Genomic DNA, 228,219 nt, shown 5'->3' with positions numbered 1-228,219 from the left:
GGTGGATCTCTGGGTGGCGCTGCTCTTCCTCCTCACCGCGCCGCTGATCCCGATCTTCATGGCGCTGGTCGGCTGGGGCGCGGAAGCGGCGGCGCGCGATCAGGCGGAAGCGCTGTCGCGCCTCTCCGGCCATTTCGCCGACCGGCTTCGCGGCATTCTGACCCTCAAGCTTTTCGGCTGCGAGCTCAGCGAAACCGAGGCTGTCAAAGCTGCCGGCGAGGATCTGCGCCGCAGGACCCTGCGCGTTCTCAGGATTGCCTTTCTCTCATCCGCGGTCCTCGAATTCTTTGCCGCGCTGGGCGTTGCCGGTGTCGCGCTTTATGTGGGCCTCGGCTATCTCGGCTACCTCCCCGGCCACGCCGGCAGCCTGACCCTTGCGGAAGGGCTGTTCTGCCTGTTGATGGCGCCGGAGGTCTATCAGCCTTTGCGGCTGATGGCCGCGCATTATCACGACAAGAAAGCCGCCGAGAGCGCTCTGTCGGAAATCGCCATGCGGATAAAGGCCTCCGGCCTCGATGCCAGATCGGGCGAACGAATGATCACGGGCGAAACCTCTTCCACCCTGCACCCGGAGCGCATGATGACGCGGGAAGCGGTGGCAACCGGCGTGATGGATACGCCGGCGCTCCGGGAGGGCCTTGCGGACGGACGCGCATGTCCGCGGCAGGACAGCGGCCTTGAAATCGCGGCCTTCACTCTTTGGACGCCCGACCGCAGACGCCGCCTGCTTCAAGCCCCCGCCTGGTCGCTGAAGCCGGGCAGCCATGCCGCCCTGCTCGGCGAAAGCGGCATCGGCAAGACCAGCTTCCTGCAGGCGCTGGCCGGCCTACGGGCCTTCGAAGGGGAGCTGCGCCTGGGCGGCGTGCCGGTTGGCGGAATGGACCCCGCCTGCCTTCGCCGTCGGATAACCCTGCTCAACCAGCGCCCCTTCTTCCTCCCCGGCTCCGTGGCCGACAATCTGCGCTTTGCAGCGCCGGAGGCGAGCGAAGGCGCTCTTCTCGATGCGGCCGAAAAAAGCGGTCTGCTTGCCGATCTTGCTCGCCTGCCGCGTGGGCTGGACACAGCGGTCGGCCCCGGCGGCCATGGCCTTTCCGGCGGGCAGGCGCAGCGCCTGGCGCTGGCGCGGGTGTTCCTTACCGATCCCGCCGTGCTGCTGCTCGATGAGCCGACCGCCCATCTCGATGCCGAGACCGAACGGCGTGTGATGGACGCGCTGCTTGCTTTCGCCCGCGGCCGCAGCCTGCTGGTCGCCACGCATTCCCAGGCGGTGGCTGCGTGCCTTCCACGTGCTTGGCGCATCTGCGAAGGCGGGCTCTGGCCCAGCATTGCCTCTCTTCCGCTCGGCTTGGCCGCCAAGACGGAGACTGCCGCATGAACCTGCTCGTCCTTCTTGGACCCCTCTATCGCCAGCAGGCCGGTCGGCTGATGCTGGCGCTGATGCTCGGTCTCGTTACCCTGTTTGCCGGCGTCGCACTGCTTGGCATCTCCGGATGGTTCCTGACGGCAGCGGCGATGACGACGGCCGGCCTGGCTTTCAACCTTTTCGGCCCCTCCTCGCTCATTCGCGGCCTGTCGCTGCTGCGCATCCTCGCCCGCTATGGCGAGAAAGTCGCAGGACACGATGCGACGCTCGCTCTTCTGTCCACTCTGCGCAGCGCCGTCTTTACCCGGCTGTTTGCCCGCATTCCCCTGCGCCAGACCGCTAGCGCGACAGGTGCGCCGACAAGCCATGCAGACCTCATGAGCCGGCTAACCGCAGATATCGACCAGCTGGACAGTCTGTTCGTGATCGGCGTCAGCCCGCTGGTCAACGGCGCCTTCGCCGCGCTTCTGCTTGGAACGGTTCTGGCGCTGGCGTTGCCGACGGCGCTCCTGCCCGTGCTTGCCCTTCTCAGCCTCGGCATTTTCGGCGTGCCTCTGGCTCTGGTTCTTCTGGCGCGCGGGCCGGCGCGGCAGGTGGTACGACATGCGGCCACGATGCGGGGCATGGTGATCGAAGCCGTGGAGAGCGGTGACGATCTCAGGGCCTTTGACCAGACGATGCTGGCGCAACACCGTTTCGAGGCGCTGAACCTCACCTTGGCTAAAGGCCGCCGACGGCTTGCACGCACCGGTGCTTTCGCCGCCTTTGCCTTGCAGGCCCTGACGGCAGCTGCCCTCGTCTGTGTGCTTCTTAACGGCCTGGAGGCGCTGTCGTCCGATAGGCTTTCCGGTCCGGTTCTGGTCGGGCTGCTTCTGGCGACCATGGCGAGCTTCGAGGCGGTTAGCGCCATTCTGCGCGGGGTTGCGCGCTTCGGGCTGGCAGCGGCTTCGGCGGAGCGCCTCGCCGCTCTGCTGGAGACGCCATGCGCGATCGAGGCCGAAGCGCACCCGGTCATGCTCCCGCCGAGCCTCGACATCGAGCTGATCGATGTCAGCTTCGCTTACGCGCCGGACCGGCCAGCGCTTCAAGCGCTTAGCCTGAAGATCGCCCAGGGCGAAACGGTCGCGCTGACCGGCCCCTCCGGCAGCGGCAAGTCCACCCTGTTCCAGCTTCTCCTGCGGCTGCGGGATCCCGACAGCGGCACCGTCAGCCTGGGCGGCATCGACCTCACCTGGGCGGACCCCGAGGAGATCCATGCCACCGTCGCGCTGCTCGAGCAGGATGCGCCCGTTTTCATGGGCAGCATTCGCGACAATCTGTTGATCGGCAATCCGCACGCCGGCGACGGCGCGCTGTGGGAGATGCTGGATGCGGTGCAGCTTTCCGCCACCATCGCCGCCCTGCCGGACCGGCTGGATGCCTTTGTCGGCGAGACCGGCAGCACGCTGTCGGCGGGACAGGCGCGTCGGCTCTGCCTGGCGCGCACCCTTTTGTCTCGCGCCGAGATCCTGCTTCTGGACGAGCCGACCGCCAGCTTGGACCCGGCTCTGGAGGAGGCGATCCTGTTCGCCCTGCCACGTCTGGCACGCGGCCGCACGCTTATTGTCGCCACCCATGCACCGACGAGCCGTCTTCAGGGCTTCGACCGCCACCTGCGCCTGTCGGCAAAGGGCGGATTGGAGAGTGCCTAAGACCGGGCAGACAGCAATCTTCACCGTCTCGCAGCACAAACCACCGCAATGCAGCGTTTTCGCCTAGGAATCGCCCCAGACTATGCGATAGAGCGAAAACATGGCAGGACGGACATGCCCGCCCCATCTTTGAAGGTGGCGAGGCCGGACGAAATGGTCGGCAGAGGCCGATCAAGAATGGCCGCTGCCATGAAGAAGACGCGCGGTGCGCGTAGACAGCGCACCGGCGGCGAAGACGGCGAGCGGATGGCATGGTGAATGCGACGAGCAGCATGACGGGCGGAACGCGCAAGAGCACACGACGGATGGCGATCGTCCGGCCTCTGGCGCTGCTTTCGGCGCTGACGGCGCTTGCCGGTTGCCAGACGGCGCTGGAACAGACCTATGAACCGACCCTGAGCCCTTCCTCCACGCCGCAGATCGTCTCGGAGGTGCAGAAGAACGATCCGCGCGCGCAGATGGGCGCGCGCGAGCATCCACGCATCATCGCCAGCTATGGCGGCGAATATCGCGACGAGAAGACCGAGCGGCTGGTGGCCCGCATCACCGGCGCGCTGACCGCCGTCTCGGAAAATCCGAACCAGTCCTACCGCATCACCATCCTGAACTCGCCCGCGATCAATGCATTCGCGCTGCCCGGTGGCTATCTCTATGTCACGCGCGGGCTGCTCGCGCTTGCCAATGATGCATCCGAAGTGGCGGCCGTACTCTCGCATGAGATGGCGCATGTCACCGCCAATCACGGCATCCAGCGCCAGCAGCGCGAGGAGGCGGAAGTCATCGCCAGCCGCGTGGTTTCGGAGGTTCTCTCCAGCGATATCGCCGGCAAGGAGGCGCTGGCGCGCGGCAAGCTGCGGCTCGCCGCTTTCTCGCGCAACCAGGAACTCCAGGCCGACCAGATCGGGGTACGCATGCTGGGCGAAGCGGGCTACGACCCTTACGCCGCCGCGCGCTTCCTGGAAGCCATGGCCTCCTTTGCCAGCTTCAACGCCGTCGATCCCGAGAACGACCAGAGCATGGACTTCCTGTCCAGCCATCCGAGCGCGCCGCAGCGTGTCGATCTCGCGCGCCGCCACGCCCGCGCCTTCGGCCCGGAGGGTACGACGGGAGATCGCGGCCGTGATTATTATCTCGATGGCATCGACGGCCTGCTCTATGGTGACAGCCCTCAGGAAGGCTATGTGCGCGGCCAGACCTTCCTGCATGGCAAGCTCGGCATCCGCTTCGACGTGCCCGACGGTTTCCAGATCGACAACAAGGTCGAGGCCGTTCTGGCCACGGGCCCCGGCGAGGTGGCGATCCGCTTCGATGGCGTGGCCGATACGCAGGGACGCAGCCTAACGGACTATATCGCCTCCGGCTGGGTGACAGGGCTTGAGCCCGATACGATTCGCGCCATCCAGATGAACGGCCTGGAGGCTGCCACGGCCCGCGCCTCGGCCGACCGCTGGGACTTCGACGTGACCGTGATCCGCATCGGCAGCCAGATCTACCGCTTCCTCACCGCCGTGCCCAAGGGTTCGCCCGCGCTGGAGACGACGGCCAATACCCTGCGGAGTTCTTTCCGCCGGATGACGGCAGCCGAAGTGGCCTCGCTAAAGCCGCTGCGCGTGCGCGTCTTCACGGTCAAGCAGGGCGAGACCGTGCCCACTCTGGCGGCCCGGATGATGGGCACCGACCGCAAGCTGGAACTCTTCCGTCTGATCAATGCCATGGGCATGACCGCCACGGTGCAGCCGGGCGACCGGGTGAAAATCATTACCGAATAGAAATCTGTCTAACGGTCTGATTTTCCTGTCTTTATACGTGTCTTTGCGCCGACCTTCGGGCCGCTGCGCACAGGCTCTGGCATCCGCGTCTAAAGGGGTGGTTAACCTTTATTTTCTATTGAAGGAGGGTGCTGAAAGGCATGTTCGACTACTCTTGTTGTGCAGGTTCCCATGCGTCTTCCCCGAACGAATTTTTCTCATGGCCTCGACACCACGGGTGAGGCTGCGGACGGTCAGCGCAGGAGCGTAAAGCGGATCTACGGCGCCCCAGATCCAGACAGCCACCGCGTCATTGACGAGAATGCCGACGAGATCGCCGCCGGACAGATCGAAGGGCGGATCGAAGCGCCGATCTGGCAGAGCAATTTCGTCATCGGCCCGAATGTGCGCTTCACCCGCACGCCTGAAAACGCCATTCCCAAACGCCACCGCCTGGCCGCGCCGACGGATGCGGACGACGAGATGCCGGGCGCGGACCCGTCCATGCCCATGGAGGAAGAGCTGCGAGAGACGCCGGCCTTCCGGCTCTTCGGTCATCAATCCGATCTGCCGCCGGATCTCGGCTTCCTGCAGGCCGCCTTTCTTCCGCCGGCCGATTCGCCGCTGCACGAGCATGCGGCCGCACGTGGCGCGCTGGCGCTGGCACTCAGGCTGCGCCGGGCGCTGGAGGCCGAGGAGGCCGCCGCACACGGCCTGGTAATCGACGCGGATCCGACGCCCGCCGCCGCCAACGGCAATGACGCCACAGCGCGCGATAGCGCGAGACCGGATCTCGATCTCATCTGCTTTCCCGAACCTACCGCTGCCTCCGAAGCGGCCCAACGCTTCGAACCCGCTCATGAGGCATCGGTCCTTACAGAAGTCCAGACCGAGATCCCTGAGGTCGAGGCAAACGTGCATCCGGCTCCATCCCGCCACGCAGAAGAAGACCGCTCCTTGACCAGCATGATGCCGCAACCGGCGGACAGCCACCCTCTACCATCCACCTCTGCCGCCACGCGCTCGGCGCTGTCGGCCGCGCTGCCCGATTTCCTGTTTTTCGAGGCGATCGCCACCAATCCGGATCTCGCCTTCGACACGCTGCCGGCACCGCATGATGAAGCAATCCAAGAGGCTAACGAATCGGCCATCGACGCTGAACCGGTCTGCGAGCCCACGTCCGAGCCGGCACAGGCCAACGATCAAAGTGCGCCTGTAGCGGAAATACCGGTCCTCCCCGTCTGGACGCATGGCCAGATCGAACCGGTCGCGGCTCCCACGCTTGAAGGCGCTGACGTGATCTCGCTCTACCGCGCCATCGATTGCCGGGCGCGGATGCCGCTGCTGGCTCTGTCGCAGACTCAACCGGCAGCCAGCAGGGATTTTGAAACGATCGCACCCGAGCCCGTTGCCGAGGAACAGGTGCTGCCGCAGGCGCCGATTGCCGATGTGCAGGCCGAGATGCCGACACTGGTCATCGCCGAGCAGGCCATAGCCGAGCAAGCCGTCGTTGACCAAGCCTTGGCCGAGGCGGCACCGCCTGCGGCAGAGGCACAGGCGACGCTCGGCCGCGTATCCGCCCCGGTCGATTTCAACCGCCTGCCCTTCTCGATCCCGCGCGCCGCGCTCTGGGCCGACAGCGGCGACGATTACGACTATCCGCCCGTCGAGCTTCTGCAGGAGCCGCCGCTGCAGGTTACTGCCTCCATGACCCAGGAAGCGCTGGAGCAGAGCGCCGGCCTTCTGGAAAGCGTGCTGGAGGACTTCGGCGTGCGCGGCGAGATCATCGACGTGCGCCCCGGCCCTGTTGTCACCCTCTATGAGTTCGAGCCGGCGCCTGGCGTCAAATCCTCGCGCGTCATCGGTCTGTCGGACGATATTGCCCGTTCGATGTCGGCGCTTTCGGCCCGCGTCGCCGTGGTGCCCGGCCGCAACGTCATCGGCATCGAACTGCCGAACCCGGTGCGCGAGACCGTCTATTTCCGCGACATGATCGAATCCACCAGCTATGGCGACACCAAATTCAAGCTGGCGCTCTGCCTGGGCAAGACCATCGGCGGCGAGCCGGTGATCGCCGAGCTTGCCAAGATGCCGCATCTACTGGTTGCCGGCACCACAGGCTCGGGCAAGTCGGTCGCCATCAACACCATGATCCTCTCGCTGCTCTACCGGCTGAAGCCGGAGGAATGCCGCCTGATCATGGTCGACCCGAAGATGCTGGAGCTTTCCGTCTATGACGGCATCCCGCATCTGCTGACCCCCGTCGTCACCGATCCGAAGAAGGCGGTCATGGCCCTGAAATGGGCGGTGCGCGAGATGGAGGAGCGCTACAAGAAGATGTCGCGCCTCGGCGTGCGCAACATCGACGGCTATAACAGCCGCGCCGCGCTTGCCCGTGCCAAGGGCGAGACGGTGATGACCACGGTCCAAACAGGCTTCGACCGCGGGACCGGCGAGCCGATCTACGAGGAGCAGCAACTCGACCTGGAGGCCATGCCCTATATCGTCATCATCGTCGACGAGATGGCCGACCTGATGATGGTGGCCGGCAAGGAAATCGAAGGCGCGATCCAGCGGCTGGCACAGATGGCGCGTGCCGCCGGCATCCACCTGATCATGGCCACCCAGCGCCCCTCGGTCGATGTGATCACCGGCACGATCAAGGCCAATTTCCCGACCCGCATCTCCTTCCAGGTCACCTCGAAGATCGACAGCCGCACCATCCTCGGCGAACAGGGTGCCGAACACCTGCTGGGCCAAGGCGACATGCTGCACATGGTCGGCGGCGGTCGCATCGCCCGCGTCCACGGCCCCTTCGTCTCCGACGAGGAAGTGGAAAAGGTGGTGGCCCATCTGAAGCTTCAGGGACGGCCGGATTATCTCGGCACCGTCACCGAAGATGCCGACGAAGCCGAGGACGCGCCGGAGGAGGATACGGCGGTGTTCGACAAGGGCGCGCTGGCCGAGGAAGACGGGCAGGATCTGTTCGACAAGGCCGTGAAGGTGGTTCTGCGCGACAAGAAGTGCTCGACCTCCTACATCCAGCGTCGTCTCGGCATTGGCTACAACCGCGCAGCTTCCCTGGTGGAGCGCATGGAGAAGGAAGGCATCGTCGGACCGGCTAACCATGTCGGCAAACGCGCCATCATCGCCGGCACGGGCCGCGAACCTCAGCCGGAGCAGATCGACGGCGAAGAGTAAATCCCCCCGCAGCGAGGAGGAGGCGCGGCGTTGCGCGACAATGCCGCGCATATCGCATCGTCGCTTCCGTGCGGTGTGATGAGACGCTGGTGGCCAGGCGGCGTTCCTTGCAAGAGCGGCGCTACTTGTCCCTGCCTCATGCCAAGTCTCAACCACAAACATTCCTAGAACCACCTGCACCCGCCATGCGCTTGTCGACTGGCGGGTTTTTCTGTGTCCTTGGGAACAAAGATGCGCCGAAGATCTTCCTTCGTCCAAACGCAGATCTTCTTCCGGTCGACTTGAGGCAGGAAGCATATGTGGTCTGTTGCAATTTAGTTATTCTCAGCACGGCGCGCACCGGGCGACCGTCCACTTGTGCTGCACGATGGAACATTTGGCCCGGCTGACTGAAGCGGGCACGCGAGGAGAGAGCCATGTTGAAATCCCTGACCGCCGCCAGCCTAGCGCTGGCTCTTGCTGCCGGCAGCGCCGGTTTTGCCACGTCTGCGCTCGCGCAGGACGTTGAATTGCGCGTCGGTCCCGACGGCATCCGTCCCGTTATCCGTGACAATCGCGACCGTGGCGATCGCGGCATGCGCGACCGTTGTGGCCAGCGTGAAGCACGCGCTGCTGCGCGCGATGCCGGCCTGCGTGACCCGGAAGTGGTTCGCGTGACCGATCGTCGTGTTGTGGTCGAAGGCATGACGCGGCGCGGCCCCGAGCGGATCAGCTTTGCCAATATGCGTGGCTGCCCGGAGCTTTAAACCACCCTCTTCGTCCAACAGGCCTTTTCCCCCGTAAAGGCCTGCGGACATTGAAAGGCCTCCTGATGGACAATCGTCCGCGCCATCAGGAGGCCTTTTGCATAGGGCGTACTGGACATGGCCTTTTCGGCTTCAAGACGCGGCATCCGCGCCAGATCCTCAGGCTCCGGCTCGGCCTGATCCGTAAATCGCGCATTACCAATAACTGAACGCATCGGCATCAAGCTTTCTTAAGCTTTGTTTTGTTAGCTCCGGCAATCATTTCCCCGGTTGTCGGATAGGCGATTTTGGACGATCTCGGCTTTATCCTGCCCCTGACCATGATGATTCTCGGCCTTGCGCTGCTATCGGTCGGCTTGGTCTTTTCACGTCCAGCGCTGTTTTGGGGTCTGGGCTATCTCGCGGCCGCCTGTGGTTTTGCCATGCCGCTACAGGCCTTCATACCGCCGCTCGTTGCTGCCTTGCTGACAGAGGCGTTGTTTCTCTCCGCCTTCTTCTTTTACGGCCAGGCGCTGATGACGCAGTTTCCCGGCCGCAGCATCCTCACCTTTCGGCTTAGCCTGTCGCTGATCGCCTATGGCGCGATTGCGGCCGTCATCGTCGTGCTGAAGGACATGGAGCTCGAATTCCGGTTGAGCGATCTGGCCTGCGCGCTGTCCATTCTCGTTCCCATCCTTTGCGTCATCCGCCGCCCGAAAACGCCAGTCGGCCTAGCCTTGGTTACCTGCGCTGGCTTGGTCGCGCTTGAAACCGTGACGCGGCTTACCTTGACCTTTCTGCTGGCAGGCGCCGATCCCTCGACGCTCACTGACTCGCCCTATATGATGATCATGCAGGGCTGCGCAGCGCTGTTCGGCCATCTCATGGCGCTGGCCGCCCTTGCCCATGCCGCGCGGGACAGGATCGTCCGCTATCGCGAGGATGCCGAGCAGGATGCCCTGACCGGCCTGCTCAACCGCCGTGGCTTCGAGCGGGCGCTGGCGCCGCATGGCGAGCGCGGCCATGTGCCATCCGGTGCAGTGATCCTGTGCGACATCGATCATTTCAAGCGGATCAACGACACGCTGGGCCACGCCGCCGGCGATGCGGTGATCATGGCCTTTGCCCGGATGATGCGGGCCAGCCTGCCGGCAAAGGCAGCGGTTGCGCGCCATGGTGGCGAGGAATTCATTGCCTTCCTGCCCGGATCGAGCTCCGCCGAGGCCCGAAGCCTGTCCCAGACGTTGCGTTTGCGCATCGCCAAGACGGAGGCGTTGATGCTGGGCGAGGACTGGGTGGCGACGGCCAGCTTCGGCGTCTCCGGCTCCCTTCCGGACGACCTGTCCTTGACCGAGGTGATCGGCCGCGCCGACCGGGCACTCTATCGCGCCAAGCACCAAGGCCGCGACCAAGTGGTCGAGGAACCGATGCGGAGCGCGGCATGACGAAAGAAGAGGCGCGATCCCCGCAAAAATTCATCTTAAATGCGGTTTCTGTCGAACGGCGAATGCAGTACATGAGCGATGACGGCCGCATTGTGCGACAGTCGCAGCCACTCGGGAAGGCGTCATGACACTGGAAATGGGCGCCTCGGCCTCCTGGCCGATCGGTGGAGGGCAGACAGGCGCGCTGATACGGGCCTTCGACTGGGCATCGACTCCGCTCGGTCCCATTGCGTCCTGGCCGCAGAACTTGCGCATCAAGGTCAATTCACTGGTCAATTCGCCGATTCCCCAGGTCCTCATGTGGGGTCCGGCGCATATCATGCTCTACAATGACGGCTATATCGACATTGCCGGCAAGAACCATCCGCGCGCGCTCGGTGGTCGCGTCGAGGAGATCTGGCCGGAGATCTGGCACTGGAACAGCCGTATCCTAGAAGCAGGCGCGCGCGGCGAGGTCCAGTCGTTCAGCGACCAGAAGATGACGCTCAACCGCAGCGGTGAGCCCGAGGACGTGGTCTTCGATCTTTTCTACACGCCAATTTACAATGATGTCGGCCGTGTCGATGGCGTGCTTTGCACGGTTCTCGACAATACGGAGAAAGTGCACGCCACGCAGGCGCTGGCCGAAAGCCAGGCGGAGATCCGCCGGATCACCGATGCGCTGCCGTTGCTCGTCGGTTATGTTGGCCGCGACGGCATCTATCGCTTCGCCAATCGGGGCTATATCGATTGGTTCGGCCGCAAGCCTGAAGAGGTGGTCGGCCGCCACCTGCGCGAGGTGATCGGCGACGCCTTCTATGCCCGCCGCCTGGCGCTGATCGAGCGCGGCTTTGCCGGCGAGGCCATCGTCACAGATACGCTGATCGAGCGGCCGGATGGCGAGGAGCGCGCTGCTGAAATCCGCTACGTCCCCGACATCCGTGCCGATGGCACCGTCGAGGGGCTCTATATCGTCATTCTCGACATCACCGAACGCAAGAAAGTGGAATCCGACCTTCAGCGCAGCAATGCTCGCTTCGCCGCTGCCGTCGAGGCTGTGCATGGCATTCTCTGGACCAATAGCGCCAACGGTCGCATGCTCGGCGAGCAGCCGGGCTGGGGTGCGCTGACGGGGCAGAGCTTCGCCCAATACCAGAATTACGGCTGGTCCGACGCGGTGCATCCCGACGATCGGGAGCCATCGATTGCCACCTGGCGCGCCGCCGTGGCGGCCAAGGAAACCTATGTCTGGGAACACCGCGTCCGCCGGCACGACGGTGCCTGGCGGATCTTCGCCATTCGCGCGGTGCCGATCCTCGATGATGGCGGCGAGATCGCGGAGTGGGTCGGCATTCACACCGACATCACGGAACAGCGCGAGGCCGAGAGCGCTCTGCGCCGTCATGCGATCGATCTGGAGCGTCAAATACGCCACCGTGAACGGGCCGAAGAGCAGTTGCGCCTGCTCAACGAAACGCTGGAAGGCCGCGTCGAAGAGGAAATCGCCGTGCGCCGCGCCGCCGAGCGGGCCTTGCAGCAATCCCAGAAGATGGAGACCATCGGCAAGCTGACCGGTGGCGTCGCCCACGACTTCAACAATCTGCTGCAGGTCGTCTCCGGCAATCTGCAGCTTCTGTCCAAGGATGTGACTGGCAACGAGCGCGCCGAGCGCCGGGTAACCAATGCCCTGGCAGGGGTGGCGCGTGGCGCCAAGCTCGCCGCGCAACTGCTGGCCTTCGGCCGCCGCCAGCCGCTGGAGCCCAAGGTCACCAATATCGGCCGTTTCCTCACTGGCATGGACGATCTGTTGCGCCGCTCTCTCGGCGAGGCGATCGAGATCGAGACGGTCGTGGCCGGCGGTCTCTGGAACTCCTTCGTCGATCCGCTGCAGGTGGAAAATGCCGTTCTCAACCTCGCCATCAATGCCCGCGATGCGATGAACGGCCAAGGCAAGCTGACGATCGAGGTCGGCAATGCCTTTCTCGATGACGACTATGCCCGCATCCAGGGCGATGTCACGCCCGGCCAATATGTCTGCGTCTCGGTCAGCGACACCGGCAGCGGCATGACGCCCCAGGTGCTGGAGCAGGTTTTCGAGCCCTTCTTCTCCACCAAGCCAGAGGGCAAGGGCAGCGGCCTTGGCCTCTCCATGGTCTATGGCTTCGTCAAACAGTCAGGCGGGCACGTCAAGATCTATAGCGAGGTCGGCCAGGGCACCTCCGTGAAGATCTATCTGCCGCGCGCCACCGAGGGGGAAGACCGCGAGGTGGAGGTGCAGAGCGGGCCGGTGGTCGGCGGCAACGAGACCGTGCTGGTCGTGGAGGATGACGACGAGGTACGCGCCACCGTGGTCGAGATGCTGACCGATCTCGGCTATGGCGTGCTGAAGGCGACCAATGCGCAGAACGCACTGAGCGTCATCGAGAGCGGCATCTCCATCCAGCTGCTCTTCACCGACGTGGTCATGCCCGGCCCGCTGAAGAGCACCGAGCTTGCCCGCAAGGCCAAGGAACGCCTGCCCGGACTCAGCGTTCTTTTCACCTCGGGCTATACGGAGAACGCCATCGTCCACGGCGGCAGGCTGGATCCGGACGTGGAACTCATCTCCAAACCCTATGCGCGTGAGATGCTGGCGCGGAAAATCCGTCATGTTCTGGCCAATAGCGCGCAGCGACACCAGGCCGAGGCGCCGCGCCCTGCGCCCGCGCGACCGCTGGCGGCACCTGCGCTTAGCCGCACGCTGACGGTCATGGTGGTGGAGGACGATGCCCTGATCCGCGCCAACAGCCGCGAGATGATCGAAGATGCCGGTCACAATGTCATCGAGGCAGGCAGCGCCGAGGAAGCGCAGCGGAAGCTTCAGACCTCCGATCCGGACGTCCTGGTCACCGATCTCGGCCTGCCGGACGCCTCTGGCGGTATGCTCGCACGCGCGGCCCGGCAATTGCGCCCGTCCTTGGGCTTGGTCTTTGCCACGGGCAATGACCGCCTGCCCGAGGATGCGGAGCCCGGCGCCATCCTCCTGATGAAACCCTTCGACTCCGAACGGCTGGTCGCCGCCATCGCCGCCTCCCTGATGGTCAACGAGGCGGAAACAAGCGTCGCGGAAGGAGGGGACTGATCCTTCGCAGGCAATCGGCTTGGCCGGGCGCCGTAAGCACCACCGGGTCGCTATGCTGCGGCATTCGGTCACCATGATCCGCGCGACGTGTGCGTCATAAGGATGGCAAGTTTGCCTTTGCTGACGTAGACTGCGCGCGACGTTTCTGATCACGCCCCGGACGCCATGTCGGTCATTCCTTTTACATCCGCCCGTTGCAGACCGGGCCCGCAGGCACATTCGGAAATCTGTGCCCGTTGCTCGGTCCGTCAGTTGTCGATCTGCGCCGCCCTGCCGGACGACGACATCGGACAGTTGGAAGCGATCATGCGCACGCGCACGATCGCGCCGGGTGACAGGCTGATCGAGGAAGGGGCGCCGCGCCGTCACGTTTTCACGCTCACCTCGGGCATGTTGCGCCTGTCGAGCGATCTGCCGGATGGGCGCCGCCAGATTGGCGATTTTCTCCTGCCTGGCGACTATCTCGGTCTGGCCGACGACAAGATCTATGCGCAGACGGCCGAAGCGGTCATGCCTTCCACGCTTTGCAGCTTCGCCGTCAAGGACATGGAGGCGCTGATGGCGTCCAGCCCGGCGCTGCGCGACCGGCTCTACGCCCTGACCCGCCGAGCCCTTCAGGAAGCGCGCGAAAGCCAGATGATGCTCGGGCGGCTGGCACCGGTGGAGAAACTGGCGAGCTTTCTCCTGCTGCTGACACGCCGCCTGCAGCGGCACGGCCAGCCGCACAATCCGTTGGCGCTGTCGATGAGCCGTACCGACATTGCCGACCATCTTGGCCTGACGATCGAAACCGTCAGCCGAAGCTTCACCAAACTGAAGATACAGGGCCTGATCGCGCTGCCGGAAGCGCATCTGGTCGACATCCGCGATCGAAACGGCCTGATTGCCGTTGCCGGGCTTTCCATCGACGAGGACTGAAGCATGCCGCGCAAAGCTGTGCCGTGGCTTGCGATAACGACATGCGGCAAAACAACGACGTAAAGCGTCGGGAGCGCCCCTGACAGAGCGCGAAACGCTTTGGCGAGACCGGCCTCAATCTCTCAGAAAGGCAGCGACCGCTGGCAGATCCCGCCGCTGCAGAAAAGCTTCGCGCGGTGCATGCAGGAGGATGCGCCCTTCCTCCAGAAACAGCACGTCATCGGCAAGCCTGCGCACATCCTCGGGATGATGCGTGACCAGAAGCACGGTCATCTGCCGCTCGGCCTGCAATTCGCCGATCAGGGCTGACATGCCGGCGCGCAAGGCGGGATCGAGTGCGGCGAATGGCTCGTCCAGCAGCAGGATGGGCCGCGTCTGCACGAGCGCACGGGCCAGTGCCACACGCTGGCGCTCGCCACCCGAGAGGCTCGGCGGCCTGCGCTTTTCATAGTCGGCAAGCCCGACACGTGCCAGCGCCTGGCCGATCCGCGCTCGATCATCCGCCGAAAGCTTCAGGCCGGGATCGATCCCGAGGCCGATATTGGTCGTGACGTCGAGATGGGCGAAAAGATTATTGTCCTGGAAGATCACCGAAACAGGCCGACGCGATGGCGCAACGTCATCCATCCTCTGGCCCATCAGGGTGACATGCCCGCGATCCGGTGTCTCGAAGCCGGCAATCAGGTTGAGCAGCGTGGACTTGCCGGAGCCGGAGGGCCCAAGCACAGCCGTGATGCCGCCGGCGTCGATACGGCAGTCGAAGGAGAGGTGCCGGGTGCCAAAGGCAACGATGGCCTCCTCCAGCGCAATGGCGGGGTGAGCGGCGTTCATATCGGCCTCCCTTCGCGTTCGGCCCGGTGCCCTCTTCCGGGCGTGCCGGCCATCGTTAGCGCCAGGCAGACCAAGCCAAGCAGAAGTGCCAGCGCATCGGCATCCTGGATGCGGTAGCTGCCAAGCCGGCTAAACAGCAGATAGGGCAACGTTACCAGATCCTGCGAGCCGAACAGCGCCACCGCGCCGAGATCGCCAAGCGAAAGGGCGGCGGCAAAGGACAAGGCCATTAGCAGCGGCCGCGCGAGGCAGGGAAGGTCGATCCGGCGCAGACGGTTCCAGCCCGCCAGTCCCAGACTTTCCGCCAGCCGGCCGGTGCGCGCATGATGGGTGGCGATTGCCGGCGACAGGATGCGCGTGGCAAAGGGCAGCGCCATCAGCGCATTGATGAGAATGACGATGATCGGTGCGAAATGCCCGATGGCGCCAAAGCCGCGCAGCAGCAGGAACCAGCCCGCCCCCAAAACGACAGGCGGCACCAGCAAGACGAGAGAGCCCGCCCCGTCCGAGGCTCCGGCAATCAAACGCGCCGGCAGGGACCGGCGGCGCATGGACAGGGCTGAAAGCCTGGCGGTGACAAGGCATGTGGACAGCGCCACGCAGATCAGCGCCGAGGCAGCAGCGATCGCCAGGCTGGTGGCAAGCGCCTGTTGAAATGCGGGCTCGGACAAAAGCCGCAAGGGTCGTGCGGCAAGCCCGGATGCGGCAACCGCAGCCAGCGGCGCAGCGACGAAGACAGCGGCAAGCCCGAGAATGACGACATCGATCATCCTCGGAGCAAGGCTCTTGCCATCGAAGCGGCGGCTGGCGCGGCCGAGCGTCGTGGCCTCTTCCGGCGCCGGCGCCGCCAGACGCAGCGCAAGCAGCAGGCCAAGCGTGACGCCGATCTGCAGGGCCGATAGCGCCATGGCTCGCACGGGGTCGAAATCGAAGCGCAGCGCCTGATAGATCGCGACTTCCAGCGTGGTCGCCGCCGGACCGCCCCCGAGCGTCAGCACCAGGGTGAAGCTGGTAGCGCAGAGCATGAAGATCAGCCCCGCCACGCCAGGCAGGAGACCGCGCAGAACCGGCCATTCGACCAGCCGCCAGAGCGAAAGAGAACCCATACCGAGATTGGCGGCGATGCGCCAATGCTCGCCGGGAATGCGCTCCAGCCCACTCAGGAACAAGCGCGCAGCAAGCGGCATGTTGAAGAACACATGCGCGATGAGGATGCCCGACAGGCCATAGATCGAGATCGGCTCGCTGAGCCCCAGCGCCGCCAGAGCGTGATTGACCACGCCCTGCCGCCCCCAGATACCAAGCAGACCGAGCGCCGCTACCAAGGCCGGCAGCCCGAGCGGCAACGCCATCAGCCGCACCAGCCAGAGACGGCCGAGGAAGTGCGGACGTCGTGCCAGCGCATGGGCCACCGGCAGGGCGAGAAGCACGGAGAGCAGCGTCGACAGCCCGGCCTGCAAAAGGGTGAAGCGCAGGCTTCGCCAGACCGTCACATCGAACCGGCCGCCGAAGGCCCCGCTTGGGCTCGGCATACCGGTATCAGCCGACAAAAGCGCAACAAGCGCCAGGCCCACGAAGCTCACGAGAAAAGCGAGCGTGAGAAGACCCGGCACGAGACCGCGTCTCATACGCCGCGCTCCAGGGCGTCACTTAAGGGGCGCATTGGCGCTGGCGGACGGCGAACGGCCGTCATCAATTGCGGCTCATCGCCGCCAGCCATTCCTCGATCCATGCACGGCGATTGGCGGCCACCTCGTCGGAGGGGATCAGCAGCGTCTTGGCCGGCTTGACCAGCTTGTCGAAGGCGGCCGGGAGCGGCTCGGCCGGCTTGCCGACCGGCATCATCCAGTTGGTGGTCGGCAGGATGCCCTGCGCCTGCGGGCCGGCGAGCATGGCGAGGAAGGATTTGGCAAGCGCCGGATCACGGGCGGACTTGGTCATTCCAGCCACTTCGATCTGGATATAATGACCTTCCGAAAATTCCGCGGCCTGATAACGATCGTTGTTTTCCGCAACCATGTGGTAGGCCGGCGAGGTCGTGTAGGAGAGCACCATCGGCACTTCACCCTTGGTGAACAGGCCATAGGCTTCCGACCAGCCGGGCGTCACCGTCAGGATCCGGTCCTTCAGCTTCGCCCAGGCGGCACCCGCCTGATCGCCATAGATCGCCTTGACCCAGAGCAGAAGCCCGAGACCCGGCGTCGAGGTGCGCGGATCCTCGATGACGATCTTGTCCTTGGCCGGCCCATCGACCAGCTCCTTCAGGCTTTTCGGCGGCGTCTTGATCGTCTGCGTGTCGTAGACGAAGGCGAAATGGCCATAGTCATAGGGCAGGAAGCTGTCGTCCTTGAAGCCGCCGGGCACATCGAGCGCTCCGGTATCGACGCCGTGCGGTGCGAAGAAACCGGTGGCCTTGGCTTCAGTCACCAGATTTGTATCGAGACCGACGACGACGTCGGCCTTGGAAGACGCACCCTCCAGCCGCAGGCGGGTCAGCAGTTCCACGCCATCGGCAACGCTGACATAATTGACCTTGCAGCCGCAGCTCTTCTCGAACAGCGCGGCAATCTTCGGCCCCGGACCCCACTCACTGGTGAAGCTTTCATAGGTGTAAACGGTCAGTTGCTTGTCTTCGGCCCTTACCGAGAGAGCGGTAAAAGCCAGCGCGCCGGCCGACAGAAGGGAGAGGAAATACCGGTTGAACGTCATCGTCGCGCCTCCTTGCGAATCAATCGGATATCGAAAGGCGAGAAGGCGCTGAAGCAAGGCCGTCTAATCCCTCCGCCGGTATGAGCCGGATCAGGTTCCTCGGGTTGGCGCTGACGCCTCTCAGCCCCCGAATGCGCCTGCCATCAGGCAAAGCGGATCAAAGGGCACCCCGTTAGAGCATCTCGATCTGTAATCGGCGACCGCGCCCTTTTCAAGCGGTAGAAATAGGCCGGGCAAACGAGCAGAAGCGGGTCGAGGTTTGGTCTGGTTCCATCATGAACCTTGAAAATCTCTGACACTTAGCATATGTACACACATAAGATGTACATCGCTCGTCGAGGGTTCTCATCATGCATACGACCCGCCTCTTTAAGAACGGCAATTCCCAAGCTGTTCGAATTCCGGCAGACCTTGCTTATCCTCAAAGCGATGTCGAATTGGAAATCGAACGGGTCGGAGATGAACTTCGTATTCGACCGTCTCGCCCATCGCTGGCGAATGTTCTGGAAATTTTTGCCAGCTTCAGTCCAGACTTCATGGCGGAGGGACGCGGAGACATGGAGCAAAAAGAGCGAGATTGGCTCTAATGCCCCGTTACATGCTGGATACAAATATATGCATCTACCTGCTTAAAAACCATCCAGCATCCGTTTCGAAGCGCTTTTCCATGCATCGAGTCGGCGATGTCGTGATGTCGGCCATCACCTTCGCCGAATTGAGCTATGGGGCCGAAGCCTCCCCCAATAGGGAGACGGAGCAAAGAAGTCTCGACCGCTTGGCCCAAGTGATCCCTGTCCTTCCTTTTGATGCGCAATCCGCACGTGCTTACGGTGCAGTCCGGTTTGCAACACGAGATCGCATGGGCCGCGATCAGCTCGACAAGCTGATCGCGGCCCATGCGATCTCATTCGATCTTGTCCTTGTCACCCATAACGTTCGTGACTTCCAAGCCTACAATGGACTGGTGATTGAAAACTGGCTCGAACAGCAGCTTTGATCCAACTCCTCCGATGTCCACGAAGCGGGCTTCCCCTTCCGCCCCGCAATAGGCTATGGCGGCGGGTCATGGAGGCCGGCAGCCGATGCGCGAGACGACACAACACGAAACCATGGTGGTGCTGATGGGCGGTCCGCTGACGGCGGGGCCGCGCCTGACCGCACTTTTGGCCGGAAATCGTGCTGTCGCCGCCGATGGCGGCATGCGCCATGCGCCCCTCCTCTCCACGCTGCCTGAGCTCTGGGTCGGCGATTTCGACTCTTCGGCCGATGAACTCATCGCACGCTATCCGCAAGTCCATCGCGAGCCCTATCCGCCCGCCAAGAACGAAACAGACGGCGAAATTGCCACCGAAGCTGCGATTGCGCGCGGTGCGACCAGGCTGGTGCTAGCAGGCGCGCTGGGTGGCGAGCGCTCCGACCATGCGCTGCTTCATCTGCTTCTGGGCCTGTCGCTGGCCGAGCGCGGAATCGAGGCGGTGCTGACCTCCGGCGAGGAAGAGGCCTATCCGCTGCTGCCCGGCACACGCGCGCTCGACCTGCCAAAAGGCAGCCTGTTCTCCATCCTCGGCTTCACCGCGCTCGACGGCCTGACGATATCAGGCGCCCGCTACCCGCTTGAGGATTTCGCCCTTCCCTTTGGTTCCTCCCGCACGATTTCCAATGTGGCGGAGGGGCCCGTTCACATCACGCTTGAGCGCGGCCGAGCCATCCTGCTCGCTCGCCCCTATGACATGACAGGAGCCTGACCCATGGCGCCGCCCATTTTGAAACTCGACGATATCGTTCTGACCTTCGGCGGCACGCCGCTTTTGAACGGCGCCGGCCTGCAGGTCGAGCCGGGCGACCGCGTCTGCCTGGTCGGGCGCAACGGCTCGGGCAAATCGACGCTTTTGAAGATCGCCGCCGGTCTGATCGAGCCGCAATCCGGCGAGGTCTTCCGCCACCCCGCCTCCACCATACGCTATCTCGAACAGGCGCCCGATTTTGCAGGCTACGACACCGTCGAAGCCTATGCCGAAGCCGGGCTGGGGCCGGGGGACGATCCCTATCGCGTCGCCTATCTGCTGTCGCATCTGGGGCTGACCGGCCAGGAACATCCGGCTTCGCTTTCGGGCGGGGAAGCGCGCCGCGCCGCACTCGCCCGCGTCATGGCGCCGGAGCCGGATATCCTGCTTCTGGACGAGCCGACCAACCATCTGGACCTGCCGACCATCGAATGGCTGGAAGGCGAGCTGATGAAGACCCGCTCGGCCCTCGTGCTGATCTCGCACGACCGCCGCTTTCTGGAAAAGACCTCCAACGCCACGGTCTGGCTCGACCGCGGACAGTCGCGCCGACTGGACCGGGGCTTTGCCCATTTCGAGCTTTGGCGTGATGAGGTGCTGGAGGCAGAAGAGCTGGAGCAGCACAAGCTGGGCAAGGCGATCGAGCGCGAGGAACATTGGCTGCGCTATGGCGTCACCGCTCGGCGCAAGCGCAATATGCGCCGGCTGGGCGAGCTGCAGGACATGCGCTCGCGCCATCGCGGCCATAAGGGCCCGCAGGGCTCGGTGCAGGCGACCGTGTCCGACGCGCAGGAATCCGGCAAGCTGGTGATCGAGGCGGAGAAGATCGCCAAGGCCTATGGCGACCGCACCATCGTCGCCCCCTTCTCGCTGCGCGTCCATCGCGGCGATTGCATCGGTCTGGTCGGCCCGAACGGCGCCGGCAAGACCACGCTGTTGAAGATGCTGACCGGCCAGCTGCCCCCCGACAGCGGCACCGTGAAGCTCGGCACCAATCTGGAGATCGCCACGCTCGACCAGAAGCGCGAGGATCTGAACCCGGACGATTCGCTTGCGCATTATCTCACCGACGGGCGCGGCGAGACGCTGCTGGTCAATGGCGAGCAGCGCCATGTCACCGGCTACATGAAGGAATTCCTTTTCCAGCCGGAGCAGGCGCGCACGCCGATCCGAAACCTGTCCGGCGGCGAGCGGGCGCGGCTGATGCTGGCACGCATTCTCGCGCGACCGACCAACCTGCTGATCCTCGACGAACCGACCAACGACCTCGACATCGAGACGCTGGACCTTCTGCAGGAAATCGTCGCCGGCTTTACCGGCACCGTCATCCTCGTCAGCCACGACCGCGACTTCCTCGATCGCACGGTGACCTCGACGATCGCCCCCGCTGACCCGGAAGCGCCCGATGGCCGGTGGATCGAATATGCCGGCGGCTATTCCGATATGATGGCCCAGCGCAAGGGTGCGGCCGAAGAACGCCGGCGCGTGGAAAAGGCGGAAAAGGCCAAAGCGGCCGAGACCGCCTCCCCTTCCGCCAAAACCGGCGGCTCCAGCGCCAAGGGCAAGCTCTCCTTCAAGCAGAAATTCGCACTGGAAAACCTGCCCAAGGAGATCGAGAAGGCCCAGAAGGACATCGCCAGCCGCGAAGCGGAGATGGCCGACCCCAACCTTTTCGCCAAGAACCCCAACCGCTTCGCAGCGCTTGCCAAGGAGCTTGAAAAGCTGCGGGACGAGGTGACGAAGAAGGAAGAAGAATGGCTGGAGCTGGAAATGCTCAGGGAAGAGCTGGAAGGGTAAAAGAAGACGCCGGGCGGAACCGTAGTTCCAGCGCCATCATGCCCAAGTGACGAAAGGTCGATCAATGTGTACGTCGCCGCGTAAGAGTGGCGGCATGGTATCTACCCAGCTTTGGTGAGAGATGCCCCTGCAGGATCCGCCGTGACCGCCTTTAAGTGGAGCACGCGGGGCGAGAGCGCTTTCAGATAGGTTTCGGATCGCCCGATATAGATCATTCCGGCTTCCGGCAGACGGGTCAGCATCTGGGCCAAACGCTCGGCGCGCTCCGGCTCCATGCCTTCCAGAACTTCCTCGAAGATCACCCAGCGCGGCTTGGCCAGCAGCAGGTGGGCGAAGGTGATGGCTTTTTGTACGTCGGTATCGAGAACCTTTTCCCAGCGCGCGCGCTCATCCAGGCGCGGCAGCAGATCGGACAGACCAGCCGCCTCCAGCGCCTCGGCGATCGCCTCCGTCGAATAATGATCCGGCGCTTCCGGGAAGCACAGCGCCTCGCGCAGCGTGCCGCCAGGGAGATAGGCGGTTTGCGGCACGAAGAGCATCTCGTCCTGTGGCGGCAGGCCGATCCGGCCGCCACCGCAGGGCCAGACCCCGGCCAGCGCCTGGAAAAGCAGCCGGCGGTTCACATTGTGGTCGCCATTGATCATGATCTTTTCGCCAGCGGCGATCTCGACAGGCGTTTCCAACAGGCGGAAGCCGCCGCAATGATCGACATGCGCATCGACCTTCACGGCGATGGACACATCCTCGAGCGTCATCCGGTCAGGCGTCGTTTCATGATACTGGATGGCGTGGCGCGAGGTCATCGGTCCGTCCATCTCGGTCAGGGCCAGGCGAAAATCGGTGACACGCACAAGGGTCGCGCGCCACTCGGCGATCGGGGCGAAATTGGCGACATACCAGCGCAAGGCCGTATTGACCTGGTTGAAAGCGCCAACCGACATCATCAATTGCCCGAAGGTCAGTCCGCCGGAAAAATAGGCCGGCGCTGCCACGATGATCGGCACGACGACCACGAGCCAACCATAGCTGGCCGAAACCCAGGTCAGATTGGTGTTGGCCAGAGCCAGCCGCTTGAGCACGTGAAGAACCGAGGTGATATCGGCATTGATGCGCAGGCGCTCGTTCTCCTCGCCGCGCTCCACCGTGATGGCGGAGATGCTTTCGCTGGCGTGCATCAGCGAGAAGCGCAGCTCCGCTTCCTTGGAAAAGCGGTCTCCGTTCAACCTGACCAGCTTGCGGCCGACGAACCGGCTGAGGACCGAGGCGGACGCCGCATAGAAGATCGCAGCCCAGACCATATAGCCGGGTATCGAGAAACTGTGGCCGCCGATGTTGAAGACGAAGCCACTCGAGAGTTCCCAGAGCACGCCGATGAAGCTGACGAGCAGGATGGTGGACTGGACAAGGCCGATCGTCAGGCCGGTGGTGCTTTCGGCAAGCGTTCGGGCGTCCTCATGCAGCCGCTGATCGGGATTGACGCCGATCAAGCCGTCGGCGGCAAGCCGTAGCGCGCGCTTGCGCTTCAGCCATTGATCGACGAGATCGCGCGTCAGCCCCTCGCGCATGTAGAGCGCCGTCATTTGGTTGAGCCAGGCCTGCACCACATTGAGCAGGAGAAGCGCGCCGGCGATCAGGAAGAAGATTTCCAGCTGATGGAAGAATTCCGGAAGGTCGCGACGTTGAAGCGCGTCGTAGAAGGGCGCGTTCCACTCGTTGAGGATCACCGTCATATAGGCGGTGGCGAGGATGACGATGATCATCGCTGGCCCGAGTGAGAGAACCTTGACCCGAACGGAGGATGACCAGAAGGCCGAAAACATCACGCCGAGGCGATAGGCCAAGCTAAGATTGGGGGAAGCCCCACCAGATCCGCGATTGCGACGCTCATGTCCGCGACGGGGCGTTGCGATGATGCCCACTTTGCTGTCTGCCATGATAACCAACCTATGCGCACCCTCGCTTTTGGCCAGAGCAGAGAGTGCCAGAGCGAAGGGATGAAAGTGTCGGCATCATGGCGTCCCCCTCTTGCAAGCGTCCTGCAATCCTCGTTCCAAACGAACCGCAGACGCCTCAACCCGTTGAATTCGCTCATACGGCCTTCCTTTAGCCGCTGGGCGATCTTGTGCGATATGCTGCGAGCCTCCTCCCCGAGGCCTCCCATGATCGCAGCTCTTTCTTCCGAAAGTGCTGACATAAACGCATAAACTGTGTGCTTGTGCCCCTTTCTGCAGCAAATGCGGCATCACGCCGCGCCAAGGGTCGGCCTTGGTAAGCACGGCGCAGCCGATCCAGTGCCTTGGATTGTCGAGCCTGCCAGCCGAAACTTGCGCGTTCCTCTCCTCACGCAGGGCGCGCGTGTCGATGAGCAGGATCTGATGATTCCGATTGCTTCGCGGATGCTGCGGGTCTATGACAGTGTTATCCCGTGGTGATTTGGCCGGCCGGCTTGCAGCCACGTTAAACAAGTTGCTAAAGGGCCGTGGGCTGTTTGAAGACACCCGCATCCCCTGATATGGCCGGCGCCGTTTTGATCGAGTGCGCCCATGCCCATCAAGATCCCCGATACGCTTCCCGCCTTCCAGACGCTGGTCAAGGAAGGTGTGCGAGTCATGACCGAGACGGTCGCAATCCGCCAGGATATTCGCCCGCTTCAAATCGGCCTCTTGAACCTGATGCCCAACAAGATCCGCACCGAGGTGCAGATGGCGCGTCTCGTCGGCGCCTCGCCGCTGCAGGTGGAATTTTCGCTGATCCGCATCGGCGGCCACAAGGCCAAGAACACATCGGAAGATCATCTCCTGGCCTTTTACGAGACCTGGGAAGAGGTGCGCCACCGCAAGTTCGACGGGCTGATCATTACCGGCGCGCCGGTGGAAACCCTGGCCTATGAGGATGTGACCTATTGGGAGGAGATGCAGCGCATCTTCGACTGGACGCATACGAACGTCCATTCGACGCTGAACATCTGCTGGGGCGCCATGGCGGCGATCTACCACTTCCACGGCGTGCCGAAACATCACCTGAAAGAGAAGGCCTTCGGCGTCTACCGGCACCAGAACCGCAACCCGGCTTCCGTCTATCTCAATGGCTTCTCGGATGATTTCCAGATCCCGGTCTCACGCTGGACCGAAGTGCGCCGCGCCGACATCGAGAAGGTGCCGGGGCTCAATATTCTGATGGATTCAGAGGAGATGGGCGTCTGCCTGGTGCAAGAGGATGCCGGCAACCGGCTCTATATGTTCAACCACATCGAATATGATTCCACCTCGCTGCAGGAGGAATATGAGCGCGATGTACAGTCCGGCGTGCCGATCCGCATGCCGCACGACTATTTCCCGCACAATGATCCCAGCCTGCCGCCCTCGAACCGCTGGCGCAGCCATGCGCATCTGTTCTTCGGCAACTGGATCAACGATATCTACCAGACGACGCCTTACGAGCTGGCCGAGATCGGCCGGGATCGTGCAGCCCTGGACAGGCCCCAGGACCTGCCGCCACTTGCCGTTGGCGGCCGCTGCTGACACGCACGACGCGTTTGGGGCCTGCCGCAAGGCGGGCCTCGGTCATGTCACAGATCGAAGGTCGCGATAACGGGCACATGGTCGGAAGGCCGCTCCCAGCCGCGCGCTTCCTTGAGAATCTCGACACGGGAAAGATGGGGCGCAAGATCGGCCGATGACCAGATATGGTCGAGCCGGCGGCCGCGATCGGCCGCCTCCCAGTCGCGGGCGCGGTAGCTCCACCAAGTATAGAGCTTTTCCGGCTCCGGCTTGTGCTGGCGCATCAGATCCACCCAGGCGCCGCTTGAGAGCACTGCCGTCAGGCCTTCGGTTTCGATCGGCGTATGACTGACAATCTTCAAAAGCTGCTTGTGTGACCAGACGTCATGCTCCAGCGGCGCGATGTTGAGATCGCCGACGAGGATCGACGACACACCGGCCTCTGCCTCGGCATGCAGCATCTTCATTTCCTCGATGAAGTCGAGCTTATGGCCGAATTTGGCATTGATCGTCCGATCCGGCTCGTCGCCGCCGGCCGGAACATAGAAGTTATGCAGCCGTACCCGCCGTTCGCCGTAGGCAAAGACGACCGAGAGATGGCGGGCATCGGCGATGCCGCAGTAGAGCCGGCGCTCCGAGAGCTCATGCAGCGGCAGGCGCGAGATGGTGGCGACCCCGTGATAACCCTTCTGTCCGTGGATTTCGATGTGCTGGTAGCCAAGCGCGCGGAAGGCCTCCGCGGGGAAGAGTTCGTTCGGGCACTTGGTTTCCTGCAAGCAGAGAATGTCAGGCGCCCAACTCTTCAAGAAATGCTCGACCAGCGGCAGGCGCAGGCGAACGGAGTTGATGTTCCAGGTGGCAATCGAAAAGGGCATGAAGGTCGAAGTCCCGAAGATAACGCATTCAGCGCCCCGGTTCGAAGCCCAGAGGCGCCATCACATGTCATGCTCGCTGCTGTAAGGATTTTTGCCGCGCTTGGCTATCCGCGATAAGTCGGCTCAAACTGCGTTTTAGACGAATCGGAAAAACGAGGCCGTCCGTGGAATCCGCACCCATCACCGTCCGTCTGCTGACGCCCGAGGACTTTGCCGTGTTTCGCAGCCTGAGGCTCGAAGCCCTCACCCTGGAGCCACAGGCCTTTGCCAGCAGCCTTGCCGATTGGGAGCGGATGACGGATGCCGATTGGCGCGCCAGGCTGGAAGCGGTGGATGTCCTTGCCGCCTTCCAGGGACCAGAGCCTCTCGGCATCATGGGCCTGGACCGCGAGCGCGGATCAAGGACCAGGCATCGCGGCATTCTGATCATGGTCTACGTCCGCGGGCATTTCCGTGGACGCGGCATAGGCGATCGTCTGGTCGAAGCGGTGGTCGATCGGGCACGAGAACGCGGACTGCGCCAGGTGGAACTGGCCGCCAGCGCGGAAAACCCAGCGGCGATCGCGCTTTATCGCCGCCATGGCTTCAAGCATGTCGGGCTGATGCCCGCCGGAATGCTGCATGAGGGCCGCGAGATCGATGAGGTGATCATGGTCAGACGGCTGGTGAACCAGGACTGATCAGCGGCGGATATCGTCATAGGGGATGCGGAAGACGGCGTCATCCATGGGAACCCCCGTCTGGACATTGTAGATCATCACGGACGTGTCCTTCTTCTGGGCATCCGTAATCGTCCACTGCCGAAGATCGTAGGTCTTTGGGTCGAACATCATGGTGATGGTCGAGTCGCCGAAGATCGATCGGTCGCCGAGCACGATGGTGATCAGGTCCGGCTCCTCGCGAACATCGCGCACCATGGAGGAGGTCAGGTCGATCGAATTGGAGAGCAGAAGGTTGAGCGGCGTCTTCGACAAGGGATAGATATCCCAGGTCTTGAGCTTCTGATTGCCGATGACGACAGATTTTCCATCGGCGATCACCCGCATGGGCGATGGCGCTTCGTAGTTGAAACGCAGCTTGCCGGGCCGGCTGATATAGAACTTGCCGGCCGTCTGTTCGCCACGCGGACCGAACTGCACGAATTCGCCCGCCATGGTCTTCACCGAGGAAAAATGATTGGCGATCTTCTGGGCGAGCGAGGCCTGGATGCTGGCCTGGGCAGCAGCGGGGCGCAGGTCGAAGCCGAAGACTGCAGCGGCAGCGACGATCGCCAGACCACCGACCACGGCCCGCCGGCCGATCAGCGCTCCAGCATTGGCGGCCGGGCGGTCCTTGCGTGCTGCAGTCATGAAATAGTCTCCTGTCATTGACCGGCCTGGCGGCCGGCGCGCCGCCGACGCGGCAATAAGGGTCGATCGGGCCGCGACCGCGAGACGCTTTCCTGCAAGGCAGGCAAGACGCCACCAGGCGGCAGGCGGATTATCGGCCAAGATCTGATCCGCTTGATGTGGCGCGCAACTGCGGCACCTTCAAGACCGTCAATCGACGCTGCATTCGGGTGAGTGTCGGTTCTGAAACACATCGCAATCTGGCAGCTTGTCTGCGCGCGCTTCAAGACCATCATCAAACGTCGCATGGCGTGCGTCGACACGACTTTAGAGATCGCTTTCCGTCGGCACCAGGATCTCGCGCTTGCCGGCGTGGTTGGCTGGGCCGATAATGCCCTCCTGCTCCATGCGCTCGATCAGCGAGGCGGCGCGATTGTAGCCGATACCGAGACGGCGCTGGACATAGGAGGTCGACGCCTTGCCGTCACGCAGGACGATGGCGACTGCCTGATCATAGGGATCGTCGGATTCGGCGAGATTGCCGGTGCCGGTGGGACCGCCGCCTTCGCCATCCTCATCCTCGTCCTCCGTCACCGCATCGAGATATTGCGGCGAGCCTTGCGTCTTCAGATAGGCGACGATCTCCTCGACCTCGGTATCCGACACGAACGGGCCATGGACGCGCTGGATGCGGCCACCGCCGGCCATGTAGAGCATATCGCCCTGGCCGAGAAGCTGTTCGGCGCCCTGCTCACCGAGGATGGTGCGGCTGTCGATCTTCGAGGTGACCTGGAAGGAGATGCGGGTCGGGAAGTTCGCCTTGATCGTGCCGGTGATGACGTCGACCGAGGGGCGCTGGGTCGCCATGATCACGTGGATGCCGGCGGCACGGGCCATCTGCGCCAGCCGCTGCACCGCGCCTTCGATATCCTTGCCGGCCACCATCATCAGGTCGGCCATCTCGTCGATGATCACGACGATATAGGGCATGGGCTGCAGGTCGAACTCTTCGGTCTCGTAGACGGCCTCGCCGGTCTGCCGGTCGAAGCCGGTCTGCACCGTACGAGTAATCGCCTCGCCACGCTCCATCGCCTGCTCGACGCGGGAATTGAAGCCATCGATGTTGCGCACGCCGATCTTCGACATCTTCTTGTAGCGCTCTTCCATCTCGCGCACCGTCCATTTGAGGGCGACCACCGCCTTCTTGGGGTCGGTGACGACGGGCGAGAGCAGATGCGGGATGCCGTCATAGACGGAAAGTTCGAGCATCTTCGGGTCGATCATGATCAGACGGCACTGGTCCGGCGTCATGCGGTAGAGCAGCGACAGGACCATGGTGTTGATGGCGACCGACTTGCCGGAGCCGGTGGTTCCAGCCACCAGCAGATGCGGCATCTTGGCGAGATCGGCGATCACAGCCTCGCCGCCAATCGTCTTGCCGAGCGCCATGGCCAGGCGCGCCTTGCTTTCGGCGAAGTCGCGCGAGGCCACGAGCTCGCGCAGGAACACCATTTCCCGGCGCTGATTCGGCAGCTCGATGCCGATCGCATTGCGGCCGGGCACGACGGCGACGCGGGCGGCGATTGCACTCATCGAGCGGGCGATATCGTCGGCAAGACCGATGACGCGCGAGGATTTGATGCCGGGCGCAGGCTCCAGTTCATAGAGCGTGACCACGGGGCCGGGGCGGACATGAATGATCTCGCCCTTGACGCCGAAATCCTCCAGCACGCCTTCCAGCATGCGGGCATTCTGCTCCAGCGCGTCGGCCGAGAGCGTGACGTCACGGGTCGGGTGCTTCGGTTCGGCCAAGAATTCCAGCGGCGGCAGGGTGAAGCTGCCATCATCCTGGGAACGCATGTCCAGACTGCGCGAGACCTTCGGACGCGCGGCGGGTGCCGCGACGCGGCCGGCGCGCAGCTCCTCACCCTCCGCGCGGCGCGGCGCGCCTTGGCCGAGGATCATATCATCGTCGTCATCCTCCTCGTCTTCGTCGAGGATAGGCGTCCGGGCAGCGCTCTCACCCAGACCGAGCGAGGGCTCGACGCGCTCGCCGCGCGCGACCACCTTGCGACGCGGCGGCTCGTTCAGCCGGCCGAATTCATCGCCGTTGAAATCATAGGGTTCATCGAAGGAGCCCATCCGCCGGCCCGGCTTGCCGCCGAACAGAAGCCGCATGCGCGCCTGCAGCGTGTAGCGCATATGGGCGAGTGCGCCGACGAAGAGCAGGCCGAAGCCGCCCGGACCATCATCATCCTCGATGGTCTCGCGCACGGTGCGCGCCTTGCTCGGAAGCTCGGCCGGCGCCTCGATGTCGTCCTCGGCTTCCACGCCGAACAGGCCGGCGCTGAAGGCGAGAAAGGCCGTGGCCGGCAGCGCCAGGATGGTGCCGAGGACGGCCGCGAGCGTGCCCGTGGGATAGGCGCCCGTCAAAAGCGCAGGCAGGCGCAGGATCATATCGCCGAAGACGCCGCCGAGACCGTTGGGCAACGGCCAGGTGACAGGCGCTGGCACGCAGCTCATGGCCGCCGCCGCAAGCGTGGAGCCGACGAACCAGGCGCCGAGCCGCTTCACATGCTTGTCGAAGGACTTGCCGACGATCAGCACCAGCGCCCAGGCAACGACGGGCAACAGCGCCAGCACGCTGCCGATGCCGAAAAACTGCATGGCAAGATCGGCAAACACCGCGCCCGGCTTGCCGAGAATGTTCGTCGCGGGCTCCGGCGTCGCATAGGAGAAGCTCGGATCCGCTACGTTCCAGGTCGAAAGCGACGCGACCGCAAGCGCCAGGAGGCCGAAAAGGCCATAGCCCAGAAGCGCCACGAACTGGCGCCATACGAAGGCGGAGAGCACGAACCGGTCGAGCCGGCCGTTCAATGCTGCCTGATTGCCTCTGTTCATCTGTCGCTGCCTGTTCCGTGCCCTGAGGGTCCGCGCCGCAGGCCGGCACGGGATTCACGGGCAGCATCCCAGAAGATGGTTAAGGCGACATTAACCATGCAGACGCCTCAGCAGAACGCGCGCTTGAGCCCGCCAATTTCTCCGCTGGTTCAGGCATAGGATGAAATCCGTGAAGAAATTCTAAAACAGGAAAAACTGCCCGACAAGGGGATGCTGGACCCCTTGCGGCAAAGGACATGGTCGCCGGGATCTCGGAACAGGCACAGGCGCCACCACGATGCGCCGACAAACGAAAGGCCAGGCAGTTGCCCGCCCGGCCTTTGAGGTTGCGCATCATGCGCGCGACACCGGACTTCATGGTCCGGCACTCTGCCGAAGAGGCTCACGCCCACCGGCTTTTTTAGGCGCTGCACCGCCCGACACGGCCGGGCGATGCGGAAAGGAGGATGGCCGCGCGCGCGACGCGGCCAGGATCATGCGATCAGGAATGGTAGGCCGCTTCGCCATGGCTGGCAAGGTCGAGACCTTCGCGCTCGGCTTCCACCGGAACGCGCAGGCCGACGATGATGTCGACGATCTTGTAGAGGATCGCCGAGCCGACGCCGGTCCACACCAGCGTGATCGCCACGGCCTGGAGCTGCACCAGGAACTGACCGCTCATGGTCTGTTCGCCGGCATAGCCGACACCGCCGAGCGAGGCACTGGCGAAGATGCCGGTGGCCAGCGCGCCGAAGATGCCGCCGATGCCATGGACGCCGAAGACGTCAGCCGTGTCGTCATAGCCAAACTTGTTCTTGATAACCGAGACGAAGAAGTAGCACAGCGGCGAGACGATGATGCCCATGACGATGGCGCCCATCGGGCCGACGATGCCAGCCGCCGGCGTGACGGCGACGAGACCGGCGATCATGCCCGAGGCAGCGCCGAGCATCGAGGCCTTGCCGCGGGTGAAGGCTTCCACGGCCGACCAGGAAAGGATCGCGGCAGCGGTTGCGACGAAGGTGTTGACGGTGGCGAGCATGGCGCCCGAAGAGGCTTCGAGGTTCGAGCCGGCATTGAAGCCGAACCAGCCGAACCACAGCATGGCGGCGCCGACATAGGTCAGCGTCATCGAGTGCGGCGCCATCATGTCGCGGCCGTAGCCCGTGCGCTTGCCGACGAGAAGGGCGCCGACGAGGCCAGCCATGCCGGCATTGATGTGAACGACGGTACCGCCGGCGAAGTCAAGCGCGCCCAGGCCGAAGAGATAGCCATTGGCGTCCCAGACCATGTGGGCGATCGGGAAATAGACGAAGGTGACCCAAAGCAGGCAGAACAGCACGGTTGCCGAGAACTTGATGCGTTCGGCAAAGGCGCCGACGATCAGCGCCGGAGTGATGGCCGCGAAGGTCATCTGGAACATCACGAAGATATATTCCGGAATGACCACGCCCTTGGTGAAGGTCGCAGCCGTCGTGTCCTTGGTGACGCCGGAGAGGAAGACCTTTGCGAAGCCGCCGAAGAACGGGCTGGTGGAGCCGCCGAAGGCGAAGGAATAGCCGTAGAGCACCCAGGCGATCATGATCACGGCGGCAACCACCGTGCACTGCATCAGCACGGACAGCATGTTCTTGGCGCGCATCAGGCCGCCATAGAACAGGCCGAGGCCGGGAACGGCCATGAACAGCACCAGGATGGTGGAGAGGAACATGAAGGCCGTGTCGCCCTTGTCGGGAACCGGGGCGGCGGCCGCGGCCGTGGCGGCGGCATCGGCGGCGGCCGGTGCGGCGTCCTGGGCAAAGGCGAGAAGCGGCGTGGCGAGCGCCAGGGTGGCACCCAGAAGGGCCACGCGTCCGAGCGAGATGGATTGCTTAAACGAAGACATGGATATGATTAACCCCCTGAACGGACGTGGCTTACAGCGCTTCGGAATCGGTTTCGCCCGTGCGGATTCGCACGGCATGGTCGATCGAATAGACGAAGATCTTGCCGTCACCGATCTGACCTGTCTTGGCAGAGGCGGCGATGGCTTCGACGGCCTTGTCGACGGTTTCGGCGGGAACGGCGATCTCGATCTTCAGCTTCGGCAGGAAGCTGACGGCATATTCCGTTCCGCGATAGATTTCCGTGTGCCCCTTCTGGCGCCCATAGCCCTTCACCTCGGTGACGGTCAGGCCCTGGATGCCAACAGCCGTGAGGGCTTCACGCACCTCGTCCAGCTTGAACGGCTTGATAATGGCCATCACAATTTTCATCTGGTTTCCCATCCTTGTTCGCGACGCGGCACCGGGCCGACGTTTGATGCATGCCGGTGAGCGTCAGCCCCTACGACCGCTTCTTATGAATACAAGGCGCGTGCCAGATTCAGGATGACAAATTAACCCTTTGAAAAGACAAGGTTTCGCCGCAATTGCCGAGAAAACGCTCAGGCTTTCAGCGCGGGCAGCGTGAAAATCGGGTTAAAGAATAGGCAATTTTTAAAAATTGCCTCCTATTTGCGCAATTGCCTTTTTGCGAATCAATCCTTCTTGAGCAACCGAGGCGATCAGCCGTCCGGATCGGTCATAAAGCGTGCCCCTGTTCATGCCGCGCCCACCGGAGGCGCTGGGACTGTCCTGGGTGTAGAGCAGCCAGTCATCCATGGCGCAGGGACGATGAAACCACATGGCATGGTCGAGGCTGGCAGCCTGCAAGGCGGGATCGAAAATCGTCGTGCCATGGGCGTGCAGGGCCGTGTCCAGAAGCGTCATATCCGAGAGATAGGCCAGCACGGCCGCCTGCACCCCCCGATCCTCCGGCACGGCCCCCACGGTCTTGACCCATACGGTCTGGGCCGGCTCCAGCGGCTCGGGCGAGAGGTAATGGGTGAAGGAAAGCGGACGGATCTCGATCGGTCGCGGCTGCTGCCAATAGCGGCGGATCGCCGGCGGGGCATTTTCCAGAAAGCGCGCCCGCAATTCCTCTTCGCACAGGAGCGATTCCGGCGCCGGAAAGCTGGCCATCGGGATCTGGTGGTCGAAACCCTCTTCATCCGCCTGGAAGGAGGCCGATAGGGTGAAGATCGCCGCACCATGCTGGATGGCGACAACGCGCCGGGTGGAAAAGCTTCCGCCATCCCGGATACGCTCGACATCATAGACGATCGGTACCGAGGGGTCGCCGGGACGCAGGAAATAGGCATGCAACGAGTGGACATGACGCTCCGGCGCAACCGTGCGCTGAGCGGCAACCAGCGCTTGGCCAATGACCTGCCCCCCGAAGACGCGCTGCCAGCCGACCTGCGGCGATCGGCCGCGAAACAGGTTCTCCTCCAGCTTTTCCAGGTCGAGCGTGCGCAAAAGCACATCCATCGGCGCCGGCTTCAGCGGCTCTGTCTGGGACACAGGCGGGTTGGGCATGGACAGTCTCCGCGAGATGGTAGGAAGATCGAGGCGTGTGATCTATATAGACCCAAACGTGAGCTCAAGCTCTCCTGGTCTGCGGCAGGCGCCCAAGCCGGAGCGCCTGCCTGGCTGCGGGCCGGGGGGCTTAAGGTTCGCGTTGCCGATGCCGGATCGCCAATCCGCAATTCAGGGATTGGATGATCGAGACTGAGATGCAGGAGGCGACAGCCATGAAAGACGCGACCCTTACGCCCGATGCGGCCCAGTTCGCGGCCAAGCCCGTCGACGACGTGCTGATTGCCGGCGGCGGCTATGTCGGCCTGTCGCTTGCCGTTGCGGTCAAGGCCGCGGCGCCGCACCTGTCCGTTCGCGTGGTGGATGGCGCGCCTGAAGGCGCGTGGAAGCGCGACGGCCGCGCCTCCGCCCTTGCCGCCGCTGCGACCCGCATGCTCGACGTGCTCGGCGTCTGGCGTGAGATCCTGCCCGAGGCCGAGCCGATCAAGCGCATGGTCATCACCGATTCGAAGACCGGCGATCCCGTGCGCCCGGTCTTCCTGACATTTGAAGGCGACGGCGCGGACGGCAGTCCCTTTGCCCATATGGTGCAGAATGTGACGCTGGTCGGCGCTCTTCGTGCACGCGCCGAGGCTCTGGGCATTGCGATCATCCCGTCGGCCGTGGCGGAAAGCTTTTGCACCGGCCCTCATCAGGTGGAGCTGGCGCTGGCGGATGGCAGCCTTCTGCCGGCGCGGCTTCTGGTCGCGTGCGACGGCGTGCGCTCGCGCCTGCGCCAGTCGGCCGGCATCAACACGGTAGTCTTCGATTACGGCCAGTCTGGCATCGTCACCACGGTGGAGCACGAGCGTCCGCATGAGGGAACGGCGCACGAGCATTTCCTGCCTGCCGGCCCTTTCGCCACGCTTCCCCTGCGCGGCAATCGCTCTTCGCTCGTCTGGACCGAGCGCACCGAAGACGCCAACCGCCTGATCGAGAGCGACGATCTCATCTTCGAAGACCAACTGGAGCGCCGCTTCGGCCGCCGGCTCGGGGCATTGAAGGTCGTGGGCCCGCGCCGCGCCTTCCCGCTCGGCCTCACGCTTGCCCGCGCCTTCGTCGCCCCACGCTTTGCGCTTGCGGGCGACGCCGCCCATGGCATTCATCCGATCTCCGGCCAGGGCCTCAATCTCGGCTTCAAGGATGTCGCAGCGCTCGCCGAAACCATTGTCGAGGCCGACCGCCTGGGCCTCGATATCGGCTCGCTCTCGGTGCTGGAACGCTACCAGACCTGGCGCCGCTTCGACACCTTCCGCATGGGTGTCACGACGGACGTGCTCAATCGCCTGTTTTCCAATGACATGACCCCGGTACGGGCCCTGCGTGACTTCGGCCTGGGCCTGGTCGATCGCATGCCGAAGCTGAAGAATTTCTTCATCTCGCAGGCGGCCGGTGAAGCCGACAGCACCGCGCCCAGACTGCTGGGCGGGCGGCCGATCTGACTGAATAGCAGGCTATATCCAGGCGAGTTTCCCAATGTACGTGCTTATGCGCGCATCGGCTGCGACTCGGTTTGGATCATCGGCCTTGAGGATTGTCGGTGTTCGGCCTGCCATGCTTCATCGGCACAAAGACAACAAGCGCCTTCAGCGGCAGCATCACGTCCAAACATGATAGCGCGCTATCAATCCTGCCGGGAGCTGCCGACCGCTTACATTTCGATCTTGCGCGCCTCGGAAATCAGCATGATGGGAATGCCGTCTCGGATCGGATAGGCAAGCCGGGCTTTTTCCGAGATAAGCTCGTTGCGCTCGGCATCATAGCTCAGGCGCCCCTTGCTCAAGGGGCAGACCAGAAGCTCCAGAAGCTTGGGATCGACGCGACGCATGCGCTCTTCCATCGCCCAAGGCCTCTATTGAAGAATAGTCTCGATATCACCGAAATTGCGTGCAAGCACGATCTCGGTGATGGCGATCAGCGTGTCGGCGCGCGTCTTGAGATCCTCGGCTTCCAGTAGCGCCTGCTTTTCCGGCGGACCGAAGGGCAGCATCATCGACATGGAATTGACCAGCATGGTGTTGCCGGCACGCTCGACGCTCTCCCAGTCGGCTTCCAGCTTGTTGGCGTCGAGATAGGCTTTAAAGGCGGAAAGCAGGGCGGCGCGATCGACCTGGGCCTCCTCCTCCGGCGGATCGAGATCGGCCGCGAAGGGTGCGATATGGAAATTGCGGTAGCCCTTGGTGATGGCCGCCTCCTCCAAAAGGCGAAAACGGCAGATGCCGGTCAGCGAGACCAGATAGCGCCCATCCTCCATTTCGGCAAAGGATGTGATGCGCCCGACGCAGCCGACCTGGCAGAGCGGGGGCTGAGGACCGTTGATCACCTCTTCACGCTGCTCGGTGAGCGAAGGCTGGACCATGCCGATCAAGCGCTTGCCGGCGAGCGCGTCGTCGCACATGGCGAGGTAGCGTGGCTCGAAGATATTCAGCGGCAGCTGCGCACCCGGAAGCAGCAACACACCCGAGAGCGGAAACACCGGCAAAACCTCCGGCAGATCCTGCGGCTTGAGATAACGGGCGTTTCCGACCTGCATTCTGGTGCCTATCCTACGCTGTCTCGCGCGCTCGACCGCATATCCCGCCGCTGCTGCGCGTGCTTGCCTTGGGCGGCATCGCGAAAGGCGTGTACCGGCTTCCGCATGACCGCTATTGCGCCATGGCCTGCAAGGCGCCATGGCGTATGGAACGAGAAAATGGTGCGCGCGGCATAAATCTCAAGGCCGGTTCCTTTGCCGGCTGGACAAGCGGCAAGGGAACCGGGTGCCTGACTTGACGATCAGGAAAACAGCAGCGCGGAGAGCCGGCGGCGGGCGGCGATGGTTGCCGGATCGGTGGGGCCCCAGACCTCGAAGAATTGCAGGAGCTCGCGGCGTCCGGCATCCTCGCCGAAGCTGCGGTCCTTGCGCATGATCGTCAGCAGATGCTCGGCGGCAGCGCTGCGATCGCCTTCGACATTGCGGATCTTGGCGAGTTTCAGCCGCGCTTCGTGGTCATCGGGATTGGCGGCCAGGGCTGCCTCCAGCGCGGCGGGATCGCCAAGCTTGCGCGCCTCTTCGATCTGATCGAGCTTCTTGCCGATGGCAGCAAGCGCCGGATCCGCCTTTGCCGCCTCCGGCAGATCGGCAAGCAGGGCACGCGCCTGGTCAGGGGCGCCGGCAGCAATCATCACCTGGGCAAGACCGGCAACAGCCTCGATATTTTCAGGCTCTGCCTGAAGCACGGCGCTGTAGAGACCGGCGGCATCCTGATGGGCGCCCTCCTCGGCCAGGGCCTTGGCCTCGGCCAGGACGGCAGCGATCTCTTCAGCGCCGGCATCCACGGCCGGGCCGGCAATGCGGTCGATAAACTCGCGCACCTGGCTTTCCGGCAGGGCGCCCATGAAGCCATCGACCGGCCGACCGCCGGAAAAGGCGATCACGGCGGGGATCGACTGGATGCCGAGCTGGCCGGCGATCGACGGATGCTCGTCGATGTTCATCTTGACGAGGCGAACACGCCCGGCGGCTTCCTTGACCACCTTCTCGATGACGGGCGTCAGCTGCTTGCAAGGGCCGCACCAGGGCGCCCAGAAATCGACCAACACCGGCTGGTTGCGCGAGGCTTCGAGCACGTCGCGCGCAAAGCCTGAGGTCGTCGTGTCCTTGATCAGATCGCCTGGAGCGGCGGCAGGCGCTGCAGGTGCCTTGGCCGCAGGCGCGCCGAAGCTTGCCGAGGCCGTCATCTGCGTGCCGAAAGATCCGCCATAAGGATTGCTGCTGCCGCTCATCGCCACTCCTCCGGGCGCCCGCATCATCCGCGCGCGCCACCTTCGATTTCACAAACTGGTGTCCGCAAGATCGTATGTCAGGCCGTCACTTTCAAGACAAGCGGCCTGTGGCCGGTGGCCTCGGCGAAGCGGATCAGATCGGCCGAGGCGATCGACGTGGTCGCTTCATTGGTCAGCGGATGGCAATTGACGATGTCCTCGCGCATGAGATCGGCATCGAGCACCAGGGTGACACGCTGGTTGACGTCGTTGATCACACCGAACGCGGTCACTGAGCCGGGAATGACGCCGAGAAACTCCATCAGCGCCTCCGGCTTGCCGAAGGAGAACTTGCTCGCTCCACCCACGAGCGTGTGCACGGTCTTCAGGTCGACGACCGCATTTTCCTCCACGGTCAGAAGGAAGTAATTGTCTTTCTTGTCCTTCAGGAAAAGGTTTTTGGTGTGCCCGCCGGGAATGGCATCTCGCAGCGCGACCGATTCGGCCACGGTGAAGACCGCCTGATGGCGCAGGGTCTGATGGGCTATGCCGAGACTATCGAGAAAGGCAAAGAGCGCCTCCGGGGATTTGGGCACAGCCATCTGCGTTGCTGAGGCATGCACGTCGTCGGTCATCGTCATCTCCTTCAAGAGCCTGTGCTGCGCCCCAGGACGAACGAGGCGCTGCGAAAGGCCTGACACCGGCTTTTCCGCCAGCCTGCTTTCCCTTGTGCGGAGCTAGCCGAGCCCGGCAGCGGGCGCAATCCAGGCCTGCGCCATCCGACGCCCGTTTTGCGCCGAAGGCTCCTCAAAGGCGCAGGCTCCACAAGCTTGGCCACGCCAAGCCTGTAACCCGGCGAAAAATTCCTGCGCCGGAAATTTTCCCGTTGCATTCCAAAAGGGCTTGGTCCATATAGCCCCCGTCGCCGCGACAGCGGACGGCAGCATGATCGATTTACCCCAGATCATGTGGAATGAGCGGGTGTAGCTCAGGGGTAGAGCACAACCTTGCCAAGGTTGGGGTCGGGCGTTCGAATCGCCTCACCCGCTCCAGTTTCTTCTAATGTCTGCGCAAGCGGCAAGAGGAGACAGGGCGAAAGTCTGATATGGTTTTCGTGCTTAGGCACAGCATGGTCGTTTTACCCCAGACCATGCGGAATGAGCGGGTGTAGCTCAGGGGTAGAGCACAACCTTGCCAAGGTTGGGGTCGGGCGTTCGAATCGCCTCACCCGCTCCAATTTCCCTTCTCCATGATGATTGCGCACTTTGGCTTAAAAGGTCATTTTGGTCGCCTGCGGCAAGTTTCGCCGCAGACGCTGGTTGCGCGTGCTTGCTCTGACAAGCAGGGACCCAACAGTGAGCCGAGCCCTGCCTGCGATAGGCAAGCCTATTGCAAACAGACGGCACAGGCAGAGGGCAGGCCACCCCGCCCGCTGCCGATGGTCAAGGCGTTATAATCGGCTCAGGCCGGCCAGGGGCCAGTATAGAGCGATTGCGGGCGCATCAGCCGACCGGTCATTTCCTGTTCCAGAACATGCGCTGTCCATCCCGCCATGCGACCGGCAGCAAAGACATTGGTGAAACTGGTGCGGTCGAAACCCAGCGCTTCGAGGAGAAGCGCGGTGTAGAATTCCACATTGGTCTGCAAGGCGCGCTCCGGCTTGCGCTCTGCCAGAAGGGCCAGCGCCTGCGCCTCTACCGCTTGAGCAAAGCGGATGCGGGCACTATCCGCGCCGAGCGCTGACACCGCACCCTTGAGCACATCGGCGCGGGGATCGCGCACGCGGTAGATCCTGTGGCCGAAGCCCATCAGGCGCTCGCCCCGGTCAAGCGCGGCGGAAAGCCAGGGGCGGATGGCCGCGTCATTGCCGATGGCATCGAGCATGTCCAGCACCGGGCCCGGGGCGCCGCCATGTAGCGGACCTTTCAACGCGCACAGACCGCCGAGTACGGAGGAGAACAGCCCGGCCTTGGTCGAGGCGATGACCCGCGCGGCAAAGGTCGAGGCATTCAGCCCATGGTCGGCAACGGTGACCAGATAGGCCTCCAGCCCTCGAATCTGCGCCTGCGTCGCGGGCTGTCCGTGAAGCATATGCAGGAAGTCCGTGGCCAAGCCGAGATCGGCCATCGGCGGCACGGGCTCAAGCCCCCGTCTGCGGCGCGCGATGGCGGCGGTGAAAACAGGCACGGCGGCCACGGCGAGAACGGGATGCGGCGGCTTGCTGTCATCGGGCAGCGCCGCCAGCAACAGCCGTAGCGCCTCCACCTCGGACAAGGCATCGGTTGCCGGCAGGAGAGGCTCCATCAGGTGGAAGGCATAGAGCCGCGCCGCACCCAGAGCCGCCGAAATCGAGTGTGCATCCAGAGAAATGGGCGTCAGATCCGCCCAAAGCAGGGCCAGCACCTCCTCGAAGCGCCAGCCGGCAAGATCCGCGAGATCATATCCGCGCAGGATCAGTCGTCCAGCAGCGCCATCGACATGGCTGAGGCGCGTCTCGGCGGCGATGACCTGATCAAGGCCGGACGCGGAATGTTCAGGACTGGAAGGTGGCAGAGGGGTGGCGATGGTCATGACAGTTCTCCGATTGACGGAACCAGAGAATGTTGATCAACTCAATATGGTCAATCTTGATTCAGTCAGTCAATGTCTACAATCTCCAAACACGCCCCTCTCATGGATGCACAAACCGCAGCGGAGCGCATCGGCATCAGCCGCGCCACGCTCTATGCCTATGTGAGCCGTGGGCTGATCCGCACCAGTGAGGCGCAAGACGATCCGCGCCGCCGGCTCTATAGCGCCGAGGATGTCGAAGCCCTTTGCAAACGCAAGACCGCAGGCCGCCGGCCGAAGGATGCGGCGCAGGCGACGCTGAACTGGGGCCTGCCGGTTTTGAGTTCCGCGATCACGCTGATCGATAACGGGCGCCTGTTCTATCGCGGCCGGGATGCGGCCCGATGGGCCGAAACCGCCACACTGGAAGAGACGGCGCGCCTTCTATGGGCCTGCGGCGCCGAGGACCCGTTTGCCGACCCGGCCGCACGGCCGGCGGATGTCTCAGGCAAGCAGGCGGAGTTGCCTGACTTGCCCTTGATCGAACGCCTGCAAGCCCGCTTGCCCCTCGTCGCGGCGGGACGAGCCATTGCCTGGCAGCGCGATCCGCGCCGGCTATGGAGCGGCGCGGCCGCGCTTTTACGTGCCGTCGCGGCCATTGCCGCCAAGGCCGAGCCCGAGGCGCGGCCGGTGCATCACGCCCTCGCGCTCGCATGGGGCCTGGATGCGCAAGGCGCTGACCTGATCCGCCGTGCGCTCGTTCTGTTGGCCGATCATGAACTGAACGCCTCGACCTTCACCGTGCGCGTCGTGGCATCGACCGGCGCGTCTCTCGGCGCCTGCCTCAATGCCGGGCTGGCGGCGCTCAGCGGCCCGCTGCATGGCGGCACCACAAGCCTGGTGGAAATTCTCTTCTCAGAGGTGGAGGCATCCGGCGATGCGGCCTCTGTGGTCGAGGCGCGCCTGCGGCGTGGCGAGGGCGTGCCGGGCTTCGACCATCCGCTCTATCCGCAAGGCGATGCGCGCGCGGCCGCGCTTCTGCCGCATCTGCCGCCCGATCCGCACCGGGCGGCCTTGGCCGAGGTCATGGAGGAAACAGCAGGACGCCTGCCGAATATCGACTTTGCGCTCGTCGCCCTCAGGCGCGCGCTCGGCCTGCCCGTGGGATCGGCGCTGGCGCTGTTTGCCATCGGTCGCACGGCCGGCTGGATCGCCCATGCGCTGGAGCAAGGCGCCACGGGCAAGCTCATTCGCCCGCGCGCCCGCTATGACGGCCCCGCACCGACAAGCGCGACGGCGAGGCCCTCAGCCTGATGAACTCCATCCGCCCTTCGTTCAGCCCTTGGCCTTGGTGAAGACGTAGTCCGTTTCCTGCACCAGGATCTCGTCCGGCCGCAGGATGCCGTTGGGAAAGCCTTCGTGATTGACGGCATCCGGCCAGATCTGGGTTTCCAGGCAGAAACCGGCAAAGGGACCATAGCTGCGGCCTTCCAGGCCCGGCACGGCGACATTCAGCTTGAAGCCGGAATAGAACTGCACGCCGGGCTCGGTGGTGCGCACCTCCAGAGACACGCCGGAGAGCGGGCTGCGCACGAAGGCGACGGGACGTTTTTCCACGCGTGCGGCAGACAGGCAGAAATTGTGGTCATAGGCGATCTTTTCGCCCTCGGTCTGCACCCGCATCGTCGTCATTTTACGCAGGTCGAAAGCGGTGCCCTCGACAGCACGGATCTCGCCGGTCGGAACCTGCCGTTCGTCGGTCGGCAGATAATGATCGGCGGCAATCATGATCTCGTGGCCGAGTGCATCGTCCTGGCCATCGAGATTGAAATAGCTGTGCTGGCAGAGATTGGCGATCGTGGCCCGATCGGTGGTCGCTTCATAGCGCACCGACAGCACGCCTTCCGGCGCCAGGCGGTAGGTGACGGTCACGGTGCAATTGCCGGGATAGCCGGCGCGCCCCTCGGGATCGACGATCGAGAGGATGATGAAATCCTCGCCCTTGTCGACCATCGTCCAGACACGACGGGCGATATTGTCCTTGCCGCCATGCAGGTGGGTCACGGCCTTCTCGTTGAGCTCGAGCTGGAAGTCCTCGCCATCGATGGAGAACCGCCCGGCGCCGATCCGGTTGGCATTACGGCCCGGCGTCGCGCCGAAATAGGGGGAGGAGGTGACATAGGAGCCCAGATCCTCGAAGCCGAGCATCAGGGGTGCGGCATGCTCGTCGAGCCGGAGATCCTGGATGACCGAGCCGAGCGTCAGCACATTGGCCGTCAGTCCGCCACCCGAAATGCGGTAACGGTGCACCGCCTCGCCTGTCGGCATATGGCCGAAAATCTCGCCGTCCTCAATCGCCTTCATCACCCGCTCCTTTAGATGGGATTGTGCGGGCGGACCCTACGCAAGCATCCCCGCCTCTTTCAAGAGGGCCAGCGGGAACATGGTTCGATTTTGATTGACGTGGGGGCGGGTGTCACGCGGCTTTAGAGCATCGAATTTTTCCGAAAACCGGTTTCCACTTTTCGGTCCGATGCCCTAGCCAAAGCGCGGCGCCAGGCTCGCGGCATCCGCGATCATCGCCTGGAGATTGTTGCGCAGGCGTGTTTCCACCAGCACCGCGACATCGGGATATTCCTCCAGCATGCGGTGGAACAGCGCGCGGGGAATGCGCAGCGCCTCGCTCTCTTCCTCGGCCGTGGCGGTCAGCTTGCGGGCCACCAGCGAGATCATGGCCAGCTCGGAGAGCAGCGTACCGCGCTCGACGCTGCCGACGGTCTCCAGCCGCCCATCAACACCGATCCGCGTCAGACGAAACCGCCCTTGAGAGACGGCATAAGCGCAATCGGCCGGCGCACCCTCGCGAAACAACTCCTGGCCTGCCGACACACGGCGCCGCTCGGCGCCAAAGGCGATCAGCCGCAGCTTCTCCTGATCGATATCGGCAAAGAGGGGAACCGAAGAAAGAAGCGCGATGTCGTCGTTCAGGCTCATGGCGCCATCCCCCTGCCCTGGATCAACCGTTGAGAGCAACATTCAGGCACAGTGTGCTGCCCTATCCCGTCGCCGACCGACACCAGCGCGCTCCACCTGTCCAAGCGCGCGCCTTATCGCGCATGGCGTAGAGTCCGCTGTTGCAGAGTTCCGCACGGCTTCGTACGGCGGCTCTAGCGGCCATCCCTCCCTTCGCTCTTGGCATCCAACCCAGGCAAAGGCAAGCGCGATCGCACTCACGCGCATGAGCGCAGAGCGATCGCGGCCCATTAAGGGTCAGGCAGGATCAGGGAACGATCTTGTAGCCGCCGTTCTCGGTCACCAGAATCTCGGCATTCGAGGGATCGCGCTCGATCTTCTGGCGCAGGCGGTAGACGTGGGTTTCCAGCGTATGCGTGGTGACACCGGAATTGTAGCCCCAGACCTCCTCCAGCAGCACATCGCGCGTGACCACCTTCTGATCGGCCCGGTAGAGATAGCGGATGATCGCCGCTTCCTTTTCCGTCAGCCGGATCTTCTGGCCATTTTCCAGCGTCAGGAGCTTTTGCCCCGGCTTGAACGTATAGGGACCAACGATGAAGGTGGCATCCTCGCTCTGCTCGTGCTGGCGAAGCTGCGCGCGGATGCGTGCCAGAAGCACGGCGAAGCGGAACGGCTTGGTGACATAGTCGTTGGCGCCGGCTTCCAGCCCAAGGATCGTATCGGAATCGGTGTCATGGCCGGTCAGCATGATGATCGGCGGCTTGAACCCGCCTTTGCGCAGAAGCTTGACCGCTTCGCGTCCATCCATATCGGGCAGGCCGACATCCATGATCAGCAGCGCGACCGTCTCGTTGCGCGCCGTCTGGATGCCCTTGGCAGCCGTCGGCTCCTGCAGAATGGTGAATTCCTCATAGAGAGAAAGCTGTTCCACCAGAGTCTGGCGCAGATCGTCGTCATCGTCCACGAGAAGAATAGTGCGGGTTGCCATCCGGCGTCTGTCTCCTTTCAAGAGCGCGTCAAGCTGAAGCCAGGCTTCGGCGTCGGATTATGCCTGTCACATCAGGATATTGCCGGACGGCATGGGCCGCACCGAAAAACATTCGCATCGCGCCACGGACCTGATGGCCAATCGGCTCTCCGCTTGGCCTACCGATGAAAGCCCCTGCCAAATTTTCGTGCATGCCTCGCGGCAAGCAGGCTTTCGATGTCACGGCCGTTCCCTTAAGCGACGGTCTCCTGATAGCATAAGGCTTATGGCGTCCAATCACATTCGCTTCAAAGCACAAGCTTGTGAAAGCACGGAGATGACAGGGAAGATGGGGCGCGAACACGGCAAGTGCAAGGCCAAGGTGACCATTGGCCGCAAGATCAAAGCGGGGATCGTCACGGTGCGGCCAGCGCCGTCTGCACCGACACGGGCGCTTTTACGCTTTGGACCGGTGACCGTGCCGGCCGCGATCGGCAGAAGCGGGCGCCGTGTGCTCAAGCGTGAAGGCGATGGAGCGACGCCGATCGCATCCATGCGGGTGCTCTCCGGCTTTTTACGGCGCGACCGAATTTCGTCACCACCAAGCCGCCTGAGGCTGGCCCCGATCCGCAAGGACATGCTCTGGTGCGACGCACCCGGCCATGCCGCCTATAACAGGCTCGTGCGCGCGCCCTTCAAGCCCAGCCATGAGATGCTGATGCGCGCCGACAATCTCTATGATCTCTGTCTGGTTCTCGACTGGAACATCGCGGAAAGGCGGCGAAACCGGGGCTCCGCGATCTTCCTGCATCTGATCCGCCCCGGCTATCAGCCGACCGAAGGCTGCATCGCGCTGGAACCTCTGCATATGCGCCGCCTCTTGGCCTTCCTGCGGCCGGGAACGCTGGTGAAGGTCCTCTGATCCTTCAGCCGTCTCCCTCAATTGGGTGATGACCTCAAGCCCAAACGCTGATCTTGATCAGAGCGTCGTTCAGTCCTTACAAATCAGGATCAAAGGCATAGCAGTCTCGCGCTTGCACATGCCTCAGGCGGACGACCGAGGGGAAACCGGTGCATGGGGACATCGCCGGAGCGCCTTTGACCATGCGGAACTTCAAAAGGAGGGTGAAGATGAAGACGATCATGGCAGCAATGATGGCCGCGGCACTTCTGGCTGGAACGGCGGAAGCGGCACCGGTTGAGCGGGCAGCCACGAAGGCGGAGATCGAAAAGCTAGCGATCGGCCACACGGTCAGCGGCTCGATGCGCTATATGCCGAATGGACGCTACACCTATAATGGCGGCTCGCCAGGCACCTACAAGATCCTGGCCGGCCAGGTCTGTGTGGCTTTCGATCGCGGTGGCCGCCGCTGCGACAAGATCGTGACGAGCGACGGCAAAACCTTCACGCTGATCAATGCCCAGGGCAAGCGTTTTCCGTATCGCAACTAGACGGCCCAAGGGCTGATGGTCACGACGGAGCCCTTCCACAGAGACCACATATGCTCAGGAGCCGATCGGCAGCGAGCTGTTTGCGATGTCCGCACCCGCGTCCTGTCTCAACCCGAGCCAGTCGGACCTGCCGCGCGCCCACCGAGCGCGCGGCGATTTTTTAGGTCTTCATTCCATTATAAAACACGAAGCGCTTTTTAGCATGAAACCTGTTGCCCATGACCGCATCCGCAGGTATCGAAGACTCCGCTCATTCCAATGCTTGGCGCGTTCATACAGGCAGCGGTTTCGCACGGCATACGCTAAACAAATCGGCGAGGCGCATAGCCGGCCCGAGGGATCGCGATACCACGGGGTGACAAGCGAGCAATCGCTGCTGTGGACTTGAAGGACGGGGTTCTTCAGACCGCAGGGGCAAGGAAGCACCAAGGATTGACAAGACGTGATATTTGAGCGCCTCGACATTCCCGATGTCTGCCTCATCAAGCCAAAAACGATCAGCGACACGCGTGGCATGTTCCGCGAGACTTTTCGTCAGCCAGCATTCGACGAGGTCGTCGGTCCGGTTCGCTTCGTCCAGGATAACCAATCCCTGTCGATGAAGACAGGTACGGTTCGTGGGCTTCACTTCCAGCAAGTGCCGATGGCGCAAGGCAAGCTTGTTCAATGCGTCTGGGGCGCAATCTTCGATGTGGCAGTCGATATTCGTCCTTTGTCCCCCAGCTTCGGCCAGCATGTTGCCCGTATCCTGACTGCGGAGAATGGCTGGCAGCTCTGGATTCCAGCGGGGTTCGCCCATGGCTTCTGCACATTGGCAAAACAGACCGTTGTTACCTACAAGCTGACCGAGCACTATTCCGCTTCGCATGATCGCGGCATTCTGTGGAACGATCCAGATCTGGGCATCGACTGGCCTATTGACCCACAGGCAGCCATAATTTCGGACAAGGACGCTATCCAGCCAACGCTTCGCCTGGCAATCGACACGTTTCTTCCAGAACCGGAGCACGGACGGTGACTATGAAACGCATCATGGTCACAGGCGGCGCCGGCTTCATTGGATCCGCGCTTGTGAGACATCTGGTTCTGAAACGCGGTGCCGACGTCTTGACCATCGACAAACTGACCTATGCCGGCTGCCTTGCCTCTCTCGCATCCGTGGAAGGCCTGGCAAAACACCGGTTTTTGAAGGCCGACATTTGCGACGAGTCGAGGATGGAGGAGGCGCTTTCAGGCTTTCGCCCCGACTGGATCCTGCATCTGGCCGCGGAGAGCCATGTCGACCGGTCGATCTCCTCAGCCGGGCAGTTCATCCAGACGAACATCGTCGGCACCTATACCTTGCTGAACTGCGCCCGCCGATATTGGGAAAGCCTGACAGCTGAGAAAAAGGACCGATTTCGCTTCCTGCATGTGTCCACCGACGAGGTTTATGGGTCGCTTGGCGATCATGGCTTCTTCACGGAGCAGACAGCCTACGATCCAAGTTCGCCTTATGCGGCATCAAAGGCGGCGTCGGATCATCTGGTGAAAGCCTGGTACAGGACCTATGGGCTGCCGACCCTCATCACGAACTGCTCCAACAATTACGGGCCCTATCATTTTCCCGAGAAGCTTATTCCGCTGACGATCATCAACGCGATGGAGGGTAAACCCATAGCCGTCTATGGGTCCGGCCTGAACATTCGCGACTGGCTGTATGTGGGCGATCATGTCGAGGCGTTGGAGCGCGTGACCGAACAGGGGCAACCTGGCGAGACCTATAATGTCGGCGGCTTCAATGAACGCAGCAATATCGATGTCGTCAGCGACATTTGCCGTCTGATGAATGCGCGCTTTCCCGAGCGCGGGCCGCATGAACGCCTCATCGCTTTTGTCGAGGATCGGCCGGGTCACGATCACCGCTACGCGATCGATGCATCGCGCCTGAAGGAAGAACTCGGCTGGACCGCGAAGACAAGCTTCAGCCACGGGCTCGAACGGACAGTCGATTGGTATGTGCAACATGAACCATGGTGGCGCCCGCTTCGCAGCGCCTATGAGGGCCAGCGCCTAGGCCTGGCTCAGAACGAGGCATCATGATGGCCCCTCGGCGACTCCTCGTCACCGGGCATGAGGGACAGGTCGTTCGCGCGTTGCGGGAAAAGGTCAAGGAGCGCCATGATCTCGAGCTCGTCACCATCGGGCGGCCGCAATTCGATCTCGCTTTCGCAGACCGGGCGGCCATCCTAAGGCACCTGCACAACACATCGCCGGATTTGGTCATTTCGGCTGCGGCCTTCACGGCAGTCGATCAAGCTGAAGCCATGCCCGATGTGACTTTCAGGGTAAACAGAGACGCCCCAACGATCCTTGCGGCAGAGGCACACCGTCTTGCTCTTCCAATTATTCATCTCTCAACCGACTACGTGTTCAACGGAACAAAGCAAGGCCTATATACAGAGGACGACGAACCAGAGCCGCTCAACATCTACGGGATGAGCAAGCTTGCCGGGGAAGAGGGTGTTCGCGCTGTCAATCCCGACCACGTCATCTTGCGAACTTCCTGGCTGTACGGCCCCTCCGGCACAAACTTCGTACGCACTATGTTGCGGCTTGCAGCCACACGCCCGGTCATCGACGTCGTCTGCGATCAGCAGGGCTCGCCAACATCGACACTTGATCTCGCGGACGCCATTCTCGCTGTCGCAGAACGCTTGCTTGCGCGTCCGGATGCCGATTTTCGCGGAACTTTCCATATAGCGGGCCCTGGGCAAACAACATGGGCAGAATTCGCCCGAGCAATTTTTTCGCATTCTCGGGGTCATGGCGGTCCAGGCGCAGAGGTGCGAGACATTGCGGCAGCGGTTTATAAGGCACGCGCGCTCCGCCCGGCAAATTCGCGGCTCGACTGCCGGAAACTTGCGCGTGTCTATGGCCTAACGCTCCCATCATGGCAGGATAGTCTCGATCCTGTGGTCACGGCCATTCTCGCAGAAACAGACAAGGCAGCTCGATGAAGGGTATCATTCTCGCCGGCGGGAGCGGGACACGACTGCATCCGATGACGCATGTGCTCTCGAAGCAACTCATGCCAATCTACGACAAGCCGATGATCTATTACCCGCTCGCAACGACCATGCTGGCAGGCGTTCGTGACATTCTGCTGATCTCGACGCCGCGTGATCTGCCCAATTTCGAGCAGTTGCTCGGAGATGGTGGACAATGGGGCATTCAGATCCATTATTGCGTGCAGCCTGAGCCTGCTGGCCTCGCTGAAGCCTATCTGATCGGCGCCAAGTTCGTTGATCGACAGCGCTCCTGCCTTGTCCTGGGCGATAATATCTTTTTCGGGCATGGTCTTGGTAAGCTTCTTCGCAATGCCATGCGCCTTGATCGGGGTGCAACGGTTTTCGCTTATCACGTTAATGATCCCCAGCGTTACGGTGTCATTGAATTTGACGCTGAGCACCGCGCCGTGTCGATCGAGGAGAAGCCTGAAAAGCCCAAGTCGCGCTGGGCTGTGACCGGTCTTTACTTTTATGACGAGCAGGTCCTCGACGTGGCGGCCAATCTCAAGCCATCAAAGCGTGGCGAGCTCGAAATTACGGATGTCAACAAGTGGTATCTCGAGCGATCGCAATTGAATGTCGAGCTAATGGGGCGCGGCTTTGCCTGGCTTGATACAGGAACGCCAGATAGTCTGCTCGATGCTACGAACTTCGTGGCGACCATGGAAAGGCGCCAAGGCTTCAAGATTGCTTGTCTAGAGGAGATCGCCTATCGCCTCGGCTATATTGATGCAACCATGCTTCGGCGGCATGCCGAGATCTATGGTAAAAGCAGCTATGGGCGATATTTGATGCAACTCCTGGATGAGCCAGACCCAACTTATCAGCATATTGCGGATGAGGGGCGACCTTGAAAAAGGCGCTGTCATCGGGATAGACACACCCAATTACGCCTATCACCAGATAAAGGCATTCCGCTTGTCCAAGCTTCCATACAGAAAAATCGTCTCGGCCATCGCACGTCGGGGTTTCGGCGGCGCATCGGTCTTTAGCGGAAAATCGATAAGTTCAGAAGTCGATCTGATCGCTGCCTCCCGATGCTTTGATGAAAACTGGTATCGTGAGCGCCACGCGGTCACGGAAAGTGGGCATGCAGGGGCTATCCGACACTATATCGCGCATGCAGGCGACAGAAGGATTGCACCACATCCTCTGTTCGATACGAGTTTTTACCTAGCGCAAAATCCAAACGCAGAAAAAAGCGGTCTTTCCCCTCTTGGCCATTATGCTGCACAAGGGGTGCTGCAAAATGCCTCGCCGCATCCTCTTTTCGATCCGGTCTGGTATCGAAGCCAAGTTGGTGGAGCGCCAGCCAAAGCTAATCCTTTCGCGCATTTCCTCCATCACGGCGCCCGTGCAGGCATCTCCCCGCACCCTCTTTTCAATCCTAAATTCTATCTTAACCAGCGCGCCTCCCTCCAGCACGCAGGTTTGAGTGCACTGACGCACTTCGTGGAATGCGGCTATCGCGAGGGCCTTTGGCCAAATGCCTATTTCGATGTCTCATGGTATCTGGCCAAGCACGCAGGACATTTGGAAGGGCGCGTGAACCCGCTCGTTCACTTCATCACCAAAGCCGATGAAGAAAAGCTCAATCCCCATCCGGAAATTGATCTGGGGCACCTCGGAAAGCAGCCGGTCTTTGCTGGCCTTTCGCGCGTGGAGATCCTGAGAAAAATCCTGCATGACGAGCAGTTGCAGAAAGCCTATCCCGTCTCCGAGCCGAATGATGTCTATCGCATCAACGGACTTGACGCGATCCCGCACCCTTCGGGACTAACTGCCAGCGAGGATGACAATCGCGTCGATCTCTTCGATGAAGCTTTCCCGCTGTCGAACGAAGACGTGTTGCCGCCGATCGAACAGGATCTGGTGCAAATTGACATTCGCAGCGATGCCAGTCTTGTTTCCTTTGATGTCTGGGACACGCTGTTGCGCCGCGATTGCCATCCCGATGAGATAAAGCTGCAGTCGGCAAGGGCGCTTTACCTTCTCGCTTTCCCTTATCTTCTCCCCGTCTTTCAGGATGTTCGCATTCTTCTGGAAGCCCGTAGAGTGAGCGAAAACCGTTCAGCGCCGAACGACGAATTCGAATATCGTTTTGACGACGCCCTTCAGCGCTGGCTGGCCATGACACTCGTTCCCGGTACGCCGCGTGAAGTGGTTGAAGAGCTCATCCTTGCCATGCGTACGCATGAGATTCTCTCCGAAACTCGCTCCACTCGACCGGATGCGAGTGCCGTTTCAACGCTTGCATCCCTGAAACAGACGGCAGTTTTTGCCTCCGACTTCTACTTGCCTTCCACTTTTCTCAAAAAGCTCCTTAACCATCACGGAATGGGGCATGCCTTTCTCCAAGGGTTTTCCTCGAGCGACGACTATCTGACAAAGCGCAGCGGGCGGATGTTTGATCACATCACGCACGCCTTCGGCATAGAACCGGAGCAGTTGCATCATGTCGGTGACAATATCGAAGCGGATCAACGCGTGCCTACGAGCAAGGGCATTACGAGCTGCCTTTACATCTCGGCTTCCGAAGAGACAAGGAAGGCGTGGTTTGGTGAAGCCTTCCATACCTGGCGCAACGGCGACACAAGCAAGCATTCCAAACGGATCGTGCGAGTCATCCAGGATATTTCCCGAGCTGTCGAACCGGGAGAGCAAATGCATCTTGAAAAGATCGGTGTGCAACTAGCGCCGATAGTTTTTGGCTATTGCCTAAATATTCTCGAGGATGCATTGCGATGTGGCGTCGAGAAAGTTTTCTTCTTTACGCGAGAGGGCGTTTTTTTTCGCGAAGTGTTCGACCAGCTCGTCACTGCTAACCCATTCAACATCAAGCCGGTGAGCTCAGAGCTCCTCGAGGTCAGCCGCCGTGCGACTTTTGCCGCGTCACTTGAGAGTTTCTCCTTTGGCGAACTGATGCGACTGTGGAACCTTTACAGTGTTCAGTCCCTGAAGGGCTTGGTCTCGTCTCTTAATCTCGACCCTGCCATCGTCGCCCCCTTGGCGGAGCAGCACGCAATCGACATGGATGTCGCGATCGAGCATCCTTGGACGGACAAAAGGGTAGCGGCCCTCTTCGCCGACCAGTCATTCTCATCTTACGTCGAAGGCGAGCTTGCGTCACAGCGCAAGCGACTTGAGGGCTATCTACAAAGTAAAGGCTTCTTCGATCATCCGGTCCAACTGGTAGGGGATGTCGGCTGGCGCGGAACGATCCAGGACAACTTGGCTTATGTCGTGCCGCAGGTGACGACGCGCGGCCACTATATCGGCCTGTTTGGCTTTCTCAATCAGCAACCGGAGAACACGGCGAAGTTCGGCTATGTATTCGACGTAAATCGCGATGTCCCTATGTCGGTGAGTGACGTTGGGCCCTTGGAGATGATCTTCAACGTGCCTGGGGGTTCGGTTGTCGGATATGATCAGAATGGCGACATCTTCCGTCCACTACGTACGATCTTCGATGATGAAGAAGCCGTTATGGCCGACGTGCGGGCTCTTCAGCGCGGCATGCTGCGTGCGCTCGGTCCATTAGCCGACTATGTACGTCTCCACGGATTGTCGGCAACGGACCTGACAAGCGTAGCGCGCGATACCTTGCACGCACTGACCATGAATCCGCCGCTTCCCATTGTCGACCTCTTCTACAGGCTTCATCACAACGAGACCTTTGGCCTTGGCGAGGTCAAGGATATGGGCGCCCAGTCGGCAGGCATTGCGGAGTTCGCTACCCTCAAGGGCAGCGATCTTCACAAAGCGCTCAGCGACGTCCTGTGCAAGACCCGCTGGCCTGAGGCAAGCGTCCAACAGAAAGTCCTGCGCGACTGGTGGCAGACGGCAGATGCCGATCGGCGCATGGCGGCCCCAGCGGAGGTAACGGCTCTGCATGCCCCTGCGACCGTCAAGATCCGCGGATCCAACCTCTCCGTTTTTGTCCCGCCGCCTCTTATCGGCTCTGGAGGTCACCGCACCATCTTCAATATGGTCCGCCGCCTTTCCGAATTTGGAATGCGGCCGCACATCATGCTGGAGGGTGTGGGAGACGGCGTCGGTGCTGTCGAAGAATATCTTGCAGGCACCTCGGCGCTCTTGCATATGCGGTGGCATAATCGCGCGCCTTCAGATGTCGCTTTCGCAACCGTAGCAAACTCAGCGGCCTATGTTGCTGAGCTTCGTCATGTTCCGCATAAAGCCTATCTGGTCCAAGACTATGAGTCGTTGTTCAATCCGATGAGCGACGGCTACATCATTGGCCAGAATAGCTATGCCAAGGGCCTTCAGCATTTCACCATTGGCAACTGGCTTTCCCATATCATCACCACCGAATATGCAGCACCGTCAGTGGCAGCAGGCCTTGGCGTGGACACGGCGGTTTATAAGCGCGACAAGGCGATCGAAAGAGAATTTGCGATCTGCTTCCTGTATCAACCGAACAAGCCAAGACGGACGCCCCTTCTCGGCATCGAGGCACTGCGGCTGCTGAAGAAGAAGCATCCTGATCTCACCGTCTATGTATATGGCTCGGCTGTTTCGATCGACCTTGATTTTCCCGTGATCAATCTTGGCATGATCCGCAATCTCAATGATCTGAACCAACTTTATAATCGCTGCATGGTTGGTCTTTGTATTTCGGGAAGCAACCCGTCTCGGATTCCTTACGAGATGATGGCCGCCGGATGCGTCCCTATCGATCTCTATCGCTACAACAATCTCCTGGATTACGATGATGGCGTGATAGCTCTCGCCTATCAGGATTCGGCCTCTCTGGCGCATGCCGCCGACCAGCTTCTTGCCGACAAGGCAAATCTACAGCGCATGTCCGACAATGGCATCACCTTCGCCGAAAGCAGAACCCTGCGCTGGGAGAACGATGTAATCGCCAACGGTGTGATTGAGATGCTGGAAGACAGAACACCGCCAGTGTGGAAGCCGGATCTACATTATACGGCTGCACCAATTATCGCACCGACTTCAGCGCGGTCATCGGTCATTGCCTTCTGCGCAGCGCAGAAGGAGAAGTCTGTTTATCAACTTCCACATCGTAACGTTTAGGAAGCCGTCTACCTAAAACGGATCTCGGGACACTACTTCCGGCTACAGGCGGGTGCTTGAAACGCCTGCACGGCCGAAACACATGAAAAAGGCGGCCCTGAGCCGCCTTTTTCTATCTTGCCGGATGCTCTGCCGGTCAGTTGAATTCGCGGATATCCACGAAATGGCCGGCGATGGCGGCGGCGGCGGCCATCGCAGGGGAGACCAGGTGGGTGCGGCCCTTGAAGCCCTGGCGGCCTTCGAAATTGCGGTTCGAGGTGGAGGCGCAACGCTCGCCCGGCTTCAGCCGGTCGTCGTTCATCGCCAGACACATGGAGCATCCCGGCTCGCGCCAGTCGAAGCCGGCGGCCTTGAAGATCACGTCGAGACCCTCGGCTTCGGCCTGTTCCTTCACCAGGCCGGAGCCGGGGACGATCATGGCCGAGACGGTGGATGCCACCGTCTTGCCTTCGACCACCTTGGCCACTTCTCGCAGGTCCTCGATGCGGCCGTTGGTGCAGGAACCGATGAACACACGATCGACGCCGATGTCGGTGATCTTGGTACCGGGCTTCAGGCCCATATAGTCGAGTGCCCGCCATTTAGAGGCGCGCTTGACCTCGTCCGCGATCTCGTCCGGGTTGGGCACGACGCCCTGAACGGAAACGACATCCTCCGGCGAGGAGCCCCAGGAGACGATGGGCGGCAGCGCGGCGGCGTCGAGCACGACGACACGGTCGTAATGCGCGCCTTCGTCGCTGGCGAGCGTCTTCCAATAGGCCACGGCCATATCCCAGGCCGTGCCCTTGGGCGCGCGCGGCTTGTCCTTGACATAGGCAAACGTCGTCTCATCGGGCGCGATCAGGCCAGCGCGGGCGCCGCCCTCGATCGACATGTTGCAGATGGTCATGCGGCCTTCCATCGACAGCGCGCGAATGGCTTCGCCCGCATATTCGATGACATAGCCCGTGCCACCGGCCGTGCCGATTTCGCCGATGATGGCGAGGATGATATCCTTGGCGGTGACGCCTGCCGGCAGCTGGCCGTCGACACGCACCAGCATGTTCTTCGCCTTCTTCTGGATCAGCGTCTGGGTCGCGAGCACATGCTCGACCTCGGAGGTGCCGATGCCATGGGCGAGCGCACCGAAAGCGCCGTGCGTCGAGGTGTGGCTGTCGCCGCAGACGATCGTCATGCCCGGCAGGGTAAAACCCTGTTCAGGGCCGACAATATGAACGATACCCTGGCGCACATCGCTTTCGGAATAATATTCGACGTTGAAGTCGGCCGCATTGCGGGCAAGCGCCTCGACCTGGATGCGGCTTTCCTCGTTCTTGATGCCTTCCTTGCGGTCGGGCGAGGTCGGTACGTTGTGGTCCACCACGGCCAGCGTCTTTTCCGGATGGCGCACCTTGCGGCCAGCCATACGCAGACCCTCGAAAGCCTGCGGGCTCGTCACCTCGTGAACGAGATGACGGTCGATATAGAGAAGACAGGTGCCGTCTTCCTGGCGGCTGACAACGTGGTCGTCCCAGATTTTGTCATAGAGGGTGCGGGGTGCGCTCATGGCGTTCATCCATCGGTCGATTGGGGAAAATAGTCGGACAGGCCTGTGGCCGTTCCACGCGTCGCCGTTGATCCGGCGGCAGAGTGGTCAGCGAAGTCGGGCGGTCAACGCGCCGGCGACCCGCGCGAAAAAGCGTGCCGGCAGACGCTTATGGTCCTGCAGCACGACGATATTCTGAGCGTGACATCCGAATTTGGATTCCATGGTCGCGCGTCCTACCAAATTTCCGGCATTTCGGCAATATCGGGCAGCGCGGCCCGAAGCCGCGAAGCGCAAGCATAGCACGCGGCAATGTAGCGAATACATCTAATATAACTCATGTTCAATTCATGTTCTTGCACCGATACCGGCTATTTATTTCAGCCTTTCCGCAATTTTAAAGAATTAGGGCCAATATCCCTTTGTCCCGTGGAAGGAGTATTGCACGATGTCATTTTTCGGTATGCGGTCATCGCAGGCAGGCGCCGCAGCTCAGGCTGAGCTTGCCGCACAAAAGGAGCGGTTCCAGCTCCTGAGCGAGGCCGCTGGCATCGGTCTCTGGGAGGCGCTTCTGCACGAGGGCGACGCCATGCATGCCAAGAGCCAATGGACATGGTCGGCCGAATTTCGCCGCATCATGGGCTTTTCCGGCGAAAGTGACTTTCCGAATGTCGTCCAGTCCTGGTCGGATCGCCTGCATCCTGACGATGCCGCTGCGACGTTTGCCGCCTTTGGCACCGCCGTTTCCGACAAGAGCGGCCGTACCGGCTATGACGTGCGCTACCGGCTGAAGTGCCGCAACGAACACTATCGCTGGTTTCGTGCCACGGGCGGATGCCGCACGCAGGTGGATGGCCGCACGGTGCTGGCCTGCGGCTCGCTGACGGATATTCACGACCAGGTCCTGATGGAAGAGCGCTTGCGCGAGAGCACGGAGTCGGATGCGGCGATCGTCAACGCCCTTCAGGCGGGACTGAGCGCCCTGGCTTCCGGCGATTTCCGTCACAGGATCACGGCGCAACTGCCGGAGAAGGCCGGCACGCTGAAGGAAAACTTCAATCGCACGGCAACGCTGCTCGGCGGCGTCATTGCCGGCGTCACAGGCACCAGCACGACCATCGTCGACACCAGCAACCAGATCACCCATGCCTGCGACGATCTCTCGCGTCGCACGGAACAGCAGGCGGCATCCGTCGAGCAGGCGGCTGCCGCCATCGAGGAAATCACCCAGGCTGTCGGCAACACCGCGCAGAACGCTGCCCGGGTCGCAACGCTGACGGCCCAGGCGCGCCAGGCAACCGAAACCTCTGGCACCGTGGTGCAGGACGCGATTTCCGCCATGGCGCAGATTGCCGGCTCCTCGGACCAGATCGGCCAGATCATCGGCGTGATCGACGAGATTGCCTTCCAGACCAACCTTCTGGCGCTCAATGCCGGCGTCGAGGCAGCCCGCGCGGGCGAGGCAGGCCGCGGCTTTGCGGTCGTCGCGCAGGAAGTGCGCGAACTTGCCCAGCGTTCGGCCAAGGCGGCCAAGGAAATCAAGACGCTGATTTCCACCTCCGCCAGCCAGGTCAAGGGCGGGGTCGATCTGGTCGATCGCACCGGCCATGTGCTGGGCGAGATTTCCGGCCAGATCCGCGATATCTCCTCGCTGATCGAGACCATCGCCGCCTCCTCGCGCGAGCAATCGACGGCGCTCGGCGAAATCAGCTCGACCATTTCGCAGATCGATCAGGTGACCCAGCAGAACGCGGCCATGGTCGAGGAAACAACGGCGGCCAGCCACAATCTCGTGGTCGAGGCCAGCGAGTTGAGCCGCACAGTGTCGCATATCAAGGTGGACACGGCAGCTCCGGCCTATCGCCAGGCCCGCGCTGCCTGACGCACGACAAGCGCCACGGCTTCCATAAAAGCTCGCCCGGCATGCCGCTGGGCGAGCTTTTTTCATGTCGAAGTGCGACAAGCCCATGAGGCCTGCGCGGACGCCTAAGCTATTCCGTCGGCTTCAAACAGCATGCTTTGCGTTGCTGCGCTCGAAGACATCGCCATCGCAAAGAGCCACACAGGTTGCGCGACATGCCCAATAAAAAACCGCCTGCAATGATCCCATTGCAGGCGGTTCGATCAAGATAGGCTCAGGCAAGAGCGGGCACTGGCCGCGCCTTCAGCACGGCCGGCCGGCGATCTTATTCCTGGGGCTTTTCCGCAGCCAGAGCTTCGGCGGCAGCGACCTTCTCAGCTTCGATACGGGCCTTCTCGCCGGCAGCGGTCAGACGAGCGGACTCGTTGAGCTTGCGGGCGCGGGTGCCGGTGTTCTCGATGATACGAGCCGACTTGCCGCGACGGTCGCGCAGATAGTAGAGCTTGGCGCGGCGAACCTTACCGCGGCGAACGACTTCGACGCTTTCGACGAGCGGCGAGTAGACCGGGAATACGCGCTCGACGCCTTCGCCGTAGGAGATCTTGCGAACGGTGAAGCTCTCGTTGATGCTACCGCCGGAACGGGCAATGCAAACGCCTTCATAGGCCTGCACGCGGGTGCGGGTGCCTTCCGTCACGCGGACGTTGACGCGCAGCGTATCGCCCGGGGAGAATTCCGGCAGGGTGCGCTTGGCTTCGATCTTGGCGACCTGTTCGGCCTCAAGCTGCTGAATGATGTTCATCGTGCTAACCTTCTTGCGTTCTTCTGAAACGATCAGAGCGCCCGCCGCCGCCATGGGACCTGCCGCCGGAGCGTCGCGCCCTGATCCATTGCTGGCAGAGCACGTGGAGCGAATTACACCGTTCTTTGATTTCCGGTTGCCGGGAGTCTCCCGTACCGGCCGCGCGGATACACCATTGACAGGCCTTTGTCACGACCTTTGTCGCTTGGCATCATCGGGCAGGACGGAAAAAGAGCGGCCTGACGCAATCCTCATGCGCGCCAGTTCGCTTCGCCGGCGCCTGCCCGGCTAGCGCCGTTTGACGGCGCGGAAGCGAAAAATGCTCTGCTCTTCCGTCTCGATCACATGGAGGTGGCGATAGGGTCGACAGACCCGCCGCCAGAAATCGAGCGCCAGCACATTGGCCTTCAGCACCGAGAGCTCCCATTGCAGGCCAGAGGCGCCAATTAAGCTGTTGGCGAAGGCGCGGCCGATGCCCCGCCGGCGTGCGTGCGGCAGAATGTAGAATTCCGCCAGGGCACGATCCGTGGACAGGCCGGAGACGGCATGGCGGTTGACCAGCGCGAAGCCGGCAACAGCTTGATCGACCTCGACAAACCAGGCCGAGCGATCCGCCTCGGTAAAATAGAGCGGAAAATAGGGATAAGCCTGGTCGATTTCCGCATAGGCCGAAAGTTCGAGCAGATGCTGGTTTAGAAGCGTGCGTAGCTGTGCCCCCTCCCCCTGCTCGACCTTCCGCACACGCCATGCGCCTTCCGTCCCGTTCATGACCACCCTCGTCCATTGAGACTGCGAGAAACCGTCATTCCACCGCCTATCGCCTTTGATAGCGACGGCATGCATTCAAATTCAACAGGCGGGAGAAAGGTCGAGAGGGTACGCCGCAGTTCCGGCAATCGATCCAAGCGCGCCCGCCTCAGCGTCTGGACAATTCGCCCGGCCTTGTCCTAATCCCCGTAACGCCTGTCTGCCCCCATCGCTATGCTTGCGAGATCCCGATGACCCTTCTCTCCGCCCTCCTCTTCTTTCTCGCGGGCTTTCTGGCCAGCGCGGTCAATGCGGTGGCGGGCGGCGGCACCTTCCTGACTTTCGGAGCGATGACGCTTGCCGGCCTGCCGCCCGTCGTCGCCAATGCCACGTCCTCGATCGTTCAGTTTCCCGGCTATATCACCTCGGCCCATGCCTATCGCCGCGATCTCTGGGCCGACAGGCGCCTCGTGCTTCTGCTCGGGGCGCTGTCCATCGGCGGCAGCCTGATCGGCGCCCTGGTTCTTCTCTCCCTTTCCAATCCGTCCTTCCGCGCGCTGGTGCCCTGGCTCCTGATCGCGGCGACCCTGATCTTCGCCTTCGGCCCGCTGATCCGTCCCAAGGCGCGGGAGGAGGGCGCGCCGCTCGGTGTCCTGGGACTGATCGGCCAGTTCCTCACGGCTATCTATGGTGGCTTTTTCGGCGCCGGCATGGGCATCATGATGCTGGCGGTCATGACACTGACGGTGGGCGGCGGCTATCATCGGGCAAATGCGCTGAAGAACATGCTGGCTGTGCTGATCGCGGCCGTGGCGATCGTGGTCTTTGCCAGCGGCAAGGTGGTGGCTTGGCCGGAAGCAGCCGCCATGGTGCCGGGCTCCGCACTTGGCGGCTATGCGGGAGTCTGGCTGGCGCGGCGTGTGCCGCAAGGACTTTTGCGCGCACTGGTGATCGCGGTCGGCCTGGCCCTCTCGGCCTATTACTTCATCACCGGCTGAGTCTGCTGCTTGCGCTCATCGTCCTCAGGCAGAAGGTCCGGACGGCGCGCGCGGGTCAGTGCCAGTGCCTGGGCCTGCTGCCAGGCGCGGATGGCAGCATGATTGCCCGAGGTCAGCACCTCGGGGATCGGCTCGCCCTCGAAGATCTGCGGCCGCGTGTAATGGGGATGCTCCAGCAGCCCGCCTTCGAAGCTTTCCTGCACGCCGGAGGCTTGGTTGCCCATAACGCCGGGCAGTAGCCGTACCACAGCATCCAGCACGGTCAGCGCCGCGGGCTCTCCACCGGACAGGATATAGTCGCCAATCGAAACCTCCTCGAGCGCGCGCTTGTCGATCACCCGCTGGTCGACACCTTCGAATCGCCCGCAAATGATGACCGCACCAGGACCCTCTGCCAGCTCCCGCACGCGCGCTTGCGTCAGCGGCCGGCCGCGCGGGCTCATCAGCAGGCGCGGCAAGGCCGGCCTTTCGGCCGTTATCGCATCGATGGCGCGCGCCAGAACGTCCGGCTTCAGCACCATGCCGGCGCCGCCGCCGGCCGGCGTATCGTCCACCGTGCGATGGCGGTCGGTGGCAAAATCACGGATCTGGCGCGCATCCAGCGACCAGTCGCCGCGTGCAAGCGCCTTGCCGGCCAGTGAGTGGCCGAGATGGCCGGGAAACATCTCCGGATACAGCGTCAACACGACAGCCGCGAAACTCATGATGAAATTCCTTCGCCGGGTAATGACCAGCGGTCAGGGCGCGAATACATGTGGGCGGCCGGCAGCAGGCATCAATCCGCGACGGTGCAGATGGTGACAGCCGGATCTGCCCGATCCGCTCAGCGCCTCAGCCTTCCTTCGGGCGGAAGGGCGCGGCGGGATCGTCGTCCTTATCCTCGACCAGGCCGGCTGCGACGGGATCGATCAGGATCCGCCCGCTTTCAAGGTCGATTTCCAGCACGGCGTGTTCGGAAAAAGGAATGAGCATGGGCCGCTTGCCGGGGCCTTTCAGCTCCAGGAGGTCGCCGGCGCCGAAATCGAAAATGCCGGAGATCGTGCCATAGCTGCGCCCTTCAGCATCGAAGGCCTCCAGGCCCTCCAGATCGGCATAGTAGAACTCGTCATCGTCGAGATCATCGTCTGGCAGGTTGTCGCGTTCGACGAAGAGCTCCAGCCCGTTCAAGGCTTCCGCGGCCGTGCGGTCATTGACGCCGCGAAAGCGGACGATCACGACATTCTTGGCCTCGCGCACCTCTAGCACCTCGAAGACGCGGCCGTCTTCGGCATGCAGATGGCCATAATCGCCGATCGCCGTCGGATCGGCGGAGAAGCTCTTGACGCGCACTTCGCCCCGCAGCCCCTGCGCGGCACCGACCGTTCCCATGAGAACGGGATTTTTCAATTTCGCTGGGCCAGCCGACATTGCTCGATATCCGTATGGCAGTAACAATGCAGATCCATGGTGCGTCGCACCACGGGCAGAAAGGAAAAGCCCCCGCATGACATGCGAGGGCCCCATCCATACCCGCCTGCGGGTGTCGCGCAAAGCGCAAAAGGGTCTTGCGTCCCTTCTGCGCCCGTTACGCGCTTATTCCGCAGCAGCGGCCGCAGCGTCCTCAGCCTTCTGCTTGGCTTCGGCGGCACGTTCCAGAGCCTTCTTGCCCGGCTTGGCCTTTTCCGGATTGTTGCGGGCGTCGCGCTTGGCGAGACCGGCTTCAGCCAGGAAGCGCAGAACGCGATCGGTCGGCTGTGCGCCGTTATCCAGCCAATGCTGGATGCGCTCGTTGTTCAGTTCGACGCGCTTGGCATCGTCCTTGGCAAGCATCGGGTTCCAGGAACCGACCTTTTCCAGGAAGCGGCCGTCGCGCGGGCTGCGGGCGTCGGCAACGACGACCTGGTAGTAGGGACGCTTCTTGGAACCACCGCGTGCGAGACGAATTTTCAGTGCCATGTCATAACTCCTTTAATGTCTGGCGTACCGCTTGCGCGGCCTGATCGGGTGCCGTCAGACCTTGAGGTCCGCGGCGATGTCTTCATGATGCCGGATGACTTCCTTGATGATGAAGTTCAAGAACTTCTCGGCGAAATCCGGATCCAGTCGGGCATCCTTGGCCAGGCGGCGAAGGCGCTCGATCTGGTATTCTTCGCGCGCCGGATCGGCCGGCGGCAATTTGTGGCGGGCCTTCAACACGCCGACCGCCTGGGTACAGCGGAAGCGCTCTGCCAGCATATGAACCAGGGCCGCATCGATATTGTCGATCGACTGGCGGTAGCCCAGCAATTCCTCGCGAACGGTCGGTTCGGTCATGGCGCGCGTCCCGCTCCTTACTTTTTCTTGGGAAAGCCAGGCAGGCCCGGAAGGCCGCCAAGCCCGGGCAACCGGCCGCCGCCCAGCCCGGGCAACTTGCCGGGCAGACCAGGAAGACCACCGGGCAGCCCCTTGCCCATGCCAGGGCCAAGACCGGCAGCCTCAGCCTGCTTCTGCAGGGCTTCCAGCTGCTTCGGGTCCATCTGCGACAGGTCGGGCATGCCCCCCATGCCACCGCCGAGCCCCATCTTGGCACCCAGGCCGCCCATGAGCTGCTTCATCATGCCGCCGCCCTTCTTGCCGCCCATCATCTTCATCATGTCCGCCATCTGGCGGTGCATCTTCAAAAGCTTGTTGATGTCGGCCGCATCCGTGCCGGAGCCGGCGGCGATGCGCTTCTTGCGGGAATGCTTGAGCAGATCCGGATTGGCGCGCTCGGCCTTGGTCATGGAGGAGATGATGGCGATCTGACGGGCAAACATCCGATCGTCGAGGCCGGCGGCGGCGATCTTGTCCTTCATGCCGGCCATGCCGGGCATCATTCCCATGATGCCGCCCATGCCGCCCATCTTCTGCATCTGGCGCAGCTGGTCGGCCAGATCGTTCAGGTCGAACTTGCCCTTGGCCATCTTCTCGGCCATGGCCTTGGCCTTTTCGGCATCGATCGTCTCGGCGGCCTTTTCCACCAGCGAGACGATGTCGCCCATGCCAAGAATGCGGTCGGCCACGCGCCGGGGATGAAACTCCTCCAGCTCCGAGACCTTTTCGCCGACGCCGATCAGCTTGATCGGCTTGCCGGTGACAGCGCGCATGGAGAGCGCTGCACCGCCGCGGCCGTCGCCATCCATGCGGGTCAGCACCAGGCCGGTGATGCCGACGCGCTCATCGAAATTGCGCGCGAGATTGACGGCGTCCTGACCGGTCAGCGCATCGGCGACCAGCAGGATTTCATGCGGGTTGGAGCGGCGCTTGATCTCCGCCATTTCGAGCATCAAGGGCTCGTCGATATGGGTGCGGCCGGCGGTGTCGAGGATGACGACGTCATGGCCGCCGAGCTTGGCGGCCTGGACGGCGCGCGCGGCAATATCGGTGGGCGACTGGCCGGCAATGATCGGCAGCGTGTCGATCGAAGTCTGCGCGCCGAGCTGGCGCAGCTGCTCCTGCGCGGCCGGACGGCGCGTGTCGAGCGAGGCCATCAGCACCTTGCGCTTTTCGCGATGCGTCAGGCGATGGGCGATCTTGCCGGTGGTGGTGGTCTTGCCCGAACCCTGCAGACCGACCATCATGATGACGACGGGGGCCGGGGCATTGAGGTCGATCGGCACGCCCTCCTCGCCCAGCATGGCGATCAGCTCGTCATGAACGATCTTGACCACCATCTGGCCGGGCTTGATCGCCTTGAGAACCGCCGCGCCAATGGCCTTCTCGCGCACGCGGTCCGTGAAGGACCGCACCACTTCCAAGGCCACGTCGGCTTCGAGCAGCGCGCGACGCACCTCGCGCAGGGCGGCGGCAACATCGGCCTCCGACAGCGCGCCGCGGCCGGTCAATCCGTTCAGGATGGACGAGAGGCGGTCCTGGAGATTGTCAAACATGCGCGGCCCTTTTCCTGTTTCCATCAGCCCGCCCGGCCTCTGCCGGAGCGCTTGCGGAAACGTGGGTGCTGCGAGGCGGGAAACAAGGCGCAAAGCCGAAAAGCACCCGAGGGCGCATCGCGCTGTCGGGTGTTGACCTCCGGGATCGTCGTGACAAGCATGACGTCCTGGTCGGCGGCTCGAAACTTGGGTCTCGTCGCAGGATTTCGCGGGCTTAGACAGGAAAAGAGCCCGAATGTCAAGCCTCAGCACCGCCCTTCAGCCCTCAAGTGTCTCCGAGAGGCGCGTCATGTGCCTGCCTCAGGCAACCCGGCGCCGGGCGGGCGCGGCGTCCTGCATGTCCTGCAGGCGGAACCGGGCGATGAGATGGCGCAGATGCTCCGCCTCCTCGCTCAGCCGCCCACTTTCGACATTGCTTTCGGCCGCCATGGTCGCATTGCGCTGTGTGACTTCGTCGAGCTGCCGAATCGAGGCATTGACCTCGCTGATGCCCGTGGCCTGTTCGCGCGAGGCCGTGGCGATGGCCGCCATATGATCGTTGATCCGAACGATATGCGCTTCGATGGCTTCCAGTGCCTGACCAGTGCTGTTTACGAGAGAGACGCCATGGGCCACTTCGGTGCTGGCGCGGCTGATCAGCTCCTTGATCTCGCGCGCGGCATGGGCGGTGCGCTGGGCAAGCTCGCGCACCTCCTGGGCCACCACCGCGAAACCACGCCCCGCCTCCCCCGCTCGCGCGGCTTCCACCCCGGCATTCAGCGCCAGGAGATTGGTCTGGAAGGCAATCTCGTCGATCACCGAGATGATGTTGGCGATGCGGCTCGATGATTCCTCGATGCGCTCCATGGCCTCAACGGCACTGGCCACCACCGTGCCGGAATTCTTTGCGCTCTCATTGGCCTTCAGCGCCTCTTGGCGTGCCTCTTCGGCACGGCGCGTGGCATTGCCCGAGATGACGATAACCTCTTCCAGCGCCGCAGCCGTCTGCTCCAGCGTGGCGGCCTGGCGCTCGGTGCGCTGGGAAAGATCCTCGATATTGGCGCGGATCGAGGCCGTGCCCTGATCCATGCGCCCCGTGGCCGAGGTGACCGACGTCAGGGCTTCGCCAAGCTTGGAAACCGCACCATTGAGATCGTGGCGGAGATTTTCGAAATCCGGCGACAAGGGGCGGTCCAGGCTGAAGGCGAGATCGCCCTCGGCGAGGCGCTTGAGCGCGGAGGCCAGCTCGCTCGTGGCCGCCTTCAGCCTCATGTCGGCAGCTGCTTCGGCCTGGGCGGACATGCGCGCGCGCTCTTCCTCGCTGCGCTGGCGCGCCGCATCCGCATCGGCTTCCAGCGCCTGCTTGGCAACGGCCGCATCGCGGAAGATCGCGACGGACGCCACCATGTCGCCGATTTCATCACGCGAAACCTTGGGCAGCTCGATGCATGTATCACCCTCTGCCAGACGGCGCATCACGCCCGAGAGCGCACCGAGCGGCCGCACGACCATGCGCCGGATCGCGAAGGTGACCGCAGCAGAGAGCACGAGCGCGGCGACCAGAACGGCTTCCAGCGTCAGCGACAGGCTGCTGGCGACCGCATCGCTGTCGGCGCGCATGCGCGTGGTCAGGGCCTCGATCGCATCGCCGGCCTTTTCCATCGCGTCCTCGAGAACCGAGAATTGTTGCATGAAGCCGGGCGCGGCGGCGAGCGCCGCCATATCGCCGGCCTCAGCCTGGGCAACCAGCTTCGTTGCGGCCGTGACATATTGCTCCAGCGGCTGGTCCAGCTCGGCAAGAATCGAAGCGACGGTCTTGTCGGTGACCTTGGCCTTATTGTCCGCAATTGCGTCTTTGAAGCTCTGTGCGTGGCGCTTCAGATCATCGCCGATCTCGCCTGGCTTGCCTTCACTCTGGCCCTTCAGCGCCAGCAGGGCGCCCAGCACATCGGCGCGCAGGGCGTCATGCATCATATCGGCCTGCATATGGTTGCGCAGCCATTGCGCGCTTTCGGCCGCCGCATCCATGTTTCTGTCGAGCCGGCTGGCAGACCACAGGCCGACGCCCGAGGCGCCGACGCCCAAGAGCAGAATCGCCACGCTCACCATGATCATCTTGCGGCCGATCGTCATCAACATGGATCTCCTATGGCTCTTCCTATCAAAAGCTCCAATCTTATATTAAGTTGGAGTGATATTCGGGTCAGATGCTGACAATACTAACGGACTTATTAAGGAATATTTGATGAAGATTCATCACCTGCAGAAAGGCGAAGCACGATGCTCGATCAGTGCCAGCCGAGGGCGAGGCGGCACGCACTGGTAATTCCCCGCCATTTCCGCCATATAGCCGGGCAGATGGAAGGCGTGAGCAAGGTGGAACGGGACCGATGCCGGGCATGGTGAATTTCGCGAGGATGAACGGGCTCGGCAACAAGATCCTGGTCGTCGACATGCGCGGGCGGGAAGATCGGGTTACGCCGGCGGCCGCCATCGCGCTCGCCGGCTCTGCCGAAACCCATTTCGACCAGATCATGGCGATCCACGATCCCCGCGCCGAGGGCACGGACGCCTTCATCGACATTCTCAACAATGACGGCACGGGCTCGGGCGCCTGCGGCAATGGCACGCGCTGCGTGGTCCAGGCACTGGCCGCCGAGACCGGGCGCAAACGCTTCCTGTTCCAGACGGTGGCGGGCCTGCTTCAGGCCGTCAAGCATGAGGATGGCACGATCTCGGTCGACATGGGCGCTCCGGTCTTCGACTGGCAGCGCATTCCCCTGTCGGAGGATTTTGCCGATACCAGCCGGATCGAGCTGCAGATCGGGCCGATTGATGCGCCCGTGCTGCATTCTCCCTCCGTCCTGTCGATGGGCAATCCGCATGCCGTCTTCTTCGTCGACCGCGATCCCATGACATTCGATCTCGCGCGGATCGGGCCGATGCTCGAACATCATCCTATGTTTCCGCAAAAGGCCAATATTACGCTGGCTCAGGTCACCGGCGCCACTACCATGACCACGCGAACCTGGGAGCGCGGGGCGGGCCTGACGCTCGCCTGCGGCTCGGCCGCCTGCGCCGCAGCCGTCTCCGGCGCGCGCACCGGACGCACGGCCCGGAAGGTGACCATCACGGTCGCCTCCAGCCCGAACCGGCAGGCGCTGACGATCGACTGGCGCGAGACTGATGGCCACGTGATCATGACCGGCGCGGCAGAATGGGAATGGGCAGGGCATCTCGATCCGGAAACCGGCGCCTTTACGCGGGAGCCGCTGGCAAGCGGAGCCGCGGCCTCGTGAGCGGAATCGACGTCATCACCTTTGGCTGCCGGCTGAACACCTATGAATCCGAAGTGGTGCGCCGTCAGGCAGCCGAGGCCGGGCTTGAGGATGCGGTGATCGTCAACACCTGTGCGGTGACGGGCGAGGCGGTGCGCCAGGCGCGCCAAGCCATTCGCCGGGCACGGCGGGAACGCCCGCAGGCGCGCATCCTCGTGACCGGATGCGCCGCCCAGGCCGACAGCGCCAGCTTCGCGGCCATGGCGGAAGTGGACGCGGTTCTCGGCAATGAAGAGAAGCTCACGGCAGAGGCCTATCGGACCCTGCCGGATTTCGGCGTGTCGGCCGAGGAAAAGCTGAAGGTCAACGACATCATGAGCGTGCGCGAGAGCGCGCCGCAGATGGTGGAGCTGATCGAGGGCCATGTGCGCGCCTTCCTTCAGGTGCAGAATGGCTGCGATCACCGCTGCACCTTTTGCATTATCCCCTATGGCCGCGGCAATTCACGCTCCGTGCCGATGGGCGCGGTGGTGGACCAGGCGAGGCGGCTGGCGGAAAGCGGCTATCGCGAGCTGGTGCTGACGGGCGTGGACGCCACCAGCTATGGCGCCGACCTGCCGGGCACGCCCACGCTCGGGCTTCTCGCCAAGACGCTTCTGAAACAGGTGCCCGAGATCCTTCGGCTGCGGCTCTCCTCGATCGACAGCATCGAGGTCGACCGCGCGCTTCTCGACCTGATCGCCGACGAGCCGCGTTTCATGCCGCATCTGCATCTGTCGCTGCAGCATGGCGATGACCTGATCCTGAAGCGGATGAAGCGACGCCACAATCGCGCTGAAGCACTCGGCTTCATCGAGCAGGCGCGCAGTTTGAGGCCTGACATCAGCTTCGGAGCCGATTTGATTGCCGGATTTCCGACGGAAAGCGAGGCGGCCTTCGAACAATCGGTCCGGCTGGCCGAGCAGGCGCGCATCGCCAAGCTGCATGTCTTCCCTTACAGCCCGCGTCCGATGACGCCGGCCGCGCGCATGCCGCAGCTCGACCGGGGGCTGATCAAGGCGCGGGCGGCAAGGCTGCGCGACGTTGGCAAAACTTTGGCACGACAGCATCTGGACGGGCTGGTCGGCACGCGCCAGATCCTGCTTGTCGAAAACAATGGCTTCGCCCATACGCAGGACTTCACACGCGTGGTCACGCCAGGTCTTCAGCCCGGCAGCCTCATGACGGCGGAGATCAGCGGCCATGATGGCCGCGATCTGACGATACGCGCGGCTGCGCAAGCGGCGGCCTGAGATACGGGCACCGCGGAAACTTACGAGAATAGGCCTGACCCTCGTGATTTCTCGCGGGCAGGCCGAGCTGGCACAGGCCAGCGGACAGGGACGTCATGGCGCTCGATTTCATCAAAAAAGTCTTCACCTTCGGCAAAAGCAAGCCTGCCGAGGATGCGGCGCGCGCTGACGAAGCCGCATTGCTGTCGCCCGATGAGACCCGCGACCTGCCGCAGGCCCTCGACCCCGTTCTGGCCGAGGAAATGGAAACAGCCGGCGGCCCCGTCGATGACGAGGAGCTGGATTTCGAGGCCATCAGCGCGGCCGAGCCGGATCCGGCTCTCCTGCCGCCGGTGGAGGTGATCGGCGATCTCGGCCTGATCCCGCTTTCGCTTCTGGAGGCTGAAGCCGAGGCTGGAACGCAGGAAGCGCCGCTGGCCTTCGAGCAGACGGACACCGAAGCGGCCGACGCCATCGCCTTTCCAGCTGACGACGCGTCACGCGTACCAATCGACGATCGCGCTGCATCGGAACCGGGCCCATTGGGCGAGACCATCCTTGAACCTGTGGCAGGCGCGCCCGAGGCCGAAGCGCCTTCGCCCGTGCCCAACATCGAGGCCGAGCCCGTCGAGACAGAGGTTGTCTCTTCGGAGGCGACGATGGCCGAACCCATTCTGCCCAAAGGATTCGCCACGACAGGCGCGCTCACAGATGCGCCGGACGAGGTCGTTGCCGTCCAGCAGAAGCGCAACTGGTTTCAGCGCCTGCGCGAAGGCCTGGCCCGCACCTCGTCGCAGCTTTCAGGCCAGATCACTGCGCTCTTCACCAAGCGCAAGCTGGATGACGACACGCTGCAGGATCTCGAAGACCTGCTGATTCAGGCCGATCTCGGCATGGAAACGGCCTTGCGCATCACCGATACGCTGGCATCCGAGCGCTATGGCCGCGATGTCTCGGGCGAAGATGTCTCGCGCATCATGGCGGACGAGATCACCAAGGTGCTCACCCCGGTCGCCAAGCCGCTGACGCTCGATCTCAGCCACAAGCCGCATGTGATCCTCGTCGTCGGCGTCAACGGCACCGGCAAGACCACCACCATCGGCAAGCTCGCCGCCAAACTCTCCGGCGCCGGATTGAAGGTGATGCTGGCAGCCGGAGACACGTTCCGCGCGGCGGCCATCGAGCAGCTGAAGATCTGGGCCGAGCGCACCAAGTCGCACATCGTCGCCACCAAGCTCGGCGCCGATGCGGCAGGTCTTGCCTATGAGGCCTTCGAGGAGGCGCGCCGGCAGAAGAGCGACGTGCTGATCATCGACACGGCCGGCCGGCTGCAAAACCGCACCGAGCTGATGGCAGAGCTGGAAAAGATCGTCCGCGTGCTTGGCAAGCTCGATCCGGACGCGCCGCACACCGTGCTGCAGACGCTCGACGCCACCACGGGCCAGAATGCGCTGAACCAGGTGGAGATCTTTCGCAACGTCGCCGGCGTCAATGGGCTGATCATGACCAAGCTCGACGGCACGGCGCGCGGCGGTATTCTTGTCGCCATCTCGGCCAAGCACAAGCTGCCGGTCTATTTCATCGGGGTCGGCGAAGGGATCGACGATCTCGAACCCTTCGAGGCCAGCGATTTTGCCCGGGCGATCGCCGGCACGGGTGCCTGATCCGCCATGACAGCGTCATGGAAATGCTCTTTTTGCCTGTCTTGACAGGCTGAAGGCCGGTAAGCCTTCCTTTTCCTTGCCGCAAGCGCCACATGCGCCTTGCGGCGTTCCCATCCTCACGAGTTCGGGACCGAACGCGATGACCTTCGAAAGCGACGTCAAGCCGACGCCCACAGACCGCCACCATCCGCTTTTGAAGATGGCGCTCGAACTCGGGCCGATGCTGGTCTTCTTCTTTGCCAATCTGCGCGGCCCATGGCTGATCGAGAAGGTGCCGGCATTGGCCGAGCTCGGCGGTCCGCTCTTCGTCGCCACCGCTCTGTTCATGGCCGCCACGGTGATCTCGCTCGTCGTATCAAAGATCATGCTCGGCCATCTGCCGATCATGCCCTTCGTCTCCGGCATCGTCGTGGTGATCTTCGGCTCGCTGTCGATCTGGCTGCAGAACGAAACCTTCATCAAGATGAAGCCGACCATCGTCAACACGCTGTTCGGCGCGGTGCTGCTCGGCGGGCTTCTGTTCGGCCGCTCGCTGCTCGGCTATGTCTTCAATGCCGCCTTTCAGCTGGATGAGGAAGGATGGCGCAAGCTCACCCTGCGCTGGGGCATCTTCTTTCTGTTTCTGGCCGTGCTCAACGAAGTCGTCTGGCGCAACTTTTCCGATGATGTCTGGGTGGCCTTCAAGGTCTGGGGCACCATGCCGATCACGATCCTCTTCACGCTTGCCCAGATGCCGCTGATCATGCGCCACAGCACCACGCCGGCCGGGGAGAGCGGTGCCGGCAAGGACGGCGAGACGCGATGACGGCGGCGCGCGGCGAGCAGGTTCCCGGCAAGGGTCATGCCGCCTTCGGCAGTCCGACCGCCTGGCTTTTCGCCTGTCTGGCGATCCTCGTGCTGCAGGCCGCAATCGAATGGGCGATGGGCCGCGTGCCGATCTGCACCTGCGGCATGGTCAAGCTGTTCGAGCCGCAGGTGATGAGTCCCGGCAACTCGCAGCATATCTCCGACTGGTATACGCCGTCCCACATCATCCACGGCTTCCTGTTCTATGGGCTGACGCACCTGCTCATGCGCCGGCAAGGCCTGGCGCCGCGCCTCTTCGTCGCCACGCTGATCGAAGCCGCCTGGGAGATCGCCGAGAACTCGCCTGTCATCATCGACCGCTACCGCGCGGCCACCATCTCGCTCGACTATGTCGGCGACAGTATCCTCAACTCGACCATGGATACCGTCTTCATGGCGCTCGGCTTCCTCGCCGCTGCTCGCCTGCCCGTCTGGCTGATAGTTGTGATTGCCGTGTTCTTCGAGATCCTGACCGGTTTCCTGATCCGCGACAATCTGACCCTCAACGTGCTGATGCTCGTCTGGCCGATCGATGCGGTGAAAGCCTGGCAGGGGGCGCTCTGAGGCGATCCGCGCCCACCGCACTTGATGGGATCTCTCCGCATCAGAAGCTCTTCGCACCGGCAGCGTGAAGAGCCTCTTCCACGACCTTCAGAGCGCCTGCGCGGCTTCCGCGAAGAAGTCTTCGGGACCGTCCACCTCGATCAACCGCCGCCTCTCGATGAGCCAGAAGCGGTTGGCGACCGCGCGCACGAAGCTGCGATCATGGGACACGAACAGGCAGCTTGCCTCCTTGCCTGTCAGCTCGCGCTCCAATGCCTCCTGGCCTTCGATATCGAGATGGTTGGTCGGTTCGTCCAGGAGGTAGAAGTTCGGCTGGGCAAGGCGAAGCGCGAGCATGGAAAGCCGTGCCTTCTGCCCGCCGGAGAGCTGGGCGATGGGCCGGCCCTGCCTCTCGATCGACAGGCCAGCGCCGCTAAGCAGCGTGCGGGTGCGCTGATCGCCGACATCGAAACGGCGAATGAGCGTTTCGTGCGGCGTCTCCTCATCCACAAGATCAGACACGGCCTGGTCGCCATAGCCAAGCACAAGCGAGGGCGTGGCCTTGATCGCCTGGGACACGCCATCATCGGATAGGATGGCCTGCCGCAGAAGCCGCACCAGCCGGGTCTTTCCAGTCCCGTTGAGACCAAGCAGCACGATTCGATCCCCCTGGCCGATGAATTTCCGACCCGTGCGGAAAAGCAGCACCCCATCCGGCGTCTCGACAGGCACATCGTCGAGCGTCACCAGCACCTTGGCATGCGTGCCGCGATTGGCGAGCCGGATGGCGCCTGCCGAGCGTTCCTGGTGCGACGGCTTGGCCGCTGTTTCGATGCGCTCGGCCCGTGCTTTCAACTGCTTGGTCTTCACCACCAGAAGATCGCTGCCGGAATTGATGCCGATATTGTTCAGCTTTGCGGCTTGCTGACGCAGCTGCTGCGCCGTTTTCATCTCGCGATCGAACTGACGGGCCTGGGCCGCATCGGCCTCGTCAAGACTGGCGCGGGCACGCGAATAGGGCATGGCAAACATCATCGACCGCTCAGACCGCAGGAAGAGCGTGCGGTTGGTGACAGCGTCGAGAAAAGCACGGTCATGGCTGGAGATGATCACCGGCATGTCGCGTGGCAGGCCCGCCAGCCAGGATTCCAGCCGGGCGATCTTCGACAGATCGAGATGGTTCGTCGGCTCGTCAAGCAGTAGCACATCCGGGTCGCAGACGCGCATGCGGGCAATCAGCGTGATACGCTGCCAGCCACCGCTCAAGGCGTCGAGCCGGCGCCCCCGCAGCTCTTCGGGAACCTCCAGTTCTTCCAGCGTCACCTCCGCGCGCCAGCTTTCGCTGTCGCGCTGCTCCGCCGGCAGCGCGTCCAAAATGGCATCTCTAAAGGTATGCTGGGCAAGGGCAGCCGGAAGATGCTGCTCCATATGGCCGATCGTCAGGCCGCGTGCGCGGGTGATGCTGCCGGAGGTGGGCTCCGTTTGACCGGCAATGCATTTCAGCAGTGTGGATTTGCCACGGCCATTGGCGGCCACGAGGCCAATCCGGTCGCCGGCAGATAGGGTCAGGTTAAGATCGGAAAACAGGACGGCGGACAGCGTGACGCCGAGCGCACGGATCTGAAGAAGCGACATGGGAACTCTCTGGTCTTAAACGCCCATGCGGAGCGGCATCAGCCGGCAGACACGCAAGTGGGCATGGAGCCTGATGGGCGCGATGCATCAGCAGATGCGTGCGGCCATCGCCAAAGGGGAGACCAGAAAACGGTGCTGTTCGTTCCGATCAGCCCTGCAAACGCATTTGCAGGGCACGATCAGGGCCAAATGTGCGATGATGCAGGAAGATTAGCTTCACGCGCAGCCCTCTCTTACGTGTTTCGAACGGGGATAGCTAACATCGCCGCAGACCGCTTGGCAAGCGGTCAAGGCACGCCACCGAGTGCTTTGACGATCGCCGGCTCCAGCTCGTTGCGAAGTGCCGCCTCGTCAAAGGGGCCGATACGCTTGTATAGGATGGTGCCGTCGGGGGCAACGAGGAAGGATTCGGGGATGCCGTAGACGCCCCAGTCGATGGCGGCGCGTCCTTTGGGGTCGGCACCGATGGCGGCATAGGGATTGCCGAGCTCATCGAGAAAGGCGCGGGTCTTGTCCGGCTGGTCCTTATAGTTGATCCCGACGAGATTGAGCCGTCGATCCTTTGAAAGGCTCAGGATCAACGGATGTTCCTGCCGGCACGGCACGCACCAGGAGGCGAAAACATTGACGAGGGTCAGCCGGCCGGCGATCGCCTGATCGGACAGGACGGGCACGGCCACGCCGTCGAGCGGAGCAAGGCTCAGCGTCGGCGCCCTGGTGCCGATCAGGGCGGATGGAATGTCCTGGGAGTCCTGCCCGGATTCAAGCCGAGACAGGAAGAGCGCGGCAAGACCGGCGAAAAGAAGAAGCGGCAGGGCAACCATCAGCTTGCGGCCGAAGGACGGGCGTGCCGCCTCCGGCGCTCGCGCCGCTTGCACCTGCGTTGGCGCATGCTCGTCATTGAGATTCATGGCGCAGGTCCCGCAGCCCGCGCGTCATCGACAGGCCGGTCAGAGCGGCGGCGGATGCCGGCGGCTTCCAGCGCACGGATTTCGGCGCGCCGCGCGCGCCCGTCCAGCAGCACCCAGAGGATCAGGCCGAGAATGATGGCGAGCGCCGCGCCATAGCTGGCGAGCACGAAGCCGATATGCGGCGCATCGAGGCTCATGCCGGGCCCCCGGCGGTCAGCGCCCCGCGCGCGGCCTGACGGCGCAAAGCGGCCACGCGCCGGCGCAGGATCTCGTTGCGCATGGCGCCAAGATGCAGCGCCAGGAACAGACAGGTAAAGGCCCCGGCCATCAGGAGCAGCGGGCGTAGGAATTCGCCATCGATGGCCGAGCCACCCATGCGCAGGACACTTGCCGGCTGGTGCAGCGTATTCCACCAGTCGACTGAAAATTTGATGATCGGGATATTGATGAAGCCAAGCAGGATCAGAATGGCCGAAAGCCGCGCGGCACGGGTTGGATCCTCCAGCGCCCGGTTCAGCGCGATCAGGCCAAGATACATCAGGAAGAGGATGAAGAAGGACGTCAGCCGCGCATCCCAGACCCACCAAGCGCCCCACATCGGCTTGCCCCAGAGCGAACCGGTGACGAGGGCAAGCGCCGTGAAAGCCGCCCCGATCGGCATGGCGGCCCGTGCCGAGACATCGGCGAGCGGGTGGCGCCAGACCAGCGTCCCAAGCGCAGAGAGCGTCATGACCATATAGGTCATCATCGCCAACCAGGCGGAGGGCACATGCACATACATGATGCGCACCGTTTCGCCCTGCTGATAGTCGCCCGCGCTGGTGAGCGCGTAAAACAGGCCGAGCCCGAAGAGCGCGGCGGTGAGCCAACAGATCCAGGGAAGCAGACGGGCCGACAGCGCCAGGAACCGGGTGGGGTTGGCGAGATCGGCGAAGCGGCGGATCGTCAGGCTGGTGTCGCTCATATCCTGATGCTTAGACCGAAGCGGGCCGCGCTTCAATCGCGCGCTGCATCAAGCTCGCGTCAGTTTTTCCTTGCTCAATCCTCCAGGCTGCGCAGGGCGGTGGCGGCGGCCAGTGGACCGAGCACCGCGAAGAGCAGGTTCAGCGCGATCAGGATGAGGAAAGGGGTGAGAAAGGCTGCCGGCGCCTCGATGGCCGCCTGGGTGGCGCTGACGCCGAAGATCAGCACCGGAATGGCAAGAGGCAGCACCAGGACGGAAACGAGCAGCCCGCCGCGCGGCAGCGCCACCGTCACGGCCGCCGCACCGGCGCCGATCAGGGTCAGGGCGGGCGTTCCCACGAAAAGCGTCAGCATGGTCGCGCCGATGGCCAGCGGCCCGAGATTGAGCAACAGGCCGAAGACCGGAACCGACAGCGCCAGGATCAGCCCGCTCGAAACCCAATGGGCCATGCATTTGACCAGGACGATCAGTGACAGCGGTGTTTCCTGCATCATGAGAAGATCCAGCGTGCCATCCTCGCGCTCTGCCTGAAACAGCCGGTCGAGCCCGAGAAGCGCGGCCAGCAATGCGCCGATCCAGAGAATGGCGGGGCCGATGCGGGCCAGCAGCTTCACATCCGGCCCGATGCCGAAGGGCACGATCGCCACCACCGCCAGGAAGAAGAGCAACCCTGTCAGCCCCCCGCCGCCGGCGCGAAAGGCAAGGGCGAGATCGCGCAGAAGCAGCCGCCTCATGGCGCAGCTCCCGGCCCGTCCACCTGCCCCGCATCCAGCCAGACGACATCGTCTCCACCCACGTCCTCGCGCCTCGGCGGGCCTGGCATGGCGAGGGCACGCGCCTGCGGCAGATCGAGCGGCAGATGTGTGGCGGCAAGCACGATGCCGGCACTCGCCGCGTGCCGGGCAATCATCCGTGAAACCATGGCGTCCGAAGCGGCGTCGAGCGCGGCTGTCGGCTCGTCGAGCAGCCAGATCGGGCGCCAAGCGACGAGAAGGCGCGCCAGGGCAGCGCGCCGCTGTTGCCCGGCCGACAGCACGCCCACAGGCAGATCCGCCAAAGCCAGAAGCCCGACCTCCTCCAGCGCGGCCTCGATCTCCAGCCCGTGCCGACGGGAGGGTGCGGTGGCGAAAGATCGCCAGAAGGCCAGATTGTCGAAGACGGTCAGCTCGGTCTTCAGCCCATTGCGATGGCCAAGATAATGACAGAGGTCCCGGCGCGTTTCGGTCCGCGTGTCAACGGCATCCGGCCGCTGCGGATCTCCACCGGCCACTCGGATCGAGCCGGCCTCCGCGCGCAACAGCCCGGCGACAATGCGCAGCAGCGTCGATTTGCCGGAGCCGTTTGCGCCGGTGACGATTACGACAGCGCCCTCGCCTGCGGAAAAGCTGACATCGCGGAAAATCAGCGTATCTCCACGCCGGGCGGCAAGCCCCTCAACGGACAGGCAAAGCGGCATTCATCGTCCCTTTACGACCTTTGTCGCAATTCGAGAAAATTGTCTCGTTTCAGGATGTTCTGGTCTGGCATGAAACCGCGAAATTATCTATAACCGCCCCGGCACGCCAGCGGTCGGCGTGATTTTCATTCTTGCGCCGAACATGGAAGTTCCTTCCACGTGCGGACAGCGGAAATGGCCGCACCCGCATCCCATTTCGCGGCCCGCAAGGGCGCACGGGCGTTCGCACGTCGGTTTTGGCGATTACACGGAACGGGGTATCCAGTGTCCAAATCCCTAGACAGTTTCAATTGTCGGTCGACCCTGTCGGTGAACGGCACCGACTATGTCTATTACAGCCTGCCCAAGGCCGAAGAAAACGGTCTTCCCGGCGTCTCCAAGCTGCCCTATTCGATGAAGGTTCTGCTTGAGAACCTGCTGCGCAACGAGGATGGCCGCTCGGTCACCAAGCAGGACATTCTCAACGTCGCCGCCTGGCTGAACGACAAGGGTACGGCCGAGAACGAAATCGCCTACCGCCCGGCCCGCGTGCTGATGCAGGACTTCACCGGCGTTCCCGCCGTGGTCGACCTCGCCGCCATGCGCGACGGCATCAAGTCGCTCGGCGGCGATCCGGAAAAGATCAATCCGCTCGTTCCCGTCGATCTCGTCATCGACCACTCCGTCATCGTCGACGAATTCGGCTCGGCCAATGCCTTTGCCCGCAATGTCGAGCTGGAATATGAGCGCAACGGCGAGCGCTACCGCTTCCTGAAGTGGGGCCAGCAGGCGTTCAAGAACTTCCGCGTGGTTCCGCCCGGCACCGGCATCTGTCACCAGGTAAACTTGGAATATCTCGGCCAGACCGTCTGGACCAAGGAAGAAGGCGGCGAAACCATCGCCTATCCCGACACCTGTGTCGGCACGGACAGCCACACCACCATGATCAACGGCCTGGGCGTGCTCGGTTGGGGCGTGGGTGGCATCGAGGCGGAAGCCGCCATGCTTGGCCAGCCGGTTTCCATGCTCCTGCCCGAGGTCATCGGCTTCAAGCTGACCGGCAAGCTCAAGGAAGGCGTCACCGCGACCGACCTGGTGCTGACCGTCGTGCAGATGCTGCGCAAGAAGGGCGTGGTCTCCAAGTTCGTCGAATTCTTCGGCCCCGGCCTCGACAACATGCCGCTCGCCGACCGCGCGACCATCGGCAATATGGGCCCGGAATATGGCGCGACCTGCGGCTTCTTCCCGGTCGATGGCGAAACCATCAACTATCTGAACATGTCCGGCCGCACCAAGGACCGCATCGCGCTGGTCGAAGCCTATTCCAAGGCGCAGGGCATGTGGCGCGAAGGCGATGGCTCCGACCTGGTCTTCACCGATACGCTGGAACTCGATCTCGGCGACGTCGTGCCCTCCATGGCCGGCCCGAAGCGTCCGGAAGGCCGCCTGCCCCTCGAAACCATCGCGCCGAACTTCGCCACCGCGCTCGAAAACGACTATAAGAAGCCCGGCCAGCTGTCGAATCGCTATGCGGTCGAAGGCGAGAACTTCGATCTCGGCCATGGCGACGTGGCCATTGCCGCCATCACCTCCTGCACTAACACCTCCAACCCCAGCGTTCTGATCGCTGCCGGACTGCTGGCCCGCAACGCGGTCGCCAAGGGCCTGAAGTCCAAGCCCTGGGTGAAGACGTCGCTGGCGCCGGGATCGCAGGTCGTGGCGGAATATCTCGCCAAGGCCGACCTGCAGAAGGATCTGGACGCGCTGGGCTTCAACCTGGTCGGCTTCGGCTGCACCACCTGCATCGGCAATTCCGGCCCGCTGCCAGCCGCCATCTCCAAGACCATCAACGACAAGGGCCTGATCACGGCCGGCGTTCTCTCAGGCAACCGCAACTTCGAAGGCCGCATTTCGCCCGACGTCCAGGCGAACTATCTCGCCTCGCCGCCGCTCGTCGTGGCCTATGCACTGGCCGGTTCGGTGCAGAAGGATCTGACCAAAGAGCCGCTCGGCGAAGACCAGAACGGCAATCCGGTCTATCTGAAGGACATTTGGCCGACCTCTGCCGAAGTGCAGGAGTTCATCCAGAAATACGTCACCCGCGAACTCTACGAGACGAAGTATGCCGACGTCTTCAAGGGCGACGAAAACTGGCAGAACGTTCAGGTGCCGGCAGGCCAGACCTATGCCTGGGACGATGATTCCACCTATGTGCAGAATCCGCCTTACTTCGTCGGCATGGGCAAGTCCGGCTCCGGCATCTCCGACATCAAGGGCGCGCGCGTCCTCGGCCTGTTCGGCGACAAGATCACCACCGACCATATTTCCCCGGCCGGTTCGATCAAGGCGGCCTCCCCCGCCGGCGCCTATCTGCTCGACCATGGCGTCTCGGTTGCCGACTTCAACCAGTACGGCACCCGTCGCGGCAATCATGAGGTGATGATGCGCGGCACCTTCGCCAATATCCGCATCCGCAACCACATGCTCGGCCCGAACGGCAAGGAAGGTGGCTACACCATCCACTATCCGTCAAAGGAAGAGATGTCGATCTACGACGCGGCCATGAAATACAAGGAAGAGGGCGTTCCGCTCGTCATCTTCGCCGGCGTCGAATATGGCAACGGCTCTTCGCGTGACTGGGCGGCCAAGGGCACCAACCTCCTGGGCGTCAAGGCTGTCATCGCCGAGAGCTTCGAGCGCATCCACCGTTCGAATCTGGTCGGAATGGGCATCGTTCCCTTCGTCTTCGAACCCGGCACCACCTGGGCCTCGCTGGGCCTGAAGGGCGACGAGGTCGTGACGATCGAGAACCTCGCCAATGTTCAGCCGCGTGAAAAGCGCACCGCCGTCATCACCTATGGCGATGGCGCGGTGAAGGAAGTGCCGCTGATCTGCCGCATCGATACGCTTGACGAGGTCACCTACGTCAACAATGGCGGCATTCTCCAGACCGTCCTGCGCGACCTCGCCGCCTAAGGCATCGCGCAAAAGCGAAAAGGCAATCGCCTTGTCATTGAAGCCGGGCCCCGTGCCCGGCTTCTCTTTTTCGGCATGCCGGCTAAAGAATTTGACCGGATACCTTCGCGCAATGGCCATGGCGCCGAAAGCACGATTTCGGCGGCATGGCCGCACAAAATACCGTGCTCGCCCCTGCTTCCCGTCTCACTCCGAATTGACTTTTGGTTGAGATGGCATCGGCGTAATGAGGGATGCTACCGTCACCGTCTTTAGACTTTCGACAAACTCAGATGCGAAGGTTGCCGCATGCCTGATCGTCCCCTCTTGCGTTTCGCGCTTCTTGGCTGCGCTCTTCTGTGGAGCGCTGCACCCGGCTCGGCGAGCGATGCAGCGCCGATGGGCGTCGTTGAGCTGTTCACCAGCCAGGGCTGCTCCTCCTGCCCGCCGGCCGATGCAGCGCTGCGCAAGCTGGTCGAAAGCGGCGAGGTGATCGCGCTCGGCTATCACGTGGACTATTGGAATTATCGCGGCTGGGCCGATACGCTGGCGACCAAGGACAACACCGCCCGGCAATATGGCTATTCCCGCAGCTTCGGGAAAAACGGCGTCTACACGCCACAGGCGGTACTGAACGGCCGCGAGCATATGAATGGCGGCGATCTAGCCGGCATCAACCGCCGCCTGACCGAGATGCGCGAATCCCGCCAGGGTCTCGACGTCGCTGTTACCGCCATGCGCAGGGGCGACGAGATCGACATTGAGGTCGGCCGGCAGGAGAGCGCTACCGGCAAGGCCAATGTGGTTGCCGTCTACTTCGCACCCCAGAAAGTCGTGACCATGCATCGCGGCGAAAACAACGGCCGCACCATTTCCTACATGAACTCGGTGCGTGACGTGCAGACCATTGGCATGTGGGACGGCAAGGCCACCAGCTTCGTCCTTCCGGCCTCCGTTCTCCAGGAAGATGATCGTGGCGGCGTGGCCATTCTCGTTCAGCAGATGAAGGATGGAGAAACGCCGGGCGCGATCCTCGGCGCAACCGTGCTGATCGAACCGCACCAGCGCCCTGGCGGCATGGCGCAGATCAACCGATAACAGATCGTCCGTCGCTGCCTGTCCAGCGCGCGGCCCTCGCTTCGGCAAGCTGGTGCGAGCCTGAAGGGGCTGCGCATGGCCGGCCGGCCTCGCCCAGCACGGCCTTGCTTTTCACGCAGGCTCGGGCACACTGTCATGGTTCAGTCACAGGAATCGACCGGAAAATCGCATGACAGAACAGACGGACATGCCCGATCGCGAGATCTCGTCGCAGACCGTGGTCGATCTCAGGGAATACCGAAACGCCAAGGATCCGCTTCCTATCACCTTCGACCGTCGCGAACTCGACCGGATCCTCTGGGTCTATGGCCGCATGGTCGGCGATGGCGAGTGGCGCGATTATGCACTTGATCACATGAAGGACCGCGCCGTCTTTTCCGTTTTCAAGCGCTCGGGCGAAATGCCGCTTTTCCGCATCGAGAAGAATCCCAAGCTTGCCGCCAAGCAGGGCGCCTACAGCGTTATCAACACCCACGGCGTGATCCTCAAGCGCGGCCATGATCTCGTGCAGGTGCTCAAGGTCTTCGACCGGATGTTCAAGGTAGTGAAAAGCTGAGGCGGCGCGACCTGCCGCTCTGCCCGCCCGCATGAACCATAAAAAACGGCCACGAGATACTCGCGGCCGTTTTTGATTCATCGCATTCCTGCCGGAGCGGCGGCAAGCGCCGCCGCCCTTTACGCCGGCACCGATTATTCGCGGTTGCCGAGGAAGCGCAGCAGGAACATGAAGAGGTTGATAAAGTCGAGATAGAGGGTCAGCGCGCCCATGATGGCCTTGCGGCCAGCGGTCTCATACGCATCCCCTTCGAAATACATTTCCTTGATGCGCTGGGTATCCCAGGCCGTCAGGCCGGCGAAGATCAGCACGCCCAGCGCCGAGACCGCGAATTCGACGGCGGACGACTGGAGGAAGATGTTGACGAGCGAGGCGATGATCAGACCAAACAGGCCCATCACCATGAACGAGCCCATGGCGCTCAGGTCACGCCGGGTGGTGTAGCCATAGAGCGACAGGCTGCCGAAGGCGGCTGCCGTCACGAAGAAGGTCTGCGCGATGCTCTGGCCGGTATAGACCAGGAAGATCGACGACAGCGAAAGGCCCATCAGGGCCGCATAGACCCAGAACATGGTCTGTGCCGCCGAGACGCTCATCGATTGAATGCGAAAACTCAGGAACATCACCATGCCGAGCGGAGCCAGCATCACCACCCACTTCAGCGGGCTGAGATAGATCGCTTGGCCAAAGGCGGTCAGGCCGCCATCGTTGAAGGCGAGTTGCACCGCGCCGAAAGCGACGAGGCCGGTGATTGCCAGGCCCAGCGCCATCAGATTGTAAACGCGCAGCATATAGGAGCGCAGACCCGCGTCCACGACGGCACCGGCCCGAGCGCCGGCTGGCGTCATTCGGAAGTTTCTGGGATCAGCCATTGTGGTCCTCTTTGCAAAATAAAGCCCCGTGACGAACGGCGCGCTCGAAGGTCGATGCGCCAGGCGCCGCTGCAGGGCTCAGCATGCCCAAACGAAATATGTGGCGCGAAATGAGTTTTCACAAGGCGCCAGCATAGGTGAGGCAGGCGAAAACAGGCCGAAACAGCCCAAGATGACCGAAGTTTAATCCAAAAGCGCCCTTGACGACGAATCCTCACAGCTCGCGCAGCACGGGTGCAGCCTTTCGGCCGAGCACCCGCCATGTGCCGATCAAGCCGATGCCGATTGTCAGTACCAGGGCGGCGACAAGGGTGACCGCGGCCACATCCGGCAGGAAGGACGATGGCAGCGTCATGATGCGCGAGACCACGAACCAGGCCGCAACGCCCCCCGCCATCAACGAGAAGAGCGCGGTCGACAGACCAAGGATCGCATATTCATAGACGAAGGCGCGAATCAGCGTCGCCCTCGTCGCGCCGAGCGTCTTCAAGACCACGGCATCGTGCAGCCGCGCGCGATTGCCGGCCGCAAGCGCCCCGGCCAGAACCAGAACGGAAGCGACGAGAGCCACGGCGGCAGCCGCGCGAATCGCAGTGGCGAGTTGGGCGACCAGCGTATTGACGATATCGAGCGCGTCCTTCACCCGCACACTGGTGATGGTCGGAAAAGCGCGGGTAATGGCGTTCAGCGTCTGCGCTTCCTGCGCCGGTGTCGCCTTGGGATCGATGATGGTGGCGAGCCAGGCATGCGGTGCGCCGGCAAACGTGTTGGGCGAGAAGACCATGACGAAATTGATCGACAGGCTCTCCCACTCCACCGTACGGAAATTGGCGATCCGGGCGGTGATGTTGCGGCCGAGCACGTTGACCGTCACGCTATCGCCGATTTTCAGCTTCAGCTCGCGTGCCTCTTTCTCCGAAAAGGAGACCAGCGGCTCGCCCGTGTAGTCGGCAGGCCACCAATTGCCCTCCACCAGCTGCGAATTTTCCGGTAGATTGCGGGCATAGGTGATGCCCCGATCGCCGCGCAGCACCCAGCGTGCGCCAGGTGCCACCGTCATGCGGCTGACGTCCTGACCGTTGAATGCGAGGATACGCCCGCGCAGCATCGGCACCTCGATCAACTTTCCTTCGGGCATCTCCCGCTTCATCAGATCGCGGAAGCCAGTCAGTTCACTCGACTGGATATCGACGAAGAAGAAATTCGGCGCGCGTTCCGGAAGGGTCCCGGTGAGCTGGCGGCGAAGATTGCCGTCGATCAGGGCGAGTGTGACCAGCAGCGCCAGACCGAGGCCAAGCGACAGCACCACCGAAGGTGTCAAGGCGCCGGGGCGATGAATATTGCCGATGGCCAGTCTCAACGCGGGCGACGAGACGCGCGGCGCCCGCTTAGCGAGAAAGGCAACGCCGGCACCGACCAGCCTGAGGACGACGAAAGCACCGGCAACGGCACCAAGGAAGGTCCAGGCGACCCGTGCATCATCGGCCGTGAGCACGCTGATCGCGCCGAGCGCCAGGAAGCATGCGGATGAGGCGAGAATATAGGGCCAAGGCGCGAGCCGCCGACGTGTGGCTTGGGAATCGCGGATCAACGCCGTGGCCGGCACGCGCCGCGCCGCGCCGAGCGGCAAGAAGGCAAAGGCAAGCGCGGTGAGCAGGCCGAAAAGCGCCGCAAGGGCCAGCGCCTTGGGATAAAGGGCAAAGCCCTCCGTCACCGGCAGAACCCCTTTGAGCGCCGTCGACGCGAGCGGCGCGATGAAGACGCCGAGAGCGAGCCCAATAACGATGCCGAGCACCGAGATCATGAGGATCTGCAGGAGATAGATCAGGCTGACGAGACTGCCCGGCGCGCCCAGACATTTGAAAGCGGCAATGACATTGCGCTTGGAGTCGAGAAAGGCGCGCACCGAATTGGCAATGCCGACGCCACCGACGACCAGCGCCGTCAGCCCGACAAGGGTCAGGAACTGCGAGAAGCGGGTGACATTGGCCGTTAACGCCGGTGCCGCATTGTTGCTGGTGCGCACTGACCATCCCGCTTGAGGAAAGGCAGCTTCCGACGCCGCTCGCAGAGCCGGCAGGCGGGCGGGATCGGCCAGCTTGAGCTTATAGGCCTGCTCAACCAGGCTGCCCGCCTGCACGAGGCCGGTCTTGCTCAATCCCTCCTGCGACATGATCAGCCGCGGCGCAAAGCCGAAACCGTCCGACACCGCATCCGGCTCGCTGACGACCGTACCGGTGACGATCAGACTGGCATTTCCCAGGAGGAGCCGGTCGCCGATCTTCAGGCCGAGCCGATCGAGCAGCAGCGGCGCGACCACGGCGCCAAAAGCGCCATCCCGTTCAGCGAGCAGATCGGCAAGCGGCACGTCAGGCGCGCTTTCGAAACGGCCATAAAGCGGATAGGCGCCATCCACGGCCTTGAGCTCGACCAGGGCTTGGTTCGAGCCATCCGGCAGCCGCGCCATGGAGCGCAGACCTGTCGTCAGCGACACCGTGCCATAGCTTTCGAGAAACCGACGCTCCTCCGCGCTCGCCAGACGGTTGGTCAGCTCGAAGCGGATATCGCCCGCCAGAAGCTCGCGTCCCTGCGATTCGATAGCGCCGGTGATCGAGCGGGAAACCGAATTCACCCCGGCGATGGCGGCAACGCCGAGCGCAATGCAGGCAAGGAAAATGTAAAAGCCGCTGAGCCCGCCGCGCATCTCCCGCAGCGCCAGGCGGAAGGCAAGTGCGAGTCGCTGTGGCGCAACCGATCGAACGAACCCGGTTCGGGCAGGAAGGCGAAGAGGCGCGCTCACAGGCCGGCCTTTACGGCCATCGGCGCTGCTGCGGGCGAAAGGCCTGCCGTGTTGCTGCCATCGTCGATGATCTGGCCCGACCGGACATGCACCTGGCGGCCACAGCGGGCGGCGAGCGACGGGTCGTGGGTCACGAGCATCAGGGTCATGGCGCGCTCGGCCTGCTTGGCGAAGATCAGGTCGGCAATCTGCCGCCCGGTCTCGCCATCGAGATTGCCGGTCGGTTCATCGGCGATCAGGAGCTTGGGATTGGGCGCCAGTGCCCGCGCAATCGCCACGCGCTGCTGCTCGCCGCCCGAAAGCTGCCCCGGATAATGATCCAGCCGTGCGCCGAGCCCGACAGCCACGAGTTCGGCACGTGCGCGTTCGAAGGCATCGCGTGCGCCGGCAAGCTCCAACGGCACCGCGACATTTTCCAGCGCGGTCATGTTGGGGATCAGATGGAAGGACTGGAAGACGATGCCGACATTGCGTCCGCGAAATTCCGCGACCTTGTCTTCCGACAGCGTCTGAAGCGCCACGCCGTCAATGACGATTTCGCCGGAATCGAGCCGTTCCAGCCCTGCCAGCACCATCAGAAGGGTCGACTTGCCGGAACCGGAAGGCCCGACGATCCCAACCGTTTCGCCGCGCCCGATGGCCAGGTCGATGGATTTCAGCACATGGACGGAGGCTGCGGCATGACCGAGCGTCAGATCCGCTTTTTTCAACTCGATCATGATGTCGCCCAAGGAGATCGCCCTATATGAAGATGGTACGAGGATGCTTTTGCAGATGCGAAAGCCTACCCGATTTAGGAGTGCCGCCATGCGATGGAAAGAGAGGCTAGGGCTTTTCACGGCCGCTCTCGCAGTGTTGATCGCCAGCTTTCTCGGCGTGAACAGGGCAGCAGCCGAGCCTGTCAGCCTGGTCGGCTTCGGCGACAGCTTGATGGCCGGCTATCAATTGGCGCCCGAAGATGCGTTCCCGGCTCGGCTGGAAAAGGCGCTGCGTGACAAGGGCCTCGACGTGACCATCGCCAATGCCGGCGTTTCCGGCGACACGACCGCCGCCGGGCTTGCCCGGATCGCCTGGTCGGTGCCCGATGGCACGAAGGGCGTGATTCTGGAGCTAGGCGCCAATGACGCGCTGCGCGGCATTCCGCCCGAGGAAACGCGCAAGAACCTGACGGCGATGATCGAGGCGCTGAAGGCGCGCGGTGTCGAGGTGCTTCTGGCCGGCATGATGGCGCCCCCGAACATGGGCGGCGACTATGGCGCGCGCTTCAATGCGATCTATCCCGATCTTGCCAAGCAGTATGGCCTGGAGCTTTACCCCTTCTTCCTCGACGGCGTGGTGGAAAATGCCGCGCTGAAGCTGGAGGATGGCATGCATCCCAATCCGCAGGGCGTCTCCATCATGGTGGAACGCATGCTGCCAGCAGCTGAACGCTTCGTGCGCAGGCTTTCTGGATCACAGTAAGCTGACGAGACCTGTGGATAAGCCTATTCACAGCCTGTTAAGCTTGCCGGGTAAATATTGCGGGTGCGAATTTGCAGTTGCGCGGCCTCGACCGTCATGTTTCGCTCGGGGTGTCGTCATAGATTCGAGGAGCTGGCCATGCCGAGACTTTTCACCGCCCTCGAGATTCCGCGCAATGCCGCGATGAGCCTTTCGCTCCTGCGCGGCGGTCTTCCTGGCGCCCGCTGGATCGATGTCGAAAACTATCACATCACCTTGCGCTTCATCGGCGATGTCGATGGCCGCACGGCCGACGAGGTCGTCGAGCGGCTGGACCGGATCGAACGGCCGGAGTTTCAGCTGCAGCTGACCGGCACCGGCGCCTTCGGTTCGAAGAAGCCCCATTCGGTCTGGGCCGGCGTCAGCACGCCGCCGGAACTCTTCCAGCTTCAGGCCGAAATCGAGCGGATCTGCCAGCGGATCGGTCTTGCGCCGGACCCGCGCAAGTTCACACCCCATGTCACGCTGGCGCGGCTCCGTGCCTCCCGTGTGGAGGATGTGGTGCACTATCTCGCAGGCCGCGGCGGCTTCATGACCAATCCCTTCATCGTCTCACGCTTCGTTCTGCTCTCCTCTCGCGACTCCGTCGGCGGCGGGCCTTACCTGACGGAGGAGGTTTTCCCCCTGCATGAGGCACCGAGCAAACGCGGCGGCTTGGAAATCGAGCCGGCACAGCGTCTGTGAACTTGGCCGCGTGACGGCGGAAAGCGATCTTCATGTCGCGAAAACGTCTCGATGAGCACGAGGTCGCCGCCGGGCTGGCGGCGCTCAATGCCGGCCTCGATCCGGAGGCTGGATGGAGCCTGGATGCCGACGGCCTGTCGATCATCCGTGCCTTCCGCTTCAAAAGCTTTGAGGAAGCCTTTGCTTTCATGACGCAGAGCGCCCTTGTCTGCGCGCGCATCGACCATCATCCCGATTGGTCGAACAGCTATAATCGTGTGCATGTGCGCCTGACCACCCATTCGGCCAAAGGTCTGACGGCGCTCGACTTGGAGCTGGCTGCAGCGATGAACGCTGCGGTGCGCCTCGCCTAGCGGCCTGGACAGGTCGGGGACTGCCTTCGACAGAGCCAACAAGCTCCAGCCTTCCGCCATGCCGGGGGGTCAGGTCTTTAATCTCAAACCCGCACCCCCATATCCCTTCTAATTCTTTTCCAGGCGCTCAGGCGTGAGGAAAGCATGATTTCGGAAAGGGACGGACATGGACGATGTGAAGATCGGCGAGATCCTGATGCCCGGCGAGGAAAGCGAGCAGGACGCAAAAGCACGCCGTGTGCGCAAGCGCTTCTGGCCGACTTTGAAGCGGGCGATCGGCCACATCCCCTTTGTGCGCGATCTCGTCGCGGCCTATTACTGCGCGCTCGATCCACAGACACCGCTGCGCACGCGAGGCATTCTGCTGGGTGCGCTGGCCTATTTCGTGCTCCCCTTCGATATCGTGCCCGATTTTCTCGCTTTCGTCGGCTTTTCCGATGACATCGCGGTGCTCACCGCCGCCTTTGCCGCCGTCAGCGGCCAGATCCGCGACGTGCATTACCAAAAGGCCGACGAGATCCTGAAAGGCCCACTGCCGGACTCATAACGCTTGCTGGCAGACTTAATCGGCAGATTTCTCAAGGATGCCGGGTGGAAAGCAAAGGCCTGAACCGCGTGTGGTCAGCTCGCGCTTTCAATGCCTTGCTCGCCCAGAAGCAGGCGCAGCTTGCCGAAGGCAAGCCGGAGACGGGATTTCACGGTTCCGAGTGGCAGGCCTGTTTCGGCGGCGATCTCCGAATGCGAACGACCCAGAAAAAAGGCGAGTTGCACCAGCTGCAACTGTTCCTGCGGCAGACGGCTGATCGCCTTCTGGACCATGTCTTCACGGTCGGTCAGATCCACCACCTCATCCGGCGCTGGCGGAGCGCTGGGCTGAAGATCCGTATCATTTTCATCCAGCTTAGCGGCGCGCTGACGGCGTGCGGCGTCGATCCGGCGATTGCGCGCAACGCGAAACAGCCAGGTCGACAGCGAGGATTTCGCCGGATCGTAGAGATGAGCCTTGTTCCAAAGAACAACCATCACCTCCTGCACCAGTTCTTCGGCCTCCATGGCGCTCATGTTCTGGCGCATCAGGAAGGATTTCAGCCGTGGCGCGAAAAAGGTGAAAAGCTGCGCGAAGGCAGCCCGATCGCGGTCTTTGGCGACGGCATCGGCCAGTACAGCGAAATGCCGTCGTTCGTCACCGTTCATGCCCTTGTGTCGGCCTCCGCAAACCCATTCTTCTGTCTACTGCATAATTCCTTAAATCGAAATCGATCTAGCGAAAAAATTCTCCAGCACATTTAAAGTCTTACAGCGTCGGTTTTGCGTTTTTCGCAGGAGGCGCGGCGCTGCAATGACAAGAGGTTGCCTGGTTTTGCCAAAGGTCAAACTCTCGCCAAATTTTTTCTGACAGTGATCCGTGACCGAACGGTCCGCGTTGAGAAACCACGCTTCCACCATTGCCCTCCTTCAGCGCCGCCTGCTGCGGCGGCAGCGGGTGCCCGTCGTAAAGGCCGTCAGTACGTTCGGCGTCTTGCGATCTGGCAGCCACGACTTGCCTGAGGTGGCTGTGCATGCGCAACGGGATCATTCGCGGGGCGGCCGCCGCACAACGCTTTGTTAACGTGAACGAAGTCATAATAGGTCGCCTTGAACACCCAGCGTCGCCTGCCAGGCTCCCAGAGAGGCGGCCGGCAGGCAAACTTACGGCAGGACAAGATGTTTGTACGAAAACTCACCCTCGTGTTCGCACTCGCGGTTTCCGGTGCGGGCATCGCGGCGGCACAAACGCCGACGCGCATCCAGCAGTTCAATGCCTGGGGCGCCTATTCCTACCAGTCGGGCAAAAGCAAGGTTTGCTATGTTCTGTCGGTGCCGAAGGAAAAGGCTCCGGCCAATGTCGATCATGGCGATGTGTTCTTCCTGGTTTCGCAGCGTCCCGGCCAGAACATCTCCTATGAACCGCAGGTGATGGTCGGCTATCCCCTGCAGGAAAATTCCAAGGTGATCGTCACTGTCGATCAGAAGAATTTCACCCTCTTCACCAAGGGCAACTCGGCTTGGGTGGAAAACGCCGCAGAGGAACCTGCCCTGGTCACGGCGATGCGCTCGGGCAAGGCCATGTCGGTGTCCGGAAAATCGCGCAAGGGTACGACGACGACCTATTCCTATTCGCTGTCGGGTATTTCCGCCGCGCTGAAGCAGATCGAAAGCTGCAAATAAGCTTGGCAGAGCGCGCAAGCGCTCGATCCTGCCGACCGGCAACCACATTTCGACGAAAGGCGCCACCGCCAAGGTGCGCGCCTTTCGTCGTTTTTTGCGCTTTTTCATATGGCCGGCGTGACGCGGCGGGGAAATCATGCTATGGCGCGCGCAAAGATTGACGGCCCCGTGCGGCTTTCGGCACGCGGCCTCTCCCATATACTCACATGACGATCTGGACTGGACGCAAGGCGGCAGGCTTTTCTGGCCGGCAGCCGAGTGGCCGCAGCTATCCGTCAGGGGACCGACAAGATCATGGCCGATACCGCTCTTTCCGATCTGCCCGCCCGCGCGCCGGCGTCCACTTTCTCACCGATGGCCGCAAGCCGGCCGGCGCCCGAAAAGCCATCGCTGATCGGTCTTTCGCGTGAGGCGATGGCCGAGGCGCTGGGCAAGGTGGGCGTACCGGAGCGCCAGCGCCGGATGCGCGTCAGCCAGCTCTGGCATTGGCTCTATGTGCGCGGCGTGTCGGATTTCGACGCGATGACCAATGTCGCCAAGGATCTGCGCGCGCTTCTGAAAACCCATTTCACCATCGCTCGGCCCGAGATCGTCGAGGAGCAGATCTCGACCGATGGCACGCGCAAATGGCTGCTACGCTTTCCCGCGCGCGGCGCCGGCCGGCCGGTGGAAGTCGAGACCGTCTATATTCCCGAGGAAGGGCGCGGCACGCTGTGCATCTCCAGCCAGGTCGGCTGTTCGCTCACCTGCTCCTTCTGCCACACCGGCACCCAGCGCCTGGTGCGCAACCTGACCGCCGAGGAAATCCTGGCGCAGCTCCTGCTCGCCCGCGACCGGCTGGGCGATTTTCCGGGTGCGGACGTGCCGGAAGGCGGGCTCATCCCGTCCAGCGACCGCAAGGTTACAAATGTCGTGATGATGGGCATGGGCGAGCCGCTCTATAATTTCGAGGAGGTCAAGACCGCGCTCCTGATCGCCTCGGACGGTGATGGTCTGTCGCTCTCCAAGCGCCGCATCACGCTTTCGACCTCCGGCGTCGTGCCGGAAATTTACCGCACCGGCGAGGAAATCGGCGTCATGCTCGCCATCTCGCTGCATGCCGTGCGCGACGATCTGCGCGACATGCTGGTGCCGATCAACAAGAAGTATCCGCTGAAGGAGCTGATGGACGCCTGCCGGGCCTATCCGGGCCTGTCGAATGCGCGGCGCATCACCTTCGAATATGTGATGCTCGAAGGCGTCAATGATTCCCTCGAGGATGCCAAGGAGCTGACCCGGTTGCTGAAGGGCATTCCGGCAAAGATCAACCTGATCCCCTTCAATCCCTGGCCCGGCACCAATTACCGCTGCTCGTCCTGGGAGCAGATCGAGACCTTTGCCGACTTCATCAACAGCGCTGGCTATGCTTCGCCGATCCGCACGCCGCGCGGGCGCGATATTCTGGCGGCCTGCGGCCAGCTGAAGTCGGAATCCGAACGCATGCGCAAGGTTGATCGCCTTGCCTATGAAGCGATGATGATCGCCAATCACGGCGAGGACGACTGAGGCGCGCCTCCGGGTATCGCCGGCTTAGCGCGCGCTGGTGAAGAGGATCTTGACCGCGAAGAGCGAGAAGACCGAAGCGATCAGATAATCGAGCCCGCGCAGCGCCTTGGGGTTGGCGCGCAGCCAGCCGGACAGAGCATCGGCGCCGAGCACCACGGCAAGCCCGATCGGCAGGCTGACGACAATCGACCACAGGCCGAGAAAGACCAGCTTGCCGGCGACATGCGGATCGTTGGCGCTGACGAATTGCGGCAGGAAGGTCATGAAGAAGATGATGACCTTGGGGTTGAGCAGATTGACCCAGAGCCCGTTGACGAAGGCGCCTGCAAGCGACGACTTCGATGAGGTTTCCGGGCGAAGCGAGAAGCTGGATCCATGGCGGATCGCGGCGAAGGCCAGCCAGGCGAGATAGGCCGCGCCGCCGGTCTTCAACAGAAGGAAGGCTGTCGGCGAGGCGACGATCAGCGCCGCGATGCCGAAAGCCACCAGGAGCGTATGCACCGAGACGCCGGTGCTGGTTCCGGCAAGCACCGCCAGGCCGATGGCCCGGCCGTCGCGCATCGAGCGGCTCATCCAGAGCGTCATGTCGGGCCCAGGCGTCAGCGCCAACAGCAGAATGGCACCGGTGAAGGCGAGGATAACGGGAAAAGACGGCACGAAATCCATGGCGGCAAGATCCTAAACACTGGCTCGCTTTGGCTTTTGCTATCCCTAGGACAAAGTCAAGCGGCGTGTTATGGAAGCGCCGTCAAGCCGCCCCTTGCCCCTCGGAGAGCGATGCGCATGTCCCGCACGGTGACCATCACCCTCGATGACGAGCTTTTGTCCTTTGCCGAGGATCTGGTGGAACGCGGCTGGTTCGGCTCGGTGGAGGAGGTGTTGCTCGGCGGGTTGCGGCGATTGCAGCATGACGGCGCCGATCTGGATACGCTCGAGGACGACCTGTTCGACGAGGCCGAGGAAGACGAAGCGGAAGCTCTCGAGGACGATTTGCTGACGGCGGAGACGGAGCGCAGCCGGATTTCCTCATGACGATCGCCGGCCACGCATGGGAAGGCAAGGCGGAGATCGTCCGATGCCCGCCACGGCCGATAATTGAGATCGATCAAGCATCGTCCATGATATCGACGCCCGATCTCTGCGACAACGCCATGTAGATGCAGGTCTCACGGGCGACGACCTCATGGACTTCACCGGCTGGCAGCAGCACATGATCGCCTTGCAGAACGATCAGCCCGTTTATTTCGAGAGAACCCTCCAGAATATAGATGCTTTCCCAACCGGGATGTCGGTGGGCGGGCAAGCGCGCGCCGGCCTCGAAATGAAGCAGGGCTTGCGTTCCTCCCTCCTCATACGCCGCCAGAATGGCGACTGCGACACCGGGATAAGGCGTTTGCTTCCATTGCCGGGCAAGATTTTGCTGATGGATCATCGTCTCCTCGCTTGGTCGTTTCGCGGGCCGAGGATAAGCGCACCGGCTGACAGAAAGTGTCAGGATGGCGCACAATACGGCCGCCCCTATCGATCCAAGTTCGAAGCCGTGCGGGACAGCGATCCCTGGCAGCGATGGCCTGTCTCCACCAGACAGCCCTGTCACGCCCGCCTTGGCATGCCGTTATAATCCCGCTAAGACTTCAGCGATTTCGCGTCCTGGCTCCAAGGGTCAGCGGCGCCTTCGACCCCTCATCCGACGGACCTCTCCCCATGGCATCGCATACGAACGTCAAGAAGGTCGTCCTCGCCTATTCCGGCGGGCTCGACACCTCGATCATCCTGAAGTGGCTGCAGACCGAGCTCGGCGCCGAAGTCGTGACCTTCACGGCCGATCTCGGCCAGGGCGAGGAGCTGGAGCCCGCCCGCAAGAAGGCCGAGCTGCTCGGCATCAAGGAGATCTTCATCGAGGATGTGCGCGAGGAATTCGTGCGCGACTTCGTCTTCCCGATGTTCCGCGCCAATGCCGTCTATGAGGGCGTCTACCTGCTCGGCACCTCGATCGCCCGGCCGCTGATCTCCAAGCACCTGATCGAGATCGCCAAGAAGACCGGCGCCGACGCCATCGCCCATGGCGCCACCGGCAAGGGCAACGACCAGGTTCGCTTCGAGCTTTCGGCTTACGCGCTGAACCCCGACATCAAGATCATCGCCCCCTGGCGCGACTGGTCGTTCAAGAGCCGCACGGACCTTCTGAACTTCGCCGAGCAGCACCAGATCCCGGTCGCCAAGGACAAGAAGGGCGAGGCGCCCTTCTCCGTCGATGCCAATCTCCTGCACTCCTCCTCCGAGGGCAAGGTTCTGGAGGATCCGAGCCAGGAAGCCCCGGAATATGTGCATATGCGCACCATTTCCCCGGAGGCCGCGCCCGATCAGGCGACGATCATCAAGATCGGTTTCGAAAAGGGCGATGCCGTCTCCATCAATGGCGAGCGGCTCTCGCCGGCGACGCTTCTCGCCAAGCTCAACGATTACGGCCGCGACAACGGCATCGGCCGTCTGGATCTGGTCGAAAACCGCTTCGTCGGCATGAAGAGCCGCGGCGTCTACGAGACCCCCGGCGGCACCATCCTGCTTGCCGCACACCGCGCTATCGAATCGATTACGCTCGACCGAGGTGCGGCGCATCTCAAGGACGAGCTGATGCCGCGCTATGCCGAGCTGATCTATTACGGCTTCTGGTTCTCGCCGGAGCGCGAAATGCTGCAGGCCGCCATCGACCTGTCGCAGCGCCATGTCGAGGGCGAGGTGACGCTGAAGCTCTACAAGGGCAATGTCATGGTCATCGGCCGCGAATCCGACAAGTCGCTCTATTCGGACAAGCTCGTCACCTTCGAGGACGACCAGGGCGCCTATGACCAGAAAGACGCAGCGGGCTTCATCAAGCTCAACGCACTGCGCCTGCGGACGCTGGCCAAGCGCGGCCGCTGAACCAGGCACCGCAAGAGCGCCCGGCGCTCTTGCGATCAAGGCGGCGTAAGCTCGAGGCGCGAGCGCGACGAGGGCTCCGCCTCCTCATCCCACGAACCCGCCGCACGGCACGCCGTGCAGGCGGGTTTTTTGTGGTGATCAGCCGCCAGCAGATACCACGCGTCACGGCTTATCCAGCGGTCTCCCGCCAGGTTTATGGCTTAGGCTTTGATCTCGGCGGGTGCGGGCGGCGGGGCCGGCGTTCGTCCGGAGGGACAGGACGGGTCGATCGCCTGGAGATTGTCTCGCAGGGTGAGAAGGCTTTGGCGCAGCATCGCGCGCGCCTCTTCGCCAAGGCCGGCGGTGACGCTTTCCATCATCCGCGTGACGTCGGCCTGGATCGCCAGCATCACCCCATCGGCCTGGTCGGTCAGCACCACATGCTTGGCGCGGCGATCGTTGGGATCGGCCACACGCGCAACGAGGCCGAGCCCTTCCAGCCGGTCGAGATAGGTGGAGAGCGTCATCGGCTCGATTCCCATGCGCTGGGCGATTTCGGTCTGCTTGATACCGCCACTTGCCGCCACCTGGATCAGCGCACGTGCCTCGCCCGGCGTCAAACCGAGACCGGCGGCGGAGATCGTACGGTCGAAGGCGCCCCGCAGGAGGCGCGACACATCGGTCAGCAGCATGCCGATCGTATCATTGGGAAGCTTGACGGACATGAAGACTGGCCTGAACGATGGGATGACGACGGAATGGCGGAAAGCGGAATGGCCACCAGGGCACTGCCTTGACGGGCGTTGCGGCAGACCCGCAGTGAGGAGCCTTCTTATCATTGCCTGAAGACCGGGCAAGCCGCCTTCGACGCTGCATTTCAGCCTTGGCTGGAAAACCGTCGACCTCGGCGTTCTGCCTCAATGCGGCCCTATCGGCCGGAAAACATGCAAGACATGTAAAGCCTATGGCAAGAGGTCTGTCGCGCCGGAGCAGCGGGGAGGCACCCGTGTGTCGTTCCCAGCATCTCTGCCAAGGCCAGGCAATTCTGATAAGGATTGCCGATGCCGATCCTGTCGGCCGCGCATATATGCGGCCGCGCCTTGAGACTGAAAGGACGCCTGATGACCGATAAGCCCGCCATCGCCCCTGGCCTGACACAGTGGACCGGCCATGAGGGCCTGCCGCCTTTCCAGGCGATTCGCGACGAGGACTTCGCACCCGCCTTCGATGCGGCACTTGCCGAGCATGAGGCGGAGATCGCCGCGATTGCCAATGAGACGGCCGAGCCCAGCTTCGACAATACGGTCGTGGCGCTGGAGATCGCCGGCGACAGCCTGTCGCGCGTCTCCGCCCTCTTCTGGAACCGGGCCGGTGCCCATACCAACGACACGATCCAGGCGCTCGAGCGCGAGATCGCGCCGAAAATGTCGCGCCATTATTCCAAAATCGGCACCGATCCCAAGCTTTTCGCCCGCATCGACGCGCTGTGGGAGAGCCGCGACAACCTGGGCCTGACGGTGGAGCAGAGCCGCGTGCTGGAACGCCACTGGAAAGGCTTCGTCAAGGCCGGCGCAAAGCTGGAAAAGGCCGCGCAGGACAGGCTGGCGGCCATTAACGAGCGGATGGCGAGCCTGTCGGCCTCCTTCGGCCAGAACGTGCTCAAGGATGAATCCGGCTGGTCGCTGATCCTGAGGGATGAAGCGGAACTGGCCGGGCTGCCGGACTTCCTGCGCGATGCCATGGCCTCGGCGGCCCGCGAGCGCGGCGAGGAAAACGCCTATGCGGTGACCCTCTCGCGCTCGATCATAGAGCCCTTCCTGACCTTCTCCGAGCGGCGCGACCTGCGCGAACAGGCCTTCAAGGCCTGGACCGCGCGCGGCGCAAACGAGGGGCCGACCAACAACCGTGATATCGTGCGCGAGATGCTGGCGCTGCGCACAGAGATCGCCGGACTGCTCGGCTATCCGACGTTTGCGGCGCTGAAGCTCGAAGACACCATGGCCAAGACGCCAGAAGCGGTGAACGGGCTGTTGATGCAGGTGTGGGACAAGGCCGTGATGCGCGCCCGCGAGGAAGAGGCCGACATTGCCGCGCTGATTGCCGAGGAAGGTCGAAATCACGCCGTTCAGCCCTGGGACTGGCGTCACTACGCCGAAAAGATCCGTACCCAGCGCTTCGCCTTTTCCGAAGCCGAGCTGAAGCCCTATTTGCAGTTGGAGAAGATCATCGAGGCCTGTTTCGATGTCGCCGGCCGGCTGTTCGGCATCAAGGCTGTCGAGGTCAAGGATGTGCCCGCCTATCATCCCGATGTGCGCGTCTTCGAGATCCGCGATCAGGCCGACAAGGTCATTGCGCTGTTTCTCGGCGATTATTTCGCACGCGCCAGCAAGCGCTCAGGCGCCTGGATGAGCTCCTTCCAGTCGCAGCACCGCTTGACGCTCAAGAACGGCGCCCATGGCGAACGGCCGATCATCTACAATGTCTGCAACTTCGCCAAGCCGGCCGAGGGCAAGCCGGCCCTCCTGTCGCTGGACGATGCGCGCACGCTGTTCCACGAATTCGGTCATGCCCTGCATGGCATGCTGTCCGATGTCACCTATCCGTCCGTCTCCGGCACGGGCGTCTCGCGCGATTTCGTCGAGCTGCCTTCACAGCTTTACGAACACTGGCTGACCGTCCCCGACATCCTCAAGCGCTATGCCCGCCATGTGGAAACCGGCGCACCTATGCCACAAGCGCTGCTCGACAAGGTTCTGGCGGCCCGCAACTTCAATGCCGGTTTCAACACGGTGGAGTTCACCTCCTCGGCCCTGGTGGATATGGCCTTTCACACCACCCCATCCGTGGCGGATCCCATGGCCCTGCAGGCGGAAGTCCTCGACCGCATCGGCATGCCCTCCTCGATCGTCATGCGTCATGCCACACCGCACTTCCAGCACATCTTCTCCGGCGGCTACTCGGCCGGCTATTATTCCTACATGTGGTCGGAAGTGCTGGATGCCGACGCCTTCGCGGCCTTCGAAGAGACGGGCAACGCCTTCGATCCCGCCATGGCGGAGCGGCTGAAGCGGCATGTCTATGCAGCCGGCGGCGCGGTCGATCCGGAAGAGACCTACAAGGCCTTCCGGGGTCGCCTGCCGAGCCCCGACGCCATGCTCGCCAAACGTGGACTGGCAGCCTGAGAAAAAGGCTCTGAAAGCCGGCAGCTCGTCTCGCCAAGGCCATGAGCCGACGGCGACACAAGGTTTTGGCCGGGCATTGCGGTGCCCGGCGGTTGATGGGAGTCATGCGAGAGCATGATCCGGCAGGCTTGCAGTCGAATGCATGGGATACAGGCCCTTCAAGATCATTCGAATGGTCTTATATATCTCGACGGGCGTCACAGAGGTGTCGTAAAAGGTCCTTAGGGCACACGATCCTACAGGGACCCTTGCACCATGTCTTTGATCATCCAGGCCGACAGCGTCAGCAAGATCTTCCAGCAGCGCAAGCGCCTGCCGGGCCTTTCCGGAACGCTGCGAGGCCTGCTCAAGCCGGAGACGGTGCCCGTGCGGGCGGTCGAAGAGATTTCCTTTGCGATCCGGGCCGGGGAAGCGGTGGGCTATCTCGGCCCAAACGGGGCCGGCAAATCGACCATGATCAAGATGCTGACGGGCATTCTCGCGCCGTCCACCGGCAAGGTGCATGTGCTCGGCCGCCAGCCGGTGGAAGAGCGGGTGGCCAATGCGCGTGAGATCGGCGTCGTCTTCGGCCAGCGCAGCCAGCTTTGGTGGGACCTGCCGGTGAGCGACAGCTTCGATCTGGCTCGTCATATCTATCGCATCGATCCGGCGCGCTTTGCGGAGAACCGTGCGGAGATGGTCGAGATGCTGGCCCTCGGCAGCTTTCTCGACAGGCCGGTGCGCCAGCTCAGCCTCGGCCAGCGCATGCGGGCGGATATCGCCATGGCGCTGCTCCACGGGCCGAAAATTCTCTTTCTCGACGAGCCGACCATCGGCCTCGACGTGGTGGCCAAGGATGTCGTGCGCAAGTTCCTCGCCCGCATCAACCGGCAGCGCGGCACCACCATCATCCTGACGACGCATGACCTGCAGGATATCGAGGAGATTTGTCCCCGACTGATCATGGTGGATGACGGCAGGCTGCTGTTCGACGGCCCCTTGCGCAGCCTGCGTCGCAGTTTCGGCGCCCGGCGCCGTCTCAGGCTCGATTTTTACACCGATCCCGGACCGATCTGGATCGGCGGCGCGCGTCCGGTCGGCAGCAGCGGCACCCAACGGGAATTCGAGGTGGACGAGGATGGCCGTTCGCTGATCGACCTGATTTCCGCATTGCCGCCCGGCACCCCCTTGCGCGATGCCAGCCTGCACGAGCCGGGTATCGAGGAGGTGATCCGCACCCATTACCAGAGGCGTCGGGCATGAGCCTCTTCGCCCTGTCTCCTCTTGCCGCGCGCCTGACCGGCAGCGACCTGCTTGCCACCCTGCGCACCTTTTCAGCCTTCACACGCGCGGCTGCGCGCCAGCAGGCGGAGCAGCGCTCGGAGCTGCTGGCGATCGCATTTGGCACGATGGTCGACGTGTTCGCCCGCATCTCCATCTGGCGCAGCGTCTATCACGGTCGCCAGCACGTGGCCGGCGTTACCGAAGCCGAGATGATCACCTATGCCCTGATCGGCGCGACGCTTCTGTCCCATTGGGACGGAGCCCTGATCGTGCGCGAGATCGGCAAGGCCATTCTCAGCGGCCAGATCGGCGCCACGCTCATGCGGCCGGTGAGCTTCCCCGGCGCGCTCTTTGCCGAACAGCTGGGCCCGCGGCTCCTGCAATTCGGCTTCGTCTGCCTGCCCGTCATCACCATCCTCTCAGCCGTCTACGGCATCGCCCCGCCGGCAAGCCTCGGCCATGGCCTTCTCTTCCTGGTCTATATCGTCGTCTCGACCACTCTTCTGTTTTTGATCGCCATCTTCTTCGGCCTTCTATCCTTCTGGGTGCTGGAGGCGCATTCGCTCGAATGGTTCATGCGCGGCCTGACGGCGCTTCTGTCGGGCGGGCTGGTGCCTCTCTGGTTCTTTCCGCCCGTGCTTGGCACGGTGGCCCATGCCCTGCCCTTCGCCTGGATCACCTATCACCCCATGGCCTGCTATCTCGGCCAGAACGACCTTTTGGAAAGCGCGACACTGCTCGTCGGCGGATGTGGCTGGGTCGCAGCCCTTGCCATCGTCAATCATCTCTTGTGGCGGTCAGCGTCGCGACACGTCACGGCCCATGGAGGCTGATCATGCGCGAGACCTTGATGCTCTGGTGGCAGCTGATGCGGCTGCGGGCGCGGGCGCGGTTGCAAAATCGCCTGAGCCTGGTTCTGGCCTGGATCTCGCAGGGCTTCGGCTATGCCGGCGCCTTCGCCTCCATCTGGGTGATCCTCAACCGCTTCGGCGGGCTCGGCGGCTGGCGCTGGCCGGAGCTCGCCTTCCTGCTCGGCTTCCAGATCTTCGGCTATGCGCTCGGCGCGATGTTCACCTTCACGCAGTTTCGCTTCATGGAAGAGCAGGTGCGCGATGGCGAATTCGACATGCTGCTCGTCCGGCCGGTCAATCCCTGGAGCTTCCTGGTCTTTTCCGGCATCGACCTGCAATATGGCAGCCATTTCGCGCTTGGCCTTGTGCTGATGATCATGGCGGGGCTGCAGCTCGATCTCGACTGGGACCTGCTGATGATCCTGCGCCTGCTGCTCAGCCTGATGAGCGCTGCCATGCTGACCGGCGCGATGTTCACGGCCCTCGGCGCCTGTGCCTTCGTACTCGGGCGCTCGCGCTTTCTCTTCGGCCTGTATTTCGATTTCTGGGAGCTGTCGCGCTATCCTGCGATCATCTTCGGCTTGCCGCTGCAGCTGATCCTTCTCACCATCCTGCCCTTTTCCTATATGGGCTTCGTCCCGGTCTCGGTTCTGCTCGGCAAGCCGGTGCCGATCCTGGGCGATGCCGCGCCGATGCTGGCCATCCTGGCCGGTCCTATCACGGCCCTGATCGCCGCGTGGATCTGGCGCGCCTGCCTGAGGCGCTATCAGGGATTCGGTGTGTGAAGGATGGTGCCCACTTGGCAAAAGGCTGGCTTGAGATACATTCCTTGCCCCCTATGGCCTTTCCGCTGATCGCGCCCCCTTTCGCAAATGCGAAAAACAGGGTATGAGCCGCCAACGAAACTTGAGCGCCCGCCATGCCGCGCGCCCCAAAACCTCAGAGATCATAGGCCATGAAACTTCGCAACATCGCGATCATCGCGCACGTTGACCATGGGAAGACCACGCTCGTCGACGAACTTCTCAAGCAGTCCGGCTCCTTCCGCGAGAACCAGCGCGTCGCCGAACGCGTCATGGATTCCAACGACCTCGAAAAGGAACGCGGCATCACCATTCTCGCCAAGGCGACCTCGGTCGAGTGGAAGGATACGCGCATCAACATCGTCGACACGCCCGGCCACGCCGACTTCGGCGGCGAAGTCGAGCGCATCCTGTCGATGGTGGACGGCGCGATCGTTCTGGTCGACGCCTCGGAAGGCCCGATGCCGCAGACCAAGTTCGTGGTCGGCAAGGCGCTGAAGGTCGGCCTCAAGCCGATCGTCGCGATCAACAAGATCGACCGCCCGGATGGCCGCCATGAGGAAGTCATCAACGAAGTTTTCGATCTCTTCGCCAATCTCGACGCCACCGACGAGCAGCTCGACTTCCCGATCATGTACGGTTCGGGCCGCGACGGCTGGATGAACGTCAATCCCGAAGGCCCGAAGGACGAAGGCTTGGCCCCGCTGCTCGACCTCGTTCTCAAGCATGTGCCTGAGCCGACCGTCGAGGAAGGCCCCTTCCGCATGATCGGCACGATCCTGGAAGCCAACCCCTTCCTCGGCCGCATCATCACCGGGCGCATTGCGTCGGGCTCGCTCAAGTCGAACCAGCCGGTCAAGGTGCTGGGTCAGGACGGACGCGTCATCGAAACCGGCCGCATCTCCAAGATCCTCGCCTTCCGTGGCATCGAGCGTCAGCCGATCGAGGAAGCGCAGGCTGGCGATATCGTCGCGATCGCCGGCCTCTCAAAGGGCACCGTCGCCGACACGTTCTGCGATCCTTCCGTCACCGAGGCGATGACCGCGCAGCCGATCGATCCGCCGACCGTCACCATGTCCTTCATCGTCAATGACAGCCCGCTGGCCGGCACCGAAGGCGACAAGGTGACGAGCCGCGTCATCCGCGACCGCCTGTTCAAGGAGGCCGAAGGCAATGTGGCGCTGAAGATCGAAGAAGCCGAAGGCAAGGACTCCTTCTATGTGTCCGGCCGCGGCGAATTGCAGCTCGCCGTCCTGATCGAAACCATGCGCCGCGAAGGCTTCGAACTGGCCGTGTCGCGTCCGCGCGTCGTGATGCACAAGGACGAAGAGACCGGCCAGACCATGGAGCCGATCGAGGAAGTCGTCATCGACGTGGACGAGGAGCATTCCGGCGTCGTCGTGCAGAAGATGTCCGAGCGCAAGGCCGAGATGACCGAACTGCGCCCTTCCGGCGGCAACCGCGTTCGCCTGAAGTTCCTGGCCCCGACGCGCGGCCTGATCGGCTATCAGTCGGAACTTCTGACCGACACGCGCGGCACGGCCATCATGAACCGGCTGTTCCACAGCTATCAGCCGTTCAAGGGTCAGATTGCCGGCCGCATCAACGGCGTTCTCCTGTCGAACGGTTCCGGCGAAGCCGTGGCCTATGCCATGTTCAACCTCGAAGATCGCGGCCCGATGATCATCGAGCCGGGCGAGAAGGTCTATGCCGGGATGATCATCGGCATCCACTCGCGCGACAACGACCTTGAGGTCAACGTTCTCAAGGGCAAGCAGCTGACCAACATCCGCGCCGCCGGCAAGGACGAAGCCGTCAAGCTGACCCCGCCGATCCGCATGACGCTCGACCGGGCGCTTTCCTGGATCCAGGACGACGAGCTGATGGAAGTGACGCCGAAGTCGATCCGCCTGCGCAAGATGTTCCTCGATGCGAACGACCGCAAGCGCTTCGAAAAGAGCCGGGCTTCCGGCGCCGCCTGATCGATTTCAAAAGATTGACAAGCCTCTCGAACTCGCCGGCTGCGCCTCAGCCGGCGGGTTTTTCTATGCAGCCAGCACAACGGAAAAACCGGTGCGGGCGATTTGTGCTGGGGCGTGGACTGCCGGGGTCAGGAGCCACCGGACTGCATCGGGACCAAACGCAGGCGCCATGATCTCATGATCCGCAACGAAAAAGCCCCGCCGTTTCCGGCAGGGCTTTTGATCGATCAGGCTGGTGAATAGGCAGCTTACGCGGCTTCTTCTTCCTGTGCCTCGTCCTCCTCCACGGTCTTGCCGCGCTTCGGACCCTTGCTCAGATTGGTCTCGACCAGGCGGATGGCCTCGGTGCTAGACATCTTGTTGACGGCGGCGATCTCGCGGGCCATGCGATCAAGCGCGGCCTCATAGAGCTGACGCTCGGAATAGGACTGTTCCGGCTGGTTTTCGGCGCGGTACAGGTCACGCACGACCTCCGCAATCGAAATCAGATCACCGGAATTGATCTTGGCATCATATTCCTGGGCGCGACGCGACCACATGGTGCGCTTCACACGAGCCTTGCCCTGGACGACCTTCAAGGCACGCTCGACGAAGTCGGTTTCCGACAGCTTGCGCATGCCGATGCTCACAGCCTTGGCGACCGGCACTTTCAGACGCATCTTGTCCTTCTCGAAATCGATCACGAACAGCTCAAGCGTCATGCCGGCTACGACCTGCTCTTCGATAGCAACGATTTGTCCCACGCCATGAGCGGGATAGACGATGGACTCGCCCGTCTTGAAACCATGGCGGGTAGAAGACTTTTTCTGCTGGGTCGTCATTCGAATCAAAAACTCCCTGTTACGCACCCGGCCTTCAAACAGGCCGGGGCCGGGCAAGGCGGCCCGGATGGAAAGGGGCACCCATTGGTGTCTCCGTACTGAGCCCTGCACCGGCGAAAGACAAAGGCTCTTCGATGCGACACAAATCGGCAACGAGACGTTGCGTTGTGGGAGTGAGCCGCGTCGGAGGAAAACAGTGCTTTCGTTGATTGCTTGGGGACACAAAGGCCCGCAATTTGGATCAGTGTGGCAAACCTAGCACAAATAATGGCGGAAATCAATAATTTGCTTGCGCAGGCGATTCGGCCCGCAAACCGTCACGGGACGGGCGGGCTGATGAGCATGAAACCGCTCCAGAGCGGCGTTTCGCCACCTGATCTTTTGCAAGGCGATGCGCTGTCGCCCTTGCCGGGCCTCTTACGACCCTATGGACCGCAACGCTCCCAAAGCGGACCGGCCCCTGGCCGCTCCGATGTCTTTTCCTATAACGCGGCGCCTTGTGCGAAGCTTGCGCCATTTGGCCGCATGCAGCTGCGGCAGGATCATGGCCATGCGAAAGGCGGCTTGCCTGCAGCGGCTCGTCACGGCACGGTTGTACCGAAGCCTTGTCGACGAGCCGCTGCAGGCCGGCATCACAAACATGCCTCTCCAGCGGAGACGCCCGCTACCGCCTCGGTCTCAGGACCACCTGCCACGGCTGGCCGGCTCCGTCCATCCCTATGCTTGCCTGAGACGGGCGCGGCGACGAAATCGATATCGCGCCGCCAGCTCCTGCGTCAGGCATCACCCTCGCCCGGATTGGGCGAGAAGAATTTCTCATACTTGCCGTCGACGCCGTCCATCTCCTTGGCCTCGGGCAAGGCTTCGCGCTTGATGGTGATGTTCGGCCATTGCGGCGCAAATTCGGCATTGAGCTTCAGCCACATGTCCAGCCCCGGCTCGGTGTCGGGCTTGATGGCGCCAGCAGGGCATTCCGGCTCGCAGACGCCGCAATCGATGCATTCGTCCGGATGGATGACCAGAAAATTCTCGCCCTCATAGAAGCAGTCCACCGGACAGACCTCCACGCAATCGGTATATTTGCAGCGGATGCAATTGTCGGTCACGACATACGTCATGAAGGTCTCCAAGAAGCTTCGGTTCCGCGGCCGGCGGCTGGATAGTTCCAGCCTGCGCGCGGTGTCAAGACATCGGCGGCAACCGGCGCGTCTTGAGCCGTTGCGGCGGGCCATGAGGCCACTGGCATTGCGCTCAAGCGGTGGTCGACAGGCAGCCGGTCCGCCTGCAAAGCAGGGCCGGAATCCAGCGGTTGGACACGAGGTAAAGGCTTTGCAAAATCATTGCAAGGTCATTTCCTCCCATGCGAAACCGTGTCTTGAGAACGAAGTTCCTGATCACGGGCCTGGGTGGAAAAAGCAGGTCAATCCTCGTCTAGCCAAGGCTTCAAGCCTTCGATGGCGCGCCGCTCCTTCTTGGTCGGGCGGCCGGCACCACGCTCGCGGGTGGCCAAGTCGTAGGCAGACAGGCGGCGCTCGGGATCGGGCGGCGGTGTCAGGTCTTCGTAGAGCAGCCGCGCCTCCTCGAAAGGACCACGCCGCGTTCCGCCGGCAATGACCTTGAGCACGAGATCGCGGCGATCGAGCGAGAGGGTGACGATATCGCCCGGCTTCACCATCGTGGACGACTGAACGACGCGTGCCTCATTGACCATGACGAGGCCCTGCTCGATCGTCTTCTGGGCGATCGAGCGCGATTTCTGCAGGCGGGTGAAGAACAGCCACTTATCGAGGCGCTGGCGCTCGACAGGCATGTCTGCGGGCCGGTCCTGCGCCATCGGCTACTTCTTCATCTGCTCCTTGAGCGCAGCGAGCTTGGCGAAGGGCGAATCGGGATCGACAGGCTTTTCCTTGCGCGGCGGACGGGCCTCGAAGGTCATGGGCGCACCCTTGCCGCCACGATCGCGATTGTCGCGGCTGTCACGATCCGGACGGTCGCGATGACGCTGCTCGCGCCGGTCATCGCCGCCACGGCCCTCGTTGCGGGGGCCCCTGTTTTCGCGGCCCTCGTTCTTCTGGCCGTCACGGCCGCGCTGTTCCCCACGTCCACCGTCTGCACGACCGCCACTGCGTTCGTCGCGTCGGCCGCCGGTCGCCTGACCACCAGCGCGTTCGCCGCCCTGGCCGCCGTCACGGCGCGCATCCTGCTGGCCTTCACCGCGCGGACCGCGACGCTCGCCGCCCCGGGCATTGCGGGCGGGGCGCTGATTGTCGCTGCGCCCACCGGGCCGCCAGAGCAGAACCGGCTTGACTTCGACAGGCTCGGCAGAGCTGTCGGCTGCCGGCTCGGTAGCTGCGGAGGCCTCGTTTCCGGCCTCAACTGCGGCTGCCGCCTCAGGGGCGTCGGACGTCGCTGCCGTCTCGTCACTGGCAGCCGCGGTGTCCGTCGAGGCTTCAGCGGCAGGCTCGGTCGCCTCTTCGGCGGCTTCAGCCGGCGCCGTCCCCGCGGCCGGAGCGTCCTCGGCAGCAGCTACGCTGGTTTCGGTGTCATCCGCAGGCTTGGCAGGCTCGGCCTGGGTTTGTGTCGCGTCGGCGTCGTCCGCGCTTTCCACTGGCGCGGAGGGGGCCTCAGAGGCCGTGCCTACGGCAGGGCTGCCATGGGCGGCCAGATGCGCCTGCACCTCTTCAGCCTTCAGAGCGTCGGCGCGATAGCCAAGACCCTTGAGGATTTCTTCCATATCGTCGGGCGTCGCACCGAGAATGGAGAGCATCGCGGTGGTCGTCATGAAGCGGCGGCCATCATAGGCGCCTTCGGGGCGCGCCGTTGCGCCCGGCTTCCACTGCAGCAGCGGACGGATGAGATCGGCCAGACGCTCGAGAATGTCGATGCGCACGGCGCGCTTGCCGAGGAAACGGAAGCCGGCAAGCTTATAGAACATGCGCTCGTAGGACGGATCGGTGACGACGGAGGTGCGGCCAGCGGCAAGCACGGGAATCAGATCGCCATAGCCGGGCTTGTCCAGCCCGTCATTCTTCAAGGCCCAGAGCAGCGTGATCAGTTCGGCCGGCGCGGGCTTCAGCAGCGCGGGCATGAAAATGTGATAGGCGCCGAAGCGGATGCCATGCCGGCGGATCGAGGCGCGCGCCTCCTGATCGAGCGACTTCACCTCTTCGGCGACATCGCGGCGGAAAAGCACGCCGAGATTTTCGACCAGCTGGAAAGCCAGGCCCTTGGCAAGGCCCTGCAGGTCTTCCGCGCGCGAGAGATCGTCGAGCGGCTTCAAGACGGTGGAAATATGGTGGTTGACGAAGCGTTCGATGCGGGCGGCAACATGATCGCGGGCCGTACCGTTCAACTGTTCGTCGGCGAGGAGGATGACGCGCGGGCGCATCACATGATCGCTGGCCGAAAGCCGGGCCACGGGATCGCCGAGCCAACGCACCGTACCATCGGAGCTCAGCGCGAGATCGGCATTGCCGGCAGCATGCAGCCTTGCCGCGCGCGCTTCGAATTCGAGCGCCAGCGCCTTGTGCGCGGCGCCCTGTACGGCGCGTGCGTCCAGTCCGTCGGTCGTCTGGGCGAGGGAGAACCGGAAACCGGCCAATTGTCCCACATGATGCCCCTCGACGAAGACATCGCCATTCACACTGATTTCCGCTTCCAGCATCGCATTCTCTCTCAGCCGCTTCATGAGCACGGATGTCCTGCGGTCAACAAAGCGTTTCGTCAACCTTTCATGTAGTGCATCGGACAAACGATCCTCGATTTCTCGCGTCTTTTGCTGCCAGTGTGTCGGATCAGCCAGCCAATTCGGCCGATTGGAAACATAGGTCCATGTTCTGATTTGGGCGATTCGCGCCGAAAGCGTGTCGATTTCGCCATCGGTGTGGTCGGCGCGGCGCACCTGTTCGGCCATGAAATCCTCGTTGACGCGGCCATGGCGCACGAGGTCAGAATAGAGCGTGGCGATGAGGTCGGCATGCTGCGCCGGGGTGATGCGGCGATAGTCCGGCAAGGCGCAGACGTCCCAGAGGGTTTCAACCCGCTCCGCTCCCTTGGCAAGGGCGGCGACATCGCCGTCGCGGCTGAGGAAATCCAGCGCCTGGACATCGACCGCCGGCAGCGCGCGCGTCAGCCCCTGGACACCGGGCGGCCGCTCCAGGCTTTTTTTCAATGCGGGGACAGAGGAAAAGTCGAGCGCCTTGGAGCGCCATTGCAGCACGCGCACGGGGTCGAACTCATGCGATTCGATCCGGTGGACCAGCTCCTTGTCGAAAGGCTCGACGCGCGAGGTGACACCGAAGGTGCCGTCGCGCAGGTGACGGCCGGCGCGGCCGGCGATCTGGGCAAGCTCGCCGGGGTTCAGATTGCGGAACTGATAGCCGTCATATTTGCGGTCCTGGGCGAAGGCGACATGGTCGACGTCGAGGTTCAGACCCATGCCGATCGCGTCGGTGGCGACGAGATATTCGACATCGCCTTCCTGATAGAGGGCCACCTGGGCATTGCGCGTGCGCGGGCTCAGTGCGCCCAGCACCACGGCCGCACCGCCGCGCTGACGGCGGATCAGCTCGGCGATCGCATAGACCTCCTCGGCCGAAAAGGCGACGATGGCCGAGCGCTGCGGCAGGCGGGTGAGCTTCTTCGAACCGGCATAGAGGAGCTGCGACAGGCGCGGCCGCTCGACGACGGTGATTCCCGGCAGCAGCTGTTCGAGAATCGGCCGCATGGTCGCGGCACCGAGCAGCAGGGTTTCCGCCCGGCCGCGCAGGTGCAGCAGCCTGTCGGTGAAGATATGGCCGCGCTCAAGATCGCCGGCCAGCTGCACTTCGTCGATGGCGACGAAGGCGGCGCGCGTGTCGCGCGGCATGGCCTCGACGGTGCAGACGGAGTAGCGCGCCATATGCGGGGTGATCTTCTCCTCCCCGGTGACCAGCGCGACATTGTGCTCGCCCACACGCTCTACCACCCGGCCATAGACCTCGCGCGCCAGAAGGCGGAGCGGCAGGCCGATGACCCCGGTTTCATAGGCCACCATCCGCTCGATGGCATAATGGGTCTTGCCGGTGTTGGTGGGTCCGAGGACGGCGGTGACGCCGCGCCCGCTCAAGATCATGGGTTGACTGGACACGTCTTCATTCCCGGCATGCGCCGTCTGCTTAGAGGCCTTATCACAGGCTTGTCGCGGCGCCCGGCCGCTGGCCCAGGCCAGGGTACGAAAACGGCCTCGTCTTCGCCACCACGTGGATCATGCCCTACAGATGACGTTCCCATCGGCAGATGACAAGAGCCGGCATGGTGATAGGCCCGCCGAAACTGGAAACCACGGCAATAACCGAGAGTTGACCCGGCCGTGAGGCGACGCGGCGCCAGTGCGCGCTACCTCGATCTGTAACCCGCAGGCGCGGACAGGCCGCACCTTAAGGGAACAGCGCCGATGCCGGACGGCCATCGCCTGATCTTTGCCGTGAAGATGCGGGCGCTTTCCTTCTATCCCTGCCATGTCTCGAGGATATCGCCATGCCCCGCCTGCTTCGCCTGACCGCACGATCCGCCCTCGCTTTGCTTCTCGCGGGCACCGCCGGCCTTCCCGCCCTCGCGCAATCAACGGGCGACACCTCGCCGATCGACCATGTCGAAGGCGAGCCGCCGGCCACAGGCGCGGAGCAGACCGCCTCGGGCCAGCCCGTGGAAACGCGCCCCGCCAATGTGCCGGACCAGAAGCCTGCCTTTGCCGGCCAGACCCGCGCGCCGCAGCCCTCCGCGATGCCCACGATTCGCCACACGGCGGTGGCCGTCGGCCTGCCGCAGCTCTGGGCCATGGAAATCCTGCCCGACGGGCGCATGCTGGTGACCGCCAAGGAAGGCACGCTGTATCTCGTGGCCAAGGATGGGACGGCGGTTGCCGCCGTGTCCGGCACCCCAAAGGTCGTTTCCAGCGGGCAGGCCGGTCTGCTCGACGTGGCCCTTGCTCCCGATTTCGACAGCTCCAGGCGAATCTATTTCTCCTTCTCGGAGCCGCGCGAGGATGGCAACGGCACGTCGGTCGCCACGGCCGTTCTCAAGGAGGACGACAAGGGAGCACGGCTTGACGGGCTGACGGTGATTTTCCGGCAGATGCCGAGCTATGACAACACCAAGCATTACGGCTCCCGCCTGGTCTTCGACCGCGAAGGCGCGCTTTATGTAACGGTCGGCGAGCGCTCGGATGCCAAAACGCGCGTCTTCGCCCAAGATCTTGCCAGCGGCTTCGGCAAGGTCTTCCGCATCACGCCAGAGGGCAAGGCGGCGGATGGCAATCCCTTTGCCGGGCGCGAGGGGGCCAAGCCGGAGATCTGGAGCTATGGCCATCGCAATCTGCAATCGGCAGCGCTCGACGGTGAGGGACGGCTATGGACCGTGGAACATGGCCCGCGCGGTGGCGACGAGCTGAACCGGCCGGAAGCCGGTAAGAACTACGGTTGGCCCGTGATCACCTATGGCATGGATTATAGCGGCAAGCCGATCGGCGACGGCATCACGCAAAAGGCCGGGCTCGAACAGCCGGTCTATTACTGGGACCCGGTAATCGGCCCCTCCGGCATGGCCTTTTATGATGGCGACCGCATTCCCGAATGGAAGGGTGCCTTCCTGATCGGCGGTCTCGTTTCGACCGGCCTCGTCGTCCTCCATGTCGAGGGCGACCGCGTGATGCATGAGGAGCGCGTGCCGCTGCAGGCGCGTATCCGCGACGTCAAGATCGGGCCCGATGGCGCCGTCTACGCGGTGACAGAAGAGCCGGATGCCGGCACATCCTCCATTCTGCGGCTGGAAAGGGCCGGCTGAGGGCCGTCTACATCCAAAGTGGCGTGAAATGGACATGCAGGATCTCGCGCTTGCCTTTACTCTGCCTTCTCATTGAGGGAGAACAATAACCCCTACGCAATGCACCTGATAAGGGCGCAGCGTTGCGGCACGGCCTCTTCTTCCGGCAGGGAGAAGAGGCCGCGCCGCCGGTTGAAGGCAGCCCTCCATCCGCAACCCTAGCCTCAGACGAAGAACTGCCCACCATTGGCGGAGATCGTCGAGCCTGTGATGAATCCGGCGTCGTCGGAGGCGAGGAAAACGACGCAACGCGCTACTTCCTCCGGTTCGCCAAGGCGGCCGATCGGGATCTGCGGGATGATGCGCTCGTTCAGCACCTTTTCCGGGATCGCCCGCACCATTTCCGTGCCGATATAGCCGGGGCAGATGGCGTTGACGGTGATGCCCTTGGCGGCACCCTCCTGGGCCAGAGTCTTGGTGAAGCCGAGATCGCCGGCCTTGGCGGCGGAGTAGTTCGCCTGGCCCATCTGACCCTTCTGGCCATTGATCGAGGAAATATTGACGACGCGGCCGAAGCCCCGGTCGCGCATGCCCGACCAGACGGGGTGCGTCATATTGAACAAGCCGGTGAGGTTGATGTTGATCACCTCGTTCCACTGCTGAGGCGTCATCTTGTGGAACATGGCATCGCGCGTGACGCCGGCATTGTTGACCAGCACTTCGATCGGGCCCAGAGCGGCTTCCACCTCGGCAATGCCGGCCTGACAGGCTTCGTAATCGGCGACATCCCACCGAAAGGCCGGAATGCCGGTCTCCTCGGAGAAGGCCTTGGCCTTTTCTTCATTGCCGGCATAATTCGCTGCAACTCTATAGCCGGCATTCTTCAAGGCAATCGACACCGCTGCGCCGATGCCGCGCGTTCCTCCGGTGACCAACGCGACCCTGCTCATCCGCTTCTCCTCCCGCTTTTCAAGGCTTTGCGCCGAGATCTCTATGGCCGCTGCCGTTCCCAATCCTCATCCCGGTTGGCCTTGCCCGGCGATGGCTGTCGTCTCAATACTTATGCTGCCGCCAGAACAAATCCGGGCGCCCACGTCGCCAAAGACAGTTCAGTCAGAAGACCTAAAGAACTGATGGCCGATATAACCATCGATTGCAATCACCGCCGCTACTTTCCACAGCCAGCTATCTTTATGGATGGAACATCCCAGCGAAGGCACATCACGACGATCACATTCGCTTGATCTGAATGTCGGACCTTGCCCGGCTCGAAAGCCGGGCAGACCGATGAACAGGGCTAAAAGCGCGGCGTGCCCGGTGGTCGGGTCTCAGAGCGCTTCCACGCACATGGCGACACCCATGCCGCCGCCGATGCACAGGGTTGCCAAGCCCTTGCCCGCGCCGCGCCGCTTCATTTCGAACAGGAGCGTGTTGAGGACACGGGCGCCGGAGGCACCGATCGGATGGCCGATGGCAATCGCGCCGCCATTGACGTTGACGATACCGGGATCCCAGCCGAGATCCTTGTTGACGGCGCAGGCCTGCGCGGCAAAGGCCTCGTTCGCCTCGACCAGACCGAGATCGCCCACCGACCAGCCGGCCTTTTCCAGCGCCTTGCGCGAGGCAGGAATCGGGCCGGAGCCCATAATCTGAGGATCGACGCCGGCGGTCGCCCAAGAGGCGATACGGGCGATCGGCGTCAGCCCTCGGCGCACGGCCTCTTCCTCGCGCATCAGAAGCACGGCGGCCGCGCCGTCATTCAGGCCGGAGGCATTGCCGGCCGTCACAGTGCCTTCCTTGTCGAAGGCGGGGCGCAGCTTGGTCATGCCATCGAGCGTGGCGCCATGGCGGATATATTCGTCCTGATCGACGGTGACGTCACCCTTGCGGCCCTTGACCACGAAGGGAATGATCTCGTCGACGAAGCGGCCGGCCTTTTGTGCAGCCTCCGCCTTGTTCTGCGAGGCGAGCGCGAACTGGTCCTGCTCCTCGCGCGAGAGCTGCCATTGCCGGGCGATGTTTTCGGCGGTGATGCCCATGTGATAGCCGTAGAAGGCGTCGGTCAGGCCGTCCTTGATCATGGTGTCGATCATCTTGAAATCGCCCATCTTCACGCCGCCGCGCAAATGCGCGCAATGTGGCGCCATGGACATGGATTCCATGCCGCCGGCGACGATGAGATCGGCATCGCCCGTGGCGATCTGCTGCATGCCGAGCGCGACGGCGCGCAGGCCCGAGCCGCAGAGCTGGTTCATGCCCCAAGCCGTCTTCTCCTTGGGCAGGCCCGCCTTCATCGCCGCCTGCCGGGCTGGATTCTGGCCTTCGCCCGCCGACAGGACCTGGCCGAGGATCACCTCATCGACCTCGGCGGCATCGACACCGGCGCGCTCCAGCACGCCCTTGATTACGGCAGCACCCAGCTCATGGGCGGGTGTGGCGCTGAAGGCGCCGTTGAACGAGCCGACGGCGGTGCGACCGGCGCTGGCGATCACGATGGAGGGGCTGCTCATGGTGGTGTATCCTCTTCCCACATCACGTGGCGCGAGACTGACAAAGCTCGCCGATGAAGTCAAACGCGATCCATCGCTAATCCCTTACGTTCGCATCGACGCCATTGCGCCGCACAAGGCCATTGTCAGGCTTGCATTTTTAAAGATAGTCTGGCGCAGGACCATGGGGTGTATTTGGAGGAGGACGCTCGATGCCCAAACAAGAAGGGCCGATCACGATCAAGAAATACGCCAACCGCCGGCTCTACAACACGGGGACGAGCACCTATGTGACGCTCGACGATCTGGCGGTCATGGTGAAGAAGGGGGAGGAGTTCACCGTTCAGGACGCCAAGAGCGGGGACGACATCACCCATTCGGTGCTGACGCAGATCATTTTCGAGCAGGAATCCAAGACCGGGAACACGCTTCTGCCGATCTCCTTCCTGCGCAAGCTGATCTCGTTTTATGGCGACCAGATGCAGATGGTCGTGCCGAGCTATCTCGAACATTCGATGCAGGCCTTTGTCGAGCAGCAGTCGCAGATCCGCGAGCAGATCAACAAGGCCTTTGGCGACACCCCGCTCGGCAAGAACCTGCAGGTGCCGCTGCAACTCGTGGAAGAGCAGGTGCGTCGCAACACCGAGATCTTCCAGCAGGCCATGCAGATGTTCTCACCGTTCATGACGCCGACGGCGCCGAAGGAAACCCGCAAAGCCGAAGCCAAGGACATTGACGAGCTGAAGGAACAGCTGCGGGCGCTGCAGACCAAGCTCGACAAGCTCGGCTGAGCGGTTCCGGCGTGGCCGTTAACGGTCGTGTTTTGCAAGACGCCCTCCTCGGGCTCAGCCCGAGGACAGGAGCGTCGAAACGCAGCCTTGCATCACTCGTCTCAGGCGACCGCGAGGCCATCGACCCAGACGCGGGCGATGTTCGCACGGGCAGCGCCATAGACGATCTTCTGCAGGATCGTTTCGCCGTCCTCCTCGCCGAAAAGGCGGATGCCGCCCTTGTCGGCGGTCGTGTCGATCAGCACCGCGTCGAATGCATAGCCTGGCCTGAAGAGCCCGATAGGCAGATCGAGCGCTTGCCCTCCGCCCGCCGTGACGAGGTGGAAAGCCTCGCGAAAATCGATGCGGGTGGAGGCGCCGCTTGCCCGCTCAGCCCTGGACCGGACCGGATCCGCGCCGCTTTCCAGGATGCGTGAAACCAGGACGGCGCCACGGGCGGCCTCCGGCATGAAGCCGCTGGGACCGCCTGATATATCCGTGCCGAGACCGACATGCAGCCCCTTCTCCAGCGCCCGGCGCAGGGGAAAGATGCTATCGGCGAAATAGGCATTGGAGAGCGGGCAATGGGCGATGCCGCTGCCGCGCGCTTTCACCCTGTCCATATCCTCCTCATCCAGGAAATTGGCATGGGCAAGGATCGTGCGCCGGGTCATCAGGCCGAAGCGGTCGAGGCTGGCGGCATCGCTGATGCCGTATCGGGCCAGAACATAGCCATGTGCCCAGTCGCTTTCCGAGCAATGGGTCTGGACATGGCAGCCGCATTCAGCCGCCAGCCTGCCGAGCCCTTCCAGCGCGGCATCGGTGCAGGCGGGGATGAAGCGCGGGGTGATCACCGGAAGCACCCGTCCCTCGCCATTGCCGGGATGGGTGCCGATATAATCGATCAGCGCCCGCGTGCCTTCGATGGCAGCCTCCGGCGAGGCATCGCGGTAAAAGTCCGGGCAATTTTCCGGATGGTCCATCGCCACCTTGCCGATCAGCGCGCGCTGGCCTTTTTCCAGGCAGAGATCCACGAGAAGCCGGGTCGCCTCCTGATGGATGGTGGCGAAATAGAGCGCCGTCGTCGTGCCGCTGCTCAGGAGATCGTCCACCAACCGGCCATAGACCTCGCCCGCGAAGGCCAGATCGGCATAGCGCGCTTCCAGCGGAAACGTGTAGCGCTGCAGCCAGACTTCGAGCGGCACATCGAGGGCAGCACCCAGCTGCGGATATTGCGGGGCGTGAACATGGGTATCGACAAAGCCGGGAAGAAGATAATGCCCCGGCGGCATGCGCGTCAGGCGATCCTCGCCCTCGGCGCGTTCCAAAGCGTCCGTATAGCCGGCCTCGCCGGGCCTTGTTAGACGGACGATGTGCCCGTCCCCGCCGATCTCGATCAAGGCTTGAGCGAGCACCTCCAACGCGCCGCATTCGGGCGCGTGGAAGGCATCGGCAAGGAGCATCCGGCCGGCAAGGCTGGTCGTCATGGGCAGGTTCCATATCGATAGAGAAGGACAGAGAGCGGTCAGCGGCTGATGTCGATGACCACCCGTCCGCGAATCCGACCGACGAGAATTTCCTCGGCCAGCTGCGGCAAGGCGGACATAGGCTCTACCCGGATAGTCTTCTCCAAAAGATCAAGGGGCAGATCGCGCGCCAGCCGGGCCCAGGCGACCTCGCGGCGCGGCATGTCCGCCATCACCGAATCGATGCCGATCAGGCCGACGCCGCGCAGGATATGCGGCATGACGGTGGCCGGCAGATCGCCGCCGCCGGCCAGCCCGCAGGCCGCGATCGCCCCGCCGCGCGCCGTCTGCGCCAGCGCATTGGCGAGCGTGGTCGAGCCGACGCTGTCGACGCCGCCGAGCCAGCGTTCCTTCTGCAGCGGCGCACCTTTTTCAGCGAGTGCTGCGCGGTCGATGAAGCCGCTGGCGCCGAGCGCGGCCAGATAATCATGCGTTTCCGGCCGGCCCGTGGCAGCAGTGACCGTATGGCCGGCCCGCGCCAGAAGCATCACCGCCATGGAACCGACGCCGCCAGCCGCTCCGGTGACCAGCACCTCGCGCTCCCCTGGCGTAAACCGGCCCCAGCCGGCGCCCCAGGCCTCCAGCGCGTCGACGGCGAGCGCGGCGGTATAGCCGGCCGTGCCGATGCCCATGGCTTGCTCAAAGGTGAAGGCATCGGGCAGGCGCATCAACCATTCGGGCTTCAACCGCTGGAAACGGGAATAGCCGCCATGCTCGGTTTCCGACAGGCCGAAGCCATTGACCACCACGCGATCGCCCGGCTTCCAGACGGGATCGCGCGAGGACACCACCGTCCCGGCGAGATCGACACCGCCGATCAGCGGCATGCGCCGTGCGATCTTGCCGCGTCCGGTGATCGCCAGCCCGTCCTTATAGTTGAGCGTGGAGAAGGCGATCTCGACCGTCACGTCGAGATCGGGCAGGTCGTCAAGCGTCAGACGGGTCAGCCGGCCGGCGCTGCGGCCGTCCCTGTCTTCCAAGAGAAGCGCTGGAAAATCCTCCGCCATGGTCTCTCTCCTGATCTTGCTGGAGCGGGCGGCGATCAGGCCGCCATCATGCTCGTGCCGTAGGTGATACCCTTTTCCTTCAGCCAGCGGCGATAGGCGATGGAGCTGGCATCGGCGCGCGTCGGGATCTCGCTGCGCGGCTCCATCGGCAGAAGCACCGGGCGCTGGTTTTCCAGGATGATCCGATCCTGCAGGAAGATCAGCTGCTGGAAATGGACGAGCTCGGTGGTGGTCGAGACATCGTCGATCAGGAACATTACCGGATGGGCGATGCAGCGGTCCGGCTCCATCGGCTGAACGAACAGGCAGATCACATCCCAGCGATTGGCGGAATTGGGGCAGGTCTTGTAGAGCAGCGTCGAAAAGGGGGTCATCACCCGGTAGATATATTGGGTCATGATGCCGTCGGTGGCCGATAGCGCGGCCTGCGGCTGGAAGAACTGGCAGTTCGTCGCCCAGACCTCGTCGACATCGCGGCGGATCTCGGTGGTGTAATGAAGCACCTCCGTATGCGGCTCGGCGCCGAGAATATCGGTGTGGACGAAGGGGAAATGCGCCATGTCGAGAAAATTCTCGACGATGCGCAGGCCGGAGGCGTGCACGGCGACCGCGCCGCAATTGACCACACGGCGATCCGTCTCATCCGCTTCCGGCAAGGCAAAAAGGCCGCCTGAAGGCCGGCCGAGCGTGACCCAGACGAGGCCGAACCGATGCAGCACGGGCAGAGGCACCGCTGATCCGGCGATCGTCACCGTCAACGCGCCATCATCAGCCTTGTCGATGGCGAGGTCGGTCCCGAGCAGCCGGCTTGGCGTGCGCCCGCGCGCGAGCACCGATTCGGTCGCCAGCGGATACCATTGATCGAGCGCGGCCTGATCCTTGCAGCCGAGGGCGGGCGCGTGATCGGCCGGCGCGGCCTGGGTTTCGAGCGACATCGAAGCTCTCCTTTGAAAGGTCCGCCAAAAGCGCGGAGATGATCAGCGACGGCAAGCAAGCTCTTGCCAACTGTGCCCTCCCAGCCTGTAAGCGTAAAGGCTCTTTTACCCGAAGGCACCGATCTCAGCGCACATCGCGGTAATAAGGCAGGCCGAGCGCGGCGGGTGCGGCCATGATCCGGCGCATGCGCTGCCAGGCGATGACGGGCACGATGATGAAACCCATGGTGCCAAGATAGGGCAGCATGGAGAGAAAGGCGGGCGCTACCGGCCAGCCGCGCGCCTGGCCGACAAAGCCCAAGGCGGTGATGAAGCCGAACAGCAGGCCGGAGAGCACGGCGGCCAAGGGCCTGTAGCCGGCGAAGATGACCAGGGCCACCGCGATCCAGCCGCGCCCGGCCACCACGCCCTCCGACCAGCCGGGCACGAAAGCGAGCGTCAGGTAGGCCCCCGCCCCGGCCGCCAGCGCCGAGCCCGCCGTGACATAGGCAAAGCGCATCAGCGTAACGGGAATGCCCGCCGCATCCGCAGCGGCTGGATTTTCCCCCACCGCGCGCAGATTGAGGCCGTGGCGGGTGCGAAACATCACGATGCTGACCGCCACCGGCAGGATGACATAGATCAGATAGACCAGGAGATTTTGCGAGAAGATCGCCCGGCCGATGACAGGGATCTCGCTGAGCAAGGGGATGGCCACGCCCTCGAATGTGGCGCGCGCCGGCATTCCGGAATAGGCCCGCCCGATGGTGGCCGACAGGCCATTGCCAATCAGCGTCAGCGCCAGTCCGCAGAGAACCTGGTTCGCCTTGATGAGCACCGTGGCGGCGGCGAAGACCATGCCGAACAGTGCGCCGACACCAAGTGCTGCAAGAAACCCAAGCCAGGGCGAGGGCACGGCCGCAACGGTCGCGATCCCCGTGATCGCACCGAGCGCCATCAGCCCCTCGACGCCGAGATTGACCACGCCGACCCGCTCGGCCAGCACCTCGCCGAGGGCGGCCAGCGCCAGCACGCCGCCCGCCAGCACCGCCGTGGTCAGAAGACCGGTCAGAAGATCCATCGGAATGTGCCCCTTGCTTGGTCGCGCCGCCCGATCATGCCGCTCTCACGCTCTGGCATCGCGCACCAGCCGGTAATGGGCGAGTTCGTCGCCGATGGCGGTGAGGAACAGGATGAGCCCGGTGACCGCCAGAACGGTGGAGGTGGTCAGGCCCTGGGTCTGCAGGATGATGCCGGCATTGAGGATGAAGGCCATCAGAGCGGCGGAAAACACGACGCCAACGAGCGAACCGCGCGCGAGCACCGCGACCATGATACCGAGATAGCCGTAGCTGTTGGAGAGCCCGCCCTGCAGGCGATGAACCGTGCCGGCCACCTCCACCATCCCGCCGAGGCCGGCAAGCGCGCCGGCTGCCAGCATGACGGCGATCAGCCGCCGCCGTGCAGGCAGGCCGGCATAAAGTGCCGCCTGCGGATTGGAGCCAGCCAGCCGCACCTCATAACCGAAGCGTGACCGGGCAAGCGCCAGCGCCAGCAGCAGCGCAAGCAGAACGGCCGCCGGCAGGCCCCAATGAAGCGAGCCGAAAAATTCAGGGATTTCCGCTGGGATGCGCGCCGTCGTCGAATTGGCGCCCTTGGCGCGCCAGGGTCCGGTCGAGACATAATAGACGCCGAGCACGGCGACGAAATTCATCAGAAGCGTGGTGATCAGCTCGTTGACCTCGGCATAGGCGCGCGCCAGCGTCGGGATCAGGATCCAGAGCGCGCCGCCGACAAGGCCTGCAAGCAGCATCAGAAAAAGCGAAAGCGGCTCGGCCACCGGCAGGAAGAGGCCGACGGCGGAAGCGGCGAAGGCGCCAGCGTAAAATTGCCCCTCCGCACCGATGTTCCAAGCGCCTATCTTCAGCGCCAGCGCCACGGAGAGGCCGGTGAAGATCAGGGGCGTAACCAGAAGGCCGAGATCCTCCAGCCCGAATTGCGAGCCGAAGCTGGCGGTCACCACCTGAAGCGCCAGCGCGCCCGGCTTGGCCCCGGTCAGCGCCAGAACGAGCGCGGAGATGAGGAGCGCCAGAACGATGGCGCCAAGCCGCGCAAGCAGGGCGATGCCGGGAGCCGCGGAGGGAAAGCGCTGGAGGCGATAAGGGCCCATGATCACACCGCCGCCTTGATATCGGCTTGGCGCTGGCCGCCCATCATCAGGCCGATCCGCTCGATATCGATATGGTCATTGTCGAGCACGCCCATGACCTCGCCTTCATGGAGCACGGCGATGCGGTCCGACAAGTTCAACAATTCCTCCAACTCCTCGGAGATCAGGATGATGGCCGCGCCGGCATCGCGCAGCTCGACGATGTAGCGCAGCATGGTGTTGATGGCGCCGACATCCAGCCCCCGGCTGGGATAGGCCGCCACCAGAAGACGGCTGGCAATGCGCATCTCGCGCCGGGCGACGAGGCGCTGCTGGTTGCCGCCGGACAGATTGCGCACAGGCATGGCGAAATCGGGAATGGCGACGGCCGCTGCCTCGGCAATCGAACGGGCCAGAGCAAGGGCCGCGCGTGGCGAAAACATGCCGCGCGCCGACACGGGCGGCTTGTCATATTCGCGCAGCACCGCATTGGCGGCGACGCTGAGCGCTGGAGCCAAGCCGCTCTTCAGCCGGTCTTCCGGGATATGGCCGATCCCCGCTTTGGCAAAGGCGCGGGCGTCTGCCTTTGCGACGGCCTGCCCGTCGATCAGAAGCTGCCCGCCGCTCAAGGGCCGCATGCCGGTCAGAACCTGGCTCAGCTCTCTCTGGCCATTGCCGGCGACGCCGGCAATGCCGAGGATTTCGCCCGGGCGCACGGCCAGCGTGACGTCCTTCAGCGCCACGGCGCCGCCCGATCCGTCCGTTGAGGCTTTGTCCAGCGCCAGCACAGGCATCGCGGCCAAGGGGCCCGCGCCCTGTGGCCGGGCGCGCATGTCGGCAAGCACGATGTCGCGCCCGACCATCATCCTTGCCAGGCCTTTCACCGTGCAGTCGGCGGCATCCTGTGTCGCCACCTTGCGCCCGCCGCGCAGCACGGTGATGCGGTCGGAGATCTCCAGCACTTCCTCCAGCTTGTGGCTGATGAAGATCACCGCATGGCCTTCGGCGACGAAGGCGCGCAACGCAGCAAACAGCGCCCGCGCCTCGGCGGGCGTCAGAACGGCGGTCGGTTCGTCGAGAATGAGGATGCGGGCCTTGCGCGCGAGAACCTTGAGGATCTCGACGCGCTGCTGCTCGCCGGTCGAAAGCTCGGAAACGCGCGCCGAAGGCCGCGTTTCCAGATTGAAGCGGCGGGCCAGCACCTCAGTGCGCGCCTCCAGAACGGGGGCGGAGGCGCCGATGGGTGTCTCGGCCCAGCCGAGATGGATGTTTTCGGCCACGGTGAAGGCTTGCACCAGCTTGAAATGCTGGTGGACCATGCCGATGCCGGCCGCAATCGCCTGCAGGGGCGAGGCCAGGCTCTTGGCATAACCGTCGATCAGCATCTCGCCCTTATCGGGCTGGTAGATGCCGGTGAGGATGTTCATCAGGGTCGATTTGCCGGCCCCGTTTTCGCCCAGCAGCGCATGAATCTCGCCGGGCATGACCGTGAGGTCGACATCCTCGTTGGCGACGACCCCGGGGAAATATTTGGCGATGCCCTTCATCTCCACCAGCGGCGGCGTGCCGGGCAGAGGCATGAAGCGGGGGATAGGCGACATCATCGCATCAGGGCTTTCGGGCATGGCAGAGAGCGGGACGAGGCGTGGGTGAAAGGCCCACGCCAGGGAAAGGAGCGCGCCGACGACGGCGCGCCATGATCTCAGGCATTCAGGCCCGAAATACCCTCGATCGACCAATCCCAGTCATAAAGATCCTTCTCGCTCATTGTCTGGCCGGCGGCGAGGCGCACCGCGCCGCTCGCATCCTTGATCTCGCCGGCGAAGGGCGACCAGCCGCCCAGGATCTTGTCGCGCACGGCATCGGCGGCGGCGGCCACCTCCTTCGGCACCTTCTCGCCCCAGGCATCACGGTCCACACCGCCGCCGAGCGGCAGGATGAATTCGCCCGGCGCCCATGTGCCGGCCAGACGCTTGCCCACCTGGTCGACATAGAATTTGCGGAAGTCGATGATGATGGAGGAGACATAGGCGCTCGGACCGTAGCGCCGAATGTCGGTGTTCCACATCGCCGCCCAGACGCCGCGCTTTTCGGCCACCTGCAGATAGGCGGCTTCGTCCATGATGCCGAAGAGGAAATCGCAGCCATTGTCGATCAGCGCCGTGCCGGCCTGGGCGGCGGCCTGCGGGTCGAACCAGGAATTGATGACGATGGTCTGCAGCGTCGCTTTCGGATTGACCGAGCGCGCGCCCATCAGGAACGCATTGGTGGAGCAGAATACCGAGGGAACCGGGAAGGAGGCGACATAGCCGAGCCTCCCGCTCTTCGACAAATGGCCGGCGGCCACGCCGAGCACATAGGTGGGATACCAATGGGCGATATAATACCAGCCGAGATTGCCTTCGACGGTGTGGCCGTCGCATTCCAGGAAGGCGACCTCGGGCGAACGCTTGACGACCTCATAGAGGAAGTCGCCCTTGGACGAGGTATCGAAAACCACACTGGCGCCTTCCGAGACGAACTGGCGGAAGGTGCGCGTCGCATCGGCCGAATAAGGCACGTTCTCGACCTCGAGCACCTTCTTCAGCTTCGGGTAGGCTTCCTGAACGGCCAGCACACCCTGGTGATGCGCCCAGGTCCAACCTTCGTCGGAGATCGGGCCGACATGGCTGAAGGCGACGACGGCCTCTTCCTCCTTGACCGGCGCGAGCGGCGCGGCCGCCAGCGCAGGCCGGGTCACGCCCGCCGGCAGCATCATCGAGGCCGCGCCAAGCGCGCCCATGTTGAGAAATCCGCGACGCGACAATGTGCGCAGGTCGATCATGGCGAGGTCTGGTCCTTCTGACAGCAAGGACATGGCTACCGGGACTGGCGGCCATGAGAGGGCGTTCGGCTGGAGAACTTGCAAGCTTCATGCCACGCACCGGCCGTCTGTCAGGCGCGGCAAGATTTCCGGGCGAGAGGGGCATGGCGGCTTGGACGGCACAAAGCGCCCTTGAATTTCCAAGCAAAGGCCGCATAGAATGCACAAAGCATGCGCATGCATAAAATTTGTGCTGTCGCTCAAGGAAAGATCAGGAGAATGAGCATGGCGAGAGCAGGAGCCGGGGAACGGGGATCATGACGGCGCAGGCTCGTTTCACCTTCCACGGCAAGCTTCGCTGCGAGAGCTTCCAGGCCTTCGCCCGTCATCGGGCCCGCCGGCTCGACATTGCCCTTTCGCTCGGAGCCTGCGATGTGAACAGCGCCATCATGGCCGTCGAGGGGCAGCCCGATCTGGTCGATGCCTTCGAAATGGCGCTGAGCCTCGGACCGCAGGATTGTCTCGTCACCGATGTTCACCGTGAAACCACGGCCTGGAGGCCCACGTCATGAGCCGCCTTGCAACGCAATGGCTGCCGGTCGCGCTGTCGGCGGATATCGAGCCCTCGACTTCGGCCGGGCTTCATGTCGAAGGACACGAGCTGGTCGTCTGGCGCGATGCCTCGGGCAATGCCCATGTCTGGGAGGATCGCTGTCCGCATCGCGGCATGCGCCTGAGCTTCGGCTTCGTACGCGGCGATCACATCGCCTGCTTGTATCACGGCTGGCAATATGATGCGGCCGGACAGTGCCGACACATTCCGGCCCATCCACAGCTGGACGTGCCGCAGACCATTCGCGTTCCACGTTTGGCCGCACGCGAGGCTGCGGGTCTGATCTGGGCCACGGAGCAAGACAGCCTGACCTTTCCGCCGGCCGCAGAGACCGTCGCAGCTGAGCCGGTGCAGACGCTGGCGATCAACACGCCGGTCGACAGACTTGCCGACGCGCTTTCAAAAGCTGGCTGGGTCGGCGACGGCACCTTCGGTCGCCTCGATGTCGAAGGCCTGCGCCTGATCGTTGGCCTGCATCCGGCCAATGATGGCAAGGCCCTGATGCATGTTCTGGTCGAAGCCGGCATGGCCGGCCCCAGGGCACGGATCGAAGCCGCCCGCTTCGCGCAGGCGCTGCGCGACCGGATCGAGGCGGGCGTTGCGATACCCGGCGAGGCTGCCTGATGTCCCAACTGATCCTCCACGATTACGAGATGGACGAGGACAGCTACCGCGTCCGCTTGCTGATGTCCTTCCTGGGCGTGACGGCCGAGCGTGTGGCGGTCGACATGTTTCCAGGCCATGTGCATGACAGCCCCGCTTTTCGCCGGCTGAGCCCACTCGGCCTGATGCCCGTACTCGAGATCCACGGCACGCCATTGGCCGGCAGCGCCGCAATCCTTGCCACGCTGGCGGCATGTCAGGATGAGACCAGGCAATGGCTGCCGACGGAGCCGGCGTTGCATGGAGACGTCATGAGCTGGCTTACCTTTTCCGAACGTGCGCTGGCAGCGGCACGTCAGGCCCGGCTTTGCGCCCTCTTTGCTTTGGCCGGCGATACGGCGCGGATGGAAGCCGAGGCCCGCAGCGCCTTTCGCGTGCTGGAAGACCGGATGACGCTGAACCGGATCGAGGGGCGGGACTGGATTGTCGGCACGCAACCGACCATCGCCGATCTCGCGCTTTTCCCGTCCTTTGCGCTCAGCCGCGATTATGGCATCGACCACAATGACTATCCGGCGCTGCGCCTCTGGCTCCGGCGCCTGCGCAGACTGCCGGGGTTCATCACCATGCCCGGCATTCCCGATTACCACTGAAGCCCGATGCTCTCCTGAGGCACGCCGATGCTGACACGCTTTTCCGTCAAACCGCTTGCAAGCATGACTCGGCAGCTGGCCGATGTGGCCTCCGGCCGTGCTGCGCCCGATCTCGTCATTCGCGATGCCCGCGTGCTCTCCACTTATTCCGAGCGGATCCTGCCCGACCGGGAGATCTGGGTGAAGGGCGGGCGCATTGCGGCGGTCAAGCCTGCCGGCAGCTTTTCCGGCAGAGGGGCGGCCTTCTATGACGCACGCGGTGGCTTGATCGCGCCGGGGCTGGTCGATCCGCACATCCACATCGAGTCGAGCATGATCACCGCCTGCGCCTATGCGGAAGCTGCGCTCTTGAATGGAGTGACGACGATCTTCTGCGACAGCCACGAGATCGGCAATGTCATGGATGTGGCCGGCGTCGAGGCCATGCTGGAGGATGCGCGCCATGCGCCGCTGTCGATCTTCCTCACTGTGCCCAGCACCATTCCCGCCACCTCGCCGCAACTGGAGACGGCGGGCGGCGATTTCACGCCCGAAAAGATCGCCGGCCTGTTCGACCGTTGGCCGGAAGCCGTGGCGCTCGGCGAAAAGATGGATTTCGTCTCCGTCGCGATGGGCGACGAGCGGGCGCATGCCATTCTTGCCGCCGCCCTGGAGCGAGGCCGCCCGGTCTGCGGCCATGTCTATGGCCGGGAATTTGTCGCCGCCTATGCTGCCTCAGGCGTCACCGACACGCATGAGGCGATCGACCGCGAGATCGCCGACGACATGCTGGAGGCCGGCATCTGGCTGTTCCTGCGCGGCGGGCCGCCGACGACGCCCTGGCATTCCCTGCCGCATGCCATCAAGACGATCACCGAGCTCGGCGCCTCGCACAAACGCATTGCGGTCTGCACCGACGACCGCGACGCCGACGATCTCTTGACCTTCGGGCTGGACTGGGTGACGCGCCAGGCGGTCGTTGCCGGCATGCGCAAGGAACAGGCCTGGGCCATGGGCTCGCTCCATGGCGCCACGCGCTACCACATGGAAGGCGAGATTGGCGGGCTCGGCGGCGGACGGCGGGCGGATCTCGTTCTGCTGACCGACGATCTGGAGCCGGTCAGCACCTGGTATGGCGGCGAACTGGTGGTCGATCAGAAAGCGATCACTCCCGTGCTCGATCAAGCGCTTTCCAACCGCTATCGCTATCCCGAGGCCGCCTATCACACGGTGAAGCTGCCGGAGCAGGTCGTGCTGACGCCCGCGCTGCCGACCAAACCGGTGACCGCCAATACCATCCGCACCGAGCTGCCTGGCATCATCCTCGTTCACGAGAAGATCCGGCTCGAACCGGCCAATGACTGGCAGACCCATTTCGAGCGCCACGGCCTCTGCTTCGTCACCGTGATCGAGCGGCATGGGAAGTCCGCCGGCAATGTCGCCCATGGATTGCTGTCGAATTTCGCGCTGCGATCAGGCGCCGTCGCCTCCTCCGTCGGCCATGACAGCCACAACATCATCATTGCCGGCACCAATGAGGCGGATATGCAGGTGGCGCTGCGCGCCATCGAAGCACATCAGGGCGGCGCTTGCGTGGTGCAGAATGGCAAGGTCACCGCCATGGTACCGTTGCCGATCGCCGGTCTGATCTCCGACAAGCGGGTACATGCGGTGGCCGAGGAGGTGAAGCTCTTGAAGGCGGAATGGGACAAGGCAGGCTGCACCATTCCCTATATGGGCTTCAACCTGATCCCGCTCTCGGTGATCCCGGAAATCCGCATTACCGACAAAGGTCTGGTAACCGTACCGGCCATGGACATCGTGCCGCTATTCGACGCCGCCTGAGACTGCATGATAAGAGCCTGATTCGGCCGAACCGGCCCAGACATCGACCGCAAGCATCCGAACGCCAGAAAGCCCATGACGCAGCCCGATCTGACGATCCTGGTCATCGACGAAAACGCCATCCGCGCCTCGATCATCGAGGAGGGCCTTCGCGAGGCCGGGCATTTGCGCGTAACCGTCATTCATGAGGTCAGCGGCGTCGCGCGGGTGATCGAGACGCTCGAACCCGATGTGATCATCATCGATATCGAAAATCCCAATCGCGATATGATGGAGCATCTGTTCCAGCTCACCCGCATGGTCTCGCGGCCGATCGCCATGTTTGTCGACCGCGCCGACACGGCCTCGATCGAACAGGCGGTCGAGGCCGGCGTCTCGGCCTATGTGGTGGACGGGCTGAAAAAGGAGCGGGTGAAGTCGATCCTCGACATGGCCGTCAGCCGTTTCAACGCCTTCAGCCGCCTGCAGCGCGAACTGGCCGATGCCAAATCCGCGCTGGAAGCGCGCAAGGTGATCGAGCGGGCCAAAGGCATCCTGATGAAGATGCGCGGCCTGTCGGAGGAGGAGGCCTTCGCGCTCCTGCGCCAGACGGCGATGAACGAGAAGAAGAAGATGATCGAGATCGCCCAAAGCGTCGTGACTGCCGCGGGACTGTTGATGTGATGACCCCCTGTCCTCCCCGCTTTGGCACCCCTTTCTCTTGCAGGCAGTTTGGTCATGACCTTCCTTGAGTCCGATGCCGGTTCCACGCTTTCCGCGCCCGCTCTTGTGGGCGAAGACGGTCCACGCGTCTTTCGCGCCGGCTTCATCCCGCTGGTGGATGCCTCCGTTCTGATCGCGGCGGCCGAATTCGGCTTTGCCGCGCGCGAGGGGCTGGCCATCGATCTGGTGAAGGACGTTTCCTGGGCCAATATCCGCGACCGGCTGGCCTTCCGCCAGTTCGACATCGCCCACATGCTCTCGCCCATGCCGGTGGCCTCCATGCTGGGGCTCGGCTCTAACCCCTCGCCGACCATCGCGCCCTTCTCGCTCGGGCGCGGCGGCAATGCCATCACGCTGTCCATCCGGCTTTTCGCCCGCATGCAGGAGACGGGGTTGCTCGGCCCGCAGGAAGACGCGCTCGCCAATGCTCGCGCCCTGGCTGCCGTGCTCAAGAGCCTTCGCGAACGCGGCGAGGCGGTGCCGACCTTCGGCGTCACCTATCCCTTCTCCTCGCATCATTACGAGATGCGCTACTGGCTGGCCGCCGGCGGCATCGATCCGGATCGGGACGTCAAGCTCGTGGTCGTGCCGCCGCCGCTGACCTCCGATGCGCTGGCTGCCGGCGCCATCGACGGCTTCTGCGTCGGCGCGCCGTGGAACATGGTGGCCAGCGCGCGCGGCGTCGGCCGCATCGTCGCCGCCAAGCAGGATATCTGGCCCTCCGCGCCGGAAAAGGTGCTGGGCTTGCGCCCCGATTTCGCGGAGAAGCATCGAGAGCATGTGCTGCGCCTGCTCGTCGCGCTCGACGCCGCCGCGCGCTGGTGCGACGACCGCGCCAACCACACCGCCTTGGCCGAGGTACTGGCCGAGCCGCGCTATCTCTCCACCCCGGCCGAGCTTCTGCGCCATGTTCTCTCGGGCGAATTCGGCCTCGATGACCAGGGCAACCGGCGGATGATCCCGGACTATATCGGCTTTCACGCTGGGCACGCGAACTATCCGCGGCCGAGCCAGGCTCTGTGGATCTACAGCCAGATGATCCGCTGGGGTCAGACGAGCTTCAGCCATGCAGGGCTCGATGCGGTTCTCTCGGCCTATCGTCCCGATCTCTACCGCGCAGCACTCGGCGATCAGGCGCCTGACACGACGCAGGATCTGCGTGCTGAAGGGATGGAGGCAGACGATGGCTTCATGGACGGCCATGTCTTCAACCCGGCCGATATTCCCGCCTATGTCGCCGCCTTTCCGGTGCGCGCCGATACCGGCCTCAGCTTCGACGACGAGAGCTGAAGCCTGGACAACAAGACTGCCTTCGATCGGGCATTCTAGAAATGCTGCACATTCACGATGCATGAATTTCAACGCAGCGCGTGGCAGCTGCATAAGAAATTTGCACTGCATCATATCAAGCCGCTCCAGCAGGCCGGGAGTCTTCCCATAATTTTATAAATAAAAATAGATACTTATAAAAAATAACTGAAACTGGCACGGCGTTTGCTTCCTATAAAACGCGCCTGTCAACGAGGATGGGGACGCAAGAGGGGCCGTGCGAGACGGCTCATCGCTGACACCGACGTCGCAAGGATCTGCCTGCGGGAGAGAAACTCTCCGCTTCAAGGCAACTCCGAGCGGCGTTTTTTTATGCCCGAATTTCCGCCTCCGGCCATCCGCGCCCCATCCAAGAGGACCGCGCCTCCCATGACCAAGCTTTCGAGCACACCCCGCTCCTCCGCCTCCGGCCTCAACCGCCGCGACCTTCTGAAAATCTCCGCCGGCGCCGCCTTGGTGACGGCCATCCGCTCCGCCTTTCCATCAGGCGCTTTCGCTGCTGCCCCCGCGCCTGAAGTGACTGGCGTCAAGCTCGGCTATATCGCGCTGACCGACGCCGCGCCGCTGATCGTCGCCAAGGAAAAGGGCCTGTTCGAAAAATACGGCCTGCCCGATGTCGAGGTCGCCAAGCAGGCCTCTTGGGGCGCCACGCGCGACAATCTGGTGCTGGGCGGGGCGGCTGGCGGCATTGACGGCGCCCATATCCTCTCGCCGCTTCCCTATCTCCTGCACACCGGCAAGGTGACCCAGAACGGCCAGAAGGTGCCGATGGCGATCCTCGCCCGGCTCAACACCGACAGCCAGGGCATTTCCGTCGCCAAATCCTATGCCGACACCGGCGTGACGCTCGATGCCTCCAAGCTCAAGGCCGCCTTCGAGAAGAAGAAGGCCGAGGGCGGCGAGATCAAGGCGGCCATGACCTTCCCCGGAGGCACGCATGACCTGTGGATCCGCTATTGGCTGGCTGCCGGCGGCATCGATCCGGACAAGGACGTCTCCACCATCGTGGTGCCGCCGCCGCAGATGGTCGCCAATATGAAGGTCGGCAATATGGACGTGTTCTGCGTCGGCGAGCCGTGGAACGAACAGCTCGTCAACCAGGGCATCGGCTTTACCGCCTGCACCACGGGCGAGCTGTGGAAGGGCCATCCGGAAAAGGCGCTAGGCATGCGCGCCGACTGGATCGAGAAGAACCCGAAGGCGACACAGGCGCTGCTGATGGCGGTGATGGAAGCCCAGATCTGGTGCGACAGCATGGCCAACAAGGAGGAGATGTCCGCCATCCTCGGCCGCCGCCAGTGGTTCAACGTGCCGCCGAAGGACGTGCTCGGCCGCCTGAAGGGCGACATCACTTATGGCAATGGTCGCGTCGTCAAAGGCACCGACCTCTACATGAAGTTCTGGCAGAACGCCGCGTCCTACCCCTTCAAGAGCCATGACACCTGGTTCCTGGCCGAGAACATCCGCTGGGGCAAGCTCGCGCCGGATACCGACATCAAGACGCTAGTCGATGCCGTCAACCGCGAGGATCTCTGGCGCTCGGCCGCCAAGACGCTTTCGGTCGCCGACGCCGATATCCCGGCCTCCACGTCGCGCGGGGTCGAGACCTTCTTCGACGGCAAGACCTTCGATCCGGCCGATCCCTCCGCCTACCTGAAGAGCCTGTCGATCAAGGCCGCCTCCTGACCCACGGCAGGCCGCCCTCCATAGGGCCGCCGCCGCTCTCCCTCTTTCGTCAAGGAAACCTGCCATGTCCGCATTGGCCCCCATCCCCTCCGGCTCCGGCCCAAGCACGAGTGCCGACCGCAAGGCCGCTGGCTCCGCGCGCGCCACGACCGGCACCGTCGTCGCGCTGTCCCGCCGCCCGCAGCCGCGCTTCAACCTCAAGCGGATCGGCCTAGGCCTTGCCCAGTCGGTTCTGCCGCCGCTCGTCGTCCTCGCTTTGCTCGTCGGCCTTTGGCAGGTCCTCTGTTCGGCGCCCGATGCCTCCCTGCCCTCGCCTGCCACTGTCTGGGAGCAGAGCCGCGACCTGATCGTCTCGCCCTTCTTCGACAATGGCTCGCAGGATATCGGGCTCGGCTGGCGCGTGCTGGTCTCGCTGCAGCGCGTGGCCTATGGCTTCGGCCTGGCCGCCATTGCCGGCATTCTCGTCGGGGCCGTCATCGGCCAGTCGGTCTGGGCCATGCGCGGGCTCGATCCGATCTTCCAGGTGCTGCGCACCGTGCCGCCGCTCGCCTGGCTGCCCCTCTCGCTCGCCGCCTTCCAGCAGGCCAATCCGTCGGCCATCTTCGTGATCTTCATCACCTCGATCTGGCCGGTGATCATCAACACGGCCGTCGGCGTGCGCAACATTCCGGCAGACTACCGCAATGTCGCGGAGGTGCTGCGGCTCAACCAGATCGAGTTCTTCTTCAAGATCATGCTGCCGGCCGCCAGCCCTTACATCTTCACGGGGCTCCGGATCGGCGTCGGCCTCTCCTGGCTCGCCATCGTCGCGGCGGAAATGCTGACCGGCGGCGTCGGCATCGGCTTCTTCATCTGGGATGCCTGGAACTCCTCGCGCCTGCCCGACATCATCGTCGCCCTCGTCTATATCGGCGTGGTCGGCTTCATCCTCGACAAGCTCGTCGCCTTCGCCGCCCGGATCATCACCCGCGGCGCGGCCACCAACTGAGGAGCAAGGCCATGACCGCCTATCTCAAGCTCGACCATATCGACAAGCATTTCGACCGCGCCGGCGCCCGGACCGAGGTGCTGAAAGGCATCAACCTGACGATCGACAAGGGCGAATTCGTCTCGATCATCGGCCATTCCGGCTGCGGCAAGTCCACCATGCTGAACCTGATCGCCGGCCTAACCAAGGTCTCGGCCGGCGCGGTTCTCCTGGAAAACCGGGAGGTCAACGCCCCCGGCCCGGAGCGCGCCGTGGTTTTCCAGAATCATTCGCTGCTGCCTTGGCTGACCGTCTACGACAATGTCAATCTCGCCGTCTCCAAGGTCTTCGGCTCCAAGAAGACCAAGGCCGAGCGCCATGACTGGGTAATGCACAATCTCGATCTCGTGCAGATGGCCCATGCCGGCGACAAGCGCCCCGCCGAGATTTCCGGCGGCATGAAGCAGCGCGTCGGCATCGCCCGCGCACTCTCGATGGAGCCGAAGATCCTGCTGCTCGATGAGCCCTTCGGCGCGCTCGACGCCTTGACCCGCGCCCATCTGCAGGATGCGGTGATGGAGATCCATGCCCGGCTCGGCAACACCATGGTGATGATCACCCACGACGTGGACGAGGCCGTGCTGCTCTCCGACCGGATCGTCATGATGACCAACGGTCCGGCGGCGCGCATCGGCGAGGTGCTCTCTGTGCCGATCCCCCGCCCACGCGACCGCATCGCGCTGGCCGCCGACCGAACCTATCTCAAATGCCGCGAAGCCGTGCTGAAGTTCCTCTACGAACGCCACCGCTTCGTCGAAGCCGCGGAGTGACCGTCATGACCGCTCTCAACCCCCAAAAGCTTGTAATTATCGGCAATGGCATGGCGCCGGGCCGCATGCTGGAACATCTCCTCGAACAGGCGCCCGGCGCTTATGAGGTGACGATCTTCAACGCCGAGCCGCGCGTCAATTACGACCGCATCATGCTCTCCCCCGTTCTCTCGGGCGAAAAGAGCTTTGAGCAGATCGTCATCCATGGCGACGACTGGTATCGCGGCCATGGCATCACGCTGCACAAGGGCGCCCGCGTCACCGAGATCGACCGCGCCGCCAAGACCGTGACCTCGGCCAATGGCGTCACTGCATCTTACGACAAGCTGGTGATCGCCACCGGCTCCCTGCCCTTCATCATCCCAGTTCCCGGTCATCAGCTTCAAGGCGTCGTCGCCTATCGCGATCTCGACGATGTCGACCATATGCTTGCCGCGGCCAAATCGGGCGGTCGGGCGATCGTCATCGGCGCCGGTCTTCTGGGTCTTGAGGCTGCCTATGGCCTGAAGCGGCAGGGCATGGAGGTCACCGTCATCCATCTGATGCCGACGATCATGGAGCGCCAGCTCGATCCGGCCGCTGCCTATCTGCTCGAAAAAGCGCTCAACGAGCGCGGCATCGAGATCATCACCAAGGCCAACACCAAGCGCGTTCTCGGCACGGACAAGGTGGAGGGCATCGAGCTTGAGGATGGCCGGGTGATCGAGGGCAGCCTCGTGGTCATGGCCGTCGGCATCCGCCCGGCAGCAGGTCTTGCCAAGGAGGCCGGGCTTGCCGTCAATCGTGGCATCGTCGTCGATGACGGCATGATGACCTCGGACGCCTCGATCTTCGCGCTCGGCGAATGTGCCGAGCATCGCGGCATGTGCTACGGCCTGGTGGCGCCGCTCTATGAAAGCGCGCGGGTTCTGGCCGACCGTCTCTCCGGCGGCGCGGCGGAATATCACGGCTCGGTGACCAACACCAAGCTGAAGGTCACCGGCATCAATCTGTTCTCGGCGGGCGATTTCGCCGAGGGCGAGGGACGCGAGGAAATCGTGCTGCGCGACGCCAACGCCGGCATCTACAAGCGCCTCGTCTTGAAGGACAACCGCATCATCGGCGCGGTGCTTTATGGCGAGACGTCAGACGGCTCCTGGTTCTTCGACCTGATGAAGAAGGCGACCGATATTTCCGCCATGCGCGACACGCTGATCTTCGGCCAAGCCTATCAGGGGGGCACCCCCCTGGACCCTATGGCGGCCGTTGCAGCCTTGCCGGATGATGCGGAAATCTGCGGCTGCAACGGCGTGTGCAAGGGCAAGATCACCTCTGCCATCACCGGCAAGGGGCTGACCACGCTCGACGGCGTGCGCGCCCACACCAAGGCATCCGCCTCCTGCGGCTCCTGCACCGGCCTTGTCGAGCAGCTGATGGCGCTGACGCTCGGCGACAGCTACAACCCCGCCGCCGTCACTCCGATGTGCGCCTGCACCGAGCTTGGTCATGACGATGTGCGCCGGCTGATCAAGGCCAAGGGGCTGAAGAGCATCCCGGCCGTCATGCAGGAACTGGAATGGAAGACCTCCTGCGGCTGTGCCAAGTGCCGCCCGGCACTGAACTACTATCTCGTCTGTGATTGGCCGGACGAATATGCCGATGATTACCAGTCGCGTTTCATCAACGAGCGCGTCCACGCCAATATCCAGAAGGACGGCACCTATTCGGTCGTGCCGCGCATGTGGGGCGGCGTCACCAATGCGGCCGAGCTGCGCGCCATCGCCGATGTGGTCGACAAGTTCGAGATCCCGATGGTCAAGGTCACCGGCGGCCAGCGCATCGACCTGCTCGGCATCGAAAAGGAAGACCTGCCGGCCGTCTGGGCCGATCTCGGCAAGGCCGGCTTCATCTCCGGCCAGGCCTATGCCAAGGGGCTGCGCACCGTGAAGACCTGTGTCGGCTCCGACTGGTGCCGCTTCGGCACGCAGGATTCGACCGGGCTCGGCATCCGCATCGAAAAGTTCATGTGGGGCTCCTGGACCCCGGCCAAGCTGAAGCTGGCAGTCTCCGGCTGTCCGCGCAATTGCGCGGAGGCGACCTGCAAGGACATCGGCGTCATCTGCGTCGACTCCGGCTTCGAAATCCACTTCGCCGGCGCGGCGGGCCTCGACATCAAGGGCACGGAGGTGCTCGGCCTCGTCAAGACCGAGGACGAGGCGCTCGAACATATCGTGGCGCTCACCCAGATGTATCGCGAGCAAGCCCGCTATCTCGAGCGCATCTACAAATGGGCCAAGCGCATCGGGCTTGACGAGATTCGCCGCCAGATCCTGGAGGATGGCGAGAAGCGCCGCGCCTACTACGAGCGCTTCGTCTTCTCCCAGCAGTTCGCGCAGGTGGACCCCTGGTCGGAGCGCGTCTCCGGCAAGGACAAGCACGAGTTCAAGCCCATGGCGACGGTCGGCTTCGAAGCTGCAGCCGAATGACGCTTTGCCGCCTTTCCGGCACGCGGAACGGCGGCGGCATCCCCTTCGGCCAGACGAATCTGGCCGCCTAAGTCCCCTGTGAAGGAGCAGACCCATGAGCTGGATCACCATCGGCGAGATCGACGACATTCCCCAGCGCGGCGCGCGCTGCATCAAGACCCCGGCCGGCAAGATCGCCGTGTTCCGCACTGCCGACAATGCCGTCTATGCCATCGAAAACCGCTGCCCGCATAAGAACGGCCCGCTGTCCGAAGGTATCGTCCACGGCGCCGCCGTCACCTGCCCGCTGCACAATTGGGTCATCTCGCTCGAAACCGGCGAGGCGCTCGGCGCGGATGAGGGAGGCGTGCGCACTTTTCCCGTTCGCAACGAGAACGGCCTGCTGTCGATCGCGCTTGCCGAGCCAGCGCTGGCGGCGGCGGAGTAGAGGACGATGTCAGCCCGCCCGCTCGATCTCCTTGCGCGCGCAGCTTGCCAGAAAGGCCGAGCGCGTCAGCCCGCGCTTGGCCGCCGCGGCATCGATGGCCCGCAGCGTGCCGGCTTCGAAGGTGACATTGGCGCGCACGACACGGACGTCGTCCTCGATCAGCGGCACGCGGATCAGGAAAGCCCCCTCAGCCAGCTCCTGGCGAAGGTCCGGACGGGCGAGCAAAACGTCGATGGGGGTCGGCTCCGGCAGCTCTTCATCCTCCGCCCACAGGCGCAGCGCCTCCACCGCCTTGTCGATCAGGTCGCCCTCCTCGTCGGCGGCGGAAAACACCGAGGGCAGATCCGGAAAGGACAGGCCGAAGGCGCTGTCGGGATCCTTGTGAACAAGGGCGAGATAGGACCGCATGGACTATCCTTTCACTCTTCGGCGGAAGGCTCGCTCAGCCAGCCCGCCTGGCGCGCGATGCTCCGCGCCGTGCCGAGCGGCAAATCCTTCTTCGGGTGTGGCACGATGACCGTTCGATCATCCTTACGAAACTTGTGGTGCGAACCGGAGATCTTGACGAGCGTGAAGCCGTCATCCTTGAGCCGCTGGATGATCTTGCGGCTGTCACGCTCCATCCGCGCCTCCATCAATGCGTATTTAAATACGCATTTCCAGTCGCTTCAGCAAGCCCAGCCCGTTCCATCCGCGATCCCGGTCTGCCGGAGAAAGCTCCGCCATGGCCGTTGAAACCAAGACCACCTGCCCCTATTGCGGCACCGGCTGCGGCGTCATTGCCCGCCGTGAGGCCGATGGCCGGGTTTCCGTCAAGGGCGATCCGGATCATCCCGCCAATTTCGGCCGGCTCTGTTCCAAGGGCTCCGCACTCGGCGAAACCGTGGATCTCGACGACCGGCTGCTACACCCGGAAATCGGCGGCCGGCGCGCCTCCTGGGATGACGCGCTGGATCTGGTGGCCGACCGTTTTCGGACGGCGATTGCCGAGCATGGGCCGGATGCGGTGGCCTTTTATGTTTCCGGCCAATGCCTGACCGAAGACTACTACGTCGCCAACAAGCTGATGAAGGGCTTCATCGGCTCGGCCAATATCGACACCAATTCGCGGCTCTGCATGTCGTCTTCGGTGGCCGGCCATCGCCGTGCCTTCGGAGCGGATACGGTGCCGGGCACCTATGAGGATCTGGAGCTTGCCGATCTCGTGGTGCTGACCGGCTCCAACCTCGCCTGGTGCCATCCGGTGCTCTTCCAGCGGCTGGCGGCGGCCAAGGCGGCGCGGCCCGAAATGAAGGTGGTGGTGATCGACCCCCGCCGGACCATGACCGCCGAGATCGCCGATCTGCATCTGTCAATCCGCGCCGATGGCGATGTCGCGCTCTTCCTCGGCCTGCTCAGACATCTGGCGGCCCATGACGCGCTCGACCGCACCTATATTGCCGCCCATACTCGAGGCTTCCATGCAGCGCTGGCCGAGGCGCTGGCGCTTGACGACGCCGAGCTTCAGGCGCTCACCGGCCTGACGGCGAGCGAGACCGACGCCTTCTTCCGCCTTTTTGCCGACACCGAGAAGGTCGTCACCTGCTACAGCCAGGGCGTCAATCAATCCTCGGCCGGCACCGACAAGGTCAATGCCATCCTCAATTGCCATCTGGCGACAGGGCGCATCGGCAGACCGGGCATGGGGCCGTTCTCGCTGACCGGCCAGCCAAATGCCATGGGCGGGCGCGAGGTCGGCGGTCTCGCCAATATGCTGGCGGCCCATATGGCGCTCGAAAACCCCGAGGACCGGGACCGCGTGCAACGCTTCTGGAAAGCGCCCGTGATTGCCGATCACGCGGGGCTGAAGGCGGTCGATCTCTTCCGTGCGGCGGCTGACGGCAAGATCAAGGCGCTGTGGATCATGGCCACCAATCCGGTGGTATCGCTGCCCGAGGCCGACCTCGTGCGCCAGGCGCTCCGCACCTGCCCCTTCACAGTTGTCTCCGACATGAGCGGGAGCACGGACACCGCCCGCGAGGCCGATGTGCTGCTGCCGGCGCTCGGCTGGGGCGAGAAGGACGGCACAGTGACCAATTCCGAACGGCGGATCTCCCGCCAGCGCGCCTTCCTGCCCGCACCGGGCGAGGCGCAAGCGGACTGGTGGCAGATCGCCGAGGTGGCCAGGAGGCTTGGCTATGGCGAGGCCTTCCCCTATCAGAGCCCGGCCGAGATCTTTGCCGAGCATGCCGCGCTTTCGGCTTTCGAAAACGAGGGCGCCCGCGATTTCGACATCGGCGCCTGGAGCCGCCGAGGTGGAGACGATTATCAGGCCATGACGCCCTTCCAATGGCCGCAGCGCCAGGACGGCAGCACGCAGGCGCGCTTCTTTGCCGATGGCCGCTTCTACCATGCCGATGGCAAGGCCCGCTTCGTGGCCGTCTCTCCCAGCGTGGTCGAGCGCCGCACGGCCGATTTCCCGCTCATCCTCAACAGCGGCCGCATCCGCGACCATTGGCACACGATGACCCGCACGGGAAAGAGCGCGCGCCTCTCCTCCCATATCGCCGAGCCCTTTTGCGAGATCCATCCGCGCGATGCCGCCGCTCTCGGTATCGAGGATGCCGCCCTGGTCGCGGTGGAAAGCCCGCTCGGCCGCGTCATCCTGCGCGCGCTGGTCACGCCCCGCCAGGCGGAAGGCGCGCTGTTTGCGCCGATGCATTGGAATGACGGCTTCGCGGCCGAAGCGCGCATCGGCGCGCTGATCCCCGGCCTGACCGATCCCCATTCCGGCCAGCCGGCCTCCAAAAATGTGGCCGTGCGCGCCCGGCCCTTCAAAGCCTCCGCCTATGGCTTTGCCGTTCTCAGGGAGAAGCCTGTCGGCCTTGATTGCGCCTATTGGGCGCTCGGCAAGGCGGAGCATGGCTGGCGACTGGAATTCGCGCTCGATGAAGCGCCCGAAGACTGGACCGGCTGGTGCCGCGACAGGCTCGGGCTCGATCCGGCCTGCGAGCCAATCGGTTATCTCGATGCCACCAGCGGCGACGTCCGCCTGGCTTTCTTTGCCGGCGAAAGACTTCTGGCCGCCGTCTATCTCGCCCGCGAACCGGTGGCCGTCGCCCGCAGTTTCGCGCTGGCCCAGCTCGGTCTCGCCCATGGCGACATGAAGACAAGGCTCGCCGTTATCGCCGGTCGGCCGGATGCCGGTCGCGCCGATCCCGGCGCCACCGTTTGCGCCTGCCTCTCCGTCGGCGTCAACCAGATCACCGCCGCCATTCGCGCCGGTGCTGACAGCGTCGAGGCGATCGGCGCCTGCCTGAATGCTGGAACCAATTGCGGCTCCTGCCGCTCCGAGATCAAGGGGATCCTCCATGCCTGTCATGCCGCTGCCGCCGAGTGAGGTCCACGCATCAAAGGCGCGCCCGGCGCGGATGGCGCCGCTGGCCAAACTGCCTGTTTTCATCGGTCTGGAAGGGCGCCGTGTGGTGCTCGCCGGCGGCGGCGACGGCGCCGCCTGGAAGGCCGAGCTTCTGCTTGCCTGCGGTGCGCAGGTGAACCTCTATTGCCCGGCCGAAGAGATGGGCGAGGCTATGGCCGAGCTGATGGCTTTCGATGGCGCGGGCGATGCCCGCCTGATCCACCACGCCCATCCCTGGCATGTCGGCATCTTTCCTGGCGCAGCCCTGGCTCTTGCGGATTGCGAAACCGAGGATGAAGGCCAAGCCTTCGCCTGTGCCGCCCGCGCAGCCGGCGTGCCGGTGAATGTGATCGACAAGCCGGATCATTGCAGCTTCCAGTTCGGCTCGATCGTCAACCGTTCCCCCGTGGTCGTCTCCATCTCCACCGATGGTGCGGCCCCGATCCTCGCCCAGGCCATCCGCCAGCGCATCGAAACGCTGCTGCCGCCGGGCTTGAAAAGCTGGGGCGAGGCGGCGCGGGCCATGCGCGACGCCGTGGCCGAAAAGCTGCAGCCCGGTCCGGCCCGCCGGCGCTTCTGGGAGCGCGTCGTGGACCGCGCCTTCACACCCGCACCGACCTCCCGGGAGGAGGCCGTCGCGCGGCTGGCCGAAGATCTCCAGGCCACGGGCCCGGCAGATGCGGCCGGCCGCGTGACGCTCGTCGGTGCCGGCCCCGGCGATGCCGAGCTTCTGACGCTGAAGGCCATGCGCGCCCTGCAATCGGCCGATATCATCCTGTTCGACGATCTCGTCTCCGCCGAGGTGCTGGAGCTTGCCCGGCGCGAGGCCAAGCGCATGCTGGTGGGCAAGCGCGGCGGGCGGGAAAGCTGCCGGCAGGAGGACATCAACGATCTGATGGTGCGCTTCGCCAAGGCGGGTAAGCATGTGGTGCGGCTGAAATCCGGCGACCCCATGATCTTCGGCCGCGCCGGCGAGGAGATTGCCCGTCTCCAGCGCGAGGGCATCGCGGTGGAGGTCGTGCCCGGCATTACGGCGGCAAGCGCCATGGCCTCGCGGCTGAAGGTGTCGCTGACCCATCGCGACCATGCCCAATCCGTGCGCTTCGTCACCGGCCATTCGCGAAAAGGCGTGCTGCCCGATACGCTCGATTGGAGCGGTCTGGCCGATCCCACCACCAGCACGGTCTATTACATGGGTGGTCGCACGGCAGGCGCGATTGCCGAACGGCTGATGGAGAAAGGCATGTCCGGCGGTACACCTGCCGTCATCATGCGCGCGGTCACGCGTGAGACGGAGCAGCGCTGGATCGGCGAGCTTGCTGATATGCCTGGCGCCATGGCGGCCATCGGCGTGGACGAGCCGGTTCTGATTGGCATCGGCGCCGCCTTTGCCGAAGCAAAGCGTGACATCGACACATCAGGCGCCGCGCATCCTGAGGCCAGTCTGCGCCGCACCGCCTGATCAGAATTCTTCCCAATCCGCCGCAATGGCAACACCGGCGGATCCGCCTGCCGTCCTCGGCACACGCTTCGGCCCAAGCGTCGCTTCCGGCTTGTGCAGGGTTTCAGAGCCAGAAGCGGCGGCGGAGGCCGACCTGACGACAGGTGCCTTCGCCACAGGAGGCTTTGCAACCTGTGACTTGACGACAGGTGGCTTGTGCAACGGTAAGGCTTGCGAACGGCTGCCCGCAGGCGACCAGCCCGAGCTGCCGGTGCGGAACTGGCCGATCTGCTCGAACAGGCTGCTGGCTTCGCGAGCGAGATCATGGCTGGCGGCATTCGACTGCTCGGCCATGGCCGCATTCTGCTGCGTGCCTTGGTCCAGCTGGCCGACCGCTTGGTTGATCTCATCGAGCGAGACGGTCTGCGCCCGGGCCGCTTCGACTACGGCCTCGACATTGCCGTTGATGTCCTGAACCTGCGCGACGATCCGCTCAAGGGCCGTGCCGGTTTCGCCGACGAGCGACACGCCATTGGCGACATGAACACTCGACGTTTCGATCAGGCCCTTGATCTCCTTGGCTGCCTGGGCGGAGCGCTGCGCCAGCGCCCGCACCTCTTGGGCGACGACGGCAAAGCCCTTGCCGAGATCGCCGGCGCGGGCCGCTTCCACGCCGGCATTCAGCGCCAGAAGATTGGTCTGGAAAGCAATCTCGTCGATCACGCCGATGATGTTGGAAATCTCGCGCGAGGAGCTTTCGATCTGGTCCATCGCGCCGATGGCGCGACGCACCACCGTGCCCGACTGCTCGGCATGGCTGCGCGTTTCCGCGACAAGACGGCCGGCCTCTTCGGCGCGGCGCGTCGAATTGCGCACCGTCTGCGAAATATCCGCCAGCGCGGAGGCGGTCTGATCCACCGAAATGGTCTGCTGCTCGTTGCGATGGGCAAGATCGTTGGCGGCGGCACGGATCTGCTCCGAGCTCGCGGCAATCGCCTGCGCATTTTCGCCAACCGCCGTCAGCGTCTCGCCGAGCTTGGCGATCGCCTCGTTGAAGTCGACCCGCAGGCTTTCCAGCTGCGGTGTGAAGCTGTGGTCTATGCGCTGGGTCAGATCGCCATCCGACAGCATCCGCAGCGCCTGGCGCAGAATCTCGACATTCTGCACGCGCGGCGTAACGTCGGTGGCATATTTGACCACCTTGAAGACTTGGCCATTCATGTCGAAGATCGGATTGTAGGTCGCCTGAATGAAGACCTTGCGCCCACCCTTGCCAATCCGCTCCACTTCGCTGGAGACGAACTCCCCGGCCCGCAGGCTTTCCCAGAAGCGGCGGTACTCCGGCGAATCGGCCAGGGATGGAGGGCAGAACATGGCATGGTGCCGGCCTTGGATCTCCGACAGGCTGTAGCCGAGCGCCTGGAGAAAATTCTCGTTGGCGGTGAGGATTTCACCCGTGGGCGTGAACTCGATCACCGCTTGGGCCCGGGAGATTGCATTGAGCTTGCCCGCATCCTCGGCCGCCTTCAGCTTCTGCGCCGTGATATCGGTCGCGAATTTGATGACGCTGACCGGCTTGCCGTTGACGATCACCGGATTGTAGGAGGCCTCGATCCAGATTTCACGGCCGCCTTTGCCCAGGCGCCGATATTGCCGCTGGTCAAATTCGCCACGGCTCATCTTGGCCCAAAAGGCCGCATAGTCGGGCGAAGCCGCATCTTGCGGATCGACGAAGAGGCGATGATGCTGGCCACGGATCTCCTCGATCGTATAGCCCATCACGTTCAGGAAATTTTCGTTCGCGCTCTGAATGATGCCATCGAGGGAAAATTCGATGACGGCATGCGATTTTTCAACAGCCGCGAGCTTCGCCTGCGTCTTGGAATTGAAGAGGGCCATGAATGATTGCCTGATCCTGAGGAACGCTCACCGCAACATCTAGCAATGCAAAGTTAGGACGCAGTTAATAATTGTAAGTAAACTTAAACATTTGGACACGCGTCATACGTTCATTGCCTGCTGTCTTTCCGGCGTGTGCCTTAGCCTTAGGGCTCGGTCGATCCCCCAGCCAGAATGCGCACGGGAATGGATTTTGCCGCCGGCACCTTGCTGCGCTCGGCATGTTGCCAAAGCGGGATGAGCGGATTGCATTCAGGATAATATCCGGCGCAGCAGCCCTCCGGAATGTTGTAGGCGGTCACGCGAAGATCGGCGACGCGCCGGGTGACGCCATCGTCCACCGCCGTCTCCAATGTGACGCGCTGACCATCCGACAGGCCAAACCGAGCGATGTCCTTCTCATTGAGAAAGAGGACCTTTCGGGTTCCGTCCACGCCGCGGAACCGGTCGGTATATTCGTAGATGGTCGTGTTGAACTGGCCGTTGGAGCGCAGCGTCATCAGTCGCAGAATATCGGGGCCATCCTCCGCAAAGCTTGCCGATAGCGCTGACGGCACCTTGAAATTGGCTTTGCCGGTCTCCGTCTCGAAGCGGCGCTCGCGCGCTGGGAGCGGCTTGTCGAAGCCACCCGGTGTCCACATGCGCTTGTTGAAGTCGGTGAAGATCTTGGGATAGGTGGCTTCGATCGCATCGCGGATACGCGCATAATCGGCCGTCCAGGCATCCCATGGGACATTCGCATTGGCCGGCAGGGTCGCCTTGGCGATGCCGGCGACGATGCGCGGCTCGGACAGAAGATGCTCGCTGGCCGGGGCGTGGAAACCCTTGGAGCCGTGGATGCAGGAGGTGCTGTCCTCGATCGTCACCGCCTGCGGCCCGCTTTCCTGTCGGTCCACTTCGGTGCGCCCCAGGCAAGGCAGGAGATAGGCCACTTCGCCATTGATGAGATGGCTGCGGTTGAGCTTGGTGGCGATCTGCACCGTCAGCCGCATGCGCGGCCAGGCCGCCTCCATCGCCTCCGTCTCCGGCACGGCACGCAGGAAATTGCCGCCGAGCCCGACAAAGGCCTTGATATGGCCGCCGATGATCGCCTCGCAGGCATCGACCGTCGTCAGCCCGTCCTCGCGCGGCGGCTCGAAGCCATATTGCTCGGCCAGCCGGTCAAGCGGCACCAGCTTGGTCTTTTCCGAAATACCGACCGTGCGCTGACCCTGCACATTGGAATGGCCGCGCACGGGACAGACGCCCGCGCCGGGTCGGCCGATATTGCCGCGCAGGAACAGGAAATTGGTCAGCATCTGAATGGTTTCGACCCCGCGCTTATGCTGGGTGAGACCCATTCCATAAATGCCGATCACGGCCTTGGCTCGGCAATAGACCCGCGCTGCGCTTTCGAGCGCCGTGCGCGTCAGCCCGGATTCTTTTTCGATCGCGTCCCAGGCGGTGCTCTGGATGAAGGCGCGGAAGTCCTCGAAGCCATGACAGTGCTCGGTGATGAAGGCGCGGTCGAGCACGCCGCCCGTGCTCTTGGCCATCGAGGCATCGTCAGCCGCCAGCACCGCCTTGCAGAGACCGGCCAGTGCCGCGATATCGCCGCCGGCCTTGACCTGATGATATTGGCTTGAAATCACCGTCTCGTGGCGGGTGACCATCTCTACCGGGCTCTGCGGATTGGTAAACCGCTCCAGGCCGCGCTCGCGCAAGGGATTGAAGGTGACGATGGTGGCGCCGCGGCGAACGGCCTCCTGAAGCGGATGCAGCAGGCGGGGCGAGTTGACGCCCGGATTCTGGCCAAAGAAGAACAGCGCATCCGCCTGATCGAAATCCGGCAGCCGCACCGTGCCGACAGGCACGCCGATCACCTCCGGCAGCGCGACGGATGTGGATTCATGGCACATGTTCGAGCTGTCGGGCAGGTTGTTGTTGCCGTAGAGCCGGGCGAACAGCGCGTACATATAAGAGGTTTCGAGCGAGGCCCGGCCCGAGGCGTAGAAGATCGCCGTCTTCGGATCCTCCTGCCTGACCGCCGCCAGCTCGCGCCCGATCTCGGCAAAGGCCTCATCCCAATCGACTGGAACATAGCGATCGGTGACCCGGTCGTAGCGCATGGGATGCGTCAGCCGGCCGGTCATTTCCAGCTCGTAATCGTCGAAGGTCTTCAGCTCTTCCAGCGTATGCTGGGCAAAGAAGTCCGGGGTGGCGCGGTCCGAGGTCAGCTCCCAGAAAGTCGCCTTGGCGCCGTTTTCCCAGAATTCCGCCGGATGCGGATCGGCGGGCTTGGCCCAGGCGCAGCTGACGCAGGCAAAGCCATGCGGCTTGTTCTGCTGGGCCAGGCCCGGCATCACGCTTGCCGGCCGCTTTGCCCGCTTGGCCTGACGCACCAGCGAAGTGACAGACCCCCAGCCCCCGGCCGGACCGCGATAGGGCTCGATCTCGGGACCCGGTTCCTTGCTCGGAGGTTGCGTCATGGATCTGAACCTTTTCAACGGCGGCAGGTGGGAAACGGCGGATATCGGGCGTGGCGGCGATGTCGGACGCCAAAACCCCGGCTGCGCCTAGCATCCGAAGGCGGATGCGTGTCGAACCGGGGTCGAAGGACACGGCCACGCCGGTGAAGAACCAGCATGGCCCAATCTTTTAATGCGGCAACGTCAGCTGCGTGTGGACGCCGACATCCGGCTCCTTGTTGGTGAGATTGGCCTTGGCGATCTCCCAGCCGAACCGCACCGAGCTGCCGGTGGAAGCCCAGATCGAAACATCCTCGATGCGCAGGCGCAGCATGGTCAGAAGCGGATCGTCCTTGCCATTCTCGTCGTACCAAGCGGCCACCAGCGGCGACCAGAACTTGTCGACATGCTCGCGCGACAGCTCCTCATCGATTGGGCCGGCCAGGCAGGCGTGATAGTCGTGGTCCTTGCCGATCACGCAGAAATGGGCGCGGTCACCCGTGCGAACGGCCTGGACCAGATCCGTATCGGCCTTGGTATAGAACCAGATCGAATTGGTTTCCTTCTCGATGAAGGGGGCCATGGGCTGCATGTGCTGATGCGAGTCCTCCACGCCGAGCATGCCGGCATGGATGTTCTCGACAACGTCCCAGAGCTGCTGAAGCGGATCGTTACGGGTCTTGGTCAGGTCAACCATCGTCATTCTCCCTCTCGTGTCAGATCAGCATCATCGGGTGCGCGTCAGGCGGCGCGGCGGTCGTGGCGGCCTTCCTCGACCTCCTCGACGATCTTGTCGACAAAAGCATCGAGATCGTCGGGCTTGCGCGAGGTGATGATGCCCTGGTCGGTGACCACGGGTGCATCTTCCCAGACACCACCGGCATTCTTCACATCGGTCTTGATCGAGGGGTAGGATGTGACCTTGCGGCCCTTCAGCGCATCGGCTTCCACCAGCAGCCAGGGACCATGGCAGATGGCGGCGACGACCTTGCCAGAGGCCACGAAATCGCGCACGATCTGCACGGCCGTTTCATCCTTGCGCAGGATATCGGGATTGATCTGGCCGCCCGGCAGGACCAGCGCATCAAATTCGTCGATTTTCACATTCTTGGTTTCAAGGTCGACATTGACCGTGTCGCCCCAGTCCTTTTCATCCCAGCTTTTGATCGGGTCGGCCTTGAGCGACGCGATCTTCACATCGGCGCCCCGCTCTTTCAGCTTTTCCAGGGGAACGCGCAGTTCGGATCGCTCGTAGCCATCAGTTGCGAGAATCAGGATCTTGGCGGAATTGATCGAAGGCATCGTCTAACCTCTTTGAATTCGGTGTCGAACGGTTCGCCCAGACAACGGCGCCCTCCGGATTTCGTTCCAAAAAAGGAAGCATGCCGCTTGCCCGCCAGCGCAGCCTTGACGGTCAGTCAAATAGAACATATGATGAACAATCATGAAGAAGTCGCTGAACGAACGGCTGGCGATCCTTTCGGACGCCGCGAAATACGATGCGTCCTGCGCCTCGAGCGGAACGGCAAAGCGTCACGCGGGTGGACCCGGCGGGGTCGGCGGCCTCGGATCGACAGAGGGCTCGGGCATCTGCCATGCCTACGCGCCGGATGGGCGCTGCATTTCGCTCCTGAAGATCCTGATGACGAATTTCTGCATCTTCGATTGCGCCTATTGCATCAATCGCTCGTCAAGCAATGTCGAGCGCGCCCGCTTCAGCGTCGAGGAGGTCGTGTGGCTGACGCTGGAATTCTACCGGCGCAACTATATCGAGGGCCTGTTCCTGTCCTCCGGCATCATCCGTTCTTCGGACTATACGATGGAGGAGATGGTGCGCATCGCCCGGGAATTGCGCACCACCCATTCCTTCCGCGGCTATATCCATCTGAAGACCATTCCGGAGGCCTCACCGGCCCTGATCGAGGAGGCCGGGCTTTATGCCGACCGTCTCTCGATCAATATCGAACTGCCGACGGATACGGGCATTGCAGCCTATGCGCCGGAGAAGCGGCCGGCCGAAATCCGCAAATCCATGGGCAATGTCCGCCTTCTGATCGAGGAGGCGGGCGAGCCGACCTTGAAGACCAAGAGCCGCAAGCGCTTTGCCCCGGCCGGGCAGAGCACGCAGATGATCGTCGGCGCCGATCAAGCCGATGACGGCACGATTCTCTCCACCAGCGCCCGTCTCTATGGCAGCTACGGCCTGCGCCGCGTCTATTACTCTGCCTTCAGCCCGATTCCCGATGCCTCTCGCGCCCTGCCCCTGGTCAAGCCGCCCTTGATGCGCGAGCACCGGCTCTACCAGGCCGACTGGCTCTATCGCTTCTATGGTTTCGAGATGCGCGAGCTTCTGGAACGCCGGCCCGACGGCATGCTGGACCTCAGCCTCGATCCGAAGCTTGCCTGGGCGCTGGCCCATCGCGAGCGCTTCCCTGTCGATGTCAACCAGGCGGATAAAGAGATGCTGCTGCGCGTGCCGGGCTTCGGCACCAAGGCGGTAAAATCGATCCTCTCCGCCCGGCGCCTGCGCCGCCTCGGGCTGGATGATCTCGCGCGCCTGCACGTCTCGGTGAAGAAGGTGAAGAGCTTTATCGTCGCGGAAGGCTGGACGCCGCATCGGCTGATCGATCGGCCGGACTTGAAAAGCCTGTTCGAGCCCAAGCCGGAACAGCTTTCGCTTCTGTGACATTTCCGGGTCATCCCTCGAACAAGGCTGACCGCATGGCCCATTCCATGACCTGTATCACGCTCGATGGCGTCGGCGCCCTGGAGGAATGGCGCGATGCCGCGCGCGATCTTCTGGCACGCGCGGTCCCGCCCCAGGCGGTCGACTGGCGCAGCCAGCGTGAGGACATCGATCTGTTCGCGGGGGCAGAGAGCATGCCGGATCTTGCCGCGCCAAGCTTTCCGACCGTCGCCGCGCCATCTTCAGGCGCGGTGGGCTTCTCCGTACCACGCGGCTTCCTAACGCTCGCCGAGACTGTGCTCTGCCATTCCGATCCCAGCCGTTTCGATCTGCTTTACCGCCTGCTCTGGCGGCTGCGGACTGAGCGGGCGCTCTTGGACGACGTCTCCGATCCCGAAGTGTCGCATGCGCTGGCGCTCGCCAAATCCGTGCGCCGCGACGCCCATAAGATGACCGCCTTCGTGCGCTTCAAGGAACTTCCCGAGGAGGAGGCGGGTTCTCTCGGTGCAAGACGGCGGTTCTTCGCCTGGTTCGAGCCGGATCATTACATCGTTGCCCGCACCGCCCCCTTCTTCGAGCGGCGCTTCAACGACATGGACTGGATCATCGCCACGCCGAAGGGCACAGCCGCCTGGAATGGCGCGCGGCTGAGCGTCACCTATGATTCACATGAAACGGTGAGCCGGCTGTCTCTGAAGGATGATGCCGACGCGCTATGGCGGACCTATTTCCGCAATATTTTCAATCCCGCGCGGCTGAAGATCAAGGCGATGCAAGCGGAGATGCCGAAGAAATACTGGAAGAACCTGCCCGAGGCGGAGTTGATCCCGGAACTGATATCCAGCGCAGAAGCGCGGGTCAGGGACATGGCGGCGCGCGCGCCGACCCATCCCCCCGCCTTTCACGCGGGCGCCAGCCGCAAGGCGCGTGAAAACGTCACCGAGGGGGACCGCCCGCCCGAAGGCACGATCGAAGCGCTGCGCGCGGCGGCGGCTGGCTGCACACGCTGTCCCCTCCATTGCAACGCGACGCAAACCGTCTTCGGCGAGGGTCCCGAGGACGCCCGGGTCATGGTGGTGGGCGAACAGCCGGGCGACCAGGAAGATCTGGCCGGACGTCCTTTTATCGGGCCGGCTGGCCGCATGTTCGACAGGATCGCCGAGGAAGCCGGGCTGGAGCGGGACGGGCTCTATGTGACCAATGCGGTCAAGCATTTCAAATATGAGCCGCGCGGCAAACGGCGGCTGCACAAGACGCCCAATACAGGCGAAATCCGCCAGTGTCGCTGGTGGCTGACGGGCGAGCTCGCCATCGTCAAGCCGAAGCTGGTCGTCGCCATGGGCGCGACGGCCCTGACCTCGGTGATGAACCATGCCGAAAAGCTCGGCGACTATCGCGGCCGCTTCACCGATCTCGGTGAGGGACAGAGGCTCTATACCACCGTCCACCCCTCCTATCTCCTGCGCCTGCCGGACGAGACCCGCCGCCAGGAGGAAATCGCCCGCTTCCGCGAGGATCTCACAGCGGTGAAAGAGGCGCAGGCAAGGCTGTGACCGGCCGTGTCAGGTCGATCGCTGCGGCCGGTGAAGATAATGCGACAGCGTCAGGAAGCGCTGTAAGCCGATCTTCCGGGCCAGGGCGAGAGAGGCGGCATTGCCGGCCTGCACGTGATAGCGCGAGAGAAGGCCGCGCTCGACCAGAACCGCATGCGCCGCGCGCACCACCTTGGCCGCAAGCCCACGACCGCGATGAGCCTCGAGCGTGTAGACACCGCCAACTTCCCAGACACGCCCATGATTTTGAAAGGCGAAACAGGCGGAGATTGCCGTGCCCGCTTGCCAGAGCGAGCAGGTGAAGGCCTGACCGGAAGACAGCACCTCCCGTACCCAGGTCCGGTCATGGCCCTGCGCCGCCAGAAGATCGAGAACCCCAGACACCGGCTCGACGCCGACCACGACATCACCGTCGCGCGTGAACGGCACTTCGGCGGTGAAAGAATGGAAAACGACCTTGGGCTCCAGCGGAAAGCGCGCGGCCACCACGTCCCGATCCCAAGGGCTCGTCAGCTTGAAGACGATGCTGCCTTGTGTCGGCACGTGACGGAGCAGCGCCCGTGTCGACTCAGGCCCGTCGCTGCCGATCAAGATCACCGATCGGGCAGCCGGATAGGTTTCGCGATCATAGGGGCTTGCCTGCGCATTCAGGGCAACGAGAAAGCCGTTTTTCCCGTCCTCGATGGCATGATGGCAGACTGCGTGATCGGGAAACAACGTCAGATGTTTGAGCAGGACGATGTTGCCAAGCGGATTCTTTTCGAGCTCCGCCATCAGCGCGGCACGATCGAGCGCCATGCTGAAGCCTTTCCTGCCGAGATAAACTCTTAGCGACAGGTTGATCGGACATTGCATGGCTGTCCAATCGAATAAAACGGCGGATCGATCAGCGCGCGTGATGAAAGCGGGCGACAACGGCTCTGCTGGCGCGCTTCCTTAAATATTCCCCATGCAGAGATATTTCATGTCGAGATATTCCTCCGCCCCATGGCGCGACCCCTCGCGGCCCATGCCGGATTGCTTGACGCCGCCGAAGGGAGCGGCTTCGGAGGACATACGGCCGGTGTTGATGCCGACCATGCCGTAATCGAGCGCCTCGGCCACGCGCCAGACCTTCTTCAGCTCGGTGGCATAGAAATAGGCGGCCAGGCCGTATTCCGTGTCGTTGGCCATGGAAACCACCTCGGCCGGATCCTCGAAACGCAGGATCGGGGCGACGGGGCCGAAGGTTTCCTCGCGCGCCACCCGCATGGACGCGGTCACCTCGCTCAACACGGTCGGCGCATAGAGGGTGCCGCTCTCGCCGATCCGCCCGCCGCCAGTCATCAGCCTCGCGCCGTCGGCCAGGGCTTCATCCACATGGGCGGACACCTTTTCGAAGGCGGCGCGGTCGATCAGCGGGCCGATGGCTGTGCCGGCGTCGAAGCCATTGCCGACCTTGAGCCGCCGGGTCGCTTCGGCGAAGCGCTCGACAAAGGCGTCATAGACTGGCGCTTCCACGAACAGCCGGTTGGCGGAGACACAGGTCTGGCCGCCGTTGCGGAACTTGGCCTGGATCGCGCCATCGACGGCGGCGTCGAGATCGGCATCGGCAAAGACGATAAAGGGCGCGTGGCCGCCAAGCTCCAGGCTCATCTTCTTGATCTGGTCGGCGCATTGGCGCATCAGATGCCGCCCCACCTCGGTCGAGCCGGTGAAGGAGATCTTGCGCACCTTTGGATGGGCGCAGAGCACCCGGCCAACCGGCTCCCCCTGCGAAGACAGAACCAGATTGAAGACTCCGTCCGGAAAGCCGGCCTGACGGGCCAGGGCATGCAGGGCCAGCGCCACCAGCGGCGTCTGCTCGGCCGGCTTGAGCACGGTGGTGCAGCCAACGGCGAGCGCCGGCGAGACCTTGCGCGCCACCATCGAGGCGGGGAAATTCCAGGGCGTGATCGTCCCCGTAACGCCGACAGGCTGCTTGATCACCAGCATGCGCCGGTCATTGCCGGGCGCCGGGAAGGTCTCGCCATAGATCCGCTTGGCCTCCTCCGCATACCATTCGACGTAAGCGGCCGCATGGGCCACTTCAGAGGCGGATTCGGCAAGCGGCTTGCCCATCTCCGCCGTCAGGATCGCAGCGAGATCGTCGGCATGAGCCAGGATCAGCTCGTACCAGCGGCGCAGGATCCGGCTGCGCGCACCCGCCGTCTCTCCCGCCCAAGCTCCTTGCGCTTGCGACGCCCGGTCGACGGCGGCTTGCGCCCCGGCTGCGCCCATATCCGGCAGCGTGGCCAGAAGCGCCCCAGTGGCAGGATCGAAGACCTCGAATTGTGCTGAGCTTTCAGGAAGCGCGGCGAGAGCATCGGTGATCAGAGACGGATCTTTGAGGTGGGACGTAAGCGCCGCGGTCACGGACATGGTTTGGTCTCCAGGCGAAACGACCGCCTGTCATGCGATAAGGCGGCCTGCAGGCGGGCGGGAAGCCGGAAAGCCGCAAGCGTCAAGCCAAGCGCTGAAATCTAATGCGTTGCGGCACCGTCGCTCTCGAAACACCGGGCCTGCATCGACACAAGCGCCGCCTGCAGCCCTGCTGCCGCAGGCCATCCAAGCTTTGCCGCTGGCCTAATCCTTTTGGCTGCGCGCGCCCAACGAAAACTTGTGATGCTGACAATTCAACGGGGTGATGGATGGTACGGCACTAAGCCGGAGGCGACGCAAAAAGCACCCGTGCCCGCAGGCCCTGTCCATGGCTGCCAGGGTTGAGCGACAGCCGACCTGAAAAGCGGGCGGCGATCTCCTCGACGATCGACAGGCCGAGGCCGAGACCCGGCGCCTCCTCGCTGCCGCGCACGAAGCGCTGACGCAAGCTGGCCAGCCGTTCGGGCGCGATGCCCGGCCCATTGTCCTCGACATCCAGGAAGACGCCGCCTTCGGCCTGGCCGACGCGCACCGTCACCTCCGCGCCCGGTCCGGCATAGGCCAGGGCATTTTCCACGAGATTGCGCAGAAGCTCGCCCAGCAGGATCGGCTCGGCGAGGAGCGTCGCCGGCGCTTCCTCTTCGAAGCCGAGATCGATGCCGGCCTGGCCTGCGCGCGGCACATGCTCGGCCGTCAGCTCCTGGGCAAGCCGCGAGAGATCGACGGGCGAGAGACGGGGCGGCATTTCCGAGCCGGCAGCGTCGATCTTGGCGAGCAGCAGCAGCTGCGCAAGAATGCGCTCGGCATGGGCGACAGCGGCATCGGCACGGGCCGCCGCCATCTTGGCCTCCTCAAGATCCTGCGCCCGCGCGGCCAGCGCCAGCTGGGTGCGCACGATGGCGAGCGGCGTGCGCAGCTGATGACTGGCATTGCCGTTGAAGCGGCGCAATGCATCCAGCGCCGCCTTCAGCCGCACCATGAAGCCATTGACCGTATCCACCAGACGGCGGATCTCGCGTGGCACCACCGGGTCGATCGGCTGCAGATCGTCCGGGCTGCGCGCGCCGATGGCCTCCGACAAGCGAGTGAGCGGCCCGAGCGAAACGACGACGGCGAGCCAGACGATGCCCGCCGCCGCAAGGATGGTCAGGCCAAGGCGGATGGCCGAGCGGAGCAGCAGCGTCTCCGCCAATTGCCGCCGGGCGATCGTCGTTTCCGCTACGGTCACCACGAAAGGCACGGATGAGACCCCCGTCGAGGCCGAACGCTCCAGCGCCGCAAGCCGGATCGGTTCGCCGCGAAATTCCGCATCGGCATAGACGGCACTGCGACCCGCCATATCGCCGACGGAGGGCAGCGTCTCATAGCCGGTGATGAAATGGCCAGGCGGCCCTTCGACGCGATAGAACACCCGGTCCTGCGCCGCTGAGGTCAGCATTTCCAGCGCGACATAAGGCACGTCGACATCCAGCGTGCCGTCCTCGGCCACCACGACGCGATCGGCAATAGCGAGCGCCGAGCCGGCCAGCACACGGTCGGAGACGGTGGTGGCGGTCTTCACGGCCTCGCTATAGGTATCGGCCAGCGCCGCCACGCCGATCGCCAAGGTCGCCATCAACAGCCCGCCGAGCAACCGGCGGCGCAGCGAATAGGGCCGCCGAAGCCCGGCCTGCGCCCGTCCCGCCCGCTGGTCTCCGCCAACCGTCTCGCTCATGGAATGCTGCTCATGGCGCCTCGCTGGTCTTGGCAAGATAATAGCCGATGCCGCGCGCCGTCTTCACCGTCAATCCGTGCGGCGAAAGGCGTTTCCTGAGCCGGCTAACATATTGCTCGATAGCATTGGCGCTAAGGTCGTCATCGAAAGCGGCGAGTGACTGCATGATCGCCTCCTTCGGCACCACCTTGCCCGCCCGCATGAACAGCATTTCAAGAAGGCCGACCTCGCGGGCGGGAATGTCGAGCGGCGCGCCCTCGGCGAAGAAGCTGCGCGAGATCATGTCGAAGGCAACGGCGCCATAGGCGATGCTGGAGGTCTTCAGCCCGGCCTGGCGGCGAAGCAGCATGCGAACCCGCGCCTCGAACTCGCCGATATCGAAGGGCTTGATCATGTAATCGTCGGCACCGAGATCGAGGCCGCGCACCTTTTCCTCGGCGCTGCCGCGTGCCGTCAGAATCATCACCGCCGCCTTGTTCTGCCGGGCGCGCAGGGATTTCAAGACGTCGAGCCCGTCCATCTCCGGCAGGGTCAGGTCGAGGATGATCAGGTCGAAGCTTTCGGCCGCTGCCGCCGCATCGGCGGAAAGCCCATCGGCGACGATGTCGACCGCATAGCCGGAGCCGCGCAGGATGGCTGACAGCCCCTCCGACAGCGCCCTGTTGTCCTCCACCAGGAGAATGCGCACCGTATCTTTCCCTCCCGGGCCTCTCCACGCCTATGCTGCGGATGCAGTTCCGCATGTGTTATAGCGGAGGGAACCCAAAGGCGAAACCAATGCGACATGCCGCGATCCCGCTTGCATGACCATACCCGCCGCCGCGCCTGCACCCCTTGTGACGGCGCCCAGGCTCGGGCAGAATGACGCCATGCTCCGCGTTGCCGCCCTTTTCCTGCTCTTGTCCGGCCCGGCGGCGGCCGCTCCCATCCTGTTTCCTTCTGCCGATGGCCGCAAGGATGCGCCCTTGCTGACCATCTATTCCTCATTGGACGAAGGTCTGGCCGAACCGATGATCCGAGGCTTCCAGGCTGCCAACCCGGATGTGGCCGTGCAGTACGAGGACATGCTGACGGGCGAGATCTATGATCGCATCGTGCGCGAGACCGACGCCGGCGGCAAGACAGCAGACTTTGCCTTTTCCTCGGCCATGGATCTGCAGGTGAAGCTCGCCAATGACGGCTATGCCCAGGCGAGCGAGCTGCCGCTCAGCGCGAGCTGGCCGGGCTGGGCCAACTGGCGCAATACGGCCTATGCGCTGACCTTCGAACCCGCCGTCTTCGTCTATCACAAGCCGAGCTTCGCCAGCGAGCCGCCACCGGCCAGCCGCTCGGAACTGGTCGCCTATCTCCAGCGCCAGGGCGAGGCGGTCTTCGGCCGCATCGGCACCTATGACATCGAGCGCTCCGGCGTCGGCTTCCTCTTCATGGCGCGCGACCAGGAGCAGTTCGGCGATATCTGGTCGGTGATCCATGCCATGGGCAAAGCGGGGGTAAAGCTCTACTCCACCAGCACGGCGATCCTGGAGCGCATCACCGATGGGCGCTTCGTCATCGGCTATAACATCCTTGGCTCCTACGCGGCCGAGTGGGCCTCGCGCCATCCCGAGGTCGGCATCGTCCTGCCGAAGGACTATACGGTGGTCATGTCGCGCATCGGCCTGGTGCCGCAGGCCGCCGGCCGGCCGGATCTCGGCAAGCGCTACCTGGCCTTCTTCATGTCGGCGCCCGGCCAGGCGATCATGGCGCGCGAACTGCATGCGCCCGCCGTCAATGGCACGGTGCCCGCGCCTGGTGACGGCAGCGACGTGTTTTCCGGCACGCTTGCCCGCCAGCTTCGCCCTGTCCCAGTCAGCCCCGGCTTGGTCGTCTATCTCGATCAGGTCAAGCGCGCGCGGGTCATTGCGCGCTGGAACGAGATGCTGCGCCTGCAATAATCGCGCTTATGCCCCGCAAATTGGCCTTCGAGCGCTCTCCATTGGTTTATGTCAGGTAAATGTCAGCTTCCTGTGGTGCCTTGCAGCTCTCGACTGCCGTGGAGGCGGCGGACGGGACGGCAGGGAGGAGATGCCACGTGCTGAAGACCGGCGCCTTATGAAGCGGCACCGGACTTGAGGCTCCTCTCCCGCTTCAATCGATTGAAACGCAGGCAGCCGCAGGCTCACGCAGAGCTTTGACGGAAAGCCGATGGAGGAGCATCCCCGTGAAGCATTTTCTGATGACGACTGTCCTGAGCGCCGTGCTCGCTTTCCCCGCCTTTGCCGCCGATTATACGATCGTCGCGCCGGCCAATCCGGGCGGCGGCTGGGACCAGACGGCCCGCTCGATGCAGACGGTCATGCAGCAGGCCGGCATTTCCGGCAATGTCCAGGTGCAGAACGTGCCTGGCGCCGGCGGCACCATCGGCCTTGCGCAGTTCGCCAGCCAGGGCAATGGCAATCCGAACACGCTGCTGGTCGGCGGCTATGTCATGGTCGGCGCCATCCTCACCAATCATTCGCCGGTGACGCTGCGCGACGTCGAGCCGATTGCCCGCCTGACGGGCGAATATGAGGCCATCGTCGTCCCCGCCTCATCACCGATCCAGAACATGGCCGATCTCGTGGCCGCACTGAAGAAGGACCCGGGCTCGGTCTCGTGGGGAGGCGGCTCGGCCGGCGGCACCGACCACATCATGGCCGGGCTGATCGCCAAGGCGGCCGGCGTCGATCCCAAGGCCATCAACTACATCGCCTTTTCCGGCGGCGGCGAGGCACTGGCGGCCATTCTCGGCGCGCAGGTCACCGCCGGCATTTCCGGCTATGGCGAGTTCGAATCGCAGATCAAGTCCGGTACGCTGAGGCTCCTGGCGGTCTCCTCGGCCGAGCGCCTGCCCGGCGTCGATGCGCCGACCTTGAAGGAAGCCGGCCTCGACATCGCCGTGCAGAACTGGCGCATGGTCGCGGCCGCCCCTGGGCTGTCGGCCGAGCAGAAGGCTGCCGTCAGCGCCGATATCGAAAAGCTCGTCAAGTCGCCGCAATGGGCAGAGGTGCTGAAGACCAAGGGCTGGCAGGACACCTATCTGGCCGGTGATGCCTTCAAGGCCCAGCTCGACAAGGACATCGCCGCCACCGAAACCGTGCTCAAAGACATCGGCCTGGTGCAATGAGCCGGGGCGTCCCCTCCTCCACGCGGCCGAAGGCGGATAAAGCCGCCTTCGGCATCGCCATCTTCCTGGCGGCCTTGGCGGCGCTGATCTTCTGGGATGCGTCGCGGCTGACGGCTGTTGCGAACTATTCGCGCATTGGCCCTGCGACCATCCCGATCGTCATCGCCACCTGTCTGCTCGGCCTGGCGGTCTGGACGGCGATTGCCGCAAGAGCCGGCGATTTCCCGGCGCGCGAGCGCCAGCAGATCGCGCCTGCGGCCTGGGTGGTCGGCGGGCTGGTCCTGCAGATGCTGTGCCTGAAGACGCTCGGCTTTTCGATCGCCACCGGCCTGCTTTTCGCCATGACGGCCGCCGCCTTCGGCAAGCGCAAGCTGTACATCACCATTCCGCTTGGCATCGTGCTCTGTCTGGCGATCTGGTTGCTCTTCGCCGGTCTGCTGCAGCTTTCGCTGCCGGCGGGGCCGCTGGAGCATCTCCTGCGCCGGTAACGGCTCTGGCCGGTGGAGCGAACCTATTCCGCCGGCCCAATTTTCTCTTCTTACTGTCTGTCGCGCCGGCCGCCTTCAAGGCGCAAGGCCGCGCGCTGTGAGGGTTTTGGGCGATGAGCACCTTCGAATTCCTCCTGCAGGGCCTTTTGGTCGCCATGCAGCCGATGAACCTTGTCTATGCGCTGATCGGCGTGACGCTTGGCACTGCCGTCGGCGTCCTGCCCGGCATCGGCCCGGCGCTCACCGTCGCACTGTTGCTGCCGGTCACCTATCGGCTGGATCCCGGCGGCTCGCTGATCATGTTCGCCGGCATTTATTATGGCGGCATGTATGGCGGCTCGACCACCTCCATCCTTCTCAACACGCCGGGCGAAAGTTCGTCCATCGTCACGGCGCTGGAGGGCAACAAGATGGCGCGGGCCGGGCGCGGCGGGCCGGCGCTCGCCACCGCCGCCATCGGCTCCTTCGTCGCCGGCCTGATCGCCACCATAGGCCTGGCCTTCATCGCGCCTGCTATCGTCAAGCTGGCGCTGGTTTTCGGCCCGCGCGAATATTTCGCGCTGATGGTGCTCGCCTTCGTCACGGTCTCCTCCGCCTTCGGCGACTCGACGCTGCGGGGCTTGACCTCGCTCTTCCTCGGCTTCGCGCTCGCCATCATCGGCATCGACCAGCTGACCGGCCAGACGCGCATGAGCTTCGGCGTGCCGGACCTGCTCGACGGCGTGGAGGTGACGACGCTGGCCGTGGCCATGTTCGCCATCGGCGAAACGCTCTACATCGCCGCGCAAGGCGATCAGGGGCCGGAAAAGGTCGAGGCCGTGCGCGGCTCCGTCTGGATGACAGCGCAGGATTGGGCCCGCTCCTGGAAGCCCTGGCTGCGCGGCACCGTGATCGGGTTTCCGATCGGCGCCATGCCGGCCGGCGGTGCGGAAATCGGCACCTTCCTTTCCTATGCGACCGAGAAGCGACTGACCAAGCATCCGGAGGAATTCGGCCATGGCGCCATCGAAGGCGTGGCCGGACCCGAGGCCGCCAACAATGCCTCGGCCGCCGGCACGCTGGTGCCGCTCTTGACGCTGGGCCTGCCGACCACGGCGACGGCGGCGATCATGCTGGCCGGCTTCCAGCAATATGGCCTGCAGCCTGGCCCGCTGCTCTTCGCCACCAATCCGCAGCTCGTCTGGGGCCTGATCGCCTCGCTGCTGATCGCCAATTTCATGCTGCTGGTCCTGAACCTGCCGCTGGTCGGGCTCTGGGTGAAGCTTCTGACCATTCCCCGTCCCTGGCTCTATGCCGGCATCCTCACCTTCGCCACGCTCGGCACCATCGGCGCCAATCCGTCCGTCTTCGAGCTCGGCATGCTGCTGGCCTTCGGCCTGATGGGCTATCTCATGCGGGTCTTCGGCTATCCGATCGCGCCCGTCGTCGTCGGCCTGATCCTTGGGCCGCTGGCCGAACAGCAGCTGCGCCGGGCGCTCGCCATCAGCCAGGGCGATCCGAGCGTGCTCTTCACCTCGCCGATCGCCGCCGTGCTGCTCACAATTGCCGCGCTCGCCCTGATCGTGCCGGCGGTGCTGCGCGCCCGCGGCAAGGGCCAGGTGCTTTCCCAGCTCGCCGCCAGCGAAGACTGAGCGGAACGGCTGCAAACGACCCAAAGCGCGCAGGGCCATGCCTTGCGCGCTTTGTCGTGTCCAGACGGAGACGTCAATAAAGCCGGCCGCTCATGCCGCCAGGGGAAGGGTCACGAGGGAGAGCGCCTCGAAACTTGGCCGGGCGATGGCATAGCCCTGGATATAGTCCACGTCGAGATCGGCAAGTGCGCGATATTCGGCGAAGGTCTCGACACCCTCGCAGACGACCTCGACCTTCAGCGCATGCAGCATCTCGACCATCTTGCCGACCATGATCTGGCGCACCCGATCGGTATCGATGTTCCGGATCAGCTCCATGTCGAGCTTGACGATATCGGGCTGGAAGCGGCTGAGAAGATTGAGCCCGGCATAGCCGGCGCCGAAATCGTCGATTGCCGTCTTGAAGCCGATTTCCCGGTAGGTCTTGAGAATGCCGAGCACATGGGCCGTGTCGAGCTGCTCGTTCTCCGTGAATTCGAAAATGATCCGGTCGAGCGGAAAGCCGGTGCGCTGGGCCGTGGCCAGCGTCAGGCGGATGCAGGCGCGCGGCTCGTAGACGGCGCGCGGCATGAAATTGATCGACAGATAGGGTTTCTCGGTCTGGTCGAACAGCGCTGCGGCCAGTTCAATGGCCTTGACGCGGCACTGCTGGTCGAAGGCGTAGCGCATCTCGTCGGAGACTTGCGACAGCACGCTGCCCGCACCCTCGCCGCCAATGCCGCGCACCAGTGCCTCATGCGCAAAGATGCGGCCAGAGCGGCGATCGACGATCGGTTGGAAAGCCATGGAAAAGGGGTGGGCGAATGCGGCGCCATCCCGGCAGCCCAGACAAGCTTGTGCCATGAAAATGCGATCCCTCAAGAGCCTGTCCACATCGGCTGGACCATCCAGACCGTGGAACCCCACGGTCTTTGCCGAAGGCTCAAGGCATGAACCATCTTTCTGCACGGAGAAGATAAACCACGCGTATGAACAGACCCTTCCACAATCGCCCGCATCGATCGAACCGTCTTCCACCGTACGAAAGAAGGACGGAGCGCTGCTCCTGGCCGCGCAAGGCTGCGGGAACCTTGAGGGGAAGCGATGGTTGGAGGTGGAGCCCTTCCTCGATTGGAGCGTTCTCATGGCTCGTCGCCCTCTTTTCATCATCCTCATCCTGGCTGCCGTCGTCATTGTGGCCATGCTGGCCATGCGCAGTCCCGGCAACATGAATCGCGACAGCAGCGCAGATCAGACACAGCCTTCGCCCCACGCCATTCAACAGTCTCAATAAAGCGGGCCGCAGTGCCGCCTGTCCTGCATCGGCAAGGGGGGAGGATGGGTCCGACAGCCGGATATCCGGCAAGATTTCGGCACATCCGCTCTGGAACTGTCCCTAAGCCCCGTTGTTGAAGAGGGGAATGCGCTGAAAACGCGGGAATGGCCTGATCCTTGGCGGGCATCCCGCGCTGCGCATTCAGCCCCCGCGCAGCTTGGCTTTTCCCTTTCAGCCGGCAGCGCTGAGCGGACCTGGTGCGGCGGCGCCGGGTCCGCTCCCATCGATCCCAAGCCATCCCCTCTATTTCCGGCCGGCCCTCTCAGCGCTGACGATGCGACAGCCCATAACGAAAAAGGCCGGCGCTTGCGCACCGGCCTCTTGCAATCAGATCCTCGAGAGAGCGATCAGGCGCTCGTCTTCGGGGTCAGAACCTGGCGGCCACGATACATGCCGGTCTTCAGGTCAATGTGGTGCGGACGACGCAGTTCGCCGGAGTTCTTGTCTTCGATATAGGTCGGAGACTTCAGCGCATCGGCGGAGCGGCGCATGCCACGCTTGGACGGGCTCGTTTTTCTTTTCGGTACAGCCATTTCAAAACTCCAAATGTCGGGGCAAACACCGTTCGCAGCCGCGCAAGCCGGGCCTATCGAAACAGATGCCAATCGTCGAAAGTGGGCGGCTTATACATGCAACGGCCCTGCTTGACCAGTCCCCACAGGTTTTTTTTGAACCTAGCAGGCGCGTTCCGCCGAATGACGAACGCGCTTTTCAGGCCTCGTCTTCCGGGACGATCCAGCTTTCGGCCAGCGCCGCCTCCCGCCACTTGGCAAAGGCCGGATGTGCCTTGACCGCCTCCATATAGGCTAGTGTCCTGGGATGATCCGTCAGCGCGTAAATCTCGAAGCGGTTGACCACAGGCGCATACATTGCATCGGCCGCGCTGAAGGCGCCATAGAGAAAGGGCCCGCCAAAGCGGTCGAGCCGCTCGTGCCAGAGCGCCTCGATACGCGCGACATTGTCCTTCACGCCATCCGGCAGCGCAATCGGCCGGACGGGGCGACGGATGTTCATCGGGCAGGCATTGCGCAGCGCATGGAAGCTCGACACCATCTCCGCGGAAATCGCCCGGGCATCGGCGCGCGCTGCCCGATCCTTCGGCCAGACACCGGCATCGGGATAGAGCTCATGGGCATATTCGATGATGGCAAGCGATTCCCAGATCTTCAAATCGCCATCGACGAGAAGCGGCACCCGGCCGGACGGCGAGACCGCCTTAATGGCGGGATTGCCGGCCGGAAAATCGAAGGGAATGACCTCGTGGCGAAAGGCAATACCGGCGGCCGTGAGCGCCAGCCAGGGCCGCAGCGACCAGGATGAATAGTTTTGGTTGCCGATATAGAGAAGCAGATCAGGCATGCGGGGCGGCTCCGTGCGGGCAAGCGGAAAGGATGCGCGACCCTAGACCGAGGGCGTGCTGGGCCGCCAATGAAAAGGCCTCATGCTAGGGATAAAGACAGGTGATGTAATCGCCAGATGCGCCGGCGCGCCGTTCGATCAGGCTTGCCAGCCGCTTCAATCCGCGTCCGGGCTTACCGGGATTGCGGTCGAAGGGATTGGGCAGGGCAACCGCCAGAAGGGCCGCCTGCCGGCGGCTGAGATTGGCGGCCGAAACGCCGAAATGATGGCGGGCGGCAGCCTCCGCGCCATAGATGCCGGGGCCCCATTCGGCGATGTTGAGATAGACTTCCATGACCCGCCGCTTAGACCAGACGAAATCGGCGGCAAGGGCGAGCGGCAGTTCCAGCGCCTTGCGCACGAAGAATCGGCCATTCCAGAGAAACAGGTTCTTCACCGTCTGCATGGAGATGGTGGAGGCGCCACGCGTCGCTTCGCCATCGAGCGCATCCTGCACGACACCACGCATCTGCACCCAGTCCACGCCATTATGGGCGCAGAACTGCCCATCTTCCGACATCATCACCGAGCGCACCAGATGCGGCGAGATCGTCTCGAAGGGCATCCATTGTCGCTCATAGCCGCCCCGCAGAACCACGTCGCGCAGCATCAGTGTCGAAACCGGATGAACAAAGCCCGGCGCATAGAGAAGAATGAGCACATAAGGCGCAAGGAGCAGCGCCAGCAAGACCAGAGCGATACGCCGCCAGGAACGTCCCAGCCAGGATGAGCGACCCGCGCCGGTCTGCGCCATGGGCTCCTCCTTCTTTTCGTCCTGCCGTTCCGGCATCGTCTCCAAGCCGTTCGTCCCTCACGCCTGCCGCCTCCCACGGCGCCGTTCGGAGAGACTATGCCGCCCGACGCCGCCAGCGCAAAGCCAATCCGCACCCATTCCCTCTCCGTCAACTGGAATTCGGCCGAAGACAAGGCGAAAGTGCCGGCTTTCCTCCGTAAGCCGCATAAAACCAGGTCGCAGCCTGCCCCAGGCGGGCATGACGGGGCAGCACCATCAGGCGAAAGCCATGCAGAAGGCGCAGCGTCGCAGAGGAAGCCGAAAGCCGAAAACCTTTGGCGGCAGGCCTGGCCCCAGCATCGGGCGCAGGCTGAGGCGAGACGGTCCTCGACCCTATCTTGCCAGCCGCATCCGCCCATGCCAAAGAGCCGGCATGACCGAGTCCGACCGTCTCTTCCTCGATGATCTCGCAAGCGCCGCGCAAGCGGTGGAGACCTGTCTGGAAGGCCTTCTTTCCCCTGTTTGCCGTGTGGATGAGATTGCCCGTCCCGACCGGCTCTTAAACGCGATGCGCCATGGGGTCCTGAACGGCGGCAAGCGGATGCGCCCGTATCTGGTTCTGGAAAGCGCGCGGCTGTGCGGCGGCGATCCTCAAGCCGCCTTGCGCATCGCGGCGGCGCTGGAATGCATTCACTGCTATTCGCTGGTCCATGACGATCTGCCGGCCATGGACGACGACGACCTGCGCCGGGGCAAGCCGACCGTCCACATCGCCTATGACGAGGCGACCGCGATCCTCGCTGGCGACAGCCTGCTGACACTGGCCTTCGACATTGCCGCCGCGCCCGAAACACCGCTATCGGGCGATGCCAGGGCAAGCCTGGTCTGCGCGCTCGCCCGTGCCGCCGGCATCGGCGGCATGGCGGGCGGCCAGGCTTTGGACCTTGCGGCCGAAATCACGCCGCCGGATGAGGCAGGGATCGTAACCTTGCAGGCAATGAAGACAGGCGCACTGATCCGTTTTGCCTGCGAAGCCGGCGCGCTGATTGCCGGCAGCGACCAATCGACGCGCGCCAGCCTGCGCCGCTATGGCGAGGTGATCGGTCGCGCCTTCCAGATCGCCGACGATCTGCTCGACATCACCTCGGATGCCGCCAGCCTCGGCAAGGCGACCGGCAAGGACGAAGGACGGGGCAAGGGCACGCTGGTCGGCCTGCGCGGAGTTAACTGGGCGCGGGACGAGCTGGCCCGGCTGGTGGCCGAAGCCGAATCCCTGTTGTCTGCCTTTGGCGACAGGGGCGAAAAGCTGAAGGCGGCCGCGCGCTTCGTGGCCAATCGCAAGAGCTGAACGCAAGCTATCAACCGAGGCCAGCGCCAGCCTTCCAGGCGATCCATTGCTTGCTATGGAATTGACCTACTCCGCCGCTGCCTGCCCATTGCCAAAGCGCTTCTCGATATAATCGCCGACCAGCGTTTCGAAGTCGCCGGCGATGTTGGTGCCGCGCAGCGTCAGTGCCTTCTTGCCGTCGATATAGACGGGGGCGGCCGGCAGTTCGCCGGTGCCGGGCAGCGAGATGCCGATATCGGCATGCTTGCTTTCGCCGGGTCCGTTGACGATGCAGCCCATGACGGCGACCTTCAGCCCTTCGACGCCAGGATATTTTTCCCGCCAAACCGGCATGTTGCGGCGGATATCCTCCTGGATCTTCTGGGCCAGTTCCTGAAACACGGTGGAGGTGGTGCGTCCGCAGCCGGGACAGGCGGCGACAACGGGCAGGAACTGGCGAAAGCCCATGACCTGCAAAAGCTCCTGCGCCACCTGCACCTCGCGCGTTCGGTCGCCGCCGGGCTCGGGGGTCAGTGAAATCCGGATCGTATCGCCAATACCCTGCTGCAGGAGAATGCCGAGCGAAGCCGAGGAGGCGACAATGCCCTTGGTGCCCATGCCGGCCTCGGTCAGGCCGAGATGCAGCGCATGGTTGGAGCGGGACGACAGCATGGCATAGCAGGCGATCAGATCCTGAACATTGGAGACCTTGGCCGACAGGATGATGCGGTTGCGCGGCAGGCCGATTTCCTCGGCCAGCTCCGCCGAGATCAGTGCCGACTGCACGATGGTCTCGCGCATCACCTGTTCGGCCGTCAGCGGAAAGCCTTTGGCCTGGTTGTCGTCCATCAGCCGGGTCAGAAGCTCCTGATCCAGCGAACCCCAGTTGACGCCGATGCGCACCGGCTTGTCGAACTGGATCGCCCGCTCGATGATGGCGGCGAACTGCTTGTCCTTCTTGGCCTTGAAGCCGACATTGCCGGGATTGATCCGGTATTTGGCGAGTGCTTCGGCGCAGGCCGGATGGTCGGCCAGAAGCTTGTGGCCGATATAATGGAAGTCGCCGATCAAGGGCACGTCGAGTCCGAGGCGTTCCAGCCGCTCGCGGATCTTCGGCACGGCGGCGGCACTCTCGTCGCGGTCGACGGTGATGCGCACCAGCTCGGAGCCCGCCTTATGCAGCGCGGCAACTTGCGCGACCGTCGCGTCGATATCGGCCGTGTCCGTATTGGTCATCGACTGGACGACGATGGGCGCGCCGCCGCCGACCGTCACACCGCCGACGGAAACGCCGACCGTTTCATGGCGCGGCTGGGGAGCGAAAGCAAAGGCAGACATGACCGACCTCGTCTCAAGGGTCTTAAACAGTCCGATGACGGCGCGCAAAGACCTCGAGAGGAAGCCCTCCGGGCCTTACGGCGGCCGGCCGCGCCGGTTCTCAAGGCGCAGCCGCACGGCGCAGGCATCGGCAATGCCTTCAGGTGAAGGAGGCAGGCGCGCTTGTCAACGGCAGCGCCCGCCCATAGGCCCCGGCTTTGACGGCATTGTGACACACAACTCGCAGCGTGCGGCCGCAGACATCGACATGGCACTCTTTGAGGCTGGCAAGGAGCACCTCACAACATGGCCGCCAGGGCGAGGCAACGGACATAAATGAGCCATTGCCTCAAAATCTATAACCTCAGTCGCGGGCCGGGTCGGCGTGGCGATGCACCAGTTTCCATTCGCCGTGTTCACGGCGGTAGAGTTCGGTGACACGAAGCTTCAAGGATTGTGGTGGTGCGCCAGGGCTCATGCTGGCGGTGGCATGTTGATAGCCAGCCCAGTAGGCGACATCGCCGCCAGCCGCCGATTGCAAGATTTCGAAATGGGTTTCGGCGCCGGGCTGAAAGGTGTTGGCGCCGTCTCCATAGTCTTTGGTTACAGCTTTGGCACCTTTGACCGTCGTACCGGAAGGGCCAAAAAACGTGGCTGGATCTGCTTGGGTTGACAAGGCATCAAGCAGTGTAGTGTCGCCGCGGACATACGCCTCGGCGGCCTTTTCACGCTGTAGCAGGAACTGCTTGAAATTGGCTTCCGACATAATCTGTCTCCATGTGGGTTTATAGAATGGCCCGACAAGCAAAAACCTTCGCATGTATTAATCGAGCACAGCTCAAGACTACTGTTACCTACTGTCAGAAAATGGCAGTGGGCTGAATGCGCACCGCGATCGAGGTGCGCAAAAGTCGCAAATGGCTGGCAAGAAGGGGCTGTCACGGAGTGATCAGTTATTGTTCAGACCTTGCCGGCATCAGCATGCCGGGCGAGATGCGAAAGCGCGAGCACGACGATAAACAGCACCGGCACCGACAGGAAGACCACGGAGAGGCCGGTATGCTCGGCCACGAAGCCGATCAGCGACGGGGCGAAGAGCATGCCGGAATAGCCCATGAAGCTCGCCACCGAGATGCCGATGCCTGGCGCCAGCCCGGGCATGTTGCCGGCGGCGGAAAAAGCGATCGGCACCATGTTGGAAATGCCGATTCCGGCAATGGCAAAGCCCAGAATGGCAAGGCTCGCATCCGGCGCAAGGCCTGAGAGAATCAACCCGACAAAGGCGGTGATGGTCGACAGGCGCAGGGTGCGCACGGCGCCGAAGCGGTCGCGAACGTGATCGCCGGCAAAGCGCATGGTCGCCATGCTGGCGGAGAAGGCGGCATAGCCGAGGCCGGACAGCGCCACCGACGCGCCCTGCTCATTGCGCAGATAGAGCGCGCCCCAATCCAGCACCGAGCCCTCCGGCACCATGCAGAACAGTGCGACAAGGCCAATCAGCCAGGGCAGCGGGTTGAGCGGCAGGCGGGTCTTTTCGGCTTTGACGTCCGGATGCGGCGCATCGGAAAAGATCATCGGCCAGGCGAGCGCGATCAGGGCCAGCGCGATGACGGTCAAAACAATCGCATGGGTGAGAACGCCGTAACGGGCCATCAAGGCACCGCCGATTGCCGCCCCGATCAGCCCACCCAGGCTCCAATAGGCATGGCAGGAGGACATGATCGCCCGGCGCATGGATTTCTCCACCTCCACCGCATTGGCGTTCATCGCCACGTCCATGGCGCCGATGAAGCCGCCGAAGACGAACATGGCGATAGCGCCGAGCCAGACATTGGGCACGAGAGTCAAAAGAAGCAGGAGCGGTGAAAGCAGGATCGCCGTGAGCTTGACCACCGGCTTGGAGCCGAGCCTGGCAATGGCCGCGCCAGCCACCGGCATCATCACCAGCGAGCCGATGCCGAAGGTGAGGATCAGGAGGCCGAGCACGCTTTCGCCGATTCCCAGCCGCTCCTTGAGTTCAGGGATCTTTGGCGCCCAACTGCCGGTCATGAAACCGTTCATCAGGAACAGCATCGACACGGCAAAGCGCGGGCGGGTCATATAGGCGGCGCGCGTCAAGACGGCCGTCGAACTGTCGCTCATGGTTTCCTCTCATCGTCTGGCGCCGCCGTTTCAGGCGGACATTGGTAACGCAGCGCCGGGTCGCGGGCAGCTGCTAAGGATGGCATGAAGGGCCGCTGGCATTCTTCGACACCTCAGTGCCGAGGCTCCAGGCTCCTCAGGGTTTCAACATCATATCTTTGCGTGTTTTTCACCCGGCGCATCGGCGTGGAGAAGGGTAATCCCGGTTTCAGCCAGCCCGGCAAGGGCGTCACGCGGTGCGTCGGCCTCGACGGCAAGGTGATCGAGCCCGCCCGGCGGCAGGATGGCGAAGGGCGCGCGGGTGCCCAGCTTGTCGGTGGTGACGGCGCTGGCAACGCTGGCGGAGCGCTCGGCGATCAGCCGCTTGAAACAGGCGTCGTCGTAATCCTGGGCGGAAACGCTGCCCATCGCATCGATGCCGCAGGCGCCGAGGACACAGAGATCCGGCGCAAGTCTTGCAGCCTCCCGTTCCGCCGCGCCGCCGAGAGCTGCGCCGATACCGGTGGAGACACGCCCACCGATGAGGATCAGGGTGATTTCCGCGCGCTCGGCCAACATTGCGGCGATGACGGGCGTATGGGTGGCGACCGTCAGTGCCATTCCCTTTGGAATGGAGCGGGCAATCGCGAGATTGGTAGAGCCGACATCAAGAAAGACCAGCATGCCCGGCCTGAACAAAGGCACAAGCGCCTCCGCTAGGGCCGCCTTGCGCTCTGGCGCCTCGCGCAGTCGCGTTGCCATCGGCGTGGCGGCCTCGCGCCGCAGCGCTCCGCCATAGACGCGCGTGCAGTGGCCCGAGGCTGCGAGCTCGCGCAGATCGCGCCGCACCGTATCCTCGGAAACGGCGAAAGCACGCGCAAGGTCGGCAGCGATGACGCGCCCTTCGGCTTCCAGGCGAGCGAGGATCTGCGATTGGCGCTCCCGCGATAAAAGATCAGGCTGCATGCATGAACCGTGCACAAACAAGAATGAATCGGCATGAACATGCATATCGAAGCGAATGGAAAAGGCAAGCGCCTTTTCGCAACCAGGCGGCCATATCCTTGTTGATGAAACAAGCGGCATCGGCCTCTTGAACGAGCAGGACCTCCGGCCGTCATCTTGAATTCGGCAGGCAGCGCTGCATTTCCGCTCCAGGACGGCTCAGGCGAAAACCATTCCCCCTGATGGCCGAACGGCGAAAGCGCCACGCTCGCGTCCTTCAAGGACGCCATGCGATGGTGCCGCAGACGCCACCCGGCGCGTGACACGTGAATGATGAGGTACATCCCGATGAAATGGCTTTCCACCATCGCCGCCGTTGCGGCCCTTCTTCCGATGCTGGCGGGCGGATCCGCAGCCGCCGGCGAGCGGCTGAACCAGATCAAGCAGGCCGGCGTGCTGAAGATCGGCACCGAAGGCACCTATGCGCCCTTCACCTTTCACGACGCCTCCGGCAAGCTCGTCGGCTTCGATGTCGAGATAGGCCAGGCTGTGGCCAAGGAAATCGGCGTGAAGGCCGAATATCTGGAAGGCAAGTGGGACGGCCTGATCGCCGGGCTGGACGCCAACCGCTATGATGTGGTCATCAACCAGGTCGGCATTACCGACGAGCGCAAGAAGAAATATGATTTCTCCGAGCCCTATATCGCCTCCAAGGCCGTGCTGATCGTCAAGTCCGACAATGATGCGATCAAGGGCTTTGCCGATCTCAAGGGCAAGCGCGCCGCACAGTCGCTAACCAGCAATTTCGGCAAGCTCGCCCAGTCGAATGGCGCCGAGCTGGTTGGCACCGACGGCTTCGACCAGTCGATCCAGCTGGTGCTGACCGGCCGCGCCGATGCCACCGTCAATGACAGCCTCTCCTTCCTCGATTTCAAGAAGCAGAAGCCGAACGCGCCGGTGAAGGTCGTCGCCAGCCAGGACAAGGCCGACTATTCCGGCATCATCCTGCGCAAGGGCGAGCCGGAACTGGTGGAAGCGATCAACAAGGCGCTGGCTACCATCAAGGAAAACGGCACCTACAAGACGATCTCGGACAAGTATTTCGGCGCCGACGTGTCGAAGTAAGAATCCGACCGGGCGACCGGCATTTTCGGCTGCAATACCAGGCGCTCCCGCCCTGCATGGCGGGAGCGTATGCGTAAGATGATCTTGCTCGCTTCCGCCGATATCCGGCTTGCCGCCGAACGTTCCTGCCCGAGAAGGCGCCGTTCCTGCCTCCACTCCAGGCGGTGTGCGGCTCAAATAACTGTGGTCAGCCTGCGGACGGGCTGTGGAAAGACCCGGGACTTTCTGAGGAACACCTTGGGCGATATCGGCAGCGTCCTGCAGGGCGCCCTGCTTGCCTTGACAGGGTGACAGACACATTTCATCGCTGCGCGATCACAGGGCGCGTGGTGCCTATTGAGCCAACGCCTGCGTGTCAAAGCCGCAAAACGGACCCCAGATTGACATCGTTTCGATGGTGCCGTCCTTTAAAGGACACACCCAAGCAAAGATAAAGGACGAGGACGCGTGCCAGACTGGCTTCAGCTGATGATCCAATCGCTGCCCTCGCTCGTGATCGCGGGCCTGCGCTTCACCGTGCCGCTGACGCTGCTCTCCTTCGTTCTCGGCCTGTTGCTTGGGCTCCTGACGGCGCTTGCCCGGCTCTTCGGCCCCGCGCCGCTGTCGCTTCTGGCCCGCTTCTATGTCTGGGTCATCAGGGGCACACCGCTTCTGGTGCAGCTCTTCGTCATCTTCTACGGCCTGCCGAGCGCCGGCATCCTGCTCGACGCCTTTCCCGCCGCCCTGATCGGCTTCACGCTCAACATCGGCGCCTATTCCTCCGAAATCGTGCGGGCGGCGATCTCTTCCGTTCCGCGCGGACAATGGGAGGCTGCCTATTCCATCGGCATGAGCTGGTCGCAGGCGCTGAGACGCACCATCCTGCCGCAGGCGACGCGCGTGGCCGTGCCGCCCCTGTCCAACACCTTCATCTCGCTGGTGAAGGACACCTCTCTTGCCGCCGCCATCACCGTGCCAGAGCTATTCCAGACGGCGCAGCGCATCGTTGCCGTCACCTATGAGCCCTTGATCCTCTATATCGAGGCTGCCCTGCTCTATCTGGTGTTGAGCTCGATCCTGTCTTCGCTGCAGCGGCAGCTGGAAGCGCGGTTTGCCCGCTATGGCGGCTATCTGGAGGCACGCACATGATCGAGCTTGCCGGCATCGAAAAACGCTTCGGTGACAATGTCGTGCTCAAGGGCATCGACGTGACCATCGCGGAGGGCAGCGTCACCGCGCTGGTCGGTCCCTCCGGCGGCGGCAAGTCGACGCTGCTTCGCTGCATCAACCTTCTGGAGGTGCCCGAGCGCGGCCGGCTGGTGATCGGCACGGAGAGCATCACCTTCGAGCCCGGCCGCCGCCCCACCTCCGAAAACGTCCAGAAGCTTCGTCGCCAGACCGGCATGGTCTTCCAGAATTTCCAGCTCTTCCCGCATCAGACCGCCATTCAGAACGTGATGGAGGGCCTCGTCACCGTGCTCAAATGGCCGAAGGACAAGGCACGCCTACGGGCGATGGAGCTGCTCGAAAAGGTCGGCATGGCGGAAAAGGCCGAAGCCTGGCCCTCGACGCTGTCAGGCGGCCAGCAGCAGCGCGTGGCGATCGCCCGCGCACTCGCCCCCTCCCCGCGCGTCCTGCTTTGCGACGAGCCGACCTCGGCGCTCGATCCGGAGCTATCGGAAGAGGTGGTCGATGTGCTGAGCCGCCTCGCCCAAGAGGGTACAACCATGGTCATGGCCACCCACGATCTCAGGCTCGCCTCGCGCGTGGCCGGCCAGGTGCTGTTCCTCGATGGCGGCACGATTGCCGAGAGCGGAGCACCCTCCGCCATCTTCGGCGCGCCGCAGAAAGAGCGCACCAAGCGCTTCATCGCCTCACTGGGCCTGTCGCAGACGGTTTAGGATCGAGCTGGTCTCGGCCAGCAAATTCAGACAGCAACCGAGCGCTCTTTGCTCTTGATGCTCCCGCCCCGATCTTGGCGTTATCCTGCCGGAAAAGCAGCCACGTCTTGCCCCGACGCGGCTGCCCATCATCGCGGCTCTTACCCGAAGACGATCAGCAGGTCCTTGCTGTCGATCTGATCGCCGGCCTTGACCAGCACCTCGGCGATCGTGCCATCCTTTTCCGCATGCAGCGCCGTTTCCATCTTCATCGCCTCGATGGAGAGCAGCACGTCGCCGGCCTTGACCGTCTGGCCGGCCGACACGAAGACGGTGGAGATGACGCCCGGCATCGGCGCGCCGAGCTGGGCGGCGTTGCCGGCCTCGGCCTTGCGGCGGGCGATGCTGGTGGCGGCGCGGTTGCGGTCCGGCACCTTGATCAGGCGCGGCTGGCCGTTGAGCTCGAAGAACACCTTGACCATGCCCTGCTCGTCCGGCTCGCTCTTGGCCTGATGCAGGATGACCAGCGACTTGCCACGCTCCAGCTCCGGCAGCAGCTCTTCGCCGGTCGCCAGCCCGTAGAAATAGGCGGGCGTCGGCAGGACGCTGACCGGGCCGTAGGTTTCGGCGGCCAGAGCATAATCGGTAAAGACCTTGGGATACATCAGGTAGGAAGCGAATTCGAAGTCGCTGACCGGTCGCTCCAGCTTGGTCTCGATGCTTTTACGCTCCGCATCGAGATCGGCATCGTCAAGCAAGGAGCCGGGGCGCACGGTATAAGCCGTCTCGCCCTTCAGCGCCTTCTTCTGCAGGTCTGCCGGCCAGCCGCCCGGAGGCTGGCCAAGATCGCCCTTGAGCATGGAGATGACCGATTCGGGGAAGGCAATATCCTTCTCCGGGTTCTCGACATCCGCAACGGTGAGGTCCTGGCTGACCATCATCAGCGCCATGTCGCCCACCACCTTGGAGGACGGCGTGACCTTGACGATATCGCCGAACATGCGGTTGGCGTCCGCATAGGCCTGAGCCACCTGATGCCAGCGGGTTTCCAAGCCGAGCGAGCGGGCCTGCTCCTTGAGGTTGGTGAACTGGCCGCCCGGCATTTCGTGCAGATAGACTTCCGAGACCGGCCCCTTCAGGTCGCTCTCGAAGGCCACATATTGATGGCGCACCGCCTCCCAATAGAAGGAGATGCGGCGGATCGCTTCCGGATCGAGACCCGGATCGCGCTCGGCCCCCTTGAGCGCCTCGACGATCGAACCCAGGCAGGGCTGCGAGGTGTTGCCAGAAAAGGCGTCCATGGCCGCATCCACCACATCCACCCCGCTTTCGACCGCAGCCAGAATGGTGGCGGCAGCGATCCCGGATGTGTCATGCGTATGGAAATGGATCGGCAGGTCCGTCGCCTCGCGCAATGCCTTGAACAGGATGCGCGCGGCGGCGGGCTTCAAGAGACCGGCCATGTCCTTCAGCGCGATCATATGCGCGCCGGCCTGTTCCAGCTCGGCGGCGAGCGCGGTGTAATATTTCAGGTCGTATTTCGGCCGAGCGGAATTGAGGATGTCGCCGGTATAGCAGATCGCCGCTTCGCAGATCTTGTTTTCCTCGGCCACGGCCTCCATCGAGACCCGCATGTTCTCCACCCAGTTCAGGCAGTCGAAGACGCGGAAGACGTCGATGCCGCCCTTGGCCGCCTGGCGGACAAAATATTTCACGACATTATCGGGATAGTTCTTGTAGCCGACACCGTTTGCCCCGCGCAGCAACATCTGCAGCAGCAGGTTCGGCGCGCCCTCGCGGATGCGGGCCAGGCGATCCCAAGGATCTTCGGTGAGGAAGCGCATCGACACGTCGAAGGTGGCGCCGCCCCAGCATTCCAACGAGAAAAGCTCCGGGAGGGCCTTCGCATAGGTGTCGGCCACGCGGGCGATGTCATAGGTGCGCACACGGGTCGCCAGCAGCGACTGATGACCGTCGCGCATGGTCGTATCGGTCAGCATCACGCGGTTTTCGGCGCGCACCCATTCGGCGAATTTCTTCGGGCCGAGCGCATCGAGCTTCTGCTTCGTGCCATCGACAATGGCACCCTCGACATGCGGCACCACGGGCTTGGCAATGCCGGGCACCGGGCGCGGCCGGCCCTTGGCCTCCGGATGTCCGTTGACGGTGACATCGGCCAGATAGGTCAAAAGCTTGGTGGCGCGGTCCTGCCGCTTGACCTGCTGGAACAGCTCCGGCGTCGTGTCGATGAAGCGGGTGGTGTAGCTGTTGTCGCGGAATTTCGGGTGGCTGATGATCGCTTCGAGGAAGGTCAGATTGGTCGCCACGCCGCGGATGCGGAATTCGCGCAGCGCGCGCTCCATGCGCGAAATCGCCTCGGGCGGGCTCGGTGCCCAGGCGGTGACCTTGACCAAGAGCGGGTCGTAAAAGCGGGTGATGACCGCGCCCGGATAGGCCGTGCCGCCATCCAGACGAATGCCGAAGCCGGCGGCCGAACGATAGCCGGTAATGCGGCCATAGTCGGGAATGAAGTTCTGCTCGGGATCTTCGGTGGTGATGCGGCACTGCATGGCATGGCCGTTCAGCCGGATCTGGTCTTGCGCCGGCACGCCCGATTCCGGCGTGCCGATGGCGAAGCCGTCGAGAATGTGGATCTGCGCCTTGACGATATCGATGCCGGTGACGACCTCGGTGACCGTATGCTCGACCTGTATACGCGGATTGACCTCGATGAAATAGAATTTGCCGGTATCGACATCCATCAGATATTCGACCGTGCCGGCGCCGATGTAATTCGTGGCATTGGCGATCTTCAGCGAATAATCGGCCAATTCCTTGCGCTGCGCTTCGGTGAGATAAGGCGCGGGCGCACGCTCCACGACCTTCTGGTTGCGGCGCTGGATCGAGCAGTCGCGTTCGAACAGATGGACGGCATTGCCATGGGTATCGCCGAGGATCTGGCTCTCGACATGGCGGGCGCGCTCGACCAGCTTTTCCAGATAGACCTCGTCCTTGCCGAAGGCGGCACGCGCCTCGCGCTTGGCTTCCGTCACCTCGCGCAGCAAGTCCTTCGGATCACGGATCGCGCGCATGCCGCGCCCGCCGCCGCCCCAAGACGCCTTGAGCATCACAGGATAGCCGATTTCGGCGGCCAGCCGCTCGATCTCGGCCGGATCGTCCGGCAGCGGATCGGTCGCCGGCACCACGGGCACGCCGATGGAAATGGCGAGATTGCGCGCGGCCACCTTGTTGCCCAGCTGGCGCATGGTCTCCGGCGTCGGGCCGATGAAGGTGATGCCGTTTGCGCCGCAGGCCTCGGCAAATTCAGGGCTTTCCGACAAAAGCCCGTAGCCGGGGTGAATGGCATCGGCGCCAGAGAGCTTGGCCACCCGGATGATCTCGTCGATCGACAGATAGCTCTCGATCGGTCCGAGATCGCGCGCCAGGTGCGGGCCGCGGCCGATCTGGTAGCTCTCATCCGCCTTGAAACGATGCAGCGCGAGCTTGTCCTCCTCCGCCCAGACCGCAACCGTTTTCAGGCCGAGCTCGTCGGCGGCACGGAAGACGCGGATGGCGATTTCGGACCGGTTGGCGACCAGGATTTTCGAGATGGACAAGTCAAACTCCCCCTGAAGACTTGAAGCACATGCTTGTTGCAGCGCAAAAGAGGTTAGCGCTTTGCCGGCCTGACTGCAATTTCGCTGTTGCAGCGGATCAAATTTTTTTTAAATCGATTCAAGTCGGCGTTTGGCGCGATTTTTCGCTGTTAAAGGACCAAACCCAATCGGAAGGCACGCGCCACGGCATGGTGGCGATTGCGGGCCTTGAGCTTGGTTTGCAGACGATTGACGTACCAGTCGACTGTGTGCGCCGAGATCGACAGGCGTTGCGCGATCTCGGGCGACGTCATGCCTTCAACCAGGCAACGCAGCGTTTCCTCCTCGCGTCCCGTCAGCTCGACCGCCCTATGCGCCGGCCCTGCCTCGGGCTGGAGACGCCAGAAAAGCTTGTGCGCCATGGTTTCAAACAGCGCCATTTCCACTGGACCGAGTTCGACAGGCGCGCCGGCGAGGACCAGGCTGCCGATGAGACCGCGGGCGCCATGGATGGGAAAGGCATAGCCATCCGCCAGCCCATGCGCCAGCGCATCGGCAAGCATGCGGTCGATTCGCCGTCGCAACGCATCGGGCATGGGAACGGCCAGGGCTTCGCGCCAGCGAAAACCATGGCGCGCCTCGGTCAGATGCCGGGACACCGGATCGATGAGACGATAATTGCGCCCGACATACAGCCTGTCCCAACCCTCGGGCCAGCGCCCCGCCAGCATCCTGTCGGCCCGTCCGGCCTCCACCGTTTCCCCCGGCAGGCTGCGTCGCCTCAAGGCATAGAAATTGAGGCCATAGCGTTCGATCAGCCGCTCGAATTCCGCGATCACGGACGGCTCCTCGCTCAGCTCCTCGATAAGGGCAAGCACATGAACGAGCAGCGAAATCTTCACCCGCAGCCTCCCCTCGACGCCTGCAGCCACGGCGCTGAGCGCGCATGCGCGCAGCCAAAGCGAGACGTGGCCCGAACGCCGCCGGCGGAGCACATCGCCGCCTGCGCGGCACGGAGCATCTGTCCTGCTGCCAGGTGCGCCTGTCCTGCGTCAGGAAAATTATCCGCTGCAACCACGCTCGGCCGCCGGCGACTGGCTCTCAGCATCATTATTTATCCTTGCGACGCAGCATGAACGTCCCGTTCAGCACCCATTCATGTTGCAAACGCGATAGTCCGGGTCATCCGTCAGGGATCGATGACGACCGATCGGTTCGCGTCGCAGGAAGAGGCCACCTAATCCGGCCGCGCCTTGAACAGGCAAATCTGTTCCAGCCGGCCTTAACATAAGGTTGCATTCTTCTTCGAGCGCAAATTTCGTTTCGTCGCCGTCGCGCCAGGACGCTTCAGACCGGGATGAGCCCGAAGCGAAGGCGAACAACGCCTGAGAGCATAAGCCCGGCCGATTTAACAATTGCATCGCTCCGCCAATCCCTCCTTAGGGCGTGAACGAGCAAAACAGGTTCCACGAGGACAAGACAGTGACATTGTTCCAAGTCTACATCCGAGCGCTGCGGTATCTCGGCGTGCACAAGGTCCGCGTCAGCGCGATCGTGCTGGCCAACGTCGTCTTGGCCGCGATCACCATCGCGGAACCGATCCTGTTCGGACGCATCATCGATGCGATCACCAACAAGACGACGGTGACGCCGATGCTGCTGATGTGGGCGGGCCTCGGCCTGTTCAACACGATCGCCTTCGTGCTGGTGGCGCGTGAAGCCGACCGGCTGGCGCATGTGCGCCGCTCGACGCTGATCACCGAAGCCTTCGGCCGCATCATCTCCATGCCGCTCTCCTGGCATAGCCAGCGCGGCACCTCCAGTGCGCTGCACACGCTGCTGCGCGCTTGCGAGACGCTGTTCGGCCTGTGGCTTGAATTCATGCGCCAGCATCTGGCAACGGCTGTCGCGCTGGTCCTGCTGGTGCCGACCGCCTTCAGCATGGACTATCGCCTGTCGCTCGTCCTCGTCGTTCTCGGCGCGCTCTATGTCGTCATCGGCAAGCTGGTGATGGACCGCACGAAGGAAGGCCAGGCGGCTGTCGAGGATCACTATCACACGGTTTTCGGCCATGTGTCGGACTCGATCAGCAACGTCTCGGTCATCCATAGCTACAACCGCATCGAAGCTGAAACCCGCGAGCTGAAGAATTTCACGCAGAAGCTGATTTCCGCCCAGCTGCCGGTTCTCGACTGGTGGGCTCTGGCCAGCGGCCTCAACCGTATGGCTTCGACCATCTCGATGATGACCATTCTCGTGATCGGCACTTATCTCGTGCAGAAGGGCGAACTGGCCATCGGGGACGTCATCGCCTTCATCGGCTTTGCTACCCTGCTGATCGGCCGCCTGGACCAGATGAAGGCCTTCGTGACGCAGATCTTCGAAGCCCGCGCCAAGCTGGAAGACTTCTTCGGCCTGGAAGACTCGGTGCGTGACCGCGAAGAGCCTGAAACCGCCGGCGAATTGGGTGCCGTCAAGGGCGAGGTCGAGTTCCGCGACGTCTCCTTCAGCTTCCCGAACTCGACGGAAGGCCTGCACAATGTGTCCTTCACGGCCAAGGCCGGCCAGACGATCGCCATCGTCGGCCCGACCGGCGCCGGCAAGACCACGCTGATCAACCTGCTGCAGCGTGTTCATGAGCCGAGCGCCGGCAAGATCCTGGTCGATGGCGTCGACATCTCCACGGTGACCCGCAAGTCGCTGCGCTCGTCGATCGCCACGGTCTTTCAGGATGCCGGCCTGCTCAACCGGTCGATTGCGGACAATATTCGCCTGGGCCGCGAGGATGCCTCGCTTGAGGATGTCCGCGATGCCGCTGCGGCCGCCGCCGCCGCCGACTTCATCGACGCCCGCAACACGGGCTTCGACACCAAGGTCGGCGAACGCGGCAACCGCCTGTCGGGTGGCGAACGCCAGCGCATCGCAATCGCCCGTGCGATCTTGAAGAACGCGCCGATCCTGGTGCTGGACGAAGCCACCTCCGCGCTTGACGTGGAAACGGAAAACCGGGTGAAGGAAGCGATCGACAACCTGCGCAAGGATCGCACCACCTTCATCATCGCGCACCGCCTGTCGACGGTCCGCGAGGCTGACCTGGTCCTCTTCATGGATCGTGGCCGGATCATGGAAATGGGCGGCTTCAACGAGCTCAGCCAGTCCAACGGCCGCTTCGCCGCCCTGCTGCGGGCCAGCGGCATCCTGACGGACGACGACGTCCGCCGCGCCCAGACCGCTGCCTGAGCGCAAAGCGCGACCTAAGAGACATGAGCCCCCGGTCGAAAGGCCGGGGGTTTCGTTTGAGCGCTCAAGGAATGCAGCATTTCAACGGCGATGTGTCAAATGCGCTCGAGGTAGGACGTGAGAAAGCAGGCGTGTGTGCGCGGGAAACTTCTTAAGCCGACGCTCCTTCACAACGATAGGCCGCGCGCCGTAACGGCATGGCTCTCAGGCCGTCCCACCGTTATTTGAACGAGATGCGTATTGCGAAATGGATGCTGCAGCCTCTCTATGATGACATGCGCTAAAATTTAGGCCTAGAAGAGAGACCGAATCAACATTCAGCTCTATTTCGGCGCTGACATGGTATCCCAGCACCTTGATAGAATGGAGATCTTATGGGCGCCAAAGCCGTTTACCCGGATGGATGCTCAAGCATAGGCCATTAGATCGCCCAAAAGGGCGGGACCTAAAGTTGCGCCTCAGACACAATACATCGACGCAGCCGTATAGCGACGACTAAAATCCGAGGAATGAAATGGAAAGCTATTTTCGCGTCATTACCAAATATGATGTTCGTGTTGCACAGTCGATTCTCGACCATCTGGCGGAACTTGGGGGAGGAATTTGCCTCATTCTTCCGGATGTTGAAAAGGGAACAATCTTTGAAAAAATTCCGGAGTCGGTCACAGCGGTTGATCTGCGATATGGGTCACGCCTGACGCTACTGAAAGGGAATCACCCCCGAAAAGAAGGCATTTGGTCACAATACTCCCATCTGGATACAGGACTGGCCAAGAACGTCGTGATCTCCGATACGATCACCAATTCTACGCCGATTGAAAACTGGAAAAGCGAGCCGCATAGCTTGCAGTCAGCTCCGGGAGGAGCCCTGCCTTCCGAAGATTACAGGCATCAGCATAATCATTATCAAAATTTCCTAAGCGAGGTATTTAACTTCTCCAATTCCCTCAACGGTGTTGCGATCTGGGGCGACTCAGGGGCTTTTGCGCCGGGAGCAAAATCATGGGGTGGGTTCTTAAGCGCGCGATCATGGCCTGTGCGTTGGCAGCCCTACAAGCCGGAAGGTATTCCGGAATACACAGACGAACAATTCGATGCTGCGCTTATCGGCTTGGAAATCGACGTGCTCAATGCCGGGCTCGACTGGGGCAAAAAGTCCGATCTTCTGCCGGGGCCAATGGCAAAGGTTGGCTTGCAAATCGTTGGTTTCGGTTCTCGAAATACCGCGGCCATCGAGCTTCGTAACGAAGATACGGATGATTCGACAAGAACCTCTGAGACAAGGCGAGGTGCATGGACATGGGGAATGATCGTTCGCGACGCTCTTCACGAACATGCAACACTGATCGAACTAGACAATGGCGTCGTCCGCCGCGGAATCGACCTATCGAAAACCACCTTTAAAGAAGGCGCTGTAACCCTACCTGCTGCCGGTCCGAAATCGGGTGTTGTCTTTGGGCAGGACACGCAAATTTATGCAGACCCAGACGAGACTCTCGTCATCGAAGGGATTCAAAAAGGAGTGCGGCTCCAATTCGCTTCTGGCGAGTTCTTTACAATTTCGGAGAGCGGAGATGTCAGCATGAGCGAAAAAGTCAAAACATCTTTTCGTACAGCCTTGGGTCTCTGACCCTTGGCACATTTGCCGCAGGATCAAACCGAAATCCATATCGGCAATGCACGGACTTGAGGGAGCACACGCTTTTATGCATAACACCGACATGAAGGTCGTCACGTCAAGCACTAACTATTAAGTGTGACTTAAATAAACCTCAGTTTCGCTTCCAGCGGTATAAAAATGAAGATATGTGAGATAAGTAAAGCCGATAAAGCTGGTGGTGGCGCGAGCGCAGTTGCAGAGATGCTCGCGGAGGATTTCCGCTTGTCGGGATTGCCAACGTTACATTATACATACTGGGCTGAAAAGGGATATGACTACTATCGCCGCAATATATACGGCGTACAGCGCAGCCTTTATGCTGCGCTTAATGAAGGCCTAAAGCGCGAACTGTCCTTGGCCGAGGTTTTTCCTTTCGAGGCTGAAAACTTGCGCACTGAAGTCGATAAATTTGAATTCGACGTGGTCCATTTTCATGATATTTCTTCCGCTATATCCGTGAAAACCATCGAGAAGCTAGCCAAGCTGGTTCCAACAGTGTGGACGCTACACGATTGCTCGCCTTTTACAGGCGGCTGCCTTTATCCGATGGATTGCAAACGCTATATATTGCCAAAGCATTGTGGAAAATGTCCTCAGCTCGGACGCTGGCCCGTTGATACAAAATGGGACACAACCTGGATCAACCATAAGATGAAGACAAGGGCGCATTCGTCAGGCGAGATTCATATTGTCTCTCCGTCACGATGGATGGCGCGGCAGGCTGAAGGTTCCGGCATGCTTCGAAGGCCCGTGCAGATCATTCCAAACGGCATCGACACGAAGTTTTTCTTTCCGCGTAGCAGGGACATCGTTAGGCAGCGGCTTGATATACCAGACCATCACAATGTTCTGACGACAATTTCAGGCCATTTGGCAGACGAACGCAAGAACGTGCAGGCGGTCATCGACGTTCTGACGAAATTGAATCGGGCGGATGTCACGCTTCTTTTGATCGGCAATATAAATCCGGAGATCTTGGAAAAGACCAAGGGCTTCAATGTCGTCTTTTCAGGCTATGTTCACACTGCCGATAAGATGGCGGAGGTTCTCAGCGCGGCGGACGCCTACGTGTTTACGTCGCTTGCCGAAAATCACCCGCTTTCGGTTTTGGAGGCAATGTCCTGCGGTTTGCCGATTCTCGGCTTCCAGACCGGAGGTGTTTCAGAGCAGGTCGAGAGTGGCGCAACCGGCCTTCTTTGTCCGACCGGAGATAATGCGGCGCTGCTGGCATGTGTGAAGGAAGCTCTTGCTTCCGGCAAGCTCAGCGACTGGGGCAAAGCCGGGCGGGCCACGGTCGAACGCGATTTCACACGAACACGAATGGCCGACGATTATAGGCGGCTGTTTGAATCATTGATTGAAGCTGCTGACAGGAAATTTGCATGAAGGCCCATGAACTTGAATTCGTCATCTGCCGAAAGGTCGATGAAATTATCGCGGCTCATGGGCATGCCTACGTAGGCTTTGATATTTTCGACACGCTGATTGGCCGCACGATCCCCAAGGAGATCGAACTGACGTTCAAGTGCCGTCGGCTGGCAAAGAAGCTTCTCGGCTCTGAAGAGCGCCATGCGGAAATTTTTGGCGCCTACGAAAGGGCTTACCACGCGTCTTGCCAGCGTAATACACAGATAGGTCTCGACTATGAAGTTCTGACGCCTGATCTTTTTCGGGCATGGGTAGCCGAACTAAAGTTGCTCGATCTTACAATCGATGAGGAACAGCTTTACGCAGAGCTGGAGGCCGCCGAATTTTCGGTCTGCGTCGCTTTACCGTACGCCAGGCGCCTGCTCGACAAGCTGAAGAAAAAAAAGGCCACGCTTTTTTTTCTCTCAGACATGTACATGGGCAAACGTGTCGTCGAACCACTTTTGAAGTTCAATAACTTATTTGACTACTTCGACTTCGGTCATGTCTCATCCGACGTTGGACAGTTGAAACGCACAGGATCTCTTTTTAAGAGGCTACTTGAGGACAAGCAATGGGATCCGGCTCGGATCGTCTTCATTGGCGATGACCAGCATGCCGACGTGCACGAACCCGCAAAATTGGGTTTCCAGTCAATCCATTACTTTGTCGATGACGTCGAGGCGGAGAGAGCTGATCTCAGAGCGCATTTCGACCGTGCTCAGGCCGATGCCGCGTTCCTGCCTGCGGCGCTTTATCGAGCGTTATGCGGCTTCAAATTTCAGTCTCATTCCGTCGAGGATGTTTCGGTCTCGAAATATCTTGGTCCGTTTTTTGCAAATTTCGCGCACCGGATCGAGGAGACAATCGCAGAACTGGGCGTCCATCATGTTCTTTTTGCTGCGCGAGAAGGCCTTTTTCTGCGCAAGGTCGTCGAAGGTCTGCGCGACCAGACGGCACAAAGACAACCGTCGCGAACGGCGACTTTTCATTATTTTCCGTCTTCTCGTCTGACAAGCCTTCAATTTGGACTTAGCGAAAAGGGCATCGGCCTTCGTGAAATGGTTGGCGCCATTTCAAATGGCGGAAACACGCTCCGCCACCTTCTCTCCTTCCTGTCTGCCTCTGAGGAAGAGCTCGATCAGATCGCACAAGGCGCCGGCATCAGCAGCCCGGATCAGGTTCTTCACAGTCCCTTGTGGGATTGGTCGCCCTTCCAACGCGTCGTTGATCTTGTCAATGAATCCGAAGCATTGGCACGCCTTCGCAAAGAAGGCGATCGCTTTGAAAGCTTCATGCAGCAGCAGGGCATTCTAGACGGCACGACCAAGCTCTTTATCGATCTTGGCTGGTCTGCTCAGATTCAAGAGAACTTGTCGACCGGCTTGGATCAACGCGCCTATCCGGATCGTTTGGTCGGCCTCTATGCTGGCACGACCTTGAAGGCGCACTGGAAGGTGACGCCGCGGAATTCAGTTCGTTGGCACTTTGCCGATATCGATAATCGTTCGGCCTTACCGCATCCCATCCTCTGGTATCCGCATATTCTCGAGAACCTCAGCCGCTCTCCGCATGGATCATGCATTGGATTTGACGAGGACGATGAAGGCATCGTCCGTCCAGTGACCAAGGTAAAACGAGATCCTCAGGAAGAGCGTGACGACCTTCTTATCTCGAAGATCCAGACATCGATTCTGGGTTATACTGCACGTTACGGCGCGTTGTGTGAGGCATATGGACTTTCGGCTTCTGCGTTCCGTGAGCTCATCATCCAGCTAATGTTCAAGTTCCTTGTTTTCCCGGACAAGGAAGTTGCACGTCTCTACTCCAGCGTATCAAACGTTTCGGACTTCGGCTCCGATGAAGTTCTTCGCTCTGCGGCTATAGATGGTGTTGTGGGAGTGGACGATGATGCGGTGGAGCATATCGCCGGTCGCGCGCTTTGGCCGCAGGCGGTAACCGCTGCAAGCCTTGGCGCCTCGGCTGCGCTCAAGCGCGCAATGACGATTGAACGTCATCGATGGCCAAAGCCAGACAGGCCATTCGCATCGGGGATGACACAATTCAATTCCATGCCGTTTGAAGCCGATCAGATTAAAATCTCAAAAAGCCCAATGAAAACGGCTGCTTATGTCCAATATGAAGGCTGGGTTTCTAGCATTTGGGAGCGGGCTCAGGCGAATGCTATCGTCTACTCGGCGATGGAATTCCGTCTGGAGGCAGCGGATCTGCCAACACATTTCCTGACCGAAGCCGAATTTTCTGAAATTCAGGAGATCGACCGACAGATTTGCAGCGGTCAGTTTTTCGACGAAACGCCCCTACCATTAATTGCCGATCATGCGGCTCCTGACACACTGAAGGTGGAGCCTCCCGCCAAGCATAAACGCTTCATCGCTGCGCTCTCCGCGCTCATTGGTATGCAGAACCAGCAAGGCAGCGCCAAGCTCGAAGCCGCGGAGCAGCTTAATCGAGAGCGGTTGGCTGCCATAAGATCCATGGAGAATTTGATCAAGGAGCGTGACGCGGCGATCGAAGCCATGACCAAGATGATCGACGAAAGATGGAATGCCATGCAGAACATGGAACTCATGATCAGGGAACGTGATGAAACGATTGTCGCCATGAAGGCGATGATCGATGAACGCTGGGATGCCATGCAGGAAATGGGCCGTCTTATCGCAGAGCGTGACGCGATGATTGAGCGGCTGTCTGAGGACACCCTATCCCGCCAGTAAGACTAAAAGAGCACGAGCATCAGCCGAATTCTGAGGAAACTTTGACGTCCGCTTGTCTGTCGTTTGGAAGTTCACGGCTTCGCCTTTGCGTGTCGCTTGGACTATCACGCTGCCAAGGTGATGGGGCCGCGAGCTCAGCCACGCTTGGTCACGCAAACAAGAGACGGCGCTGGGCGAGAAAACTAAAGGCGCAAGACCCATCCCAGACCCCCTCATAGGAAGAAGTCTAATCCGTTGTAAAGATGATGAGCTGACGAGGTCGGGAGATGGGAAACGACGTCGTGGCCACCGATATGATCTTTTGCCGTCGGGCTTGAGAGCGCAGCGTAATCTTTGTTGCCGAAAGAGCTCGTTTTGTACACATCGGCAACCTTGCTTTTTTCCGATGCGCGATAGCGCGGCACGAGCATGGCCTTCAAATCCGACAGGTTCGTATTTTGGAGGACGATGGACGTGTCCCACTTCTGGATGACGACGTCGGAACCGATCTGCTTGCTTGCCCGCAATGCCGCAGCACCATTGACGAAGAGCCCCTGATCGAACTGCAGTCGGTCGTCCGAAGCCGAGAAATCCGTGACGACGGTTTTGCCCCTGACATTGCCGAAGACGAAGGTGTCGCGTCCTGCGCCCCCTGTCAGCGTGTCAAAGCCGCCATTGCCGGCCAGAATGTCATCGCCAGTGCCGCCGATCAGGACATTGTCGAACTTATTGCCGTAAAGCGTATCATTGCCCGCGCCGCCGGTGACGTTCTCGATGGAAACGAGCTGGTCCGTGCCGGTTTCGTTGCCTTGTGCGCTTCCCTTGGTCTGCCGCAGATCGACCTTCACACCCTTTGTCGTCCAGGCAAATGACAGCGTGTCCGTACCAGCGCCGCCATCATAATAGTCATTGCCTTGGCTGGCGATGATCGTGTCATTGCCCTTGCCGGCGAACACCACATCATTGCCGTTGCCATCGAGGAAGGTGGTGCTGCTGTCGCTTCCTTTGATCCAGTCATTCCCGTTACCGGCGTCGATGTAAAGATTGGCTGCATCGGCATAGATCCGGTCGTCGCCGCCCAGCGCGGTAACCGAACTCGCATCTTGCCGGCCATAAATCGTTTCGCCCTGATTGCTCCCCATCTGCGACGTGTCGAGCTCGACGAAAGTCGCATGGTCCTCGACATCGAGCGAAAAGGAGCCGGTGGCGTAAAAGGTCTTGATCGGATCGGTGCCCGAGACGAGCGGATCATAGACTTTGACCATCCCTGCCCAGTTCGACAGGTCCATCTGGACCTGCGTTGCCGGATGGGAGATTGCCTTGGATGCCGCCATGTCCCAGTTGTTGACATCGTCCCAAATCCCCAGGACGAAGTCGGAGGCGGACTTTTGCATTAGCAGGCTGTCGGCCGTCACAGGCATGCCCGTGAGCGTATAGGTCAAGCTCTGCGCGGGTCCCTGATAGTCGCTTTTCAGGATCTCGTTCATGTTGTGGAGCGCGGTTGCCGCGATTTTGGCGGTGCCATCCGTGTGGAAGAGACCGAAATGCAGCTCCGGATTGGTGTTGTCGCCGTTCGTGTTTCCGTCGAGCAATTCGTAGAGATAGGTCGATGCGACACCGGCCTTGTAGTTTTCCAACAGCAGATTGAGCGTATATTTCGCCTGGACGTCCTCGGACACACCGGTCCACGCGGTGGAACCGATTGCGGTATGATAGCCGGCCTCCGTCGAGACAACAGGCACATCGCCGCTGACGCGTTCCGCATTGCGGATGTGATCGGCAAGAACTTGGCCGGGGTTCCAGCCATAGGCTGCGTAACTGTGAATATTTCCGAGGTCGGCAACACCTGCCAGCTCTCCAAAGCTTTTCCAAGACTCGGCTTTACCGAATGTGAGCTGGAGAAGCGCCGGGCTTTCCTTGAACTGATCTGAGTCGATCCAGGCGCGAATATCGGCCATCAGGTCGCGCGCGGCTTTGAAACCGGTCTCGCCCTGATAGTGCACAGGCCAATTGTCGACCTCGTTCGGCCCCTCGACATAGCGTATCGAATCCTGCATGGACTGGATCAGGCTCTTTTGGCTGTCGAGCGCGAGATTCGCGCCAATGCAAATATCGAATTTCGTCCCGGTAGCGGCGAGCGTCTTCATCGCCTCCTGCGACCACGGGGCGACGATGTCGCGAACGTTTTTGATGCCGATATAGTCCAGGGCTTTGCCGACGAGCTTCGAATCGGCGTAAGCGGTATTCTGCCACGACAGGTGTGTATTGACGCCAATCGAACTCGTGAAAGCCGATGCCTGCACCGCAACAACATCATTCGCGCCCATATCGTTTCCTTTTGTATTTTCAAATATGAAAAACAAGACAGGTACGATCATGACGCAAACGTATTTCATCGAATTTAAGCTATTCCTTAAGATTTTAACTTCGATTTTTACATGTTGTTATTTACCGAGGAAATCATGCGTCGGACCTTTTCCTTGGCCTATGAAATGCCAGCTGTTGTGAAACCAAAGACATCGATCTCGACAAGCGATCAAGACGCGCCGGCCGGCACAGAGTGCGTGCCGGCACTACCGGGATTGGCTTGCATCTCATAACTCACAGAGCTTGGGTCTCGCATGCTGAGAGTTTTTCGCCTCGTAGCGATTGCCGGCGGAAGCGACATGCCCAGGCAGATCCAGAAGAAGAAGCCGACCTCACCGACAGTCGTCGTGCCAGATGTCAGCAAGGCGAGCGTGCAGAGAATAGCTGCTCTTGGCCCGGCCAGCCCACGGTCACCGTTGAAGAATGCGCGCATCGACAGCACGCCGAGCGCCAGCAGATAGACAAGCCCGAAGGCGAGACCCAAGGCATAGAAAATCTCGATCGGGCCACCGTCGATGACGACCGTCGTTCCCTCGCTCGAATGGGCAGCGATAGCGCCGTTCACCGCAAGACCGGTTCCAAAGACATTGTCGTTCAACTGATTGAGCAGGCGGTCATAACCGTTCGATCTGTCGTTGAAGCTGACGTCGCTCTGGAGATCGAAGAGGGTTCGGAATCGATCGCCGATATAGGTCTCGGTTCCGGTCGCGAGCAAAATAGGCGGAATGGCGAAAATGCTCACCACCAGCAAAGTCGCCAAGCTTGCCCGCGCCTGCCAGCGCCCCGCCAAGGCGATGAAGATGAGCCCAAGAGCAGCCGCGATCCAAGCGGAGCGCACGATTGTCAAGCCAAGACCAAGAGCGCCGACCGCGATGGCAAGCAGGCAGATGATCCCGCCACGTCCCGCCAGGAGCAAGAGATTGACGGTCAAAATAAGGGAATAGGAGCCGGGCGAATTGAGCGTGCTGAAGACCCGCACCTCATAGGGCCGCGGCTTTCCGATGGATTCCATATTGGAATAAATCATCCATTCGGCATCCCATCGCGGTACGAAAATATACTGATAAAGGCCGTAAAGCGATGTCGCGACAGCAAAGAGGAAGGCGAACAGCACGAGCTTCCAGCGCAGTGATTTTTGATGCTCTGGATTTTGAAAGATCGCCAGGGCCACCATAGGCGGCAGCATCCAGCGCAAAACGTCGAAACCGCCAGCCACCAGCCGGTCATTGCCCACCGCGAACAGGAAGCCATAGAGGCAGCTGGCAAATAGCGCGACGAAGAGCCAGGTCGTGGCACGATTGCGGAACGTCATCGCCGCAAGAGGAATGGCACAGAGCATGGCCAGATAAGGCCCGAGCATGATCAGGCTGACGTCCTGGTACCCGGCATGGACGTCATGCAGCCGGCGGAAAAAGGGCGCGACGGAAAACACGACCGCTGTCAGAACGACATAGTCGGATACTTTTTTCTGAAGGCACAGAAAACCAGCGGACAGGAATATCCAGGCGAGAAAGACGATCTGCAGCGCACCAACCGCCACGCCCGAGAAGAGTGCAAGGCCGATAAGAAGAAGGGAGCCATATATGAGGGCGAAGGTCACGCAAAACCCGTGATGATGATTGCCGTTCGTTTTTCGGAGCCGGGAAGCGGAGAAACATCCCGCCTTGACACTTGCCTCTTCTTTCGTTTTTCACGTTCCGCACACTCGCGGGGCCTCTTTACCTCGACCAGCTCTCAGCGCGATGATTTCTGTCAATCAGGGATCTGAAGTTTTCAGGATGCCTTATAAATAGCATTCGCATAGTCTGATGGTCTGCGAAACCCCAAATCGGTTGCGCGGCCATGCATTTTGGAAGCGGCCGAGATTGCCCTGCAGCAAGCTGCCGGCCGGCTATTCCAAGCCCGCGCATCAGCAATGACGGAAAACGGTGTGACATATGTGTTTTATTTATATAATGATTATAATATGTAAAATGATACCGCAACGAGGACGTGTTGGTGGTCGTTCAAGTCCAATATCTCCGGGCGCTCGCCGCCTTTGGCGTCATCTTTTTCCATGCATTTGGCTACACGACCTTGGATGTCGTGTTGCAGGAGAAGGTCAAGATCGGCGCCGCCGGGGTCGATCTCTTCTTCATCATCAGCGGCTTCGTCATGTATCTCAGCACGGTTGACCGACAGATCGGTACCGCTGCTTTCTACAAGGCAAGGCTCATACGCGTCGTGCCGCTTTACTGGCTTGCCACCTCTCTTGCGGTCGCAATTTTCGTAGCTGCGCCGCAATTGACCAATCATCCTTCGACATGGCAGCACATTCTTTCATCCTATCTCTTCGTCGCTCACCCAGACCCCAGCCGACCTGATCTTTTCTGGCCGATCGTGGTGCCCGGATGGACGCTGAATTATGAGATGTTCTTTTATCTTCTGTTCGGCCTGTCGCTTCTTTTGCCGAAGCGGGCACAGATCCCCAATCTTGCAGTGACGATCGGAGGGCTTGTCGCGATCGGGTTGATCGCCCATCCGCCAGGAATTGCCGGTTTCTATACGCATTCCCTGCTTTTGGAATTCCTGCTTGGTCTTCTCTTCGGCGCGCTTTATCGAAAGGGAGTCCGGCTGGACGGGCGCCTATGTCTGTCCTTAAGCGCTCTGGCTCTTTTAAGTCTCCTTCTGCTGCAGCCTTATTTCTCCGAGCAGAGCCGCGTCATCTTCTGGGGCATTCCAGCTGCGATGCTGTTTTGCGGCAGCGTTTTCGCGAAGGGTTCTCCTATGCGGCTCCCCATCGTGGAATATCTCGGTGCGGCATCCTATTCGCTCTATCTTTCGCAATTTTTCTCGCTGAAGGTCTTCGAGATCGCCGCACGGATCCTCAACCTTCCCAGAGGTCTTATGTTCGTGCTCGTCAGCGTTACCCTTGCCATCATCGTCGGCGTGCTGGTCTACGCCTTCATCGAAGTGCCCATCACGAGATTATTAAAGCCGCGGGCCCGGCTCTCCTTGCAGGAGAAAGTCTCGCCGGTCACCTCCGCGGCTGGATAAGGCTGACTGCCTCGGGGCCTTTCGCCGCGACAGGCACGACGTCCGGCCTCATGAGCGGCGAAGAAGATGACTGGCTGCGGGCACAGCCTTACCCTCAATGACATCGATGCTGCACGGGACGGACCGGATAGCTCGGACTTTGTCGTCACGCAGTCCTTTTTTCACAAGCAAGCCGTCAGCAGTTGCAACCTTAGGATATCCCGCGGCACTTTATCCGTGATAAAAGCCTTTTTTACTAATTTATATCATTGATATTTAATATGAACGGAGTATAGACGGAGCGTCAAGATGAAGACGCTGGCATGGCATGGATTGCGCCAGCATGTTGAAGAGAAAAACATGGCCGCCGCAGTCACCGTCGTTATTCTTGCCAGAAACGAAGAGCAAGTGATCGAGCGGGCGATCAGCAGCGTGCACTGGGCCGACGAGGTCATCGTCGTGGATTCCGAGAGCACGGACAAGACCGTGACCCTGGCGCAGCAGGCCGGCGCGACGGTGATCGTTCAACCCTGGCTTGGTTTCGTGGCGCAGAAGCAGGTGGGCGTCAAGGCCGCGCGCAATAACTGGATCTTCTCTCTGGATGCCGATGAAATCGTCATGGACGACCTCGCCATGTCGATCTGTGCGGCCATGTCCGCCCAGCCCGATCCGCAGGATGGCTACGTCATTCGTCGCGATGAAGAATTTCTCGGGCGGATCATGCCGTCCATGCGTCGCAGGAGTAAGGCGGAAAGCTTCGTGCGGCTTTACAACAGGCTCTTCAGCGACTGGAACCCGACGCTGATCGTTCATGAGGAAATCGTCTGTCCCGGCAGGACGATCCCGCTTGCCGGCCGGATGCTCCACTGGCGCAATTACACCATCGGCAAGCAGCTGGATACCTTGAACCGCAACGCGGATCTCGAAGGCGGCCTGATCGCGTCTCAAGCGAGCACGCGCAAGATCCTCTTCGGCATGGCGGTAAAGCCGTTGCTGCGCTTCGCCTGGATCTATCTGGCATGCGGCAGCTATCGTGTCGGCATCAGGGGCTTTATCTGGGCCGGGCTCCATGCCTTCGCGGAGTTTCTACGGCATGCGAAGGCCTGGGAGGCGCGCATGATTGTGCCGCAGATCCATCCGCCGGCCGATATCTATCCTGCGGCAGTGCGGAGGGCGGCATGACGATTGCGGCCGAAAGCCCGCGCGCCGGCGCGAAGGCCCTGCCTATGCGCTCGATCCTCCACGTCAATCGAGTCGGCTATATCGGCGGCGTCGAACGCGTCATCCTCACGCTTGCGCGCGAGATGGAGCATGCCGGCTTTCGCGGCGCACTGGCCTGTCCTGGCGGTGGAGAATTGATTGCTTCGGCCGAGCGGCTCGGCATCGTCAGTGAAGCGCTGACGATCGACCGGTCCCGCGCCACCTACAATCCCCTGGCCATCATCCGCTATGCCAAAGCCCTGGCGGCCGGCTCGCGCCAGATCGAGGCCTTTGCATGCCGCGTCGATGCGAAGCTGATCCATGTGCACCATCCCATCGGCGCCTGGTATGCCCGCCGGGCGTCCAAGTCGCTTGGAATCCCACTGCTCCTGCACGTGCACGAAATTCGCCCGGCCAAGCCGCTTTATCGGTGGACGCTGAGGCGGGTTGCGCCTTGGATCAGTGCCTATGCCTGCGTTTCGGGCGCGGGGCGCGACTTGCTGAACGACATTGTCCGGCCCGATCCGGCCATCGTCTCCATCCAGCACAACGGCATCAGTGCCGACTTTGGGACAGTCGACCCGGCTTTGCCGCCGGAGGTGACCGGACCCGGTCCTCATATCGGCGTCTTCGGCGTGATCGAGCCGCGCAAGGGCCAGCATGTCTTTCTGGAAGCCGCAGCTAAGCTGGCCGCGCGCTATCCCACAGCCCATTTCTGGATCGTCGGACCTTTGGCGCTGGCTGACAAGCAGGCCTATCACCGGCGGCTGGTGGCCATGGCCGAAAGCGAAGGTCTGCGCGGGCGCGTCACCTTTGCCGGCTTCCAGGCCAACGTCTCTGCCTGGATGCGGGCGATGGATGTGGTGACCCTCACGTCGGTCGCCCATGAATCGCTGAGCATGGTGCTTTTGGAGTCGCTGACACTTGGCCGCCCCACCATCGCCAGCGAGGTCGGCGGCGCGCGCGAGGTGATCAATGACGGCGTCACCGGCCTGATCGTTCCGCCAGGACAGGCGGATGCGCTCAGCGAGGCGATCACGTCGATCCTGGAAGGGCGCTATCCGAACATGCCCCGTCTTGCCGCTGAAGATGCGGCGCAACGCTTTTCCGGGGCGAGCTTCCGAAACCGGTTTGCCGAGCTTTACGCGCGCATCATCCATAACTTCGAGAGAACGGCGAAACAATGAGAGTGGCCCTCGTTCACGATGCGCTGGTTGCTTATGGCGGCGCGGAAAAAGTGCTCGAAGAGCTGCACAAGCTCTTTCCAGAGGCGCCCGTCTTCGCGCCGATCTATAATCCCGGTGCCTTTCCCTCCTCGTTTCAGAGCTGGGATATCCGCACGACGTGGATGGATCGGGTTCCTTTTGCCCGCAAGGGCTATCGCGCGCTGTTTCCCATCTATCCCTTCGCCATGCAGTCGATTGATCTGAGTGCCTATGATGTGGTGATCAGCAGCAGCTTCAGCTTCGCGCATCATATTCACACGACAGAAGATGCGGTGCATTTGTGCTATTGCCACTCCCCGGCACGCTTCATGTGGGATTATCATCGCTACGCCAACAATGAAGGTTTCGGCTGGCTCAAGCAGATGTTGATCGGCGCGACGATCCCGATCATGAAGGCGCTCGATCGCTCTTCGGCCGGCAATGTCGATCAGTGGATCAGCACCAGCAACCTGATTACCCGCCGGATTCACAAATCCTACGGCTTTGACAGCGTGATCATTCCCCCGCCGGTCGATCTCAACGAGTTTCATGTCGGCGAAGGCAAAGGCGACTATTTTCTGCTCTTGATGCGCCTCGTCGGCTGGAAGCGGGCGGACATCGTGGTGCGCGCCGCAACAGACCTCGGCCTGCCCCTCGTCGTGGCCGGCAGCGGTCGTGAACTGGCCAGCCTGCGCAAGATCGCGGGACCGACCGTCACATTCGCCGGTCGGGTCGATGGCCAGGCCAAAGCCGATCTCTATGCCAATTGCCGCGCCTTCATTCTTCCTTCCTCCGAAGATTTCGGCATTACGCCGCTTGAGGCCATGGCGTCCGGCCGGCCCGTGATCGCCTATCGCCATGGCGGCGTGCTCGACACGGTGGTCGAAGGGGTGACCGGCGCATTTTTTGACCATCAAACGCCGGAGAGCGTGGCGGACGCCATGCGCAATTTCGATCCGTCGCACTATGACAGCGCCCGCATTCGCGACCATGCCGCCAACTTTGACAGCAGCCATTTCGCGCGCAAGATCCTCGATCTCGTGGTGTCATGCCGTGCGGAACGAAAGAAGCTGGTGCAATTTCCCTTGACGTTGCAGAACGGCGTACAGGCAAACCATCACATTCGCGCCGTCTCCGGAAATGTGATGGATTTCCGCTAGACCATGTCCCTGATTTCCAGCACATGGTCTCGCCTGGTGCGTCGCGGCAACATGCGCCATCTCATCATGACGCTTGGTGGCCAGATCGGACTGACGGCGCTTAATTTGGCGACAGGCATCGTCACGGCGCGCATGCTGGGGCCGGATGGAAGGGGCGTCTATGCGGCCGTCACGCTCTGGCCGATGCTGATCGCGACCTTCGGCGTTGCCGGCACGGGCAATGCGCTGATCTATGCATCCTCGCAGGAAAGCAATAGCCGCCGCGCGGTGGCCATCCAGACGGCTTTGATCGTGCTCGCGCAAACGGCGATCGTTTCCCTTATTGCCAGCGCGCTGATCCCGCTGACGATGCAGCATTACGAGCGTTCGGCGCTTCTTCTGTCGTTCCTGATGATCCCGCTCGCGTTTTCGAATGCGGCACATATGCTTTTCAAGAATCTCTTCGTGGCGCGCGGCGATTTTTCGAGCTTCAATTTCGCGACTATCCTGCCGCAAATCCTGTTCCTGCCGGCTCTTTGTCTGTTTCTTTATGTCGCGCCAACAGCGCGCAATGCGATTCTGTCGCTTTTCAGCGCGTCTCTGCTGGGTACAATTCTGATCCTGCCGCTGGTGCGCAAAACCTGGCCTCCAAAGGATAGCAAGCTAGGACCGAAAATCGGAAAACTCTTCAGCTTCAGCTTAAGGGCCGCGCCCGCCGATCTCTCGGCCGGCCTTGCCGGCTTTGCCGACAAGCTGGTTCTGGTGCCCCTCGTTTCAGCCGAGGCGCTGGGTATCTATACGGTCACCTTCAGCTTCTCCCGCCTGATCATGATTCCAAGCGCGCTGCTATCGACCTTGATGTATTCCCGCATGCTTGGTGGCGACCATCAGCATGCCAAGGCGATTCATGACCTGGTCTTCCGCGCCGGAGTCGTGCTGATGGCGGTAACGTTGCTGTTTCTGCTCCTGGTGGACCGTCTGGCGCTCACCATCGTCTATGGCCCCGCCTTCGGCGCTGCCGTGATCGTCTTTCGGATTCTGGCGCTCGAAGCCGCAATAAGCCTGCTCTCGCAGATTACATCCCAATTGTTCGTCGCTGTAGGGCGCCCTGGCCTGACATCGGCACTCCAGGGCCTCTACACCCTTGGCTATGTCCTGGGGATCGCCGTTTTTGCACCGATCTACGGCCTGACCGGCGCGGCCGCCGTGCTCGCAGCCTGCTCCCTCTTGCGCTGCGCCGCGCTGCTGATGCTCATTCCGAGAGTCCTGTCGATGCCGGTCGGCCGGCTCTATCCCACGCCGGGCGATATCAAGAGGCTATTGGGCGGACTTAGATAAGAAGATCGCGTGCACATCCATCAAAGGCAATACGGCCTTCAGTCGGCATAGGAAAAATCCTCACGAACGCGCGTTAGATTGGGATTATAGAACGGATCATTCACGACACGCACGTTCCATTTCCGGGCCATGAAATCAGCTTCACGTTTATAGGCCTCAGCTTTTATTCTTGTGGTATCGAAACCGCGGGAGATGCTTTCGAGGTGGTACAAGGTCGCATAAGGCGTATAGATCGTCCGGTATCCCGCTTCACCAAGTTTCAGACAGAGATCCACGTCGTTGAAGGCCACGGGAAGGTGATCCTCATCCAAGCCGCCCACAGATAGATATTTTGCTTTTTCGACTACAAGACATGCTCCTGTTACGGCGGAAAGCGTCTGCGTTGCCATGATCCGTCCCATATAGCCACTCTCGTCCGAGCGGCGGAACTTATGGGGATGGCCTGTTAAAAGGCCGATGCCGCAGACCATTCCTGCATGTTGAATTAAGCCATTTTGATAAAGAAGACGCGCACCAACGGCGCCGACATCTGGCCGGATGGCATGTGAAACCATTTCCCGCAGCCACCCAGGCTCTAAGGCGATGATATCATTGTTCACCAGACCGATGACGGCGCCATCCGCACTGTTGACGGCCAGATTGTTCAGGCGCGAGAAGTTGAATGGTCCCGGGGCGCTCAGGACCTTGACGTCGGGTTCCTGACGAAGTGACTCGAGATAGCGCAGTGCCGCTGTGTCCGTGCTGCCATTATCGACGACGATAAACTGAAGATTGGGATAGTCCGTCTTGGTTCGAATAGATAGAAGGCAGCTTTGCAAAAGATCCACGTGGTCACGTGTCGGAATGATCAAGCTTACCAATGGCGGTCTTGACGGAAGCGGCCAAACAACATGAAGCAAGCCATGGTTCGACCGGCTAATCGAAATTCCAGGGATTTGCCTCTGCAATCCGGCACTGAGCGAACGCGCCTCTTCGTCGCTCCATAGAATGGGCGCCAGTTCATCTGTCGCGTCGGCCGGCACTTCTGGCCGACGATGGCTCAGAATAAATGGAAGGTGCAGCAGCCGTGGCGTCGGTGCGTGCATAACGAGACGCTGAAGAAGTTCGCCGGGCAAATGACAGGGCCCAGCATCAAGCGCCTTCATTAACAATGTACGGCGCACGACGAAAGTATTGCCAATGAAATTGGCCGCGAGGAAGAAATCCTTGTTCCAATCTGGCTTGAAGCGTGGATTTTGACGACGACCCGCTTTGTCGAGGTCATCGTCATCGCCGTAAATCAGGTCCACCAGTGGATCTGACGTAAGGGCCGCGATGAAGCGCTCGGCTGCACCCTCTGCAACATATTCGCCTGCCTTCGTCACAAGGACAAAAGGCAGATTATTGCCTTCTTTAAGGGCCTCAAAAGATGAATTGACATTCCAGATCGGACTTTTTTCCAGCGACTGAAGTGTGGCATCCAGATGTTTTGATGGGTACGGTTGCATGATGAGCAAATCGATGCATGGGGACTGGCCCGGAGATTGCCCAATCGAAGCGTTTTCATGCCTCAGGCGCCAGTGCTCGTATGCAGACAGGCCTGGATAGGCAACAAGCTCGGACAAAGACCGTCCTAATTGGTGAACATTTCGATGTCTAAAGGCTGCCATAAGTGCATTACGAGCCTTTTCCGGATTTAAACGCAGCACCTCTCGCAAGGCTCGTCCCCAAGAGAGAGGCCGAATCGAAAAACGCGGCACCGAAAAAGCGCCTTGTCCCGTGAAAGGATCAAAGCGCATACGTAACGGCGGTCGATCAAGATAAAATAGCACTTTGAAGCTGCCATCTTCTTCTAGCTCTAGCCGATGGACTTGAAAAGACGACCAACGAGGCGCTGTTTCAACATATAAAATGGGCTCAATGAGAGGCAAATTTGCGTTGATCTCAACGTGACAAATATACCAGCCAGTTGATACTCTACCTTTGCGAGAGACTACATCGAACTGAGGATCCTCACTTGTAGCATGGAACTTTCCTTCACGGATAACAACATGCGCTTTTGGCTGCAGATGCGACATCACACGCCGTTTGAACAACCGATTTAGCATCTGTTTCGGCGCGGGGGATGGTCGGCCGAGAGCTTCCCCCGGGCGCGCACGCTCCTCCTGAAACAGGGATGTAAAAAGCGACTTGTCCTCCGCCGAAAGCGCGAACTGCTGAATTGGATCGCAGGCACGTGTGACGGACTGCTCCGCAGCAGCTCGCAAGGCAGCAATTTCCTGGCCGATGGGTGGAGAATCTGGAAGGCGGCCCAAGTCCTCGAATGCCGCAATTGCATCTTTGGTCCTACCCAGGCGCTTTAGTAGGTGGCCCAGGTGAAGTCTCGGTTCAAAGGCCGTGCCATCGCTTTTGATGGCATATTGATAAGCAGCAACGGCATGATCAAAAAGGTCTGCTTCTTTCAGCATATGGCCGTATTGGACCCAGATAGCCGTGGCCGTTCCGTCCGCGAGAAGCGCTCGTGCATAAAAGCGCGCGGCATCAAGCCAGCACTCTGAATCACGCGCATTATCAGCCAATTCAACCCAGGCCTGAAAAGTCTTCGTTGAACTCATGGTTCAAAATCGATCCTCGACTTGCAAGACGTTATCTTCAGCTCTGATCGCCGAATAGCGCGCCCGTCAAGGCCCAGTGCGAACTTCAGATTATCTGGATGAACGATCCAAAACGCTCATCAAGACGTAGGCCTTGACCACCGACTCGCTTGAGTTCGCTCAACTGGCAAACAGTCATTGAGTAAGCTTCCGCAACGTGTCGAGCTGTTGAATAAGCTTGTCTCGTTGAAGTTCAGCCTGGTATCTTGCCTTCTCATTCTGCTGCATGAAAGCAAGCCTTTGTTCGGAAAGCGTGATCAGCTCCTCGCGCTCTTTCCGTAAACGCTCAAGCTCCGATAAGCGGCTCTCGGCCAAAAGAAAAAGTTCGCGATGCTCCCGCGCTAAGCGCTGCATCTCTGCAAGACGTTCTTCAGCAACATCATAAAGTTCCTGACGCTCCCTGCCGAGTCGTTGAACCTCTGCAAGGCGTCCTTCAGCAACATCATACAGCTCTTGACGCTCGCGGCCTAGACGATGCGTTTCCGCCAACCGTTCCTCTGCAACATCGAAAAGCTCTTGACGCTCACGCGCAAGACGATGAACCTCTGCAAGGCGTCCTTCAGCAAATCATACAGCTCTTGACGCTCGCGGCTTAGACGATGCGTTTCCGCCAACCGTTCCTCCGCAACATCGAAAAATTCCTGCCGCTCGCGCGCAAGACGATGAACCTCTGCAAGGCGTCCTTCAGCAACATCATACAGCTCTTGACGCTCGCGACTTAGACGATGCGTTTGCGCCAGTCGCTCCTCTGCAACATCGAAAAGCTCTTGACGCTCCCGACTGAGGCGATGCATTTCCAATAGACGCTCTTCGGCAACCTCGAAAAGCTCGCGATGCTCACGGGCCAGACGCTGCATCTCGGTTAGACGCTCTTCCGCAATATCAAACAATTCTTGCCGTTCACGGCTCGCTTCAGTCAAGCGAACAGCGGTTTTTTTGTTGTCCATTTCATGCGCAAGGGCTTGGTGGCGACGAACGCTTGTCCAATCTAACGACATCTGAGTGTAGACATAGCCGGGCCGAGTTACATGCCAAGGCAAAGCATCAAGTGCGAATGCACAGCGGCTTGCCAGATCAAGCAGCAGCGATAGCTCAGGCAAGCCAAAGGTAAGAGGGGTCTCCGATGAGCCAATGACATTCAGCCAATCATGATTGAGTGCTTCCCTGCACAGTTTGATGCCCCTTTTCCAGTAATTTCCGGCGTCCCTCATCGTGCCTTGCTGAAGCGCGATCAGTCCGAGATTGTAGCAAGCCTCCACAGTCTTGATTGCCAAAATCGGACTGAAGATATTTGAATCGATTTCGATACAAGCATGATAGTGCGCCACCGCATCATTTGTGCGTCCAATCATCATGCACATTTGAGACAGCAGGAAATTCAATGAAATTTTCCAGCGTATACAAATTGGTCGCTCATCAAGCTTGATCAAGAGCGGCTGAACTTCACGCTTGAAATCATCAACTGCCTGCGGTGAAAGATCTTCAAGAGCAAGGAGACTATAGCCGATGACGGTCAGCGCTGCTGCTCGGTCAATATCGGACTCATTTTTTTCAGCCGTTTGCCTTGCATACAAATTGCGAACGTTTGGATCCTGGAGGCGCCAAGGAATCGAAATCAACCCTTTATAAATCCAGGGATTTGCGTAATCGCGATCGAAAGCTGTGACATGGAAGTTCGGATCGTCGAAGATGGGGAACGATGTTTCGCGGTAGGGGATTGGTGGCTCATCGACATGAGACTTCATCGCCGTTAAAATAATCCATTCGGCATCGCTAAGAGGACTGGAAACCTCTGACTTCCAAAATCTGCGAGCTGCCTCAGGAAATTTGCGCCCGCCGCCTGCCGTCTGGCCGAAAGCACACTCGACGATCAGCAAAGGGCTTACCTCTGCAATAAGCGTCGATAGATCATGAAGATGATCGGAATCTTGGCTGGTCTCATCGGCCGAAAGATTGGAGATGCTCAAGAGCAAACGACCTGTCGGCTTTAAAACCCGTGCAACTTCTTTCAGGAAGGCACGTGGCGACGAAACGTGTTCTAGAGTTTCAAAGGAAACGAAAAGATCGACAGACGCATCTTCAAGCCATGCAAACGAGTCAACCGAACCAGCCCGAAATTCGATCCCAGGCGCGCCGTAATTCAGATTGGCGTAATCGATCGCCGAAGCGCTCACATCCACGCCAACGACTCGGGATGCCGACGAACAAGCAGCGATCATAGCGCTGCCATAGCCAAGGCCACAGGCGGCATCGACCACCATGTCGCCTGGGCGAACCAAAGCAGCTGCGTGATCATAGCGTACCATATGCCCGTCCGAGTGACGGCCCGTTTCGCGTGCCATATCCACATAGAGCGCGCGCTCGTCCATCAGGCGTGTGATCGAGAGATAGGCCGTCAATGAGGGTTCAGGCACTTTTTCCATCACCAGCGTGCCACTTTCGGTCTCCCACTCCAAATCGGAGTAGGAAAGGACACGATAAGAGCGCGGATGCTTGCGGAAACCGGCCCGGAATAGCGCATTTTCCCACCAATTGCGCGGTCTTGCTTCGGTACTATCCGGTCCGCATGCCTCTAAGGCCACCTGGAAGACCAAGTAGCGAAAACCGAGATCTGCCAGCGTGGCGAAGATCCTTTCGATGCGAGCGGCATCCAAAGTGTCGAATGTGTGATAGGCAACGGCAAGATCAGTGTGTCTAATGACATCAGCACGCTCCAATTCGTCTAGTGTCATCGCGTTGGCAATGATCGACTGCGAGCGAAATCCGTTCAGGAGCTCCGGTGCCGCAGTCGCAATTTCCAGAACTGGCTGCGCACCGCAAGCAACGAGAACGTCATGGACGAATTTTAAAGAACGGTCATTTCGGTCAGCCATCGTCCAAGTTCCACCCATGTTTTACATATTTTTCTAAGCGACAAGGCAAGCAAGCGACCTCAGCCGAGCACCAACAAAAGGCATATAAGATTAATATAAAGTACGATCAAAGATGCGCCGTCAACATCTTTAAGCCCTGCCCTGATCGAAAAAAGACAAAGAGATTCGCTATAATTTCATCGGCCCAATCAATGTCGATCGCTTGAACCCACAAGCTACCCCTCTGCACACGAAATGATCGACGATTAGGTCAGGTGCCATCGGTAGTCGACAGGCAGCACTACAAGTTTACAAAGACCTACCCCTCAGCCAGCGGTCCATGCGTATGGTTTTTTGCGGCCAGCGTCTCGATCACCTTGCAGTCAGCCACCGATCCATGGGCGCAGGCGGCAACCATGCGTTCGAGTTCGGTTTTCAGCGCCATCAGCTTGGCGATTCGATCCTCCACCTCTGTCAGCCGCGCCCGCGCGATGGCATCCGCCTCGTGGCAGGTCTGCTGCGGCCTGTCCTGGAGCAAGAGCAGCGCGCGGATCGCCTTGAGGTCGAAGCCCAGTTCGCGCGCGTGGCGGATGAAGGCCAGACGGTCGGCTTCGTCATGGCCATAGAGGCGCTGGCCGGCCTCGCTACGCTCGGCTTCAGGCAACAGGCCGACCTGCTCATAATAGCGGATGGTCGGAATCTTCACGCCCGTGCGTTTCGAGAGCCACCCGATCGTTCCCGCACCCGCCATCATTCCTGCCTTCCCCTGTCCAAAATCCCGCAATGGATAGAATGCACAGCGCTGTCACGCCGGGAGCATCCTGCCGAAATCACCTTCAACGCGACGTCCAAGGATATGGTCTTCGCACTGAGTGCCTAGGAGCATACTCCACGTCTCTCCCCGATGCTCAGAGCAGCGGCATCATGGTCCGCTTAATCCTCATCGCTGCAAGATATAAGCACAAGAAGCCGTATGTTCTGCAGCCCTCCACGAAGCCTTGAATCCTGTTATGGCAGTGGCCTGAAACAGCGAACAGTTGTTCTGCCAGTTTTCGGGACAAGAACAGCCGGAATAAGAAGAGGCCGGCGGATCGCTCCGCCGGCCCCGATAAGCTTCGCCATCTCGATGACGACGGATCAGATCTCCATCAGGCCTTGATCTCGGCCGCGTGGCCGACAGCGCCTTGGGCATGCCCATGCCCCGGAGACTGGCCATGGGCTGCGTCAGCGCCCGCATTCTGTCGGTTGTAGCGGATGGACGACCAGAGCGAGATGCCGATCAAGGCCGCGCCGCCAAGGCCGGTGATCACCTCGGGAATATGGACCAGCGTCTGCACATACATGATCACCGAGAGGATCAGGATCGCATAGAAGGCGCCATGCTCCAGATAGCGGTAATGGGCGAGCGTGCCCTTTTCCACCAGCATGATCGTCATCGAGCGGACATACATGGCGCCGATGCCAAGGCCGATCGCGATGATGAACAGATTCTGCGTCAGCGCGAAGGCGCCGATGACGCCATCGAAGGAGAAGCTGGCATCCAGCACTTCCAGATAGATGAAGGCACCGAGACCGCCCTTGGCTGCGGCACTCATGGTTTTCTGCGACGCATCCAGCAGGCCGCCGATCACCTCGACAATCAGGAAGGTCACCAGGCCATACAGGGCGGAATGAACGAAGAGCGAGACATTCTCACCCTCCAGAAGCCTGGAAAAGCCGAGGATCAGGATCAGCACGAAGGCGATCTCGATGCCTTTGATGGCTGCCGCCGCCGAGAGCCGGCGCTCGAGGAACTCGATCCAGTGCACGTCCTTGTCCGGATCGAAGAAATAGCTCAGCCCCACCATCATCAGGAAGGTGCCGCCGAAGGCCGCAATCGGCAGATGGGCGTCATTCATGATGCGGGCATATTCATCCGGCCTGGCGGCCGCGAGAATCACGGCGTCGATCGGGCCAATGCCGGCTGCGATCACCACGATCAGCAGCGGGAAGACGATGCGCATGCCGAAGACGGCGATCAGGATGCCCCAGGTGAGGAACCGCTGTTGCCAGACCGGCGTCATGTCCTTGAGCTTGTTGGCATTGACGATCGCATTGTCGAAGGACAACGAGATTTCCAGCACCGCGAGCACGGTGCAGATGAAGAACACGGTGGCCATGCCGCCGAGCGTGCCGCTCGTGTTCCAGCCGAGCCAGACGCCGAGCGCCAGGCCGATGACCGTGACGATGAAGGACCACTTGAAGTAGCCAAGCGTCGAGGTTTGGGAGGATGACGGCGTCATGCCTGCTCCTCCCTTATGGCGTGGATCGATTGCGACAGCAGAAAAACACGGCACGGCGAAGTGCCGCACCGATCATGAATCGGAAAATCAGGGGTCATCTTGGATCAAGATTCCGCCGGCTGTTGCGCTGGCGGTACCGACATCACGAGAGCGCCGTAACTCTCGCCAGAGGGGCCCGGCACCAAGTTTTTCGTCCCGCGCGGAGAATACGACGTGTCAAGCGTGGGCGACACTTTAGCAAATAGCAAGGTTCGTGGTAAGGTCAAGTCCTTGTGCCCTGGATTTCGAAACCTGCCACCCTTCGCAAGGCCTCTGAAGGCACCTTGCGGGCGGCTGTCACACTTCAATGAGCAACCAAAAGTATTTTCTTCCGGTGGAATGTCCGGATATAAAATCCGATCCGTAAGTTCGCTGCCGATGGATGACCAATCTCGCATTCATTCCGCCTGCGCCAAGCTTATCGCCTGCGCAAGCCGAGCGTGAGACTGAAAAAACTTTGATAGAGCTATCGTGTTTGGCCACTGGATCGCGACGGGTGAATCTGTCAGGGCTTTGCCGGTCGACCAAGGCGATCCCGAATTCGCGGCGATCGGCATGGGCGTGGCGGGACCTTTAGACGGCCGCCCGCGGAGGAGTGTGAGACAATGGCCGTGCAGATGACCGGAATGCCGGAAAGCGCCACCAGCGCGCGCATGGGCGTTGCCTTCATGTTGGCCGGCATGCTGATGTTCTCCCTCAACGACGTCTTGGGAAAATGGCTGGCCGCCAGCCATTCCGCCTTCCAGGTCATGACGGTGCGCAGCCTTGCTGCGCTGCTCGTCCTCTCGCCATTCATGCTGCGCCTGGGCTGGCGGCGCCTCGTTCGGGTCGAGCAACCCTATCTGCATGTCGTCAGGGCGCTGTTCTTCTCCGTGGATGCGCTGGCGTTTTATTATTGCGTGGCCTTCATGCCCCTGGCCGATGCGATGACCTATTGGCTGGCCGTGCCGATCTATGTCGCCGCCGCATCGCCTTTCCTGCTCGGCAAAAAGGTTGGCTGGCGGCGATGGCTGGCGATTCTCGTCGGCTTTTCCGGCGTTCTCATCGCGCTCAATCCATCCAGCGCCTCTTTTTCGCTGCCGGCTCTGGTGGCGTTGGGCGGCAGCCTGGCCTATGGCGGCGCCGTGGTTCTCGGCCGCAAGCTGCGGGAGGCGCCCGATGTCACCCTTGTCACCTGGCAGGTGGTCAGCGCGCTGATATCCGCATCCGTTGGCCTCGCCATCTTTCCCGAAAGCTGGAGCCCGGTCTCGCCCGTTAATCTCGGCCTGCTGGGCCTGCTCGGCATCGTGGCGCTCTGCGCCCATATTTTCGTCAACCGTTCCTTGAAGCTTGCCGATGCGGCCACCGTGGTGCCGCTGCAATATACCCTGCTCTTCTGGGCCGTACTGTTCGGCTGGCTGATCTTCAGCGACGTGCCTCGGCCCACCACGGTTATCGGTGCCGTTCTGATCGTTCTGTCCGGCCTGTTCATCTTCTTCCGAGAGCAGACGGTGAAACGCGCCGCGCAGAGAACGCAGGTAACAGAAGTTCTCTGACATCTGATTGGCAGCGCGCCTGGTTCCGCGCACATTGCATTGCAACAAAATCCGACGATATCGATCCTTGACGACGGCAAAGCCGTCTGCAAGGCGAAGCTTGTATTGCCAGCCATACCGGTTTATGGGAGCGCCCTGCCTTGGCGCCGCGCCAAAACATTCGACATTTCGCGAGATTTTGGCCCCGCTATGTGAACAAACTGCGCTTATACGAGCCTACGCTTTATTATGCTTTTGCTGGTAAAGCCTTGCTGCATCGCACGCGCCCAGCCCTCCCAAGACGAGCAGGAACGACATGGCCCCGAAACAAGACGGAAGACACCCCCTTTCCCTGTCAAGCGATCCAGCATCCGGCCTGACAATGAACAGGCGACAGGTGCTCGGCTCGGCGGTCGCAGGCCTGTCGGCTGCTGCGCTGCCTTCGGCGCGCGCTCTTGCGAGCGGCGAGCCGAAGAAGGTCGATGTGCTGCTGATCGGCGGCGGCATCATGAGCGCGACGCTTGGCATCTGGCTGCGTGAACTCGAACCCACATGGTCGATCTCCATGCTCGAGCGGCTGGATGGCGTGGCGCTGGAAAGCTCCAATGGCTGGAACAATGCCGGCACCGGCCACTCGGCCCTCGCCGAACTCAACTACACGCCTGAGAAGGCCGACGGCCGCATCGACATTTCCAAGGCCGTCGAAATCAACGAGGCCTTCCAAATCTCGCGTCAGTTCTGGAGCTGGCAGCTGCGCAATGGCGTTCTGAAGAACCCGCGCTCCTTCATCAACCATACGCCGCACATGAGCTTCGTCTGGGGCGATGACAATATCGCCTATCTCGAAAAGCGCTATGAGGCGCTGAAGGCGAGCCCGCTCTTTGCCGGCATGCAATTTTCCACCGATCCCGCGCAGATCAGCCAGTGGGTTCCGCTGATGATGGAAGGCCGCGACCCCGGCCAGAAGATCGGTGCGACGTGGACGCCCTTGGGCACGGACATGGAATTCGGTGAGATCACCCGCCAGTTCGTCGCCTATCTCCAGAGCCAGCCGAATTTCGACCTCGCGCTCAATGCCGAAGTGGACGATATCACCCGCAATGGCGACGGCACTTGGCGCGTGACCCATCGCAGCACCAAGGATGGCCGCGAGGAAACGATCGACGCCAAGTTCCTGTTCATTGGCGCGGGCGGCGGCGCCATCCATCTCCTGCAAAAATCTGGTATCCCGGAGGCTGAGGACTATGCCGGCTTCCCGGTCGGTGGCTCCTTCCTGGTCAACGAGACGCAGGACGTGACCATGCGCCACCTCGCCAAGGCCTATGGCAAGGCTTCGGTCGGCTCGCCGCCGATGTCCGTGCCGCATCTGGACACCCGTGTCATCGGCGGCAAGCGCGTCATCCTCTTCGGGCCCTTCGCCACCTTCTCGACCAAATTCCTGAAGGAGGGCTCCTATTTCGATCTGCTGACCTCGACCACGACGACCAATGCCTGGCCGATGATGCGCGTCGGCATCGACGAATATCCGCTGGTCGAATATCTGGCCGGCCAGCTGATGATGTCGGACGACGATCGCTTCGCCGCGCTCCAAGAGTATTTCCCGGAAGCCAAAAAGGACCAGTGGCGCCTGTGGCAGGCGGGTCAGCGCGTGCAGATCATCAAGCGCGACAAGGACAAGGGCGGCGTCTTGAAGCTCGGCACGGAGATCGTCAGCGCCAAGGACGGCAGCCTGGCTGCCCTTCTCGGCGCTTCCCCGGGGGCCTCGACCGCAGCGCCGATCATGCTCAAGGTTCTGGAAAAAGTCTTCGCCGACAGGGTGGCGACGCCAGACTGGCAGGCCAAGATCCGCCAGATCGTGCCGAGCTACGGAACCGAACTGAACAAGGATCCGGCCAAGGTTCAGGAAGAATGGGCCTATACGAGCCAGCATCTGGAACTGCCGACGCCGCCGCAGATCACACTTGCCTCTGCCGCAGCCGCCAAGCCCGAAGCGTCATCCGAGATCGCAAACGACGCGGCCAAACCGGTGCATGACATGGCGCCGTAAGGTTGGTCGACCATGAGGAGGGGCGCCCAACTAGAACGGTGCGCCTTTTCATGCATAAGCCAAGTTTGCGCCAGTCGGATGGACATGGGACTGGCGCAGCTTTCACCTGATATAAAACCAACGTGACAGATGCGGTTCGAGGCAAGGCCTCTATACGCCTGTCAATGCTTCGATGAAGCGTGCTGAGGCTTGCCTGTCTGCTTGGTAGACGCCATGTCGCTGAGCTCCTTTTCGCTCATCGACTCGGCCATGGATTTCGATGCTCCCTTCAGTGAACTCTTCTTGCGTTCGCCACGCTTTGCCGACAAGGCGGCCCCTGCCGCCATTTGCTGGGCTTTGGATTTTGCAGGCATGGAAGATGCTCCTGTCTTGTCCACTCAATGGCCGGTCAATCGGATAGGGGGGCCGATTGTTCCATCAACGGCTCTTTGGGCATCCTCCCTCGAAATTTTGGTGTCTAACCGCAAAGGCGGTTCCGTTGGAGATTGAAATCGGTCTGCAACGCGTCGCAATCCCTCGGCGCCATCCTCGCGCTACTGAATACTGAACGGGAAATACTTCGCATTGATCGTGTCGTAGACGCCATCAGCTTGAATTTGGGCGAGCGCGGCGTTGAAGGTGGCGAGCAGCTCCGTGTCTGCCGGGCGGACGGCGATGCCGGCGCCGTCGCCGAAATATTCGGGGTCCTTGATGTCCTTGCCGTTGAACATGCAGCAGCTGCCAGCTTTCGTATTGGCGAGCCAGTCGTAGACGGCCAGTTTGTCTTCGAGGATGACATCGACGCTGCCATTGGCCAGCCCCTTGTAAAGGTCCGGTGAGGCGGAAAAGACCACGGTATCGGCATTGCCGAAGAATTTTTTGGCGTAGGCCTCCTGAGAGGTCGCGGCCGTGACGCCCAGTCGGACGCCCTTCAGTCCGTTCGACGTGTCGATTGCGATATTGCTGGCCTTCTGAGTGATGAAAACCGTCGGGCTGTCATAATAGCGCTGGCTGAAGGCTACCTTCTGGCGGCGCTCCTGGCTCATCGACATCGATGAGATGATGGCGTCGTAGCGTTTTTCCAGAAGACCGGGAATCATCGCCGTCCACTCCTGGATCACGAATTCGCAGTCGAGTTTGGCAGCCTGGCACAGCGCATTCGCGATATCGACGTCGAAGCCTTGAAGCTGCTTGTTCGAATCGAGATAGTTGAAAGGCGGAAAAGCGCCTTCCACCGCAATCTTGATGTGCTTCGGCGCCTCTGCGCCTGCCGATAGTGGCGTCAGCGCCGCCACGAGAGCAATGGCACTCGCCAGAAGCGCGGACAATCGGGATGGAAGCAAAGAGGTCATACGGCTCATAAATTATGTCCCCGTTCGTGACATTAGGAATGTTTAAATTTACTGATCTATACTCAGGGGAACACAAAATATTTAAGGATTTTCCTCTATTTATGCTGCACTTGCGAGGCACAAAAGAAGACTTTGTCAATCAGTGACCCGCATTCTGACAGGCCGATTGAGGAAATAGTCTGTGGCCGCCTATCGATTTTCGCTGTCCTCGTCTGTCACGGCGACCCGGACGTCATCAGGGCGAATCCTTGCTCTGCTGGCGGTCAGCGGCGTCGGGATTCTGGCGCTCGTCTTTCTGGCGGCGCTCTGGGCGGGAACCGAAAGTGACGCGGCTGCCCTCGACCGCCAGCGCCAGCTGGTCAATAGCCGCCTCCAGGATCAGGTCCAACGCGTGCTTCAGGATGTCCGGCTGATCGGCGCGGGCTATCGCTCCCTGCTCATGGCCACCACCCCGGCCATGGTTGCGCCATCGCAGGCAGAGCCGCATTTCGCCCATGTTGCCGCGGCCGAGACCTTCGGCACGATCGCCACGACCGTGTTCGGCTATGACGCGGTTTTTCTGGTCGCCGCCGACGGTACGCTGGCCATGGAAAGCGACCCTCAAGCCATCCGGCGGTTCCGCTGGGTCCGCCCACTGCTTCAGCCGATGATGACCGAGGTGCAAGCCGACCAGCGCCGCTTTGGCGCTGACCAGTCGGCGCTGAGCCGGGTCGAACTCATGCGCCTGGAGGGCCGTCCCGCCGTCGTCGGCATCACGCCGATCACGGCGGGGAGCCCTCTGGACACGCGCAGCCTGATGTCGAGGGACCGGTTGCTCCTGATCACCTTCCGCTTTCTCGATGGGGCGGCGCTCGATACGCTGAGCCGTGAGCAGGGCTTGAACGGCGCACGCTATGCCCGTGCTGCCGATCAGGAAGAGACCGAGGTTGCTTTTCAGATCGAGGCCACGAAAAGCCATGAGCCGATCGGCTTCATCATCTGGAAGCCCGACCTGCCGGGCTCGCGGGTGATCGGCCGGCTCGTTCCCGTTCTCTCGGTTGCCGCCTTGGCCATCGCCGCGTTGTTCTTCTATCTCATGGCGCGGCTGCGCCGAAGCCTGGGCGAGCTGGGCGCAAGCGAACGTCATGCCCGGCATCTTTCGCTGCACGATGTTCTGACAGGCCTGCCAAACCGGGCGCTTTTTGCCACCCGCTTCGACGAATGCCTGAAGGCGATGGCGATCACGCAGCGATCTGCGGCCATCGCCCTCATCGATCTCGACCGTTTCAAGGAGGTCAATGACGAGCATGGCCATCCCGTCGGCGACGAGCTTCTCTGCGCGGCCGTGGCGCGGATCGTCGCGCTGGTCGGGGCAAATGCGACCCTGGCGCGCTTCGGCGGCGACGAATTCGCCTTGCTCCTGCCGGATCTGCGCGAACAGGAGGCCGACCATGCCAGTCTCTGTCAGTCGCTGGTCCGCGCCCTGGCACAGCCCTTCCGGCTGAGCAATGGCGACGTGACCGTGACGATCGGCTGCTCCATCGGCATCGCCATTCTCGATCACGCCCAAATAAGCAGCGAGGAGATCCTGCGCCGTGCCGATCTGGCGCTTTACGAAGCCAAGTCGCACGGGCGGGGGCGCTTCGTGACCTACCAGCCGGAAATGGACCACAAGGTCGATGCGCGTGAAAAGCTGAAGGCCGAGCTTCGAGCCTTGCTGGTATCGGATCAGGCGGGGCGCATGGCCGGGGATGACGACAGCCTGCCCCCGTTCGGGCGTCTCGAAATCTTCTTCCAGAGCGTGCACCGCGGCGATGCCAAGGGAACGTTGACGGGGGCCGAGGCGCTGCTGCGCTGGCAGCATCCCATCAAGGGCCTGCTCACGCCCGATCTCTTCATTCCCCTGGCGGAAGAAGGCGGCCTGATGACCGCGCTCGGCAAATGGGTGCTGAGGGAGGCCGCGCGGCACGCCGTCGGCTGGCCCCATTCCATGTCGCTCGCCGTCAATGTCTCGCCGTCGCAGATCAGACACGCCGCGTTCGATCAGGATGTTCTCGACATTCTCAGCGAGACGGGGCTGCCGGCCTCGCGCCTTGAGCTTGAGATCACCGAAGCCGCCTTGTTCAGGATCGGGGCGGAGGCAGAGGCGGCCTTTGCGCGGCTGCGATCGAAAGGCGTGCGCATTGCCCTGGACGATTTCGGCACCGGCTTTTCCTCGCTCAGCCACCTACTGCACGTGCCGGTCGACCGCATCAAGATCGACCGATCCTTCGTCGGGCTGATCGGCAGCAAGGCCGAAGGCGCCGCCATCGTCTCCGCGCTCGTCAATCTCAGCCGGACCCTGGGAGCCGCCGCCACGGCGGAAGGTGTCGAAACCGAAAGCCAGCGGGACTTTCTGATCGCGATCGGCTGCCAGGACTTGCAGGGCTACCTGTTTTCCAGACCCGTGCCGGCCACCCGCTTCACGCCCGAACTGGATGCGGCCGAGGGGTGGATCGGGCATCGGATGTGAGATCGACGGGGAGGTCGATCCCACCAAGAATCTGCCGATCGAAAACCAGGCTGACAGGCGATCCGCTCAGACGCGCGAGCCGCGATGCTGCTCGGCCAGGAGAAGGAGCGCGCTGGAGGCGACGATGAGGACGGCGCCCATGACAACGGCATGTGACGGCACATCCGCCCACAGGGCATACCCATAGAAAAAGGCCCAGATCAGCCCGGTATATTCCACCGGCGCCAAGGCAGAGGCCGGCGCATGGCGAAAGCCCTCATAGAGCAGATACTGGCCGACCGTCGCGATGAGCCCAAGGCCGACCATCAGGCTCCAGCCGGTCAGGTCCGGCATCGTCCAGACCCAGGGAAAGGAGGCAGCGCAGGCCAGCGCGAAGAGCAGGCTGGTGGCCCACATCTGGACGAGCGTCGTCTCCGATTTGCTGACCAGGCGAACGAGCACCGTGCTCCATGCCCAGCAGCCACCTGCCACGATGCACATTAGAGCCGGAAGAAGATCGGGCGACTGCGTGGGATTGGCCGCGACCGTAACGCCTATGAAGCCGCCGATACAGGCAATCCACCGCGCGGGGCCTACCTGCTCCTTCAGCACCAGGATCGACAAGAGAATGACGATGATTGGCGCCGAGAAATAGAGCGTCGTCAACTCGGCAAGGCCAAGATGCCGGGCGGCAGTGTAGAACAGAAGCCAGGCCAGCAGCATCAGCGCCGCGCGCAGGACGAGCGTGCCCTTGTGCCGGCTTTGAAAGATCGAGGGATGCTTGAGCCAATGGGCAAGCGGGGCCGTGATCATCACGATGACGAGGCTGCGCATGAACAGGATCTGCGGCACGGCGTAGGAGGCGACCAGCAGTTTGACCACGGCATCCTGCAACGCGAAACAGGCATAGCCGGCAGAGGCCAGCGCTATGCCGAGAAAAATCCGTGGCTCCGCGCCTGCCATGCGTTCATCCGCCTTGTACCCGGTCGCGCTGATAGACACGCGTGAGAGCCGTTTTCCCTGCTTCCAGTGAGAAGCGACGTCGACAGCGCTGTTGGTTGTCCAACGGCGCCGCGGTCCGGCCGATGCTATCTTGTAAGTTCCCATCAGAGAGAGTGAATCTTACGCTCCTCGGAATGGCGCCGGTGTAGTCTCAAGGCATGACGGGATCAATGGCGGAAGGATCATGCGGCCCCGCGAAATCCTGCCGCTTGGCCAGCGCGGATGTCGCGTTCAGACGACCGATGCGATCCAACCCGTGATCGTGCGGCTCTCATCCGGCATTGCTGGGAAACTCCGCAGCGATGCCCTTGTTACGGGTTGTCACCTGGAGGACGTCGATGACCAAGGACATAACGGCTGCAAAAGGAGAGCGGTTCTCCGGCGCTCATCAAGCGGCTGGCTTCGCCTTAGGCTTCGGCATCGGCGGCTTCTTCGACGGGATCCTGCTGCATCAGGTGCTGCAATGGCACCATTTGCTGAGCGGCGTCGAGCAGGCGCGCCAGGACATCCGCGTCCTTATCCTGTGGGACGGCCTCTTTCACCTGTTGATGTATATCATTGCAGGGCTCGGCCTTTGGTTGCTGTGGCGGACACGAAAAGAATGTGCCGAGACCGGAGCGGATCGGCATCTCCTCGCACAGGCGTTCATCGGCTTTGGAAGCTGGCATATGCTGGATGGCATTCTGTCCCATTGGATCCTGGGCATCCATCGCATCCGCATGGACGTCGACAATCCGCTGTTCTGGGATCTGCTCTGGTTTGTCCTGTTCGGGATCGTTCCGGCCATTTTTGGCGTGCTGATCCGACGGGGTGGCGGGGACGGCAAAAGCCGCCCGCTGCACGCGCCCCTGGCCCTTGCGTTGACGATCGGTCTTGCCGGACCGCTTTCAGCCCTGCCGCCGCCCGATCAAACCCAGGTGATCGTTCTTTTTCGACCTGACATCGGTCAAGAGGAAGCCATGACCGCCATGACGGCGATCGGGGGCAGGCTGATGGGCTCCGATGCGTCGGGGCAGCTGTGGGCGGTGGATATGCCACCCGGCGGCGACCCGTTCGAACTCTATCGCCATGGCGCCCTCTTGGTCAGCACGTCTCTCCTACCGCTCGGATGCTTGAACTGGACGAGAGCCTGACGGCTCGACGCCGGACCGATCGAATGTCCTCTCGCTCGAACGCGGAAAGTCCGCTCTGCTCTTTCCGCCCGCGAAACATCGCCTAGCCTTCTTGTTATGGGAGGGCTCGCCACGAGAGGGGAATGGCGTTACGGGAGAGCGACGGATATTGGAGAGCATCGCGTGAGCAACGACTGGAACAAGCCCGTTTCCCTGGCGCTGGGAGATCCCGGCACGTTCACGACCATCAGGAACAATCAGGAAGCATCCTGGGCCTTGATCGAGGACTGGCCGGTTGAGGAGGGCAAGGCGCTGGATCAAGCCCTACAGACCCTCGAAGCCGCGATGAAGGGCAAAAAATCAGCGGAAGCAGCCCGGCTATCCTTTATCGCCGCGGCGCATGAAGCCGGACTCGACATCAAGGCCTAGCCCCCTGGCGCTTCCCTTTGCAGAGGCAGGATCGGGCGTTCGCGCGCCGCGTCTTCGAAGCAGTGTCTCGAGCAGGCTTCGCCCTCGCCTATTCTCTTCCGCCACCAGCTTATCTTCTCCCTTTGATAGGAAGATGACAGGAAGAATGGATTAACCTAATCCATGGACCGCCGCAGGTCCGAACATTCAAAGAAATTCCACACAGAAACCGATCCTCGAGACATGGCGGACATCCGAAATTCCGCCTCAATTCGAGCAGGACAGTGGCCTTGGCATCCTGCATGCCTTTGAGCGCCTGCCGGCCCTGACATCGCGAAAGCATCGCATAGCATGAAGCCATCTTTCTGGAAGACGCGTCCGCAGGTTGGAAGCTTCACCCTCTGCGCGATGACGACAGCCTATCTTCTGCTCGTTGCCAACCATGCTTTCTGGACGCGGGCTGCCGCAGACTTCAAGGACGACCACCTGGCGCTCGGCCTGTTCGCCACCGGCGTGACCGCAAGCGCATTGGCGCTGCTGACGCTGTTTTCGGCCAAATATATTACCAAGCCCGTTCTGATCCTGTTCGTGCTGACGGCCTCGGCTGCCTCATGGTTCACCGACCAGTTCGGTGTGGTCATCGACCGCGAGATGATCCGCAACATGATGCAGTCCACCTCTGCCGAGACAGGACATCTGATCACCCCGCGCTTCGTGCTGCATCTAGCGTTGACGGGCCTGCTGCCGAGCGCCTTGATCCTGTGGGTGCGGATCGTCCACAGGCCGATCCTGTCGAAATTGCTGCACAACACGGCAATCATCACGGGCTGTCTTCTGGTTCTGGCCGGCTCGGCCGTCAGCGATTACAAGACCATTGCCGGCGTCAGCCGCGCCCATCACGAAATCATGGATCCGCTGACGCCCTTTTACGCGATGACGAGCGCTGTTCGGTATGGCGTCGATGCGATGAGGGGGCCGCGCGGCGCACCCGCGCCCCTTGGCGCCGATGCGCACCGGCCGGCCGGCCCCAAACCGAGGGTGACCGTGATCATTGCCGGCGAGACCGCACGCGCGGAGGATTTTTCGCTCGGTGGCTATCCGGTCGAAACCAATCCCGAGATGAAGAAAAGAGGTGTCGTCTATTTCCCCCAAACGACGAGCTGCGGCACATCGACGGCCGTCTCCCTTCCCTGCATGTTCTCGAACCTGACACGGAAGGGCTATTCGCACGACAAGGCGCTGGAGCGGGAGAACCTGCTCGATGTGTTGGGACATGCAAAGGTCGCGGTCTCCTGGCTGGACAATGACACCGGCAGCTACAAGGTCTCCGACCGCGTTCCCTACGAATTCCTGCCGAAGTCGGCCGACCCTCGCTTTTGCAGTGGCGGGGAATGCCTCGACGGGATCCTGCTCGACCGCATGGATCGATGGCTCGACCAGATTAAGGGCGACAGCGTCTTGGTGCTCCACCAGCTCGGCAGCCACGGCCCCGCTTATTTCGCCCGCTATCCTGAGGAATTCCGCCGGTTCAAACCGGATTGCCGCGCCGAGGATTTCGGCAAATGCACGCCGCAGGAAATCCGCAATGCCTATGACAACACGATCCTTTACACCGATCATGTCGTGGCTCAGGTGATCGACAAGCTCGCCGCACGCGAGACGTCCCTTGCAGCCTCCGTGATCTATCTGTCCGATCATGGCGAGTCGCTCGGCGAAAACGGCCTTTACCTGCACGGCGCCCCCTATCTCATCGCCCCGTCCCAGCAGACCCATGTGCCATTCCTCACCTGGATCGCACCGGATGTGCAGAAGGCCAATGGCTTCGACATGGCCTGCCTCCAGGCATCGGCCACGTCACCGACCTCGCACGACAACCTCTTCCATAGCGTGCTCGGACTGATGGACATTGCCACGACGGCCTATGAGCCGGGATTGGATGTCTTTGCCGGATGCCGGGGAGAGGGGAAGGTTGCGGAGACCGTGACGAAAGGACCGAAGTTACTTAATTAAGGGATCAAAAACACAACGCCCCGCCTAGCCGACAAGATGGTGCGCCTCTATCGTGATCCGAAGGTCGAAAGCATGCTGCATTTCGATTGCGGTATATTCGACCACTATGCCATTAGTCCGCGAGCTACTAAGCTGGTTGCTCTATGGCGCTGACCAGCGCATTCTCATCTCCCGCATCTACCACCTTGATGTCGTTAGCTCGGAACAAATCCACCGCTTCTTGGAAAGCTCGTTTACGTATTGGAGAGTCTTTTGGTCCCTCCACTGCAAAAACGACATTAGGGGGAAGCTTTTCCTTCAATCGGTTGATGGTGAACAACCATTTGTTGCCGTGATCGAGAATGCGCGTCGGCTCATCCTGCCCGAGATAGATCGGCTTCAAGACCATAAGAGGCTCTTGCTCGACGATTTCCACGAAAGGGAATTTCGCCGAGTATAGTCCGTCCGAAAAAGCCATGGGCTTGAAATTTCGACCAATGTCACGCAACTTCAAAAATCCGCGGACCTGCTTTTCTAGTAACCCCTCACGATAAATCGAGCTAGCAAAATTGCGTCTGACGTAGTATTCGAAGAGTTCATCTAGCTTGCTCTTGGGGCAAGCCGTCATAGCAAAGCGGACTTCGCTAAAGCGGATGATACCTTCGCGGTCCTTAGTCAGGGCTTGAAAAAGATGCTCTGCGTTATCGCTCAGCTCGAATTCGAACCGACGCTGTCCACTGCCCGTATAGCCAGCTAAATCCCTGATCCGCTTAAGCTCTGTGTGGTAGCTTTTGAGAACGCCACGAATAGTCGTCCCCTCGACACTGTCAAAGAAGCTCGTCAGCCTGCCCAGGCGCTTAGTCTCAAGCCTGAAATCCAGATAGCTTGCGCGTGGTGCGACGAGCACAATACCGATGTTGGCGAATTCTCCCGTTTCGACATGTGGCTGGAAACGGATTATCGCATAGCTTACCGCATGCTTTTTCATATTCGTTCCCAAAACGCAGGCACCCTGTGTCGCCGCAGTGTGTCCTCGACAAGATCGAGCGACAAGTTGATTTCAACCGTGCGGGCGTCGTCTACATAGTGCCACCGTTCTGGGATGTCACCAAGGATCTGGGGCAAGTCCGTCAAGGCCTTCTCAAACCTTGCGTTGTAATGACCCTGCAGAGCTGACTGTTCGCAAATCTCGGCCAGGGAACTACTGAAAATATGGCTCTCAAGCTGTGAATGAAGAGTTACCTCTTCGTCGAAGGCCAGATTATGATCGATGACAACCAGTCGGCGAGCTGACTCCGACCAGAGGAGATTGGGATTGCCGCCAGAGTCAGTTAGCGTCCGGTCGCCATTTCGGATCCACCAATCGAAAGCAGCAATATCACGCTTGAGTTTTGCGGGAGCGTGCTGAACATTGACCAGCGATACTTCATTCACGTTCTCAACATTTTCTGAGCCGAACAAAAATCCGTATCCCAGGTCTCGCAACGCCCCATTCCGGCCCGCGTCGTACAGCTCTTGTGGCACCATAACGACGCAAAAACGCGGAATAGGTAAATCCAGTTGCCGTGCCAGTTGTCCGGCCACCCACTCTTTCACGAGCGAATCGTAACCTGCTCCCTTGCCTTTAACGAAGTAGAGTTTGCCGTCCGAGCCTCGACAAATGTAGGGCTCTGTTGCCCCCTGCTCGGAGCGTCTAAGCACTTCGTCGATTTCGATCGGCATCGGTCCTCACGCACTCGATATGGCGGCACGCTTTTAGATCACACCGTAATTCGGAGTCCAAGCGCGAGGTCGTGCCGGGAGGTGGCCCTAGCAAGTTTGGGCATCAGCATTCAAAGTCAATGAAGTCAGAAGGACAAGGGAAAACCTGATAGCCAAAGCTGCATGGCGGAGAGGGGGTCCGCCAAACTACCGCATCCCAACGTATCATGGTATGTCAGATTATCCAATATAGTCAAATACATACTTAATTTACCCGTATTGGACCGTCTCAACTTATCGCATAGAATGACGGTCGATTATTAGGGTAGATGTTGGGGTGAAAATGGCTCTAACCTTGAATAAGCTGTCGGCGAGAACCGTCTCCACGATCACAAAACCCGGACGACATGGTGATGGCGGAGGCCTTTACCTGGTCGTCGATAAATCGGGCGCGAAGCGATGGGCATTCCTCTATCGACGTGAAGATCGCCTCCGCGAGATGGGCCTCGGGGGCGTCAATGCCGTACCCCTGGCTACTGCGCGTGAACTGGCGGTGAAAGCACGGGCGCAGCTTGCCGCCGGCATCGATCCGATTTCGGCCAAAGGCGCGGCGAAGGCAATCACGCCGAGCTTCGGCGACTGCGCGGACGACTTCGTCAAGGATATGACGCCGCAGTTTCGGAACGCGAAACATATCAATCAGTGGAAGATGACGCTGGAGGTCTATGCGAAGCCGCTTCGGGCCAAGGCGATCGACCAGATCGAGACGTCAGATATCGTCGCGGTGCTCAAACCGATCTGGCTTTCGAAATCCGAGACGGCTTCACGGCTGCGCGGGCGGATCGAGCGCGTCCTCGACGCGGCCAAGGCAAATGGTCTGCGGTCAGGCGAAAATCCTGCGCGCTGGCGCGGCCATCTCGACAAGCTGTTACCGAAGCGCCGGAAGCTTGCCCGCGGCCATCATGCCGCGATGGATTATGCCGAGCTGCCGGCGTTCATCAAACGGTTGCGTGAGCGCAAAGCGCTGGCTGCCCTGGCGCTCGAATTCACGATCCTGACCGCAGCCAGGTCCGGAGAGACCATGGGAATGCGGTGGCGCGAGGTCGATACGAAAAGCGCTGTCTGGACAATACCGAAAGACCGCATGAAGGCCGGCCGCGAACACCGTGTCCCGCTGGCGCCGCGCGCCTTGCAGATCCTCGAAATCGCGAAAACCTTCGGGACTGAGCCTGACGCGTTCGTCTTTCCTGGAAGGGTGCAAGGACGGCCCCTCTCCGTGATGTCGTTCGAAATGCTGCTCCGTCGGCTGAAAGTCGAGGTCACCACGCACGGCTTCCGCTCCTCCTTCCGCGACTGGTGCGGCGAAGAGACGTCTTTCCCGCGCGAAGTGGCGGAGGCCGCATTGGCGCACGCCGTCGGCGACGAAACAGAACGCGCCTATCGCCGCGGCGATGCCCTGGAGAAGCGCAGGAAGCTGATGGTCGAGTGGGCTGCCTTTTGCGAACCAGCAACCGCCGCAGAGCCGCAGGCGCCACCGGCTGGCGCCGCTGGCGGCAAACAAGACATCTTTTCCTGAAGGAGCGACGACAGCATGCCCCGCAGACTTCTAGGCGCCGCCGTCGCGCTGCTTGCGCTCGCCGGCTGCCAGACCAGCCAGGAGTATCAAGCAGCGATCGACGAGAGCCTTAACGCTAGGCTGGAGGCGTTGAACGGTTTGACGATCGGGCAGTTCACGGCGCAAACCGGGATGCTGCCAGCCGATGCCTATCCGGTCCAGGGCGGGCGCGTGTTCGTCTTCCGGACCGATCCCGTCATGATTACGCTGCCAGCGACCAAGGTCACGCCGGCGATCACGCGGACCGCGCAGTGCCAACTGCTGATCCAGACCAAAGCGACAGATAGCCGGGGCACCGCTGACAGCTGGAAGATTGTCGCAACACAGCGGGCCGGCGCCTGCAACAACCTTCCCATTTAAACAGGACACGCACCTTAATTATGCATGGGCGAACATTTAGCCACATCTAGTTGCTCGTCCGTTAGAGGGGGGTAATCTACGCTGGGCCCATCTAAGAAGGACGTGTTCAAAATCTCGAAGCCACGCTTAGTAGATTTTCTGAAAAAATCTATACTCCGTATGGTGATACCAGCGGAGCGCAGTGCTGCGACTAGACGTTTGAATGTTGCGGGATCAGAGGTTGGTGAGCAAGCGATTGCATTGGTGGGATTATTAATTAAGTTCTTGAAATTGTCACTTTCTGTCCATTGCAAGTGTGCAGCTCGCAGCGCATCGCGTACCCGCTCGCCATCCACAGGGCGATAGTAGTAAACAATTCGCTTGTCTGGAGCAGACGCGGCGAGATCAGTGGCCTCCTCTCTGTCAGCAATCGATCCCGGCGTGATCGTCATCTCGGAAGAAGCCGGAGCATCAGCGGCCATCTTCGCTTGCTCTTCTAACGTGGCAGCTCGTGTGTCCGGGCTGCTCTCCGTGCTCGCGACAGGTCGATTGAATGCCGTCTCTTTATTGGCGAAATTCGGCTGTTGGGGCTCCCCACGTATTGGAGCAAGTCTCTGATCGAATTTGGGTTCATCTGCCTTGCGAAGATCGCCCTCGCCGGTGTCTGGTTCGAATTTAGTCTTTTTAGGAGAGACTTCCGGCGTGTCGAACATATCGAAAAGCTCACGCACTACGGGACCTACTGCCCTCGAAGTCATAGCGAACATGAAAACCACCGCGCATATAGCGATCGACCAAACCAGAAAGCTCACTACAGTGCCAAAGCGCTCTGGATTAAAGGTGGTCGCATTTCTAACCACCAGCAGGAAGAGCAACCCCATTGCTGCTCCAATGAAGACAGTGAAGAGACCGATTGGAGGAACACCGGGAAGAACATTGGAGAGGGCTCCAATGCCTGCTGCAAACAAGCTTCCAAATCCCGCGAGTTCTGCAAGCCGTCGGGTGTAGCCGCTTGGCTTGTTCTTTGTCTGTTCCTGCGCATCCGCCATAAGCAGCCCCCGCTCTACGCAAGAGACAGTAATCGCACAACTTAATAGTTTGGCAAGCGTAACGGGAAGGGGCGAAGGCTATATATCATTCGGCTTGCCGAGTATCTGCGCCTTGGCAAGGCTGAGCCAGCCACGGCGCCTTCATTCTCCGCGTCATCAGCGTTTTGGCCGGGGACCACAGCGAAGACGAGTTCGATCGGTTTTTACGTTCCAGGGGCATCGACTGGCGCCGTGAGCGGGACGCGCTGATCATCACCCGCATTATCGAAGTGGACGGATCGACAGCGGCGTTGCCCGACCTGCCGGGCACTTCTTTCGAACGTATCGGCCGTTTGAAGGCCAATCAGGAGAAACAGGGAATGGCGAAGACTGGCGGCGCGGGAGCCGGCGCAGGGCGTAAGCCGGGGACACTGAACCGCCGCACGGTCGAGGTGCTGGGCAAGGTGATGTCGGAAGGGATTTCCCCGATCGAATATATGATGTCCATCATGCGAAATGAGGATGCCGATGCGAAAGACAGGGCATGGGCTGCAGCGCAAGCCGCACCATTCATCCATCCCCGGCCTGCGCCCGCGCAGCGCGCGATATCGATCAAGCTCCCAGCAATTGAAACGGCCGAGCAAATCCCAGGCGCGATTTCACTGGTGCTCGGCGCGGCGGCGCGCGGCGAGATAGCGCCGGGCGAGGCTCAAAGCTTGGTGTCGATTATCGAGGCGCAGCGGAAGGCAATCGAGACGGGCGAGATTGTGCGGAGGTTGGAGGCGCTTGAGGCAAAAAATACCAAAGGCTAGCAAGTAAGTCTCTCGTCTTGATTGCAATGGAATCATTGAACTCATAACTAAATTGTGTCCCTCTAAGGTTGTGATTGAGAATCACACAACACCTTAGAGGAGGAGCCATGACTTATCGACCAATCCTGCGCTTCAAGCGCGGCGAACAGACTGCACTCACCAATCTCTCTGCCGCTCAGAAAGCCGGTACAGTTCCCCTGCTCAACATCGCATCGCATTCATTCAACCCACCGCCAGGTGGCGAAACTGACGTAGCGTTTGACCAGCGCATTGCTCAGGACGCTGATCGCCTTAACTCCGCATGGGCGGGCTACGCGGCCGCCGTTGATTTGGGGGACATTGACCCGGACGCCCGATGCGCAGGCGGTGTACACTTTGTCCGTTATTTCTTTGACCGAATTGCCGACGCCGATCAGCATGCCCATGTAAGCCCTGTGCTGAGGCTGGAAAGTGATGAAGCCTTTCTCGCGGCTGTGGCGTCGGTCTGTGGCGACTATGGCGTTCGCCCTGTATTTCGCATGACCCCTGACGACCTAGCCGAGCTAGACATTGATGATGTGGTCAGTGATATGCTGGATGAGTGCGGCTTACAGGCCGCTGATGCGGCCTTCATCGTGGACTTGGGCTATATTGACACAGCGGGCCGGTCGGTTATCACCGCACGCGGCGCGTTAGCAGCGGTTCCCTTCGCCTCAGAGTGGGCTGACATCGCGTTGGTCGCTGGCTCTTTTCCTGAAAACCTCTCCGGCTTTGCTGTCGGCGCTCATATAGTGCAACGACACGAGTGGGCTGTATGGCTGGCAAACCGAAGTGCGGCCGGCCGGGCAGTCACCTATGGGGACTACGCAACAATCCACCCTCTGCCAGTTGAAGAGGGGTTAGACCCTAGAACGATGAACCCGACCGCTAGCGTTCGCTACACATTCGAGAGCACATGGGTTCTGCTCCGAGGGCAAGGAACAAGAACCCGCGGAGGCCAGGGGTTTGCTCAGTTCCTGGCTCATGCCGATACAATCGTTGCCATGCCGCAGTATCGCGGCCAGGTCTTCTCATTCGGCGATGGAAGGATCATGCGCATCCACAGGCGGGCGGAGGGACAGGGCAACCTTGAGACTTGGGTCTCAATAGGCGTTAACCACCATATTGCGGAAATCGTCGGTCAATTCGCCAGCCTGCCCTCGCCTTGAGAGCAGATCGCACCTCTGCGCGGACGACGTTGAGGTCAAGGGAAACCGCGAGGCGCTCATAGAGTGCCTCGCGAGGCTTGCTCCTAACGCCGCGTGCCGCACCGTACCGCTCTAAGACGGCCAACGCTTCATCCCGCCACAAGAGAGACGCAAGGGTTGCAGCATCTAGCCCAGGGTTCATCTCTGGGAGCCTCTCGCGAGTGACCTCGACCCTGCCGAGGCAACTGCTAGCGACAGCCAGCCCCCACCAATCCGGTATGATCTCTTCTGCTGCTTCGCGGTGGTTCTCAGCCACCACGAGGCTGATCCTGTCTAAGACAAGGTTGTAAAGGTCACGCTGTGCGGGAAGCCGGTCCAAGGTGTCGCGCTCGCTCTTGAGCTCGTAGCCCTCGATCTGGCCATTGATAACAGCAATGTCGATACGAGTTGCGCCATTCAGTATGCCGAGTTCATCAAGCATAAGGGTATCACTGTCACCAGCGTGAGCGAGTTCAAGCCAGCGCCAAACGCTCTCTCTCACATCCCTATCGCGCATCCTACCCCTCCAGATCTGATGCTGAAAATCGTCGTCATAACGCGTCCTTTTGTTGCCTTGCAGTATACCATATCCAGCGCATCCTGGGGCTGGAGATATGGAATTCTTCGAAGTGTCTGTATCTCCGACGGCCGGGCTTGATTTTAATCAAAGGAAATCATTCTCGCCACGATACGTGCACGAGCACCGGTCGCCCTCACAGGCTAACGTCCGCACCAAACGTTACCTCTGTTCGGCCAAGGCTGCGCTAGGCCATCCGCCATCAGTTCTCTGCCCGCGTCTCGGCCATCTTTCAGGATGACCCTTACAAGCGCCCGATGGTCTGACGTCCGATCCGATCCCTCCGGCTGCTGTCGTCAATCCGATAGCCGCCGGCCATAAGCTCTTGCAGTCTGAGCTTTGCCTTTTCCCCCAGTTCCTTCTCCCGAGCGCATTCGGCGCTCGAGGTCTCCGGCGCGTCATGTTCGATGATGATTTTCTGCCGGTCCCGCGCGTGCATGGTCACGTTCCATTAGCTCTTTGAAATTTTCAGAGACCCGTTCATTATGAAAGGAGCCTCTAAATGAACGAGCACACACGGAATTATGTCGCAAGCATGCTGATGCAGTTGGCGCGGATGGTCCCGGCGCAGCGCCGGCAGCTCCTGGCCTACCTGATCGAGATGGCTGCCATCGAGGCAAGGTCGGATGGTCCGTCTTTGACGAATAGAAGAGAGAAGATTGGTCCCGACATCTAAAAGCTAGCTCAGGACAATCGGTCGGTCCTAGCCGGCGGGCCGGTTGTCCACCATTGGGGCAGAGCAAGATAAGCGAGGGTGCGGGCAAGCGGGCGGAGCGGCTTGTCGGCGCACCTTTCACCCTGCAACCTACTGTGTCGAGCAGCAGCATGAAGGCCGCAAACGCCCGTTCCAAGCGCGCCTTAGCCTTGAATTAACTTGACGGTAGGATATTTTTGTCAGAAAGGTCTCGAAGGTGGTGCCCGCCATCTTCTTATCATCCGTCTGCTTGGGGCTCAACCATTAGTGAGACGGGTAAGAACGGCAGTGCTCGCAAACGAGTTCCCACCGTCCAAAGCGGAAGCGTACATAGGAACGTACGTGAACCGCCCTAGGCCAATGACAATGCATTTTTCACCTCGGGGATTGCTAGATGAAAGTCTAGCGCTCCGGGGCCACCCTATTGCGTCCCGACCATTTCGGCTTGCAACAAGAGCGATAGGTGATAATGCGATGACGGGCACCTAGTGCCCTTATTGATCAGCCGCGGAGCTGAGTCAATCGTAAGTTGGCAGTCAGCTTAATCGCGCCTCTGAAATAGCACTAAAGCCGTGAAAGCCTGTCTGTGTGCAGACGAACAAGCTTCGAACCCTCTGATGACAGCTTCTGTCGCACGTAGGTCAGTAAGCACTTGCGATTTCTGAAATTTTGAATAGGGGTCGTAGTCGGCTTCATGCCGCTTTAGTTGCATATTATAAAATTGAAGCGCGAAATCTTGAATTTCGTCGGGAAATTTTTCTAAAATTACCCTCTGTTTACGATCATTGAGGCTGTCACAAGCCTTCTTTGCAAAACTATGCTGAAGAGCTCTATAGCTCTGCCGCCATGCAGCTTTACCGTTGCGTTTCGTGATAAGATTGTTCGCGCAGGACTCTGATAAGCAATGGAAGAGCGCGTAGTATGCTGTGCTCACCGCACGCTTGAGATTGGACTGTCGAGGGTTTTTCCTCGCAATCAAATCTTCTGCGGTTTTTAACAAATCATGTGCGAGCTGCGATTTTGGCATCTGCTGCTGAAATGAACGACATCATAGGGAAAGCGGAGATATCGACAGACGACAGTGCAGGACGCACCTTGCGAATAGCCCTAGTCAAGAAGCTGGACGGAATGTCACGCGCGCGGCCCTCGAAAACCACTTCTACCCGCAGGATATCCTCGCCTTCCACTTCGACATCATCAACCACATGAACTCTCAAAATTTCGACATCGGCAAAGCCTTCAGACAGTGCTGCCTGAATTAGCTTCTCCAGTTTGTTGAAATCGATTTTTCTGTGCATTTCCTGCCTGATGATTTGTGATGGCGTCTGATAACCGATGCAGCATCTCAAAGTTCAGCATTTCGAGCGGTTTCTTCCGCATGTCAAGCGGAGGAGCTAGTGCTTCCTATATCTGCATATTTCGTAACGAGGTGGTGGTTGCGGCAATCATGTTGATTTCAATGCACAAACCCGTGGGCGCACATTGTCTGCGGAAAATTCAGAATTGTCGGGCACGGTTAATTTATCATTCGTCATCGTAGGAACGAAGACAATCATTATTCCGCCGGCAACAGGATCAGCCCATCGTCCGGCAACGGCCGCTGAAGCGCCTTCGCCTCGCCCCAGTCCGCCCGCATCCACACATCGACCTCCTCGGCCGTCGTGAGAATGACCGGCATGGCCTTCGGGTGGATCGGCTTGACCACCGCGTTTGGTTCGGTGGTCAGGAAGCCGTATAGCTGATGATCTCCCTCGCGCGGGTTCTTCATGGACCCGCGCGTTCCCCGCCACTCTGTCCAGATGCCGGCGAAGAAGGCGAGGGGCTTGTCATCGTTGATCGCGAACCAGCGCTTGCGCTTCTTCGGCTTGGTGTCTTCCCATTCGCAAAACGTTGTCCAAGGCACCACGCACCGGTTCTCTGGCCCGAGCCAGCGGCGCCAGTGCGGCGAGGTGACATTGCGGATGTTGGTGACGCCCGTGTCTGGCTTGTCGCCTAGGATCGACGGCGGCGTCGGCATGCCCCACGTCAGACGGTCCCAAGCCTCGCCTTCTGCCGTTCGCCGTAGAACCGGCGCTGGCCGGTCGGGATAGATATCGATCGAGGGCTCAAGATTGCCTAGCCGGTCGAGCGCCTGGCGAAAGGCGCGCATGGCCTCCTGGTTGGTGCTGACATTGTAGAGATTGCACATCCGATCCTCTTACCACTGCCGACCCTTGCGCATCGTGTCATGGGTGTCAGCGTGAATCGAGAGCAGGATCTTACGGTAGCAATATTCTACGCGCACGGCCGCCTGTCGAGCCGTCAGCTCCCAGCCGCAAGACGGGTGCTCCAGCTTGATTTGAGCAGGTGGATGCGCGAGCAGCCAGAGCCATTTCGCAGGCTCTTCCAAAGCCTCGATCCGGAAAATTCGCCCGATCGTCATCGCTCCATCAAAACCGATGAAATCATCGCCGTCAGCCCATGTGCGCGTCCATCGCATTCTTGGCGCGTCATCAAGGGAAATCTGGTGGCATGGCATCCAGCCATTCGGCAGGAGATCTGCTTTTCGCGGCTCACCATGTGTCGTCATCGGGTTCGGGCCAGGCGGCTTGACCGTCGACACGATTTCGAAGGTTTCAGACAGGGCGGCAGTGATCCGATCGACTAGAGCCGTGACGGCGGCCGAGCCCTCCGGCGTGGCACGCTTGAGGGTAGCAAAGGCGTCTTCATCGGAGACGCCCAAAAGCTCGCGCTCGATGACCTGCTGCACCATGCCATTGGGCGCCGGCTTCCCTTCGAAGCTAAAGGCCAAATTCAGCGCCATGCGGCCAATCATGCCCTGCGCAATGGGCGAGACGACCGTCAGATCCCGCCGCTTCCCCACGGCCATGCCGGCGAACCTTCGACGGAAGGATTGCGACATCAGCACATAGTGCAGGGTGACGCCTTCGGTCAGCAGCTCTTGGACAGGGTACATTGATCGCCCTCGACTCAATCCTCACTTCAGGCTTTATGCCATAGCGTAAGCAGACGTGAACGAATTGAGAACGGTGCGCTTCATTCCAACTCAGGTATCTCGCCTTGCTGGAACAGCACGACCGGCGGCCCGTATTCCCCGATCAGAGGATTGGCCTCCCGGCTCCAGGCCACGACGCCGGCGTATTGGTCTGCCATCATCCGAGCCTCGCGCTTCGCGCGCTCTTCAGTGTCGACCTGACGGGGGTCAAATGCCTGCACCGGGTCACCGTCTTCGTTCTTCACGAATGCTGCCAACACGATCAGCTTGCCTTTGTTGGACATGTTCGATCTCCAAATTTGCGACCTTCAGGCATTGTCCGACCGGTCGAAGTGTGGCCGCCATCCGCGCGTGAAGCCACTGCTTGCCGCCGCCTCTGTCAGCGCGAGCTGCAGGCGGAGATGCTGACAATCCTCAAGAAGCGCTGAAATAGCTTCGCGCGCGTCGCCGCCATGCCAGGCCAAAACGTCTTCGATTACGTCGGGCTCGATTTTGGGCAGCGAAAGCGGCTTCATCTCAGATCTCCTTGTTCCTATTTTGTTCTACTGAGAATTGGAGGCAACTGAAACGAAGCATGGGCTGCAATATCGACAAGCTAATTCAATCCGGGATCGACAGAGGCGAGCGGCGTCAGCACTTCATGCGGGTCATGATATAGGAAGGCAACCAGAACCGCCGTCACCGTCCTCGTCGGTCATCGCTATTGCCTGTGCGTGGCGCGTTGAGACCAGCGGACCCAACGGCCGGCGTGAGCGACGGTGCATGAACGTGATCTTGAACTTGCCGGAATAGGTCTGCCAAAGACCGTATTTCCTGCGGGTCGTTGCTGAGCAACCTCTGTCCGACGTGGGTGGCTGTTTCTTCATTCATGCCCGTCGCAGCCCGGCTCAGCGCTCCGAGAGCATGGCCGCCAGCCAAACCCGCAGCGCGCATGATATTGCCGCTTAGAAGCGCCGTCAGCGCGCTGCCCGCGTCGCCGACAGCCTGCCCATCCACCAGGTTCTCATATGTCGAGGAGCCGCCTGTCAGGGCGCGACCGGCGCGAACCATGTCGCGTTCTCGCATAAGACGCTGATTAAAGATCGCGCGCACGAGTGGATCGTCGACCAGCACGTCAAGCTTGCCCTGCATGTTCGGCGTGTCGAAGCTCAGCGTCTTGTCCTGGCCGGCGCGCTGGTTTTCCAGTTTGACGCCGATCTCACGCGCCGCGCCGATGCGCGGCAGATCGCGCTTGTTCTCGGGAATATCACGCATTGACGCTTTGGCCTCGTCGGCATTGCGGGCGTTGATCAGGTCGCGGCCTGTCTGGATGGCTTCCAGCGACGTGCTGTCGTCGGCATATTTCGCCAGCGCCTCACCATATTTCGGGACGTCCGTCGAGAGCTGGCCGCGCAGCGCGTTACGCGTCTCCTTTACCGCTTCGGCCGCCGTCGTGTCGCCGGCCTTGTAGAGCTGGTTCACCTTTGCGTCGAGTTCGCGCTTGATCAGGTCCCAGCCGCGGACGGTCGGAACGCGGATCGTTTCGTCACTGACTTCGGTGCGCATGATCGGATTGCCGTTCGGATCGACCAGCCCGGTCAGAACCTGTGTTTTGGTCGGGTTCGGGTTGGGAACCTCCGTGAACATGTCGCTGATCGGGATCTGCTTCTCCGCAGCCACTTTCTCAGCCGAACGGATTGCATCCTGTACGGACTGACGGCCGAGCGTTTCATCGTAGAAGGCCCCTTGCGGCGCCGGCGCCTTGTAGGCCTCGTCGTAGAGAGGCTGCGCGGCTGTACGACGGGCGTTCACGATGCCCTGTTCGGTCGCATAGGCGTCCGGCCCCTGTGCCCCAAGCGCGTCGTCGACATAAGAGCCGATACGCTGGCCTTGCTCCTGCTGGCGCGCCGCCAACGTCTGCGAGATGTCATTGCGTGCCGGGCCGGGTGTTTTGGCCGCCATGGCGCCGACACGTTGTGAATTGCGGCCGGCTGCATCGACGGCTCGATATTCGCTTTGCCCCGCGGCCTGGGCAGCCTCGACAGCCTGGGCAATCTGTTCGGGCGTCTGCTCATCACGCGCCATACTGCGCACGAGCATTTCGTCGCCGCGGGCCACAGGATCGCGAGTGAGCAACGGGGAGAACCGCCCGAAGATAAGTGAGACGAGATCGGTGGCCGGCACAGCCGCCGCGCCGAGACCGGCAGCCAGCGGCAAATTCCGGGCCGCCTGATCTGTCCGGTTATCGACGCCGCCGTCTGCGCCCGCAAAGCCCGTCAAGCCGCCATAAGCAGCGCCTTCCGCGCCGCCGGCCAACACACGCGGCAGGAGATTGCGCAAGCCCTCGTTCGCCATGTTGCCGACTAGCGTCATGCCCTTGCCCGCGAGGCCGAGGCCAGACGACACGCCGCCCGCAACTTCGCCGACGGCTGAGCCGATCGGATGTTCGGTGCGCTGCCGGTCAAGCTCTTGGCGCTGAAATTCCTGCGCCGTATCAAAGCTCTGGCCGAAGTCACCACCAGTCAGCGCCTTGAAGCCGCCAAAGATCGCTGAAATGAGTTCGTCGCCCGTGTTGAATGTCGCACCCTGTGTCAACGGGATGGCGTTGCGCGCGACAGCGCCGAGCGTGTCTTCGTTCTGGCCGCGCAGCTTCAGCGCGTTCATGGTGGCGGCCGTTGCTGCGCCGGTCGGATCCTCGGCCGGGCGGACCGTGCTGATCTGCGGCTGGTCAGAGATATAGGACCGATCAGCGCCGTGGATGATCTCGCCGGGCGGCGGGGCGCCATAGTCCGTGACCGGCGCCGACGCGGCGGGCTCCGCAGGAATACGGTAGGCGGCCCACGGATCATCCGAAGGCTCTGGCGTCGCTGGCACGCGGAATGCGGCCCACGGATCGTTATCCATTACGGAACCCTCCCCATAGAGCCATCTGGCAAGATGATCGACGTCCCAGAAGGCAGCTTAGCCGCTTCTACAGGCGAGCTGACACGAACAGGTTGCGACGCAGTTGTTGACTGACGGGGTCGAGCAGCGGGAGCAGGCGCCGGTGCGGCGGATCCCGCCAGTTGAGAGCGAAGCTGCGCCGTCGGATCGGCCGTGCCGAGGTAGTCCGACATGACCGTGCGGAAGCCTTCGTCGATCCGACCGTGTTGCTGGATGTAGGTCGTCCGAAGTTCGTTGAGGTCAATCGCGCGCTGCTGGGCAGCCAGGTAATATTGCGCGAGCAGTCGGTTCGCCTGGGGGGAATTCTGAAGCGATACGGACATGGTCTTCAGGAACTCTCGGTCGGCGTCGGACATGGCGCCCGGCATGTTGGCCCCATCCTGATTGCGGAGCTTCAGCGCTATCTGACCGCCAAGCGCGTTCAGCAGTTCTGCAGGCGCTGTATTGCCCATATTGACGCCAAACGCGTTGAGCGCCTTGCGCAGCCCGAGCTGCGCATTCGCCAGCGTGCCCTGATCGACTGTTGGATTGTCGACGGCCGCAAGAACCGTCTTGTACAGGCCGCGTTCCGCATAGGCGTTCTTGGCATTTTCGAAGGTGCTGGTGTTGAGTTTGCTCAGGTCCTCGTCATTGGCACGATCATACGCCGACTGCTGCTGACCACGGCCGAGCGCGGCGATGTTCTGGTCGTAGGCAGCCCGGCGGGGGTCGCCTTCCGGCAGCGCGTCGCGTTCCTGGATCAGCCGGGCGAGCGGCGACATCTGGTCGTTGGTCGGTTTGATATAGGGCTGCGCGCCGGCATCGATCGCGGCCGTCGACGAGACGATTTTTGGCTTTCCGTCCGGGCCGATGATGTTTTCCGGTTTGACGTCCCGCATGGCAATTGCGCGCTGATCCGCATCCGGCAGCCTGCCCGTAATCGCGCCGAGAACCTGTTCTTGTGTAGGCGGCTTCGGCGCGCCCATGATCGTGCGCCCGTCCGGCGTAACGACCATGTCGCCCTGGCCGGCTTTGACCGCACCGACCTGTGTTTCAGACGCTCCGTACATGCGAGCGATACTGCCGGGCACGAAACGGGTCGCGCCTTCCGCCACAGGCGCCAGCATGGATGTCGTGATGTCCTTCGTATTGTTCAGGCGGGTCTGTTCCAACTCGCGTGCATTATCGGCCGCATTGTTCGCCAGCGAAGTTCGCGCGACGACGTCTGTACCGTAACGCCGGTCTGCGCTTTCCATGTTTCGTGCTCCAAAACCTTGCGTCGGCGTGAACAGCCCCGCAAGCACGCCGGCCGCGTCCCGCACGTCCGAACTGGCGTTCGGATCGCCGTAGACACCCATGGCCTTTTGCAACGCTTCGGCCTGCAGATTGCCCTTCCGCGCAGCAGCATATCCGGCCAGATCCGATCCGCTCGGCGGCGCAAAGGCCGCGGCGAGATTGGAGAAGGCCGCGCCGAGCGCCGGGTCATTATAGTAGCGGTTGCTTTGGATGGCAGGCATGGCGTCCTCACTGAAGCGGATGGTTAGCTGGCTCGGCAGCCCAAGCGCGCCGGACTTGCGTTGCGTAAAGCGCCAGATTACCTCGCGCCGCGATGCTGCGGCGGAGCGTGACGGCGCAAAGCTCGGATCGCAGAAGGAGCGCCTGGAGCAGATGATCTTGGCGTAGGAAGGGTTCGCCGCCCATGAGCAACGCCGCGGTCGTGGCCATCGAGAACGCAACGAAATCGGGTGCCAGCCAGCGCGATACGGCCTGCGAGAGCCGGGGGATTGCGTCCTGAAGGTTGTCGCAAATCGACGGCAGCACCCCGGCCGCGTCCCTCCGCCAATTATCATCGGGCGGGAGGTTCACTATGGCCTCGATCGCTGTCAAGGCGGGCACCACGGGGTCAGGCGCGCATGGGACCAGGCGGAGTTGGTGTTGGGCGGTCGAAAGGAGATGTTCGGTTAAATCGCGGTCGGACAAGGCGCGCACCCACAAACGTCGACTTCGCGCGCTGACAGTTTCAGCGGCAGTTTGAAGTCGGTTGACGTTCGCCAGCAATGAGGCCGGCATGGCTTGCGCGGGTCCGCGAGTTCCGCCTCAGTCGCGATTGGCCGCCAATATAGCATGTGCCCGCTCATCTCCCAAGCATCTCCGTCAATGATGCAAAGCCGCGGGCTGCTCGTTGACGCGATCGTTCTTCGATCTCACCCATAAGGCTGGCATTATGCATGGCATTGCGAGCTATCCGCACCCACGCGGCTGTATCGGCACTGCTGGTGGTCGAAGAGCCAAAGGCATTGCGGCTGCCCCAGGACAGGATCGTTTTACGGACGGCGCGCCAGCAAGTGCTGATCGTGGCGTCATCGAGCTGCAGGCCAATGGAGACCCCCATGTTCGGGGCGGCCACGTCAAAAGCTTCCATCAGCCGTTCAGTCTCATGAGCAGAGAGCGAGCGGAGATCTTTGCGGCTGATGGCGCGCTGAAGGGCGTATAGCGCTTCTGAGCCATGACAAGCCGCGTCACCTTTCAGCGCTCGCTGAAATTCATCCTCGACACGCTCTACGCTGATCGAGGTCTCATCCTGGCCGGTTGGGTATGTGGCGAAGGTTCTCATGCCTTGAAGACTGCAGTGGGTCGCAGCGCGAAACAACAGCGAAGATCGGCCCCAATTCACGCCGCCAAGATGTCCCAAAGTTGGGGCGGGCAGAATTTTTCTGTGAGCGTCCGATGGCGGTTTCGCCAAGCTCGGCGGAGTGGGGCCGGGGGTCGGACCAGGGTCTCGACGACATGTACGATTGTAGGTTTTTGCGACGTACTGCAACCCTGATGACATACACAATGTCGACCTCTAATGTCCCGGTATGAACACAAAAGCGCACAAGCCTGTTGACATATCGAACCATTTAAATGACACTATGGGCGTCGAACACGAAAGGCGATCAGATGTCCAACGTCATCACGTTTCCAGTTCAGGCTCGCGTCCTTGGGGCCAAAAACGCGCATCCCTACAGTGCTCAAATTGTCTCGTTGACGGAACGAAGCAGGGATGGCGCATATCATCTCTACGTCCAGGCGCTGCAACGGGCGGTCAGCGAGCTTCGGCTTGCGCAGGCTGCTGGCAAGCGACGTCGCGTCAACGAATGGAAAGACGAGATCGACGTTGTGCGGCTTCATTCCGAATGGTGTGGCTACCGCGATATCGCCGGTCAGTGCCGAAATCTATTGCAAGCCGGCTGACGCGCGATCTGTGGCCCAAAGTCTGGTGCCTTTTTGGTATACCTCAAGAAGACCCCTCAAATCGTAGTTCGATAAATGCTGTTTGGCACTTATCGCGAACCAAGTTCACAAGCACCACCCAAATCGAACCGAAAGGATCGGATATGTTTGTCCGAGGGTATCTGCGCGCGTCGACAAAGGATCAGGACGCGCATAGGGCAAAAGAAGACCTTGAACGTTTCGCGGCCGAGCGCGGCTTGTCCGTTGCTGCCTGGTATATCGAAAATGAAAGCGGCGCGACGCTGGCACGGCCTGAACTCTTCCGCCTCCTTTCAGATGCCCGCCCCGGTGACTTGCTTCTGATAGAGCAGGTTGACCGGCTGTCCCGTCTAACGGCTGCCGATTGGCAGAAGCTCCGCGTCGAGCTGGACGCCCGAGAGGTCCGAGTTGTCGCAATGGACCTGCCAACCTCATGGATGCTAGCTGCCCCGGCAGACGACTTTACCGGGCGCATATTTGCCGCCATCAACGGTATGATGATGGACGTTCTGGCTGCCGTCTCACGCAAGGATTACGCCGACCGGCGCCGGCGCCAAACTCAAGGCATCGCACGGGCCAAAGAAGATGGCCGATACAAGGGCCGCCCGGCAGACGCTCCGCGAAATGCCGCCATCACCAAAATGCTAGCCGCCGGACAGAGCTGGAATGACATCCAAGCTGCAACCGGCTGTTCGCGGTCGACCTTGGCGCGATTAAGCAAAATGCTCAAGGAGGAGATGAACAAATGAAAATGCTGACCGAGCGAGAGGTTGCGGAGCTATTGCGCTGTAGCCAGTCAAAAATTAGGCGCCTGCGAAGGGCTGGCGAACTCGCCTACATCCCCGGCCGCCCCGTCCTGATCGACGAAATGGATTTGGCCGCATACCTCGGCAGGCAAAAGCGTCAGGAGCGACTGCCTGTGAGCCCGCCGAGCGAAACCAACACGATAGCTGACGATGCCAGAGCCTGGGCGCTCGCTCAGGTGATCAAGCCGAAGAAGAGGCGCAAATGAAGTTCTTGACCGAGCCCGAAGCTGCAGAAATTCTTCAATGCAGTTCCTCTAAAATAAGGCGGCTGCGCTTTTCAGGCGAACTCGCCTATATCCCTGGCCGGCCAGTCTTGATCGAAGAAGCGGACTTGGAAGCGTACATCGAAGAAAAAAGACGCCAGCGGGCGCAGAAGGAAG

General features: G+C 62.1%; 197 protein-coding genes, 2 tRNA genes and 2 riboswitches (2 of these 201 only partly in view). Of the genes, 99 read left to right on the top strand and 100 right to left on the bottom strand.

The annotated features are described in order from the left end of the window. The 5 genes from cydD to BMX61_RS01660 all read left to right on the top strand — a co-directional run. Positions 1 to 1,375 carry the 3' portion of a thiol reductant ABC exporter subunit CydD gene (gene cydD, locus BMX61_RS01680; RefSeq protein ID WP_083639387.1) on the top strand. The gene continues 488 nt to the left of window position 1, outside the view, so 1,375 of the gene's 1,863 nt are visible here — the last part of the coding sequence; its start codon lies beyond the left edge, outside the window; the stop codon is at positions 1,373 to 1,375. Then, positions 1,372 to 3,054 (top strand): thiol reductant ABC exporter subunit CydC, encoded by a 1,683-nt coding sequence (gene cydC / locus BMX61_RS01675; protein ID WP_075627187.1) that lies wholly within the window; start codon positions 1,372 to 1,374, stop codon positions 3,052 to 3,054. Before cydD ends, cydC begins: the two co-directional genes overlap by 4 nt. Before the next feature lie 305 nt (positions 3,055 to 3,359). After that, positions 3,360 to 4,823 carry a M48 family metalloprotease gene (locus BMX61_RS01670; RefSeq protein WP_234794570.1) on the top strand — a complete coding sequence of 488 codons (1,464 nt, stop codon included), beginning with the start codon at positions 3,360 to 3,362 and terminating at the stop codon, positions 4,821 to 4,823. 171 nt (positions 4,824 to 4,994) lie between these two features. Continuing rightward, positions 4,995 to 8,003 (top strand): DNA translocase FtsK, encoded by a 3,009-nt coding sequence (locus tag BMX61_RS01665; protein WP_083639388.1) that lies wholly within the window; start codon positions 4,995 to 4,997, stop codon positions 8,001 to 8,003. A 416-nt stretch (positions 8,004 to 8,419) separates the two neighbouring features. Next, complete coding sequence (locus BMX61_RS01660) at positions 8,420 to 8,749, top strand: hypothetical protein (RefSeq protein ID WP_075627188.1); 330 nt, start codon at positions 8,420 to 8,422, stop codon at positions 8,747 to 8,749. Here the strand turns inward: BMX61_RS01660 and BMX61_RS01655 are convergent. Further along, a complete protein-coding gene (locus BMX61_RS01655; protein WP_139198857.1) occupies positions 8,746 to 8,970 on the bottom strand; it encodes a hypothetical protein in 225 nt (74 codons plus the stop codon). The genes BMX61_RS01660 and BMX61_RS01655 overlap by 4 nt on opposite strands. Before the next feature lie 66 nt (positions 8,971 to 9,036). Between BMX61_RS01655 and BMX61_RS01650 the strand changes: the two genes are divergently transcribed. From BMX61_RS01650 to BMX61_RS01640, 3 genes are all read left to right on the top strand, one after another. Continuing rightward, complete coding sequence (locus BMX61_RS01650) at positions 9,037 to 10,173, top strand: GGDEF domain-containing protein (RefSeq protein ID WP_083639389.1); 1,137 nt, start codon at positions 9,037 to 9,039, stop codon at positions 10,171 to 10,173. Positions 10,174 to 10,297: 124 nt separating this feature from the next. Beyond that, entirely contained in the window at positions 10,298 to 13,273 is a 2,976-nt protein-coding gene (locus tag BMX61_RS01645) for a PAS domain-containing protein (protein ID WP_075627191.1), read from the top strand. A gap of 165 nt (positions 13,274 to 13,438) precedes the next feature. Beyond that, positions 13,439 to 14,191 (top strand): Crp/Fnr family transcriptional regulator, encoded by a 753-nt coding sequence (locus BMX61_RS01640; RefSeq protein WP_075627192.1) that lies wholly within the window; start codon positions 13,439 to 13,441, stop codon positions 14,189 to 14,191. 114 nt (positions 14,192 to 14,305) lie between these two features. Here the strand turns inward: BMX61_RS01640 and thiQ are convergent, their stop codons facing one another. The 3 genes from thiQ to thiB all read right to left on the bottom strand — a co-directional run bounded on the left by thiQ (position 14,306) and on the right by thiB (position 17,731). Beyond that, positions 14,306 to 15,022, bottom strand: a complete 717-nt coding sequence (thiQ, locus tag BMX61_RS01635; RefSeq protein WP_075627193.1) for a thiamine ABC transporter ATP-binding protein — start codon at positions 15,020 to 15,022, stop codon at positions 14,306 to 14,308. Further along, complete coding sequence (gene thiP, locus BMX61_RS01630) at positions 15,019 to 16,650, bottom strand: thiamine/thiamine pyrophosphate ABC transporter permease (RefSeq protein ID WP_075627194.1); 1,632 nt, start codon at positions 16,648 to 16,650, stop codon at positions 15,019 to 15,021. Before thiP ends, thiQ begins: the two co-directional genes overlap by 4 nt. 64 nt (positions 16,651 to 16,714) lie before the next feature. Then, the gene (gene thiB / locus BMX61_RS01625) at positions 16,715 to 17,731 is read right to left on the bottom strand and encodes a thiamine ABC transporter substrate binding subunit (RefSeq protein ID WP_083639415.1); all 1,017 of its coding nucleotides are present in this window, start codon (positions 17,729 to 17,731) and stop codon (positions 16,715 to 16,717) included. Between the two features lie 50 nt (positions 17,732 to 17,781). Further along, positions 17,782 to 17,913, bottom strand: a riboswitch (TPP riboswitch). 168 nt (positions 17,914 to 18,081) lie between these two features. Here thiB and BMX61_RS01620 point away from each other — a divergent pair. From BMX61_RS01620 to BMX61_RS01605, 4 genes are all read left to right on the top strand, one after another. Continuing rightward, positions 18,082 to 18,318 carry an antitoxin gene (locus BMX61_RS01620; RefSeq protein WP_075627195.1) on the top strand — a complete coding sequence of 79 codons (237 nt, stop codon included), beginning with the start codon at positions 18,082 to 18,084 and terminating at the stop codon, positions 18,316 to 18,318. A gap of 11 nt (positions 18,319 to 18,329) precedes the next feature. Next, positions 18,330 to 18,728, top strand: a complete 399-nt coding sequence (locus BMX61_RS01615; protein WP_234794563.1) for a type II toxin-antitoxin system VapC family toxin — start codon at positions 18,330 to 18,332, stop codon at positions 18,726 to 18,728. A gap of 85 nt (positions 18,729 to 18,813) precedes the next feature. Further along, positions 18,814 to 19,476 carry a thiamine diphosphokinase gene (locus BMX61_RS01610; protein WP_075627197.1) on the top strand — a complete coding sequence of 221 codons (663 nt, stop codon included), beginning with the start codon at positions 18,814 to 18,816 and terminating at the stop codon, positions 19,474 to 19,476. A gap of 3 nt (positions 19,477 to 19,479) precedes the next feature. Next, positions 19,480 to 21,312: an ABC-F family ATP-binding cassette domain-containing protein gene (locus tag BMX61_RS01605; protein ID WP_075627198.1), complete on the top strand. Its 1,833-nt coding sequence runs from the start codon at positions 19,480 to 19,482 to the stop codon at positions 21,310 to 21,312. A 101-nt stretch (positions 21,313 to 21,413) separates the two neighbouring features. On the opposite strand, the gene BMX61_RS01600 is transcribed toward BMX61_RS01605, so the two are convergent. Next, positions 21,414 to 23,246, bottom strand: coding sequence for an ABC transporter ATP-binding protein/permease (locus tag BMX61_RS01600; protein WP_075627199.1), 1,833 nt, complete (start codon positions 23,244 to 23,246; stop codon positions 21,414 to 21,416). 481 nt (positions 23,247 to 23,727) lie between these two features. Beyond that, positions 23,728 to 23,805, top strand: a riboswitch (SAM riboswitch). Positions 23,806 to 23,855: 50 nt separating this feature from the next. On the opposite strand from BMX61_RS01600, the gene metA reads away from it, so the two are divergent. After that, the gene (gene metA, locus BMX61_RS01595; protein WP_075627200.1) at positions 23,856 to 24,833 is read left to right on the top strand and encodes a homoserine O-acetyltransferase MetA; all 978 of its coding nucleotides are present in this window, start codon (positions 23,856 to 23,858) and stop codon (positions 24,831 to 24,833) included. A 47-nt stretch (positions 24,834 to 24,880) separates the two neighbouring features. On the opposite strand, the gene BMX61_RS01590 is transcribed toward metA, so the two are convergent. Then, a complete protein-coding gene (locus BMX61_RS01590; RefSeq protein ID WP_075627201.1) occupies positions 24,881 to 25,687 on the bottom strand; it encodes an exodeoxyribonuclease III in 807 nt (268 codons plus the stop codon). 164 nt (positions 25,688 to 25,851) lie between these two features. Between BMX61_RS01590 and BMX61_RS01585 the strand changes: the two genes are divergently transcribed. After that, complete coding sequence (locus BMX61_RS01585; RefSeq protein WP_075627202.1) at positions 25,852 to 26,367, top strand: GNAT family N-acetyltransferase; 516 nt, start codon at positions 25,852 to 25,854, stop codon at positions 26,365 to 26,367. Here BMX61_RS01585 and BMX61_RS01580 read toward each other — a convergent pair whose 3' ends face one another. From BMX61_RS01580 to tesB, 5 genes are all read right to left on the bottom strand, one after another. After that, positions 26,368 to 27,036, bottom strand: coding sequence for an outer membrane lipoprotein carrier protein LolA (locus BMX61_RS01580; protein WP_075627203.1), 669 nt, complete (start codon positions 27,034 to 27,036; stop codon positions 26,368 to 26,370). It lies immediately after the preceding gene. A 306-nt stretch (positions 27,037 to 27,342) separates the two neighbouring features. After that, a complete protein-coding gene (locus BMX61_RS01575) occupies positions 27,343 to 29,916 on the bottom strand; it encodes an FtsK/SpoIIIE family DNA translocase (RefSeq protein ID WP_075627204.1) in 2,574 nt (857 codons plus the stop codon). 481 nt (positions 29,917 to 30,397) lie between these two features. Beyond that, the gene (locus tag BMX61_RS01570; RefSeq protein WP_075627205.1) at positions 30,398 to 31,780 is read right to left on the bottom strand and encodes an ammonium transporter; all 1,383 of its coding nucleotides are present in this window, start codon (positions 31,778 to 31,780) and stop codon (positions 30,398 to 30,400) included. A gap of 31 nt (positions 31,781 to 31,811) precedes the next feature. Continuing rightward, a complete protein-coding gene (locus tag BMX61_RS01565) occupies positions 31,812 to 32,150 on the bottom strand; it encodes a P-II family nitrogen regulator (protein WP_092742199.1) in 339 nt (112 codons plus the stop codon). Between the two features lie 222 nt (positions 32,151 to 32,372). Continuing rightward, on the bottom strand, positions 32,373 to 33,293 hold the full coding sequence (gene tesB / locus BMX61_RS01560; protein WP_075627207.1) for an acyl-CoA thioesterase II: 921 nt from the start codon (positions 33,291 to 33,293) through the stop codon (positions 32,373 to 32,375). A 215-nt stretch (positions 33,294 to 33,508) separates the two neighbouring features. On the opposite strand from tesB, the gene BMX61_RS01555 reads away from it, so the two are divergent. Further along, positions 33,509 to 34,774 (top strand): ubiquinone biosynthesis hydroxylase, encoded by a 1,266-nt coding sequence (locus tag BMX61_RS01555; protein ID WP_075627477.1) that lies wholly within the window; start codon positions 33,509 to 33,511, stop codon positions 34,772 to 34,774. A gap of 209 nt (positions 34,775 to 34,983) precedes the next feature. Here BMX61_RS01555 and BMX61_RS01550 read toward each other — a convergent pair whose 3' ends face one another. From BMX61_RS01550 to BMX61_RS01535, 4 genes are all read right to left on the bottom strand, one after another. Further along, positions 34,984 to 35,172, bottom strand: coding sequence for a Trm112 family protein (locus tag BMX61_RS01550; protein WP_075627208.1), 189 nt, complete (start codon positions 35,170 to 35,172; stop codon positions 34,984 to 34,986). A 12-nt stretch (positions 35,173 to 35,184) separates the two neighbouring features. Then, complete coding sequence (locus tag BMX61_RS01545) at positions 35,185 to 35,865, bottom strand: LON peptidase substrate-binding domain-containing protein (protein WP_075627209.1); 681 nt, start codon at positions 35,863 to 35,865, stop codon at positions 35,185 to 35,187. A gap of 242 nt (positions 35,866 to 36,107) precedes the next feature. Next, positions 36,108 to 37,097: a thioredoxin gene (gene trxA, locus BMX61_RS01540; protein ID WP_075627210.1), complete on the bottom strand. Its 990-nt coding sequence runs from the start codon at positions 37,095 to 37,097 to the stop codon at positions 36,108 to 36,110. Positions 37,098 to 37,174: 77 nt separating this feature from the next. Then, positions 37,175 to 37,711 carry a prolyl-tRNA synthetase associated domain-containing protein gene (locus BMX61_RS01535; RefSeq protein WP_075627211.1) on the bottom strand — a complete coding sequence of 179 codons (537 nt, stop codon included), beginning with the start codon at positions 37,709 to 37,711 and terminating at the stop codon, positions 37,175 to 37,177. Positions 37,712 to 38,053: 342 nt separating this feature from the next. Between BMX61_RS01535 and BMX61_RS01530 the strand changes: the two genes are divergently transcribed. Together BMX61_RS01530 and BMX61_RS01525 are read left to right on the top strand one after the other, a co-directional pair. Beyond that, positions 38,054 to 38,128 (top strand) — tRNA-Gly (locus BMX61_RS01530). A 109-nt stretch (positions 38,129 to 38,237) separates the two neighbouring features. Beyond that, positions 38,238 to 38,312: transfer RNA gene (locus BMX61_RS01525), tRNA-Gly, on the top strand. 225 nt (positions 38,313 to 38,537) lie between these two features. On the opposite strand, the gene BMX61_RS01520 is transcribed toward BMX61_RS01525, so the two are convergent. Further along, positions 38,538 to 39,647 (bottom strand): citrate synthase/methylcitrate synthase, encoded by a 1,110-nt coding sequence (locus tag BMX61_RS01520; RefSeq protein ID WP_075627212.1) that lies wholly within the window; start codon positions 39,645 to 39,647, stop codon positions 38,538 to 38,540. Between the two features lie 102 nt (positions 39,648 to 39,749). On the opposite strand from BMX61_RS01520, the gene BMX61_RS01515 reads away from it, so the two are divergent. Further along, positions 39,750 to 40,940 carry a citrate/2-methylcitrate synthase gene (locus BMX61_RS01515; protein WP_075627213.1) on the top strand — a complete coding sequence of 397 codons (1,191 nt, stop codon included), beginning with the start codon at positions 39,750 to 39,752 and terminating at the stop codon, positions 40,938 to 40,940. 21 nt (positions 40,941 to 40,961) lie between these two features. Here the strand turns inward: BMX61_RS01515 and BMX61_RS01510 are convergent, their stop codons facing one another. From BMX61_RS01510 to BMX61_RS01500, 3 genes are all read right to left on the bottom strand, one after another. Next, a complete protein-coding gene (locus tag BMX61_RS01510) occupies positions 40,962 to 41,990 on the bottom strand; it encodes an aldose epimerase family protein (RefSeq protein ID WP_075627214.1) in 1,029 nt (342 codons plus the stop codon). 174 nt (positions 41,991 to 42,164) lie between these two features. After that, positions 42,165 to 42,620 (bottom strand): cyclic nucleotide-binding domain-containing protein, encoded by a 456-nt coding sequence (locus BMX61_RS01505; RefSeq protein ID WP_075627215.1) that lies wholly within the window; start codon positions 42,618 to 42,620, stop codon positions 42,165 to 42,167. A 286-nt stretch (positions 42,621 to 42,906) separates the two neighbouring features. Continuing rightward, positions 42,907 to 43,590, bottom strand: coding sequence for a response regulator transcription factor (locus tag BMX61_RS01500; RefSeq protein WP_075627216.1), 684 nt, complete (start codon positions 43,588 to 43,590; stop codon positions 42,907 to 42,909). Between the two features lie 379 nt (positions 43,591 to 43,969). On the opposite strand from BMX61_RS01500, the gene BMX61_RS01495 reads away from it, so the two are divergent. The 7 genes from BMX61_RS01495 to BMX61_RS01465 all read left to right on the top strand — a co-directional run bounded on the left by BMX61_RS01495 (position 43,970) and on the right by BMX61_RS01465 (position 53,129). After that, positions 43,970 to 44,491: a L,D-transpeptidase family protein gene (locus BMX61_RS01495; RefSeq protein WP_075627478.1), complete on the top strand. Its 522-nt coding sequence runs from the start codon at positions 43,970 to 43,972 to the stop codon at positions 44,489 to 44,491. 209 nt (positions 44,492 to 44,700) lie between these two features. Further along, complete coding sequence (locus BMX61_RS01490) at positions 44,701 to 45,021, top strand: hypothetical protein (protein WP_075627217.1); 321 nt, start codon at positions 44,701 to 44,703, stop codon at positions 45,019 to 45,021. A gap of 442 nt (positions 45,022 to 45,463) precedes the next feature. Beyond that, positions 45,464 to 46,039 carry a dTDP-4-dehydrorhamnose 3,5-epimerase gene (gene rfbC, locus BMX61_RS01485; RefSeq protein ID WP_075627218.1) on the top strand — a complete coding sequence of 192 codons (576 nt, stop codon included), beginning with the start codon at positions 45,464 to 45,466 and terminating at the stop codon, positions 46,037 to 46,039. A 2-nt stretch (positions 46,040 to 46,041) separates the two neighbouring features. Next, positions 46,042 to 47,103, top strand: a complete 1,062-nt coding sequence (rfbB, locus tag BMX61_RS01480; RefSeq protein ID WP_075627219.1) for a dTDP-glucose 4,6-dehydratase — start codon at positions 46,042 to 46,044, stop codon at positions 47,101 to 47,103. Continuing rightward, positions 47,100 to 48,020, top strand: coding sequence for a dTDP-4-dehydrorhamnose reductase (gene rfbD / locus BMX61_RS01475; protein WP_075627220.1), 921 nt, complete (start codon positions 47,100 to 47,102; stop codon positions 48,018 to 48,020). Before rfbB ends, rfbD begins: the two co-directional genes overlap by 4 nt. Beyond that, positions 48,017 to 48,925 carry a glucose-1-phosphate thymidylyltransferase RfbA gene (rfbA, locus tag BMX61_RS01470; RefSeq protein WP_075627221.1) on the top strand — a complete coding sequence of 303 codons (909 nt, stop codon included), beginning with the start codon at positions 48,017 to 48,019 and terminating at the stop codon, positions 48,923 to 48,925. The genes rfbD and rfbA overlap by 4 nt, the downstream gene beginning before the upstream one ends. Further along, a complete protein-coding gene (locus BMX61_RS01465; RefSeq protein WP_139198856.1) occupies positions 48,876 to 53,129 on the top strand; it encodes a rhamnosyltransferase WsaF family glycosyltransferase in 4,254 nt (1,417 codons plus the stop codon). The genes rfbA and BMX61_RS01465 overlap by 50 nt, the downstream gene beginning before the upstream one ends. 136 nt (positions 53,130 to 53,265) lie before the next feature. On the opposite strand, the gene leuC is transcribed toward BMX61_RS01465, so the two are convergent. Continuing rightward, complete coding sequence (leuC, locus tag BMX61_RS01460) at positions 53,266 to 54,675, bottom strand: 3-isopropylmalate dehydratase large subunit (RefSeq protein ID WP_075627224.1); 1,410 nt, start codon at positions 54,673 to 54,675, stop codon at positions 53,266 to 53,268. A 427-nt stretch (positions 54,676 to 55,102) separates the two neighbouring features. Between leuC and BMX61_RS01450 the strand changes: the two genes are divergently transcribed. Beyond that, positions 55,103 to 56,536 carry a methyl-accepting chemotaxis protein gene (locus tag BMX61_RS01450; protein WP_075627225.1) on the top strand — a complete coding sequence of 478 codons (1,434 nt, stop codon included), beginning with the start codon at positions 55,103 to 55,105 and terminating at the stop codon, positions 56,534 to 56,536. A 304-nt stretch (positions 56,537 to 56,840) separates the two neighbouring features. Here BMX61_RS01450 and rplS read toward each other — a convergent pair whose 3' ends face one another. Both rplS and BMX61_RS01440 read right to left on the bottom strand, forming a co-directional pair. After that, positions 56,841 to 57,317 carry a 50S ribosomal protein L19 gene (rplS, locus tag BMX61_RS01445; RefSeq protein WP_075627479.1) on the bottom strand — a complete coding sequence of 159 codons (477 nt, stop codon included), beginning with the start codon at positions 57,315 to 57,317 and terminating at the stop codon, positions 56,841 to 56,843. A gap of 288 nt (positions 57,318 to 57,605) precedes the next feature. After that, on the bottom strand, positions 57,606 to 58,085 hold the full coding sequence (locus tag BMX61_RS01440) for a GNAT family N-acetyltransferase (RefSeq protein WP_075627226.1): 480 nt from the start codon (positions 58,083 to 58,085) through the stop codon (positions 57,606 to 57,608). Between the two features lie 230 nt (positions 58,086 to 58,315). On the opposite strand from BMX61_RS01440, the gene BMX61_RS01435 reads away from it, so the two are divergent. Beyond that, positions 58,316 to 59,062 (top strand): sulfite exporter TauE/SafE family protein, encoded by a 747-nt coding sequence (locus BMX61_RS01435; RefSeq protein WP_075627227.1) that lies wholly within the window; start codon positions 58,316 to 58,318, stop codon positions 59,060 to 59,062. On the opposite strand, the gene trmD is transcribed toward BMX61_RS01435, so the two are convergent. The 6 genes from trmD to BMX61_RS01405 form a co-directional block, all read right to left on the bottom strand. Then, entirely contained in the window at positions 59,044 to 59,766 is a 723-nt protein-coding gene (gene trmD, locus BMX61_RS01430) for a tRNA (guanosine(37)-N1)-methyltransferase TrmD (protein WP_075627228.1), read from the bottom strand. The two genes, BMX61_RS01435 and trmD, sit on opposite strands and share 19 nt — an antisense overlap. A gap of 127 nt (positions 59,767 to 59,893) precedes the next feature. Next, entirely contained in the window at positions 59,894 to 60,469 is a 576-nt protein-coding gene (gene rimM / locus BMX61_RS01425; protein ID WP_075627229.1) for a ribosome maturation factor RimM, read from the bottom strand. Between the two features lie 165 nt (positions 60,470 to 60,634). Then, complete coding sequence (rpsP, locus tag BMX61_RS01420; protein ID WP_075627230.1) at positions 60,635 to 60,997, bottom strand: 30S ribosomal protein S16; 363 nt, start codon at positions 60,995 to 60,997, stop codon at positions 60,635 to 60,637. A gap of 54 nt (positions 60,998 to 61,051) precedes the next feature. Beyond that, positions 61,052 to 61,354: a chorismate mutase gene (locus BMX61_RS01415; RefSeq protein ID WP_075627231.1), complete on the bottom strand. Its 303-nt coding sequence runs from the start codon at positions 61,352 to 61,354 to the stop codon at positions 61,052 to 61,054. Positions 61,355 to 61,371: 17 nt separating this feature from the next. Further along, complete coding sequence (gene ffh, locus BMX61_RS01410; protein WP_075627232.1) at positions 61,372 to 62,949, bottom strand: signal recognition particle protein; 1,578 nt, start codon at positions 62,947 to 62,949, stop codon at positions 61,372 to 61,374. Positions 62,950 to 63,249: 300 nt separating this feature from the next. Beyond that, positions 63,250 to 65,064: a HAMP domain-containing methyl-accepting chemotaxis protein gene (locus tag BMX61_RS01405; protein ID WP_075627480.1), complete on the bottom strand. Its 1,815-nt coding sequence runs from the start codon at positions 65,062 to 65,064 to the stop codon at positions 63,250 to 63,252. A gap of 254 nt (positions 65,065 to 65,318) precedes the next feature. On the opposite strand from BMX61_RS01405, the gene dapF reads away from it, so the two are divergent. The 5 genes from dapF to BMX61_RS01380 all read left to right on the top strand — a co-directional run bounded on the left by dapF (position 65,319) and on the right by BMX61_RS01380 (position 70,551). Then, positions 65,319 to 66,227: a diaminopimelate epimerase gene (dapF, locus tag BMX61_RS01400; RefSeq protein ID WP_075627233.1), complete on the top strand. Its 909-nt coding sequence runs from the start codon at positions 65,319 to 65,321 to the stop codon at positions 66,225 to 66,227. After that, on the top strand, positions 66,224 to 67,498 hold the full coding sequence (gene mtaB, locus BMX61_RS01395; protein ID WP_075627234.1) for a tRNA (N(6)-L-threonylcarbamoyladenosine(37)-C(2))-methylthiotransferase MtaB: 1,275 nt from the start codon (positions 66,224 to 66,226) through the stop codon (positions 67,496 to 67,498). Before dapF ends, mtaB begins: the two co-directional genes overlap by 4 nt. A 95-nt stretch (positions 67,499 to 67,593) precedes the next feature. Next, positions 67,594 to 69,141, top strand: a complete 1,548-nt coding sequence (gene ftsY, locus BMX61_RS01390; RefSeq protein ID WP_075627235.1) for a signal recognition particle-docking protein FtsY — start codon at positions 67,594 to 67,596, stop codon at positions 69,139 to 69,141. Positions 69,142 to 69,280: 139 nt separating this feature from the next. Beyond that, positions 69,281 to 69,946: a septation protein A gene (locus BMX61_RS01385; RefSeq protein WP_075627236.1), complete on the top strand. Its 666-nt coding sequence runs from the start codon at positions 69,281 to 69,283 to the stop codon at positions 69,944 to 69,946. After that, positions 69,943 to 70,551: a DUF2585 domain-containing protein gene (locus BMX61_RS01380; RefSeq protein ID WP_075627237.1), complete on the top strand. Its 609-nt coding sequence runs from the start codon at positions 69,943 to 69,945 to the stop codon at positions 70,549 to 70,551. Before BMX61_RS01385 ends, BMX61_RS01380 begins: the two co-directional genes overlap by 4 nt. A gap of 87 nt (positions 70,552 to 70,638) precedes the next feature. Here the strand turns inward: BMX61_RS01380 and BMX61_RS01375 are convergent, their stop codons facing one another. The 6 genes from BMX61_RS01375 to ccmA form a co-directional block, all read right to left on the bottom strand. After that, positions 70,639 to 72,165, bottom strand: a complete 1,527-nt coding sequence (locus BMX61_RS01375; protein ID WP_075627238.1) for an ABC-F family ATP-binding cassette domain-containing protein — start codon at positions 72,163 to 72,165, stop codon at positions 70,639 to 70,641. A 287-nt stretch (positions 72,166 to 72,452) separates the two neighbouring features. After that, positions 72,453 to 72,989 carry a DsbE family thiol:disulfide interchange protein gene (locus tag BMX61_RS01365; protein WP_075627481.1) on the bottom strand — a complete coding sequence of 179 codons (537 nt, stop codon included), beginning with the start codon at positions 72,987 to 72,989 and terminating at the stop codon, positions 72,453 to 72,455. 83 nt (positions 72,990 to 73,072) lie between these two features. Then, positions 73,073 to 73,273 carry a heme exporter protein CcmD gene (gene ccmD / locus BMX61_RS01360; RefSeq protein ID WP_075627240.1) on the bottom strand — a complete coding sequence of 67 codons (201 nt, stop codon included), beginning with the start codon at positions 73,271 to 73,273 and terminating at the stop codon, positions 73,073 to 73,075. Continuing rightward, complete coding sequence (locus BMX61_RS01355; protein ID WP_075627241.1) at positions 73,270 to 74,040, bottom strand: heme ABC transporter permease; 771 nt, start codon at positions 74,038 to 74,040, stop codon at positions 73,270 to 73,272. Before BMX61_RS01355 ends, ccmD begins: the two co-directional genes overlap by 4 nt. A 74-nt stretch (positions 74,041 to 74,114) precedes the next feature. Beyond that, positions 74,115 to 74,774, bottom strand: a complete 660-nt coding sequence (gene ccmB / locus BMX61_RS01350) for a heme exporter protein CcmB (protein ID WP_075627242.1) — start codon at positions 74,772 to 74,774, stop codon at positions 74,115 to 74,117. Next, on the bottom strand, positions 74,771 to 75,496 hold the full coding sequence (gene ccmA / locus BMX61_RS01345) for a heme ABC exporter ATP-binding protein CcmA (protein WP_075627243.1): 726 nt from the start codon (positions 75,494 to 75,496) through the stop codon (positions 74,771 to 74,773). Before ccmA ends, ccmB begins: the two co-directional genes overlap by 4 nt. A gap of 264 nt (positions 75,497 to 75,760) precedes the next feature. Between ccmA and acnA the strand changes: the two genes are divergently transcribed. From acnA to BMX61_RS01330, 3 genes are all read left to right on the top strand, one after another. Continuing rightward, positions 75,761 to 78,451: an aconitate hydratase AcnA gene (gene acnA / locus BMX61_RS01340; protein ID WP_075627244.1), complete on the top strand. Its 2,691-nt coding sequence runs from the start codon at positions 75,761 to 75,763 to the stop codon at positions 78,449 to 78,451. A gap of 288 nt (positions 78,452 to 78,739) precedes the next feature. Then, the gene (locus BMX61_RS01335; RefSeq protein WP_092742193.1) at positions 78,740 to 79,528 is read left to right on the top strand and encodes a DUF1223 domain-containing protein; all 789 of its coding nucleotides are present in this window, start codon (positions 78,740 to 78,742) and stop codon (positions 79,526 to 79,528) included. A gap of 169 nt (positions 79,529 to 79,697) precedes the next feature. Further along, a complete protein-coding gene (locus tag BMX61_RS01330; protein WP_075627245.1) occupies positions 79,698 to 80,084 on the top strand; it encodes a DUF2794 domain-containing protein in 387 nt (128 codons plus the stop codon). 134 nt (positions 80,085 to 80,218) lie between these two features. Here BMX61_RS01330 and BMX61_RS01325 read toward each other — a convergent pair whose 3' ends face one another. From BMX61_RS01325 to BMX61_RS01315, 3 genes are all read right to left on the bottom strand, one after another. After that, positions 80,219 to 80,956 (bottom strand): Bax inhibitor-1/YccA family protein, encoded by a 738-nt coding sequence (locus tag BMX61_RS01325; RefSeq protein WP_075627246.1) that lies wholly within the window; start codon positions 80,954 to 80,956, stop codon positions 80,219 to 80,221. A gap of 214 nt (positions 80,957 to 81,170) precedes the next feature. Next, a complete protein-coding gene (locus tag BMX61_RS01320; RefSeq protein WP_075627482.1) occupies positions 81,171 to 83,660 on the bottom strand; it encodes an ABC transporter permease in 2,490 nt (829 codons plus the stop codon). 92 nt (positions 83,661 to 83,752) lie between these two features. After that, positions 83,753 to 84,475: an ABC transporter ATP-binding protein gene (locus BMX61_RS01315; protein WP_075627483.1), complete on the bottom strand. Its 723-nt coding sequence runs from the start codon at positions 84,473 to 84,475 to the stop codon at positions 83,753 to 83,755. Between the two features lie 88 nt (positions 84,476 to 84,563). Here BMX61_RS01315 and BMX61_RS01310 point away from each other — a divergent pair, with 88 nt between their 5' ends. The 4 genes from BMX61_RS01310 (at position 84,564) to BMX61_RS01295 (ending at position 86,840) form a co-directional block, all read left to right on the top strand. Further along, complete coding sequence (locus BMX61_RS01310; protein ID WP_075627247.1) at positions 84,564 to 85,217, top strand: arylesterase; 654 nt, start codon at positions 84,564 to 84,566, stop codon at positions 85,215 to 85,217. Between the two features lie 138 nt (positions 85,218 to 85,355). Further along, on the top strand, positions 85,356 to 85,940 hold the full coding sequence (gene thpR, locus BMX61_RS01305) for an RNA 2',3'-cyclic phosphodiesterase (RefSeq protein ID WP_075627248.1): 585 nt from the start codon (positions 85,356 to 85,358) through the stop codon (positions 85,938 to 85,940). A gap of 32 nt (positions 85,941 to 85,972) precedes the next feature. Next, entirely contained in the window at positions 85,973 to 86,293 is a 321-nt protein-coding gene (locus tag BMX61_RS01300; RefSeq protein ID WP_075627249.1) for a 4a-hydroxytetrahydrobiopterin dehydratase, read from the top strand. 166 nt (positions 86,294 to 86,459) lie between these two features. After that, complete coding sequence (locus tag BMX61_RS01295) at positions 86,460 to 86,840, top strand: YkvA family protein (RefSeq protein ID WP_075627250.1); 381 nt, start codon at positions 86,460 to 86,462, stop codon at positions 86,838 to 86,840. A gap of 74 nt (positions 86,841 to 86,914) precedes the next feature. Here BMX61_RS01295 and BMX61_RS01290 read toward each other — a convergent pair whose 3' ends face one another. Both BMX61_RS01290 and BMX61_RS24210 read right to left on the bottom strand, forming a co-directional pair. Next, positions 86,915 to 87,487, bottom strand: coding sequence for a sigma-70 family RNA polymerase sigma factor (locus BMX61_RS01290; protein WP_075627251.1), 573 nt, complete (start codon positions 87,485 to 87,487; stop codon positions 86,915 to 86,917). Positions 87,488 to 87,587: 100 nt separating this feature from the next. Continuing rightward, on the bottom strand, positions 87,588 to 87,917 hold the full coding sequence (locus BMX61_RS24210; protein WP_139198853.1) for a hypothetical protein: 330 nt from the start codon (positions 87,915 to 87,917) through the stop codon (positions 87,588 to 87,590). A gap of 80 nt (positions 87,918 to 87,997) precedes the next feature. On the opposite strand from BMX61_RS24210, the gene BMX61_RS01285 reads away from it, so the two are divergent. Beyond that, positions 87,998 to 88,501 carry an invasion associated locus B family protein gene (locus BMX61_RS01285; protein ID WP_075627252.1) on the top strand — a complete coding sequence of 168 codons (504 nt, stop codon included), beginning with the start codon at positions 87,998 to 88,000 and terminating at the stop codon, positions 88,499 to 88,501. A 354-nt stretch (positions 88,502 to 88,855) separates the two neighbouring features. Continuing rightward, positions 88,856 to 90,046, top strand: coding sequence for a dual-specificity RNA methyltransferase RlmN (gene rlmN / locus BMX61_RS01280; protein ID WP_075627484.1), 1,191 nt, complete (start codon positions 88,856 to 88,858; stop codon positions 90,044 to 90,046). A gap of 24 nt (positions 90,047 to 90,070) precedes the next feature. Here rlmN and BMX61_RS01275 read toward each other — a convergent pair whose 3' ends face one another. After that, entirely contained in the window at positions 90,071 to 90,712 is a 642-nt protein-coding gene (locus BMX61_RS01275; RefSeq protein WP_075627253.1) for a LysE family translocator, read from the bottom strand. Positions 90,713 to 90,829: 117 nt separating this feature from the next. Between BMX61_RS01275 and BMX61_RS01270 the strand changes: the two genes are divergently transcribed. After that, complete coding sequence (locus BMX61_RS01270) at positions 90,830 to 91,078, top strand: ribbon-helix-helix domain-containing protein (protein WP_170854884.1); 249 nt, start codon at positions 90,830 to 90,832, stop codon at positions 91,076 to 91,078. Between the two features lie 73 nt (positions 91,079 to 91,151). Here BMX61_RS01270 and BMX61_RS01265 read toward each other — a convergent pair whose 3' ends face one another. After that, positions 91,152 to 91,643 carry a cupin domain-containing protein gene (locus BMX61_RS01265; RefSeq protein WP_175577644.1) on the bottom strand — a complete coding sequence of 164 codons (492 nt, stop codon included), beginning with the start codon at positions 91,641 to 91,643 and terminating at the stop codon, positions 91,152 to 91,154. A 107-nt stretch (positions 91,644 to 91,750) separates the two neighbouring features. Between BMX61_RS01265 and BMX61_RS01260 the strand changes: the two genes are divergently transcribed. After that, on the top strand, positions 91,751 to 92,968 hold the full coding sequence (locus BMX61_RS01260) for an argininosuccinate synthase (protein ID WP_075627256.1): 1,218 nt from the start codon (positions 91,751 to 91,753) through the stop codon (positions 92,966 to 92,968). Between the two features lie 200 nt (positions 92,969 to 93,168). Here the strand turns inward: BMX61_RS01260 and BMX61_RS01255 are convergent, their stop codons facing one another. Then, entirely contained in the window at positions 93,169 to 93,672 is a 504-nt protein-coding gene (locus BMX61_RS01255) for a MarR family winged helix-turn-helix transcriptional regulator (protein ID WP_075627257.1), read from the bottom strand. A gap of 396 nt (positions 93,673 to 94,068) precedes the next feature. Between BMX61_RS01255 and BMX61_RS01250 the strand changes: the two genes are divergently transcribed. From BMX61_RS01250 to typA, 5 genes are all read left to right on the top strand, one after another. Next, on the top strand, positions 94,069 to 96,129 hold the full coding sequence (locus tag BMX61_RS01250) for a M3 family metallopeptidase (RefSeq protein WP_075627485.1): 2,061 nt from the start codon (positions 94,069 to 94,071) through the stop codon (positions 96,127 to 96,129). A gap of 255 nt (positions 96,130 to 96,384) precedes the next feature. Further along, on the top strand, positions 96,385 to 97,371 hold the full coding sequence (locus tag BMX61_RS01245; RefSeq protein WP_075627258.1) for an ABC transporter ATP-binding protein: 987 nt from the start codon (positions 96,385 to 96,387) through the stop codon (positions 97,369 to 97,371). After that, on the top strand, positions 97,368 to 98,225 hold the full coding sequence (locus BMX61_RS01240) for an ABC transporter permease (protein ID WP_075627259.1): 858 nt from the start codon (positions 97,368 to 97,370) through the stop codon (positions 98,223 to 98,225). Before BMX61_RS01245 ends, BMX61_RS01240 begins: the two co-directional genes overlap by 4 nt. 2 nt (positions 98,226 to 98,227) lie before the next feature. Next, complete coding sequence (locus BMX61_RS01235) at positions 98,228 to 99,028, top strand: ABC transporter permease (RefSeq protein WP_075627260.1); 801 nt, start codon at positions 98,228 to 98,230, stop codon at positions 99,026 to 99,028. Positions 99,029 to 99,198: 170 nt separating this feature from the next. Next, positions 99,199 to 101,028, top strand: a complete 1,830-nt coding sequence (typA, locus tag BMX61_RS01230) for a translational GTPase TypA (RefSeq protein WP_075627261.1) — start codon at positions 99,199 to 99,201, stop codon at positions 101,026 to 101,028. Between the two features lie 248 nt (positions 101,029 to 101,276). Here typA and BMX61_RS01225 read toward each other — a convergent pair whose 3' ends face one another. The 4 genes from BMX61_RS01225 to BMX61_RS01210 all read right to left on the bottom strand — a co-directional run bounded on the left by BMX61_RS01225 (position 101,277) and on the right by BMX61_RS01210 (position 106,962). Next, positions 101,277 to 101,849, bottom strand: coding sequence for a CarD family transcriptional regulator (locus BMX61_RS01225; RefSeq protein WP_075627262.1), 573 nt, complete (start codon positions 101,847 to 101,849; stop codon positions 101,277 to 101,279). 776 nt (positions 101,850 to 102,625) lie between these two features. Continuing rightward, the gene (gene fdxA / locus BMX61_RS01220) at positions 102,626 to 102,967 is read right to left on the bottom strand and encodes a ferredoxin FdxA (RefSeq protein ID WP_075627486.1); all 342 of its coding nucleotides are present in this window, start codon (positions 102,965 to 102,967) and stop codon (positions 102,626 to 102,628) included. Positions 102,968 to 103,269: 302 nt separating this feature from the next. Next, entirely contained in the window at positions 103,270 to 103,683 is a 414-nt protein-coding gene (locus BMX61_RS01215) for an RNA-binding S4 domain-containing protein (protein WP_075627263.1), read from the bottom strand. A gap of 3 nt (positions 103,684 to 103,686) precedes the next feature. Beyond that, positions 103,687 to 106,962: a helicase-related protein gene (locus BMX61_RS01210; protein WP_075627264.1), complete on the bottom strand. Its 3,276-nt coding sequence runs from the start codon at positions 106,960 to 106,962 to the stop codon at positions 103,687 to 103,689. A gap of 404 nt (positions 106,963 to 107,366) precedes the next feature. On the opposite strand from BMX61_RS01210, the gene BMX61_RS01205 reads away from it, so the two are divergent. After that, positions 107,367 to 108,671, top strand: a complete 1,305-nt coding sequence (locus BMX61_RS01205) for a PQQ-dependent sugar dehydrogenase (RefSeq protein ID WP_075627265.1) — start codon at positions 107,367 to 107,369, stop codon at positions 108,669 to 108,671. Positions 108,672 to 108,874: 203 nt separating this feature from the next. On the opposite strand, the gene phbB is transcribed toward BMX61_RS01205, so the two are convergent. Together phbB and BMX61_RS01195 are read right to left on the bottom strand one after the other, a co-directional pair. Next, positions 108,875 to 109,600, bottom strand: coding sequence for a beta-ketoacyl-ACP reductase (gene phbB / locus BMX61_RS01200; protein ID WP_075627266.1), 726 nt, complete (start codon positions 109,598 to 109,600; stop codon positions 108,875 to 108,877). Between the two features lie 378 nt (positions 109,601 to 109,978). Next, on the bottom strand, positions 109,979 to 111,160 hold the full coding sequence (locus BMX61_RS01195) for an acetyl-CoA C-acetyltransferase (protein ID WP_075627267.1): 1,182 nt from the start codon (positions 111,158 to 111,160) through the stop codon (positions 109,979 to 109,981). Between the two features lie 191 nt (positions 111,161 to 111,351). On the opposite strand from BMX61_RS01195, the gene phaR reads away from it, so the two are divergent. Further along, complete coding sequence (gene phaR, locus BMX61_RS01190; RefSeq protein ID WP_075627268.1) at positions 111,352 to 111,930, top strand: polyhydroxyalkanoate synthesis repressor PhaR; 579 nt, start codon at positions 111,352 to 111,354, stop codon at positions 111,928 to 111,930. A gap of 101 nt (positions 111,931 to 112,031) precedes the next feature. On the opposite strand, the gene guaD is transcribed toward phaR, so the two are convergent. The 7 genes from guaD to BMX61_RS01155 all read right to left on the bottom strand — a co-directional run bounded on the left by guaD (position 112,032) and on the right by BMX61_RS01155 (position 120,329). Further along, positions 112,032 to 113,396: a guanine deaminase gene (guaD, locus tag BMX61_RS01185; RefSeq protein WP_075627269.1), complete on the bottom strand. Its 1,365-nt coding sequence runs from the start codon at positions 113,394 to 113,396 to the stop codon at positions 112,032 to 112,034. Positions 113,397 to 113,434: 38 nt separating this feature from the next. Then, on the bottom strand, positions 113,435 to 114,442 hold the full coding sequence (locus BMX61_RS01180; RefSeq protein ID WP_075627270.1) for an MDR family oxidoreductase: 1,008 nt from the start codon (positions 114,440 to 114,442) through the stop codon (positions 113,435 to 113,437). Positions 114,443 to 114,477: 35 nt separating this feature from the next. Then, the gene (locus BMX61_RS01175) at positions 114,478 to 115,377 is read right to left on the bottom strand and encodes an aromatic ring-hydroxylating oxygenase subunit alpha (RefSeq protein WP_075627271.1); all 900 of its coding nucleotides are present in this window, start codon (positions 115,375 to 115,377) and stop codon (positions 114,478 to 114,480) included. A gap of 124 nt (positions 115,378 to 115,501) precedes the next feature. Beyond that, complete coding sequence (locus BMX61_RS01170) at positions 115,502 to 116,437, bottom strand: ABC transporter permease (protein ID WP_075627272.1); 936 nt, start codon at positions 116,435 to 116,437, stop codon at positions 115,502 to 115,504. Positions 116,438 to 116,482: 45 nt separating this feature from the next. Further along, positions 116,483 to 117,526 (bottom strand): ABC transporter permease, encoded by a 1,044-nt coding sequence (locus BMX61_RS01165; RefSeq protein WP_092742186.1) that lies wholly within the window; start codon positions 117,524 to 117,526, stop codon positions 116,483 to 116,485. Positions 117,527 to 117,528: 2 nt separating this feature from the next. Then, the gene (locus BMX61_RS01160) at positions 117,529 to 119,109 is read right to left on the bottom strand and encodes an ABC transporter ATP-binding protein (protein ID WP_075627273.1); all 1,581 of its coding nucleotides are present in this window, start codon (positions 119,107 to 119,109) and stop codon (positions 117,529 to 117,531) included. 98 nt (positions 119,110 to 119,207) lie between these two features. Further along, complete coding sequence (locus BMX61_RS01155) at positions 119,208 to 120,329, bottom strand: BMP family ABC transporter substrate-binding protein (protein WP_075627274.1); 1,122 nt, start codon at positions 120,327 to 120,329, stop codon at positions 119,208 to 119,210. Positions 120,330 to 120,625: 296 nt separating this feature from the next. Between BMX61_RS01155 and BMX61_RS01150 the strand changes: the two genes are divergently transcribed. The 11 genes from BMX61_RS01150 (at position 120,626) to nirD (ending at position 132,407) form a co-directional block, all read left to right on the top strand. Further along, complete coding sequence (locus BMX61_RS01150) at positions 120,626 to 120,880, top strand: hypothetical protein (RefSeq protein ID WP_075627275.1); 255 nt, start codon at positions 120,626 to 120,628, stop codon at positions 120,878 to 120,880. Further along, positions 120,877 to 121,545 (top strand): Rieske (2Fe-2S) protein, encoded by a 669-nt coding sequence (locus BMX61_RS01145; protein WP_075627276.1) that lies wholly within the window; start codon positions 120,877 to 120,879, stop codon positions 121,543 to 121,545. Before BMX61_RS01150 ends, BMX61_RS01145 begins: the two co-directional genes overlap by 4 nt. Further along, entirely contained in the window at positions 121,545 to 122,177 is a 633-nt protein-coding gene (locus BMX61_RS01140) for a glutathione S-transferase family protein (protein ID WP_075627277.1), read from the top strand. Before BMX61_RS01145 ends, BMX61_RS01140 begins: the two co-directional genes overlap by 1 nt. 27 nt (positions 122,178 to 122,204) lie before the next feature. Next, a complete protein-coding gene (locus tag BMX61_RS01135; protein ID WP_075627278.1) occupies positions 122,205 to 124,001 on the top strand; it encodes an adenine deaminase in 1,797 nt (598 codons plus the stop codon). Between the two features lie 75 nt (positions 124,002 to 124,076). Further along, positions 124,077 to 124,664, top strand: a complete 588-nt coding sequence (locus tag BMX61_RS01130; RefSeq protein WP_075627279.1) for an ANTAR domain-containing response regulator — start codon at positions 124,077 to 124,079, stop codon at positions 124,662 to 124,664. Between the two features lie 54 nt (positions 124,665 to 124,718). Then, on the top strand, positions 124,719 to 125,993 hold the full coding sequence (locus BMX61_RS01125) for a CmpA/NrtA family ABC transporter substrate-binding protein (RefSeq protein ID WP_075627280.1): 1,275 nt from the start codon (positions 124,719 to 124,721) through the stop codon (positions 125,991 to 125,993). 408 nt (positions 125,994 to 126,401) lie between these two features. Continuing rightward, a complete protein-coding gene (locus BMX61_RS01120) occupies positions 126,402 to 127,718 on the top strand; it encodes a CmpA/NrtA family ABC transporter substrate-binding protein (RefSeq protein ID WP_075627281.1) in 1,317 nt (438 codons plus the stop codon). A gap of 64 nt (positions 127,719 to 127,782) precedes the next feature. Then, positions 127,783 to 128,706, top strand: a complete 924-nt coding sequence (ntrB, locus tag BMX61_RS01115; protein ID WP_075627282.1) for a nitrate ABC transporter permease — start codon at positions 127,783 to 127,785, stop codon at positions 128,704 to 128,706. Between the two features lie 11 nt (positions 128,707 to 128,717). Next, entirely contained in the window at positions 128,718 to 129,515 is a 798-nt protein-coding gene (locus BMX61_RS01110; protein ID WP_075627283.1) for an ABC transporter ATP-binding protein, read from the top strand. Between the two features lie 5 nt (positions 129,516 to 129,520). Then, positions 129,521 to 131,980: a nitrite reductase large subunit NirB gene (nirB, locus tag BMX61_RS01105; RefSeq protein WP_075627488.1), complete on the top strand. Its 2,460-nt coding sequence runs from the start codon at positions 129,521 to 129,523 to the stop codon at positions 131,978 to 131,980. 94 nt (positions 131,981 to 132,074) lie between these two features. Continuing rightward, on the top strand, positions 132,075 to 132,407 hold the full coding sequence (gene nirD / locus BMX61_RS01100; RefSeq protein WP_075627284.1) for a nitrite reductase small subunit NirD: 333 nt from the start codon (positions 132,075 to 132,077) through the stop codon (positions 132,405 to 132,407). Between the two features lie 9 nt (positions 132,408 to 132,416). On the opposite strand, the gene BMX61_RS01095 is transcribed toward nirD, so the two are convergent. Next, the gene (locus tag BMX61_RS01095; RefSeq protein ID WP_075627285.1) at positions 132,417 to 132,815 is read right to left on the bottom strand and encodes a type II toxin-antitoxin system HicB family antitoxin; all 399 of its coding nucleotides are present in this window, start codon (positions 132,813 to 132,815) and stop codon (positions 132,417 to 132,419) included. Between the two features lie 11 nt (positions 132,816 to 132,826). Continuing rightward, positions 132,827 to 133,030 (bottom strand): type II toxin-antitoxin system HicA family toxin, encoded by a 204-nt coding sequence (locus tag BMX61_RS01090; RefSeq protein ID WP_075627286.1) that lies wholly within the window; start codon positions 133,028 to 133,030, stop codon positions 132,827 to 132,829. A gap of 101 nt (positions 133,031 to 133,131) precedes the next feature. On the opposite strand from BMX61_RS01090, the gene BMX61_RS01085 reads away from it, so the two are divergent. Then, positions 133,132 to 135,786, top strand: coding sequence for a nitrate reductase (locus tag BMX61_RS01085; RefSeq protein WP_075627287.1), 2,655 nt, complete (start codon positions 133,132 to 133,134; stop codon positions 135,784 to 135,786). After that, entirely contained in the window at positions 135,758 to 137,266 is a 1,509-nt protein-coding gene (gene cysG / locus BMX61_RS01080) for a siroheme synthase CysG (protein WP_075627288.1), read from the top strand. The genes BMX61_RS01085 and cysG overlap by 29 nt, the downstream gene beginning before the upstream one ends. Here the strand turns inward: cysG and BMX61_RS01075 are convergent, their stop codons facing one another. The 4 genes from BMX61_RS01075 to BMX61_RS01060 all read right to left on the bottom strand — a co-directional run bounded on the left by BMX61_RS01075 (position 137,267) and on the right by BMX61_RS01060 (position 142,893). After that, complete coding sequence (locus BMX61_RS01075; protein WP_075627289.1) at positions 137,267 to 139,144, bottom strand: methyl-accepting chemotaxis protein; 1,878 nt, start codon at positions 139,142 to 139,144, stop codon at positions 137,267 to 137,269. Positions 139,145 to 139,290: 146 nt separating this feature from the next. Further along, positions 139,291 to 141,612: an FdhF/YdeP family oxidoreductase gene (locus tag BMX61_RS01070; protein ID WP_075627290.1), complete on the bottom strand. Its 2,322-nt coding sequence runs from the start codon at positions 141,610 to 141,612 to the stop codon at positions 139,291 to 139,293. Positions 141,613 to 141,781: 169 nt separating this feature from the next. Continuing rightward, positions 141,782 to 142,288: a pyridoxamine 5'-phosphate oxidase family protein gene (locus BMX61_RS01065; protein WP_075627291.1), complete on the bottom strand. Its 507-nt coding sequence runs from the start codon at positions 142,286 to 142,288 to the stop codon at positions 141,782 to 141,784. A gap of 44 nt (positions 142,289 to 142,332) precedes the next feature. Continuing rightward, a complete protein-coding gene (locus BMX61_RS01060; RefSeq protein ID WP_075627292.1) occupies positions 142,333 to 142,893 on the bottom strand; it encodes a type 1 glutamine amidotransferase domain-containing protein in 561 nt (186 codons plus the stop codon). A gap of 142 nt (positions 142,894 to 143,035) precedes the next feature. Here BMX61_RS01060 and BMX61_RS01055 point away from each other — a divergent pair, with 142 nt between their 5' ends. Together BMX61_RS01055 and BMX61_RS01050 are read left to right on the top strand one after the other, a co-directional pair. Then, positions 143,036 to 144,277, top strand: a complete 1,242-nt coding sequence (locus BMX61_RS01055) for a putative DNA modification/repair radical SAM protein (RefSeq protein WP_075627293.1) — start codon at positions 143,036 to 143,038, stop codon at positions 144,275 to 144,277. 47 nt (positions 144,278 to 144,324) lie between these two features. Beyond that, the gene (locus BMX61_RS01050; protein ID WP_075627489.1) at positions 144,325 to 145,830 is read left to right on the top strand and encodes a UdgX family uracil-DNA binding protein; all 1,506 of its coding nucleotides are present in this window, start codon (positions 144,325 to 144,327) and stop codon (positions 145,828 to 145,830) included. Positions 145,831 to 145,839: 9 nt separating this feature from the next. On the opposite strand, the gene BMX61_RS01045 is transcribed toward BMX61_RS01050, so the two are convergent. From BMX61_RS01045 to BMX61_RS01030, 4 genes are all read right to left on the bottom strand, one after another. Then, the gene (locus BMX61_RS01045; protein WP_075627294.1) at positions 145,840 to 146,628 is read right to left on the bottom strand and encodes a GNAT family N-acetyltransferase; all 789 of its coding nucleotides are present in this window, start codon (positions 146,626 to 146,628) and stop codon (positions 145,840 to 145,842) included. Positions 146,629 to 146,766: 138 nt separating this feature from the next. Next, positions 146,767 to 148,230: an NAD-dependent succinate-semialdehyde dehydrogenase gene (locus tag BMX61_RS01040; protein WP_075627295.1), complete on the bottom strand. Its 1,464-nt coding sequence runs from the start codon at positions 148,228 to 148,230 to the stop codon at positions 146,767 to 146,769. A 280-nt stretch (positions 148,231 to 148,510) separates the two neighbouring features. Beyond that, complete coding sequence (locus BMX61_RS01035) at positions 148,511 to 149,944, bottom strand: sensor histidine kinase (RefSeq protein WP_083639395.1); 1,434 nt, start codon at positions 149,942 to 149,944, stop codon at positions 148,511 to 148,513. 10 nt (positions 149,945 to 149,954) lie between these two features. Then, positions 149,955 to 150,632: a response regulator gene (locus tag BMX61_RS01030; protein WP_075627296.1), complete on the bottom strand. Its 678-nt coding sequence runs from the start codon at positions 150,630 to 150,632 to the stop codon at positions 149,955 to 149,957. 181 nt (positions 150,633 to 150,813) lie between these two features. Between BMX61_RS01030 and BMX61_RS01025 the strand changes: the two genes are divergently transcribed. The 4 genes from BMX61_RS01025 to BMX61_RS01010 all read left to right on the top strand — a co-directional run bounded on the left by BMX61_RS01025 (position 150,814) and on the right by BMX61_RS01010 (position 155,208). Next, complete coding sequence (locus BMX61_RS01025; RefSeq protein WP_075627297.1) at positions 150,814 to 151,878, top strand: ABC transporter substrate-binding protein; 1,065 nt, start codon at positions 150,814 to 150,816, stop codon at positions 151,876 to 151,878. A gap of 281 nt (positions 151,879 to 152,159) precedes the next feature. Beyond that, positions 152,160 to 153,089 carry a Bug family tripartite tricarboxylate transporter substrate binding protein gene (locus BMX61_RS01020; RefSeq protein WP_407703728.1) on the top strand — a complete coding sequence of 310 codons (930 nt, stop codon included), beginning with the start codon at positions 152,160 to 152,162 and terminating at the stop codon, positions 153,087 to 153,089. Further along, complete coding sequence (locus BMX61_RS01015) at positions 153,086 to 153,577, top strand: tripartite tricarboxylate transporter TctB family protein (RefSeq protein ID WP_075627299.1); 492 nt, start codon at positions 153,086 to 153,088, stop codon at positions 153,575 to 153,577. Before BMX61_RS01020 ends, BMX61_RS01015 begins: the two co-directional genes overlap by 4 nt. A gap of 113 nt (positions 153,578 to 153,690) precedes the next feature. Further along, the gene (locus BMX61_RS01010; protein WP_075627300.1) at positions 153,691 to 155,208 is read left to right on the top strand and encodes a tripartite tricarboxylate transporter permease; all 1,518 of its coding nucleotides are present in this window, start codon (positions 153,691 to 153,693) and stop codon (positions 155,206 to 155,208) included. Between the two features lie 90 nt (positions 155,209 to 155,298). Here BMX61_RS01010 and BMX61_RS01005 read toward each other — a convergent pair whose 3' ends face one another. Then, the gene (locus tag BMX61_RS01005; RefSeq protein WP_075627301.1) at positions 155,299 to 156,051 is read right to left on the bottom strand and encodes an EAL domain-containing protein; all 753 of its coding nucleotides are present in this window, start codon (positions 156,049 to 156,051) and stop codon (positions 155,299 to 155,301) included. On the opposite strand from BMX61_RS01005, the gene BMX61_RS01000 reads away from it, so the two are divergent. Continuing rightward, positions 156,050 to 156,481 carry a hypothetical protein gene (locus BMX61_RS01000; RefSeq protein ID WP_075627302.1) on the top strand — a complete coding sequence of 144 codons (432 nt, stop codon included), beginning with the start codon at positions 156,050 to 156,052 and terminating at the stop codon, positions 156,479 to 156,481. The genes BMX61_RS01005 and BMX61_RS01000 overlap by 2 nt on opposite strands. Before the next feature lie 389 nt (positions 156,482 to 156,870). Here the strand turns inward: BMX61_RS01000 and rpmF are convergent, their stop codons facing one another. The 3 genes from rpmF to mtgA all read right to left on the bottom strand — a co-directional run bounded on the left by rpmF (position 156,871) and on the right by mtgA (position 158,675). Next, positions 156,871 to 157,056, bottom strand: a complete 186-nt coding sequence (gene rpmF, locus BMX61_RS00995; protein ID WP_056323739.1) for a 50S ribosomal protein L32 — start codon at positions 157,054 to 157,056, stop codon at positions 156,871 to 156,873. A 178-nt stretch (positions 157,057 to 157,234) separates the two neighbouring features. Further along, positions 157,235 to 157,882, bottom strand: a complete 648-nt coding sequence (locus BMX61_RS00990; protein ID WP_075627303.1) for a glutathione S-transferase family protein — start codon at positions 157,880 to 157,882, stop codon at positions 157,235 to 157,237. An 85-nt stretch (positions 157,883 to 157,967) separates the two neighbouring features. Then, positions 157,968 to 158,675: a monofunctional biosynthetic peptidoglycan transglycosylase gene (gene mtgA / locus BMX61_RS00985; RefSeq protein WP_092742218.1), complete on the bottom strand. Its 708-nt coding sequence runs from the start codon at positions 158,673 to 158,675 to the stop codon at positions 157,968 to 157,970. A 412-nt stretch (positions 158,676 to 159,087) separates the two neighbouring features. Between mtgA and BMX61_RS00980 the strand changes: the two genes are divergently transcribed. Beyond that, positions 159,088 to 160,002, top strand: coding sequence for a polyprenyl synthetase family protein (locus BMX61_RS00980; RefSeq protein ID WP_075627304.1), 915 nt, complete (start codon positions 159,088 to 159,090; stop codon positions 160,000 to 160,002). A gap of 66 nt (positions 160,003 to 160,068) precedes the next feature. Here BMX61_RS00980 and ispG read toward each other — a convergent pair whose 3' ends face one another. The 4 genes from ispG to BMX61_RS00960 all read right to left on the bottom strand — a co-directional run bounded on the left by ispG (position 160,069) and on the right by BMX61_RS00960 (position 164,385). Continuing rightward, on the bottom strand, positions 160,069 to 161,319 hold the full coding sequence (gene ispG, locus BMX61_RS00975; RefSeq protein ID WP_075627305.1) for a flavodoxin-dependent (E)-4-hydroxy-3-methylbut-2-enyl-diphosphate synthase: 1,251 nt from the start codon (positions 161,317 to 161,319) through the stop codon (positions 160,069 to 160,071). A gap of 343 nt (positions 161,320 to 161,662) precedes the next feature. Next, a complete protein-coding gene (locus BMX61_RS00970; protein WP_075627306.1) occupies positions 161,663 to 162,064 on the bottom strand; it encodes a YybH family protein in 402 nt (133 codons plus the stop codon). A gap of 194 nt (positions 162,065 to 162,258) precedes the next feature. Further along, entirely contained in the window at positions 162,259 to 163,440 is a 1,182-nt protein-coding gene (locus tag BMX61_RS00965; RefSeq protein ID WP_075627307.1) for an MFS transporter, read from the bottom strand. A gap of 150 nt (positions 163,441 to 163,590) precedes the next feature. Then, positions 163,591 to 164,385, bottom strand: a complete 795-nt coding sequence (locus BMX61_RS00960; protein ID WP_083639419.1) for a DeoR/GlpR family DNA-binding transcription regulator — start codon at positions 164,383 to 164,385, stop codon at positions 163,591 to 163,593. A 327-nt stretch (positions 164,386 to 164,712) separates the two neighbouring features. On the opposite strand from BMX61_RS00960, the gene BMX61_RS00955 reads away from it, so the two are divergent. The 3 genes from BMX61_RS00955 (at position 164,713) to BMX61_RS00945 (ending at position 167,369) form a co-directional block, all read left to right on the top strand. Then, positions 164,713 to 165,489 carry an amino acid ABC transporter substrate-binding protein gene (locus BMX61_RS00955; RefSeq protein WP_075627309.1) on the top strand — a complete coding sequence of 259 codons (777 nt, stop codon included), beginning with the start codon at positions 164,713 to 164,715 and terminating at the stop codon, positions 165,487 to 165,489. A 447-nt stretch (positions 165,490 to 165,936) separates the two neighbouring features. Continuing rightward, positions 165,937 to 166,617, top strand: coding sequence for an ABC transporter permease subunit (locus BMX61_RS00950; protein WP_075627310.1), 681 nt, complete (start codon positions 165,937 to 165,939; stop codon positions 166,615 to 166,617). Next, positions 166,614 to 167,369: an amino acid ABC transporter ATP-binding protein gene (locus tag BMX61_RS00945; RefSeq protein ID WP_075627311.1), complete on the top strand. Its 756-nt coding sequence runs from the start codon at positions 166,614 to 166,616 to the stop codon at positions 167,367 to 167,369. The genes BMX61_RS00950 and BMX61_RS00945 overlap by 4 nt, the downstream gene beginning before the upstream one ends. A 140-nt stretch (positions 167,370 to 167,509) precedes the next feature. On the opposite strand, the gene pyc is transcribed toward BMX61_RS00945, so the two are convergent. Together pyc and BMX61_RS00935 are read right to left on the bottom strand one after the other, a co-directional pair. Next, on the bottom strand, positions 167,510 to 170,965 hold the full coding sequence (gene pyc, locus BMX61_RS00940) for a pyruvate carboxylase (protein WP_075627312.1): 3,456 nt from the start codon (positions 170,963 to 170,965) through the stop codon (positions 167,510 to 167,512). Between the two features lie 149 nt (positions 170,966 to 171,114). Then, on the bottom strand, positions 171,115 to 171,846 hold the full coding sequence (locus BMX61_RS00935) for a LuxR family transcriptional regulator (protein WP_075627492.1): 732 nt from the start codon (positions 171,844 to 171,846) through the stop codon (positions 171,115 to 171,117). A 580-nt stretch (positions 171,847 to 172,426) separates the two neighbouring features. On the opposite strand from BMX61_RS00935, the gene BMX61_RS00930 reads away from it, so the two are divergent. The 4 genes from BMX61_RS00930 to BMX61_RS00915 all read left to right on the top strand — a co-directional run bounded on the left by BMX61_RS00930 (position 172,427) and on the right by BMX61_RS00915 (position 179,989). After that, entirely contained in the window at positions 172,427 to 174,184 is a 1,758-nt protein-coding gene (locus BMX61_RS00930; RefSeq protein WP_075627313.1) for a glucan ABC transporter ATP-binding protein/ permease, read from the top strand. Positions 174,185 to 174,698: 514 nt separating this feature from the next. Continuing rightward, positions 174,699 to 175,814, top strand: a complete 1,116-nt coding sequence (locus BMX61_RS24205; RefSeq protein ID WP_139198851.1) for a hypothetical protein — start codon at positions 174,699 to 174,701, stop codon at positions 175,812 to 175,814. 168 nt (positions 175,815 to 175,982) lie between these two features. Next, positions 175,983 to 177,230, top strand: a complete 1,248-nt coding sequence (locus tag BMX61_RS00920; RefSeq protein ID WP_075627315.1) for a glycosyltransferase — start codon at positions 175,983 to 175,985, stop codon at positions 177,228 to 177,230. Beyond that, positions 177,227 to 179,989 (top strand): HAD family hydrolase, encoded by a 2,763-nt coding sequence (locus tag BMX61_RS00915; RefSeq protein ID WP_075627316.1) that lies wholly within the window; start codon positions 177,227 to 177,229, stop codon positions 179,987 to 179,989. The genes BMX61_RS00920 and BMX61_RS00915 overlap by 4 nt, the downstream gene beginning before the upstream one ends. 212 nt (positions 179,990 to 180,201) lie before the next feature. Here the strand turns inward: BMX61_RS00915 and BMX61_RS00910 are convergent, their stop codons facing one another. Continuing rightward, entirely contained in the window at positions 180,202 to 182,295 is a 2,094-nt protein-coding gene (locus tag BMX61_RS00910; RefSeq protein WP_075627317.1) for a calcium-binding protein, read from the bottom strand. Between the two features lie 209 nt (positions 182,296 to 182,504). Continuing rightward, complete coding sequence (locus BMX61_RS00905) at positions 182,505 to 183,695, bottom strand: hypothetical protein (protein WP_139198849.1); 1,191 nt, start codon at positions 183,693 to 183,695, stop codon at positions 182,505 to 182,507. A 27-nt stretch (positions 183,696 to 183,722) separates the two neighbouring features. Here BMX61_RS00905 and BMX61_RS24200 point away from each other — a divergent pair, with 27 nt between their 5' ends. From BMX61_RS24200 to BMX61_RS00880, 6 genes are all read left to right on the top strand, one after another. Continuing rightward, a complete protein-coding gene (locus BMX61_RS24200) occupies positions 183,723 to 184,103 on the top strand; it encodes a hypothetical protein (RefSeq protein ID WP_139198848.1) in 381 nt (126 codons plus the stop codon). Between the two features lie 230 nt (positions 184,104 to 184,333). Then, on the top strand, positions 184,334 to 185,371 hold the full coding sequence (locus BMX61_RS00900) for an acyltransferase family protein (RefSeq protein ID WP_170854883.1): 1,038 nt from the start codon (positions 184,334 to 184,336) through the stop codon (positions 185,369 to 185,371). Positions 185,372 to 185,659: 288 nt separating this feature from the next. Further along, on the top strand, positions 185,660 to 186,532 hold the full coding sequence (locus BMX61_RS00895; RefSeq protein WP_075627320.1) for a glycosyltransferase family 2 protein: 873 nt from the start codon (positions 185,660 to 185,662) through the stop codon (positions 186,530 to 186,532). Further along, complete coding sequence (locus BMX61_RS00890; RefSeq protein ID WP_075627321.1) at positions 186,529 to 187,737, top strand: glycosyltransferase family 4 protein; 1,209 nt, start codon at positions 186,529 to 186,531, stop codon at positions 187,735 to 187,737. The genes BMX61_RS00895 and BMX61_RS00890 overlap by 4 nt, the downstream gene beginning before the upstream one ends. Continuing rightward, complete coding sequence (locus BMX61_RS00885) at positions 187,734 to 188,915, top strand: glycosyltransferase (RefSeq protein WP_083639398.1); 1,182 nt, start codon at positions 187,734 to 187,736, stop codon at positions 188,913 to 188,915. Before BMX61_RS00890 ends, BMX61_RS00885 begins: the two co-directional genes overlap by 4 nt. A 3-nt stretch (positions 188,916 to 188,918) precedes the next feature. Further along, positions 188,919 to 190,232: a lipopolysaccharide biosynthesis protein gene (locus BMX61_RS00880; RefSeq protein WP_075627323.1), complete on the top strand. Its 1,314-nt coding sequence runs from the start codon at positions 188,919 to 188,921 to the stop codon at positions 190,230 to 190,232. 38 nt (positions 190,233 to 190,270) lie between these two features. Here BMX61_RS00880 and BMX61_RS00875 read toward each other — a convergent pair whose 3' ends face one another. From BMX61_RS00875 to BMX61_RS00855, 5 genes are all read right to left on the bottom strand, one after another. Then, positions 190,271 to 192,826 carry a glycosyltransferase family 2 protein gene (locus tag BMX61_RS00875; RefSeq protein ID WP_083639399.1) on the bottom strand — a complete coding sequence of 852 codons (2,556 nt, stop codon included), beginning with the start codon at positions 192,824 to 192,826 and terminating at the stop codon, positions 190,271 to 190,273. Between the two features lie 174 nt (positions 192,827 to 193,000). Next, a complete protein-coding gene (locus BMX61_RS24195; RefSeq protein ID WP_139198847.1) occupies positions 193,001 to 193,354 on the bottom strand; it encodes a hypothetical protein in 354 nt (117 codons plus the stop codon). After that, the gene (locus tag BMX61_RS00865; RefSeq protein ID WP_170854882.1) at positions 193,333 to 195,738 is read right to left on the bottom strand and encodes a class I SAM-dependent methyltransferase; all 2,406 of its coding nucleotides are present in this window, start codon (positions 195,736 to 195,738) and stop codon (positions 193,333 to 193,335) included. Before BMX61_RS00865 ends, BMX61_RS24195 begins: the two co-directional genes overlap by 22 nt. Positions 195,739 to 196,036: 298 nt before the next feature. Beyond that, the gene (locus BMX61_RS00860) at positions 196,037 to 196,468 is read right to left on the bottom strand and encodes a MerR family transcriptional regulator (protein ID WP_075627326.1); all 432 of its coding nucleotides are present in this window, start codon (positions 196,466 to 196,468) and stop codon (positions 196,037 to 196,039) included. Between the two features lie 397 nt (positions 196,469 to 196,865). Next, positions 196,866 to 197,999: a DUF475 domain-containing protein gene (locus tag BMX61_RS00855; RefSeq protein ID WP_075627327.1), complete on the bottom strand. Its 1,134-nt coding sequence runs from the start codon at positions 197,997 to 197,999 to the stop codon at positions 196,866 to 196,868. Between the two features lie 644 nt (positions 198,000 to 198,643). Between BMX61_RS00855 and BMX61_RS00850 the strand changes: the two genes are divergently transcribed. After that, positions 198,644 to 199,573, top strand: coding sequence for a DMT family transporter (locus BMX61_RS00850; protein WP_092742168.1), 930 nt, complete (start codon positions 198,644 to 198,646; stop codon positions 199,571 to 199,573). A 361-nt stretch (positions 199,574 to 199,934) separates the two neighbouring features. After that, positions 199,935 to 201,599 carry a malate dehydrogenase (quinone) gene (gene mqo, locus BMX61_RS00845; protein ID WP_092742165.1) on the top strand — a complete coding sequence of 555 codons (1,665 nt, stop codon included), beginning with the start codon at positions 199,935 to 199,937 and terminating at the stop codon, positions 201,597 to 201,599. Positions 201,600 to 201,760: 161 nt separating this feature from the next. Here the strand turns inward: mqo and BMX61_RS00840 are convergent, their stop codons facing one another. Next, complete coding sequence (locus BMX61_RS00840; protein WP_075627329.1) at positions 201,761 to 201,952, bottom strand: DUF3008 family protein; 192 nt, start codon at positions 201,950 to 201,952, stop codon at positions 201,761 to 201,763. Positions 201,953 to 202,132: 180 nt separating this feature from the next. Further along, positions 202,133 to 202,930: a transporter substrate-binding domain-containing protein gene (locus BMX61_RS00835; protein WP_407703727.1), complete on the bottom strand. Its 798-nt coding sequence runs from the start codon at positions 202,928 to 202,930 to the stop codon at positions 202,133 to 202,135. Positions 202,931 to 203,111: 181 nt separating this feature from the next. Between BMX61_RS00835 and BMX61_RS00830 the strand changes: the two genes are divergently transcribed. Next, positions 203,112 to 205,421, top strand: coding sequence for a putative bifunctional diguanylate cyclase/phosphodiesterase (locus BMX61_RS00830; protein WP_075627331.1), 2,310 nt, complete (start codon positions 203,112 to 203,114; stop codon positions 205,419 to 205,421). A gap of 66 nt (positions 205,422 to 205,487) precedes the next feature. Here the strand turns inward: BMX61_RS00830 and BMX61_RS00825 are convergent, their stop codons facing one another. Further along, positions 205,488 to 206,363, bottom strand: coding sequence for a DMT family transporter (locus tag BMX61_RS00825; protein WP_075627332.1), 876 nt, complete (start codon positions 206,361 to 206,363; stop codon positions 205,488 to 205,490). Between the two features lie 377 nt (positions 206,364 to 206,740). Here BMX61_RS00825 and BMX61_RS00820 point away from each other — a divergent pair, with 377 nt between their 5' ends. The 3 genes from BMX61_RS00820 to BMX61_RS00810 all read left to right on the top strand — a co-directional run bounded on the left by BMX61_RS00820 (position 206,741) and on the right by BMX61_RS00810 (position 209,932). Further along, positions 206,741 to 207,535 (top strand): DUF2243 domain-containing protein, encoded by a 795-nt coding sequence (locus tag BMX61_RS00820; RefSeq protein ID WP_075627333.1) that lies wholly within the window; start codon positions 206,741 to 206,743, stop codon positions 207,533 to 207,535. A 162-nt stretch (positions 207,536 to 207,697) separates the two neighbouring features. Then, complete coding sequence (locus BMX61_RS00815; protein ID WP_075627334.1) at positions 207,698 to 207,943, top strand: DUF982 domain-containing protein; 246 nt, start codon at positions 207,698 to 207,700, stop codon at positions 207,941 to 207,943. Positions 207,944 to 208,273: 330 nt separating this feature from the next. Further along, complete coding sequence (locus BMX61_RS00810) at positions 208,274 to 209,932, top strand: phosphoethanolamine transferase (RefSeq protein WP_075627335.1); 1,659 nt, start codon at positions 208,274 to 208,276, stop codon at positions 209,930 to 209,932. A gap of 127 nt (positions 209,933 to 210,059) precedes the next feature. On the opposite strand, the gene BMX61_RS00805 is transcribed toward BMX61_RS00810, so the two are convergent. Both BMX61_RS00805 and BMX61_RS00800 read right to left on the bottom strand, forming a co-directional pair. Then, the gene (locus BMX61_RS00805; protein ID WP_075627336.1) at positions 210,060 to 210,899 is read right to left on the bottom strand and encodes a DUF3037 domain-containing protein; all 840 of its coding nucleotides are present in this window, start codon (positions 210,897 to 210,899) and stop codon (positions 210,060 to 210,062) included. Further along, complete coding sequence (locus tag BMX61_RS00800; RefSeq protein WP_075627337.1) at positions 210,896 to 211,633, bottom strand: HipA family kinase; 738 nt, start codon at positions 211,631 to 211,633, stop codon at positions 210,896 to 210,898. The genes BMX61_RS00805 and BMX61_RS00800 overlap by 4 nt, the downstream gene beginning before the upstream one ends. 322 nt (positions 211,634 to 211,955) lie before the next feature. On the opposite strand from BMX61_RS00800, the gene BMX61_RS00795 reads away from it, so the two are divergent. Beyond that, a complete protein-coding gene (locus BMX61_RS00795; RefSeq protein WP_075627338.1) occupies positions 211,956 to 213,188 on the top strand; it encodes a tyrosine-type recombinase/integrase in 1,233 nt (410 codons plus the stop codon). A 15-nt stretch (positions 213,189 to 213,203) separates the two neighbouring features. Next, positions 213,204 to 213,587 (top strand): hypothetical protein, encoded by a 384-nt coding sequence (locus BMX61_RS00790; RefSeq protein ID WP_075627339.1) that lies wholly within the window; start codon positions 213,204 to 213,206, stop codon positions 213,585 to 213,587. A gap of 14 nt (positions 213,588 to 213,601) precedes the next feature. Here the strand turns inward: BMX61_RS00790 and BMX61_RS00785 are convergent, their stop codons facing one another. Further along, positions 213,602 to 214,615 (bottom strand): hypothetical protein, encoded by a 1,014-nt coding sequence (locus tag BMX61_RS00785; RefSeq protein ID WP_075627340.1) that lies wholly within the window; start codon positions 214,613 to 214,615, stop codon positions 213,602 to 213,604. 164 nt (positions 214,616 to 214,779) lie between these two features. Between BMX61_RS00785 and BMX61_RS00780 the strand changes: the two genes are divergently transcribed. Together BMX61_RS00780 and BMX61_RS00775 are read left to right on the top strand one after the other, a co-directional pair. Further along, positions 214,780 to 215,406: a hypothetical protein gene (locus tag BMX61_RS00780; protein ID WP_075627341.1), complete on the top strand. Its 627-nt coding sequence runs from the start codon at positions 214,780 to 214,782 to the stop codon at positions 215,404 to 215,406. Positions 215,407 to 215,513: 107 nt separating this feature from the next. Beyond that, positions 215,514 to 216,593: a beta family protein gene (locus tag BMX61_RS00775; RefSeq protein WP_075627342.1), complete on the top strand. Its 1,080-nt coding sequence runs from the start codon at positions 215,514 to 215,516 to the stop codon at positions 216,591 to 216,593. On the opposite strand, the gene BMX61_RS00770 is transcribed toward BMX61_RS00775, so the two are convergent. Next, complete coding sequence (locus tag BMX61_RS00770; protein WP_075627343.1) at positions 216,538 to 217,128, bottom strand: sce7726 family protein; 591 nt, start codon at positions 217,126 to 217,128, stop codon at positions 216,538 to 216,540. The two genes, BMX61_RS00775 and BMX61_RS00770, sit on opposite strands and share 56 nt — an antisense overlap. 304 nt (positions 217,129 to 217,432) lie before the next feature. Continuing rightward, positions 217,433 to 217,627, bottom strand: coding sequence for a hypothetical protein (locus BMX61_RS00765; protein ID WP_075627344.1), 195 nt, complete (start codon positions 217,625 to 217,627; stop codon positions 217,433 to 217,435). A 63-nt stretch (positions 217,628 to 217,690) separates the two neighbouring features. Here BMX61_RS00765 and BMX61_RS24555 point away from each other — a divergent pair, with 63 nt between their 5' ends. Further along, entirely contained in the window at positions 217,691 to 217,864 is a 174-nt protein-coding gene (locus BMX61_RS24555) for a hypothetical protein (protein ID WP_170854881.1), read from the top strand. Between the two features lie 559 nt (positions 217,865 to 218,423). Here BMX61_RS24555 and BMX61_RS24190 read toward each other — a convergent pair. The 10 genes from BMX61_RS24190 to BMX61_RS00720 all read right to left on the bottom strand — a co-directional run bounded on the left by BMX61_RS24190 (position 218,424) and on the right by BMX61_RS00720 (position 226,392). Next, entirely contained in the window at positions 218,424 to 218,909 is a 486-nt protein-coding gene (locus BMX61_RS24190; protein ID WP_139198846.1) for a hypothetical protein, read from the bottom strand. Then, positions 218,884 to 219,180: a hypothetical protein gene (locus tag BMX61_RS00760; protein WP_075627345.1), complete on the bottom strand. Its 297-nt coding sequence runs from the start codon at positions 219,178 to 219,180 to the stop codon at positions 218,884 to 218,886. Before BMX61_RS00760 ends, BMX61_RS24190 begins: the two co-directional genes overlap by 26 nt. A gap of 257 nt (positions 219,181 to 219,437) precedes the next feature. Further along, positions 219,438 to 220,070: an SOS response-associated peptidase gene (locus BMX61_RS00755; RefSeq protein WP_075627346.1), complete on the bottom strand. Its 633-nt coding sequence runs from the start codon at positions 220,068 to 220,070 to the stop codon at positions 219,438 to 219,440. Positions 220,071 to 220,079: 9 nt separating this feature from the next. Further along, on the bottom strand, positions 220,080 to 220,856 hold the full coding sequence (locus BMX61_RS00750) for a hypothetical protein (RefSeq protein ID WP_139311759.1): 777 nt from the start codon (positions 220,854 to 220,856) through the stop codon (positions 220,080 to 220,082). Between the two features lie 62 nt (positions 220,857 to 220,918). Continuing rightward, positions 220,919 to 221,161, bottom strand: a complete 243-nt coding sequence (locus BMX61_RS00745) for a hypothetical protein (protein WP_075627348.1) — start codon at positions 221,159 to 221,161, stop codon at positions 220,919 to 220,921. Positions 221,162 to 221,185: 24 nt separating this feature from the next. Beyond that, a complete protein-coding gene (locus tag BMX61_RS00740) occupies positions 221,186 to 221,392 on the bottom strand; it encodes a CUE domain-containing protein (RefSeq protein WP_075627349.1) in 207 nt (68 codons plus the stop codon). Positions 221,393 to 221,555: 163 nt separating this feature from the next. Then, positions 221,556 to 223,136 carry a hypothetical protein gene (locus BMX61_RS00735; RefSeq protein ID WP_139198844.1) on the bottom strand — a complete coding sequence of 527 codons (1,581 nt, stop codon included), beginning with the start codon at positions 223,134 to 223,136 and terminating at the stop codon, positions 221,556 to 221,558. A gap of 623 nt (positions 223,137 to 223,759) precedes the next feature. Next, positions 223,760 to 225,295, bottom strand: a complete 1,536-nt coding sequence (locus BMX61_RS00730) for a hypothetical protein (protein ID WP_075627351.1) — start codon at positions 225,293 to 225,295, stop codon at positions 223,760 to 223,762. Positions 225,296 to 225,302: 7 nt separating this feature from the next. Then, entirely contained in the window at positions 225,303 to 225,665 is a 363-nt protein-coding gene (locus tag BMX61_RS00725; RefSeq protein WP_139198843.1) for a hypothetical protein, read from the bottom strand. A 247-nt stretch (positions 225,666 to 225,912) separates the two neighbouring features. Beyond that, complete coding sequence (locus tag BMX61_RS00720) at positions 225,913 to 226,392, bottom strand: hypothetical protein (RefSeq protein WP_075627353.1); 480 nt, start codon at positions 226,390 to 226,392, stop codon at positions 225,913 to 225,915. Positions 226,393 to 226,721: 329 nt separating this feature from the next. Here BMX61_RS00720 and BMX61_RS00715 point away from each other — a divergent pair, with 329 nt between their 5' ends. The 4 genes from BMX61_RS00715 to BMX61_RS00700 form a co-directional block, all read left to right on the top strand. Beyond that, positions 226,722 to 227,015: a hypothetical protein gene (locus BMX61_RS00715; RefSeq protein ID WP_075627354.1), complete on the top strand. Its 294-nt coding sequence runs from the start codon at positions 226,722 to 226,724 to the stop codon at positions 227,013 to 227,015. A gap of 143 nt (positions 227,016 to 227,158) precedes the next feature. Beyond that, complete coding sequence (locus tag BMX61_RS00710) at positions 227,159 to 227,782, top strand: recombinase family protein (protein WP_075627355.1); 624 nt, start codon at positions 227,159 to 227,161, stop codon at positions 227,780 to 227,782. Beyond that, positions 227,779 to 228,045 carry a helix-turn-helix domain-containing protein gene (locus tag BMX61_RS00705; RefSeq protein ID WP_075627356.1) on the top strand — a complete coding sequence of 89 codons (267 nt, stop codon included), beginning with the start codon at positions 227,779 to 227,781 and terminating at the stop codon, positions 228,043 to 228,045. The genes BMX61_RS00710 and BMX61_RS00705 overlap by 4 nt, the downstream gene beginning before the upstream one ends. Further along, positions 228,042 to 228,219, top strand: the 5' portion of a protein-coding gene (locus BMX61_RS00700) for a helix-turn-helix domain-containing protein (RefSeq protein ID WP_075627357.1). 95 nt of this gene lie beyond the right edge of the window; the window shows 178 of its 273 coding nt (coding positions 1–178); it begins with the start codon at positions 228,042 to 228,044; the stop codon falls past the right edge of the window. The genes BMX61_RS00705 and BMX61_RS00700 overlap by 4 nt, the downstream gene beginning before the upstream one ends.

It is taken from the genome of Xaviernesmea oryzae (assembly GCF_900109605.1).
In the GTDB taxonomy this organism is placed as follows: Bacteria; Pseudomonadota; Alphaproteobacteria; order Rhizobiales; family Rhizobiaceae; genus Xaviernesmea; species Xaviernesmea oryzae.
Note: the sequence above shows the minus strand (reverse complement) of the source record. Positions and strands in the feature narration are given on the sequence as shown.

What these genes read in the sequence shown, in the direction of transcription:
- BMX61_RS01250 (WP_075627485.1), top strand. Translation starts at nt 94,069, where the DNA reads ATGACCGATAAGCCCGCCATCGCCCCTGGCCTGACACAGTGGACCGGC.
- BMX61_RS00820 (WP_075627333.1), top strand. Translation starts at nt 206,741, where the DNA reads ATGACCAAGGACATAACGGCTGCAAAAGGAGAGCGGTTCTCCGGCGCT.
- BMX61_RS00945 (WP_075627311.1), top strand. Translation starts at nt 166,614, where the DNA reads ATGATCGAGCTTGCCGGCATCGAAAAACGCTTCGGTGACAATGTCGTG.
- BMX61_RS01055 (WP_075627293.1), top strand. Translation starts at nt 143,036, where the DNA reads ATGAAGAAGTCGCTGAACGAACGGCTGGCGATCCTTTCGGACGCCGCG.
- BMX61_RS01385 (WP_075627236.1), top strand. Translation starts at nt 69,281, where the DNA reads ATGACCTTCGAAAGCGACGTCAAGCCGACGCCCACAGACCGCCACCAT.
- BMX61_RS01550 (WP_075627208.1), bottom strand. Translation starts at nt 35,172, where the DNA reads ATGGAAGAGCGCATGCGTCGCGTCGATCCCAAGCTTCTGGAGCTTCTG.
- BMX61_RS00860 (WP_075627326.1), bottom strand. Translation starts at nt 196,468, where the DNA reads ATGGCGGGTGCGGGAACGATCGGGTGGCTCTCGAAACGCACGGGCGTG.
- BMX61_RS00890 (WP_075627321.1), top strand. Translation starts at nt 186,529, where the DNA reads ATGACGATTGCGGCCGAAAGCCCGCGCGCCGGCGCGAAGGCCCTGCCT.
- BMX61_RS00970 (WP_075627306.1), bottom strand. Translation starts at nt 162,064, where the DNA reads ATGTCGGAAGCCAATTTCAAGCAGTTCCTGCTACAGCGTGAAAAGGCC.
- ccmA (WP_075627243.1), bottom strand. Translation starts at nt 75,496, where the DNA reads ATGCCGCTTTGCCTGTCCGTTGAGGGGCTTGCCGCCCGGCGTGGAGAT.
- BMX61_RS01365 (WP_075627481.1), bottom strand. Translation starts at nt 72,989, where the DNA reads ATGGTTGCCCTGCCGCTTCTTCTTTTCGCCGGTCTTGCCGCGCTCTTC.
- BMX61_RS01110 (WP_075627283.1), top strand. Translation starts at nt 128,718, where the DNA reads ATGACCGCCTATCTCAAGCTCGACCATATCGACAAGCATTTCGACCGC.
- BMX61_RS01040 (WP_075627295.1), bottom strand. Translation starts at nt 148,230, where the DNA reads ATGTCCGTGACCGCGGCGCTTACGTCCCACCTCAAAGATCCGTCTCTG.
- BMX61_RS00705 (WP_075627356.1), top strand. Translation starts at nt 227,779, where the DNA reads ATGAAAATGCTGACCGAGCGAGAGGTTGCGGAGCTATTGCGCTGTAGC.
- BMX61_RS01590 (WP_075627201.1), bottom strand. Translation starts at nt 25,687, where the DNA reads ATGCCCTTTTCGATTGCCACCTGGAACATCAACTCCGTTCGCCTGCGC.
- BMX61_RS01295 (WP_075627250.1), top strand. Translation starts at nt 86,460, where the DNA reads ATGGACGATGTGAAGATCGGCGAGATCCTGATGCCCGGCGAGGAAAGC.
- ispG (WP_075627305.1), bottom strand. Translation starts at nt 161,319, where the DNA reads ATGTCTGCCTTTGCTTTCGCTCCCCAGCCGCGCCATGAAACGGTCGGC.
- BMX61_RS01580 (WP_075627203.1), bottom strand. Translation starts at nt 27,036, where the DNA reads ATGACTGCAGCACGCAAGGACCGCCCGGCCGCCAATGCTGGAGCGCTG.
- BMX61_RS00720 (WP_075627353.1), bottom strand. Translation starts at nt 226,392, where the DNA reads ATGAGAACCTTCGCCACATACCCAACCGGCCAGGATGAGACCTCGATC.
- BMX61_RS01435 (WP_075627227.1), top strand. Translation starts at nt 58,316, where the DNA reads ATGACCCTTCTCTCCGCCCTCCTCTTCTTTCTCGCGGGCTTTCTGGCC.
- BMX61_RS01255 (WP_075627257.1), bottom strand. Translation starts at nt 93,672, where the DNA reads ATGTCCGTCAAGCTTCCCAATGATACGATCGGCATGCTGCTGACCGAT.
- BMX61_RS01440 (WP_075627226.1), bottom strand. Translation starts at nt 58,085, where the DNA reads ATGAACGGGACGGAAGGCGCATGGCGTGTGCGGAAGGTCGAGCAGGGG.
- BMX61_RS01240 (WP_075627259.1), top strand. Translation starts at nt 97,368, where the DNA reads ATGAGCCTCTTCGCCCTGTCTCCTCTTGCCGCGCGCCTGACCGGCAGC.
- BMX61_RS00770 (WP_075627343.1), bottom strand. Translation starts at nt 217,128, where the DNA reads ATGCGCGATAGGGATGTGAGAGAGAGCGTTTGGCGCTGGCTTGAACTC.
- BMX61_RS01000 (WP_075627302.1), top strand. Translation starts at nt 156,050, where the DNA reads ATGAAAATGCGATCCCTCAAGAGCCTGTCCACATCGGCTGGACCATCC.
- BMX61_RS00765 (WP_075627344.1), bottom strand. Translation starts at nt 217,627, where the DNA reads ATGCACGCGCGGGACCGGCAGAAAATCATCATCGAACATGACGCGCCG.
- BMX61_RS01325 (WP_075627246.1), bottom strand. Translation starts at nt 80,956, where the DNA reads ATGGCTGATCCCAGAAACTTCCGAATGACGCCAGCCGGCGCTCGGGCC.
- BMX61_RS01165 (WP_092742186.1), bottom strand. Translation starts at nt 117,526, where the DNA reads ATGGGCCCTTATCGCCTCCAGCGCTTTCCCTCCGCGGCTCCCGGCATC.
- BMX61_RS01655 (WP_139198857.1), bottom strand. Translation starts at nt 8,970, where the DNA reads ATGCCGATGCGTTCAGTTATTGGTAATGCGCGATTTACGGATCAGGCC.
- BMX61_RS00915 (WP_075627316.1), top strand. Translation starts at nt 177,227, where the DNA reads ATGAAGGCCCATGAACTTGAATTCGTCATCTGCCGAAAGGTCGATGAA.
- BMX61_RS01130 (WP_075627279.1), top strand. Translation starts at nt 124,077, where the DNA reads ATGACGCAGCCCGATCTGACGATCCTGGTCATCGACGAAAACGCCATC.
- BMX61_RS01175 (WP_075627271.1), bottom strand. Translation starts at nt 115,377, where the DNA reads ATGTCGCTCGAAACCCAGGCCGCGCCGGCCGATCACGCGCCCGCCCTC.
- BMX61_RS01025 (WP_075627297.1), top strand. Translation starts at nt 150,814, where the DNA reads ATGCTCCGCGTTGCCGCCCTTTTCCTGCTCTTGTCCGGCCCGGCGGCG.
- BMX61_RS01300 (WP_075627249.1), top strand. Translation starts at nt 85,973, where the DNA reads ATGTCGCGAAAACGTCTCGATGAGCACGAGGTCGCCGCCGGGCTGGCG.
- BMX61_RS01315 (WP_075627483.1), bottom strand. Translation starts at nt 84,475, where the DNA reads ATGATCGAGTTGAAAAAAGCGGATCTGACGCTCGGTCATGCCGCAGCC.
- thpR (WP_075627248.1), top strand. Translation starts at nt 85,356, where the DNA reads ATGCCGAGACTTTTCACCGCCCTCGAGATTCCGCGCAATGCCGCGATG.
- BMX61_RS01555 (WP_075627477.1), top strand. Translation starts at nt 33,509, where the DNA reads ATGAAAGACGCGACCCTTACGCCCGATGCGGCCCAGTTCGCGGCCAAG.
- BMX61_RS01210 (WP_075627264.1), bottom strand. Translation starts at nt 106,962, where the DNA reads ATGATCTTGAGCGGGCGCGGCGTCACCGCCGTCCTCGGACCCACCAAC.
- BMX61_RS00760 (WP_075627345.1), bottom strand. Translation starts at nt 219,180, where the DNA reads ATGCACAGAAAAATCGATTTCAACAAACTGGAGAAGCTAATTCAGGCA.
- BMX61_RS01120 (WP_075627281.1), top strand. Translation starts at nt 126,402, where the DNA reads ATGACCAAGCTTTCGAGCACACCCCGCTCCTCCGCCTCCGGCCTCAAC.
- mtgA (WP_092742218.1), bottom strand. Translation starts at nt 158,675, where the DNA reads ATGGCGCAGACCGGCGCGGGTCGCTCATCCTGGCTGGGACGTTCCTGG.
- rpmF (WP_056323739.1), bottom strand. Translation starts at nt 157,056, where the DNA reads ATGGCTGTACCGAAAAGAAAAACGAGCCCGTCCAAGCGTGGCATGCGC.
- BMX61_RS00875 (WP_083639399.1), bottom strand. Translation starts at nt 192,826, where the DNA reads ATGAGTTCAACGAAGACTTTTCAGGCCTGGGTTGAATTGGCTGATAAT.
- BMX61_RS00740 (WP_075627349.1), bottom strand. Translation starts at nt 221,392, where the DNA reads ATGAAGCCGCTTTCGCTGCCCAAAATCGAGCCCGACGTAATCGAAGAC.
- cydC (WP_075627187.1), top strand. Translation starts at nt 1,372, where the DNA reads ATGAACCTGCTCGTCCTTCTTGGACCCCTCTATCGCCAGCAGGCCGGT.
- BMX61_RS01195 (WP_075627267.1), bottom strand. Translation starts at nt 111,160, where the DNA reads ATGAGCAGCCCCTCCATCGTGATCGCCAGCGCCGGTCGCACCGCCGTC.
- BMX61_RS01095 (WP_075627285.1), bottom strand. Translation starts at nt 132,815, where the DNA reads ATGCGGTCCTATCTCGCCCTTGTTCACAAGGATCCCGACAGCGCCTTC.
- BMX61_RS00745 (WP_075627348.1), bottom strand. Translation starts at nt 221,161, where the DNA reads ATGTCCAACAAAGGCAAGCTGATCGTGTTGGCAGCATTCGTGAAGAAC.
- BMX61_RS01020 (WP_407703728.1), top strand. Translation starts at nt 152,160, where the DNA reads ATGACGACTGTCCTGAGCGCCGTGCTCGCTTTCCCCGCCTTTGCCGCC.
- nirB (WP_075627488.1), top strand. Translation starts at nt 129,521, where the DNA reads ATGACCGCTCTCAACCCCCAAAAGCTTGTAATTATCGGCAATGGCATG.
- BMX61_RS00810 (WP_075627335.1), top strand. Translation starts at nt 208,274, where the DNA reads ATGAAGCCATCTTTCTGGAAGACGCGTCCGCAGGTTGGAAGCTTCACC.
- dapF (WP_075627233.1), top strand. Translation starts at nt 65,319, where the DNA reads ATGCCGGGCATGGTGAATTTCGCGAGGATGAACGGGCTCGGCAACAAG.
- nirD (WP_075627284.1), top strand. Translation starts at nt 132,075, where the DNA reads ATGAGCTGGATCACCATCGGCGAGATCGACGACATTCCCCAGCGCGGC.
- BMX61_RS01145 (WP_075627276.1), top strand. Translation starts at nt 120,877, where the DNA reads ATGAGCCGCCTTGCAACGCAATGGCTGCCGGTCGCGCTGTCGGCGGAT.
- BMX61_RS01070 (WP_075627290.1), bottom strand. Translation starts at nt 141,612, where the DNA reads ATGACGCAACCTCCGAGCAAGGAACCGGGTCCCGAGATCGAGCCCTAT.
- BMX61_RS00980 (WP_075627304.1), top strand. Translation starts at nt 159,088, where the DNA reads ATGACCGAGTCCGACCGTCTCTTCCTCGATGATCTCGCAAGCGCCGCG.
- rimM (WP_075627229.1), bottom strand. Translation starts at nt 60,469, where the DNA reads ATGTCGGCTGGCCCAGCGAAATTGAAAAATCCCGTTCTCATGGGAACG.
- BMX61_RS01490 (WP_075627217.1), top strand. Translation starts at nt 44,701, where the DNA reads ATGAAGACGATCATGGCAGCAATGATGGCCGCGGCACTTCTGGCTGGA.
- BMX61_RS01670 (WP_234794570.1), top strand. Translation starts at nt 3,360, where the DNA reads ATGGCGATCGTCCGGCCTCTGGCGCTGCTTTCGGCGCTGACGGCGCTT.
- fdxA (WP_075627486.1), bottom strand. Translation starts at nt 102,967, where the DNA reads ATGACGTATGTCGTGACCGACAATTGCATCCGCTGCAAATATACCGAT.
- BMX61_RS01060 (WP_075627292.1), bottom strand. Translation starts at nt 142,893, where the DNA reads ATGCCTTCGATCAATTCCGCCAAGATCCTGATTCTCGCAACTGATGGC.
- BMX61_RS24190 (WP_139198846.1), bottom strand. Translation starts at nt 218,909, where the DNA reads ATGCCAAAATCGCAGCTCGCACATGATTTGTTAAAAACCGCAGAAGAT.
- BMX61_RS01215 (WP_075627263.1), bottom strand. Translation starts at nt 103,683, where the DNA reads ATGGCGCAGGACCGGCCCGCAGACATGCCTGTCGAGCGCCAGCGCCTC.
- BMX61_RS01310 (WP_075627247.1), top strand. Translation starts at nt 84,564, where the DNA reads ATGCGATGGAAAGAGAGGCTAGGGCTTTTCACGGCCGCTCTCGCAGTG.
- BMX61_RS01005 (WP_075627301.1), bottom strand. Translation starts at nt 156,051, where the DNA reads ATGGCACAAGCTTGTCTGGGCTGCCGGGATGGCGCCGCATTCGCCCAC.
- leuC (WP_075627224.1), bottom strand. Translation starts at nt 54,675, where the DNA reads ATGAGCGCACCCCGCACCCTCTATGACAAAATCTGGGACGACCACGTT.
- BMX61_RS00855 (WP_075627327.1), bottom strand. Translation starts at nt 197,999, where the DNA reads ATGACGCCGTCATCCTCCCAAACCTCGACGCTTGGCTACTTCAAGTGG.
- BMX61_RS01515 (WP_075627213.1), top strand. Translation starts at nt 39,750, where the DNA reads ATGGATGCACAAACCGCAGCGGAGCGCATCGGCATCAGCCGCGCCACG.
- BMX61_RS00895 (WP_075627320.1), top strand. Translation starts at nt 185,660, where the DNA reads ATGAAGACGCTGGCATGGCATGGATTGCGCCAGCATGTTGAAGAGAAA.
- BMX61_RS01520 (WP_075627212.1), bottom strand. Translation starts at nt 39,647, where the DNA reads ATGACCATCGCCACCCCTCTGCCACCTTCCAGTCCTGAACATTCCGCG.
- BMX61_RS01500 (WP_075627216.1), bottom strand. Translation starts at nt 43,590, where the DNA reads ATGGCAACCCGCACTATTCTTCTCGTGGACGATGACGACGATCTGCGC.
- BMX61_RS01150 (WP_075627275.1), top strand. Translation starts at nt 120,626, where the DNA reads ATGACGGCGCAGGCTCGTTTCACCTTCCACGGCAAGCTTCGCTGCGAG.
- BMX61_RS00790 (WP_075627339.1), top strand. Translation starts at nt 213,204, where the DNA reads ATGCCCCGCAGACTTCTAGGCGCCGCCGTCGCGCTGCTTGCGCTCGCC.
- BMX61_RS01140 (WP_075627277.1), top strand. Translation starts at nt 121,545, where the DNA reads ATGTCCCAACTGATCCTCCACGATTACGAGATGGACGAGGACAGCTAC.
- BMX61_RS01260 (WP_075627256.1), top strand. Translation starts at nt 91,751, where the DNA reads ATGGCATCGCATACGAACGTCAAGAAGGTCGTCCTCGCCTATTCCGGC.
- BMX61_RS00865 (WP_170854882.1), bottom strand. Translation starts at nt 195,738, where the DNA reads ATGGCTGACCGAAATGACCGTTCTTTAAAATTCGTCCATGACGTTCTC.
- BMX61_RS01160 (WP_075627273.1), bottom strand. Translation starts at nt 119,109, where the DNA reads ATGATGTCGCCTATCCCCCGCTTCATGCCTCTGCCCGGCACGCCGCCG.
- BMX61_RS00990 (WP_075627303.1), bottom strand. Translation starts at nt 157,882, where the DNA reads ATGCCTGATCTGCTTCTCTATATCGGCAACCAAAACTATTCATCCTGG.
- BMX61_RS00835 (WP_407703727.1), bottom strand. Translation starts at nt 202,930, where the DNA reads ATGACCTCTTTGCTTCCATCCCGATTGTCCGCGCTTCTGGCGAGTGCC.
- BMX61_RS00715 (WP_075627354.1), top strand. Translation starts at nt 226,722, where the DNA reads ATGTCCAACGTCATCACGTTTCCAGTTCAGGCTCGCGTCCTTGGGGCC.
- BMX61_RS00795 (WP_075627338.1), top strand. Translation starts at nt 211,956, where the DNA reads ATGGCTCTAACCTTGAATAAGCTGTCGGCGAGAACCGTCTCCACGATC.
- ntrB (WP_075627282.1), top strand. Translation starts at nt 127,783, where the DNA reads ATGTCCGCATTGGCCCCCATCCCCTCCGGCTCCGGCCCAAGCACGAGT.
- metA (WP_075627200.1), top strand. Translation starts at nt 23,856, where the DNA reads ATGCCCATCAAGATCCCCGATACGCTTCCCGCCTTCCAGACGCTGGTC.
- BMX61_RS01270 (WP_170854884.1), top strand. Translation starts at nt 90,830, where the DNA reads ATGTCCCGCACGGTGACCATCACCCTCGATGACGAGCTTTTGTCCTTT.
- BMX61_RS01380 (WP_075627237.1), top strand. Translation starts at nt 69,943, where the DNA reads ATGACGGCGGCGCGCGGCGAGCAGGTTCCCGGCAAGGGTCATGCCGCC.
- BMX61_RS24555 (WP_170854881.1), top strand. Translation starts at nt 217,691, where the DNA reads ATGAACGAGCACACACGGAATTATGTCGCAAGCATGCTGATGCAGTTG.
- BMX61_RS00840 (WP_075627329.1), bottom strand. Translation starts at nt 201,952, where the DNA reads ATGCCTGCAAAATCCAAAGCCCAGCAAATGGCGGCAGGGGCCGCCTTG.
- BMX61_RS00960 (WP_083639419.1), bottom strand. Translation starts at nt 164,385, where the DNA reads ATGCAGCCTGATCTTTTATCGCGGGAGCGCCAATCGCAGATCCTCGCT.
- BMX61_RS01510 (WP_075627214.1), bottom strand. Translation starts at nt 41,990, where the DNA reads ATGAAGGCGATTGAGGACGGCGAGATTTTCGGCCATATGCCGACAGGC.
- phaR (WP_075627268.1), top strand. Translation starts at nt 111,352, where the DNA reads ATGCCCAAACAAGAAGGGCCGATCACGATCAAGAAATACGCCAACCGC.
- BMX61_RS01085 (WP_075627287.1), top strand. Translation starts at nt 133,132, where the DNA reads ATGGCCGTTGAAACCAAGACCACCTGCCCCTATTGCGGCACCGGCTGC.
- BMX61_RS01225 (WP_075627262.1), bottom strand. Translation starts at nt 101,849, where the DNA reads ATGACGACCCAGCAGAAAAAGTCTTCTACCCGCCATGGTTTCAAGACG.
- BMX61_RS01615 (WP_234794563.1), top strand. Translation starts at nt 18,330, where the DNA reads ATGCTGGATACAAATATATGCATCTACCTGCTTAAAAACCATCCAGCA.
- BMX61_RS01170 (WP_075627272.1), bottom strand. Translation starts at nt 116,437, where the DNA reads ATGGATCTTCTGACCGGTCTTCTGACCACGGCGGTGCTGGCGGGCGGC.
- BMX61_RS01465 (WP_139198856.1), top strand. Translation starts at nt 48,876, where the DNA reads ATGAGCCAGACCCAACTTATCAGCATATTGCGGATGAGGGGCGACCTT.
- BMX61_RS00920 (WP_075627315.1), top strand. Translation starts at nt 175,983, where the DNA reads ATGAAGATATGTGAGATAAGTAAAGCCGATAAAGCTGGTGGTGGCGCG.
- BMX61_RS01125 (WP_075627280.1), top strand. Translation starts at nt 124,719, where the DNA reads ATGACCTTCCTTGAGTCCGATGCCGGTTCCACGCTTTCCGCGCCCGCT.
- BMX61_RS01640 (WP_075627192.1), top strand. Translation starts at nt 13,439, where the DNA reads ATGTCGGTCATTCCTTTTACATCCGCCCGTTGCAGACCGGGCCCGCAG.
- rpsP (WP_075627230.1), bottom strand. Translation starts at nt 60,997, where the DNA reads ATGGCACTGAAAATTCGTCTCGCACGCGGTGGTTCCAAGAAGCGTCCC.
- BMX61_RS01535 (WP_075627211.1), bottom strand. Translation starts at nt 37,711, where the DNA reads ATGACCGACGACGTGCATGCCTCAGCAACGCAGATGGCTGTGCCCAAA.
- BMX61_RS01645 (WP_075627191.1), top strand. Translation starts at nt 10,298, where the DNA reads ATGACACTGGAAATGGGCGCCTCGGCCTCCTGGCCGATCGGTGGAGGG.
- BMX61_RS01245 (WP_075627258.1), top strand. Translation starts at nt 96,385, where the DNA reads ATGTCTTTGATCATCCAGGCCGACAGCGTCAGCAAGATCTTCCAGCAG.
- rplS (WP_075627479.1), bottom strand. Translation starts at nt 57,317, where the DNA reads ATGAACATCATTCAGCAGCTTGAGGCCGAACAGGTCGCCAAGATCGAA.
- BMX61_RS00850 (WP_092742168.1), top strand. Translation starts at nt 198,644, where the DNA reads ATGGCCGTGCAGATGACCGGAATGCCGGAAAGCGCCACCAGCGCGCGC.
- BMX61_RS01035 (WP_083639395.1), bottom strand. Translation starts at nt 149,944, where the DNA reads ATGAGCGAGACGGTTGGCGGAGACCAGCGGGCGGGACGGGCGCAGGCC.
- BMX61_RS01235 (WP_075627260.1), top strand. Translation starts at nt 98,228, where the DNA reads ATGCGCGAGACCTTGATGCTCTGGTGGCAGCTGATGCGGCTGCGGGCG.
- BMX61_RS01505 (WP_075627215.1), bottom strand. Translation starts at nt 42,620, where the DNA reads ATGAGCCTGAACGACGACATCGCGCTTCTTTCTTCGGTTCCCCTCTTT.
- rfbB (WP_075627219.1), top strand. Translation starts at nt 46,042, where the DNA reads ATGAAACGCATCATGGTCACAGGCGGCGCCGGCTTCATTGGATCCGCG.
- BMX61_RS01665 (WP_083639388.1), top strand. Translation starts at nt 4,995, where the DNA reads ATGCGTCTTCCCCGAACGAATTTTTCTCATGGCCTCGACACCACGGGT.
- guaD (WP_075627269.1), bottom strand. Translation starts at nt 113,396, where the DNA reads ATGACGACCAGCCTTGCCGGCCGGATGCTCCTTGCCGATGCCTTCCAC.
- BMX61_RS24200 (WP_139198848.1), top strand. Translation starts at nt 183,723, where the DNA reads ATGGACGTCATGCAGCCGGCGGAAAAAGGGCGCGACGGAAAACACGAC.
- rfbA (WP_075627221.1), top strand. Translation starts at nt 48,017, where the DNA reads ATGAAGGGTATCATTCTCGCCGGCGGGAGCGGGACACGACTGCATCCG.
- BMX61_RS00880 (WP_075627323.1), top strand. Translation starts at nt 188,919, where the DNA reads ATGTCCCTGATTTCCAGCACATGGTCTCGCCTGGTGCGTCGCGGCAAC.
- BMX61_RS01010 (WP_075627300.1), top strand. Translation starts at nt 153,691, where the DNA reads ATGAGCACCTTCGAATTCCTCCTGCAGGGCCTTTTGGTCGCCATGCAG.
- BMX61_RS00805 (WP_075627336.1), bottom strand. Translation starts at nt 210,899, where the DNA reads ATGAAAAAGCATGCGGTAAGCTATGCGATAATCCGTTTCCAGCCACAT.
- BMX61_RS00955 (WP_075627309.1), top strand. Translation starts at nt 164,713, where the DNA reads ATGAAATGGCTTTCCACCATCGCCGCCGTTGCGGCCCTTCTTCCGATG.
- BMX61_RS01415 (WP_075627231.1), bottom strand. Translation starts at nt 61,354, where the DNA reads ATGACCGAACCGACCGTTCGCGAGGAATTGCTGGGCTACCGCCAGTCG.
- BMX61_RS00785 (WP_075627340.1), bottom strand. Translation starts at nt 214,615, where the DNA reads ATGGCGGATGCGCAGGAACAGACAAAGAACAAGCCAAGCGGCTACACC.
- BMX61_RS01205 (WP_075627265.1), top strand. Translation starts at nt 107,367, where the DNA reads ATGCCCCGCCTGCTTCGCCTGACCGCACGATCCGCCCTCGCTTTGCTT.
- trmD (WP_075627228.1), bottom strand. Translation starts at nt 59,766, where the DNA reads ATGAGTTTCGCGGCTGTCGTGTTGACGCTGTATCCGGAGATGTTTCCC.
- BMX61_RS01050 (WP_075627489.1), top strand. Translation starts at nt 144,325, where the DNA reads ATGACCTGTATCACGCTCGATGGCGTCGGCGCCCTGGAGGAATGGCGC.
- BMX61_RS01290 (WP_075627251.1), bottom strand. Translation starts at nt 87,487, where the DNA reads ATGAACGGTGACGAACGACGGCATTTCGCTGTACTGGCCGATGCCGTC.
- BMX61_RS00710 (WP_075627355.1), top strand. Translation starts at nt 227,159, where the DNA reads ATGTTTGTCCGAGGGTATCTGCGCGCGTCGACAAAGGATCAGGACGCG.
- BMX61_RS01600 (WP_075627199.1), bottom strand. Translation starts at nt 23,246, where the DNA reads ATGGCAGACAGCAAAGTGGGCATCATCGCAACGCCCCGTCGCGGACAT.
- BMX61_RS01065 (WP_075627291.1), bottom strand. Translation starts at nt 142,288, where the DNA reads ATGGTTGACCTGACCAAGACCCGTAACGATCCGCTTCAGCAGCTCTGG.
- BMX61_RS01610 (WP_075627197.1), top strand. Translation starts at nt 18,814, where the DNA reads ATGCGCGAGACGACACAACACGAAACCATGGTGGTGCTGATGGGCGGT.
- BMX61_RS01320 (WP_075627482.1), bottom strand. Translation starts at nt 83,660, where the DNA reads ATGCGCGGCGGGCTCAGCGGCTTTTACATTTTCCTTGCCTGCATTGCG.
- trxA (WP_075627210.1), bottom strand. Translation starts at nt 37,097, where the DNA reads ATGAGCGGCAGCAGCAATCCTTATGGCGGATCTTTCGGCACGCAGATG.
- BMX61_RS01660 (WP_075627188.1), top strand. Translation starts at nt 8,420, where the DNA reads ATGTTGAAATCCCTGACCGCCGCCAGCCTAGCGCTGGCTCTTGCTGCC.
- ffh (WP_075627232.1), bottom strand. Translation starts at nt 62,949, where the DNA reads ATGTTTGACAATCTCCAGGACCGCCTCTCGTCCATCCTGAACGGATTG.
- mqo (WP_092742165.1), top strand. Translation starts at nt 199,935, where the DNA reads ATGAACAGGCGACAGGTGCTCGGCTCGGCGGTCGCAGGCCTGTCGGCT.
- BMX61_RS01155 (WP_075627274.1), bottom strand. Translation starts at nt 120,329, where the DNA reads ATGATCGACCTGCGCACATTGTCGCGTCGCGGATTTCTCAACATGGGC.
- thiB (WP_083639415.1), bottom strand. Translation starts at nt 17,731, where the DNA reads ATGACGTTCAACCGGTATTTCCTCTCCCTTCTGTCGGCCGGCGCGCTG.
- ccmD (WP_075627240.1), bottom strand. Translation starts at nt 73,273, where the DNA reads ATGAGCCTCGATGCGCCGCATATCGGCTTCGTGCTCGCCAGCTATGGC.
- rlmN (WP_075627484.1), top strand. Translation starts at nt 88,856, where the DNA reads ATGGCCGCAAGCCGGCCGGCGCCCGAAAAGCCATCGCTGATCGGTCTT.
- BMX61_RS00910 (WP_075627317.1), bottom strand. Translation starts at nt 182,295, where the DNA reads ATGGGCGCGAATGATGTTGTTGCGGTGCAGGCATCGGCTTTCACGAGT.
- ftsY (WP_075627235.1), top strand. Translation starts at nt 67,594, where the DNA reads ATGGCGCTCGATTTCATCAAAAAAGTCTTCACCTTCGGCAAAAGCAAG.
- BMX61_RS01135 (WP_075627278.1), top strand. Translation starts at nt 122,205, where the DNA reads ATGCTGACACGCTTTTCCGTCAAACCGCTTGCAAGCATGACTCGGCAG.
- BMX61_RS00885 (WP_083639398.1), top strand. Translation starts at nt 187,734, where the DNA reads ATGAGAGTGGCCCTCGTTCACGATGCGCTGGTTGCTTATGGCGGCGCG.
- BMX61_RS01330 (WP_075627245.1), top strand. Translation starts at nt 79,698, where the DNA reads ATGACAGAACAGACGGACATGCCCGATCGCGAGATCTCGTCGCAGACC.
- cysG (WP_075627288.1), top strand. Translation starts at nt 135,758, where the DNA reads ATGCCTGTCATGCCGCTGCCGCCGAGTGAGGTCCACGCATCAAAGGCG.
- BMX61_RS00905 (WP_139198849.1), bottom strand. Translation starts at nt 183,695, where the DNA reads ATGCTCGGGCCTTATCTGGCCATGCTCTGTGCCATTCCTCTTGCGGCG.
- BMX61_RS01450 (WP_075627225.1), top strand. Translation starts at nt 55,103, where the DNA reads ATGTCATTTTTCGGTATGCGGTCATCGCAGGCAGGCGCCGCAGCTCAG.
- BMX61_RS01575 (WP_075627204.1), bottom strand. Translation starts at nt 29,916, where the DNA reads ATGAACAGAGGCAATCAGGCAGCATTGAACGGCCGGCTCGACCGGTTC.
- ccmB (WP_075627242.1), bottom strand. Translation starts at nt 74,774, where the DNA reads ATGAGGCGGCTGCTTCTGCGCGATCTCGCCCTTGCCTTTCGCGCCGGC.
- BMX61_RS01180 (WP_075627270.1), bottom strand. Translation starts at nt 114,442, where the DNA reads ATGGCGGAGGATTTTCCAGCGCTTCTCTTGGAAGACAGGGACGGCCGC.
- BMX61_RS01090 (WP_075627286.1), bottom strand. Translation starts at nt 133,030, where the DNA reads ATGGAGCGTGACAGCCGCAAGATCATCCAGCGGCTCAAGGATGACGGC.
- BMX61_RS01285 (WP_075627252.1), top strand. Translation starts at nt 87,998, where the DNA reads ATGTTTGTACGAAAACTCACCCTCGTGTTCGCACTCGCGGTTTCCGGT.
- thiQ (WP_075627193.1), bottom strand. Translation starts at nt 15,022, where the DNA reads ATGAACGCCGCTCACCCCGCCATTGCGCTGGAGGAGGCCATCGTTGCC.
- BMX61_RS24205 (WP_139198851.1), top strand. Translation starts at nt 174,699, where the DNA reads ATGGAAAGCTATTTTCGCGTCATTACCAAATATGATGTTCGTGTTGCA.
- tesB (WP_075627207.1), bottom strand. Translation starts at nt 33,293, where the DNA reads ATGCCCAACCCGCCTGTGTCCCAGACAGAGCCGCTGAAGCCGGCGCCG.
- BMX61_RS00965 (WP_075627307.1), bottom strand. Translation starts at nt 163,440, where the DNA reads ATGAGCGACAGTTCGACGGCCGTCTTGACGCGCGCCGCCTATATGACC.
- BMX61_RS01015 (WP_075627299.1), top strand. Translation starts at nt 153,086, where the DNA reads ATGAGCCGGGGCGTCCCCTCCTCCACGCGGCCGAAGGCGGATAAAGCC.
- typA (WP_075627261.1), top strand. Translation starts at nt 99,199, where the DNA reads ATGAAACTTCGCAACATCGCGATCATCGCGCACGTTGACCATGGGAAG.
- BMX61_RS24210 (WP_139198853.1), bottom strand. Translation starts at nt 87,917, where the DNA reads ATGACTTCGTTCACGTTAACAAAGCGTTGTGCGGCGGCCGCCCCGCGA.
- BMX61_RS00825 (WP_075627332.1), bottom strand. Translation starts at nt 206,363, where the DNA reads ATGGCAGGCGCGGAGCCACGGATTTTTCTCGGCATAGCGCTGGCCTCT.
- BMX61_RS01355 (WP_075627241.1), bottom strand. Translation starts at nt 74,040, where the DNA reads ATGAGCGACACCAGCCTGACGATCCGCCGCTTCGCCGATCTCGCCAAC.
- BMX61_RS01565 (WP_092742199.1), bottom strand. Translation starts at nt 32,150, where the DNA reads ATGAAAATTGTGATGGCCATTATCAAGCCGTTCAAGCTGGACGAGGTG.
- BMX61_RS01335 (WP_092742193.1), top strand. Translation starts at nt 78,740, where the DNA reads ATGCCTGATCGTCCCCTCTTGCGTTTCGCGCTTCTTGGCTGCGCTCTT.
- BMX61_RS01375 (WP_075627238.1), bottom strand. Translation starts at nt 72,165, where the DNA reads ATGTCGCTTCTTCAGATCCGTGCGCTCGGCGTCACGCTGTCCGCCGTC.
- BMX61_RS01545 (WP_075627209.1), bottom strand. Translation starts at nt 35,865, where the DNA reads ATGCAGGTCGGAAACGCCCGTTATCTCAAGCCGCAGGATCTGCCGGAG.
- thiP (WP_075627194.1), bottom strand. Translation starts at nt 16,650, where the DNA reads ATGAGACGCGGTCTCGTGCCGGGTCTTCTCACGCTCGCTTTTCTCGTG.
- BMX61_RS00730 (WP_075627351.1), bottom strand. Translation starts at nt 225,295, where the DNA reads ATGCCTGCCATCCAAAGCAACCGCTACTATAATGACCCGGCGCTCGGC.
- BMX61_RS01570 (WP_075627205.1), bottom strand. Translation starts at nt 31,780, where the DNA reads ATGTCTTCGTTTAAGCAATCCATCTCGCTCGGACGCGTGGCCCTTCTG.
- BMX61_RS00775 (WP_075627342.1), top strand. Translation starts at nt 215,514, where the DNA reads ATGACTTATCGACCAATCCTGCGCTTCAAGCGCGGCGAACAGACTGCA.
- BMX61_RS00755 (WP_075627346.1), bottom strand. Translation starts at nt 220,070, where the DNA reads ATGTGCAATCTCTACAATGTCAGCACCAACCAGGAGGCCATGCGCGCC.
- BMX61_RS01620 (WP_075627195.1), top strand. Translation starts at nt 18,082, where the DNA reads ATGCATACGACCCGCCTCTTTAAGAACGGCAATTCCCAAGCTGTTCGA.
- rfbD (WP_075627220.1), top strand. Translation starts at nt 47,100, where the DNA reads ATGATGGCCCCTCGGCGACTCCTCGTCACCGGGCATGAGGGACAGGTC.
- BMX61_RS00800 (WP_075627337.1), bottom strand. Translation starts at nt 211,633, where the DNA reads ATGCCGATCGAAATCGACGAAGTGCTTAGACGCTCCGAGCAGGGGGCA.
- BMX61_RS01275 (WP_075627253.1), bottom strand. Translation starts at nt 90,712, where the DNA reads ATGGATTTCGTGCCGTCTTTTCCCGTTATCCTCGCCTTCACCGGTGCC.
- BMX61_RS01045 (WP_075627294.1), bottom strand. Translation starts at nt 146,628, where the DNA reads ATGGCGCTCGATCGTGCCGCGCTGATGGCGGAGCTCGAAAAGAATCCG.
- BMX61_RS01075 (WP_075627289.1), bottom strand. Translation starts at nt 139,144, where the DNA reads ATGGCCCTCTTCAATTCCAAGACGCAGGCGAAGCTCGCGGCTGTTGAA.
- phbB (WP_075627266.1), bottom strand. Translation starts at nt 109,600, where the DNA reads ATGAGCAGGGTCGCGTTGGTCACCGGAGGAACGCGCGGCATCGGCGCA.
- BMX61_RS01605 (WP_075627198.1), top strand. Translation starts at nt 19,480, where the DNA reads ATGGCGCCGCCCATTTTGAAACTCGACGATATCGTTCTGACCTTCGGC.